Annotated in this window: 214 protein-coding genes (2 of these 214 cut by a window edge); 92 read left to right on the top strand and 122 right to left on the bottom strand. The window is 42.4% G+C overall.

Features of this window, described 5'->3' with window-relative positions; genetic code table 11:
• Together N475_RS13395 and N475_RS13390 are read left to right on the top strand one after the other, a co-directional pair.
• Positions 1-750, top strand: the 3' portion of a protein-coding gene (locus N475_RS13395; RefSeq protein WP_063355148.1) for a cation:proton antiporter family protein. 819 nt of this gene lie to the left of the window's left edge; the window shows 750 of its 1,569 coding nt (coding positions 820-1,569); its start codon lies off the left edge, out of view; the stop codon is at positions 748-750.
• A 291-nt stretch (positions 751-1,041) separates the two neighbouring features.
• Complete coding sequence (locus tag N475_RS13390) at positions 1,042-1,326, top strand: hypothetical protein (protein WP_063355149.1); 285 nt, start codon at positions 1,042-1,044, stop codon at positions 1,324-1,326.
• A 64-nt stretch (positions 1,327-1,390) separates the two neighbouring features.
• On the opposite strand, the gene N475_RS13385 is transcribed toward N475_RS13390, so the two are convergent.
• The 6 genes from N475_RS13385 to ilvY all read right to left on the bottom strand — a co-directional run bounded on the left by N475_RS13385 (position 1,391) and on the right by ilvY (position 9,809).
• Positions 1,391-2,377 carry a sterol desaturase family protein gene (locus N475_RS13385; protein ID WP_063355150.1) on the bottom strand — a complete coding sequence of 329 codons (987 nt, stop codon included), beginning with the start codon at positions 2,375-2,377 and terminating at the stop codon, positions 1,391-1,393.
• 82 nt (positions 2,378-2,459) lie between these two features.
• Entirely contained in the window at positions 2,460-4,679 is a 2,220-nt protein-coding gene (locus N475_RS13380) for a TonB-dependent receptor family protein (RefSeq protein WP_063355151.1), read from the bottom strand.
• Positions 4,672-5,970 carry an imelysin family protein gene (locus tag N475_RS13375; RefSeq protein ID WP_063365416.1) on the bottom strand — a complete coding sequence of 433 codons (1,299 nt, stop codon included), beginning with the start codon at positions 5,968-5,970 and terminating at the stop codon, positions 4,672-4,674. Before N475_RS13375 ends, N475_RS13380 begins: the two co-directional genes overlap by 8 nt.
• A gap of 90 nt (positions 5,971-6,060) precedes the next feature.
• Complete coding sequence (locus N475_RS13370) at positions 6,061-7,845, bottom strand: DUF4856 domain-containing protein (protein ID WP_063355153.1); 1,785 nt, start codon at positions 7,843-7,845, stop codon at positions 6,061-6,063.
• 288 nt (positions 7,846-8,133) lie between these two features.
• Positions 8,134-8,868 carry a winged helix-turn-helix domain-containing protein gene (locus tag N475_RS13365; RefSeq protein ID WP_227008439.1) on the bottom strand — a complete coding sequence of 245 codons (735 nt, stop codon included), beginning with the start codon at positions 8,866-8,868 and terminating at the stop codon, positions 8,134-8,136.
• 47 nt (positions 8,869-8,915) lie between these two features.
• A complete protein-coding gene (gene ilvY / locus N475_RS13360) occupies positions 8,916-9,809 on the bottom strand; it encodes an HTH-type transcriptional activator IlvY (protein WP_063355154.1) in 894 nt (297 codons plus the stop codon).
• 130 nt (positions 9,810-9,939) lie between these two features.
• On the opposite strand from ilvY, the gene ilvC reads away from it, so the two are divergent.
• From ilvC to N475_RS13340, 4 genes are all read left to right on the top strand, one after another.
• Positions 9,940-11,412, top strand: a complete 1,473-nt coding sequence (gene ilvC / locus N475_RS13355) for a ketol-acid reductoisomerase (RefSeq protein ID WP_063365415.1) — start codon at positions 9,940-9,942, stop codon at positions 11,410-11,412.
• A 160-nt stretch (positions 11,413-11,572) separates the two neighbouring features.
• The gene (locus tag N475_RS13350) at positions 11,573-13,477 is read left to right on the top strand and encodes a methyl-accepting chemotaxis protein (protein WP_063365414.1); all 1,905 of its coding nucleotides are present in this window, start codon (positions 11,573-11,575) and stop codon (positions 13,475-13,477) included.
• A 105-nt stretch (positions 13,478-13,582) separates the two neighbouring features.
• The gene (locus N475_RS13345; RefSeq protein WP_063355157.1) at positions 13,583-14,767 is read left to right on the top strand and encodes a tetratricopeptide repeat protein; all 1,185 of its coding nucleotides are present in this window, start codon (positions 13,583-13,585) and stop codon (positions 14,765-14,767) included.
• Positions 14,748-15,647: a M20/M25/M40 family metallo-hydrolase gene (locus N475_RS13340; RefSeq protein ID WP_063365413.1), complete on the top strand. Its 900-nt coding sequence runs from the start codon at positions 14,748-14,750 to the stop codon at positions 15,645-15,647. The genes N475_RS13345 and N475_RS13340 overlap by 20 nt, the downstream gene beginning before the upstream one ends.
• Here N475_RS13340 and N475_RS25190 read toward each other — a convergent pair.
• Entirely contained in the window at positions 15,530-15,895 is a 366-nt protein-coding gene (locus N475_RS25190; protein WP_155730803.1) for a GIY-YIG nuclease family protein, read from the bottom strand. The two genes, N475_RS13340 and N475_RS25190, sit on opposite strands and share 118 nt — an antisense overlap.
• Positions 15,896-16,018: 123 nt before the next feature.
• Here N475_RS25190 and N475_RS13335 point away from each other — a divergent pair, with 123 nt between their 5' ends.
• Positions 16,019-16,378, top strand: a complete 360-nt coding sequence (locus N475_RS13335) for an outer membrane protein assembly factor BamE (RefSeq protein ID WP_063355159.1) — start codon at positions 16,019-16,021, stop codon at positions 16,376-16,378.
• Between the two features lie 50 nt (positions 16,379-16,428).
• On the opposite strand, the gene N475_RS13330 is transcribed toward N475_RS13335, so the two are convergent.
• The gene (locus N475_RS13330) at positions 16,429-17,763 is read right to left on the bottom strand and encodes an ankyrin repeat domain-containing protein (protein WP_063355160.1); all 1,335 of its coding nucleotides are present in this window, start codon (positions 17,761-17,763) and stop codon (positions 16,429-16,431) included.
• A 245-nt stretch (positions 17,764-18,008) separates the two neighbouring features.
• Between N475_RS13330 and N475_RS13325 the strand changes: the two genes are divergently transcribed.
• Positions 18,009-18,203 carry a DUF2897 family protein gene (locus N475_RS13325; RefSeq protein WP_063355161.1) on the top strand — a complete coding sequence of 65 codons (195 nt, stop codon included), beginning with the start codon at positions 18,009-18,011 and terminating at the stop codon, positions 18,201-18,203.
• A gap of 41 nt (positions 18,204-18,244) precedes the next feature.
• On the opposite strand, the gene N475_RS13320 is transcribed toward N475_RS13325, so the two are convergent.
• Positions 18,245-19,615 (bottom strand): YjiH family protein, encoded by a 1,371-nt coding sequence (locus tag N475_RS13320; RefSeq protein ID WP_063355253.1) that lies wholly within the window; start codon positions 19,613-19,615, stop codon positions 18,245-18,247.
• A 68-nt stretch (positions 19,616-19,683) separates the two neighbouring features.
• Positions 19,684-20,745, bottom strand: coding sequence for an NlpB/DapX family lipoprotein (bamC, locus tag N475_RS13315; protein WP_063355162.1), 1,062 nt, complete (start codon positions 20,743-20,745; stop codon positions 19,684-19,686).
• 310 nt (positions 20,746-21,055) lie between these two features.
• Here bamC and N475_RS13310 point away from each other — a divergent pair, with 310 nt between their 5' ends.
• Together N475_RS13310 and bcp are read left to right on the top strand one after the other, a co-directional pair.
• Positions 21,056-21,589 carry a glycine cleavage system transcriptional repressor gene (locus N475_RS13310; RefSeq protein WP_063355163.1) on the top strand — a complete coding sequence of 178 codons (534 nt, stop codon included), beginning with the start codon at positions 21,056-21,058 and terminating at the stop codon, positions 21,587-21,589.
• 9 nt (positions 21,590-21,598) lie between these two features.
• Positions 21,599-22,072, top strand: coding sequence for a thioredoxin-dependent thiol peroxidase (gene bcp, locus N475_RS13305; RefSeq protein WP_063355164.1), 474 nt, complete (start codon positions 21,599-21,601; stop codon positions 22,070-22,072).
• A 51-nt stretch (positions 22,073-22,123) separates the two neighbouring features.
• Here the strand turns inward: bcp and pdxJ are convergent, their stop codons facing one another.
• From pdxJ to rpoE, 10 genes are all read right to left on the bottom strand, one after another.
• The gene (gene pdxJ, locus N475_RS13300) at positions 22,124-22,858 is read right to left on the bottom strand and encodes a pyridoxine 5'-phosphate synthase (RefSeq protein ID WP_063365412.1); all 735 of its coding nucleotides are present in this window, start codon (positions 22,856-22,858) and stop codon (positions 22,124-22,126) included.
• Between the two features lie 4 nt (positions 22,859-22,862).
• Entirely contained in the window at positions 22,863-23,600 is a 738-nt protein-coding gene (gene recO / locus N475_RS13295; RefSeq protein WP_063365411.1) for a DNA repair protein RecO, read from the bottom strand.
• A complete protein-coding gene (gene era / locus N475_RS13290) occupies positions 23,601-24,500 on the bottom strand; it encodes a GTPase Era (protein ID WP_063355167.1) in 900 nt (299 codons plus the stop codon). It lies immediately after the preceding gene.
• Complete coding sequence (gene rnc / locus N475_RS13285) at positions 24,490-25,167, bottom strand: ribonuclease III (RefSeq protein ID WP_063355168.1); 678 nt, start codon at positions 25,165-25,167, stop codon at positions 24,490-24,492. Before rnc ends, era begins: the two co-directional genes overlap by 11 nt.
• Positions 25,168-25,169: 2 nt before the next feature.
• Complete coding sequence (gene lepB / locus N475_RS13280; protein ID WP_063365410.1) at positions 25,170-26,105, bottom strand: signal peptidase I; 936 nt, start codon at positions 26,103-26,105, stop codon at positions 25,170-25,172.
• 15 nt (positions 26,106-26,120) lie between these two features.
• Positions 26,121-27,908, bottom strand: a complete 1,788-nt coding sequence (lepA, locus tag N475_RS13275; RefSeq protein ID WP_063355170.1) for a translation elongation factor 4 — start codon at positions 27,906-27,908, stop codon at positions 26,121-26,123.
• Positions 27,909-27,975: 67 nt separating this feature from the next.
• Complete coding sequence (locus N475_RS13270) at positions 27,976-28,425, bottom strand: SoxR reducing system RseC family protein (RefSeq protein WP_063355171.1); 450 nt, start codon at positions 28,423-28,425, stop codon at positions 27,976-27,978.
• Entirely contained in the window at positions 28,422-29,372 is a 951-nt protein-coding gene (locus tag N475_RS13265; RefSeq protein WP_063355172.1) for a MucB/RseB C-terminal domain-containing protein, read from the bottom strand. Before N475_RS13265 ends, N475_RS13270 begins: the two co-directional genes overlap by 4 nt.
• 6 nt (positions 29,373-29,378) lie before the next feature.
• Positions 29,379-29,981, bottom strand: a complete 603-nt coding sequence (locus N475_RS13260) for a sigma-E factor negative regulatory protein (RefSeq protein ID WP_063365409.1) — start codon at positions 29,979-29,981, stop codon at positions 29,379-29,381.
• The gene (gene rpoE / locus N475_RS13255) at positions 29,982-30,563 is read right to left on the bottom strand and encodes an RNA polymerase sigma factor RpoE (protein WP_063355174.1); all 582 of its coding nucleotides are present in this window, start codon (positions 30,561-30,563) and stop codon (positions 29,982-29,984) included. It abuts the gene before it with no gap.
• 248 nt (positions 30,564-30,811) lie between these two features.
• Between rpoE and nadB the strand changes: the two genes are divergently transcribed.
• Positions 30,812-32,413: an L-aspartate oxidase gene (gene nadB, locus N475_RS13250; protein ID WP_063355175.1), complete on the top strand. Its 1,602-nt coding sequence runs from the start codon at positions 30,812-30,814 to the stop codon at positions 32,411-32,413.
• Positions 32,414-32,417: 4 nt separating this feature from the next.
• Here the strand turns inward: nadB and N475_RS13245 are convergent, their stop codons facing one another.
• Positions 32,418-32,825 (bottom strand): hypothetical protein, encoded by a 408-nt coding sequence (locus N475_RS13245; protein WP_063365408.1) that lies wholly within the window; start codon positions 32,823-32,825, stop codon positions 32,418-32,420.
• The gene (locus N475_RS13240) at positions 32,806-33,057 is read right to left on the bottom strand and encodes an FAD assembly factor SdhE (protein WP_063355177.1); all 252 of its coding nucleotides are present in this window, start codon (positions 33,055-33,057) and stop codon (positions 32,806-32,808) included. The genes N475_RS13245 and N475_RS13240 overlap by 20 nt, the downstream gene beginning before the upstream one ends.
• Before the next feature lie 234 nt (positions 33,058-33,291).
• Here N475_RS13240 and ygfZ point away from each other — a divergent pair, with 234 nt between their 5' ends.
• Complete coding sequence (ygfZ, locus tag N475_RS13235; RefSeq protein ID WP_063365407.1) at positions 33,292-34,200, top strand: CAF17-like 4Fe-4S cluster assembly/insertion protein YgfZ; 909 nt, start codon at positions 33,292-33,294, stop codon at positions 34,198-34,200.
• A gap of 10 nt (positions 34,201-34,210) precedes the next feature.
• The gene (locus tag N475_RS13230) at positions 34,211-34,696 is read left to right on the top strand and encodes an FKBP-type peptidyl-prolyl cis-trans isomerase (RefSeq protein WP_063355179.1); all 486 of its coding nucleotides are present in this window, start codon (positions 34,211-34,213) and stop codon (positions 34,694-34,696) included.
• Positions 34,697-34,705: 9 nt separating this feature from the next.
• Here N475_RS13230 and N475_RS13225 read toward each other — a convergent pair whose 3' ends face one another.
• Genes N475_RS13225 through N475_RS13215 form a run of 3 tightly spaced genes read right to left on the bottom strand, consistent with a single transcriptional unit; the run spans position 34,706 to position 36,355 of the window.
• Entirely contained in the window at positions 34,706-35,185 is a 480-nt protein-coding gene (locus tag N475_RS13225; protein WP_063355180.1) for a hypothetical protein, read from the bottom strand.
• Positions 35,186-35,191: 6 nt separating this feature from the next.
• The gene (locus tag N475_RS13220; RefSeq protein ID WP_063355181.1) at positions 35,192-36,010 is read right to left on the bottom strand and encodes a DUF481 domain-containing protein; all 819 of its coding nucleotides are present in this window, start codon (positions 36,008-36,010) and stop codon (positions 35,192-35,194) included.
• A 24-nt stretch (positions 36,011-36,034) separates the two neighbouring features.
• Positions 36,035-36,355 (bottom strand): DUF440 family protein, encoded by a 321-nt coding sequence (locus N475_RS13215; RefSeq protein ID WP_063355182.1) that lies wholly within the window; start codon positions 36,353-36,355, stop codon positions 36,035-36,037.
• A 252-nt stretch (positions 36,356-36,607) separates the two neighbouring features.
• Here N475_RS13215 and N475_RS13210 point away from each other — a divergent pair, with 252 nt between their 5' ends.
• The 5 genes from N475_RS13210 to N475_RS13190 all read left to right on the top strand — a co-directional run bounded on the left by N475_RS13210 (position 36,608) and on the right by N475_RS13190 (position 42,041).
• On the top strand, positions 36,608-37,405 hold the full coding sequence (locus N475_RS13210; RefSeq protein WP_063355183.1) for a crotonase/enoyl-CoA hydratase family protein: 798 nt from the start codon (positions 36,608-36,610) through the stop codon (positions 37,403-37,405).
• Between the two features lie 108 nt (positions 37,406-37,513).
• Positions 37,514-37,804 carry a CidA/LrgA family protein gene (locus N475_RS13205; RefSeq protein ID WP_162269596.1) on the top strand — a complete coding sequence of 97 codons (291 nt, stop codon included), beginning with the start codon at positions 37,514-37,516 and terminating at the stop codon, positions 37,802-37,804.
• Positions 37,797-38,486, top strand: a complete 690-nt coding sequence (locus tag N475_RS13200) for an LrgB family protein (protein WP_155732578.1) — start codon at positions 37,797-37,799, stop codon at positions 38,484-38,486. The genes N475_RS13205 and N475_RS13200 overlap by 8 nt, the downstream gene beginning before the upstream one ends.
• Positions 38,487-38,521: 35 nt before the next feature.
• Entirely contained in the window at positions 38,522-39,361 is an 840-nt protein-coding gene (locus N475_RS13195; protein ID WP_063365406.1) for a mechanosensitive ion channel family protein, read from the top strand.
• A 133-nt stretch (positions 39,362-39,494) separates the two neighbouring features.
• A complete protein-coding gene (locus tag N475_RS13190; RefSeq protein ID WP_063365405.1) occupies positions 39,495-42,041 on the top strand; it encodes an Ig-like domain-containing protein in 2,547 nt (848 codons plus the stop codon).
• An 86-nt stretch (positions 42,042-42,127) separates the two neighbouring features.
• Here the strand turns inward: N475_RS13190 and aroC are convergent, their stop codons facing one another.
• Together aroC and prmB are read right to left on the bottom strand one after the other, a co-directional pair.
• The gene (aroC, locus tag N475_RS13185) at positions 42,128-43,228 is read right to left on the bottom strand and encodes a chorismate synthase (RefSeq protein WP_063355187.1); all 1,101 of its coding nucleotides are present in this window, start codon (positions 43,226-43,228) and stop codon (positions 42,128-42,130) included.
• A 151-nt stretch (positions 43,229-43,379) separates the two neighbouring features.
• Positions 43,380-44,315, bottom strand: coding sequence for a 50S ribosomal protein L3 N(5)-glutamine methyltransferase (prmB, locus tag N475_RS13180; RefSeq protein ID WP_063355188.1), 936 nt, complete (start codon positions 44,313-44,315; stop codon positions 43,380-43,382).
• Positions 44,316-44,398: 83 nt separating this feature from the next.
• On the opposite strand from prmB, the gene smrB reads away from it, so the two are divergent.
• The 4 genes from smrB (at position 44,399) to N475_RS26200 (ending at position 46,485) form a co-directional block, all read left to right on the top strand.
• A complete protein-coding gene (smrB, locus tag N475_RS13175) occupies positions 44,399-44,953 on the top strand; it encodes an endonuclease SmrB (protein WP_063355189.1) in 555 nt (184 codons plus the stop codon).
• A 188-nt stretch (positions 44,954-45,141) separates the two neighbouring features.
• Positions 45,142-45,942, top strand: coding sequence for a response regulator (locus N475_RS13170; protein WP_063355190.1), 801 nt, complete (start codon positions 45,142-45,144; stop codon positions 45,940-45,942).
• A 173-nt stretch (positions 45,943-46,115) separates the two neighbouring features.
• Positions 46,116-46,361 (top strand): hypothetical protein, encoded by a 246-nt coding sequence (locus N475_RS13165; RefSeq protein WP_063355191.1) that lies wholly within the window; start codon positions 46,116-46,118, stop codon positions 46,359-46,361.
• 1 nt (position 46,362) lies between these two features.
• The gene (locus N475_RS26200; RefSeq protein ID WP_264373379.1) at positions 46,363-46,485 is read left to right on the top strand and encodes a hypothetical protein; all 123 of its coding nucleotides are present in this window, start codon (positions 46,363-46,365) and stop codon (positions 46,483-46,485) included.
• Between the two features lie 68 nt (positions 46,486-46,553).
• Here N475_RS26200 and N475_RS13160 read toward each other — a convergent pair whose 3' ends face one another.
• The 3 genes from N475_RS13160 to N475_RS25500 all read right to left on the bottom strand — a co-directional run bounded on the left by N475_RS13160 (position 46,554) and on the right by N475_RS25500 (position 48,430).
• Entirely contained in the window at positions 46,554-47,159 is a 606-nt protein-coding gene (locus N475_RS13160) for a peroxiredoxin C (protein ID WP_063355192.1), read from the bottom strand.
• A gap of 232 nt (positions 47,160-47,391) precedes the next feature.
• A complete protein-coding gene (fadR, locus tag N475_RS13155; protein ID WP_063355193.1) occupies positions 47,392-48,105 on the bottom strand; it encodes a fatty acid metabolism transcriptional regulator FadR in 714 nt (237 codons plus the stop codon).
• 154 nt (positions 48,106-48,259) lie between these two features.
• Entirely contained in the window at positions 48,260-48,430 is a 171-nt protein-coding gene (locus tag N475_RS25500; protein WP_155730805.1) for a hypothetical protein, read from the bottom strand.
• A 28-nt stretch (positions 48,431-48,458) separates the two neighbouring features.
• On the opposite strand from N475_RS25500, the gene dsbB reads away from it, so the two are divergent.
• Both dsbB and N475_RS13145 read left to right on the top strand, forming a co-directional pair.
• On the top strand, positions 48,459-48,962 hold the full coding sequence (dsbB, locus tag N475_RS13150; protein WP_405127418.1) for a disulfide bond formation protein DsbB: 504 nt from the start codon (positions 48,459-48,461) through the stop codon (positions 48,960-48,962).
• A 13-nt stretch (positions 48,963-48,975) separates the two neighbouring features.
• Positions 48,976-49,278, top strand: coding sequence for a DUF6170 family protein (locus tag N475_RS13145; RefSeq protein WP_063355195.1), 303 nt, complete (start codon positions 48,976-48,978; stop codon positions 49,276-49,278).
• A gap of 19 nt (positions 49,279-49,297) precedes the next feature.
• Here the strand turns inward: N475_RS13145 and N475_RS13140 are convergent, their stop codons facing one another.
• Positions 49,298-49,594, bottom strand: a complete 297-nt coding sequence (locus N475_RS13140; protein ID WP_063355196.1) for a ComEA family DNA-binding protein — start codon at positions 49,592-49,594, stop codon at positions 49,298-49,300.
• A gap of 207 nt (positions 49,595-49,801) precedes the next feature.
• Between N475_RS13140 and N475_RS13135 the strand changes: the two genes are divergently transcribed.
• Positions 49,802-50,116: a YebG family protein gene (locus N475_RS13135; protein WP_063355197.1), complete on the top strand. Its 315-nt coding sequence runs from the start codon at positions 49,802-49,804 to the stop codon at positions 50,114-50,116.
• 100 nt (positions 50,117-50,216) lie between these two features.
• On the opposite strand, the gene N475_RS13130 is transcribed toward N475_RS13135, so the two are convergent.
• The 4 genes from N475_RS13130 to N475_RS13115 all read right to left on the bottom strand — a co-directional run bounded on the left by N475_RS13130 (position 50,217) and on the right by N475_RS13115 (position 54,360).
• Positions 50,217-51,410: an amino acid aminotransferase gene (locus tag N475_RS13130; protein ID WP_063355198.1), complete on the bottom strand. Its 1,194-nt coding sequence runs from the start codon at positions 51,408-51,410 to the stop codon at positions 50,217-50,219.
• Between the two features lie 178 nt (positions 51,411-51,588).
• A complete protein-coding gene (locus N475_RS13125) occupies positions 51,589-52,248 on the bottom strand; it encodes a GAF domain-containing protein (protein WP_063365404.1) in 660 nt (219 codons plus the stop codon).
• Positions 52,249-52,387: 139 nt separating this feature from the next.
• Complete coding sequence (locus N475_RS13120; protein WP_063355200.1) at positions 52,388-54,037, bottom strand: ATP-binding SpoIIE family protein phosphatase; 1,650 nt, start codon at positions 54,035-54,037, stop codon at positions 52,388-52,390.
• Positions 54,038-54,054: 17 nt separating this feature from the next.
• Positions 54,055-54,360 carry an STAS domain-containing protein gene (locus N475_RS13115; protein ID WP_063355201.1) on the bottom strand — a complete coding sequence of 102 codons (306 nt, stop codon included), beginning with the start codon at positions 54,358-54,360 and terminating at the stop codon, positions 54,055-54,057.
• 144 nt (positions 54,361-54,504) lie between these two features.
• Between N475_RS13115 and N475_RS13110 the strand changes: the two genes are divergently transcribed.
• Positions 54,505-54,834, top strand: coding sequence for an SUI1 family translation initiation factor (locus tag N475_RS13110; RefSeq protein ID WP_063355202.1), 330 nt, complete (start codon positions 54,505-54,507; stop codon positions 54,832-54,834).
• Here the strand turns inward: N475_RS13110 and N475_RS13105 are convergent.
• The gene (locus N475_RS13105) at positions 54,831-57,815 is read right to left on the bottom strand and encodes an EAL domain-containing protein (RefSeq protein WP_063355203.1); all 2,985 of its coding nucleotides are present in this window, start codon (positions 57,813-57,815) and stop codon (positions 54,831-54,833) included. The genes N475_RS13110 and N475_RS13105 overlap by 4 nt on opposite strands.
• A gap of 310 nt (positions 57,816-58,125) precedes the next feature.
• On the opposite strand from N475_RS13105, the gene pheA reads away from it, so the two are divergent.
• Positions 58,126-59,280: a prephenate dehydratase gene (gene pheA, locus N475_RS13100; protein ID WP_063355204.1), complete on the top strand. Its 1,155-nt coding sequence runs from the start codon at positions 58,126-58,128 to the stop codon at positions 59,278-59,280.
• A 109-nt stretch (positions 59,281-59,389) separates the two neighbouring features.
• Here pheA and tyrA read toward each other — a convergent pair whose 3' ends face one another.
• The 6 genes from tyrA to N475_RS13070 form a co-directional block, all read right to left on the bottom strand.
• Positions 59,390-60,523 (bottom strand): bifunctional chorismate mutase/prephenate dehydrogenase, encoded by a 1,134-nt coding sequence (gene tyrA, locus N475_RS13095; RefSeq protein ID WP_063355255.1) that lies wholly within the window; start codon positions 60,521-60,523, stop codon positions 59,390-59,392.
• Positions 60,524-60,788: 265 nt separating this feature from the next.
• Complete coding sequence (gene rplS, locus N475_RS13090) at positions 60,789-61,148, bottom strand: 50S ribosomal protein L19 (RefSeq protein WP_063355205.1); 360 nt, start codon at positions 61,146-61,148, stop codon at positions 60,789-60,791.
• Positions 61,149-61,181: 33 nt separating this feature from the next.
• Positions 61,182-61,946, bottom strand: coding sequence for a tRNA (guanosine(37)-N1)-methyltransferase TrmD (gene trmD / locus N475_RS13085; RefSeq protein ID WP_063355206.1), 765 nt, complete (start codon positions 61,944-61,946; stop codon positions 61,182-61,184).
• Positions 61,946-62,479, bottom strand: a complete 534-nt coding sequence (gene rimM / locus N475_RS13080; protein WP_063355207.1) for a ribosome maturation factor RimM — start codon at positions 62,477-62,479, stop codon at positions 61,946-61,948. The genes trmD and rimM overlap by 1 nt, the downstream gene beginning before the upstream one ends.
• Before the next feature lie 17 nt (positions 62,480-62,496).
• Entirely contained in the window at positions 62,497-62,745 is a 249-nt protein-coding gene (rpsP, locus tag N475_RS13075; RefSeq protein WP_063355208.1) for a 30S ribosomal protein S16, read from the bottom strand.
• Positions 62,746-63,040: 295 nt separating this feature from the next.
• Positions 63,041-65,143 carry a TonB-dependent hemoglobin/transferrin/lactoferrin family receptor gene (locus N475_RS13070; RefSeq protein WP_063355209.1) on the bottom strand — a complete coding sequence of 701 codons (2,103 nt, stop codon included), beginning with the start codon at positions 65,141-65,143 and terminating at the stop codon, positions 63,041-63,043.
• Between the two features lie 241 nt (positions 65,144-65,384).
• Between N475_RS13070 and N475_RS13065 the strand changes: the two genes are divergently transcribed.
• Genes N475_RS13065 through N475_RS13050 form a run of 4 tightly spaced genes read left to right on the top strand, consistent with a single transcriptional unit; the run spans position 65,385 to position 68,775 of the window.
• Positions 65,385-66,203 (top strand): heme/hemin ABC transporter substrate-binding protein, encoded by an 819-nt coding sequence (locus tag N475_RS13065; protein ID WP_063355210.1) that lies wholly within the window; start codon positions 65,385-65,387, stop codon positions 66,201-66,203.
• A complete protein-coding gene (locus tag N475_RS13060; protein ID WP_063355211.1) occupies positions 66,200-67,249 on the top strand; it encodes a FecCD family ABC transporter permease in 1,050 nt (349 codons plus the stop codon). Before N475_RS13065 ends, N475_RS13060 begins: the two co-directional genes overlap by 4 nt.
• Positions 67,242-68,039 (top strand): heme ABC transporter ATP-binding protein, encoded by a 798-nt coding sequence (locus N475_RS13055; protein ID WP_063365403.1) that lies wholly within the window; start codon positions 67,242-67,244, stop codon positions 68,037-68,039. The genes N475_RS13060 and N475_RS13055 overlap by 8 nt, the downstream gene beginning before the upstream one ends.
• Positions 68,032-68,775, top strand: coding sequence for a HugZ family pyridoxamine 5'-phosphate oxidase (locus N475_RS13050; RefSeq protein ID WP_063355213.1), 744 nt, complete (start codon positions 68,032-68,034; stop codon positions 68,773-68,775). The genes N475_RS13055 and N475_RS13050 overlap by 8 nt, the downstream gene beginning before the upstream one ends.
• A gap of 73 nt (positions 68,776-68,848) precedes the next feature.
• On the opposite strand, the gene ffh is transcribed toward N475_RS13050, so the two are convergent.
• Positions 68,849-70,228, bottom strand: a complete 1,380-nt coding sequence (gene ffh / locus N475_RS13045; RefSeq protein WP_063355214.1) for a signal recognition particle protein — start codon at positions 70,226-70,228, stop codon at positions 68,849-68,851.
• A gap of 164 nt (positions 70,229-70,392) precedes the next feature.
• Here ffh and N475_RS13040 point away from each other — a divergent pair, with 164 nt between their 5' ends.
• Together N475_RS13040 and N475_RS13035 are read left to right on the top strand one after the other, a co-directional pair.
• Positions 70,393-71,196, top strand: coding sequence for a cytochrome C assembly family protein (locus tag N475_RS13040; protein ID WP_063355215.1), 804 nt, complete (start codon positions 70,393-70,395; stop codon positions 71,194-71,196).
• Positions 71,197-71,279: 83 nt separating this feature from the next.
• Positions 71,280-72,557, top strand: coding sequence for an HlyC/CorC family transporter (locus N475_RS13035; RefSeq protein ID WP_063355216.1), 1,278 nt, complete (start codon positions 71,280-71,282; stop codon positions 72,555-72,557).
• A gap of 77 nt (positions 72,558-72,634) precedes the next feature.
• Here N475_RS13035 and N475_RS13030 read toward each other — a convergent pair whose 3' ends face one another.
• The 6 genes from N475_RS13030 to rluD form a co-directional block, all read right to left on the bottom strand.
• Complete coding sequence (locus N475_RS13030; RefSeq protein ID WP_063355256.1) at positions 72,635-73,243, bottom strand: transglycosylase SLT domain-containing protein; 609 nt, start codon at positions 73,241-73,243, stop codon at positions 72,635-72,637.
• Between the two features lie 116 nt (positions 73,244-73,359).
• Entirely contained in the window at positions 73,360-74,937 is a 1,578-nt protein-coding gene (gshA, locus tag N475_RS13025) for a glutamate--cysteine ligase (protein ID WP_063365402.1), read from the bottom strand.
• A 67-nt stretch (positions 74,938-75,004) separates the two neighbouring features.
• Positions 75,005-75,940, bottom strand: a complete 936-nt coding sequence (locus N475_RS13020) for an NADP-dependent oxidoreductase (RefSeq protein WP_063365401.1) — start codon at positions 75,938-75,940, stop codon at positions 75,005-75,007.
• Between the two features lie 174 nt (positions 75,941-76,114).
• Complete coding sequence (gene clpB / locus N475_RS13015) at positions 76,115-78,691, bottom strand: ATP-dependent chaperone ClpB (protein ID WP_063355219.1); 2,577 nt, start codon at positions 78,689-78,691, stop codon at positions 76,115-76,117.
• 78 nt (positions 78,692-78,769) lie between these two features.
• Positions 78,770-79,495, bottom strand: a complete 726-nt coding sequence (gene pgeF, locus N475_RS13010) for a peptidoglycan editing factor PgeF (protein WP_063365425.1) — start codon at positions 79,493-79,495, stop codon at positions 78,770-78,772.
• Positions 79,496-79,499: 4 nt separating this feature from the next.
• Positions 79,500-80,477, bottom strand: coding sequence for a 23S rRNA pseudouridine(1911/1915/1917) synthase RluD (gene rluD / locus N475_RS13005; protein WP_063355220.1), 978 nt, complete (start codon positions 80,475-80,477; stop codon positions 79,500-79,502).
• A gap of 123 nt (positions 80,478-80,600) precedes the next feature.
• Here rluD and N475_RS13000 point away from each other — a divergent pair, with 123 nt between their 5' ends.
• Positions 80,601-81,359: an outer membrane protein assembly factor BamD gene (locus tag N475_RS13000; RefSeq protein WP_063355221.1), complete on the top strand. Its 759-nt coding sequence runs from the start codon at positions 80,601-80,603 to the stop codon at positions 81,357-81,359.
• A gap of 46 nt (positions 81,360-81,405) precedes the next feature.
• Here the strand turns inward: N475_RS13000 and glnB are convergent, their stop codons facing one another.
• The gene (gene glnB, locus N475_RS12995) at positions 81,406-81,744 is read right to left on the bottom strand and encodes a nitrogen regulatory protein P-II (RefSeq protein WP_010382451.1); all 339 of its coding nucleotides are present in this window, start codon (positions 81,742-81,744) and stop codon (positions 81,406-81,408) included.
• A 131-nt stretch (positions 81,745-81,875) separates the two neighbouring features.
• Between glnB and N475_RS12990 the strand changes: the two genes are divergently transcribed.
• Together N475_RS12990 and N475_RS12985 are read left to right on the top strand one after the other, a co-directional pair.
• Entirely contained in the window at positions 81,876-82,415 is a 540-nt protein-coding gene (locus N475_RS12990) for a pilus assembly FimT family protein (protein ID WP_081215803.1), read from the top strand.
• 310 nt (positions 82,416-82,725) lie between these two features.
• Positions 82,726-83,250, top strand: a complete 525-nt coding sequence (locus N475_RS12985) for a GspH/FimT family pseudopilin (RefSeq protein WP_081232427.1) — start codon at positions 82,726-82,728, stop codon at positions 83,248-83,250.
• Here N475_RS12985 and N475_RS12980 read toward each other — a convergent pair.
• The 13 genes from N475_RS12980 to murJ form a co-directional block, all read right to left on the bottom strand.
• Positions 83,247-83,663: a type IV pilin protein gene (locus N475_RS12980; RefSeq protein ID WP_063355223.1), complete on the bottom strand. Its 417-nt coding sequence runs from the start codon at positions 83,661-83,663 to the stop codon at positions 83,247-83,249. The two genes, N475_RS12985 and N475_RS12980, sit on opposite strands and share 4 nt — an antisense overlap.
• Entirely contained in the window at positions 83,653-86,796 is a 3,144-nt protein-coding gene (locus N475_RS12975) for a pilus assembly protein (RefSeq protein WP_063365400.1), read from the bottom strand. Before N475_RS12975 ends, N475_RS12980 begins: the two co-directional genes overlap by 11 nt.
• Positions 86,793-87,284 (bottom strand): hypothetical protein, encoded by a 492-nt coding sequence (locus tag N475_RS12970; protein WP_063355225.1) that lies wholly within the window; start codon positions 87,282-87,284, stop codon positions 86,793-86,795. The genes N475_RS12975 and N475_RS12970 overlap by 4 nt, the downstream gene beginning before the upstream one ends.
• Entirely contained in the window at positions 87,278-88,255 is a 978-nt protein-coding gene (locus N475_RS12965; protein WP_063355226.1) for a PilW family protein, read from the bottom strand. The genes N475_RS12970 and N475_RS12965 overlap by 7 nt, the downstream gene beginning before the upstream one ends.
• Position 88,256: 1 nt before the next feature.
• Positions 88,257-88,808, bottom strand: coding sequence for a type IV pilus modification protein PilV (gene pilV / locus N475_RS12960; RefSeq protein WP_063355227.1), 552 nt, complete (start codon positions 88,806-88,808; stop codon positions 88,257-88,259).
• 97 nt (positions 88,809-88,905) lie between these two features.
• Positions 88,906-89,580: a LytR/AlgR family response regulator transcription factor gene (locus N475_RS12955; RefSeq protein WP_063355228.1), complete on the bottom strand. Its 675-nt coding sequence runs from the start codon at positions 89,578-89,580 to the stop codon at positions 88,906-88,908.
• Positions 89,561-90,601 carry a sensor histidine kinase gene (locus N475_RS12950; protein ID WP_063355229.1) on the bottom strand — a complete coding sequence of 347 codons (1,041 nt, stop codon included), beginning with the start codon at positions 90,599-90,601 and terminating at the stop codon, positions 89,561-89,563. Before N475_RS12950 ends, N475_RS12955 begins: the two co-directional genes overlap by 20 nt.
• Before the next feature lie 3 nt (positions 90,602-90,604).
• Positions 90,605-91,534 (bottom strand): 4-hydroxy-3-methylbut-2-enyl diphosphate reductase, encoded by a 930-nt coding sequence (ispH, locus tag N475_RS12945; RefSeq protein ID WP_063365399.1) that lies wholly within the window; start codon positions 91,532-91,534, stop codon positions 90,605-90,607.
• Complete coding sequence (fkpB, locus tag N475_RS12940; protein WP_063355231.1) at positions 91,534-91,974, bottom strand: FKBP-type peptidyl-prolyl cis-trans isomerase; 441 nt, start codon at positions 91,972-91,974, stop codon at positions 91,534-91,536. Before fkpB ends, ispH begins: the two co-directional genes overlap by 1 nt.
• Positions 91,971-92,477, bottom strand: a complete 507-nt coding sequence (gene lspA / locus N475_RS12935) for a signal peptidase II (RefSeq protein WP_063355232.1) — start codon at positions 92,475-92,477, stop codon at positions 91,971-91,973. Before lspA ends, fkpB begins: the two co-directional genes overlap by 4 nt.
• A gap of 9 nt (positions 92,478-92,486) precedes the next feature.
• Entirely contained in the window at positions 92,487-95,315 is a 2,829-nt protein-coding gene (gene ileS, locus N475_RS12930; protein ID WP_063355233.1) for an isoleucine--tRNA ligase, read from the bottom strand.
• Positions 95,316-95,339: 24 nt separating this feature from the next.
• Complete coding sequence (gene ribF, locus N475_RS12925) at positions 95,340-96,266, bottom strand: bifunctional riboflavin kinase/FAD synthetase (RefSeq protein WP_063355234.1); 927 nt, start codon at positions 96,264-96,266, stop codon at positions 95,340-95,342.
• 98 nt (positions 96,267-96,364) lie between these two features.
• Positions 96,365-97,939 (bottom strand): murein biosynthesis integral membrane protein MurJ, encoded by a 1,575-nt coding sequence (gene murJ / locus N475_RS12920; RefSeq protein ID WP_264373380.1) that lies wholly within the window; start codon positions 97,937-97,939, stop codon positions 96,365-96,367.
• A gap of 403 nt (positions 97,940-98,342) precedes the next feature.
• Between murJ and rpsT the strand changes: the two genes are divergently transcribed.
• Positions 98,343-98,603, top strand: coding sequence for a 30S ribosomal protein S20 (rpsT, locus tag N475_RS12915; protein ID WP_063355235.1), 261 nt, complete (start codon positions 98,343-98,345; stop codon positions 98,601-98,603).
• 66 nt (positions 98,604-98,669) lie between these two features.
• Here the strand turns inward: rpsT and N475_RS12910 are convergent, their stop codons facing one another.
• Positions 98,670-99,053: a response regulator gene (locus N475_RS12910; RefSeq protein WP_063355236.1), complete on the bottom strand. Its 384-nt coding sequence runs from the start codon at positions 99,051-99,053 to the stop codon at positions 98,670-98,672.
• Positions 99,054-99,145: 92 nt separating this feature from the next.
• On the opposite strand from N475_RS12910, the gene N475_RS12905 reads away from it, so the two are divergent.
• The 3 genes from N475_RS12905 (at position 99,146) to smrA (ending at position 100,756) form a co-directional block, all read left to right on the top strand.
• A complete protein-coding gene (locus tag N475_RS12905) occupies positions 99,146-99,607 on the top strand; it encodes a hypothetical protein (RefSeq protein ID WP_063355237.1) in 462 nt (153 codons plus the stop codon).
• A 101-nt stretch (positions 99,608-99,708) separates the two neighbouring features.
• A complete protein-coding gene (locus N475_RS26085; protein WP_063365398.1) occupies positions 99,709-99,948 on the top strand; it encodes a hypothetical protein in 240 nt (79 codons plus the stop codon).
• A 226-nt stretch (positions 99,949-100,174) separates the two neighbouring features.
• Entirely contained in the window at positions 100,175-100,756 is a 582-nt protein-coding gene (gene smrA / locus N475_RS12895) for a DNA endonuclease SmrA (RefSeq protein ID WP_063355239.1), read from the top strand.
• A 59-nt stretch (positions 100,757-100,815) separates the two neighbouring features.
• Here smrA and N475_RS26195 read toward each other — a convergent pair whose 3' ends face one another.
• Both N475_RS26195 and N475_RS12890 read right to left on the bottom strand, forming a co-directional pair.
• Complete coding sequence (locus N475_RS26195; RefSeq protein ID WP_264373381.1) at positions 100,816-100,950, bottom strand: hypothetical protein; 135 nt, start codon at positions 100,948-100,950, stop codon at positions 100,816-100,818.
• Between the two features lie 231 nt (positions 100,951-101,181).
• Positions 101,182-102,102, bottom strand: coding sequence for a 2-hydroxyacid dehydrogenase (locus tag N475_RS12890; protein WP_063365397.1), 921 nt, complete (start codon positions 102,100-102,102; stop codon positions 101,182-101,184).
• 167 nt (positions 102,103-102,269) lie between these two features.
• On the opposite strand from N475_RS12890, the gene olsF reads away from it, so the two are divergent.
• From olsF to N475_RS12860, 6 genes are all read left to right on the top strand, one after another.
• The gene (gene olsF, locus N475_RS12885; RefSeq protein ID WP_063355241.1) at positions 102,270-103,994 is read left to right on the top strand and encodes a bifunctional ornithine lipid synthase OlsF; all 1,725 of its coding nucleotides are present in this window, start codon (positions 102,270-102,272) and stop codon (positions 103,992-103,994) included.
• Between the two features lie 171 nt (positions 103,995-104,165).
• On the top strand, positions 104,166-104,651 hold the full coding sequence (locus N475_RS12880; RefSeq protein WP_063355242.1) for a TlpA family protein disulfide reductase: 486 nt from the start codon (positions 104,166-104,168) through the stop codon (positions 104,649-104,651).
• A 112-nt stretch (positions 104,652-104,763) separates the two neighbouring features.
• Positions 104,764-106,836 carry a TonB-dependent receptor plug domain-containing protein gene (locus N475_RS12875; protein WP_063355243.1) on the top strand — a complete coding sequence of 691 codons (2,073 nt, stop codon included), beginning with the start codon at positions 104,764-104,766 and terminating at the stop codon, positions 106,834-106,836.
• Positions 106,837-106,993: 157 nt separating this feature from the next.
• Positions 106,994-107,272: a peptidylprolyl isomerase gene (locus N475_RS12870; RefSeq protein WP_063355244.1), complete on the top strand. Its 279-nt coding sequence runs from the start codon at positions 106,994-106,996 to the stop codon at positions 107,270-107,272.
• 130 nt (positions 107,273-107,402) lie between these two features.
• Entirely contained in the window at positions 107,403-107,666 is a 264-nt protein-coding gene (locus tag N475_RS12865; protein ID WP_063355245.1) for a GrxA family glutaredoxin, read from the top strand.
• Between the two features lie 128 nt (positions 107,667-107,794).
• Positions 107,795-109,654 (top strand): DEAD/DEAH box helicase, encoded by a 1,860-nt coding sequence (locus N475_RS12860; RefSeq protein WP_063365396.1) that lies wholly within the window; start codon positions 107,795-107,797, stop codon positions 109,652-109,654.
• Between the two features lie 62 nt (positions 109,655-109,716).
• Here the strand turns inward: N475_RS12860 and N475_RS12855 are convergent, their stop codons facing one another.
• The gene (locus N475_RS12855) at positions 109,717-110,553 is read right to left on the bottom strand and encodes a M90 family metallopeptidase (protein WP_063355247.1); all 837 of its coding nucleotides are present in this window, start codon (positions 110,551-110,553) and stop codon (positions 109,717-109,719) included.
• 103 nt (positions 110,554-110,656) lie between these two features.
• Between N475_RS12855 and N475_RS12850 the strand changes: the two genes are divergently transcribed.
• Positions 110,657-112,987 carry a DEAD/DEAH box helicase gene (locus tag N475_RS12850; RefSeq protein ID WP_063355248.1) on the top strand — a complete coding sequence of 777 codons (2,331 nt, stop codon included), beginning with the start codon at positions 110,657-110,659 and terminating at the stop codon, positions 112,985-112,987.
• A gap of 30 nt (positions 112,988-113,017) precedes the next feature.
• On the opposite strand, the gene N475_RS12845 is transcribed toward N475_RS12850, so the two are convergent.
• From N475_RS12845 to N475_RS12825, 5 genes are all read right to left on the bottom strand, one after another.
• Positions 113,018-113,626, bottom strand: coding sequence for a hypothetical protein (locus tag N475_RS12845; protein ID WP_063365395.1), 609 nt, complete (start codon positions 113,624-113,626; stop codon positions 113,018-113,020).
• A gap of 323 nt (positions 113,627-113,949) precedes the next feature.
• Positions 113,950-116,790: a TonB-dependent receptor domain-containing protein gene (locus N475_RS12840; protein WP_063355250.1), complete on the bottom strand. Its 2,841-nt coding sequence runs from the start codon at positions 116,788-116,790 to the stop codon at positions 113,950-113,952.
• A 783-nt stretch (positions 116,791-117,573) separates the two neighbouring features.
• On the bottom strand, positions 117,574-120,426 hold the full coding sequence (locus N475_RS12835; protein WP_063355251.1) for a TonB-dependent receptor: 2,853 nt from the start codon (positions 120,424-120,426) through the stop codon (positions 117,574-117,576).
• Positions 120,427-121,233: 807 nt separating this feature from the next.
• Entirely contained in the window at positions 121,234-123,870 is a 2,637-nt protein-coding gene (locus N475_RS12830) for a TonB-dependent receptor plug domain-containing protein (RefSeq protein ID WP_063365394.1), read from the bottom strand.
• Positions 123,871-124,364: 494 nt separating this feature from the next.
• Positions 124,365-126,740 carry a DNA polymerase II gene (locus N475_RS12825; protein ID WP_227008441.1) on the bottom strand — a complete coding sequence of 792 codons (2,376 nt, stop codon included), beginning with the start codon at positions 126,738-126,740 and terminating at the stop codon, positions 124,365-124,367.
• A 23-nt stretch (positions 126,741-126,763) separates the two neighbouring features.
• On the opposite strand from N475_RS12825, the gene dinG reads away from it, so the two are divergent.
• The 7 genes from dinG (at position 126,764) to N475_RS12795 (ending at position 132,614) form a co-directional block, all read left to right on the top strand.
• Positions 126,764-128,833 (top strand): ATP-dependent DNA helicase DinG, encoded by a 2,070-nt coding sequence (gene dinG, locus N475_RS12820; protein ID WP_063359691.1) that lies wholly within the window; start codon positions 126,764-126,766, stop codon positions 128,831-128,833.
• 3 nt (positions 128,834-128,836) lie between these two features.
• On the top strand, positions 128,837-129,616 hold the full coding sequence (locus N475_RS12815) for a sulfite exporter TauE/SafE family protein (RefSeq protein ID WP_063365393.1): 780 nt from the start codon (positions 128,837-128,839) through the stop codon (positions 129,614-129,616).
• Positions 129,613-130,212 (top strand): primosomal replication protein, encoded by a 600-nt coding sequence (locus N475_RS12810; RefSeq protein ID WP_063359689.1) that lies wholly within the window; start codon positions 129,613-129,615, stop codon positions 130,210-130,212. Before N475_RS12815 ends, N475_RS12810 begins: the two co-directional genes overlap by 4 nt.
• Before the next feature lies 1 nt (position 130,213).
• Positions 130,214-131,116, top strand: a complete 903-nt coding sequence (locus N475_RS12805; protein ID WP_063365392.1) for a histone deacetylase family protein — start codon at positions 130,214-130,216, stop codon at positions 131,114-131,116.
• Positions 131,117-131,232: 116 nt separating this feature from the next.
• Positions 131,233-131,505, top strand: coding sequence for a late competence development ComFB family protein (locus N475_RS12800; protein ID WP_063359687.1), 273 nt, complete (start codon positions 131,233-131,235; stop codon positions 131,503-131,505).
• On the top strand, positions 131,502-131,678 hold the full coding sequence (rsmS, locus tag N475_RS25185; protein ID WP_081216130.1) for a pleiotropic regulatory protein RsmS: 177 nt from the start codon (positions 131,502-131,504) through the stop codon (positions 131,676-131,678). The genes N475_RS12800 and rsmS overlap by 4 nt, the downstream gene beginning before the upstream one ends.
• 141 nt (positions 131,679-131,819) lie before the next feature.
• Entirely contained in the window at positions 131,820-132,614 is a 795-nt protein-coding gene (locus N475_RS12795) for an NPP1 family protein (RefSeq protein WP_063359686.1), read from the top strand.
• 44 nt (positions 132,615-132,658) lie between these two features.
• Here N475_RS12795 and N475_RS12790 read toward each other — a convergent pair whose 3' ends face one another.
• Positions 132,659-133,117, bottom strand: coding sequence for a hypothetical protein (locus N475_RS12790; protein WP_063359685.1), 459 nt, complete (start codon positions 133,115-133,117; stop codon positions 132,659-132,661).
• Between the two features lie 636 nt (positions 133,118-133,753).
• Between N475_RS12790 and N475_RS12785 the strand changes: the two genes are divergently transcribed.
• From N475_RS12785 to N475_RS12775, 3 genes are all read left to right on the top strand, one after another.
• Entirely contained in the window at positions 133,754-136,873 is a 3,120-nt protein-coding gene (locus N475_RS12785) for an efflux RND transporter permease subunit (protein WP_063359684.1), read from the top strand.
• A 10-nt stretch (positions 136,874-136,883) separates the two neighbouring features.
• Positions 136,884-137,969, top strand: coding sequence for an efflux RND transporter periplasmic adaptor subunit (locus N475_RS12780; RefSeq protein WP_063365391.1), 1,086 nt, complete (start codon positions 136,884-136,886; stop codon positions 137,967-137,969).
• Between the two features lie 189 nt (positions 137,970-138,158).
• A complete protein-coding gene (locus N475_RS12775) occupies positions 138,159-139,094 on the top strand; it encodes a glycoside hydrolase family 16 protein (RefSeq protein ID WP_193343347.1) in 936 nt (311 codons plus the stop codon).
• On the opposite strand, the gene N475_RS12770 is transcribed toward N475_RS12775, so the two are convergent.
• On the bottom strand, positions 139,091-140,725 hold the full coding sequence (locus N475_RS12770) for a winged helix-turn-helix domain-containing protein (RefSeq protein ID WP_063359682.1): 1,635 nt from the start codon (positions 140,723-140,725) through the stop codon (positions 139,091-139,093). The genes N475_RS12775 and N475_RS12770 overlap by 4 nt on opposite strands.
• Positions 140,726-141,097: 372 nt before the next feature.
• Between N475_RS12770 and N475_RS12765 the strand changes: the two genes are divergently transcribed.
• The 6 genes from N475_RS12765 (at position 141,098) to N475_RS12740 (ending at position 148,775) form a co-directional block, all read left to right on the top strand.
• On the top strand, positions 141,098-143,059 hold the full coding sequence (locus N475_RS12765) for an FAD-dependent L-amino acid oxidase (RefSeq protein ID WP_063359681.1): 1,962 nt from the start codon (positions 141,098-141,100) through the stop codon (positions 143,057-143,059).
• Between the two features lie 74 nt (positions 143,060-143,133).
• Positions 143,134-144,924, top strand: a complete 1,791-nt coding sequence (locus N475_RS12760) for an alpha-keto acid decarboxylase family protein (protein WP_063359680.1) — start codon at positions 143,134-143,136, stop codon at positions 144,922-144,924.
• 147 nt (positions 144,925-145,071) lie between these two features.
• Entirely contained in the window at positions 145,072-145,773 is a 702-nt protein-coding gene (locus N475_RS12755) for a spondin domain-containing protein (RefSeq protein ID WP_063359679.1), read from the top strand.
• A gap of 9 nt (positions 145,774-145,782) precedes the next feature.
• Positions 145,783-146,484, top strand: a complete 702-nt coding sequence (locus tag N475_RS12750) for a spondin domain-containing protein (RefSeq protein WP_063359678.1) — start codon at positions 145,783-145,785, stop codon at positions 146,482-146,484.
• 84 nt (positions 146,485-146,568) lie between these two features.
• Positions 146,569-147,300, top strand: a complete 732-nt coding sequence (locus tag N475_RS12745) for a response regulator transcription factor (protein ID WP_063365390.1) — start codon at positions 146,569-146,571, stop codon at positions 147,298-147,300.
• Complete coding sequence (locus N475_RS12740; RefSeq protein WP_063359676.1) at positions 147,297-148,775, top strand: HAMP domain-containing sensor histidine kinase; 1,479 nt, start codon at positions 147,297-147,299, stop codon at positions 148,773-148,775. Before N475_RS12745 ends, N475_RS12740 begins: the two co-directional genes overlap by 4 nt.
• A 37-nt stretch (positions 148,776-148,812) precedes the next feature.
• Here the strand turns inward: N475_RS12740 and N475_RS12735 are convergent, their stop codons facing one another.
• Positions 148,813-150,189, bottom strand: a complete 1,377-nt coding sequence (locus N475_RS12735) for an MATE family efflux transporter (RefSeq protein ID WP_081232426.1) — start codon at positions 150,187-150,189, stop codon at positions 148,813-148,815.
• A gap of 359 nt (positions 150,190-150,548) precedes the next feature.
• On the opposite strand from N475_RS12735, the gene adhP reads away from it, so the two are divergent.
• From adhP to N475_RS12710, 5 genes are all read left to right on the top strand, one after another.
• Positions 150,549-151,562 carry an alcohol dehydrogenase AdhP gene (gene adhP / locus N475_RS12730; protein ID WP_063365389.1) on the top strand — a complete coding sequence of 338 codons (1,014 nt, stop codon included), beginning with the start codon at positions 150,549-150,551 and terminating at the stop codon, positions 151,560-151,562.
• A 231-nt stretch (positions 151,563-151,793) separates the two neighbouring features.
• Positions 151,794-152,570, top strand: a complete 777-nt coding sequence (locus N475_RS12725) for a TetR/AcrR family transcriptional regulator (RefSeq protein ID WP_063365388.1) — start codon at positions 151,794-151,796, stop codon at positions 152,568-152,570.
• A gap of 159 nt (positions 152,571-152,729) precedes the next feature.
• Positions 152,730-155,081, top strand: a complete 2,352-nt coding sequence (locus N475_RS12720) for an efflux RND transporter permease subunit (protein WP_063359673.1) — start codon at positions 152,730-152,732, stop codon at positions 155,079-155,081.
• 69 nt (positions 155,082-155,150) lie between these two features.
• Entirely contained in the window at positions 155,151-155,939 is a 789-nt protein-coding gene (locus N475_RS12715) for an outer membrane lipoprotein-sorting protein (protein WP_405127419.1), read from the top strand.
• A 2-nt stretch (positions 155,940-155,941) separates the two neighbouring features.
• Positions 155,942-157,108, top strand: coding sequence for a hypothetical protein (locus tag N475_RS12710; protein WP_063365386.1), 1,167 nt, complete (start codon positions 155,942-155,944; stop codon positions 157,106-157,108).
• A gap of 51 nt (positions 157,109-157,159) precedes the next feature.
• Here N475_RS12710 and N475_RS12705 read toward each other — a convergent pair whose 3' ends face one another.
• Entirely contained in the window at positions 157,160-157,561 is a 402-nt protein-coding gene (locus tag N475_RS12705; RefSeq protein WP_231102551.1) for an ACT domain-containing protein, read from the bottom strand.
• A 64-nt stretch (positions 157,562-157,625) separates the two neighbouring features.
• Positions 157,626-157,847, bottom strand: a complete 222-nt coding sequence (locus N475_RS12700; RefSeq protein WP_063365385.1) for a hypothetical protein — start codon at positions 157,845-157,847, stop codon at positions 157,626-157,628.
• Between the two features lie 156 nt (positions 157,848-158,003).
• Between N475_RS12700 and N475_RS12695 the strand changes: the two genes are divergently transcribed.
• Positions 158,004-158,711: a hypothetical protein gene (locus tag N475_RS12695; RefSeq protein ID WP_063359668.1), complete on the top strand. Its 708-nt coding sequence runs from the start codon at positions 158,004-158,006 to the stop codon at positions 158,709-158,711.
• A gap of 4 nt (positions 158,712-158,715) precedes the next feature.
• On the opposite strand, the gene N475_RS12690 is transcribed toward N475_RS12695, so the two are convergent.
• The 5 genes from N475_RS12690 to N475_RS12670 form a co-directional block, all read right to left on the bottom strand.
• On the bottom strand, positions 158,716-159,294 hold the full coding sequence (locus N475_RS12690; protein WP_081232425.1) for a GNAT family N-acetyltransferase: 579 nt from the start codon (positions 159,292-159,294) through the stop codon (positions 158,716-158,718).
• Positions 159,272-160,003, bottom strand: a complete 732-nt coding sequence (locus N475_RS12685; protein WP_063365384.1) for an SIR2 family NAD-dependent protein deacylase — start codon at positions 160,001-160,003, stop codon at positions 159,272-159,274. The genes N475_RS12690 and N475_RS12685 overlap by 23 nt, the downstream gene beginning before the upstream one ends.
• Before the next feature lie 81 nt (positions 160,004-160,084).
• Positions 160,085-160,543 carry a hypothetical protein gene (locus N475_RS12680; RefSeq protein WP_063359666.1) on the bottom strand — a complete coding sequence of 153 codons (459 nt, stop codon included), beginning with the start codon at positions 160,541-160,543 and terminating at the stop codon, positions 160,085-160,087.
• A 266-nt stretch (positions 160,544-160,809) separates the two neighbouring features.
• Positions 160,810-161,295 (bottom strand): winged helix-turn-helix domain-containing protein, encoded by a 486-nt coding sequence (locus N475_RS12675; protein ID WP_063359665.1) that lies wholly within the window; start codon positions 161,293-161,295, stop codon positions 160,810-160,812.
• Between the two features lie 245 nt (positions 161,296-161,540).
• Positions 161,541-162,440 (bottom strand): DMT family transporter, encoded by a 900-nt coding sequence (locus N475_RS12670; RefSeq protein ID WP_063365383.1) that lies wholly within the window; start codon positions 162,438-162,440, stop codon positions 161,541-161,543.
• 339 nt (positions 162,441-162,779) lie between these two features.
• On the opposite strand from N475_RS12670, the gene N475_RS12665 reads away from it, so the two are divergent.
• The 17 genes from N475_RS12665 (at position 162,780) to N475_RS12600 (ending at position 178,674) form a co-directional block, all read left to right on the top strand.
• Positions 162,780-163,151 (top strand): hypothetical protein, encoded by a 372-nt coding sequence (locus N475_RS12665; RefSeq protein ID WP_063359663.1) that lies wholly within the window; start codon positions 162,780-162,782, stop codon positions 163,149-163,151.
• Positions 163,152-163,272: 121 nt separating this feature from the next.
• On the top strand, positions 163,273-164,685 hold the full coding sequence (locus N475_RS12660) for a hypothetical protein (protein WP_063365382.1): 1,413 nt from the start codon (positions 163,273-163,275) through the stop codon (positions 164,683-164,685).
• Between the two features lie 142 nt (positions 164,686-164,827).
• Positions 164,828-165,796, top strand: a complete 969-nt coding sequence (locus N475_RS12655) for a polysaccharide deacetylase family protein (RefSeq protein ID WP_081216128.1) — start codon at positions 164,828-164,830, stop codon at positions 165,794-165,796.
• Positions 165,796-167,244 carry a glycosyltransferase family 4 protein gene (locus N475_RS12650; protein ID WP_063365381.1) on the top strand — a complete coding sequence of 483 codons (1,449 nt, stop codon included), beginning with the start codon at positions 165,796-165,798 and terminating at the stop codon, positions 167,242-167,244. Before N475_RS12655 ends, N475_RS12650 begins: the two co-directional genes overlap by 1 nt.
• A gap of 10 nt (positions 167,245-167,254) precedes the next feature.
• The gene (locus tag N475_RS12645) at positions 167,255-168,079 is read left to right on the top strand and encodes a glycosyltransferase family 2 protein (protein ID WP_063359659.1); all 825 of its coding nucleotides are present in this window, start codon (positions 167,255-167,257) and stop codon (positions 168,077-168,079) included.
• A gap of 35 nt (positions 168,080-168,114) precedes the next feature.
• Positions 168,115-168,279, top strand: coding sequence for a hypothetical protein (locus tag N475_RS25495; protein ID WP_155731019.1), 165 nt, complete (start codon positions 168,115-168,117; stop codon positions 168,277-168,279).
• Between the two features lie 24 nt (positions 168,280-168,303).
• Positions 168,304-168,468 (top strand): hypothetical protein, encoded by a 165-nt coding sequence (locus N475_RS25490; RefSeq protein WP_155731018.1) that lies wholly within the window; start codon positions 168,304-168,306, stop codon positions 168,466-168,468.
• Positions 168,469-168,487: 19 nt separating this feature from the next.
• The gene (locus N475_RS25485; protein WP_155731017.1) at positions 168,488-168,646 is read left to right on the top strand and encodes a hypothetical protein; all 159 of its coding nucleotides are present in this window, start codon (positions 168,488-168,490) and stop codon (positions 168,644-168,646) included.
• 66 nt (positions 168,647-168,712) lie between these two features.
• Positions 168,713-170,332, top strand: coding sequence for a hypothetical protein (locus tag N475_RS12640; protein WP_063359658.1), 1,620 nt, complete (start codon positions 168,713-168,715; stop codon positions 170,330-170,332).
• Positions 170,333-170,345: 13 nt separating this feature from the next.
• Complete coding sequence (locus N475_RS12635; RefSeq protein ID WP_063359657.1) at positions 170,346-171,665, top strand: UDP-N-acetylglucosamine 2-epimerase; 1,320 nt, start codon at positions 170,346-170,348, stop codon at positions 171,663-171,665.
• A gap of 2 nt (positions 171,666-171,667) precedes the next feature.
• Positions 171,668-172,750, top strand: a complete 1,083-nt coding sequence (locus tag N475_RS12630) for a GHMP family kinase ATP-binding protein (RefSeq protein ID WP_063359656.1) — start codon at positions 171,668-171,670, stop codon at positions 172,748-172,750.
• A complete protein-coding gene (locus N475_RS12625; RefSeq protein WP_063359655.1) occupies positions 172,741-173,439 on the top strand; it encodes a sugar phosphate nucleotidyltransferase in 699 nt (232 codons plus the stop codon). The genes N475_RS12630 and N475_RS12625 overlap by 10 nt, the downstream gene beginning before the upstream one ends.
• A 67-nt stretch (positions 173,440-173,506) precedes the next feature.
• A complete protein-coding gene (locus N475_RS12620) occupies positions 173,507-173,962 on the top strand; it encodes a hypothetical protein (protein WP_155731016.1) in 456 nt (151 codons plus the stop codon).
• A 118-nt stretch (positions 173,963-174,080) separates the two neighbouring features.
• Complete coding sequence (locus N475_RS12615; protein WP_063365380.1) at positions 174,081-175,142, top strand: bifunctional nicotinamide-nucleotide adenylyltransferase/Nudix hydroxylase; 1,062 nt, start codon at positions 174,081-174,083, stop codon at positions 175,140-175,142.
• A gap of 60 nt (positions 175,143-175,202) precedes the next feature.
• Complete coding sequence (locus tag N475_RS12610) at positions 175,203-176,576, top strand: nicotinate phosphoribosyltransferase (RefSeq protein WP_063365379.1); 1,374 nt, start codon at positions 175,203-175,205, stop codon at positions 176,574-176,576.
• A 164-nt stretch (positions 176,577-176,740) separates the two neighbouring features.
• Positions 176,741-178,147, top strand: a complete 1,407-nt coding sequence (locus N475_RS12605; RefSeq protein ID WP_063365378.1) for a DNA-3-methyladenine glycosylase 2 family protein — start codon at positions 176,741-176,743, stop codon at positions 178,145-178,147.
• Complete coding sequence (locus tag N475_RS12600; RefSeq protein WP_063359651.1) at positions 178,144-178,674, top strand: methylated-DNA--[protein]-cysteine S-methyltransferase; 531 nt, start codon at positions 178,144-178,146, stop codon at positions 178,672-178,674. Before N475_RS12605 ends, N475_RS12600 begins: the two co-directional genes overlap by 4 nt.
• 5 nt (positions 178,675-178,679) lie before the next feature.
• Here N475_RS12600 and N475_RS12595 read toward each other — a convergent pair whose 3' ends face one another.
• Complete coding sequence (locus tag N475_RS12595) at positions 178,680-179,150, bottom strand: hypothetical protein (protein WP_063359650.1); 471 nt, start codon at positions 179,148-179,150, stop codon at positions 178,680-178,682.
• Between the two features lie 197 nt (positions 179,151-179,347).
• Here N475_RS12595 and N475_RS12590 point away from each other — a divergent pair, with 197 nt between their 5' ends.
• The 3 genes from N475_RS12590 to N475_RS12580 all read left to right on the top strand — a co-directional run bounded on the left by N475_RS12590 (position 179,348) and on the right by N475_RS12580 (position 182,488).
• Complete coding sequence (locus N475_RS12590) at positions 179,348-180,385, top strand: GGDEF domain-containing protein (RefSeq protein ID WP_063359649.1); 1,038 nt, start codon at positions 179,348-179,350, stop codon at positions 180,383-180,385.
• A gap of 219 nt (positions 180,386-180,604) precedes the next feature.
• Positions 180,605-181,732 (top strand): GGDEF domain-containing protein, encoded by a 1,128-nt coding sequence (locus N475_RS12585; protein WP_081216132.1) that lies wholly within the window; start codon positions 180,605-180,607, stop codon positions 181,730-181,732.
• A 93-nt stretch (positions 181,733-181,825) separates the two neighbouring features.
• Positions 181,826-182,488, top strand: coding sequence for a hypothetical protein (locus N475_RS12580; protein WP_063359647.1), 663 nt, complete (start codon positions 181,826-181,828; stop codon positions 182,486-182,488).
• A gap of 334 nt (positions 182,489-182,822) precedes the next feature.
• Here N475_RS12580 and N475_RS12575 read toward each other — a convergent pair whose 3' ends face one another.
• Genes N475_RS12575 through imuA form a run of 3 tightly spaced genes read right to left on the bottom strand, consistent with a single transcriptional unit; the run spans position 182,823 to position 188,011 of the window.
• Positions 182,823-185,891 carry an error-prone DNA polymerase gene (locus N475_RS12575; protein ID WP_063365377.1) on the bottom strand — a complete coding sequence of 1,023 codons (3,069 nt, stop codon included), beginning with the start codon at positions 185,889-185,891 and terminating at the stop codon, positions 182,823-182,825.
• The gene (locus N475_RS12570; RefSeq protein ID WP_063359645.1) at positions 185,891-187,306 is read right to left on the bottom strand and encodes a Y-family DNA polymerase; all 1,416 of its coding nucleotides are present in this window, start codon (positions 187,304-187,306) and stop codon (positions 185,891-185,893) included. The genes N475_RS12575 and N475_RS12570 overlap by 1 nt, the downstream gene beginning before the upstream one ends.
• A 3-nt stretch (positions 187,307-187,309) precedes the next feature.
• Positions 187,310-188,011 carry a translesion DNA synthesis-associated protein ImuA gene (imuA, locus tag N475_RS12565; protein ID WP_063365376.1) on the bottom strand — a complete coding sequence of 234 codons (702 nt, stop codon included), beginning with the start codon at positions 188,009-188,011 and terminating at the stop codon, positions 187,310-187,312.
• Positions 188,012-188,158: 147 nt separating this feature from the next.
• Here imuA and N475_RS12560 point away from each other — a divergent pair, with 147 nt between their 5' ends.
• Positions 188,159-188,851, top strand: coding sequence for an SOS response-associated peptidase family protein (locus N475_RS12560; RefSeq protein ID WP_063359643.1), 693 nt, complete (start codon positions 188,159-188,161; stop codon positions 188,849-188,851).
• A 10-nt stretch (positions 188,852-188,861) separates the two neighbouring features.
• Here the strand turns inward: N475_RS12560 and N475_RS12555 are convergent, their stop codons facing one another.
• Positions 188,862-191,168, bottom strand: a complete 2,307-nt coding sequence (locus N475_RS12555; RefSeq protein WP_063359642.1) for a methyl-accepting chemotaxis protein — start codon at positions 191,166-191,168, stop codon at positions 188,862-188,864.
• A gap of 833 nt (positions 191,169-192,001) precedes the next feature.
• Between N475_RS12555 and N475_RS12550 the strand changes: the two genes are divergently transcribed.
• Positions 192,002-193,717, top strand: a complete 1,716-nt coding sequence (locus tag N475_RS12550) for an alkaline phosphatase D family protein (protein ID WP_063365375.1) — start codon at positions 192,002-192,004, stop codon at positions 193,715-193,717.
• Positions 193,718-193,766: 49 nt separating this feature from the next.
• Here the strand turns inward: N475_RS12550 and N475_RS12545 are convergent, their stop codons facing one another.
• The 12 genes from N475_RS12545 to N475_RS12490 all read right to left on the bottom strand — a co-directional run bounded on the left by N475_RS12545 (position 193,767) and on the right by N475_RS12490 (position 210,965).
• Positions 193,767-194,981, bottom strand: coding sequence for an MFS transporter (locus N475_RS12545; RefSeq protein WP_063365374.1), 1,215 nt, complete (start codon positions 194,979-194,981; stop codon positions 193,767-193,769).
• A gap of 110 nt (positions 194,982-195,091) precedes the next feature.
• Entirely contained in the window at positions 195,092-197,527 is a 2,436-nt protein-coding gene (gene hrpB / locus N475_RS12540; protein WP_063359639.1) for an ATP-dependent helicase HrpB, read from the bottom strand.
• Positions 197,528-197,599: 72 nt separating this feature from the next.
• The gene (locus tag N475_RS12535; RefSeq protein WP_063365373.1) at positions 197,600-199,465 is read right to left on the bottom strand and encodes a tetratricopeptide repeat-containing diguanylate cyclase; all 1,866 of its coding nucleotides are present in this window, start codon (positions 199,463-199,465) and stop codon (positions 197,600-197,602) included.
• Positions 199,462-200,355: a hypothetical protein gene (locus N475_RS12530; protein ID WP_142050077.1), complete on the bottom strand. Its 894-nt coding sequence runs from the start codon at positions 200,353-200,355 to the stop codon at positions 199,462-199,464. The genes N475_RS12535 and N475_RS12530 overlap by 4 nt, the downstream gene beginning before the upstream one ends.
• Positions 200,356-201,162: 807 nt before the next feature.
• Entirely contained in the window at positions 201,163-202,371 is a 1,209-nt protein-coding gene (locus tag N475_RS12525) for an ABC transporter permease (protein WP_063359637.1), read from the bottom strand.
• A gap of 10 nt (positions 202,372-202,381) precedes the next feature.
• Complete coding sequence (locus tag N475_RS12520; RefSeq protein WP_063359636.1) at positions 202,382-203,713, bottom strand: ABC transporter permease; 1,332 nt, start codon at positions 203,711-203,713, stop codon at positions 202,382-202,384.
• 8 nt (positions 203,714-203,721) lie between these two features.
• Complete coding sequence (locus N475_RS12515; RefSeq protein ID WP_081216125.1) at positions 203,722-204,411, bottom strand: ABC transporter ATP-binding protein; 690 nt, start codon at positions 204,409-204,411, stop codon at positions 203,722-203,724.
• A 311-nt stretch (positions 204,412-204,722) separates the two neighbouring features.
• A complete protein-coding gene (locus N475_RS12510; protein WP_063359634.1) occupies positions 204,723-205,436 on the bottom strand; it encodes an ABC transporter ATP-binding protein in 714 nt (237 codons plus the stop codon).
• A 386-nt stretch (positions 205,437-205,822) separates the two neighbouring features.
• Positions 205,823-208,450, bottom strand: coding sequence for a methionine synthase (gene metH / locus N475_RS12505; RefSeq protein WP_063359633.1), 2,628 nt, complete (start codon positions 208,448-208,450; stop codon positions 205,823-205,825).
• 11 nt (positions 208,451-208,461) lie between these two features.
• Positions 208,462-209,553, bottom strand: a complete 1,092-nt coding sequence (locus N475_RS12500) for a homocysteine S-methyltransferase family protein (RefSeq protein ID WP_063359632.1) — start codon at positions 209,551-209,553, stop codon at positions 208,462-208,464.
• Entirely contained in the window at positions 209,543-210,490 is a 948-nt protein-coding gene (locus N475_RS12495; protein WP_063359631.1) for a homoserine O-succinyltransferase, read from the bottom strand. The genes N475_RS12500 and N475_RS12495 overlap by 11 nt, the downstream gene beginning before the upstream one ends.
• A gap of 283 nt (positions 210,491-210,773) precedes the next feature.
• Positions 210,774-210,965 (bottom strand): hypothetical protein, encoded by a 192-nt coding sequence (locus N475_RS12490; protein WP_063365372.1) that lies wholly within the window; start codon positions 210,963-210,965, stop codon positions 210,774-210,776.
• 191 nt (positions 210,966-211,156) lie between these two features.
• Here N475_RS12490 and N475_RS12485 point away from each other — a divergent pair, with 191 nt between their 5' ends.
• On the top strand, positions 211,157-212,044 hold the full coding sequence (locus tag N475_RS12485) for a DMT family transporter (RefSeq protein ID WP_227008442.1): 888 nt from the start codon (positions 211,157-211,159) through the stop codon (positions 212,042-212,044).
• A gap of 163 nt (positions 212,045-212,207) precedes the next feature.
• Here N475_RS12485 and N475_RS25180 read toward each other — a convergent pair whose 3' ends face one another.
• From N475_RS25180 to N475_RS12375, 23 genes are all read right to left on the bottom strand, one after another.
• Positions 212,208-213,218 carry a phage late control D family protein gene (locus N475_RS25180; RefSeq protein ID WP_081216124.1) on the bottom strand — a complete coding sequence of 337 codons (1,011 nt, stop codon included), beginning with the start codon at positions 213,216-213,218 and terminating at the stop codon, positions 212,208-212,210.
• 6 nt (positions 213,219-213,224) lie between these two features.
• Positions 213,225-213,437 (bottom strand): tail protein X, encoded by a 213-nt coding sequence (locus tag N475_RS12475; RefSeq protein ID WP_063359628.1) that lies wholly within the window; start codon positions 213,435-213,437, stop codon positions 213,225-213,227.
• Positions 213,438-213,439: 2 nt separating this feature from the next.
• On the bottom strand, positions 213,440-213,889 hold the full coding sequence (locus tag N475_RS12470; RefSeq protein ID WP_063359627.1) for a phage tail protein: 450 nt from the start codon (positions 213,887-213,889) through the stop codon (positions 213,440-213,442).
• A gap of 36 nt (positions 213,890-213,925) precedes the next feature.
• Positions 213,926-217,756: a hypothetical protein gene (locus N475_RS12465; RefSeq protein ID WP_063365370.1), complete on the bottom strand. Its 3,831-nt coding sequence runs from the start codon at positions 217,754-217,756 to the stop codon at positions 213,926-213,928.
• Positions 217,757-217,902: 146 nt separating this feature from the next.
• Complete coding sequence (locus tag N475_RS26190) at positions 217,903-218,028, bottom strand: hypothetical protein (RefSeq protein WP_268831934.1); 126 nt, start codon at positions 218,026-218,028, stop codon at positions 217,903-217,905.
• A gap of 5 nt (positions 218,029-218,033) precedes the next feature.
• Positions 218,034-218,291, bottom strand: coding sequence for a phage tail assembly protein (locus tag N475_RS12460; RefSeq protein ID WP_063359625.1), 258 nt, complete (start codon positions 218,289-218,291; stop codon positions 218,034-218,036).
• Positions 218,292-218,294: 3 nt separating this feature from the next.
• Entirely contained in the window at positions 218,295-218,810 is a 516-nt protein-coding gene (locus N475_RS12455) for a phage major tail tube protein (protein WP_023397066.1), read from the bottom strand.
• On the bottom strand, positions 218,810-220,162 hold the full coding sequence (locus N475_RS12450) for a phage tail sheath subtilisin-like domain-containing protein (RefSeq protein ID WP_063359624.1): 1,353 nt from the start codon (positions 220,160-220,162) through the stop codon (positions 218,810-218,812). Before N475_RS12450 ends, N475_RS12455 begins: the two co-directional genes overlap by 1 nt.
• A gap of 165 nt (positions 220,163-220,327) precedes the next feature.
• Positions 220,328-220,663 (bottom strand): GPW/gp25 family protein, encoded by a 336-nt coding sequence (locus tag N475_RS12445; protein WP_063359623.1) that lies wholly within the window; start codon positions 220,661-220,663, stop codon positions 220,328-220,330.
• Between the two features lie 3 nt (positions 220,664-220,666).
• The gene (locus N475_RS12440; protein ID WP_063359622.1) at positions 220,667-220,966 is read right to left on the bottom strand and encodes a PAAR domain-containing protein; all 300 of its coding nucleotides are present in this window, start codon (positions 220,964-220,966) and stop codon (positions 220,667-220,669) included.
• Between the two features lie 3 nt (positions 220,967-220,969).
• Complete coding sequence (locus N475_RS12435; RefSeq protein WP_063359621.1) at positions 220,970-221,785, bottom strand: phage baseplate assembly protein V; 816 nt, start codon at positions 221,783-221,785, stop codon at positions 220,970-220,972.
• Positions 221,786-221,793: 8 nt separating this feature from the next.
• The gene (locus N475_RS12430) at positions 221,794-222,366 is read right to left on the bottom strand and encodes a hypothetical protein (protein WP_063365369.1); all 573 of its coding nucleotides are present in this window, start codon (positions 222,364-222,366) and stop codon (positions 221,794-221,796) included.
• A gap of 89 nt (positions 222,367-222,455) precedes the next feature.
• Complete coding sequence (locus N475_RS12425; RefSeq protein ID WP_063359619.1) at positions 222,456-222,737, bottom strand: hypothetical protein; 282 nt, start codon at positions 222,735-222,737, stop codon at positions 222,456-222,458.
• A 28-nt stretch (positions 222,738-222,765) separates the two neighbouring features.
• The gene (locus N475_RS12420) at positions 222,766-223,557 is read right to left on the bottom strand and encodes a hypothetical protein (RefSeq protein WP_063359618.1); all 792 of its coding nucleotides are present in this window, start codon (positions 223,555-223,557) and stop codon (positions 222,766-222,768) included.
• A gap of 17 nt (positions 223,558-223,574) precedes the next feature.
• Positions 223,575-223,778 (bottom strand): hypothetical protein, encoded by a 204-nt coding sequence (locus N475_RS12415; protein WP_063359617.1) that lies wholly within the window; start codon positions 223,776-223,778, stop codon positions 223,575-223,577.
• Positions 223,779-224,615, bottom strand: a complete 837-nt coding sequence (locus tag N475_RS12410; RefSeq protein ID WP_063359616.1) for a hypothetical protein — start codon at positions 224,613-224,615, stop codon at positions 223,779-223,781.
• 20 nt (positions 224,616-224,635) lie between these two features.
• Positions 224,636-225,199, bottom strand: coding sequence for a phage tail-collar fiber domain-containing protein (locus N475_RS12405; RefSeq protein WP_063365368.1), 564 nt, complete (start codon positions 225,197-225,199; stop codon positions 224,636-224,638).
• Positions 225,199-226,503, bottom strand: coding sequence for a phage tail protein I (locus tag N475_RS12400; protein ID WP_063359614.1), 1,305 nt, complete (start codon positions 226,501-226,503; stop codon positions 225,199-225,201). The genes N475_RS12405 and N475_RS12400 overlap by 1 nt, the downstream gene beginning before the upstream one ends.
• The gene (locus N475_RS12395; RefSeq protein WP_063359613.1) at positions 226,496-227,395 is read right to left on the bottom strand and encodes a baseplate assembly protein; all 900 of its coding nucleotides are present in this window, start codon (positions 227,393-227,395) and stop codon (positions 226,496-226,498) included. The genes N475_RS12400 and N475_RS12395 overlap by 8 nt, the downstream gene beginning before the upstream one ends.
• A gap of 1,093 nt (positions 227,396-228,488) precedes the next feature.
• The gene (locus N475_RS12390; RefSeq protein ID WP_063359612.1) at positions 228,489-228,926 is read right to left on the bottom strand and encodes a hypothetical protein; all 438 of its coding nucleotides are present in this window, start codon (positions 228,924-228,926) and stop codon (positions 228,489-228,491) included.
• Positions 228,927-228,935: 9 nt separating this feature from the next.
• Positions 228,936-230,417: a hypothetical protein gene (locus tag N475_RS12385; protein ID WP_063359611.1), complete on the bottom strand. Its 1,482-nt coding sequence runs from the start codon at positions 230,415-230,417 to the stop codon at positions 228,936-228,938.
• A 9-nt stretch (positions 230,418-230,426) separates the two neighbouring features.
• Complete coding sequence (locus N475_RS12380) at positions 230,427-230,645, bottom strand: hypothetical protein (protein ID WP_063359610.1); 219 nt, start codon at positions 230,643-230,645, stop codon at positions 230,427-230,429.
• A 9-nt stretch (positions 230,646-230,654) separates the two neighbouring features.
• Positions 230,655-230,686 carry the final stretch of a hypothetical protein gene (locus N475_RS12375; protein ID WP_063359609.1) on the bottom strand. Its footprint extends 1,156 nt past the window's final position, so the window shows 32 of its 1,188 coding nt (coding positions 1,157-1,188); its start codon lies beyond the right edge, outside the window — the gene reads right to left on this strand; the stop codon is at positions 230,655-230,657.

The following is a 230,686-nucleotide window of genomic DNA, read 5'->3' as shown; positions in this document are numbered from 1 at the left end:
ATTGGTTTGCTATTGGTTCTGGTGCTTCCTGTTAAAGTCATGCTTTACTATGTACTGACAAATCGCTTTAGACTGCGTGCCCGTACTTCGCTTCTAAGTGCCTTTACTCTGTCTAATTACAGTGAATTTGGCCTGATTGTTTGTGCAGTTGCAGCCAGTAGCGGCCTCATAGCGCCAGACTGGTTAGCGGTAGTTGCAATCGCAGTATCATTCACCTTTATTCTTGCATCCCCTCTAAACAAACGCTCGAACGAACTATATGTGAAGTTTGAACACATTCTATTACGCTTTGAAAGCCCTCACCGATTAGAGGAGGAACTACCAGTTAACCTTACGGATACACGCATTGTTATCTTTGGTATGGGACGAATAGGAACTGGTGCTTATGAAACAATCCAAAGTTCGCACCCTAATTGTGTGGCAGGGATAGATATCAAGCCCGAGGTCGTAGACAAACATATTCAACGAGGGCGACGCGTATTGCTTGCAGATGCAACAGACCCCGACTTTTGGCAACGAGTAAACCACTCTAGTGTTGAAATGGTCATGCTTGCTATGCCAAAGCATATGCAAAACATTTATGCATTAGAGCAGCTGCAAGCGTCTGGCTATAAAGGGCAAGTGACCGCCATTGCTAACTATCCGGATCAGCAAAAAGAGCTCGAAGATATGGGCGTTCACTCTACTTACAACTTCTATTTGGAAGCTGGTAGTGGCTTCGCAGAGCACGTAAAAGAAAAATTATTCTAAAGATTATTATTCCAGTTCTCAGGCCCTTTAAAGGGTACTGAGAACTATTTTTATTTTCCTGTCATACACTTACATCTAGACGTCTAAAATCGCACCTCATTTTCAAGCATTTTTTGTAATAGTGCGATTTACAAAACTTTACATCGAAGTTAGTAATTCAACCATGAAAAAGAGTACACTGGCTACGTCATTTAGAGAACGTGTCTCTAATTTTTGTACTTAAATCTTATACTTAGTATCTGGTTTTAGGAACAAAGTAAAATTCTATCAAGATAGTTAATGAGGGTTTGCATGAGCAAAAATAAGTTAAATTCGTACTTTCCAGCAGCTGTTGACGACGTCAATGCAGCCCCGTTTTCAGACATACAAAAACGCTTGGATGATATTCAGGATTCAGGAATGACAGCGCTAGCCATTCGAAATATTTTATTTCATAAGATGCTAGATCTTCACGCTGTACCACAAGACCATTACTTACGTAATGAGTCCACTCCTGACAGACTTGATGATCCAAGCCTCATCAATAAATTGAACGAGTTAGGGTTTTATCGCACATCAAGACGCGTGATGCACTAACCGTAGTAACGATTTTTGAGGGGCCTACTCCCCTCTAACCAGGCTGGCAATGCCCGTCGCCAGCCTATCTTCTCTCTTCATCACGATACTTCTTTCGCATTACAAACTTCGGCTTACACGCCTTTAAACATGCCACAACAGGTTTGTAGTAAATAGCCCACAAAGAATCATGACCTGCATTGTATTTACCAACGCCGATGGAAATACTTTTAGCTTCAGATGCCTTTATCAAACTCCCCCCTAGGCGGTCCCATATTGCCAAAGCAGAGCCAATATTCGTATCAAAGTGTTTTGGGTTATTACTGTGGTGTATCTGGTGCTGAGCCGGACTAATAAACCAGCCTTCGAGCCTATCTCCCCAACTAAACCAAATATGGGAATGGCGAAGATTAGAGCCGCATACGTTGAACACAAACACAAATAAATTTGCGCCTAATATATCAAACATGCTTAGTGCCGAACCGAAAAAGAAGTACCCGAGCCCCACCACAATCCCCTGTGTCAAAGCCATTCTGCAGGCGTAAAAATAGCTCTCTATTGGATGCGAACGATAAATAGTAAAAGGTGTAAGAACTTTTGCGGAGTGATGCACTTTATGGATTTCCCATAAACAAGGCACCTTATGCAGCGCTAAATGTAATAGGTACCGAGTCAAATCGTCGATCAAGAACAACATCAACGTAAACAGTCCAACTACCACAAGTGGCGACCACTGAAGGTGTAATGACGGGCCAAACAGGGTTTCCATAAAATCTGAAATGCCAATTGCCACAGGCACCATGGTTAGCACAATGGGCGTGAAAGTCAGTGCTTTGATTATCCGATTAATGATGAACAGACAGTAATCTTGCTTTGCACTTTCGTGAAGCCACACTGATCTAGGAAAAAGAAAATGCCAAAACCCTTTAAATGAGCGAACCTGAGTTGTCGCACAATACACAAATGCAGCCATGACAGCTGCAGAGGCTAAATATAACCAAAAGATACGCTTATTTGCGTCTATAAGATAACCTGGCAAGGTACTAATGCTCTGCCAAATAGTTTCAAACATCTAACGTAAAAGCTCCGCAAGTTTTTAAAAAAGGCCACAAAAGTGGCCTTATACATTACATCCGTTAGATTAAGTAACTCAGTTAAAACTGATACTTGTAACCTATCGTAAACTGTCTTGGTTTACCTGGACGCGCTCCGTAAGGCCTGCGACTTACAATCTTATCTTCATCCAGTAAGTTATCAACCTTCAAGTAAACTTGTCCGTACTTATCAAAGTCATAACTTGCCGAGAAATCAACCGTCGTCGATGCAGGTACTTCTTGACCTTCTAGGTAAAGAGTAAACTCATCGGTACCAATGTCCCAACTCGAGCCTGAAGCCTCTTCCATTGAGCTAACGTATTTAACCGCCAATGAAGTGCGCCAGTTGTCTGAGCTCAAACCAATGTTAAAACTGACTTGGTGATCAGGCAAATACGGAAGAGGATCGCCACTTCTCACTTTACCCCACTGAGCAAACTTAGTGTAGCGCTCGTTCTTGAATTCGCCTTTCGTGTATGTATACACAAAGCCATAAGGTATATCTAGCTGTAGGTTAAGTGGGTAGCGTTGACTGAATTGCGCTTCAAGACCATAAACATGTGCTGCACCACCATTAAACTCAGCGTCTTGTTGATTAATATCACCACAATTTGACTGCCCACAGCTCTCTTTCAAGTTGCTGTAATCATTAAAAAAGCTTACAACTTCAAACTGAGTTACGCCGTCATTGTAGCGTCCACCAAACTCATAATTAGTGCTTTTTTCAATCTCGATTTCAGCTGGCTGCGCTGGCGAGGCTGGAGAAAATCCGCGGTGCACACCAAACAAAATACCCGCGTCATCGCTCAGCTGGTAGAAACCACTAACACCCGGTAGCCAAATTCGCGTAGTTTTATCTTGCCATTTATTTGGGTTATTGTTGTCGTGATAATGCATATCCATTAATTCACCACGTACACCCACACCAATCGTTAGTGCATCAAACTTGATTTGGTCTTCAACATACAAAGACCAAGCTTTAGTATTTTCAACATTAAGCGTCGTAAAACGTTTGCTGCCTTCAACCAAAGTCGATACGCCAGATTTCATATCATAGCTTTCTTCAAAGTGTTTTCTCTCGATTTCATCTTCATGAAAACGAACACCAAAAGAAACGTCATGCTCTAAGTCAAACACGTTTAGTGTGATGTCACCATCAAACTGAATACCCTGTGAGAAGTATTCACGATCATTGGTGCCCATCGTCAAAAAGTCTGTCGCACCCGGTACGATTGAATCCTGCTCGCCTTTAAGGATTTCATATAGACGCTGATTGTTGTCTGACTCTAAGTTATACAGTACTTCTTGTGGAGACTTGCCTGAAATACTGTTTAGTTTTAACCACGCGCGCTCATAATCATTACGATAAATTCGCGTCGTTAAATTCAGGTTTTCACCAGACACATTATGCGTAAACATAACCTGCTGGTGCTGAGTATCCATATTCGCCGGTGCTGTTGCGGCATAACGACGGTAAGGGTTCTCAGCAAAATCAGCTTCTGTTAAACCCAGATAGGTTTCATCTGATATCTCATCCGCGTAACTTAGTTTCAAGCCAAAAGTGTGCTCAAAATTACCTTGCTTTAATCGATAATTGAACTTGGCAAGAATATCATTCTTGTCAAAGCCTGTATCACCGCCACCATCAAGTTCCTTGAAGCCATCTGCTTGTACGTTTACTGCTTCAATTAAAAAACCAATATTGTTCACCACAGAGCCATAGTAGCCATGTGCTTTGGTATACCCGTCGCCGCCAGCGGCCACGTCAATGGCACCTTCCGTAAACTCAGGCACTTGGCGCGTAACCAAATTCAATGCACCCGCAATTGTTTGAGGGCCATGCTTAATTGCAGCAGGGCCTTTAAAAACCTCTACAGCAGTCATGCGCGTTGTTTGCGGAAAATAGTACGCAGCTGGCGCTGAATATGGTGCAGGGCCAATCAAAACACCGTCTTCCATGATGGTAATTTTCTTACTACGCTCAGGTGTTACGCCACGAAAGCCGATGTTTGGTCTCAGGCCATAACCATCTTCCTCACGAATATTGACACCTGGTACAGAAGACAACACGCGATGAATATCATCGTATTCATATTCACCCAACTTTTCTTCTGTTAAAAGCGTTGCTGAACCTGCTTCGGTTCTTAGTTTGTCGTAATGACTGATGATTTGAATATGCTCAATGTCGTCCTGATCATTGTCTTGGGCATAAGCGCTTGGTAATGCAATGGCAACAGCCAATGCTAATAGTGATTTATTCATACGCGGGTACTTAGTCATTGTCACCTGCCGATGTTTGAGGAAGTTCCAGTGCAAGCTTATTAATAAAGTCATTCTTAAGCTCGTCAGTCACGTTTTTAACTTTGGTATGTACTTCAGTCACTTTTGCTGCGTCATCTGTAATAGCCTGTTTTAGTGAACCATCCAAGGCAAGTAGAGCCGCTTCAGCTTCTTCAATACCTGCCAGCATACGCTGTTTCACTTCAGTACCTTCCTCAGCATCAAGGAAGTCATCAAACCCTAATGTGTTCTCTGTGTTACTGCCTTCTCCGGTAAAGATTTGTTTAAATGCGCGGAGATTAGCCAGTAAATTTTCTTTTGAATGCTCTGAGATATCTGACTCTACATCTTGCGGACAACTCTCAAAGCCACAGCTGTTCACAAACAAACCTAGCGGAGTGCCAAGTTTTTTATCTTTTAACTCTTCTGTCATATAGAAAAGTGCTTTAGATATCTCATTCAATGCCAAATGTGGCGTATCAAATGATGAACCAGGACCACCTGCATTCAATAGCTGATTAGCAAAACCATTATCGCCTTGCCAACGAGCGAGAATTTCCGAACTGTTATCAACAATGTCGCCAGACACTGTGTGCGCAAATTCACACCTTGCAACTTTTCTTTCGTTAACTGTACGCCCATTCCAAGGGGCCAACGCATCATTTTCAAAGGTACAGTTATGGTCATAATTGGCATTAAACAGTGCATGTTCAATTGCAATTAACCCTTTACGGTCTGACGTACGTGCTTTAATGTCATATGGAAGGCTCGCATTGCCGTTGATGATGCCCGCTTCATGGTACACCACATCCAAATCAATGCTACAAAGCGCACCACCAGCAGGCCAAGAATAAATATTACCCTTTAGCTCTTTGCCATTAGTCAGAAGTGGGCCAATCTGCATCAATTCAACATACTGCCAACTAGACATTGCTGCACGCCAGCTATTTTTTGCTTGCTCGTGAAGACTATCTGCATTTTCTGCCTGCGCTTTAGCAGCACTACAGTATGCACCAATTTGAGTTTGTTGAGCTTCAGCAAAGCTATGGAACTGCGTTAAAGCTGGGCTCAATACATTGTTCACCAAATTAGCGACTAAGGCAGCCTCGTCAAATGTGGTTGGCTCTGTCGGCGTTGTTGGATCAGTAGGGTTTGTCGGATTCGTGGGGTTAGTTGAACCATCATTGTTCACAAACTCTGAACCGGTTGTACTAGAACTACTTTCACCACAGCCGCTCAAAAGCAATGACACTGCAACAGCAACTGCGCTCAAAGGTTTTAACACTCTCATTGCGATTCTCTTTTTTTTGATACCTATAAATACAGCAAAAGGTTAGCCGCAAAAAGCGGCTAACCTTTTCATAAAAGCGATACTAGTTGATTACCACTTTTCAACATTTTCTGCATCGAAGCTATATGCTTCAGCAATAATCGCACGGGCTTTTTCAAGATCCGCGATATACGCATCGATCTTATCAGCTTCAAGCACTGGCGCTTCACCCATTAGAGTATGGATTTCAGCAAATTTTTCAGCGCTTACAGGCGAGAATGGGTTGAACTGGAAGTTCAATGCAAAGCCCTTCATTTCACCCCAGTACTTCGCTAGCTTTTCAAATTTACCAGCATCGAAGTCGCCTGACTTGATTTGAGTCAAGTTGCCGTCTTCTTTAGCAATTGTGTAGTTAATGTAATGGATAACTGTAGCTGCGATTGATTTTTCCCAGTTTAATATCGCTTGATCACGATACATTTCAAGTGCTTTCTGGTCGTCTTCGCTCCAATCCGCTACGTTCTTAGTGAAGTTAGCGTTGATAAGTGCACGGCCTTTAATGAAAGCAGTTTGTGCTGCACCAGAGAAATCAGTTGGGTTTGCATTACTCGCAGTACCTTTGTCACGCTTAGATGCGTTAGTTGAGTTACCGAAGTTGTACTCTGTCAGAAGATCGATTTTGCCATCCGAATCAGCATCATGGTAAGCAGAGCTTGAGATTTGCTCGTCACTGAATTCTAAGTAGTGTGTAGCAGCGCCAAAGTAACCATAACCTTCGTCAAATTTGTGCTCAAGTTCAGTGTATGTTTTACCATCAGCAATCACCGTATTGTCAGCAGACTTATCGCCAATTGTCAGCTCATCTAGATAGTCATCTGCACCTTGAGATAACGCAACAGCACCATTTAGGTGTTTTTGGATTAGCTGAACTAGGTCTAAACCTGTAGACGTAACATACAGGCTGTTAAGCGTGATAGTCGTCTCGTTGTGAGTAAATGTATGCGTCTCACCGTTCTCAAATTTAGTGATTTGTGCATCAATTAAATCTAGGTAATAAAGTACTAAACCTTCAGGCGTTGAAGGGTGGTCATTGAACGTTGACCAGCCAACTAATGAGCCATTTTCTTCCCACGCTTTATTCATATAAGTCGTATCGCGGCCAGCAATTTTACCACCTTCACCAGCTACCTTTTTAAGGCTAGAAATTTCACCAAGAGTTGTTTGGTCAGCGTCAACACCCGATAGGAAAGTCAATGCATTATCTTGGCGAGACTCATCTACTGGGAACAAAATACCGCGTACGTCTGCTAAGATTTTTCTTAGTTCAGCAACATCGTTAATCCCTTCAGGGCCAGTTTTTAACGTACCTAGAAGCTTTTTAGCTTCTGAGATTGCCGCTTGGCGAGATACCTGACCAGAGTAAGATACTGAAGATACACCATTGTGGCCAAACTCATACACATTTACGCCCGCTGTTGCAGGCATATCAGTAATTGAAATAACAACTTCTTGCTCTGTCTTTTCACCAGCACTATCTTGTGCTGAAACAGTTAATGTAACTTTCTGTTCTGTTTCTTGTTCAAAGTTAAGTGCGTTTACTGCTTTAAGCTTTAACTGCCCTTCAACAATTTCAAAGCGTCCATCACTCACGGTGTAAGTCAGTGCTTTCATATCGTCACTGTCATCAGCAAACGTTACACCGCTGACAACTACGCCTAGCTTATCTTCTTCAGCTGTTGCATTTTCAACAGTAATTGTAGGTGCTTTATTTGCTGGAGGAGTAGGAGTAGGAGTAGGGTCAGGAGTGTTATTATCGCTACTAGAGCCACCACAACCAGTTAAACCCATCGTAGCTGCCAAAATTGCAGTTGCAAGCAGAGACTTTCTTAATGCCATTGGACGTCTTCCTATGAAAATTATTTGTATTTGCATTTTCTTAACGGGACAAAGTATACACAGACCTAAATAGCAATCAATATTATTTGCGTTGTTAAAAGTATGCGAATATAGCGGCGGAGATAAGATTAAATATAGAAGAGAAAATGAGAGTCACTAGCATTAATACCAAAGTTTTTGATAAGCATATGTTTTAAAAAGGGAATGGTATTTTTACTGTGTACAAGCTTGCACTATTAAGTTTTTTTCAAGCAGGTCTAGGTTGATTTATAGTTCGAAAAATTCGAACTATAAATTTTTCTCCCAAGCCTCTTTTACAAACAGATACCCCTGACGCCAAACAGTTTTTATCTTTTGTGGACTGTTTGCATTGTCTCCAAGCTTCTTTCTTAAGCATGAAATACGTACATCTATCGTTCGGCTATTGGTTTGGTAATGTTGACCGATAATTTTCTGGTAAATCTCTTCTCGGCTAACAACTTTTGGTGCGCGAGATGCCAATAACCAAATTAGATCAAACTCGTGAGTTGTCAAGCTAACTAATTTATTGTCCAACAGTACGGTCCGTTCATCTCCTTTAATGGTTAAATTTCCAAAAGTGAGTTCACTACTGGTTGATTTGCTCTTATCCTGGTTAGCATATTGTACTTTTCGATTAACAGCATCCAAGCGTGCTCGCCATAATCTAGGCTTCGCATTAGTTGCAATTACATCATCGGCTCCAAGCTCTAAAAGCAAGCTTTGAATATCATCATTATTGTCATCTACCGAAACCAAAACCGGCACCTGAAAATGAGATTTCAGCGTATTGATAGTGTCAAACCTTGCACTGGTTGCAATTGCTTGATCAATTACAATACTGCTTACAATTCCTTGGTTGCTTCGATGATTTACATGGTCCAAGTTTTCCAGCACCATAGTTTGAACATCAAAACCCTGGCCCTGAAGCGCAGCAGATGGTGCCGCCAAACTGTTAATTTTACTTTCTGCGATTAGAACAGTATGCACTACTAAACCCCGCATTTGTTTTCTATTTTTGCGAGTCTACAGCCGTTAACTGAACTTCAGCTTTACGAATTAAATATTCCTTCAGCCACCCTAAATAATTTATTAATTACCGGATCTTGGAGCCTTTTTTTCTTGGCTACCAAGCCAATATCAATTTCTTCAGACTGTAAATTTAACTGCTGAACTTGGTTTTTAAATGGACTTTGCGCAAGAACAATTTCGGGCACATAGGCAACACCAAACCCTAAACTCGTCAACGCTACCATCGCTTCATGGCCGGATACATGTGCGTATACCTGTGGCTGAATTGACATGCGCTTAAAAAAGCTGTCAATTCGTTCTTTCAACACTCCTTGCTCTGGCACAATAAATGGGAGCTGTGCCCACGGTAGACTTCCCTCTCCACACTTCGCTAACATATCAGTGAGTGGACATTGCATCGTAGGTGCTATAAATACTAGTCGAGAACGGCCTATAGACTGATACTCTATGCCCTGTGCCAAACTTGCCGGCTTCACTGCTACGGCCACATCAGTTAGATCGCTTTGTACCTGAGAAATTGAATAGGCTGGATCTCCGGTCATTAAATTGAGCTCGACTTGTGGAAAGTCCTTCCGATACCGCGCAAATAGGTCATATATAAAACTGTAAGATGCCGTCACAGAACAGTACAAGCTCAGCTCTCCGGACAGTGGTTGAGACTCATCTTGGCATTCACTTTTGAACTGGCGCCAGCTCGCTAAAGTGGCTTGAGCATATTGAACAAACGCTTTTCCCTGTGGTGTTAAAGACACACTGCGGTTATCTCGAATAAATAAAGCTGTGCCAATTTCACTTTCGAGTTGCTTAATTTGACGACTCAATGTGGGGGGGCTGATATAGCAACGTTCACTTGCTCTTGAAAAATGCAGGGTGTCTGCAAGTGCTAAAAAATAGTTAAGCTGTTTATGATCCATCTACCTGTCACCGTATTTCATAATATGAAATACAATAATTTAAATATATCATTTTACGCAACCTAAATATGCCCCTATCTTAATCCTATATCAAAAACAGAGTAACATTGAGAAACAAGCAGGATCTGACATGGCGAACTATTTCAATTCTTTATCATTACGAGAGCAGCTTGCACAGCTGGCACAGTGCGAATTTATGAACCCTTCTGAATTTAGTGAAGGTGTAGAAGTCTTACTAGGTAAGAAGCTCGTTATTGTTGGCTGTGGTGCACAGGGTTTAAATCAGGGTCTTAACTTAAGAGACTCTGGCTTAGATGTCTCATATGCTTTGAGACAGTCTGCAATCGATGAGAAAAGACAATCGTATTTAAATGCAAGTGACAATGGTTTTATCGTCGGCACCTATGATGAATTAATCCCAGAGGCGGATCTAGTTCTAAACCTAACGCCGGACAAACAACATAGCGCCGTAGTAAACGCGGTAATGCCGTTAATGAAACAAGGCGCAACACTGGCTTACTCTCACGGCTTCAATATCGTTGAAGAAGGTATGCAAGTGCGTGAAGATATTACGGTTATTATGGTTGCACCTAAGTGCCCAGGGACTGAAGTTCGAGAAGAGTATAAGCGTGGTTTTGGTGTGCCTACTTTAATTGCGGTACACCCTGAAAACGACCCTCAAGGCAATGGCCTCGCACAGGCTAAGGCATATGCAGCAGGAACTGGCGGCCATCGTGCTGGCGTACTTAACTCTTCTTTTATTGCTGAAGTTAAATCTGACCTAATGGGCGAGCAAACTATTTTGTGTGGCATGCTACAAACGGGCTCTATATTGTGCTTCGACAAGATGGTTGAGCAAGGTATCGCACCAGACTACGCATCGAAACTAATTCAATATGGTTGGGAAGTGATCACCGAAGCGCTTAAACATGGTGGCATCACCAATATGATGGATAGGCTTTCAAACCCAGCTAAAATCAAAGCGTTTGAATTAAGTGAAGAACTGAAAAGCTTAATGACTCCGCTATATAACAAGCATATGGACGACATCATCAGTGGTGAGTTCTCAACAGGTATGATGGCTGACTGGGCAGAAGGCGATGCGAAACTACTCTCATGGCGTGCCGAAACAGCTGAAACTGCTTTTGAAAAGCAAACGAATACTGAGCAGCATATCTCTGAGCAAACTTTCTTTGACAAAGGCATTCTGATGGTGGCAATGGTCAAAGCAGGCGTTGAGCTGGCTTTTGAAACTATGACCGCAGCGGGCATTATTGATGAATCTGCATACTATGAGTCACTGCATGAAACGCCATTAATCGCAAATACCATTGCACGTAAAAAGCTATTTGAAATGAATCGCACAATTTCAGATACAGCAGAGTATGGCTGTTACTTATATAACCATGCTTGTTTGCCATTACTAAAACCATTTATGGAAAAAGTTCAAAGTGATGTAATTGGTGCAGGCTTAAACAGTGATGATAACTACGTTGATAATCAAAAGCTCATCGCTGTAAACGACGCAATAAGAAGTCACCCAGTAGAGATCATCGGTAAAGAGCTACGTGGCTATATGTCAGCAATGAAACGAATTGTTTAAAGTAAAGTTCGCTTGTTAGAACCAAGGCCCATTAGTGCAAACTATGGGCTTTTTTAGTACTTTTTACTTATGTTTGAGAGCAATTACGATAAATGTATATGTGTTAATTATTGACCATGCTAAAATTATCGCCACACGGTAATAAGTACTAGTAGGCTAAATGAGTAACACAGGTTTAACAATCACGCAGAAAATCACCATTTTAGGCAGTGCTACAGCTATCCTCGTCGCCAGTTTGATCGGCTTTATATCGGTTTACCAATCAAAAGCAATGGTCGAGACTAGAATGCTTAGCTCTGAACTACCTAGTAAAGTTGAAAGCATCACCAAATCTCTTGAACAAGAGATAATGGTTTTGAAGAATGCCGCAAAGCAACTTTCGAGCAATCAATTTATTATTGATGCAGCCCAAAATGGCCAACTTGATGAAAAGCTTTTACTTGAAGAGCTAAATAGACTGCAGCGCCAATATGGTTTAGCTACAGCTTCTTGGGCAAATAGAGAAAACTATAAGTATTGGAATCAAAGTGGGTTTTTGCGCGTGCTAAACCAACAACAAGACGGTTGGTTTTTTGCGTTTAAAAGCAGCAACCAGCCCTATTCAATTAGCATATTTCAAGAGGCTCCCGGAGACGTTAAAATGTTTGTTAATCACCAACAAACAAATGGCATAGGGCTCGCGGGACTTGCTAAAAGCATTGACGAAATGCAAAGAAAATTAGCCAACATGCGCATCGAAAAAAGTGGCTTTGTGTTTGTGGTCAATAAGCAAGGTATTGTCCAATTACACCCAGACGCGAGCCTGGTTGCCAAATCAAAACTCAACCAGTTTTACGATAATGCCGCTGCAGAGAAACTTTTAAGCGGTTCGCAATTAAATATCCTTAAACTAAAAACACAAGGTGAAGATGTACTTGTTGCCGCAAATCGCATTCCAGAGACTGATTTGTATGTGATCGCTCAAGTTCCTCAAAGTGAAGTATTTTCGCAAGTAAATGATCTGCAGTGGCAAATTGTAACTTTTGCACTTCTTATCGCACTGGTTGCCAGCATCATCAGTGTCCTTCTTGCCCGAACTTTGAGCGCCCCCCTATTGAAAATGGCAGACGTATTCAAACAATTGGGCAGCGGTGACGCCAACTTAAATTATCGAGTCCCTAACTCAGAACAACCTGAGCTTGCGGCGCTTGGAGATGGGTTTAATCAATTTATCGGTAAAATTGAGTCGGCTATTACTAAAGTGGCCAGTGAAAGCCGCGATATAAGGGCTGCAAGTGAACAAGTATTTGCGCAGTCACAGCGTAATTCACAGTGTTTAGATGAGCAAAAAAATCAGACTATCTCTGTTGCAGCGGCAATCAACGAAATGGCTGCAACAGTGCAAGAAATTGCTGGCAGTGCAAACAATACAGCCAAGTTGACTTTAGCCAGTAAAGAAAGTTCGCAAGAGAGCCATGACTGTGTCCAAACCAGCCAAGAGACCTTGCAAGAGTTGGCTACAGACATTCAAAATATGGCCACGCAAGTAGCCACATTAGCAAGTAAAACACAATCGATTGCTAATATCTTAGATGTGATTAGAGCTATTTCTGAACAAACCAACCTACTTGCACTTAATGCAGCAATCGAATCTGCACGTGCCGGCGAGCATGGACGAGGCTTTGCAGTAGTTGCAGATGAAGTTAGGGCGCTGGCAAGTAGAACATCTCAGTCCACAGATGAGATTCAAGCTACGATAACAGAGCTTACCGCGGCATCGGACTCGATAGTGGAACAAATTGCTTTATCGTCAAAGCAAGCTGAGCAAAGCGTCAGCCAAATGCAAACATCTGTAGAGCTCATGGACCGAATTACAGAAACTGCTAATCAAATAAACGATATGACGACCCTTATCGCAACAGCGACAGAAGAGCAAAGTAACGTTGTAGTCGATGTTGGCCGCAGCATAGAACAGATTAGTGTGATCAGTGATGAAGTAATGAATGAGCAGCTCAACACAGAGCAGGCCATTCAGCAACTTGCTGATTCTGCTAAAGCATTGGATAAACTTGTGGCTACTTTTTAAGTAGTCACTGTTTATTTAGTCAGCAACGCTTTGTAACAATTTTTTCTTTATTTACTCTCAACATTCGCTACGCTAGTAATAGATAAGCAGTTGGGAGTAATTTAAATGAAATTAAGTTATCAAAGCGCATTCAGTGCAATCATGTTGTTTGTTTCTGGCTTAGTTTTAACAGGCTGCCAGACCACAAGCCCACCGCCTGCCAATTTAGCCTTACTCGACCACGCCCCATTTGAAACGTTACCCGTAGAAACCCAAGAGGAAATCTTTTCCTTAGACGACAGTATTATAGAAACTCTCAACAATACATTTAAACGCTATGAAGAGCCTGAGCTTAGAAGTGCTGAAGTGATCATGCAATTTTTACTCGACAATGGTGACGAAACACTCTCCTATATGAGTGACGCCAACCTAACGGCTTCGCAGGCGTACCACAATTTAAATGCCAATTGTTTATCTCTGTCTATTTTGGCTTACAGCTTGTCTGAGTACCTTAACTTAAAAGGGCAGTTTCAAAAAGTACACGTTCCGGAATACTGGGCAAGTAGCAGAGGCTACAGTTTCTTAAGTGGCCATATCAATTTAAAAGTCTACGAAGATCGAACCAAGTTTATAGGCAAAGACGTACTACACACATCCCCCAGAACACTTACGATTGACTTTGACCCCAATAGTCGACAACAAGCCTTTAGGACAACTGAGATCACCAAAGACCGTGTTACTGCAATGTTTTACAACAACAAAGGCGCAATAAATATGGTCGAAGGGAGACACGATCTTGCTTTTAGCTATTTCCAAGCAGCGATTAATATAGACTCACAATATTCAAGCGCCTGGGCCAATTTAGCTATTCTTTACAGAATTTCAGATACGCTTGATATCGCTGAAAAGATGTATAATCAAGCGCTCTCATTAAACCCAGATAATAACACCGCTAAGGGAAATTTGGCGGTACTTTATGAACTGACAAATCGAGCTGAGCAAGCCCAAGAGATAAGAGCGCAGCTATATCAAATCAGAAGAAAAAATCCTTACTATGTGCTTACCTTGGGCAATGAAGCATTAGATCAAGGAAACATAGTGAAAGCCATTCATTACTATCGCGATGCACTGAAGCTAGATAAACGTTTACATGACGGACATTTCGCACTTGCTAAAGCCTACTATGCAATGGGTAAACTCGATTTAACTAGACGGCATTTACAAAGGGCATTGGCGCTTTCGCAATTCAAACATAATCAAATTCAATATAGAGGGAAACTGGAGTGGTTAGATGCAGTGGCTAAGAATTAATACACTGCTACTACTTATAGTCTCTTTTTACTCGCAAGCCTCTACCTTGAGTAGAGATATGACGATATTAACGAGTATTGAGTTTGAAGGACGCCCTTCTGGGGCGTCCGAGCCTCACCGCAGTGCCTTTTACATTCATAGGCAATTTGAGAAGTTTGCTATGGACGTAGAGATTAGTAGTTTTCAATTCAAACAAGGTTTTTTTGGTTCTGGCACTGGCCATAATGTTGTTGCAACTATGCGCTGTACGTTGAAACATTGCCAATCAGCCCTTGTCATCACTGCACACTATGACCACCTAGGTAAAAATGGATATAAACACTACCCAGGCGCAAATGACAATGCCACAGGTGTGGCAGTTATGATTGATATTGCCAGACAACTAAATGGCACTAAGCTCAACAGAGATATTATTTTTGTTGCCACGGATGCAGAAGAAAAAGGGTTACATGGAGCAAAACATTTTGTTTCTCAGCTTGACCACAAGCCAATCTTCATGAATATCAATTTAGATATGCTAGACATGCAAAAGCGCAATGAGTTGTATGCGCTAGCATCTTCTAGTATAAAACCTGAAAAAAACTCAGTTATCAGTCTTTTCGAGCGATATGCCGTGCCATTAAAAATGTATTTTTCTTCAAAAAGAATGGCGAGAAGACTAAATGAACCGCAAATTGATTGGTTACGCGCGAGCGATCACTACCCTTTCCATCGCGCCAAAATACCCTTTATTTACTTTGGCTCAGGTGTAGATAAAAATCATCACACCACAGAAGACGCTTTGACCGAAATTAACCTTGAAAAACTAGCGCAAGTTTCAAACTCAATTACAGGATTAGTGCGCTCATATGCAGACTCCAGCGCCTCAGAGACCAATTGAATCTTTTGCTTTTTGTTAAGCTTCTTAACTTGCCACTCTAATTTAGCGGCATCTACTTTTGTAAGACCGGATAAAGCAATGATCAGCTTAAGAGGTCCTTTACCTCTTAAGCTTTTTGCGCCTTTCCCATTGCGATGCTGAGTGATCCGCCGCTCCAAATCGTTAGTAATTCCCGTATACCAGTGGCCTTGAGCATTTTCAATGACGTAAAGTAACCAATTTGTGTCATCAGGTTTGTTCTTATTCACTATTATATTTTCTCGCTATTGGAAACTTTTTGTAAATTACATGGTCGAAACGCACAATCTACTTTACCTTCTTTATGCAATCTGTATCATTCGTAATAACCAAAAATAAGGATACACACATACATGCAGTACAATAAACTCCTTTTAACTTGGCTAACAGCCGCCATATTGAGTATTTTTTTATCCGGTTGTTCAAGCTGGGTTTATAGGATCAATGTTCCTCAGGGTAACTTCCTAGAACAGTCTGATATAGACAAGCTAAGGGTTCAAATGACTAGAGAGCAAGTTTTGTACGTGTTAGGTACTCCTGTAGCCAAAGATGCTTTCGATTCTAGCAAATGGCACTATAACTATGTGTTCAACATTGATAGAGAATCTGAAATGCGTAAAAGCTTAACTGTCTATTTCGAAAATGATAAGTTAGTTGATGTGACTGGTGACTTTGAAAAACCAGCAGATTTTAACACGCCCCTAGATCAGTAAACCCCTATTAGCTCTGTGGCAGGCTTAGTTAATGCCTGCCAATGCTTCTTCTAGCTACTCATCACCGCCAAACACATTGTCACAGTAAATAGTGCTTGAATCGCTAAACTCAACCAGCTCATTGCACCCAGACAACGAAGCGTCAAAGGTAGCTTTACTCTGGGGAACAGCTTTCTGCCTTTTAATAGTCGCGCAAGTGCGAATATAAATAAAGTACAGCTAGACAACAATATGATCATAGAGAGTTTATTGTCTCTACTCGAGTCAAAAAACAGTGCCATCTGTACTGGAAGAAGTAGCACCACTAAAGCCTTTAAAATATAGACTCTGAAGATACGCTGATACTTTGCATCATCACTAAGTTCAATAATACCGCGCTTTTCAAGATACTTCTTGGCGCTCACAGATTGGTTTTCTGACGCTAATCGATATGGAGTACAACCAGATATATCAGCCAACCGAGGATCCACTCCCATCTCTTCAACGAGTTCCAACATCGGCTTAGAGTTGGACAATACTGCATAATGCATGAGGTTGCGACCAAGGTCATCCAAGGAAACGGCACAGTGAAAACTTCGCAATGCCTGTGCTGCACTGACAAATCCCTTTTCAACAATCCACATCATCGCCGACTTTCCGGCGCTGTCTTTACCGTGCCCTTTTGCACCTTTTTCGATTAGAGACAACATATTTGATTGCTTTGCCGTACCAGACATAACTTGCTCTAGTAACGCATTGTCCAATATATGCAGTAACTCTTCCTCATTGCACAAAAGATTTAGTAACCCATCACAGTCTTCCCCATCATTCAGCCTTTTGACAGCTTCGAGTTGAGTTTGTGATAGATTTTGTAACGCACTTTGGTAATGGGCAGTTACGCTTTCTCTTGCTGTTGTAGAGCCATTAATCCAAAATTCACACGCCTGCGCAGGTGAAAGCTTAAAATCGCTTGCCAAGAGCCACGAGAGCGTCTTGTGTAGTTTATTTTTTAGTAATAAGTCTACAAATGAAACTTTCGACTGCAGTTTTGCTTGTGCTTTAATACCGGAATATTTAGCTAAGCCACCCAGTAGCTTAAGAGTTAACTCGTCTTTGCTCATGCCCACAGCAGCAATGTGCTGTAACAGCCCAGCGACATATTGATGCGCTTCCTCATCATACTCATCAATGTGCTGAAAAAAACAAGACTCAAAGGGGTCTAAAGGCTGAAGCCATGCAACATAAAAAATAGGCGGTAATACTTGTGACACTACACCCTGTTCATCCTTCACTGCTTCACATTCTGGCCATGCCTCTAAGGCGTCTAGAATAAAGGCGCCATTATCTTCAACAAGCCCTTTTAGTAGCAGAGGGAACTGAGAAGGCCAAATTAAAACTTGCTCCATGGATGCACAAACCATTAATTATTCAAAAGTGAAATGTTCTAGAAAGGTTTACAATCATTTGCAAAACTTTCATCACCGCCGATCATACCAATTGTAAAGTTAAAATGCTGCGAATATCTCACACTATTTACAATTATTATTGGTCGAACAATCAGCGCGATTTTAGTAGACTGTGATTTATAACTTCTAGAATATTTATCAGAAGTTTATGTGAACTGAACAACGCACGACGAGAGACCAGATTAATGGGTGAAGACAAGTTAGAAACGTGGCAAATAATTTTAATTATTGTTGCGGTGCTTGGCTATATCATAGGCAACATAACGCTTTTAAAGTATGCTACTAAGTTCAATGTGAAAGACAAAATTGATAAGCAAATAAAAAGCGATGACGCTGAAGAAAATGACCAGCAAGATTCAACTCAAAATGAAAAGCACTAAGACAGTGGAATTAAAAGTAACTCCACTGCCCTAATCAGTATTTAGCCTACTAACCAATGCGCCATCAAAGCAATCACTGGTAGAGTTACGAGTGTTCTTAAGATAAACACGGCAAATAACTCAAAGATGTTGACTGGTATTTTACTGCCAAGCAACAGCGCGCCAACTTCAGACATGTATATTAGCTGTGTAACGCTCAGTGCAGCAACGATAAAGCGCGTGACATCACTCTCTATGCTACCCGCAGCCAAAATAGAAGGGATAAACATATCTGCAAACCCAACCACTATCGTTTCTGCCGCTTTCGCCGCTTCCGGTACTTGTAACAACTCTAAGTACGGAATGAATGGCTGACCTAAAAATTGGAAAATGGGAGTTTCTTCTGCAATTATTAGTGCAAAAGTACCAACCGCCATCACAACAGGTAAAACTGCGAACAACATATCTAGCGCATTATGCACGCCTTCCTTAACCGTCCCTCGAACACCTGGCGCTTTATGCGCTTTGTCTAATGCGACATCTAGCGAGTGGCCCAAAAGAGTCTTACCTTCAGGCACGGCTTCTGAATCTTCATTGTGAGTTGTGCCATCTACGTAAACATTTTTCTTAAAGCTCAGTGGTGGTAACCTTGGTACGATGATCGCCGCCACGATACCTGCTGCACATACAGTCAAATAAAATGGAGCAAATAAGTGCTCTAATTTAACTTGACCGATCACGACTAAACAGAAAGTAATTGATACCGCAGAAAATGTAGTACCAATGATAGCCGCTTCACGCTGTGTGTAATGCTTATCTTCATATTGACGAGATGTCATTAAGATACCAACACTACCATCTCCTAACCATGAGGCAACACAGTTCACAGCGCTGCGTCCTGGGACGCCAAATACAGGTCTCATTATTTTTGTAAGTAACGTACCAACCAGCTCTAACAGACCAAAATTTAGCAAAAGCGGCAACAGCAAGCCTGCTAACAAAAATACCGAGAACAAAACAGGTAATAGATCGTGTAAGACCAAAGCACCCGTTGCTTTAGAATGTATTAACTCAGGACCGACTTGGAAAAAAGTCATAATGATAAACAACATACCAAACAATCTGGTCACAACCCATAACCAACTCACATCGAACAAATGCCTAACTAAGTCGATTTTAAGTAAAGGTTTTGGTTTAAACACTTTGACAACAACACTTAAAAGACCTGTTATACATACGATGGCTAATATCAATGCATGGATAAACGGTTCAGTCCAGCCCTGCAATATTTTAGACATCTTCGCGATCGGAATTGTCATGCCTTCACCTTCTGGAACAGGTGTCATAAATAGAAAAACACCTATGAGTGATGGCACCAAAAATGCGAACCATGTTCGCCAATTCACTTGTGAAGAATGCGTTGTATCTGACATCATTTCTATACCCACAAAAAAAAGAAAAGAGCGAATGCTCTTTTCTGAACTACTTTAGCGGTTTGTAATTATATACTTAGTCCGCGGTTTCTTAATGCTTCAACTAACCCCTGTTGAAGGGTCTTCATCATTGTTGCATCTAATACATTTCGTTCTGCATCGAACCAGGTCAGTGATGTTTGCTCATCATCCGTAGTGCCTACTTTTATCGTATAATCGCCATCAGGAATAGCGAGTGTAGGCGCTTCCTCACCCCAAATAGAATCCCAAACACTGTTTTCCGGTGCTTCATATCTAACCAACACTTCACTGCTATCTTCATCAATTCTGATAACTGTAAAGTTTACGCGCTCTAAGAAGTTAGATAGCCTTTCCATTACTGTACTTCTATCGGCAAGGGTAATCAGTGCGGCATTTCCATCAAGGTCAAAGCCAAGATCAAGTGACAATACTCCCTGCTGTTTACGCAATTCGACCTGCAGTAAACGATATTGGTAATCAAACTCTGCTACAACTTCATTTATTGCGCGCACCTCTAACTGCTGTTGCAACAAATCATTTAGCGGCACTTCATCACTTTCATAACCAACCAATTTTGCCTGCAAGGATGCTGTTCTTTGGTGTTCTTTTTGAGATAAAACAAATTCAAAACGCTGTCTAGAAACTTCTTTCTCAGTTTCCCAAAACCAGCCCTCTTCTGCTTTTATCAAAGAATACCAACCTGTTGTTAGTTTGCCTTGACTACGACTGTCATCGCTAATGCTGGCTTCATGACTTGAAATAACACTTTCTACCGAACGCCAAATAAATTCGTCTAAATGTTCAATGCCGTCATTCTTATCAAAATAAATGCGTGCTACATCTTCTTTGTCTTCTGCCCAGCTGCCTTTTGCAAGTGTTAAAACTTGCTGAGGTGGTCGGTAACTTTTCGCTTCCTGATCATTGTCGTAGGTAGCAACTCTCATTTTAAACTCTTGGTCTTGATAAGGTTGCTCAAGATCTGCTGGAACTTGCACAGCTTCGTGAACGCGATAGTTTTTCTTTTGATGAGCGTCGTTGGTAAAAACACTACAACCTGATAAACCAAGTACAACGCCTAACGTTAGCGCCTTAGGGACCCAATACTGCACTAATAAAACTCCTTAGCAAACCTATTATATAATTGTTCTTTCACTTAAGATTAAGGAATGCTGAAATGGTTCACTGCCAAACTCAATAATTTTTGTTTCACAGCGACAGATAAATTTCGAAAAAATTTGCACTATGTTACTTGGCAAACCTTTCAAACACAAGAATAGAGCGCTTGAATTGTCTTAGAGAACTGCCTTAGACAAATTGCTGCGGTGGGACTCAGTTGTAAACTATGATAGTATCCGCCTTCGTATAACCAAAAATCAGTCGCCATAACTCAATTTAGCAAAGGCTCACTAGGATGTCGGAATGACTACTTTTACCTCACATCAACTTGTTTTAACTGCTATCGGGGAAGATAGATCCGGTATAGTAAGCGAACTCACACAATTAGTGAGTGAATGTAACTGCAACATCATTGATAGCCGAATTGCAATTTTGGGCAACGAATTTACTTTCATCATGTTGCTTTCTGGCGATATGGCCGCAATTAGTCGCGTAGAACATACGCTACCAGTAAAAAGTGTAGAACTCGGCTTGTTGACGATGATGAAACGTACTTCTAGACACACTGAAAATGAATTTGGTGCTGGATACACATTAGAATACTCTGGCCTTGATACTCAAGGTACGCTCAGCCGCGTGACACGTTTTTTTGCGGAGCAGAAAATGAGCATTTGCTCTTTGAAATCTGATACCTTTGAAGAACAAGGCGAAATGCACATGAGTTGCTTATTGGAGTTTAATACGCCTTGCGAATTAGACTTTGATCAATTTAAAGAAAAGTTTGAAGAACTTTCTGGTATTTCAAACGTACACTATGTTTTCAGACGCATTCGCTAAGGATCATAAATGAATACATTACAAGCAGGTGATAACGCACCTAGTTTTAATCTTGAAAATCAAAATGGTGAAACTATAGAGCTAAGTAACCTACTCAGCGAAAACCAGGTTTTAGTCTATTTTTACCCGAAAGCATTAACCCCTGGGTGTACAGTTCAGGCGGAACAACTGCGTGACCATAAAGAGCAACTTGCGCAATACAATACGGTTGCTGTGGGTATTAGCCCTGATCCTGTGAAAAAATTAAAAAACTTCGAAACAAAAAAAGAATTGAACTTTGACTTACTCTCAGACGAAGATCATGCAATCGCAGATGCATTTGGCGTTTGGGGTTTAAAGAAGTTTATGGGTAAAGAATACGATGGTATTCATCGCATCAGTTTCTTGGTTGGACAAGACGGTAAAGTAAAGCATGTGTTCAATAAGTTCAAAACTAAAGAACACCACCAAGTAGTCATCGACTATTTAGCTGAACAAGCATAAATAAAAAACCCCAGCCAACTAGCTGGGGTTTTTATTAAGTTAGCTGTAAAACTATGCTTGACGCGCTTCAAGCATCAAACGTTTCATATCCCTAACAGCTTTCTCCAAACCATCAATCGCAGCTCTAGCAATAATGGCATGGCCAATGTTTAGCTCATATATCTCAGGCATTTCTGCGATAGGTTTGATATTGTGATAATGTAGGCCGTGCCCAGCATTAACAATAATACCTAGTCCGTGAGCGTACTGCACACCTTCACGTATGCGCTCAAGTTCAGCATTTTGTTCACTCTCTGAATGCGCATCTGCATACGCGCCGGTGTGAATTTCAATGTAAGGCGCACCAGCCGCTTTTGCCGCATCAATCTGCGCTTTATCAGCATCTATAAACAAAGACACCTTAATGCCTGCGTCTGCAAGTTTCTGCACAGCCTCTGTTACTTTTTGTTGATTCCCCACAACGTCCAAGCCACCTTCTGTAGTGAGCTCTTCGCGCTTCTCTGGTACAAGACAAACGTATTCAGGCTTTACCTCAACCGCGATATCCAGCATTTCGTCTGTTACTGCAATCTCCAGATTCATACGGGTTTGAATTGTTTTAGCCATCACATATACGTCTCGGTCTTGAATATGGCGGCGATCTTCACGTAAATGAATCGTTATGCCGTCTGCGCCAGCATGTTCAGCCACAGCGGCTGCATGTGCCGGATCTGGATAGCTAGTACCACGAGCTTGTCTAAGTGTGGCAATATGATCTACGTTAACACCCAATAAAATATCTTTCATTATTCTACCTTGGTTGAAATAATTCTCTGCTTTTAAGTGGCTTACTTCCAAGCAGTGGTTTTAATAAATAGCGGCTCAGTGCTTTAGCCTGCCTTCTGGCTGTCTGCGATTGGTATTCGCCTTGAGCAATAGAAAGGAGTGTACTGCCAGAAAAACTACGTTGAATATCTTCACTGGGGCAAAACCCCACTTCACGCACAAACTGATAATATCGTGACGCTTCAATTGGCTCACCAAATGCGTCGTAATCAAACTCAATACCAAAGCCCAATTCACACAGCAGTTGAAACTCATAGTTACGAAGTATTACTTCGATTCGTTCACTTACGGATGCTTTATCATGTTGATCCGAGTTTACCACTGATTGATTGGCTGTATACAGTTGTTTTAGGTAGGTTTGATATAACTCGAATGCGTGATCTAACGGTTCATTGGTTGGGATAATTCTATGAGATAGCTCATTCAGATAGAAGCCGCAGTAAAGGTGAATACCTTTAAACAGAAAAGGTGGCGAATGTATCTCAAAATCATTCAAGTATTTCAAATCATACTTACCAGCAAATCTAACCAGTAAGCATGTAAAAGGTTGCAAAGAAGCATTTTGTCTAAGTGCTCTTTTCCCTTTGATACGAGCCACCATGGAAAGCTGGCCGATGCCTTCGACCAGCATATTTAACATCACTTGCGAATCTCTGTAGGGTCGCCGATGTAGCAAATATGCTTGCCGAAAGTCGCTATCCAATCAATCTTCTCCGTAGCCTAAACTGCGAAGAGCACGCTCATCATCAGCCCAGCCAGACTTCACTTTCACCCAAAGCTCTAAGAAAACCTTGTTATCCAGCATGTCTTCTAAGTCTTTCCGCGCTTCTCGGCCGATCACTTTAAGCTTTTCGCCCTTGTTACCGATAACCATGCGCTTTTGAGATTGTCTTTCAACAAGTATTAATGCGTTGATTTGCCAAACACCATTGTCTTGCCATTTAAACTGTTCAATCTCTACAGTCACCGAATAAGGTAGCTCGTCCCCCATAAAACGCATTAGCTTTTCACGTACAATCTCTGCCGCCAAAAAGCGCATAGAACGGTCAGTCACATAGTCATCAGGGAAGTAAAACTCGCACTCTGGTAGGCGGCTTTTGACTTCCTCTTTTACCATATCGATGTTCTTGCCGATTTTTGCCGACACAGGTACGATGCCAATAAACTCGTGTTGTTCACTCAACCACTGCATATGATGCAAAATGGCCTCTTTGTCTTTTACTTGGTCGCTCTTGTTCATCACAACCAATACTGGACGACCGCTTTCTTTGACCTTGTTTAGTACCATCTCGTCATCTTGGTTCCACAATGTCCCCTCGACCACGAAAATAATTAACTCCACATCGCCGATAGAGCTACTAGCAGCTCTGTTCATAAGTCGGTTTATAGCGCGCTTTTCTTCAATATGTAATCCAGGTGTATCCACATAGACAGCTTGGTAGTTGTCTTCCGTATGGATCCCCATAATACGGTGCCTGGTCGTCTGAGGCTTGCGAGACGTGATACTCACTTTTTGTTCAACAATTTTGTTCAACAGCGTCGATTTGCCGACATTGGGGCGGCCAACAATGGCCACCATGCCGCAATGGGTATTAGGATTCATCTTTTAAAATCTTCAATGCTTGTTCAGCGGCTTTTTGCTCAGCCTTACGACGTGAGCTACCGACAGAGATAATACTATCCATCCCTTTAACAGAGCACTCCACCGTGAATGTCTGGTTATGCGCCTGCCCCTTAGTATCAATCACTTGATAAGCAGGTAAAGGCAACTTTCTCGCTTGTAAATACTCTTGTAACAGAGTTTTTGGATCTTTTTGATTATGCCCTGGCGAAATAGCTTCTAAACGGCTTTGATACCACTGTAATACAAGCGTCTTACAGGTCTCGATGTCTGAGTCTAAAAACACCGCGCCAATAATCGCTTCCACAGCATCTGCCAAAGTAGATTCACGGCGGTAACCACCGCTTTTAAGCTCACCTGGGCCTAGGCGTAAGTAGTCTCCCAAACCAAATTCAACGCCAAACTCAGCGAGTGTTTGACCTCGAACAAGCGTTGAGCGCATTCGGCTTAAATCGCCCTCTCTCGCTTTAGGAAACTTATGATACAACGCATCAGCGATGACAAAGCTTAAAATAGAATCGCCTAGAAATTCTAGGCGCTCGTTATGTTGACCTTTATGGCTACGATGAGTCATGGCTTGCTCTAGCAAACCTTGATCAGCGAACTCGTAGCCGATTTTTTTATATAATTCTGTGACGTTCTTTTTCATTGTTACTGAATATTACCTAGGCGTTCAAAACGAACCCCTGTTGGAACCCAGCTTGGCAATAAGCTGTCTGGGCCATTCTCAAAATCAAAACTCATCCAGATGAATACAGCTTTACCTACTAAGTTCTCTTTAGGAACAAAGCCCCACATACGGCTATCTTGGCTGTTGTTTCGGTTATCGCCCATGGCGAAATAGCTGTTTTCTGGTACGACCCATTCGTCTCGGCGCGTTCCAGCTTGCTGGTAATAACGCTCTGACAATTCTAAAGCTTTCGGATTAATTAAAATGTCGTGCTCAACATCTGGTAAAGATTCTGTCAAACGTACTAGTGGCATGGAGCCTTGCTTAAACTCATCTCGATTCACAATCTCTACGTCAATCTTATTGAATTCACCACACACCAACCCATCTCGGTTTTGCTCACCCTCTTCACATTTTGGATTAATGAAAAGTTGGCGGTTACGGTAGACTATACGGTCTCCTGGCAAACCGACAATACGCTTGATAAAGTCAATACGTTCGTCCAAAGGGAACTTAAATACGGCAATGTCACCACGTTTTGGATCTTCAACTTCAACAAGTTGAGAACGCCAAACGGGGTCTTTAATACCATATGCGTATTTTTGAACGAGAATGAAGTCTCCATCCAACAATGTTGGCATCATTGAGCCCGACGGAATTTGAAAAGGCTCGAAGATAAACGACCTAAATACCGTGATCGCCGCAATCATTGGAAAAATAGACTTCGCACTATCAGTTATGGCAGGCACTGGCGCAATTTGATCAATAACTTCTTGATCAAGTGGTTGCTCTGAAGCTCCTTGGGCAAGCGCGATACGCTCCTTACGCTTTGGTGCATAAACTAAGTGATCTATTAACCAGATCAGGCCCGATCCCAAAGTCAACAGCACGAGAAAGACCGAAAAATAACCTGCCATAAATAATAATTCCTGTTACTTACCTACTTTTAATATCGCAAGGAACGCATCTTGAGGTACTTCAACATTACCTAACTGCTTCATACGTTTCTTACCTTCTTTTTGCTTCTGTAATAGCTTTTTCTTACGACTCACGTCACCACCATAACACTTGGCGATTACGTTTTTACGTAACTGCTTAACAGTAGAACGCGCTATTACATGATTACCAATTGCAGCTTGAATAGCAATATCGAACATTTGTCTTGGAATAAGCTCTCTTAAAGCTTCTGCCAATTGACGGCCACGGCTCTGAGAGTTATCGCGGTGAACGATGATTGCCAAAGCGTCGACTCTATCACCGTTAATCAGAATGTCACAGCGTACCATGTCAGATACTTGGAAACGCTTGAAATTGTAATCTAATGATGCAAAACCACGGCTAGTCGATTTCAATTTATCAAAGAAATCCATTACCACTTCAGCCATAGGTAATTCATAAGTGACCGCAACCTGATTACCATGGTAACTCATCTTAGTTTGTACACCACGTTTCTCAATGCACAAGGTAATCACATTACCTAAGTACTCTTGTGGTACCAAGATATTGGCTTCTACAATCGGCTCTCTGATCTCTAAAATGTCATTAACCGGTGGTAAATCAGACGGGTTATCGATTTGAATAACACCATCTTTGGTTTCAACTTCATAGACCACGGTTGGCGCAGTGGTGATAAGGTCCATGTCATATTCACGCTCTAAACGCTCTTGGATAATTTCCATATGTAGCATACCCAAGAAGCCACAACGGAAACCAAAACCCAATGCCGTCGAGTTTTCAGGCTCGAAGAACAAAGATGCGTCGTTCAAGCTCAGTTTATTCAGTGCATCACGGAAGTTTTCATAATCATCTGAAGAAATCGGGAACATACCTGCATAAACTTGCGGCTTCACTTTCTGGAAGCCCGGCAGTGTTTCTTCTGCAGGCGTTTTTGCAAGGGTTATCGTATCACCAACTGGTGCACCATGGATGTCTTTAATACCTGCGATGATAAAGCCAACTTCACCACTCGTTAGTGCACCCGTGTCGGTTTGTTTAGGCGTGAAAATACCAATTTTATCTACGATATGAACTTGATCCGTAGACATAATCTTGATTTTTTCACCTTTACGTAGTTGACCGTGCTTAATGCGTACAAGTGATACAACCCCTTGGTAAGGGTCAAACCATGAATCGATGATCAAAGCTTGCAGAGGTTTATTCACATCGCCCTCTGGCGGTGGGATCTCCTTTACAATCTCTTCAAGAACGGCATCAATACCAATACCGGTCTTCGCACTACACTGAACCGCCTCTAGCGCATCAATACCAACAATTTCTTCGATTTCTTCTGCAACGCGCAGCGGATCTGCCTGTGGTAAGTCAATCTTATTCAGAATTGGAACGACTTCTAAGTCCATTTCAATTGCTGTGTAACAGTTAGCAAGCGTTTGCGCCTCTACACCTTGTCCGGCATCGACAACTAATAATGCACCTTCACAGGCAGCCAAAGAACGGGATACTTCATAAGTGAAGTCAACGTGTCCTGGTGTGTCGATAAAGTTTAACTGATAAGTTTCGCCATCTTGCGCTTTATAGTTCAGGGTTACACTTTGCGCCTTGATCGTAATACCACGCTCACGCTCAAGTTCCATTGAATCCAGTACTTGCTGCTGCATTTCGCGGTCTGACAAGCCACCGCATACCTGGATTAAGCGGTCCGAAAGTGTCGATTTTCCATGATCTATATGGGCTATAATTGAAAAGTTACGGATATGCTTCATATACTGGATTCTAAACTTCTGTTATTCACAAATAGAGATTAAACGCCGATTTTACAATTTATTTGAGTTAATCACCATCTATTTGCGTTACTGGAAGGCTAATTGGATAAATTTTTATCACTTTTACGTCGTGTTTGAGGCTTTGGCCTTTTTTTTTGGCGATGAAAAAGCCCAAAAACGCAAAAATCACTGCGCTGGCTATTTGCCCGATTTCAGGAAGTGAGAATAAAAGCAACGCGCTGAACATACCAACGAATGCCATAATGAGGGGCAACAAGTATACCCAAAGGGCATGCTGCACGACTTGACTATCATCAAGTGCGAGTTTCACTTTTTGCCCAACCTGAAGTGGTTCTGTGATAGGAACTGGGAACGCTTTCTTATGCGTTCCAAAAAGTTTACTAAATACTTGAGAGCCGCATTTGCCATTACACCCCTCACAGGCTGGCTTCTGTTCTGCCACCAGCCATGCCATATTGCTTTTAAGCTCTGAGACAGTCAGTGTTTGCTCAATCATAGAGCACGCTTAACAGATTCAGCGATTGACTTTGCAGTGTCAACGGGCACCTTACCAACAACAGAAACATCGTAGGCACCTGCATTGTGCACATAGACTGTTGTTGCTCCGGACGTCAAAGCACCGCTAGCTCTTTGCCCTGTAAGGGGTCTTTGAACGAATACCGAAACCTCGACTAAACCATCTGAAAATAGAAAGTAGTCAGCCAACTCATTGTTCAAATCTAGCTTGTGTCTGTCTGACTTGAGGAGTTTAAACCCTTTAGGTAACCAAGCTATTTGCCAATTGTTCTGTTGCTTAGCTTGTGCTTTAAGTTCTTTGCTTGGCGCAGGTTTAGGAAACGTGCGCTCGTGAAGCTCTAATAACTGATTTGCAGGCTGCTCAGTGACACTTATGTGCGTCAACTGTAATTGTTCCAGCACTTCTGAACGCTGATTAACATACGCCGCTTTTAGTAGAAGTGCTGACTGAAGATCAACCCACAGCCAATAGTTATATTTATTTTCATCTTTAGCGACAAGCCGAACGAGCTGTGCAGGTCTTCCTGCAATACGTTCTTTTCCACCCAAAACAAACTCATAGCTTTCATTAAGCGCGTCAATGTTTCGTAGCAATACCTCAGGAATGGGACCGGCAATGGCGTCGGTATTGACTGAGTATGGATCCGTTTGGGGCTCAAAATAGGTGACGACATCGTCTACACGCACTACCTCAAGCCCAGCACCATTTAACAGTGTTAAAATTTCTAGGTCAGTCTGCTCTACTTGGCCATGGATCCATCTATAAGGTTCCATGCCTTTTCCCTTTACAACTACGAACGAAGCGTCGAAGTTACGCTCCTGCACTGCCAAAGACATGTCTTTAAGCAGCTGCCTCGCGTTAATCGTTTCGTTGGCATAAACCTGAGCCGTTACAAACAAACTCAGTACTACCGAGAGCCATTTCATCAAGGTTTATTTTTCCTCTTGCTGATCCTTTTCTGCTTGAGCTGTATTTTGCGAAAGTGCATGCGCCATTCGAGTCTGGCGTTGATGCTCAAGTACTAAGGCACCGATGCGCTGCTTCTGTAATTCTCTCAAGCCTTGCTCCGCTGATTGCAAAGCAGGTTGTTCTGAAGAAAAACTTACAGGAGCAACAGAACCTGTTAAAGGCGTAGATTGTAACACAGGTGAGTGTGTATCTACCGAATTTTGTGGCATGAAATTGTTGACACCAACAACAGTACATAAAGCAACACTAGCAGCAATTGCTACTTGCGATATAGGACGACGCCAGAAAGACATTTGCACCACTTTATTGTCTTCTTTTTGTTTTTCTGTTGCAGTGTCAGTCATGTTGTAAACTGGCTCATCAGCAAGTGCTGCAGCTACGCTTGAAGTGATATCAATGCAAGGTGTCGTCTGCTCCTTTTGGCGCATTACATCGCCTATAAGTGCATAGTGCGCGAACTTTTGAGCATCAAGGTGTGCCTGGTTACGCCCATTTAATGCACATTCCCCGTCTAAAATCTCCGACGTCACTTCTTCATTGCTCACATTAAACTTTGACTGCGTCATTTAATTTTTACCTATGAGTGGGTTAATATTTTTATCTATAGCTTCTCGAGCCCTAAATATACGAGACCTCACCGTGCCAACTGGACATTCCATAATCACGGCAATTTCCTCATAGCTCATACCTTCAATCTCTCGCAAAGTAATTGCTGTTTTTAGGTCATCGGGCAATTCTTCAATCGTACGAAAAATTACAGCTTTGATTTCGTCGCTAAGAAGTAGGCTTTCTGGTGACGCATTTGAACGTAATTGCTCCGCACCATCATAAGCTTCCGCCTCCTCAGCATCGATATCACTTGCAGGCGCCTTTCGGCCCTGAGATACCAAATAATTCTTAGAGCAGTTAACCGCGATTCTGTATAACCAGGTATAAAAAGCACTGTCTCCGCGAAAGTTGGGTAAAGCCCTGTACGCTTTAATAAATGCCTCTTGTGCCACATCGGCAACATCACCTGAGTTAGATACATAACGAGATATCAACGCCGCTACCTTATTTTGATATTTGGCAACCAGTAGGTTGAAGGCGTTTTTATCTCCTTGCTGAACTTTTCTAACTAATTCTAAATCCAAATCCTGCTCGTTCATTCGAGCCGGTACTCCTCTTTGTTATTACTTATTTTTGCGCATTGTTGCCATCATTTTACAGCTAGTCTGACTGCACCATGAATAAAAAGTTCTGTTTTTTTAATATTTTTTTTAAAATAGTACGTATTACTTCGTCCTAGACGATATACAACTTCTATTTTTAACGCTAATAAAGCTCGCGTTATTGATATATGATGATAGTTCACATTGTAGTTGTTATAAAACTTTAAAAGCTAAGAACCACTAACATGAAGAAAAAAATGCAACATCAGACTGATGTTATTATTATCGGTAGCGGCGCCGCCGGACTCAGCCTAGCTCTTTCTTTGGCTAATCATTGCCAAGTCACTGTTATCAGTAAAGGAGATTTAAAAGAAGGCTCAACCCTTTATGCGCAAGGCGGAATTGCCGCGGTTTTCGATAAGAAAAATGACAGCATTGAGTCTCATGTTGAGGACACTCTAGCGGCCGGTGGCGGGTTATGTGATAGAGAAGCGGTTCATTACACCGCTTCCAATGCTAAGAAGTGTTTAAAATGGCTTATCGAGCAAGGCGTCCCATTTGATATGGAGTTTGATAGCAAAGGTAAAGAGCGGTACCACCTTACAAGAGAAGGCGGGCATAGCCACAGGCGTATTCTTCACGCAGCCGACGCAACAGGTAAAGCTGTACAAACAACATTGGTAGAGCGAGTACTTGAGAACCCCAATATTTTGGTACTCGAACAGTACAATGCCATTGATTTAATCACAGAAAAAAATACTGACTCTAAACGGGTTAAGGGCTTGTATGTTTATAATCGTAAGCAAAACTGCGTAGAGTCAATTGCAGCGAAATTCGTTGCACTGGCAACTGGGGGAGCAAGTAAAGTTTATCTGTATACGTCAAACCCTGATGTTTCAAGTGGTGACGGAATCGCCATGGCATGGCGTGCTGGATGTCGTGTAGCAAACATGGAGTTCAATCAATTCCATCCGACTAGTTTGTACCACCCTGAGCTGCAAAATTTTCTCATTACAGAAGCCATGCGTGGCGAAGGCGCACATTTAAAACGCCCCGACGGAACGCGCTTTATGCCTGATTTCGATGAGCGAGAAGAGCTCGCCCCTCGTGACGTCGTTGCCAGAGCAATCGACTATGAAATGAAGCGCTTAGGCGCCAATTGCGTTTACCTTGATATTTCCCATAAGAATAAAGATTTCATCATTGAGCACTTTCCTACCATTTATGCTAAGTGCCTGAGTGTAGGGCTGGATATTACCAAAGAGCCAATACCCGTAGTGCCAGCAGCGCATTATACGTGCGGTGGTGTCATGACCGATTTTAACGGCAAAACAGACATCAATAACCTTTATGCAGTTGGCGAAGTAGCATACACGGGCCTTCACGGTGCTAACCGAATGGCGAGTAACTCTTTGCTCGAATGTATCGTTTTTGCCCATGCTGCAGCGCATGATATTCTTGCTCACATTAACTCACAACCTCCCCTTCAAGGATTAACACCTTGGGATGAGAGCCAAGTCAGTGATTCAGATGAAGAAGTTGTAATTACCCATAACTGGCACGAGCTGAGGCTGTTTATGTGGGATTATGTGGGCATTGTCCGTTCGACAAAAAGGCTAGAACGCGCTTTAAGGCGTGTTGAGTTACTTCAACAAGAAATTCAAGAATATTACGCAAACTTTAGGGTAAGTAACAACTTACTTGAGCTGCGTAATTTGGTACAAGTGGCTGAGCTGATCATTAGAAGTGCACTTGCAAGACCTGAAAGTCGAGGATTGCATTACACAATTGACTTCCCAGAGCAAAAACAAAACCCGAAACCTACAGTGCTTGAGCCAAATAAATAGTCACTTAGTGATTTGATAGTGCAATGCGATTTAAGTGAGACCAACTCACTTTGTCCATTGCACTGGCGATAAAAGCTAAACGCCTAGTACCCTTTTCAGTTCGTATAGTAATCACGAGCCAATTTGCATACCTGTGTGCTGAGGTCAGATCGCCCTGCAAGTCTAATATCGGGCCGTTGAGCTGTAACCAAGATTCATTCTCTTGAATTAATACCACTCCAGTAACGGGCATAATATTGATCAGGCGTTGCTTCGCATCTATCAACGCAAGACTACAAAGAGTCGCACTCAGCCACCACAAATTGGGTACAAGTAAAAATAGAACAAACCACAGGCACAAAAAGAAGACCACAATCAGCTTGTGGTCTGGGAGATTTTTACTAAATTCAATACTATACGCGAACTCGGTCAAGGATAAATTGCACCATCTGACCTAAATCGGCATGAGGGCATTTTTCGTGCCCCATAAACCACGCAAATAAATCGGGGTCTTCTACTTCCAACAGGCGCTGAAAAATCATTTTGTCATCGTCACTAAGCTGATCATATGCTTCTTCTACAAATGGTTCTAGCAATACATCAAGCTCTAACATGCCACGGCGACATGCCCACTTTATACGTGCTTTAGGATACAATTGGGCCATATTACCGGCGTACCTCTTGTCTTAATTAATCGAATACGCTCTCATTATAACCGATACTTGAAGTGCTTGAAAATTCTATATGCCTTTGTTTGACTGCGATCATTTTTGTCGGTGGTATATTTGGGCACAACTTCGTCAGTATTAAGAATAGTTGTCATTTGATCTTGCTTTTGCCTATCTCACCCCCCATTTATCAGGTAACATATCGCAAATTAAATTCTCAGGATCAGTAAGATGGCCAAAGCATATCAACTCCCTTTAAAACTGCTCTCAATATCAGGACCTGACAAACTCAGCTACCTTCACGGTCAGGTTACACAAGACATCAACCTCGTTAAAAATAATAATTTCTTGTGGACTGGACATTGCACCCCTAAAGGCAAACTTTGGTCCACAATGAGGGTTTTTTCACAAGGTGATAATTACTTCTTACTTGGGTCAAGACCAGAAGCAGAAGCTTCACTGCGCGAGCTCAATAAGTACGGTGTCTTTGCCAAAGTCGATATCACAATGTCAGAGCATTACTGTGTTGGCATTCTGAGCGATGACATAGAACAAGTTTGTGCTTCACTATCACTTCAATTCTCTGACCAAGACAACGCTTGTGATTTTGGTAATGGTAAAGCTTTAAAGCTGGACCACACTCGCTTAATTCTTATTTTAGAAACAGGGCAAAGCCTACCTGCAGGCTTAACGTTGGAAGAAGATCCAACGGAGTTCGAAATTAGCAGTATTCTAGCCGGTGAACCTCAGCTAGATGAAAATGGCATTGATGAATACGTGCCACAGATGGTCAATCTACAAGCTTTAAATGGCATTAGCTTCAAAAAGGGCTGCTATACTGGTCAGGAGACGGTCGCTCGCATGCGCTACCTTGGAAAGAACAAGCGCGCTATGTTTATCGTGACTGGTGAGTCTGCTGAGCAGTTAAATATAAAAGATCTCGAGATGCAGCTAGAGCAAGACAACTGGCGTAGAGCGGGAAAAGTAGTACATCAAGCGTACAATACAAACACTCAGCAATATTATGCATTAGCCGTAATGCCAAACGATTTACAGCAATCAGCGATATTGAGACCTAAAGATAACGATTCAGTAACGCTACATATTAAGGCTCTGCCTTACTCTATAGAAGATAATTAACGGAAAGACTATGAAAATTGCCCAAAATACTGTGGTTAAAATGCATTACTCTGTTTTGGATGGCGACCAAAACAGCATCGACAATACGTTTGATGAAGAGCCGCTTGAATTTATAATTGGAACGGGCTTTCTAATTAAAGGCTTAGAAGACGCACTTATTGACAAACAAGCTGGTGACCAAGTCAGCGTTACAGTTGAACCTGAGCAAGGATATGGTTTAAGAAACGATAACCTCACACAGGCAGTACCAAAAAGTATGTTTGAAGGCATTGACGTCGAAGTTGGTATGCAATTTCGTGCAACCACAGATGAGGGTGAGCAGGCCGTCATTGTCATAGGTGTTGAAGATGAAGAAGTGATCGTAGATGGCAATCACCCGCTTGCAGGAATTACTTTACACTTTGATGTTGAGATTTTGGATGTGCGCGCTGCGACACAAGATGAGCTGGCTCATGGGCATGTTCACAGTGAAGGCGGTTGCGGTCACGACCATTAAAAAAAGCGCCTATAGGGCGCTTTTTTCATCTTCACTTGAGTCTTTTTCAGTCGTTTGTTCTTTTACTTTACTCTTAAGTGCTTCAAGTAAGCCGTGCTGATCGGAGGTACCTAATCGATACTTAGTGCCATCGCTCATGCTCACCTCAATCGCTTTAAAACCAGATACACTATATACCCACCCATCGTGAGAAATACGCATTCCAATGCCATGACTGAATGAGTTTGTTACCGCTTTCACTTCGTCGATATCGTCAAAGTTGAGTGTTTTCTTCGCCACACCAGGGCCAAACCACCAGCTTATTTGTTTATCAGCATTATCGACTTTAATTGTTAAGCCGTAAAACACAAAAGCGACTAGCAATAAAATAATACCGAAGGCCAACACCCCGATGTTATTGCCCAGTAATACCAAGCCCATTACTACAAACGTGCTAAGCCACGCTAAAATACCCCAGATCGCCCAAGCGAGTTGTGTCTTCTGATACATATTGCCTCAATCAAAACTATATACAAATGTCACGCCCAGTTCGGTATCTACTTTGCGCTTGTCTTCTTCAGGCTGGGAATTATAACGATAAGTGTAAGAAACCTTAAGTGACAAACCTTCGATAACTTGGCTAATCAAGGAGGTTTCTGAAAATCCGCGCCCTCCAAGCCCAGAAACAGATTGTGCATAGCTGAAATCTTGGTTAAACCGCGTTCGTTTAGAAACATTACGTTCCCATTGCAGGGATAACCTCAAAAGCTCACCACGTTCTACTCTCTTTTGCCCGGGCTCAAGCTCAGTTTCATTTTCAACACGATACATGGAGATGCCTGGCCCTACCGTAAAGTCAACGGTATTCTTTCGTCCCTCAAAAAGTCTATTGCCATAGCCCAGAGCAAAGGTCGTGGTATATTCGCGGCCGTTAAACTCATCGACTTCATAATCTCCATAGAGAAAAAATGACTCGTTATCAACGCCGAATTTATAACTCGTCTGAGCCGATAAAAAGTAACGAGAGGCGGTTTCATCATCCACTCCTGTCTCCGCGTTTTCTTCATCGGCATAATGACCATCGAGTTTGAATTGATTCCGCCAGTGTTGAAAATCTTGATAAAGATTACTTTGTAGCTTAAAAGATGAGTTTTTAGTATTACCACTATTAGCTATAAATCCGAATTCAATATCTCCATACAAGAATTCACCTTTGTGCAATTCATGGATTTCTTCCTCAGACAACTCCCCATATTTATGAAAATCTTCAAATGGGTCTACAGCATATACTCTCATACATACTCCTAATAGGGGCAAGCACAAGAGCAACTTCATATTTTTCACTAAACAAACTTCTCTTTATTGTTGCTTCCACACCACATGACAAAATGGTGCATCTAAATCACGGCTAATCAGCACTTTTGCAAATACATCGTCGCTATCTTCAAATTCAATTCCAATGATCACTTGGACAAAGTGTTCGCGCTCCGCTTCTTGCTCAAATGCAACAATCGTCTCCCAGCTATCATCGATATCACTTTCTTCGATAAAGCCAAACTCTTCGCGATGTTCATTGAATAAATCAATGTCTTCTTGGGAAAGGTTGTCTGGTGCTAGTTCCAGAAAAATATCGTATGCCTGATGGGTTACTTCTTCTACACTGCTTAATCTCGCTGACATACACTCAACTCCAAAAATTTTTCATTATATTAATCATATCAAAACCACAATTTCATTTTCTACAAGTATCAGGTGTATTGAATAAATTTAACGCCAAAGTGCAGAAATTAGCGCAAAGAATGCTAACCTGAACACAAGCTAAACAGATAATAACAATGAATATCTGCTTGAATCCCATTTGTCTCTGCTGCAATATTGAGTAAAAACTCTATACAACACCATTAAAAGAACAAAAAGATTATAGGATTGGCTATGATAAACTTTAACGTACACCAACATATTGCATATGTGACACTTTCTCGCCCCGATAAGCAAAATGCGTTAACGCTTATGATGTTCCAATCACTTGATAACATTATTAAGGAGATTCGGAAAAACCGCCAGATACGCGCCGTCATCATACAAGGTGCAGGCGGCCACTTCTGCGCAGGCCTTGACGTGCAAAGTGTAATGAAGCACCCAATGCAAATCGTAAAATTGCTGTTCAAATACCTACCGGGAAATCAAAACTTAGTGCAGAGAGTTGTATTAGGCTGGCGCACATTGCCAGTGCCTGTGTACGCTGAAATTAAAGGCAACTGCCTTGGCGGTGGTCTTCATATTGCTTTGGGAGCTGACTTTAGAATCGCTCTGCCTAACTCACAGTTTGCCATTATGGAGTCTCGCTGGGGACTTTGTCCAGATATGGGAACAAGTATCGTTGTGCCTGGCTATTTAAGGCAAGATCAAGCCCTTAAGCTGGCTTTTGAAGCCCAACGTGTCGATGCAAAAGCAGCGTTTCAGGCCGGCTTGCTCACTGCCATTGACGATGATCCTAGCACATTTATAATGCAACATATTGACTCGCTAAGCCACCATTCACCGGATGCACTTGCTGCTATCAAGCTACTTTATAATCAAGCATTTCATGCTCCATCTAGAACACTACTATGGCGTGAAACATGGTACCAACTCAGGTTACTCGCTTCTAAAAATACACGCATAGCAATGAAAAATGGTGCAAAAGATAGTGAGTTTAAGGCATATAACAATCGAGCTAAATGGCAGTGACACTGCTACTGCTATCCATGAATTACAACTATAGCTGAATAACCAATGCACCTTCTAAAGTTTTCAATTGGAATTTTAATCATTTTTATCTGCCTATGGTCAGCAAAAATGATCGTGGCATTTTATGCGCTCCCCATTCCCGCCTCACTACTGGGCTTGTTAATACTTTTTGGCTTATTACATTGGAAGTTGATTGGAATTGATTGGTTAGAACCTGCTTCTCCATTGCTCATTAAGTATCTCGCATTTTTCTTCATTCCGGTGGGTGTAGGTGTCATAAACCATCTTAGTTTACTTGCTAACAATATACTTCTGATAATTATTTTATTGTTTGGGCTTCCAGCCATTGTGCTCGTTGCTGTCGGTAAAGTTTCAAACAAAGGTCGATATCGTGATTAGTCTTTTGGTCTGCCTCTTCACACTTGGGCTTTTTCATTTCACCCGAGAAATTCATAAACGCCACCCTACGCCCTTGTTAAACCCTGTATTAATGTCAATTTCAATGGTTGCCTTATTACTCGTTACTACGAAAGTAAACTATAACGACTACTACCTTGCGAGTATGCCAATCAGCTTTCTTCTAGAGCCTGCTATCGTTGCATTAGCCTACCCACTATATGCACAGTTCAACGCAATTCGCCCAGTATTAACAATGCTAACATTCAGTGCTTTTATTGGCATATCGTTTTCAACTACGCTCGCGTATACACTTTGCATTCTGTTTCAAGCTGAGCCTCAACTAGTTGCATCTTTGATGGCGCTGTCGGTTACCACCCCTATCACACTGTTAATTACTGATATGCTAGGTGGGCTACCCAGTATTGCCGCGGCCATGGTTATATTAATTGGCATTTTTGGTAGTGTATTTGGACTGGGCCTATTACAAATGTGCCAAGTCACAGCACCTCAAGCCAAAGGTATCGCGTTAGGGGTAAGTTGCCATGCGATTGGTACTGCAACAGCAATGGAGTATCACCCTCAGGCTGGTGCATTTGCGTCTGCTGCTATGATTATTAGCGCCATAATTAGCGCTTTTTGGGTTCCAATATTATTTACTATACTCAGTAACTTAAGTTGCTAAAAAAATGAAAATACACGCTTTACAAGGAGCATAACTTGATCGAGCAAGAAATCGCCCAATTTGAAAAATATTATGATTTAATTCGTAATTACTTACTCAATTACAGTATGCAGCTTCTAGGAGCTGTCGTCATTCTGGTAATAGGTCTTTGGCTGTCTAAAAAACTAGCCGACACTACTCGCAAATTGATGCTCAAGCATAATGTGGATGTAACGCTAACCAACTTTGTTGCTAATGTCGTTAAAGTACTTATTGTCACTATGTTTATTATCATTGCGCTGGGGAAAGTAGGCATCAGTGTCACACCATTTGTCGCAGCAATTGGTGCTGCTTCTTTGGGCGCAGGTTTGGCAGTTCAAGGTATGCTCTCTAACTATGGCGCTGGCTTAGCCTTGATAGCTACTCGACCATTTGTAGTTGGAGACACCATCAGCGTCAAGAATGTCAGCGGTCAAGTAAAGTCTATTGAGCTTGGCTACACCATATTAGTCAATGAACAAAAAGTCGAAATTACAGTCCCTAATAAACATATTATTGGGGAAGTTCTACATAACTCATTCAATTATTCACATATTGAAGGTGAAATTGGTATTGCATATAACGCCCCTGCAGATAAAGCGATAGAAATTATTCAATCGATCTTACAAAGCCAAGATTATGTTGCCAATGATCCCATACCTCAGGTGGGAATCGAGTCTTTTTCTGACAGTGCCATTGTCATCAGCTATCGCTATTGGACACCCACTACAGAGTTGATTGAGAATAAATTAAACATCAACTTAGCGATATATGCAGGAATAAAAAATGCGCATATTGAAATACCTTTCCCGCAACGTGTCGTCACAATAAAATCAGATCAACCAACACCTAGATAGCCCCTTTCTTAAACAGCCTTGCCAAGCAAGGCTGTACCCTATTAACTTAAAAAGCCATTGATTAACCCCGCACATAGTTCTATGCTGGATACGTTTTGTTCACAAAACATACAACATGTAAGGAGAAAAAATAATGGAAAAAAGCAAACTGAGTTATTTGCTTGGCAGTAGTGCTCTACTCATGTCGAGCATGCATTCATTCGCAGCAGATTGTACATACCTAGCAACTTGGCAGCAGTCTCAAGTATATCGTGCAGGCGATCAAGTCCAACACCAAAATAGCGCTTTTGAGGCACGTTGGTACAGCCAAAATGAAAACCCTCAACAAAATTCTGGTAACTACAAAGTTTGGAAAAGTCTTGGTGCGTGTGGTGGAAATCAAAGCCCAATGGTGACTTTATTAACCCCCACGGAGGGAAGTGTTTTTAACCCAAATGACAGCGTTGTCCTATCTGCAAATGCAACGGATGAAGATGGTGTAGTAGCCCAAGTTGAATTCTTTGTTGATGACGTGTCTGTAGGTTTCGATAATCAAGCCCCTTATCAAGTAAACTGGGTAGCACAAACTGGCCCTCATATTATTGCTGCAATTGCAACTGACAACCAAGGTGCGCAGAGCACACAAAGCAAAGTCACAGTCAATGTGCAAGACGGTACTACCAATACCCCACCAGCGATAGATCTGGTCTCGCCAACCAATAACAGCCAGTTTACTCTTGGCGACACGGTCAATATCCGAGCTGTAGCAACGGACGCCAATGGTACAGTGACTAGCGCAACCGTATTTATAAATGATACACAGGTGGCCTCATTTACAGATGGTACTATTGATTACAACTGGGTAAGTGATATTTCAGGTCAAGTACAGGTCAAGGTCACTGCCACTGATAATCAAGCTGCCAGCACTAATGTGGTTTCACAAATTAAGGTCGCAGCACCTAGTCAAGGAGGCTGCTCAGGCCTAAAAACATACTTAGCTGGCAATAGTTATCAAAATGGCGAACTGGTTAGTCACAATAATCGTAAATATCGTTGTGACATCAGTGGGTGGTGCAGCTCAAACGCACAGTGGGCCTACGAGCCAGGTGTTGGGCAACACTGGCAAGATGCGTGGACTGACCTTGGTATTTGTGCTATCGCGCCCGCCATTACTTTTAATTCACCAAGTGCAAATAGCACTGTCTTAGTAGGCCAAAGTACTGCTGTTTCTGTCAGTGCGAGTGATGCTGATGGGACAGTTGCGCAATTGGATATCCTTGCCGATCAGACACTACTTGCAAGTTTCAACAACGGTAATGGTAGTACCAACTGGCAGCCTACAAAGCTTGGTGCCGTCTCCCTTTCAGCAGTTGCAACCGACAATGAAGGGAATGAAACCACTGAACAAATTTTTGTCAACGTCACAGATAAGCCCGTCGTCGTTGATTTGGTTCAACCAACTTCAGGCACCCAATTCACCATTGGCAGCACCATCAACATGGCAGCTGATGCGCAAGCTCTTACAGGTACTATTGCAAATGTGAGCTTCTACGCAAATGGTACTCTGCTTGGAAGTGATACAACCGCTCCATACACTTGGTCATATACTGCAGCTGTGATAGGCTCACACACCTTAACAGCCGTAGCCAAAGATAGTGCGGGCAATCAAGCAACCAGTGCTGGTTCAACAGTTAGTGTAATCGATAAGCCAATTGGCAAAACTCATAAACTCATAGGTTACTGGCATAACTTTGTTAACCCAGCTGGCTGCCCTATTCCACTCGCTGAGATCTCACCCGCTTGGGATATTATCGACATCGCATTTGCTGAAAACGACAGAAACTCGGATGGAACTGTTCACTTTAAACCGTTTGAAAAAGACATCCGCTCTGACTGCCCTCCTATCGACCCTGTGAAATTCAAAGCTGATATGAAAGCCCTTCAGGCTCAAGGCAAAGTATTTGTACTCAGTTTAGGGGGTGCCGAGGGCACTATTACACTTAACACTGATGCCGATGAAGCAAACTTTGTCTCTAGCTTAACCAATATTATCCAAGAATGGGGGTTCGATGGATTAGATATTGACTTAGAAAGTGGATCTAATTTGTTACATGGCTCTCAGATCCAAGCTCGTTTACCCCGTGCAATTAAGCAAATTGAACAAAATATGGGTGGTAATATGGTACTCACTATGGCACCAGAACATCCTTATGTTCACGGAGGTATGATAGCTTACTCTGGTATTTGGGGCGCATACATCCCAGTAATTGACGCACTAAGAGATACATTAGATTTACTCCATGTTCAGCTATACAACAATGGGGGTTTGCCTAACCCTTATGAGCCTGGTAGCGCACCAGAAGGATCTGTAAATATGATGGTTGCACACGCAAAAATGCTCGTTGAAGGTTTTGACCTTGCCAACGGCACTCGCTTTGCACCACTAAGAGATGACCAAGTCGCCATTGGTCTGCCTTCAGGGCCAAAATCAGCAAACTCTGGACAAGCACCAACTGCGAACATCATCGCAGCATTGGATTGCCTAACAAAAGGCTTGAGCTGTGGCACTATAAAGCCTGCTTTCAACTACCCTAAATTTGGCGGCGTGATGACATGGTCGATTAATTGGGATAAGTATGACGGCTACAATTTCTCAAAACCAATCGGTGACAAACTTACGCAAATGAATCAAGGCAACTAATTTGCGAATTACCATTGATTCGAAAAAGGCATCATAAGTGAAGTGACCCCCAAAAGTTGGACTATCCAATAACGGGGGTCTTTTTATTATTTTGCTTGTCCAGGTATTGGCCCATGTGGCACATCCACATGCGGATTTTGACCTCGCTGACGTAGCAGGTGATCCATCAATGTAATCGCCATCATCGCCTCAGCAATTGGGATCGCACGGATCCCTACACAAGGGTCATGGCGTCCTTTAGTTACCATCTCTACTGGTTCATTGGACGTATTGATACTTTGACCGGGCACCGTAATACTGGATGTTGGCTTGAGCGCAATTGATGCAATTATATCTTGACCTGTTGAAATCCCAGCTAACACTCCTCCTGCATGATTGCTAGCGAAGCCTTCAGGTGTCAGCTCGTCTCGATGCTCAGAGCCTTTTTGTTCTACCACATCAAACCCGTCACCAATCTCAACACCTTTAACAGCATTGATACTCATAAGAGAGTGTGCAAGTTCAGCATCAAGCCTATCAAATACAGGTTCTCCTAATCCAACAGGGACGTTTTTGGCGACAACTTTTACTTTGGCACCGACCGAATCACCCTGCTTTTTAAGGTCACGCATGTACTCATCTAGCGCTTCTAACTTGCTTGTATCTGGGAAGAAAAATGCATTATTCTCAACCTCTGACCAATCAAAAGACTCCGCTTTGATTGGGCCCAATTGAGATAAACATGCATGAATTTCGATGTCATGTACTTGTTTTAGATATTTTTTAGCAATGCCACCTGCAGCAACGCGAATTGCAGTTTCGCGTGCAGATGAACGACCGCCGCCACGATAATCCCTATGACCATACTTGTGCCAATAGGTATAATCACCATGACCTGGACGGAACACATCCATTATCTTACTGTAGTCTTTAGAGCGCTGATCGGTATTTTCAATAAGCAAGCCAATGCTTGTTCCCGTTGTTCTACCCTCAAATACACCCGACAAAATTTTTATCTCGTCACCTTCACGACGTTGTGTGGTGTATCGACTCTGACCGGGCTTACGCCTATCCAGATCAACTTGTAAATCAGCCTCAGTAATTTCAAGCCCTGCTGGCACACCATCTACAACACCGCCAAGCGCTGTACCATGGCTCTCACCAAAGGTCGTCACTCGAAATATTTGGCCTATACTATTGCCTGCCATTAACTTTCCTCATTCCTCGTTACGGTTTTGACTCTGAGAGTCAGTTTGGGCTCAATTACCCAACTTAGCACAGGCAAACTAAACGTTTGCCCACTCTTGCCGCACCAAGCCAACTGCGGTGATAACTCACACAGGCAAAGTACAGCAAGGTTTAATCATTAAAATAAGCGACTAATTCTTGTTTACTGATCATAAATACGCCTAGGCCACCTTTTTCAAATTCTAGCCAAGTAAACGGCGCACCTGGGTACAATGCATCCATATGTACCATAGAATTACCCACCTCGACAAATAGAATCCCGTTGTCGGTTAAGTGCTCTGCCGCATCTCTCAATAAAACACGTGTTACGTCAAGGCCATCATCACCAGAGGCAAGGCCTAACTCTGGTTCATGATGAAACTCATCAGGTAAATCTGCCATATCCTCTGCATCAACATAGGGTGGGTTAGCCACTATCAGGTCGTACTTTTGACCCGGCACACCACTAAAGACGTCAGACTGAATAGCAAATACACGTTCATCCATCATATGATCGTGAATATTCATCTCCGCGACAGCCAAAGCATCAAAAGAAATATCAACAGCATCTACTTGAGCATTATCGAAATACTTAGCCAGTGCAATAGCAATACACGCAGAACCCGTACACATATCCAAAATGCGTGTCACTTCATTTGGTGACTGAACCCAAGGTGTAAACTGTTTAGTAATAAGTTCCGCAAATGGAGAGCGTGGCACCAACACCCGCTCATCCACATAAAATGGCATACCTGCAAACCAAGCCTGATTTGTTAAATATGGGACGGGGATGCGCTGTTCTATACGCAATTTTATCACCTCTACAAGGCGCTTTTTCTCAGTGCCAGTTAATCTAGATTGCATTAAATCTTTTGGTGCATCTACTGGTAAATTAAGCGTAGGTAAGAGTAAGTTTACCGCTTCATCCCAAGGATTATCGGTGCCATGACCATAAAAAAGTCCGTTGGCGACAAACTGACTCGTTGTCCAACGCAGCCAATCCTGCATCGTCACTAAGTCTCGGTAAGCCTCTTCAGCGATCTCGTTTGTTATTGCTAATTCACTCATGATTATTCTCACACTTTGTAGATAGCGGCATTGTAGCCGTTTTTAAGCTAGGTTTTTATGCTTTTTTTATTTAAAATGCACGAATGACTAGAGATTATCCTGAAGTAACTATGGCCTCTGATGACTTTGACCTTTTTCGTGAAGCAATTTCCGGCACACAACAGCTAAAACAAGATACAGTAATTCATGAGCGTAAAGCGACGCGCTTCAAAGGCGAGGTAATTGCTGAGCAGAAAAAACAACATCAGGCAGAGTTTTACTTCTCAGATGAGTATGTGCCAGACATAGACACCAATGGCACAGTAAACTATGTTCGCCCAGGCGCTGATAAGTACCTTGCAAAACAACTTAGGCGTGGCGATTATGCGCCAGAGCTCATTTTAGATATGCATGGAATGAATAAAGAAACTGCAAAAGATGAACTCGCAGCATTGATACACGCTTGTAAAAAACAGCATGTAAGCTGTGCCTGTATCGTACATGGTATTGGTGAACGAATTTTAAAGCACAAAGTGCCACATTATTTAGTTCAACATCCTGATATCTTGGCTATGCATCAAGCGCCTCTAGAATATGGTGGCAAAGGTGCGATTTTAATCTTAGTCGATCTACCTCAAAATCTAGAATTCCGCAGATAGAAGTTAACAACAGTTAACTTCGCCACCTCCAACATCACACCAAGCTAGCCTATTGTTTACAAATAAGCTATATTGAACAGGAATCATATACAGCTAATCTCATACTCCGTTACACGTCACTCGCATGAATGTGTCCGCGAGATTCAGCTAACATTACCAATTTTTCTGTTTTTATCCTCAGGTTAAACATGAACGACTTACTCAGCACAGATCTGACGATATTACTCGTCGAGCCTTCGGTAACTCAACGTAAAATCATCGTAAATGAACTAAAAGAAGAAGGCGTGCAGCAAATTGATTTCGCGGAATCAGTTAGTACCGCCATAGAATCATTAAACTCAACCATCCCAGATCTCATCATCTGTACACTTTATTTGCCTGATGGTGATGCGCTCTCTTTACTTGATCACGTGCACGCAAATTATAGCGACCATCAATTGCCGTTTATGTTGGTATCAAGTGAAACTCGACGACAGCAATTAGAAGCTTACAAACAATCTGGTGTAGTCGCTATTCTTCCTAAGCCATTTACTAAGGAGCATTTGGGCAAAGCAATTAACGCTACTTTGGATCTGCTTTCTCCACAAGAACTAGAGCTCGATTTATATGATATTCAGGATCTAAGGATCTTAGTTGTGGACGACTCAACGCTTGCCCGTAATCACATTCAGCGAGTCTTACGAAATCTTGGAGCTACGCGAATTTCAGAAGCTGAAAATGGCGCACAAGCCCTTGATACATTGCAAGAAAGTATGTTTGACCTGATCGTTACGGACTACAACATGCCAGAAGTCAATGGACAAGAGCTTACAGAGGCAATCCGACGTTCTGATGAACATGCTCATGTACCTGTACTCATGGTGACTTCTGAAGCCAATGAGACACACTTAGCGAATGTTGCACAATCGGGTGTAAATGCGATGTGTGATAAACCATTTGAACCAAATATCGTCAAACAGCTTATCTATCAAATGCTTGAGCAAAATTAACTAAATTGTAGTTAAAAGCTTCATTACAACTGGTTAAATTCACTAACACTGTTTTTAACCAGCTCTCTCCAAAAATTAAAAGTCTAACAATTTCAATAGATTAAAATTATTTTTTGAATTGGCACAACCTTTGTAATAGTTATTGCGACTAAACAAACAAAGGAAGCAAGACAATGAACGTATTCACAAAACTAATGACAGTTAGCCTTTTAGCTGGTGTTTCTCTAACTGCAAATGCAAGTACCGTAAGTAATGACTTACTAGATGAAATCCAAAGTCGTGTTAGTGAAAACATTCAGACAAGTATTGTTGAATTAAAAATAAACACCAAAAAAGCACTCGTGGATAGTTTCGTTCGTATTAATGAAGATGCTGAAGCACCTCAAACTGGCTCTGATGAAGCCAAAAAGGAAAAGTAATATGTTTAGCGAAGTAACCTTAATTAGCCTATTGGCAATACCTGTTGTAAGTCTACTGTTGGCATATTTTTCAATTGAAACGGTAAAAGTAATCAGCCAGAAATGGTTTTTGGGTCGAGTATGATGAAATATAGCGGTACTGAAAGTAAAAAACCCGCTCAAGGCGGGTTTTAAAACGATGGCAATGACAGCTTATAGCTGGCCTTCGTTTTCAGATAGGAACTTAGCAACACCTTCAGGGCTTGCGTCCATACCTGATTTACCTTCAGTCCAACCTGCTGGACAAACTTCACCGTGCTCTTCGTGGAACGCAAGTGCGTCAACCATGCGAAGCATCTCATCGATGTTACGACCTAAAGGAAGATCGTTAACTACTTGGTGACGAACGTTACCTTCAGCATCGATTAGGAATGAACCACGGAAAGCAACACCAGCTTCTGGGTGCTCAACATCGTATGCTTGACAGATTTCGTGTTTAACGTCAGCAACTAGGTCATACTTAACTGGGCCGATACCACCTTCGTTAACTGGCGTGTTACGCCATGCATTGTGTGAGAATTGAGAGTCGATTGAAACACCGATTACTTCAACGCCACGCTTTTGGAATTCTTCATAACGCTTGTCAAAAGCGATTAGCTCTGAAGGACAAACAAAAGTGAAGTCTAGTGGGTAAAAGAATACAACTGCTTTTTTACCTTTAATACGCTCATGTAGATTGTAGCTATCTACGATTTCACCATTACCTAGTACTGCTGCTGCTGTAAAGTCAGGAGCCTGACGGCCAACTAATACACCCATTGTTTTCTCCAAATAGTTAGGTTTTGTTCCAATATACAAATCGTTTTGTAATTTGATTCTAATTATTGAGGCGCTGCTTATGAAAAACAACCCCTTGAAAAAATTTGCCTAAGTTTATTCAGCTCTTACCCAAAATAACAATCGAATTATCCGATAGGTATAATCTATAAATTCGATGAGACTATTAAATAGACACAAAAAAAGCTCCTTGAGGAGCTTTTTTGTACAAGACTTAATCCATAATGTCGTTTGGCATGTCAGCCCTAATATGCTGCCACAGTTCGCCAGATTGGTGACCATACTTACGGATCAATGAGATTGCTCTATCGTGATCCCCAACTTCGGCAAGCTCGGTTAGGTCGCGATAAAAATCTCTCGTGATTTTTCTAATTTTTGGTTCAGAGAAGTAGTGACAACCAATCTTAGAGTAAAGGCCTCTAAACCCGTTTAAAATCAACACATAGATTTTATTCCCACCAGCAATCGCTAATTGGTGATGCACTTGATAATCATAATCTGCAAACGCCTCTGCGGTATCTGGCAATTCATTGTACTGCGCTAATATTTCAACCACTTTAGCACCATTAAGCTTAATCGCCGCACGGGTATAAATTGCACTGATATTAGTTCTTGCAGACAAAAGCTGATCAGTTAGCTCAGGGACTTTATCTTCATCTAGGCGCGCTAAAGCTTCCAGAATATTCAGCCCTGACGTTTCCCAGAAATTATTTACACGTGTTGGCTTACCATGTTGAATCGTCAACCAACCGTCACGTGCTAAACGTTGCAACACTTCCCTTAAAGTTGTTCTAGTTACCCCGATTAATTCTGATAGCTCACGTTCAGCAGGCAATATAGAGCCCGGTGGAAACTCACCATTCCAAATCGATTCAACTATGTACTCCTCAGCGAAACCCGCTGGGCTCTTGGCTTTAAAAATTCTCATTTAGCACCACTTAAAATTACAACTTAAGGCGTTGTACACATGAAACACATAGCGTTTGGTGGCAAGCGGTTCATGACAATGCAACTCGTTAATCCACTGATTGTACCAGATGAATGTAAAGTAACAAGCGTAACCTCAAATTCTACCGACTTAGTCAAAAGACAAAGCTTTCCAATTGGAAACGCTCGTGATCATCTAATCTGTTGCTGCGTGCCACCATTTTGGCCAGTCTAAAGATACCCAACTCAGTCTCCTGAGCATAGGCCAACTGCGACAAGCTCAATCTTGTCCCAAAACCATTGCGATGATGCGCATACATAGCCATAATAGCGACAAAAAAAGGAGGGAATATGTTGGATAGATTGGCGAGCTTTTCTCGCTCCACCACAGCTTGGGCACTATTGTTTGCAAGTGCACTTATTTTTGAGGTTGTCGCCCTATACTTTCAATATGCCATGGGATTAGAGCCTTGCGTTATGTGTATCTATCAACGCACCGCAGTTTTAGGTGTGTTAATAGCGGCTTTCGTAGGTTTGTGCGGTACAAATCATTATGTTATCAGACTCGTAGCAACTGCTGGTTGGGGCGTATCTGCGATATGGGGATGGTTGCTAGCACGTGAACACCTAGATATGCAAACGACGACAGATCCTTTTGCATTTACCTGTGCATTTGAACCAAATTTTCCGATTCCTTTACACGAGTGGATCCCATCTTTTTTTGCCGTTACGGGGAGTTGTTCTAGTATAGACTGGTCTTTCGCCGGATTATCTATGCCGGGGTGGATGGAAGTTATTTTTGCAGCCTACGCGATTGGTTTTATAATCTTTGCGCCAGTTGTAGTATTTAAGAAGTAAACCAGAGAAATTAATGATTTTTAGATTAAGCCAAGTGCCGGAATTGTCTTCACTCAACCTGCGAGACAAACAACAAGTTAAAGTAATAGCGTTGAATATGCTCAGCGCCAAAGAAAAAGTCGCACTAGCCGTTTGCAAACTGCTGCTTTTAACCCCCTTTTTTATGGCACTTGCTTACTTTGAAGGCTTTCATTTATTGCCTGTTTTATTGGTTGCAGGTTTAATATATCCGCTGTTCACAGTACCCATAGAAATTCAATTTGTACGTAAACATTTGGATGGTGCAATTAAAGAATTTGAGCAGGGCAAAAATTAGCCCTGCCAAAAAGCACTATTTAATCAAACACAACATGCTGTTTGATCTTTTCTACAATGCCATCTCCGACCCCTTTAACCCGAGTTAAGCTTGTAAGATCATCAAAGCGGCCCGAGGCCTCTCTATTTGCGACAATCGCTTGAGCTTTCGCAAGGCCGATCCCTGGTAGGGTGACTAATTGCTCTACCGAAGCGGTATTAATATTAATCACTATATTGGTAGCTGTTAATTCAGTTTCAGATTGAGCCTGTACAACATTCAAAAAGGCAACAGCTATTAAAATTAATCCCAAACCCCATATATTTTTAAAAAGCATGAAATCCCTCCATTAGAATTCACTTAAGTGTTTCGTGCCTATTTCGGCACTGATAAACATAGGTTTTTACTCTCTAGTTTGTAAATATTATAGGAATATTTTCATTGTATTTTTTTCATCTTCAGCGTCTAATTAAGGCACTTTGGGTTGCATTAGCGCCAATTTAGGTTTACTGTATAAAAAAACAGTGTTTTATGGAGGGTGATCATGGCTGTAGTTGTAAAATATGTGGTTGAAAGAAATGGAGTAGAACGAATGACTTTTACTAGCAAGAAAGAGGCTGATGCCTATGATAAAATGCTGGATGTCGCAGAGGCATTAGAAGGCATGTTAGAAAAAGTCGATGTACCACTGAGCGAACAGCAAGTGGAATCACTTGCACTTGAAATGGCAAAATATAAAGACGACTTCATATCAGTATTGAAAGGCAGCAAACCAACTGTAGAAAAAGAAGCAAAAAAGCCGACTAAAAAAGCTGAAGAAGCTAATGACGATAAGGTAACTGCAATTAAGCAAGCTTAATTTTACCTACGTTGCGCCGTCATTGCTTATTCGTCCCACAAAACGCAAAATGCCCAACTCAAGGTTGGGCATTTTTAATATCGCATCGTGACCAGAGAGATTATTTCAATACTGATGCCACTGCATCTGCAAAATAATCAATATTGCTTTGGCTAATACCCGCAACATTTACACGGCTAGACCCTACGATATAAATTGAATACTCTTCACGGAGGCGATCAATCTGCTCTTTGTTAATACCTAGGAAAGAGAACATTCCATGCTGACGTTCAATAAATGAAAAATCATGCCCAGTATTTCTCTGTTCCAAACTCTCTTTAACAAGACTACGTAAGCCGTTGATGCGGTTACGCATCTCAGCCAACTCTTCGTGCCAAAGCTGGGTTAACTCATCACTCGAAAGAATCGTATTAACGATATCCGCACCATGTGCAGGTGGCATTGAGTAAATACTACGTACTACGCTTAGTAACACAGAGTTTGAGATATCTGCTGTTGCGCTCTCTTTAGAGATAATTGAACATGCGCCAATACGTTCTCTATAAAGGCCAAAGTTTTTAGAGCAAGAAGAACAAATAATCATCTCTTCAACTGTCTGCGCAAGTAAACGTAGACCATTTGCATCTTCGTCTAAACTACTACCAAAACCTTGATAAGCAATATCGACAAGAGGTGTAAAGCCAACTTCTTTCGCTAGATCAGCAAAAACCTGCCATTGTTCAGCATTTAAATCCATGCCACTTGGGTTATGACAACATGCATGCACTAAAACAACATCACCTTTAGGAACTTGCTTTAGCGTGTCGATCATTTCATCAAATAACAGACCCTTATTTTCGTAATCGTAATAAGGATATTCTTTAACATTTAGTCCAGCCGCCTCAAACAGACTGATGTGATTTGCCCAAGTTGGTGTTGTTACCCAAACAGTTGCATCTTTATTGCAACGCTTGATGAATTCTGCGGCAACACGCAATGAACCTGTACCACCTGGAGTCTGGGCTGTACGCACGCGATTTGCTAACAATGACGTGTGGCTATTGCCCAATAGCAGCTCTTCCATCTTTGAGCAAAAATCTAAGTTTCCAGCCAACCCAATATAAGACTTTGTTGTCTCGTTTTCTAGGCGAAATGCTTCGGCTTTTTTAACCGCTTTAAGAACCGGCGTAGCACCTTGCTCATCTTTATATACACCAACACCCAAATCAATTTTATTAGGGTTATTGTCTTGCTTATAAGCTGCCATTAGACCCAAAATTGGGTCTGTTGGTAATGGTTTTAGTTCTGAAAACATGTGTATTTCTTTTCCTATTAAAACTGGTACGCAAAATAAATTACTGACAGGGCAAAACGTGTTCTACTTTATCATTACTGCCCAGTGTTCATTAAGTATCAAGCTAGATACTGCGTATGAGCCATGGGGTTAAAGTTGCCACCAATACTAACACAAATTAACAAGAACACGAGCCTTGTTAACGAGGAAGGTAATGCGTTATTTTCAAGCATGCGGCAACAAGTACAGATAAATTGTCAGCAGTAAAAAAGTCTTTACTAAATGCTTCAGCATCGATGATCCCAACACACCCAAAGTTCTCATCAAGCAAAGGCAAGCAGACTTCAGCCTGCACTTTTGGATCGCAGGTGTAGTACTCACCTCCTTGAGCAATATAATCTGGAATATCGTTAATTATTCTAGATTTTTCTGACATCACCGTTTGGATATTGTTTGATGTAGCAGCAAATTGTTCATTGATTGGAAACAGAGGTCGGCTAGGCGCTCCTCTGTAGGCCAGTTTGAGTAACTGCTCTTCACCGTCAATATGCCTTGATTGATATATTCCAAACCAGTCAACGCTTGTTTGTTCGTACACAAACTCAACAATTGCTTGTAACTTACTTAAAAGTGCTTCATTTATTTCATTTTTCGAAATTTTATCACTCAGTAAAAATGGCGCGTCTTGCAAATGGCCAAATAAGCTACAACTGCCACCCTCTCCCAATTCAGGGATCTGATAAGACCAAACTGGTTGAGAGTCCGCGGTTGCTAAATAGGACTCTAATAATGCAACTTTACTCTCAATCAATGTTGATTCTACGGTCGTCTCTGTTTTATCTAAGTACGCTGAAATCATTTAGCCATCCAAACATCTATATATCTAAATTAAATCTAACATGCAAATCACTATGTGGCCATAGCTCATTGCAAATTTTTATGTATTTAAAGACAATAGACAGGGATCAGGGAAAGAATCTTACAATTGTGGTGAAAGTTTAAAGCAATGAGTAAACGAGCGTTACTTCATTACCAGTGGAGTTATAGGAAACGCTGTCCGCTATCTCTGAGAGTAATTGAACGCCTCTACCATGCTCATCCGAAGAATATTCTGAAGAATGTTCAGAAGTAGGCGTAAATCCACACCCAGAGTCACAAATTTCAAAAGTGATATTACTGTGCTGCGGGCAGTAAGCAGCTGATATTTTAATTGAGGCGTGAGTGAGTAATGATAGTGCATCCGCTCTTTGAGAATAATATTCTAAAAACCCATCTTCTTGGTTTTTTAGCTCTGAGCTCAATCCAAGTACACCATGATCAAGAGAGTTATTGTAGGCCTCCGACAACAATAAAAATATGTTCGACCTATGGGCATCCACACCTTCCACATTACTTAATACGTTTACGATTTCAAGAACGGGATCTGTGATTTTCATTTGCTCAGCATCAAGTGACACTGAAATATCAAATGGAATAGATGAGTAATGCGATTTCGTTTTGTTTTCTTGTATTGCAGGTAAACAATTTACTATGGCGATACTCAAATCGTCTTGTTGCTCGGCATGCTCGGAGTAACTCCTTACACAATCAATCACTTCATGCGTAGAAATCGCGGGTTTACTGCCTAACGTATCTATTAGGCGATGCTCTCCAAACATGTCTCCATCAGGCCCTTCACTCTCAATGATCCCATCTGTTGCCATGACCAATCTAGTGCCTGTTTCAACTTCAAGATGAAGAATTGTTCTTTCAAACTCTTCTTCATCTAAAATTCCAAGCGCCATATGCTGAGACTCTATCGTTTTTAGCACACTCCCTTTTTCATTAATCAAATACAGGTCGGGCAGACCACCTATCCATGCTGAAATATTTTTACCGGAGCTGCTAATTTCTATTATCGCAGCAGCACAAAACATATGCCCTGGAAGCAATGTGTATAAGGAGCTGTTTAATTCAGTGGCAATATCTCCTACCGCCATGCCCTTTTGTACCATAGTATAGAAAATACGTGAGGCAGGCAGAGCCCCCACGGCAGCAGCTAAGCCATGACCAGTAAAATCTCCCAATAGGCAATAAAATCCCCCTATTGGGCTTTTGGCCATCAAAAACATGTCACCATTAAACATCGAAGCAGGAGAAAGGTGAAAGTCGCAAATAGATTCGAATTTTTGCTGCCCTGAAAGCGCATTCCGAAAAATGTGCTCAACAATCTCGTGCTCTCTCTCTGTTTGATTGTAATGGTACTGCAGTTGTTTTTTCTGCTCGTTTGCCTCTTTACTTAGCTTCCTAGTACGCGCATGTGCGCGTATTTTGGCTGATAAAATGACGCGATCAAAAGGCTTGTGAATGAAATCATCGCCACCTACACGCAAACACTTTTCAAAGCTTGCATGATCTTCAAGCGCTGTAATAAAGATAATTGGGAGGTAAACATCTCCGGCATGCTCTTTGATCTTCGGCGCCGTCTCAAAACCATTCATGACGGGCATCATGACGTCTAGCAACACGATGTCCACTTCATGTTGTTTGAGCAACTCCAGCGCTTCTAAACCATTGTTTGCAACCAATACATCATAATGCTGGTGTTCCAGCATGGTTGTAAGCAGCCGACAGTTTAGGGGCTGATCATCGACAACTAGAATTAACATATTCTAATCTGAAACAATCAATCTATTTCAAACTTCTTGTCAAATCTTGATATCTGCAGAATCTTCTTTAATTGAGGTCTGCAGTTGCTAATTTGTATGCTACCTACAGAGTCTCCAAGCGTTTTCTTCATATTGAGCAACATACCTAATGCAGAACTATCCATATAATCCGTATCTCTTAGGTCAACGACTACTTTTTCAGTTTGGTCGTTCACCTCGGCATAGGCTTGGCGAAATGATTGCACTAGATTAAAGTCGAATTTTCCTTTAATTTGAATCGTTAAAGTCTTTCCATCAGCTGAAGCATTTTTGCTCAGGCTCATCGCAAGCTCCTACTCAAAGTTTAGTATTGTTATCCATCTTTCTGTTTTAAATATAATCGTATTAAGCAAATTCGCCAAAAAAATATAACTTGGTAAATCACTTTTTGCTACTATCGAATCAATGAAATTAGTTTGGAGTATATAATGTCAGATAGTCGTTTAGTCTTTTCTACTGAATTTGGCAGAATCAAACCCGAAGACGAATTGCAGCAACCTGAGGTAAAACTGTTCAAAGACGGACATATTCGCATTGAACGTCAAACAAAGGGGCGCAAAGGTAAGGGCGTAATGCTAGTCGTAGGTATTGACCCGGCTGAGCATGACTTAAAAAAGCTTGCTAAGTTACTCAAAAGCAAAATGGGTCAAGGTGGTGCTGTGAAAGAGGGTATTATTGAGATCCAAGGTGATGACCGAGATAAACTAAAAGGCCTGCTCGTATCTCAGGGCTTTAAAGTAAAAATTGCAGGGGGTTAATTCCCTGCGGCTTTCATTATGTCCTGCTCTTGAGCAAAAACGTTTTGCTCGGTGAGCGGTGCGCTATAAAAATACCCTTGCACAATATGACAATTATTACGCTGTAAAAACGCCACTTGCTCAGCTGTTTCAACACCTTCAGCAATCACCTTCATACTCAACTTTTGCGCCATAGCGATGATAGCAGCGGTAATTTCCATATCATTCTCATCTTGCGGGATATCTTTCACAAACGACCTGTCGACCTTCAAAACATCAACTGGGAATCGTTTAAGGTAACTCAAAGATGAATACCCCGTACCAAAGTCATCAATAGATAAAGACACCCCTAGCTTCTTCATTTCTTTTAGTTGTTCTATAGCCGCTTCTACATCTCCCATGAGCATACTTTCAGTTAACTCTAAGTGCAAAAATGCAGGCGGCAGCCCCACTTCACTTAAAGTTTCTGAAATGGTTTCAATCAACTGAGTATCTTTAAATTGACGTGCTGACAAGTTAATTGAGATATCAGCGGTATACCCTTTTGACTTCAATAGCGCAGAAAAGCGACAAGCCTCTTTTAGCACCCATGTGCCAATTTCAACAATAAGTCCCGTTGCTTCAGCAATAGGGATAAATTTGGTCGGCGGAATTGGTCCTTCTGTCGGATGGAACCACCTTATCAAGGCTTCATAACCCACAATTTTGTTTGTTCGGCTGTCAATCTGCGGTTGATATTGCAATGAAAACTGCTGGCTCTTGATAGCTTGACGTAGCTCATTTTCTATATGAAGCCGCTCGTTAGCTGCTGCATTTAACTCTTGGGAGTAAAAATGGAATGTATTGCGACCTTTTGCTTTTGCTTCATACATGGCAAGATCTGCGTGTTTAAGCAACTGCTCTTCTTCTTGACTATCAAATGGGGCCAGTGTGATACCAATACTGGCACTCACAATAACCTCATTATTACCCAACGAAATTGGTTCACTGAGTGTTTTTTGAATAGTGTGTGCCACATCCATTGCATTATCGCGTTTACTTATACCACTGAGTAGTACCGCAAATTCATCACCACCCAAGCGTGCAATGGTGTCCTCGGCTCTTAACCTTTGCTTAAGTCTATCTGCCACCTCAACAAGTAAACGGTCTCCTGCGTCGTGACCAAGCGTATCATTGATGCGCTTAAACTCATCTAGATCGAAATAAAACAGCGCAAAGGCATAGTGTCCGCGTGATGCAAGTGCCATGGACTTTCGCAGTTGCATGCGGAAGAAAGTCCGGTTAGCCAACCCGGTAAGCGTATCAAAGTAGGCTAACTCTTCCATCTTTCTCTGACTTTCTTTAACAAATGATATATCTTGGGCTGATGCTACATAACTCGAAATACGACCACCATTTTCTCTAATGGGCGAGATACTCAAGCTGACCCATATTTGCTCATTACTGCTACTTTGCAGCAAGGTATCACCGCGCCAGTAATTACGACTCTTGAGATCAAAATCAATGTCATCGATTAAGATAGCCATCTCATTGGAGATAATGCTAAGCAGTGGTGAATCAAGAAAATGAGACTCCGAAAATCCAGTCATTTCAACCATTTTTGGATTGACGTACTCTATCTTAAATCTTTCATTCGTGATCACCACACCAGTTCCAGAGAATGCCACGGCTTTGGATAAACGATTAGCCGCTTTCTCTGCAATTTCCTTTTCATTGATACGCTGATTAAGCCCATTTACTAATTTTTTAATATCGTCACTCATATCATTAAATGACGCATTCAATAGCCCTATTTCATCATCGCTATCAGATAGCTTTGGATGATCCCACTGTCCGCGACCAAAGCTAATAAGCACTTTTACAAGTTGGTTAATGCGTTTCAAGATTAAGTGATACAGTACTTGATGAAGCAACATGGCAACAAATATGGCGTAGAGTATGAACAACCCAAAAAACTTTACTTTGAGTTCTTCTAAAGCATGTAATGCAGTATCTCTGCGCTTGTAAATCCCCACATACCAGTCAAGTGCACCTAGATGCATTACATTGGCGATATGACTTGTTTCTGCATAAATAAACTCATCTTGAAAACTTGGAAGGTTTACCTTTATCGCTGTATCAATCACTTGCTGGATAGACCTTGGCAGTGCATCTTTACTCAGCAACTCAGAGTCCTGCGTTGCTTTTAGCAAACTCGGTGCTGAAAGTATCCGCCCTTGCTTATCAAAAATAATAAAACTTTGCTCAGTATTTGGTTTTGGTAGTCTGGCAAGTAAAGTTTCTAACTCAATATCACTGCCGGTAAACCCTCTGTAAGTATCTCCCTCATACAAAGGCACCAAGATGCTCACAACCCACTTATTCCAAACGGGATCATGATGCACATCTGACCAAATTGCTTCCCGAGTTGGGTTAAGTTCCTCAAGCAATAGGGGTTGCGCGTGCATATTCGCATGACGACTTTGTTCATCGTCTAATAAAACTGAGTTTGGTGGCGCAATTCGGACAAAATCTTCTGTTGTATACAAGTAGAAATTAAAAAAATCTTGCAGCAATATCGGTGAAAGGATGTTCCACAATGACTCTGAGCTTTTAAACAGGGCTTTGTCTGATTCTGAAAGGGTCTCTTTTAACATGTAAGCAGCTGACATCCCATTGACAGCCACACTGTGCATTCGACCTGACGCCGGAGTGATTTCTAACTCACTTTCGTTTATCTCAGTGGTCTCTGCAATGGGCAGGAGCCTTTTTGAGACAACCACATTGGTTTGCTGTGCAAGGTTTTTTTTCAGCTCTAAGTATTGAGAGAATTGCTGAATAGCTTGTTCGCTAATGCTGCGTAATTGTTTAAATTCGGCTTCTACTAGGTGTTTCTCTTCCGATTTTAGCATTAATGCAGCAGCGAAAACTCCCGCAATCACACAGACAGCTGAAATCAAAATTGACAATTTCACGCTCAGAGAATTGGCTCCAAAGCGAGAAGGAGGACGGCGATTGCCCACGATAAAACCTTAACCTAGTTATGTTTTTTTTAATAAAGTGCTTTGAATATATCAGATCACGTAATTCGTAGCCAATCCAATTCGCGCATAAATTAAAATACCTTATTGTATTCTTACAATGTTATGTGTTAATAATAAGCCTAATGTTACGAATTTAAACTCAAATAAATTATGAATTTTATTACGCGCCCTTATTTTTTCTTTTTTAGCTTCTTTAGGTGAGGAGGCTTATCTGTTTGCGCGTAACAACGAATAGCTAAGCCTCCCGAACTCGGGAGGCTTTTTTTTTGGCACAATGGGAGTGAGGACCATGACGCAAGATACTTTAAATGCACTAAGGACAGAGATTAACGAAATTGACTCTGAGCTATTAGTACTATTAGCAAAACGCAGACGCATCAGCCACGGCGTTTTAGAATACAAAATTAACAACAACAAACCGATTAGGGACGAAGAGCGTGAATTGGCCTTGCTCGAAAAACTAATTAATTATGGCAAGTCTCTGGGGCTAGACCCCTTTTACATTAACAATGTCTTTCAAGTCATTCTTGAGGACTCCGTTCTCAATCAACAAGCCATGCTACAAAAAAGCTTAAACCCTGATGCCGTCAATGATACCCATCGTGTCGCTTACTTAGGCGGACAAGGATCATATAGTCAATTGGCTTGCCACAAGTACTTTAGTCGTCGCCCAGGCAAGCTTGTAGAGCTTGGTTGTCAGTCTTTTGATGAAATTACCACCAGTGTTGAACAGGGCAAAGCCGATTTTGGTATCCTGCCTATCGAGAATACCAGCTCAGGCAGTATCAATGAGGTCTTTGATTTAATGCAGCATGCACAAGTTTCAATTGTGGGGGAAGTGACCCACAGCGTTGAACACTGCTTACTTGCAAAACCTGGCATAGAACTAAAAGATGTCAAAAAAATCTATGCTCACCCTCAGCCATTTGCGCAGTGTAGTCGCTTTATCCAAAGCCTAGCAGACATTATTCAAGAGACCTGTGATTCGACTTCTAGTGCGATCAAAATGGCAGCAGAAACAGAACAAAGTGCAGCAATTGGCTCAGCTCAAGCGGGTAAAAGTCAGGGCTTAGAAGTGCTTAAAGATGAATTGGCAAACCAAGCAGAAAATCACAGCCGCTTCATTGTCGTCGCGAGAAAGCCTCTTCAGGTATCAACTCAAATACCCACCAAAACAAGCTTAATCATGGCAACTAAGCAGCATGTTGGTTCTTTAGCCGACGCCCTAATGGTCTTTAAAGAGCACAGTATCAATATGACTAAACTAGAGTCACGCCCAGTCCCTGGCAACCCTTGGGAAGAAGTCTTTTACGTCGACCTTCAAGCAAATATTGCTGAAAAACGCGTGCAACAAGCTCTGGAATCTTTGAAAGAACATACCCAAACGGTAAGAATTTTAGGCTGTTACCAAAGCGAATCTTTAAAAGCAGTCGACCCAATTTAAACAACTCCGCACAAGGCCTCAGTATACTCTGGGGCAAAAAAATGCTCCGACTAGCGGAGCATGCATTCTATATGACAGCGTGACTTCAACACGGTTGTTCAAAAATAAGTTATCCGAGCACTTTGGCATCGTTGGCTTTATTCAAGATCCCTCTACTTTGTGCCAAAAACGAATGTGCACTATCAGAGAAGTAAGTTTTCGCCATATCAAAACCTTTAATCAACTCTGATTTATCTTGGTTTTTAAGGCTCGTTAAAGTCTGAGCAAAGGTGTCTTGGTAACTTGCTAATAACCCCTCAACATCTTCAAATTGTGCCAGCATAATATCAGCGTATAGCTCAGGGGATTGAGCAAATAATCGTCCCACCATCATCAATTCCAATTGATAAATTGGTGATGAACACCCTCGGAGTTCTTCTAAGGTATGACATTGACGTGCTAAGAATTGCCCATATACAAACGTTGTTAAGTGTCGCATCACCTGAATTATTTGCATTGCTTGATCATGTTTCTTCGCTTCCATAGGCGCAATGTAGCAGCCCCATATTTTTAGCTGATCCAGTAAACCCTGACACTGTTCTGGCATTCTTCCTTCGCATGCAACAACGGTTTGCTTAACCCAATGTGATATATCAGGGCCAAACATTGGGTGCAATCCAATTACTGGCCCTTGGTGTTTCTGCAATAAAGAATTCAAAGGTTTTTGTTTAACAGATGTGATATCAGCCAAGATACAATCGGGTCTTAATTCTGGTAGACTCGAAACAACTTCTTCGAGTGTATTAATAGGTACACTGACTAACACCAGTTTAGCATCTTTCAAGATTTCAAGCGCATTGCTTTGCTGGGCTTTATCGAGAACTTTAACATCATAGCCAGAGCGCTTAAATTGTTTTGCAAACAACTGCCCCATCGCGCCTTCTCCGCCTACTATCACGATAGGAGATAACTCAGGCGCTGCACAAGCAAGTTCACTTTGCTGATTTTCATATGCCTCACGCATCATTCTGCGTAAAATATCTTCTACTAGCTCAGGATTAACTCCCTTATCTTGTGCTTGTTGACGCCGCGCCGCAATCAACTCGGCCTCACGCTCAGGCGCATGCAAAGGTGCACCATTTTGTTGTTTAATCTTGCCAACCTGCTCTGTAAGCAAACGCCTTTTTGCCAATAAGCTCACCAGCTCGCTATCACATGTATCAATGTGCGCACGCAGCTCATCTAAGCTTAGTTCTTCTCTCATCCCCATACCGTAAACCTTAATTTACACCAGTAAATAATTAATTACACAAAGTCTAACAGGACGCTTAATATTAGGAAAGCACCTTTTCCCCTGTTACAACAAATCAAGGTAATACAGCGCATTGTTTTCTAAAAATAGTCGGGATTATTAAAAGTGTATACGAAGAAGAATGATGAGGAAAAGTTGGTAAGTTGAAAATGGTAGTGCAAAAACCAAACAGGCCGCAAAAGCGGCCTGTTTGTTAAGCATAGGTAGTATGCGCGTATTAGTTAAGTTTCTCTTTAATACGTGCAGATTTACCAGAACGCTCACGCAAGTAGTAAAGCTTAGCGCGACGAACCGCACCACGACGCTTAACTGTAACGCTGTCAACCAGTGGGCTGTGTGTTTGGAAAACACGCTCAACACCTTCACCGCTTGAAATCTTACGAACAGTGAAAGATGAGTGAAGACCACGGTTACGCTTAGCGATTACAACACCTTCAAAGGCCTGTAGACGCTCTTTGTTACCTTCTTTAACGCGTACCTGTACAACTACTGTATCACCAGCGCCGAACGCAGGTACGTCTTTTTTAAGCTGCTCTTCTTCAAGCGCTTTAATAATATTTTGGTTTACTTTTGCCATTTTATTTCTCACATTCCTAGGAGTAACTGTCTTCTAGCCACAAGCTTCATGTTCTTGCTGAAATTCAGCAAGAAGTCTTGCTTGCTCCTCAGTCAGAGCTAGGTTACGCAACAAGTCCGGACGGCGTAGCCAAGTCCTGCCTAATGACTGCTTTAAGCGCCATTTTGCAATTTCTTTGTGGTTCCCACTGAGTAATACAGAAGGGACCTGCTTTCCATCCAATATTTCAGGCCGAGTATAGTGAGGGCAATCTAACAGGCCATCCGAAAATGAGTCCTGCTCAGCAGACTGATTGTGACCAAGTACGCCAGGCACTAATCGTGCAACTGCATCGATAAGTGTCATGGCAGGCAATTCGCCACCACTGAGAATAAAATCACCAATGGACCATTCTTCGTCTACATGAGACTCGATGATCCTTTCATCTATACCTTCATATCGACCCGCAACTAAAATCAATTTTTCAGACTTTGCCAATTCGGCAGCGCCTTGCTGATCTAGTTTGCGCCCTTGTGGAGACATGTAAATTACTTTCGCGCCGTCACCAGCTGCAGCTTTTGCATCTAGAATGGCTTTTTCGAGTGGCTCTACCATCATCAACATACCTGGACCACCGCCGTAAGGGCGATCATCTACAGTACGATGCTTATCGGTCGCATACTCTCTCGGGTTCCAACAATTGAACTCAATCAAACCGTTTTTCACAGCTCGACCAGTTACACCTTGCTGAGTAACTGCATCAAACATTTCTGGGAATAACGAAACAACGCCAACCCAAAGTTTTTGCTGATCACTCATTAAAATGCTGGATCCCAATCAACCGTAATTTCACGTTCATCATGCTTAATCTCAATAATGACAGAGTCTGTCAAAAATGGGATTAAGCGTTCAGTCTGACCAAATGCATCTTTTTTGTTTGCTTTCACAACCAAAACATCATTTGAGCCAGTCTCCATAAGGTCATCAACATGACCTAAGTTATAACCTTTATTGGTTACAACTGTCATACCAATTAAGTCTCGCCAATAAAACTCCCCTTCAGGTAATTCAGGAAGCTGCTCACTATTAACAGCGATTTCTGCATTGGTATAAGCCATTGCTTCATCTCTGTCGTTAATGTTTGCAAATTTAGCGATGAAACCCTTGTTGTGACGACGCCAGTCGCTCACTTCAAGTGCTTGCCATTTACCTTGTTGCCCTATCAACCACGGGCTGAAATCGAAGATCCCTTGGGGATCATCAGTAAATGAATGCACCTTAAGCCAACCCTTAATGCCATAAGGGGCACCTAATTTGCCGACAACAAGTGTCGAGGTGTTATCTTGACTCATGGTTACACTTACGCCTATTAAGCCGCTTTACGAGCGTCTTTAACTAGCTTAGCTACGCGATCTGAAAGAGATGCGCCTTGACCTACCCAGTGTTCAACACGAGCAAGATCTAGACGTAGCTTTTCTTCCTGACCAGCAGCAAGTGGGTTAAAGAAACCTACTTTCTCGATGAAACGACCGTCACGCGAGAAACGGCTATCCGCAACCACGATTTGATAGAATGGACGCTTTTTAGCGCCGCCACGTTGCAAACGAATAGTTACCATACCGTCCTCTACATAGATTGACTGTTTTCATTAATAAGATAAAACTTCCCACTACGGGAAGCTGGGGAATTGTACGAGTTTTTCTCAACAATGCAAGTATGTTTTAGATTTAATTCTCAATCTTGACACACATCAGCCAACTTCAGCCGATTGCACTGTATAAAATGGTCTCATACGGACCAAAAAAAAGAAACGGATGCCAATTATATACATCCGTTTCTTGCTTTACTACGAAGGTCTAGGCGATATACGTTAATAAAGCGCCTAGGGGTTTAATCAGGGAGATTAATTCTGATTAGAAGGTGTACTTAGCATTAATCGCAAAACTACGACCAGGCTGCGTATATTGGTTTAGATTTGTATCGGCGTCTAGCCCGGCAACACTCTCATATGGGATATATTCTTTATCTAATACGTTGAACACACCTGCATTGAACCTTAAATTGCCAAAGTCATACTCAGCATATAAATCAATCGTACCCCAGCCGCCTGTTTTAACCTTATCTGCGTCTGATACTTTGGTCATTCTCTTTGCGCCTTTGAAAGCGGTTGTCACTGACCAGTTGTCGGCTTCATAACGCGCTTTCACGTAACCATTTAGTGGACTGATAGAATTGATATACTGGTTGGTTTCTTTGTCCTTACCTTTAGTAAAGGTTAAGCCTGTATCCAACGCTATATTATCGTTTAGCCATACAGTAAACTCTGCTTCAATCCCCTCAATCTCAACCTTTCCAACATTGTGGTATTGGTAATAAGTTTTTGGTGGCATGCCCGGGATCTGGCTCGGCTCCACTCTAACAACTTTGTTATCAATAAAATCATCAAACTTTGAATGGAATACAGTTACAGCAAACTGTTTAGACTCGAAGTCACCTTTTACACCAAACTCAACACTATCACTGGTTTCTGGGTCTAAGTCTGGATTTGGCAAAATTTGGTAGAAAGGCTCAACACCATGGCTTTGATAGGCTAAATCATGTGGTGGGATTTTAAAACCTCGGGCATATTGTGCCACTAGATTCAAGTTTTCACTAAACGAGAAAACCACACCTAGCTTTGGTGATAAAGCTGTCTCACTGATATCCCCAAAGTCAGTATCCCCATAAAGCTCACTGTCTTTTGCATCCATTTCGTAACGGTCTAGGCGCAACCCTGCATTTAGAGTTACAGTATCCGGCACCAAGGTAATGTTGTCTTGAATAAATACACCCAGCATGGTTGTGTCTGCACCTGGGAATGTCTTTTGTCCTTCATTATCTAAGGTTTTGTTACCTTGTGCATCAATACGTGTCTTAAATCTTGGCCTTGCGGTTTCGTAGCTATCAAAGTCAAAACCGTATACAAGTTGATGTGAAGTTGCACCTAACTCCAACTGCTTATCTAATACCAAACGAGTACCAAAGATGGACTGCTCAAATCTATAATCATTGTAATCCGTATAAGGGCCGGTGCGGCTACGACTACCATCATTAAATCTCACCTGATCACTGGTTTGCTCAAAGTCTGTATAATAGATTTGTGCACTTAAGTTGTCATAAACAGCGGTTGCGGCACTTGTATCAAAATCCAATGAAAAAGAAATGCTTTCATTGTCATCTCTTGTTTCTACCTGAGATGGTGTAATGATTTGTTCGCTATCTTGATCAAAATAATCTACCGTCGCCAATACGCTTTCTGTGTCGGTCAGGTTAAACTCAGACTTTAATAGTAACGCATTTGACGTGTAATCAAACCCAGGTAAGTCTTCTTGATAGTTCTGAGCCCCCTCACCATCACGGCGCGTGATTTGAATAGAAGTCGCATTAAAGTCACTAAGCTTTTTAGCAAATGTTGCCGTCGCACTCTTTTCGGAATTAACTTCATAGTAGCCAAGGCCAACTTGAGCATAGGTATCTTTTTCAGATAAATAATCTGATGGGTTTTTGGTAGAGATAACAACAATACCACCCAGCGCATCAGACCCATACAATGAAGAAGCTGCACCTTTAGCTACTTCAATTTGTTTTACGTTATCAACATCAAAGTAGCCGCGTCCAATGATAAGACCGCCGCCACCTGAATAGGCATCATTTAGCCGACGGCCATCTTTTATATAGACAACTCGGTTGCCACCAATACCACGAATATTGAGCGCTTGGGCTTCTCCTGTCGAGCCCGATGTTGTTATCCCTGTTTGATACTTAAATGCACTATTCAAGTCCACTGCCAACTCACGTTCAATTTCTTGTTCGGTGACAACATTTACCGAGCCTGCAACGTCATTGAGCTTTTGCTCAATACGAGAACCCGACACTACGATAACCTCGCTGTCTTTTTCAAATTGCTCAGCAACTGAACTTGGCGCAGCAAAGAAAGCTGCTGCAATACTTAGCGAAATAGTAGTTTGTTTAAACATTATCTTTTAACCTCAAACAGGAAGAACGAATAAATTTCGCTGTGCACTATAAAGGTATTTTACACACAACTCAAATGATAATTGTTTGCATTTCTATAATCATGTAGATTTTACTTTCTATCAAATGTATTATTACTTCATCGGATAAACGTACTCATAAAGGATTTGCAAGTTGTCCATCAGCACACTTCTATAATGTGCTTGTTGGCCAAAAACTCAGTAATTAAACGTGAGAAAAACTATGAAACATGCATTTTTTATAGGCATCTTTTTGGCCGCGCTAAGCTTTAACGCTGCGGCCGAACGCATTGTAGTCGCAGGCGGCACAATCACTGATATCGTCTATGCATTAGAAGCTGGAGGTGATGTTGTCGCCGTTGATACTTCAAGTACTTGGCCGCCTAAAGCAGAGTCTTTGCCCAAAGTTGGATATTACCGAGACTTAGCGGCTGAGGGGATTTTGTCTCAAAAGCCGACCCTAATTTTAACACTAGAGGGCGCTGGCCGACCGCAAGTGCTGACACAAATAAAAAGTACAGGTGTGCCAGTTAAGCAGTATGACAAGCCCAAACACGTAAGTGGGTTATTTACCCTTATCAATCAAGTTGCTGAAGATCTTAACAAGCAGCCACAAGCTGAGCGCTTAATTCAAAAGCTGAAACAACAGCTTCCAAAAAAGCCAAAGCCATCCACCACGAAGGCATTATTTATTCTCTCGGCAGGTGAACGTGGTGTTATGGTCGCAGGTAGAGAAACCGTGCCTGATATCTTATTTGGCTACACGGGAATTAAAAACCTCGCAAGCCACAATGGTTTTAAACCTTTTAACCGCGAAGCCTTGTTGGTTAGTAACCCAGACTTTTTAGTTGCACCAAGCCATGTAGTTTATGGTGCAGGCGGCCCAAAAAAGTTTTGTCAACAAGCGGCGCTTGCCCTTATCCCAGCTGCGAAGGAATGTCGTTTATTGGTTATGGACTCATTGATGTCACTCGGAATGACTACACGTCTACCCGAAGCCATAGCCAAACTCGATTCATTTCATCGTAAGCAGGCTTTATGAGCAATATCGCCCTTCCCATTCTAAACTCAAAACATCATTTAAAATGGTATTGGCTGAGTATGATTTTACTACTCAGCCTCGCTTGGCTGTCTTTGAGTAGCGGGCCTGTTGGCTGGGACTGGAAAATGCCAATTGCATGGCTGCTGCCGAATTCCATGACTCCAGAAATTAATGATCTACAGATGAGTGTTGTCTCGCAGATAAGGCTTCCTCGATTATTACTGGCAATCTTAATTGGATCCGTCCTCGCCTGCAGCGGTGCCGCAACACAGGCACTGTGTCGCAACCCTCTTGCGGACCCCAGTTTAATGGGTGTGACTGGTGGCGCAGCGGTGGCAGCAATCGCTGTTATCGCTCTGGCTCCTAAAGTCAGCTTCATAAACGAAGCCATGGTCGCGCCAGCAGCGTTCATTGGTGCACTCACTATCACCAGCGTGATTTATCGATTAGCCAATCACCAAGGTCAAGTACAGATAACCACTTTGCTCCTCGCCGGCGTAGCAATTAACGCCATAGCCATGGCCGTCATTGGCCTGTTTAGCTTTTTTGCAGACGATAGCTCATTAAGACTAATGACATACTGGCAAATGGGTTCACTAGGCGGTGCAAGTTGGTCTGCCATGACCTATGGTGCTCCACTCATCATTGTCAGTACTATTTTATTACTGCTGAAAAAACGCCAGATCAACGCCTTAATGCTAGGCGAGCGAGATGCAAGGCATTTAGGGGTTAACGTTAAGCGCCTCAAAACTGAGGTTGTATTTTTAGTTGCGCTGGGCGTTGGTGGTGCAGTGGCAATGGCTGGTATGATAGGCTTTGTCGGACTGGTAGTTCCCCATATCGCTCGCCTTCTAGTTGGCCCTGATTTGCGTAAAATGTTGCCATTGAGCATGCTGTTAGGTTGCTTGCTTATGCTTCTTGCTGATTGGATAGCACGTTTAATTGTCGCCCCTTCAGAGTTGCCTATAGGTATTGTTACTGCCTTGTTTGGTGCACCTTTCTTTATCTATCAATTAATAAAACAAAAGCGAGGTGGCCATGCTTGAATGTAACAATATTAGTATTACTCGTGGTGACAAACGCATCATTCAGAACCTTTCATTTGCAGCGAATAAAGGTGAATTTATTGTTTTATTGGGAGAAAACGGCGCAGGTAAATCTACCTTACTCAGTGCAATTTGCGATGATATAGACTGCTCAGGCGAAATCTTGCTGGATGGCAAACCAATGCGAGAATACGCCCCGCAAACATTGGCAACCCAACGGGCCATGTTGCTGCAAAACAATCGCGTTAATTTTGCATTTAGTGCTGCAGAGTTGATTGCTATGGGGCGCTACCCATATAACGAAACGACTCAAACTCAAGCATATCAGGTTAATAGCATCATTACACAAATGGCACTGGAGCCGCTGGCAGATAGGGATGTAACGGTATTGTCTGGTGGCGAATTTCAACGTGTGCAATTTGCACGTTGTATTGCACAGCTCAATGCACATAAAAAACAAACAACCGGCAAGTTAATGTTGTTAGATGAGCCAACATCTGCACTCGATCTACATCATCAACATGCTACTTTAAGCAAGGCTAAGCTGTTTGCCCAACAGGGCAATACCGTCATTGCAGTACTGCACGACTTAAATCTTGCATCACTTTATGCAGATAGAGTTTTACTCCTTCATCAAGGTAATATTTGTCATGATGGCAATCCTCAAGACGTTTTACGCCCCGAAGTACTACAACCTATCTACCGTGCTGGCATGCAAATAAACTTGCACCCCAGCTTTCAAATCCCTATGATTTTTTCAGAACCGCTAATAGGAGCCTCTAATGCGTGAACAAGCCGCTTTTGAAGCACGCACTTTAGTAAGACAGTCAAATGTCTGTGTGATCTCAACAATCTCTAAAAACCTCCATGGTTACCCTTTTGGATCTGTGTCTCCTTTTATGACGGACAACCAAGGTAGACTTATTTTTTATATTGCCGGGATTGCACAACATTCTCGTAACCTCAGCGAAGACAGCCGTATGTGCGCCACCGTTTTTGATGCCGCAGATGAGGGCGACCAAAACGCTCATGCACGCGTTACCGTCGTCGGTGACGCTGCCCCCGTGCCAACAGAAGAGTCTGAAGCACTACTTGAGCGCTACGAGCGCCAATATCCAGAAGCAATATCTTATCGCCAAGCCCATGACTTTCAGTTGTGGCGTATGGAAGTTAAGCGGGTGCGCTACATAGGTGGATTCGGCCATATTTTTTGGATAGAAAAAGACGAATGGTATGCACAAGAACCTGAATGGACACTAGAAGATGAGAAAAGAATGGTCGAACACATGAATGACGACCATGCCGATGCCAATCAGCTTATGCTCAAGCTACTTCACCAAGTCGATGCAGATGAAGTCACCATGACCACAATTGTGCCCGATGGCTGTTATTTAAGAGCTAAAGAGAAGAACTACTATGTCCAATTCAAGAATATTTGCATGGACAGCAAAGCAGTGCGTATGGAGTTAGTAAGACTAACTAAATTAGCCAGAAAAGAATTAGATACCGAAACAACACAAAGTTAATATTACCCGGTATTTACACCAAAACGCATTAAAAAGGGAAGTACACACTTCCCTTTTCTCATTCTAGCAATGATTAAAACTTAGGACCGCCGCCGCCAAACATGCCCGGTGGCATCATGCCTTTCATGCCGCGCATCATTTTCATCATGCCGCCTTTGCCTTTCATCTTTTTCATCATTTTTTGCATTTGCGTAAACTGCTTCAGTAGTTTGTTGATGTCTTGTACCTGAGTACCAGAACCAGCTGCAATACGCTTTTTGCGCGACCCTTTGATGATTTCAGGCCTTGCACGCTCTTTTGGTGTCATAGAGCTGATAATCGCTTCCATCTGATTGAAAGTTTTATCATTAACTTGGCCTTTAACCGCATCCGGTAAATTGTTCATACCCGGTAACTTTTCTAACATAGACATCATGCCGCCCATGTTTTTCATCTGCTTAAGTTGTTCCGCGAAGTCTTCCAATGTGAAGCCATCGCCTTTAAATACTTTTTCAGCAACTTTTGCAGCTTTATCCTTATCGACTTTGGCTTCAACCTCTTCGATAAGTGACAGTACGTCACCCATTCCCAAAATACGTGAAGCAATTCGATCTGGATGGAAAGGTTCAAGTGCGTCTGTACGCTCACCAACACCAATAAACTTAATCGGTTTACCTGTGATATGACGGATTGATAAAGCTGCACCACCTCGTGCATCACCATCAGTTTTAGTCAGAATAACACCCGTTAGTGGCAGTGCTTCATCAAAGGCTTTAGCGGTATTGGCAGCATCTTGACCTGTCATTGAGTCAACGACAAATAGCGTTTCGATTGGCTTAATTGCCGCATTTAGCTCTTTGATCTCGTCCATCATGTCACTATCGACATGCAATCGACCAGCCGTATCCACCAGCACCACATCGATGAACTTTTTCTTCGCGTGACTTACTGCATTATTAGCAATATCTACCGGCTTTTGTGAAATATCACTTGGGAAGAACTCAACATCAACTTCAGTAGCTAATGTCTCTAGCTGCTTGATAGCCGCTGGGCGGTATACGTCGGCACTCACAACAAGCACTGACTTTTTCTTTTTCTCTTTTAAGAATTTTGCAAGTTTACCCACACTGGTTGTTTTACCAGCACCTTGCAAACCAGCCATCATAACAACTGCGGGAGGCTGAGCATTTAGGTTTAGCTCTTCATTTGCTTCACCCATGGCCTTTTCAAGTTCTTCACGCACAATTTTAATGAAAACCTGACCTGGGCTTAGGCTTTTAGTTACTTCAACACCCACAGCACGTTCTTTAACTTGTTTTACAAACTCACGTACTACAGGCAGCGCAACGTCAGCCTCAAGAAATGCCATACGCACTTCACGCAGCGTTTCTTTAATATTATCTTCAGTCAAACGGCCTCTGCCGCTGATATTTTTAAGCGTTTTTCCTAAGCGTTCTTGGAGGTTCTCAAACATGTATCGCTTCCACTATCTCGTAATTACGCAACATTATACTGATATGCGCGCCACTAATACAGTATTCAAGTTATACAAAGATTCTTTTTACAAAGTCTTTGCAAGCGGCGAGGCTTAAAATACAATAGCCTATAAAAGGACCACGTAAAGTAGACATAAAGTTCATGATCATTATTTTGTCATTGTTGGCGAGCCTGTTTTACACACTGGCGACGGCGCACGTGCTTTCGCGCTTGTTTCACAAAGAAGGCCCAAGCCAAAAGTTAACAGTCATTCTAAGTACTGTCGCTATCTTGAGTCACATGCTTGTGCTTGTGAACTCAGTGTTTACACAGCATGGTCAAGATTTGAGTACAATCAATATTGCGCTGCTCACCTGCTGGGTCATTGTGGTCTCAGTGACAACAGTGTCACTTAAATTCCCCGCCACCCTGTTGTTGCCGGTCGTATATGGGTTTGCAGCTATTTTGCTAATTGCGAGCCTCTTCATTCCACATCACATTATTATGGATGACATCAATGTAGATTTGGGGTTAGTCACACACATATCACTGTCTTTACTGGCATATTGTATTTTAATTATCGCAACGCTTTACGCCGTGCAGTTCTTTTTTATAGACAAGCGACTGAAAAATAAAGACCTTGCTATTATGAACAGTCACTTACCGCCTCTTATGCAAGTAGAATCTCAACTCTATCAGCTATTGACCGTTGGTACCGCTCTACTCACCTTAGCGCTGCTGGCGGGTTTTGTATTCCTCGACGGTATGTTTGATAAAGCATCTATACATAAGACAGTATTATCCCTCATTGCCTGGATTATCTTTAGTGCTGTGACCATCGGTCACCATCAATTCGGGTGGCGCGGAAAACCCGTCGTTTTTGCTGTATTAGGTGCTTCAGGGATCGTAACTTTGGCCTATTTTGGCAGCCGATTTATACAAGAAGTTATCCTAGATAAATTTTAAAATAAGAAATGTCAGCATGGAACTTGACTCTCATTCTATGCTGACGCTTAATAGCCTTTCGAAAGCAAAAAAAGGATCCTCTGTTGGACGACATATCTACTAGCGCCTTGTTTATCATACTTGGCGTATTGATACTGATTTCTGGTTACTTCTCAAGTTCTGAGACTGGCATTATGTCGATTAACCGCTATCGCCTTAGACACTTAGTTAAAGAGAATAATAAATCGGCTAAGCGTGTAGACAAGCTACTCAAAAGGCCTGATCGCTTGATCGGACTTATCCTTATCGGCAATAACCTTGTCAATATCGCTGCGTCTGCAGTTGCTACCGTTATCGGCATGCGCTTACTGGGTGATGCTGGTATTGTCGTAGCTACTTTTGCATTAACTTTGGTGATCCTAATTTTTGCGGAAGTCACGCCTAAAACATTGGCTGCGCTTTATCCTGAAAAGGTTGCTTTCCCTAGCTCTGTAATATTAAAAATATTGCTTAAAGCCTTGTTCCCTGTTGTGGTTACAGTTAACTGGATCACCAATGGTATGCTGAAGCTATTTGGTGTATCGCCTGAGCAAATAGAGGAACATAGCCTAAGCAAAGAAGAGCTGAAAACCGTTGTAAATGAGTCGAGTGCCATGCTGCCGACCAACCATAGCAACATGCTCACTTCGATATTGGACCTAGAGCAAGTCACTGTAGAAGATATTATGATCCCACGCAGTGAAATCAATGCGATTGATATTAACGACGACTGGAAAGACATTACGCGTAGATTGACCAATGCACAGCATACTCGTGTACTGCTGTACCGTGACCAAATTGACGATGCCGTCGGTTTTATACACTCTCGCGATGCTTTGCGACTACTCACTAAAGAACAGTTTGATAAGCCATCTCTGCTACGTGCAGTGCGTGAAATTTACTTTATTCCCGAAGGCACCTCGCTCAATACTCAATTGTTAAAGTTTCAGCAGAACAAAGAGCGGATTGGATTAGTTGTCGATGAATATGGTGACATTCAAGGCCTAGTAACGCTTGAAGATATCTTAGAAGAAGTGGTCGGGGATTTCACCACCACACAAACCCCCACTCCAAGTGACGAAGTTAAGGTACAAAGTGACGGCTCAGTGCTGGTTGATGGCGGTGCAAATATTCGCGACCTCAATAAAGAAATGGGCTGGGAGCTGCCAACTGAGGGTCCTAAAACCTTAAGTGGACTCATTGTTGAATACTTAGAAGATATTCCTGAAAATCAGCTAGGCTTGAAAATTGCGAATTACCCTATGGAAGTTTTGGAAGTAAAAGAAAACATGATTAAAGTGGTCAAAATATTTCCTCTACAACAGACAAGCTCATCTTCTTAAACCCTTTGCAAGATCAGTGAACTGATTGGTCTTGCCTATACAAATTGGGTCGCAATAGCGACCCAAACTTTAACACCTTACGAAAACAAGCGCTCAAACCAGTTTTTATCCAAGTCATCTTCACATCGTTTCAGCTGCGCACCATAGCGTGAAGCTCGATGTTTAACTTTGTTAGCCACTTTCATAAGCCACTTTTTCTTCTTATAGGTTCCTCTACGATAACCACCCCAACCTTCGTGATAGTTCAGGTATTGTGCATAAGCATCCCACTTAGAAACCCCATTGACTTTATGTGTTTTGTAAACAAACCACCCCATAAAGTCTATTGCATCTTCAAAGTCATCTCTGTCTGCACCAGAATTACCTGTTTCACGAATGTAGTCACTCCACGTCATCGTTTTTGCTTGAGAGTAGCCATATGCAGAACTCGCTCGGCCAATTGGAATAAAGCCAAGGAAATACTCCATTGGGGGAGCTGCATCATGCCTAAATGAACTTTCTTGGTACATCATGCTCATTAATACATGTTTTGGCGCGCCCCACTTTTCTTGCGCGTCTCGAGCATCATAATACCAGTCTTCTTTTTCTTCAAAAATCTTACAAATATCATTAGGTTGCTTAGGTGGAGCAGTCGCACAACCAGCTAAAACTAGAAGTAGAGGTAAAAAAATTATTTTTTTTTGCATTTTTTTCGAACTCACCTGAACTTTTCTAAATTGCTGCGGTCCTATTACTTGAATGCAGCAGTTTAGCATTGTTTCATCCCTGATATTTTTTACGCAGCCAACTTGGCTGCGTTTTTTTATGCCTTCTCGAAATAGTCTTGTAAAAACGCTTTAAATGACAGCTCATCACTTGCCAAAACCGCTTTCTCGTCTTCGAAAGACCGCATAGCTTGCTCGTTTAAGCTTGCTTCACTATAAAACTGATAATCGCCTTTCAAATGCGCCTCTTTGTACTGCTTAGCAATACTTAAAGCTTGCTCTGAAGCGTCGCTACCTGTTTCACGAAGCGCAGATACTAATTGGCCAGAGAACGTTTCATCAGGGCTTTCGATCCAAGTAGCAAGTTTATTCACCGTTTCGGTGTAAAGTGTGCTTTGATGTGCCGAATCAAATAACTGTGCAACAACCTTAAGATCCGCAAATATCTCGCTACCCCACTGCGCAATAGTGACTTGTTCATCACCACGCTGCAAGGTTGTACTCGTATCACGCCCTGTGCTGATAACGCGCTGTAGGTTGTTGTCAGATTCTTGCTGCTCTTCCCAGCTCATAAAAGGCGTGTCTTTGAGTAAACAATACGTCAAAAATACATCTAAAAATCTAATTTGCTCGATGCTAATACCGGTATCAACAAATGGGTTTACGTCCAACGCACGGATTTCAATGTACTCAATCCCCCCTCTAGATAACGCCTGAGTGGGTGTTTCATGTTTCTGTGCATTTCGCTTAGGTCTGATGGGGGAGTAAAACTCATTTTCTATTTGCAAAATGTTCTTATTAAGCTGCTTCGGCTCATCTGCTCGGAAGTCTTCAATCCCTTCATACAGATCTGAACGACAGCGAATGGCTCTTTGTAGTCCAGTTACGTACTCGGCTAAACTGTTGTACATTACTTTTAATGATGACTGCTCACTGTTGGTATAACCCAAATCACCTAACCTCAGAGCCGTACCATGTGGTAAATACAAAGTACCCTTGCCTTGCTTCTCAAAAGGCAAGTTACTTTGCTTACCTTGTAAGAAAGAGCTACATAAAGCCGGTGACGCGCCAAACAGATAGCTAATCAGCCACAACTCTCGTTTAAAGTTTCGGATTAGACCCAAGTATTTGTTCGAAACAAATTCCTGCAATTCGCCACTATCTTGCTCATGCTCTTTTAGTGCCAACCAAAATGACTCTGGAAAAGATGTATTAAAGTGCACGCCAGCAATCGCTTGCATCATGCTTCCATAGCGGTTTTTCAACCCTTCTCTATAAAGCGTTTTCATTTTTCCGATGTTAGAACTGCCAAACTGCGCCAACACAATGTCTTCTTGATCTTCGATAAAACAAGGCATACTCATTGGCCACAACATTTCGTTACCCATGTGCGCTAGAGTATGCTTTTGTAGATCTCTTAACTGCGATAAGGTCTGTTCTGCGGACGTGCTAACTGGGGTTATAAACTCCAGTAGGGATTCCGAAAAGTCTGTTGTAATCGAGCTATGTGTTAAAGGGTGACCCACACCTTCTGGATGAGGTGTTTTGGCTATCTTACCAGATGGCTGGATCCGCAATGCTTCTCGTTCTATACCTCGCTGTATACCAGATAAAGAGGCTACAAGCGCGGGTGTGGCAAGCTTTTCTAGCTTGCTTGCAAAATTAGTTTGTTTCAAAAAAATACCTCGAGGCTCGGATCAAGCTTAAGTTATGCCATCCTCAATGGGGGCAAAATAAAAATACTCAAGCCACAATTATAACTTTACCAAAATGCTGGCCTTGCTCAACAAATGTGTGTGCTTCGCTTATTTCTTCTATTGAATATCTTTTACTCGCAACCACTTTCAGTTGCTTATCTATCACAGCTTGATACAAGGCATTAAGTTGCTGGCAATTCATAGCAACGAGTACGCCCTCACCTTGTATCCCAAATGTTTTTGCGTGATCTATTACTTCATCTTTGGTAACTGTCGGGACCGTGACAAAAAGTCCTCCAGCCTGTAAATTACCTAACATGTCTTTTGCTACTTTTCCGCCGACCAAATCTAAGAGCTGTCCACGCCTTTTTTCTGCGAAAAAGTCTTCGTAACTCATCGCTGGTACTGCCAAGTCAAGTGTCTCAACTAGATCTCTTCTTGTCGTGATGGCGACTACATCAAACCCCGACCTCTTTGCTATCTGAACTGCGAGATGGCCCACCCCACCAGTTGGCGCATTGACAAACAAGGTACCCAGATTTGGAGAGAGCTTTTCCAGCGCTTGTACCGCTGTTAGTCCCGCTAAACAAAGACCTGCCATGTCTAAAGAAACTTTCTTATCAACAACAATTATTTCTTCAGCAGACGCTACTACATGAGAAGCATAACACCCTGGATTTGCAGGAAAACCAACCATGCCCAACACAGCTTCGCCAGGTTTAATGTGCGAAACGCAATCACCTACTTGCTCAACGATACCAAACACGTCGTAGCCTAAAGGTAAAAAGTCTCCCGCTTGCTTAGCTTGAGCAACATACCCCAAACCACTGCGCGTCTTTATATCAATTGGGTTTATTGAAGAGGCAAGCACTCGTATCCATACCTGATGAGACGCTAGCTCTGGCTGTGCTATCACTCTCGCGTGAAGTTGGTTAGTTGAACCAAATTCAGTAATACCTGCTTGCTTATATTGATTATTCATGAAGAGCCATCAAGAAAGACTAAATAGCCACTAAATTTATCATACAAAATGAAATCTCCCCAATAACTTCATCGCGTCATTAGGGGAGTTCGTAACATTAATGGCTAAAGTCAAATGAGTTTAATAGTGAAATAAACATCAATATTTGCTCTTGTTTACCTCACTTAGGGGTGTTTAGAACGCTTCAAAATAAATTGAATCGTCTTTAACTGCGACTTTAATTTTATTAGCACCTGTAAAATCGCCCTGCAATAGATTTTGTGCCAATGGGTTTTCAATGTACTGCTGAATTGCACGCTTCAATGGCCTTGCTCCAAATACAGGGTCAAATCCACTTTGAGCGATTTTTTCAAGGGCTTCGTCACTAACTTCAAAGCCAAAACCATTGTCTTTTAAACGAGATGCCAATTTATCTAACTGAATTCTGGCAATTTGCTTGATATGTTCAGTAACCAGCGGATGGAAGACCACAGTTTCGTCTATACGATTGATAAACTCTGGCCTAAACTGGGTTGTGAGCACTTCCATCAGTTTGGCTTTTAAAGCCACATAGTCATTGTTACCAGCTTGCTCTTGGATTACATCTGAGCCCAAGTTTGAGGTCATAATGATCACCGTATTTTTGAAGTCGACTGTACGGCCTTGACCGTCTGTCAACCTGCCATCATCAAGCACTTGCAGTAAAATGTTAAACACATCTGGGTGCGCTTTTTCAACTTCATCAAGCAACACCACTGAATAAGGCCGACGCCTAACAGCTTCCGTTAAATATCCACCCTCTTCATAACCAACATAACCAGGAGGCGCGCCCACTAATCGAGCAACAGAGTGCTTCTCCATAAACTCTGACATATCGATACGTACCATGGCATCCTCAGTGTCGAACATAAAGCTTGCCAGCGCCTTAGTCAGCTCTGTTTTACCAACGCCAGTTGGACCTAAAAATAAGAAAGAACCAATTGGACGATTTGGATCGGCTAACCCAGCTCTCGAACGACGTATTGCATTCGCAACCGCATTGACAGCTTCATCTTGACCAATCACTTTATGGTGAAGTTCGCCTTCCATATTGAGTAGTTTCTCACGCTCGCCCTCCAACATCTTAGCGACTGGAATTCCCGTCCAACGAGACAAAATTTCTGCAATTTCATCTTCCGATACCTGATTTTTGAGCAAGCTCATCTCCTGCATCTCCGCTTGTGATGCAAGGTCTAATTTTCTCTCCAATGCTGGTATACGGCCATATTGCAATTCGGACATGCGTTGCAAATCGCTGGCTCTGCTTGCAACTTCAAGGTCAAGACGGGCTTGCTCTAACTCAGCCTTAATTACTTGAGTGCCTTGTAAGGATGCCTTCTCCGCATTCCAGACTTCATCAAGCTCTTTATATTCGCCTTCAAGCTGAGTAATTAACGACTGCATTTCTTTGCGGCGCTGTTGGCTTGCATCATCTTTCTCTTTTGCCAAGGCGTTATCTTCTAGCTTCAACTGAATAATGCGTCGCTCTAATTTGTCCAATTGTTCAGGCTTTGAGTCAATTTGTAGACGAATCGAAGAACCAGCCTCATCGATCAAATCGATAGCTTTGTCTGGCAATTGCCTATCACTGATATAGCGATGTGATAAGTTTGCAGCAGCAACAATAGCCGGATCAGTAATATCTACTGAATGGTGTAGTTCGTATCGCTCCTTAAGCCCACGCAGAATCGCTATGGTATCTTCTACTGTTGGTTCAGACACAAAGACTTTTTGGAAGCGCCTTTCAAGGGCCGCGTCTTTTTCAATGTACTGGCGGTACTCATCCAATGTTGTTGCGCCAACACAATGCAACTCACCGCGGGCTAAAGCAGGTTTCAGCATATTGCCGGCATCCATAGCACCATCTGTTTTACCAGCTCCGACCATGGTGTGAATTTCATCGATAAATAAAATGACACTGCCTTCTTCTTTGGCAAGTTCATTTAATACTGATTTAAGTCGCTCTTCAAACTCACCTCGATACTTAGCACCCGCAACTAGTGCACCTAAATCGAGAGACAGCACACGTTTGTGCTTTAAGCCTTCTGGCACCTCGCCATTTATAATGCGCTGCGCTAACCCTTCCACAATAGCCGTTTTACCGACACCGGGCTCTCCAATTAAAACAGGGTTGTTTTTTGTTCTTCTTTGCAATACTTGAATGGTGCGTCGGATCTCATCGTCTCGTCCAATGACGGGGTCTAGCTTGCCTTGCTCTGCGCGCTCAGTTAAATCAATGGTATATTTTTCGAGGGCTTGACGTGTTTCTTCCGCATTGGGGTCATCAACTTTTTGGCCACCACGAATTGCTTTGATGGCTTTTTCGACTTTATCTTGTGTGATATTCAACGCTCTGAATATATCACCCAACTCCCCTTTATCTTCACATGAAGCGAAAACAAACAACTCGCTTGAGATATACTTATCTTTGCGTTTTTGTGCATACTTATCACAAAGATTGATAAGTGAAATGAGATTATTAGATAGTTGAACATCACCACCAACGCCTTCGACTTTGAAAAGCCTTTCTATGGCTTGAGACAGTTTCGTGTTCAATTCATCAGCACTGACCCCTGCCTGAGCAAACAACGCTCTGACACTTGAACCCGTTTGTTGTAGTAATGCATACATTAAATGCACAGGTTCAATAAATTGATGGTCTCTTCCCAAAGCAAGGGATTGTGCATCTGACAACGCACTTTGAAATTTGCTGGTAAATCTGTCTAACCGCATGAGTTTTCACACCTAAGTAATCTAAACTACCTATTAAAGTGGGTCCTTAAACATGCAGTATCAAGTGTTAGGTATAATTTATTTGCGCCAGATCACAGTTGCCATGCGGCCACATTGCCCATCACGGCGATATGAAAAAAACTGCTCAGCGTGTGTTACTGTGCATAGATCATCACTGTATACAGCTGTCACGCCCAACTCATTAAGCTGCAATTTAGCTAACAAAAAGATGTTTGCTAAAAATTTGTTTTCTTTGGTGGCTACAAATGCTTGAGAGAACGAGTCATTTTGATTCACAAATGCGGCACGGACTTCAGCCCCAACTTCGAATGCCGTAGGGCCAATTGCAGGACCAAACCAAGCATTAATGTCTATCGGTGCAGCTCTGAAACTCATAAGCGTATTTGCAATAATTCCCGAAGCCAACGGTCGCCAACCACCATGCAGTGCAGCAACCTCGCCTCCGTCCTTACTAGCCAATAAAATTGGCAGACAATCGGCCGTCATTATCGCCAATGGCTGGCGCCTCAAACGAGTATACAAGGCGTCTGCTCGAACAACCTTGGATAGGTCAGTGGTTGAGTTGACAACATGCACATCACTGCCATGTACCTGCTCCAACCAAATCGCGCCTTCAGGCAAATAGGTATTTAGTAGGTCGCGATTTTTAGTAATGACGTCTCGATTGTCACCGACATGATAAGCCAGGTTAAACGAGTCAAAAGCGCCTACTGAATGCCCCCCCAAGCGGGTGCTGCTAACAGCACCGATTTGGCTTTGCATAGGCCAGCTTGGTAGTAGCACTGAGTTAGTACTCAATTTGTGGATTTTCCTTACTGTCGCCGCGCAATATATCCGTTAACGCCTGCATATCTTCTGGTATTGGAGCTTCCCACGTCATCATTTCGCCAGTAATTGGATGTGCAATACTCAACTTTATCGCATGCAAAGCTTGGCGCTTGAAGCCGCGTAGCGTGTCTAAGAATGTTTCTGACGCATTTTTTGGCGGACAAGGTCGTCCCCCATATAGCTGATCGCCAATCAAAGGGTGCTTTAAATAAGCCATATGTACACGGATCTGGTGCGTACGCCCTGTTTCTAAGCGCAATCTAAGGCGAGTATGTGCTCTGAATTTTTCCGCTACTCGGTAGTGTGTAATCGCCGGCTTGCCCATTTCATGCACTGCCATATGCGTGCGCTTGGTAGCATGGCGACCAATTGGCTTTTCGATGACGCCACCAGCGGTCATAGTACCGTTACAAATCGCTTCGTATTCACGCGTGAAGTTCGTTCTAGCCTGAAGGTTCTTAACCAAGTGCGTTTGCGCTTGTATTGTTTTAGCAACAACCATCAGACCTGTTGTGTCTTTATCTAGACGGTGAACAATACCAGCACGAGGCACATTGATGATATCTGGGTGATGGTGTAACAACGCATTCAATACAGTGCCATTGGGGTTACCCGCTCCGGGGTGTACAACAAGTCCCATTGGCTTATTGATAACTAAAATATCATCATCTTCATAAACGATATCTAGGGCAATATCCTGCGCTTCATATTCGCGCTCTGCTTCAATTTGTGTTTCGATCTCTACGAGTTCACCACCAAACAGTTTTTCTTTCGGTGTGCTCAACGTTTGACCATTTACCGCCACTTTTTCATCTAATATCCAAGTTTTTATTCTTGAACGTGAAAAATCAGGGAACAATTGCGCTAATATTTGGTCTAGACGTTTACCGCCTAACTCGATTGGCACTTCGGCTTGTAGAGAAATTTGCTCTGACATGTGTAACTTTACCTAAATTACCAGTGCAAGCCTCGCTCGACTGGGTTAGAATCGCATAAATGCATAGTTTACTCGGTTTTACCGACTTGGCCTAGCCGAAGACAACGAAGGTAGTAAAATAAAATGATAATGAAGTTGGGAAAACGCGCTACAGCACTTGTAATAAGCGCATCTATACTAGGATTAGCCGCATGTTCTTCAGCCCCAGAACAAGAAGAAATAGAACGTGTACCAAATAAGTCGGTACAAGCACTTTATGAAGATGCTAAACAGACACTAGACTCAGGCCTATATGCTAGAGCGATTCAATTACTGGGTGCAATCAATGCTCGTTACCCATTTGGCCCATATTCAAGGCAAGTACAAATGGATTTGGTCTATGCATATTATCAGACAGGTAATACTGATCAGGCGTTAGCCACCGTAGATCGTTTTATTCGCTTAAACCCAAACCACAAAAATTTAGATTACATGTACTACATGCGTGGTTTAATTAATATCAAAGCAGATGAAAATGCTTTCCAAGACTATTTTGGTGTAGATCGTGCGGACCGTGACGTAAGTAAAACACGCGTAGCATTTCAAGATTTGTCAACGCTCGTTAAAAACTATCCAGACAGCAACTACACGCCTGAAGCGAAAAAAAGACTCGCGTGGCTGTTAAACAAAATGGCACGTTATGAGCTGAAAATCGCAACCTATTATTTTGAGCGAGAAGCTTACTTAGCGGCTGCGAATCGTGGTAAATATGTGGTCGAGCATTACTCTCAAAGCAGCTACTTGCTTGAAGCGCTTGATATGATGGAAAAGAGTTACGACAAATTAGGCCTGACTGAGTTAAGTGAACACGTTAGAAAAACACGTGCGCTTAACCAAAGATAAACATCTTAATCGGGCATCAACTGATGCCCGAACACCAACGTAGCGCTTAAATCGCTTCTTCGTCCTCTTCACCAGTACGGATCCTAACTACACGCTCAACCTCGGTTACGAAGATTTTACCATCGCCTATTTTACCTGTCTGTGCAGTCTTTAAAATCACATCAATGGCTCTGTCAACATCCTCTTCCGCTAGGACAATATCTAGTTTTACCTTAGGTAAAAAGTCTACCATGTACTCCGCACCACGGTACAACTCTGTATGGCCCTTTTGACGTCCAAAGCCTTTTACTTCACACACTGTCATACCTGTAATGCCAATATCAGACAGCGCTTCCCTTACATCATCCAACTTAAACGGTTTAATTATTGCTTCAATCTTTTTCATGATTATCATGCTTCCTCTGGTAGTGCGTCGATTTTAGACAATCGAGTCAAGCAAGGCAAACAAAGGTATTGAATAAAATATTGAAAAAGCGCAATATAAAGTATCTCATATACATGTATCAGGAGCTTAAAATGCAAGATCAACGAGGCATGAGCTTACTTGAACTGTTAATAACAATCGCCATTTTAGGTGTTCTTGCCGGCTTAACTTATTCATTTACTCACTCTACTTTTCAGGATAATCGCGCAGAGAGCTTCTTATTAGAGCTTAAACGAAGTGTCACTTTTGCCAGAGCCAAGGCAACAGCAAGTGATGAAATTGTGATTTTATGCCCAGCAGTAGAGAGTTTGCTCATTGAGAACAAGGACTTTTCATGTACAACTGATTGGCAAAGCAATCGAATAGTGATCTTTTTGGACCGCGACAATAACGGAGTATACTCTGCCAGTACCGACGACTTACTGAGAGTTATGGAAAAAGTCAGTAATAACGATACGCTTAATTACCCAGTTGCATCACTGAAGTTTGACTCAAGTGGTAGGTTGGGAAATGGCCAGAATGGGAATTTTATATATTGCCCAACAGGCACCAGTGCGCAAAACCAAAGCCTAAGTATTACTCAAGCAGGTACAGCCCTGTATACGGGAAATACCACCAACACGTGTACTTGATTACCATGTTATTCAAAATTAAGAGCTTCATTTAACAGATTGATCTGATGAAGCTCCTTTTCGATGATATTAAGTCATTCATTAGTACTTACATTACACTTTTAGCCAGATACCACATAAGATACCAAATCGCATTGGTACATAGGTACATAGCATCAACCGGCCACTGAAAGTCTACTCTGTAGCCTTTCACCTCGAATCAGCCCTCATCAAAGCCTAGCTCAAAGGACATTTTCAATACGGTTACCGTCGCATTGAAAACGTCTTTACGTGCAGCTAGAAAATTATATGTTTCGCAAGGAAAGCGGTCATGACAAACTCATATAAACAGGTAATGGGCTTTTCATTATTCGAACTTGTAGTCGTGTGCCTAATCAGTGCTATTTTGTTATCTATCAGTGTTCCCTCTACCTCTGAACTCATGAAGTTTGACAGGCCTAAACAAGCACTTATCTCTCTAGATAGGGCTTTGAGCTATGCCAGACTAAAATCAATTTACAGTGGTGAAAGAGTGACTTTATGCCCGTTGGTGAATAACCGATGCTCTAGAGCATTTTGGCATGAAGAGCTAACAATTTTTATAGATAAAGGGAAACTCAAAGAATTTAACAGCCAAGATACGATACTCAGAGTCTTGGATAAGATCCCAGCAGTTGACGAACTTACTTACCCCAGACGAGCGATTACTTTTAAGCATTCGGGCACCACTTGGGGATTAGGAAATGGTACGTTTGTCTATTGCGTCCTGCATTATGACGGAAGTAAAACTGGCAAAGCCCTATCACTCAGTATCATAGGGCGAACAACATTAAAGGACACGCACTTATGTGATTAACGCTCCCAGCACTCATCTACACTACCTGTGCCAGTTATGGACTTAATCCCTAAATTATTTAAAGACAAAGTTGTGCATATCGTATCACCTCTTACAGGCCCATTTGCAGCGGTAGCTGTCAAAGTATAACCACCATTCGCAAGTGTTACAGTCAGCGTGAAATATCCGTTACCACTTGTACTAGGTATACCAATGTCTGAGAGAGCACTCGCGTATTGCCGATTGTCCACAAAGTACTGCTCTTGTTTATTGGCTGCATCAAGCAGGATTGTCATTGCTTCCGCTCTCGCTGCTCGCTGCAAATAGCCAGTATAATTGGGGTATGCTAGGGTTGCCAAAATACCTAATACGGCAACCACTATCATCATTTCAATTAAGGTAAACCCTCTATATTTAAATGCTTTACTTTTCATCATTGTCTTCTTTCTTATAGATAAACAACTGTCTTGTTTCATATGTTATCTCTAAAGAGGTAACACCAGGCACATTTGCCGAGCCATCTTTATTTTTATAGACGCCCGGCGGCTCTAACCTTTGAGGATTAATTCCATCAGCCGGATTGCCACCAAACATCTCATCTACCGCATCTTCCTTAATAACTGTTGGGCTTATAATTTTAGCCTTGACCGACTTTTTGTTTGTGTTTGGATCTACGTATACATCGTAATGCGTTCTAGGCGTGTCAGGTAAGGTCGCTGTAGTTCGATAGCGACGTTTCTGAAACACTTGCATACCATAATGCAGATGTACAATGTAAAGATACCCTGTACCTTCGCCAATGCTACATTGGTTTTCCGACACCGTTGTTGGGGAAAATGAAGTAAAATAGGCCAACCCACCAATGGCTGTGGCGGCCGACAAAGACTTTTCACCTGATCCAAGTGCTATACGCCACCCTTTCGCACTGCCGAGCTCAGCCTCTTTGTCTGTGAAATTGTCATAGCTGTTCAAATTTGCCTTGAACGGGTCGTTGGTAACATTTAATAACTGACCAGCCCGAATTGGAGACGGTATATTCCCAGATTTAAAGGACTTCGTTTTGGTGTTTTCATCACGTAACATGAACAAAAAGTTTTTCGTAAATGTCGAAGTTGGCTTCGCTCGGTTTCCGCTGCCTATCAATATTCCCTCATAAGGAACATCTCTTCTTATTTTTGTTATTTTACCATCCACATTTTCTAGCGTTACTTTACTAAAATAAGTTCTCGCAACCATCGGACGATAAAAAAAGCGTCTCTTTTGATTGTCTTTCGATCCACTTAGGTTTGCGAACATAAAGTGTGTCCAAGGCGCATTTGTATCATCAGGCTTCGCGCTTGGAATATCTATTCGCCAAATTCCGCCACCGGTATCCGAAGCATAAATTCTGTCAATAAAACCATCATAATCAGAATCCAATACACTAACATCTGCGGCAATACTGTGCTTTCCTTTGAAACCGGTAGCAGGTGTCAATGACCAAACAGGGTTACCGCTTTGTAGGTCAACAATATATAAACCTCTACCTTTACTGTCTTCAGAAAAAGTAACATTGTCTTTGTTGGTATCATAGCCTGCACCAAATATTAGTACTGGTTTATCAGGCTGTGCTGTAATAAACGACACAATGGGCTTGGACCAAGATTGGCCTAACTCGGCAAAGGCACCACTGCCCCCTTTAATCGGCCCGCCCCACATCAGCTTTGGTAGATCCGGCACAGTAATATCAAAAGCATAGTATTCATTACCACCGCGTCGCATACCTGCTATTAACCACACCTTTTCACCGGCATCTACGACGCCACTGTCATTTTTGTCCCAAAAATACACCGTAATTGGTCCATCCATTCCATACAGTTTGGTATCTCGTTTACGATCTTTTAGTGGTTTTATAATGTCCAAAAGTGAATCAGGTATAAATGCCCAGCTTTCTGATACTGTATTGCCATTGTCTTTAAACATATGTAAAAAGCCTGCATTGGTACCAACAATTACGCGCAAATCACCATTGCCATAGTCAATACTCACCGGTCTTGAATGTAGCGGGTCTCCAAAAATGTCTTTGCGTCTATCCGTACGGCTATTGTCACCATCGGCGTCATCTACGTCTTGTCCTCTCGACCAATTTATCAAGTTTCGTACTTCAGAGCCTGAGCTTGCAAACTTGGCGGCTAAGTTATTCAGTGACCCTTGGTGGGCATTTAACGCAGTATTGTAGTCAAAGTTATACAGTTTACCTTTACCAAAATCCGAGTAGAGTTTGCGATTAGTTTGACGACTATATAACTGATAATTTATGCCACCTTCCAACACAACATTACCATCTTTACTACCAGGCTCAGACCAATAGGTGGTTACACTTTTTCCTATTTGTCCTTTATCATTGATTGCGTTAGCAGTGCTCCCCATGCCATGAACTATGCCACCGGTCACTTTGAGCTTTTTCAAATTTCCCGACCAACGTGTATGTGTCTCTGGATAGAACATTGTGAAGTATACGGAGTCTCCACTTCGGCTTAAGTCTGAGCTACTGGTTGAGACTGATGGTGCAGAAAAGCTATCACTTTGCTCTCTGATTTTAGAGATTGTTAGTTTTAGCGCATTGGAAAGTTGTGACGCTGTATTTGCATGTAAGTAGTCTCCACCGCCGTCAACTTTACCGGTTTGCTCTAACAAAGCTTTACCAGAATTCGACATACCTGTACCAAAACCAATGGTATACACTCTCGCAAAATCTTGCTTGTCACTTGTAGTTGGGTAAAGGTCTACTTGCTTATCCTGCGTTCCTCTCATCAATTTAGCCAATGAGTTTAGGTAATTGTTTGAAACTGGACTTGGATACGAGCCAAATGTTCTGTAATGCTCTTGGCTAATAGCGCTATTTTTTCCGCTATCACTGGTCGGGTCACCATCGGTCATCAAAATAATATTTGTTGACGTATCACAACGCTCAGGCTCCCCCGCTACAGGTGCAAATGGCGACTTGTAGTAGCCGTTAGACTCGATTGTCTTGTCACGGTTATTGCCACCGTTGTAGCCATAGTCAATCGCTCTGCCGGTCAAATATAGGTATGCTTCCCACAGTGTTTCCGACAACGGTGTATTACCACTAGCTCGTAGGCTATTAATCTTACTAACCACCACACTAGGATCTGCGCCTATGCCATTTAAAACATATCCACCAGAGCTTGAATACAAACGCATTAGTCCAAAATCGAAATCTGGATTATCGTTCACCAGTGACACCATCGCATCTTTAGCTACTTTAAGACGACTATCCCCACAATTAGAAGAGCGATATCGGCCATTCCGGTATTTGTAACAAGTTTTGTTTGTTTTTGAGGTATCAAAACAGTCTACTGAGCGTATTCTGAAATTTCGATATTCGTAGCAGCGCTTCCCGTCATTAACATCCCACGCCATACTGCCTGAGGTATCAAAGATCAAGATAACACGTGATTTTTCATTGCCACCCACATCATGCTTTACATACAATTCGATGTCTTCGGCATATGCAACTGATAAGAAGGTCAGGCATATGAAAGTAAGTAGTCGTTTAAACATCATTGGTTCGCCTTCACATCTTGAATTTCCTGCCCTATCCCTATTACCACGGTAACTTTGTGTCTACCCTGATCACCATATTCTACTGAGCTTCTCAACTCAGTCATGTTACATACGACTCCCTCTGTGTAACTATAAATTCGTGGGCAAGGTACCTCTAGCTGGCCTCTGTTTAAGTTCCTTAGTTCAAAGTCAATCTTGCTGTCAGCGTCTTGCCTATCAAACTTGTGGACTCCATCATCAATTTCGTCTATTTGTCCATTTTTTAAATGGAATTTGCTGGCTCCAAATAGCTGCTTTTGGTCTTTTACCAGCCTCTGTAGTTCACCCATTAGGTATGCCTCGGCAGTCTCTCTTTCCTGCGCGGCATTGGTTATTTTAATATCGATAGTACTGCTGCTCATTAAGGTTACAGCAACGCTCGTTACCGCGACGATAAGTACCATAGATACAATTAATACCATCCCCTGCTGATTACGTTTATTTACCATGCTGATGACCCCATATTGTAAAGTTGCACTGTGGTCGAAAACACTGTACGTCGATAATTATCTGAAAAGGTATGAACTACTTTGTCCGCGTCATTTCCCAACGTATAGGTTTGATTTTTCAAGTTGATGCCGGGATCAGGCTCTAGTGACCTTACCAACACAATCACTTGCACAGTCAGTACGCCTTCAGAGCGCTCCCAGTCACTCGCAGTCATGTCTACAACACTACGGTAACTATCCACTCGACTATCACCGTCGATATCGATACCAAACAGGTAGCGAATATCTTCTACACCTTCAATGACGGTTTCTGTTGTCATATCACCATTGACGGTTAATCGTTTTCTTCTCAAAACAGGCACTGACAATTGTCGATTATCAATCGTGATCAATTGTTCTTCAATAAAGTAGACGTGATGACTATATGGCCACAAAGTGGCATTCACATTAGGTAGCCCAGTGAAGTTTGGTCCTGATAAAAATTGCGCTTGTTCTTGTTGAGCAATGAAGTAATATTTGTTCTGGTCCACAACACCGTTTGTTATTTGAACCCCTTCTAAAAACTTCACCTGTAAAACTTCTGTGTTTTTCTTTGCGCCAGCGATGCAACCTAGCGCATTTCCTGTCGCAGTATAATCGGCGTAAATAGGTCTAAAGTTAGTTGGTACAGAGCTAGGAAAGCTACCGTTATTAAGCCCTCCAAAACAATCACCAGGGGGATTTGCGGGACCAGACGAGTTGTTATCACTAAATCCTTGATCATAGAAAGTCCCCCAAAACCCTACTTGTTCTAAATCGCGACGTAATAAGGTCAGTGACAAACGGCCGACTTCCTGAAGTTCGCCAATCGCCATTGTATCTTTAGTGGTTACACGCATGCTGACATAGGTCGCGACAACCCCGCCTAGCAAAATTGCTCCAATAAACAACGAGATCAATATCTCTACAAGTGTAAAACCACGCTGACGCATACTAACTCCGTACCAACACAAAGCTGGAGATTGATACTAGTCTGCGATAGTCATCTTTGGTACCGCAATTTATTGCTGTCGTTGCATTGGTCGCTTTTATTGCTTGCCGCCCAACCCATGCGACGGTTACCGTAACATCGAAACCATTACCATCTCTTACTGGGGAGATACAAACAGTTGTGTCATCTAATGAGCCTGTATTTTCTTTGGCTCGAATCGCCTGTTTCCATTGTTCTTTATCTAGATTTGCTATCGCTTGATTATTGCAAAAGCTCGAAAAGCAGGTTAAATCAGTGGACAGTTGCGTTTGGCTTGTAAATGTACCGCCATAATGATCAATAAGATCTGAAGTATCGTTTGAGCGAATTCGCTGCATAATGTCACCAGCTAACGCCACTGCTGCGGCCCGCTGCATAGAGTCAAAGCTTGCTTGTTTTGCCTTTGCTTGCAGAGCAACCGCGCCAAGTAAGCCAAAACTAAGCACCATAAAGGCTATCACAACCTCTAAGAGGGTGAATCCAGCTTGGTTTACTTTTGGAAACAATTTACTCATGAAAAAACTCAATCTATGACCTACTGTATATAGTATCGATTTTTTTCACTAACCAAACACCAACGTGACTAAACGGTCAATCAATGTGGGTCAATGGTTAATACAGTGATTTCAAACTTGAGTATGCACGCCGGCTGACTTGCACGGGTTCATCAACGCCTTCTAAAACCACTTTATGCGCGCCCGCGACACTCTCCAACTTTACGATACTGTCTTTCTTAACAATGGTGTTTCTGTGCACTTGGACAAAGTGTGTGGGATAGTCTGAAAGCAGCTTTTTTAAAGGGATATCAATTAAAGCATCTCCCTTACCAAAATAGATATGAGTATACCTATCATCGGTTTGGGCAATAATAATATCGGCCACGTTTACCCAACGAATATCGTGCCCCACTTGGAACTGAATTTTGGCCAAAGAATTTGGGAAAACGTGATTCAACAGCTCTGCTAACTGCTGCTGATCAATTGGTTTTACTAAATAGCCCGAAGCATATACTTGATAAGCTTTTAATGCATGCTCTGGATAAGCGGTAACATAGACAAGTTTGATGTCTGGATGCGATTCCCTTAGGTGATGACCTAACTCTATGCCATCCATACCCGGCATAGAAATATCTAAGATAACTAAATCTGGCTGGCTGTTTTCAGCCAACTCAATCGCTTGTTGGCTATTCGCTGCTTCGCCAACACACTCAAAGGTTTCATAGTCATTAAATAACCGTCTTACTCTGCGTCTTGCAATTGGTTCGTCATCAACTACCAGATATTTCATTCAAAGCTCCTAGCGGCAACCTCATTATGGTAGAGAATCTACCACTTTTTTGCGATGTGTTCAAAGTTGCTTCAGGGCCAAAATAAATGAGTAGACGTCGTCTTATATTATTCAGAGCAATCCCTTGTCCAGTTCGGGATTTTGATTGCGCATTGTAGGGGTTTGTCACCTTTATCAATAGCTTGCTTCCATCATGGGTAATATCAATATCTATGTTGCCACCACTTACCAACGGCTCAATCCCATGGACGACTGCATTTTCTACAAGAGGTTGCACTATCAAAGCCGGTACCGTGGCGTTGAGATCTATCTCGGCAATTTGCCAGTTTACATTTAACCTGTGCTCAAAGCGGTATTTTTCAATTGCTAGATACCCTTTGGTAAGCGAGATTTCCTGAGCAAGGCTATGCTTCCTACCACTCGCAAACGCCACCTGCATTAACTTAGCCATGGTCAAGGCAGCTTCTTCCGCTGCATCTGGGTTTTCATGACATAACTCCGCGAGTGTATTTAAGGCATTGTGAAGAAAGTGGGGGCGGATACGAGCTTGTAATGCTTCAAGTTCGGCATTAGCAGCATGTGCAATAGTATTTAAGTTGTCGATGTAAATTGCCATAAAATGCAACAACAGGATCACCACAAAACCGCATATTGCGCTGTTGTTAAGGACAAATTGCCAATTTACTGGGAACACAGGGGAGAAGACAGAATACTGAACCAAAATACTGGTTATGAAGCACACAAATTGAAAGGTAAATAGAACCACTCCAAGCTCAGTTTTAAAGTTAAGCTTCTTGGTTAACTTAGCTGCAGCAGCAATAATTGCCAGAGTGACAAAAGCATTGGCATGGGTAAATAGACTAACCAACCCTAAACTAAGCCAAAAGTCTTTACCGCTGGATAAAGTATAAATAAAGGCGACGGCTTGCGAGCCTATAATCATCGCTAAGATGCCTCGCTCCGTAAGCATCGCCTTTAGTAAACCATGGTCAATTGTCGATGAATTAACCCATGGAGTCATGATTTACCTTAGTTCCACTGGAACTGCAAAAACCACGTTCTCTTCTTGGCCGGGGTTTTCAATAACCGTTTTTCCACCCAAGTCTTTTAAATGCGAAATAACTTGCTGGACCAATACTTCTGGAGCCGATGCACCAGCTGTGACGCCAACTTTCTCAACATTTTCAAACCATGCTGATGAAATGCTCTTTTCATCATCAATCAAATGCGCTTGCGTGCCCATTTTGTCAGCCAATTCACGTAAGCGATTAGAGTTTGAGCTATTTCTAGCACCAACAACAAGAAGAAGATCAACTTTGTCGGCCAGATCTCGTACCGCATCTTGACGATTTTGCGTTGCATAGCAAATATCGTCTTTTCTCGGTCCATGAATATCTGGAAACTTTTGGCGAAGCGCTTCAATAACATCTGCAGTATCATCTACCGAAAGCGTCGTTTGGCTGCAGTAAAACAAGTTACTCGCGTCTTTAACTTCCAGTAATGCCACATCGTCCGGTGTTTCAACTAAGTAAATACCACCATCAGTATTATCGTACTGACCCATAGTTCCCTCTACTTCAGGGTGACCATGATGACCAATTAAAATACATTCGGTACCTTTGCGGCTTGCTCTGGTTACCTCCATATGCACTTTGGTTACCAACGGGCAAGTTGCATCGAATACTTTTAACTCTCGCCTTTTCGCTTCTTTTCTCACTTCTTGCGAGACACCGTGAGCACTGAAGATCACAATGCTATCGTCTGGTACTTGATGCAGCTCTTCAACAAATACAGCGCCTCGGGCACGTAACCCGTCAACAACATATTTATTGTGAACTACTTCATGACGCACATATATCGGCTTTTCAAAAATATCCAGAGCTCGTTCAACAATGCTGATTGCTCTGTCTACACCTGCACAGAAGCCGCGCGGGTTTGCCAACAATATTTCCATCAGTTCTGAACCTCTAAGATATCCACTTCAAATGTTACCACTTGCCCAGCCAGAGGGTGATTAAAATCAACCGTTACAGAGTCACCTGCAACCTCTCTGATCAAGCCAGGAAGTTCGGTACCATCCGGCTGAGTAAAAGCAATAATACTCCCTACTTCAGCTGGCGTATCTGTGCCAAACTTAGTTCTATCTAAATAATAAATATTGTCTGGGTTTGGCATACCGAAAGCATCTTCTGGCTGCAGTTGAAAGGACTTATTATCTCCTTCTTTTAAACCCAGTAAGCAGTTTTCAAAATTTTCTGTGAGGCTTCCATCTCCCATAAATAACTTTGCAGGCTTGTTATTCACTTTTGTCGAGTCTGCGGCAGAACCGTCTTCTAACTTGATTGAATAGTGGAATAACACTTCTGATTTTGGGCCTATGGCTTGTTCACTCACGCTTTTGTCTCCCGAGTTTCGCTTTTATCACCGAAAAATGCATCAAATAGAAGTAGACCAGCACCACCAACGATTGCCATGTCGGCAACATTGAAAGCAGGGTAATGCCAATCTTTATAGTAAAAATGTAGGAAATCGACAACGTAGCCAAGCGTTACTCTGTCGTATAAATTACCAATAGCACCAGCCAATACTAGAGAATATGCACCGCAAAGTACCCAGTTATTTGCTCGCAAGTTTTTTAACCACACAACCAATAATACGCTAATTGCCACAGCAATTCCGCTTAAAAACCAACGTTGCCAGCCGCCAGCTTCGCTTAGAAAGCTAAATGCTGCGCCATAATTGTGCATGTAGGTAAAGTTAAAAAAAGGTAATAGTTCAATAGATTCGTAAAGCTTCATATTTGCCACGACTAGCGCTTTAGTGCCAAAGTCTACTGCAAAAAGCAGTAGACTTAGCCACAACCACACTAGACCACTACGTTCGGTCAAATTGGTCACTTAAAACTCCTATGCAAACTTGCGTTGCTCACCTTCACCATCAACGTTTGTAATACAACGGCCACACAGCTCTGGGTGCTTGTCATTGCTACCTACGTCTTCACTGTGGTGCCAACAGCGGTCACATTTAGCTGCATCTGTCGCAGCCACTTTAATGAACAAACCGTCGATTTCTGAAGAAACAGCATCTTCAGGCTTGCTAGAAACAACTTCAACATGCGCTTTTGAAGTAAGCAATACAAAACGCAACTCATCTTCTAGGCCTTGAAGTTTTTCAGCAAGTTCGCCACCAGTGTAAAGTGTTACCTCAGCCTGTAATGTCGCACCAATTACTTCTTCTTTACGTGCGTTCTCCATTACACGGTTCACTTCGTCACGTACGTTTAACAGCTCTTGCCAGAATGCATTGTCAAACTTCCCGCAAGTTGCTCCGTTGATACCTTCATACCATACATCAGTGAATACAAACTCACCACGTTCACCTGGTAACACTTCCCAGATCTCTTGAGCTGTGAAGCTTAGAATTGGTGCCATCCAGCGAGTCATTGCCTCGGCAATATGGTAAAGCGCAGTTTGACATGAACGTCTTGCATGACTGTCGCTCTTTGCTGTGTACTGCCTGTCTTTGATTACGTCTAGATAGAATGAACCTAGTTCACCCGTACAGAAGTTCATCAATTTTTGCGTAACAACCAGCATTTGGTAGCTGTCATAAGCTTCGACGATCTCATTCTGAAGCTCAGCCGCTCTCGCTACAATCCATCTGTCTAGTTCTACCATGTCTTCAATTGCAACAGAGTCTGTCTCAGGATTGAAGCCACTCAAGTTTGATAATAAATAGCGACTCGTATTACGGATACGGCGGTAACGGTCAGCAGAACGCTTGAAAATCTCGTCTGAAACAGTCATTTCTGCTGTGTAATCTGTTGATGCAACCCACAAGCGTAAAATGTCTGCGCCAAGCTTGTTCATGATGTCTTGTGGAGAAATAACATTACCTAAAGACTTTGACATCTTACGGCCGTTTTCATCAACAGTGAAACCATGTGTCAATACTTGCTTGTAAGGTGCATGGCCGTTAATCGCAACTGACGTCATCATGGAAGACATGAACCAACCACGGTGTTGGTCAGAACCTTCAAGATATAAGTCAGCTGGACCAGTTAGTTCTTCACGAGCATCAACAACACACGCGTGCGTAACACCAGAATCAAACCATACGTCTAGAGTATCTTGAACTTTTACGTATTGCTGTGCATCAGCTTCGTTTAACAAGCTGGCAGGTTCTAGGTCATACCAAGCTTGAATGCCTGACTGATCGACTAAGTCTGCAACTTGCGCAATTAAGCTTTCTGTATCTGGGTGAAGCGCACCCGTATCTTTGTCAACAAACAGTGCAATTGGCACACCCCAAGTACGTTGGCGTGAAATACACCAGTCAGGACGGCCTTCAACCATGTTCGCGATGCGATTCTCACCCCATGCAGGGATCCATTGCGTTTTCTCAATTTCTTGCATTGAGTCTTTGCGAAGATCCGCTTGGTCCATGCTGACAAACCATTGTGGTGTTGCACGGAAAATAATTGGGGTTTTGTGTCTCCAACAATGTGGGTAGCTGTGAGTTAGTGCATGGTGGTGCATTAAAGCACCTTTTTCCGTCAACAGCTCAATGACGTTTGCGTTTGCTTTGAATACGTGCTGACCCGCAAAAACTGGTGTGTCGGGTAAATAAACACCATTTGCACCAACTGGGTTAGCCACTTCTAATCCGTATGCCTGACCCGCTACGAAATCTTCTTGACCATGGCCAGGAGCGGTGTGAACAATACCCGTACCTGAGTCAGTCGTTACGTGTTCACCTAAAATAACAGGTACGTTGAAATCATAGAATGGGTGAGCGACTTCAAGCTTTTCTAACACGTCACCTTTACAGTAACCGAGTACGTGATAATGCTTAAAACCATAACGGTCTAGCGCATCTTTGACTAGCTCAGAACCAAGCACAAGGCGCTGCTCTTTACCTTCGTCTTCAACTTGAACAAGCGCATACTCAAGACCACCATGTACAGCTACTGCGCGGTTTGCAGGTAGCGTCCACGGCGTTGTGGTCCAAATTACAGTACTGATGTTGCCTTTACCTTCATGGCCTTCAGCCAGTGCAAACGCTTTTTCTACCGCGTTTGTATCTGTAAATTCAAAACGAACATCAATTGCTGGAGACTGTTTGTCTTGATACTCAACTTCTGCTTCAGCAAGCGCTGAGCCACAATCTGTACACCAATGAACAGGCTTAGCACCTTTGTGTAAGTGACCATTTTTGATGATACGACCTAAAACACGAATCGCATTCGCTTCAAAGTCAAAATTCATGGTCAAATAAGGCTTATCCCAATCGCCAAATACACCTAAACGTTTGAAATCCGTCTTCTGGCCTTCAACTTGTTTACGGGCATATTCACGACACTTTTCTCTGAACTCTGCAACAGAGACTTTTTTGCCTGGCTTGCCTACTTTTTTCTCAACTTGTAGCTCGATCGGTAAACCGTGACAGTCCCAACCAGGCACATATGGCGCATCAAAATCAGACAACGTTTTTGATTTGATAATAATGTCTTTCAGAATTTTGTTTACTGAATGGCCTAAGTGGATATTACCATTGGCGTATGGAGGGCCATCATGAAGTATAAATGGCTTTTTACCTTTTTTCGCAATGCGAATTTGACCGTATAGATCTTGTTCATACCATTTTTTTAGCATTTTGGGTTCGCGTTGCGCCAAATTGCCACGCATCGGAAACTGTGTTTCCGGTAAATTCAAAGTATGTTTGTAATCGCTCATTTAACTTACTTTCCGTTCGGCTACCTAAATTTTAGAAAATACTGCTTTGGCTGCATCGACATCAGCCGATATTTGCTTTGTCAGATGCGCCAATGACTCAAATTTTTGCTCATCTCGAAGCTTATATAAAAGCTCCACTCTTATAAACTGACCGTAAATATTTTGGTCAAAATCAAACAGGTGTACCTCAAGTAAAGCTCGCTTGCCATTCAATGTTGGCTTTGTGCCTACGTTAGCTACCCCTTTAAAAACTTCATTATTAATATGGGCATTAACAGCAAAAACACCCTGTACTGGGCTAACTTGTCTTTTTAACGCCACATTTGCAGTTCGAAAACCAAGCTCTCGGCCCTTTTTCCAACCATGAATAACGCGTCCAGAAATCGCATAAGTATGACCTAGCATTTCGTGTGCTTTATTTAGGTCTCCCTTTGCAAGTGCCGCACGTATTAAAGTACTACTCACTCGACTATTTTGTTGGCGAAAACTTTGCGTATCTTTTACATGTACACCGAGTTCACTGCCAATTTCAGAAAGCATTGCAAAGTCGCCTTTACGCGCTTTGCCAAATCTAAAATCATCACCGACAGTGAGAGCCTTAACACCCAGTTTTTGATACAAGACTTCACGTACAAAATACTCAGCCTCTAAGTTTGAAAACTTGTTGTTAAAGCTGACACAAATAACTCGCTCAATTCCGATGTCAGCAAGTAAAGTAAGTTTGTCTCGTAGTCTAGTTAATCGAGCTGGCGCTTTGGATTTAATAAAAAATTCCTGCGGCTGAGGCTCAAAAAGCATCACTGTACTAGGCAAGTTGTATTTATCAGCATCGGCTTTCAACCCTTTCAATACTTCAGTATGGCCCAAATGCACACCATCAAAATTTCCGATGGTTAACACACAACCATAGTGATGCGGCCGAATATTATGGATGCCCCTGATCAATTGCATACAACGAGTGCCTTTTTGCTCGAGTCTTCAAAAAGCCCGATTATACCCAAGTTACCTAGAAATGCGAGCTATGAACACGTTTCATCGTGACCTATTTATTAATCAAGTTGCTTGATGTCTTTAATTGTTGATACTCGCACCCCGAAAATAAACATGATTGAAAAATATATAGACATAGCAACCGCTAACAGCCCCCCCAATACAGCTATCTGTATCATGGTGCTTTCTCCCTGCCATGAGAGTTGATAAGAAAGCCAATATACAGTGGCAGCCATTACAATGGTTGCAACTAGAGATTTAATTGCAAACCAAACGGTAAAATTAGACACGCGATAAATATTATCTTTACGCAGCGCCATATATAGAAGCAAAGCATTACACGTTGCCGACAATGAAGTCGCCAAGGCCAAGCCCAAGTATCCAATAAAAGGCGCTAGCGCCAAATTAAATACCATATTCAAAACAAGGGCCTTTATGCCAATTTTTACGGGCGTTTTAGTATCTTGGCGCGCGTAAAAGCCTGGCGCTAACACCTTAATTAGCATAAAGCTCACTAGACCGACGCTGTAGGCTGTAACCCCCGCACTTACGGCTGAAATGTTATCCACTTCACTATTTACAAACTCACCATGGCCAAACAATACGGAGATAATGAGCGGACTAATCACAATTAACCCACCCATTGCAGGGATCCCTAACAACAAAACAAAGCGTACTCCCCAGTCCATGGTTTTCTGAAAGTCTTCAGACTTGTCATTTGCATGTAGCTTAGAAAGTGTAGGTAAAATGACTGTTGCGATAGCGATACCAAATAACCCAAGAGGAAACTCAATAAGTCGGTCCGAGTAATACAGCCATGCAATCGAGCCTGTCATTAATGCCGCAGCGATGATTGTATCAAGCAACAAGTTAATTTGACTTACCGATACGCCAAATATAGCTGGCAGCATTAACTTACGCACTTTAACAACATTCGGCGCTTTCCATGCAAAAGAAGGCTTAGATAACATGCCTAATTTGCCCAAAAAAGGGAGTTGAAACAATAGCTGGATCAAGCCACCAATAAACACCCCTAACGCCAGTGCATAAGCGCCCTGTTCAAACTTCTCATGCAAGAATATTGCACAACTGATCAGGCTTATATTTAACAGCACTGGGGTAAATGCGGCGACTGAGAAGCGGTTATATACATTTAATACCGCGCCACATAACGCAACCAATGAAATAAAAAATAAGTAAGGTATGGTAAATTTGAGTAAATTACTGGCTAGGGTAAATTTGGCTGCATTTTCTCCGCCTTGCCACCAATCAATAAACCATGTCGTGCCAAACAACCCCGCAATCACGGGAGAACCGACAACACCTAGAATTGTTACTATCAATAAAATTGTACCGAGTGTCCCTGCTGCCTGAGCCACAAACACCCTAACTTGATCATCACCATGTTTTTCTTTGATCTCTGACAACACAGGAATAAAAGCCTGCGCAAAAGCGCCTTCAGCGAATAGGCGTCTGAAGAAGTTTGGGATCCGATTTGCAAATAAAAATACATCAGCAGCGAGCCCTGCGCCAAGCAAATTCGCCACCACAGCATCACGCACAAGCCCCAAAACTCGAGACAACATCGTCATCGCACTCACAATCATGCCTGACTTAAACAACCCTTTTGCCACTTAATTCACCCAACTTTCCGATCAGGGCGTCAAGTATGCCACATACCTCGCAGAACCATAATAGAAAACCTATATTCATGCCAACAACCTGCTCGCGCAACATAAGGCTAGGCGTGAGATGTCTGTTTTGCTACAATAGCACCATTAATCAGGGGACTTTGGTTTCTTGATTCGTAGTCTGTTACTGCTGTAGCCGAGGGCCTAAGGTTAAGGAGATAGTCAAAACAGACAGATAGGAGCACATAATTCGGAGCCTATTTCAATTTTGGCGAAAAATTGCGTGCTTTCCGCATGAAACATTTAGGCCGGACAGGTTATTTTTTATTGACATTGGTCCATAAAACAGGCATAGTCCTCGGCCTTAAAACTAAGCTTATTTTTAAAAGATTGTTAGGAGCATACCTTGGCTAACATCAAGTCTGCAAAAAAACGCGCTATCACTAGCGAAAAGCGTCGTCAGCACAACGCAAGTCGTCGTTCAATGATGCGTACTTACTTCAAAAAAGTAAACGCTGCTATTGAAGCTGGTGATAAAGAAGCTGCACAGCAAGCATTCGCTGTTGCAACTCCAATCCTTGACCGCTACGCAACTAAAGGTCTAATCCACAAGAACAAAGCTGCTCGTCATAAGAGCCGCCTAGCTGCTAAAATCAAAGCGCTATAATCTGTGGTAATGGATATAAAAAAACCGACGTAAGTCGGTTTTTTTATATCTGAAATACGGCAACCCTTAAGCAATTTCTAATTTAGGGTAAAACTTCTTCAACATTGCCGCTATTTTTTTCGGAGAAAATGGTTTGACCACAAACCCTTTTGCGCCTCTTTCTATCGCGTCCTTTACATTATCAACTGTCGAGTGTGCAGACACCATGACGACGTTAATGTCTGGATTAATCTGCGCCAAATCAGCAATAAGTTCTTTACCATCACCATCAGGTAATTCAATATCCAAAAAGACAATATCAAAATGACGCTCTTCACACGCATTTATGCACTGTTTTGCCGTAGAGGCTTCTGTCACATTGTCGATTCCCAAATGCATCAACGTCTGATGCAAAAAGCTTCTCACAGTTCCTACATCATCAACAATGAGAATAGAGATTTGTTGTTCCATATCCTTTCCCGTGGGCTAGTAATTAGAAATGCGCTATCATCTATAGCATAGAACTATTATAGAGTCCTGCAACCAAAAGGCTACACCTAAGCATGGCAATTAATCCAAAAAAACAAACACTCCTTAATAAAAGTGAGTTTCAAAAGCAACAAGCCAACAAAAAGAAAAAGCAACGCTTATCACCACAACAACAAATGCGACAACAAGCTCTCCAACAACAAAACATGCAAGCTGCAACCGCAGAAGCCCCAGCTAAAAAAGGCATTAAAAGGCTGATATTTATTGGGGTATTAGCGATTGCGGTAATACTTTTCCCAAAACCCCAATTGATAACTTATAAAAAGCTCGGGCTAGTGGCACAAAGTGTGTATTGGCCTGGATTACCTGGCGTGAAACCCATCCTATTTGATTCCGTATTACAGCCTGTACCAGCGCTTGACAGAGACACACTATATTTGTGTCAAGATGTTTCAAACCCTGATACCTGCCAAAAATATGCAATCATTAAGCAAGAGGGTTTCTTTGCAGCCCTTAAAAGCCTACTAATGGATTAAAAAAACTAATCCGAAAAAGATAAAATTACTCGTTTGAGATGAGCAAAAAAGCGGCGCATAATGGCGCCCCTTTTTAATCATTATGGAGTTATTTTAAGATCATGACTAACGAGTTTGACTGGTTACTAAACACATTGCTACTAGTACTAGGATTTGGAGCTCTTTTTATCAATCATCGTACACTGCTACGTATAGCGGCAGTTATGGCCTGTAGCCTGCTGTTTGTATTATTTAGTCTTGATCTTATGGGTACTTCAGTGATTTCAAATTTAGGTTTAATATTGATCAACTCCTTTTATTTATTCAAAGTTTTTACAGCTGATCAATACGACACGCACTAACTCTGCACGACTTATGGCTGGGACCTACAATCACCAGCCACTAACCATTAAAAATATCTATCGAATAAATATAAATAATTATTCACTATCTCATCTTGCTTTAGGCTTGTTTATTACAGATTTCCAAACCCGTAGCTAAAAAAGCAGCGATCACATTTAGAGAGCTATTCAAACGCCCCCTTGATAAGCTAGAATCGGGAAAATAGTTCTGTAATGGAGAGCAATCATGGCTATGACTGATGAGGAGCTCTTTTTAGCTTCTATGGGCGACGTTGTTCCGTTGGCACAAGATAATAGAGCGCAACTTAAACAACAAAAAAATCAACCTAGTGAAGCCCAGCTTGCTAGGCGCGCGTCAGCAACAAAAGAATTAGACTTTGATCCTAACTTTCTCTCTACAGAGTATGTCGACTTACTCGACCCTCATGATCAACTTGGCTATAAAAAAGATGGGGTACAAGAGGGAGTATATAAAAACCTGCGACTTGGTAAATACCAAATTGATGCGACCTTGGACTTGCATGGCAAGTCTTTTGTAGAAGCACGACAGTCTCTCTTCGAGTTCGTCACAGATTGCCAGAAGCGCAATATTCGCGTGCTGTTAATACGCCATGGCATTGGCCTTAAGAGTAAACCTTTTCCAGCCATCCTGAAAAGCTACTGTAATAAATGGTTGCAAGAGATACCGCAAGTACTGGCGTTTCATTCAGCATTAACATGCCATGGCGGAAGTGGCTCAACCTACACTTTGCTTAAAAAGAGTGATGAAAAGAAATTAGAAAATAGAGAAATACATGCCAAAAGATAATATGTTCTTTGGCATTACGTTAAACGTGGGGCTCTAGGCCCCAACCCAATACTACGTCACTAATTTTGAACCTGAACAGTCTTGCCAACATGTAACTCAACAGCCTGAGCCTGATTGAACCACGCCGACACACCCAAAGCGACTACTGAAATAACGACAAAAGAAAGTTTTACACCACCTTGACCGTTTTTCATTGTATTTTCCTGTTTATTATTGTTTTTTTCCTAACATACTGAATCTTGTTAAGGCGCTCAAGATGTTTTTTTATACAGTAATTTTGTAAATTAAAATTACTCTCACTTACATTTACTTACAAATCATAGAGTTAATGTATATTAAAAGCCCCTCTCCAATAAAAAGAGCTACTTGAGTTTATTTCAGACAAAAAAAAGCCCGAACTGACACATATAGTTGCACTGAAAAAATCAATATCCCGTTTGCTGATTTACAAGGTTTTGCAAGCTTTGTTTAGCTAAGCATGCTCTTGCATTCGCTGCAATTTGCGCAACAACAGTATCCAAATTAGTAACAGCCGCTACGTGTGGTGTAACTGTTATTTTTGGATGCGTCCAAAAAGGGTGATGCTCAGGTAGTGGCTCTGTTTGAAAAACATCTAAAACAGCAGCGCCTATTTCATTGTTATCTAATGCTGCAATCAAATCTGATTCAACAAGATGTTGCCCACGAGCGACATTAATCAAAACACAGTCCGAGGACACACTGGAAAAGAGCTTCGTATTGAGTATCCCCGTTGTAGCTTGAGTTAATGGCAACAGGCACACTAGGTAATCAAGGCCTGACAGGAATTGTTCAAACTGTGCTTCCCCTGCATAACAGTCAATATTAGCCAGTCTTTTTAACGTGCGTGACCAACCCCTTACTGAAAAACCATGGCTGGACAGCAGCTGAGCCGTTTTACACCCAAGCTCTCCTAGTCCGAGTATGCCAACCACATTACTAGACTTGGCACGGCGAGGCTTCCAGTTACGATTCGCTTGGTTGGCGCTATATTCCCCATGCCGTAGTTTATGAGCAAGCACATGTGACAGGACATATTCTGCCATATCCACACTCAATTGCTTATCGACAATCCGAGTTACTTGAACATCGTTCGGCAGTTTATCAAGTGGAATACCATCGACTCCAGCGCCGTAAGATTGAACCACCTTTAAATTAGGTAATTGCCGCCAAAGTTCATCTGGTGCATTCCAAGCTAATACAAACTCAACATCAGCCTTATTTTCGCAGTTAGGCCAAAGCTCAATTTTTACTTCGGGCAAAGCTTCGTTCAACTTCATCATTAGCTTGTCGTTGTTTCTACCTGTAATACAAACCAACACCGACATGGGATAACTCTCCTCTTCTTTTATCGTCATGAAGATTATAACGTTGGCTTTGTTTTTGAAGATAGTGCTATTTGGCGAACGACATCACCATAAAACTGACATGAGTATGCAACATCAATGTCATAGTTGATTCTTAATCTCTATAAAAACAGCCGTAGAGAAAAATTATGATCAGTGTAGATAAAGTGATCGAAGCCAACTTGCCTCAATTAGAAAACTCTCCCAAAGTTAAAGGGCTTGTTAAAAAGGGACTAGGTTATCTTTTGCATGAACAGGAATTTGTCGCCTTCGCAGATACTTATCCACATTTGGAAGGGCTTGAGTTTGTTGAACAAGTTTTAGAAGAGTTAGATTTCGACGCTCGTTTTAAGCCAAAACAAATCGAACATATTCCCAGTGAGGGCAGTGTTGTTATCGTTGCCAATCACCCTATTGGATCATTAGATGCGCTTGCACTCATAAAAGTATTAGCAAAAGCGAGACCAGACTTAAAAGTGGTCGCAAATCGTATGCTCATGTCCATCACCCCTATGCACTCTCTATTGCTCCCAGTTGATAACCTTTCAAACGCAAGCAGAAAACAGGAATTGGCCAATATCCAAAAGCATTTAAAATCAGAAGGTGCCCTACTGATTTTCCCAGCAGGTGAAGTGTCTCGACTTAGTCCAACGGGGATCAAGGACTGTAAATGGAATAGCGGCTTTTTACGTATGGCTAAAAAGGCAAACTGTCCTATTTTACCAATCTACATAAAAGCAAAAAATAGCCCTCTCTTTTATGGAACCTCTATGATCTATAAGCCCCTCGCAAGCTTATTATTGGTTAAAGAGATGTTTAAGCAACGACAGAAATCCCTTGAATTTGAGATTGGCGCCAGTATTCCTCCCACATCATATCGATTAGACAATCTAAAAGACAAAGAAGTCGTCGCTTTGATACGTAAGCAACTCTATCGTCTAAACAGCAAAAAAGCGCTACCTCTTAAAACCCAAACTCCAATCGCAATACCCGAATGTAAGAAAGAGTTGAAAAAAGCAATTGAGCAATGCGAAAGGCTGGGTGAAACATCCGACGGTATGCAAATCTACCTGTATCAATATCAAGGGAGCTCTGCCATTTTTAGAGAGCTTGGCAGATTACGGGAAATTGCTTTTCGCGCTGTTGGTGAAGGCAGCGGGAAACGTCGCGACACTGACAAATATGATATGTACTACCAACAACTGGTTCTTTGGGATGCAAAACAACTGGAGCTAGTAGGTGCTTACCGTTTAGCGAGTGCACGACAAGTTGTGAATGAGCATGGTGTAAAAGGGCTCTACACCAGTAGTCTTTTTGCGTATAAAGATGAAATGCAGCCATATTTTGAACGTGGACTAGAGCTTGGAAGAAGCTTTGTACAACCCAAATACTGGGGTAGAAAAAGCTTAGATTACCTCTGGTACGGTATTGGTGCATTTATAAAAAGATACCCTGAACACCGCTATTTATTTGGCCCAGTCAGTTTGTCCAATGCATTGCCGGACAAAGCCAAGGCCATGCTGGTATATCATTACCAGCACTATTTTTCTGAATTACCTGAATTAGCGATACCAAATAATGAGTTTAAGCTGACTCAGTCTCAATTAAACTCTTGCAAAAATCTATTTGCTGGCGATGACGTAAAAGAGGATTTTGCGGAGCTCAAGCATATATTGGCAAATATGAGCGCACAGGTGCCGACTCTTTTTAAGCAGTACACTGAACTGTGTGAACCAAATGGCGCTAATTTTTTGAGTTTTAGCATAGACCCAGACTTTAACAATTGTATTGATGGCTTAGTGTTGGTTGACTTAACGAAACTAAAAGCGAATAAAGCAAAACGCTATCTGGGAGAAAATATTTATCAAGATTGATAAATATTATTTAGTAACATTATGATTCAAGTAAGGTTGCTAGTCGGCTGCTAGCAACATTATCTTACCAAATAATATTGCTTGAATTGGTATAAACAGCTTGCATGCCTTTTGCAATTTTTTATACTGGCGCACGGTCTTCATAACTACAAGGCATATAAAGCGCCGCCAATGATCAAATACATAATCAACGTCATCATCTTTATCGTTGTACTTTCTGCTGCTTTTACCTATCAAGAGCTCGGTATGCTCGAAGATGACGGCAGACAGTCCGCTCCCTACTTTTCATTGCCCATGATGAAAGATGAATCGCAGCGTTATAATATTAGTGAACTACAAGGTGAGCGTTCAGTCGTCTATTTCTTTGCACCTTGGTGCAACATATGTCGTTATAGTATGCCTAACATTGATAAGCTGCACCGCCAAGGTAAAGTCAATGCAGTTGCCATTGCACTCGATTTTCAGAGCGTCGAAGAAATAGAGGCGTTTAGCAAAGATTTAAACCTCAGTATGCCCATTTTATTAGGCAACAGCAAAACCGCACAAGATTATAAGGTTAAGGCTTACCCTACATACTATGTTATGGACCCAGAACTAAAAATTATTGAACGTTCAATCGGCTACTCTAGTGAGTTAGGCATTCGCTTACGCTTGTAAAAAAGTGTATAACCATCACACACTTTATTACCTAAAGCCCAAATAAATAAACGCTTTTATTGCATACACTGTCCCGCGAATCTAACTAATATTACGCCAAAGGGACTCGACAATGTTTGCACCCACCGCTTTAAAACGATTTGCTTTATCTCCGTTAATGTTGTGCATGGCAGTGACTGCCAATGCACAATCACAACAAAAAGACATGGAGCACATTGAAGTTATCTACAAGCGCAGTTCTATTACCTCTGAAATTACTGAAGACACCGAAAAATTAATTGAAATGCCAGGTGCGATGGGTGACCCATTACGTGCCGTCTTTGCATTACCCGGTGTTGTTGCCGCAGGTGGGTCAATGAGCGAACCCGCAGTGCGAGGCTCGTCCCCAAGTGACAATATGTTTGAAGTAGATTTTATGCCGGCGGGATATATTTTCCACGATTTTGGCAGTTCTATATTCAACCGTCATATCATTCAAGATTTTCAACTTTATTCTGCGGGATACGGCGCAGGCTATAGCAATGCAACCGGAGCAGTATTTGATGTTACATTGCGCAACCCCAAATATCAGCCAATCACGACAACTCTAGACTTTACCATGTTCAATGCTGGCTTTTTTGTAGAAGGTCAAGCAACAGAGAATACCGCTTTTTATGTTTCAGGACGAAAAAGTACACTACCGCTATTTTTCGATGAAGGAGAAGAGCTAGAGGATGATGATGGTGAGCCTAGCGGCGTTTTCATTAACGAAGCACCAGATGACCATGATTATCAAGGCAAGTTTCTTTGGGATATTAACGATAATAACACGTTAACTTTCAACTTCACTGGTGCAGAAGACTCTGCCGCGGCCGGGTTCAATGAGCGCTCTGAATTGGCACAGAAGACACCTGAGTTTCAAGGTGATGCACGCTTTATCAGAGAGTTCAATAGCCAAAATATTCTTTGGGATCATTATAATAAAAAGTTCCATCTCAGAGTTGGGGTCGGTGCATTAGATCATTCTGGTCGACTTGAATACGGTAAACTTGCCACCAATACAACAGGCTTTTTCGAACAAGAAAGCGAAAAGCAATTTACCTACAAGGCAAGATTAAATTATACACTCAATAATGAAAATAGATTTATCTTTGATGCCGCCTATTTTGATAACGAAACATCGTATGAATATGACACATTTCAGTACCTTTGCACTGAATTAGACCCTGATTGCGACCTTAAAAAAGGCGAACGTATTTCAGGCAAGCGAAACATTGATATCGACTCAGGATTCGTTGGTATTACCCATGTGTGGCAACCCAATGAGGATTGGCAAACCGAAATCGGAGTGCAAAGTCAGCACAACCGCTATACCGATGAAACATTTACCTCGCCACGTGCTGCTGTGAATTACTTTGTCACGCCTGACAGTGTTATCTCGGCTAAGGTTGGTCGTTACAATCGTATGCAAGATGTCGAGCACATATTACCTGAGATTGGTAACCCTAAGCTTAAGTCACAAGTTGCGACACACAGTACTTTAGGCTTTAGGCAAAACTTGGAGAATGAGTGGTCATGGTCCATTGAAGGTTACTATAAAACCATGGAAGACCTACCTTTGGCCATAGACGATGGCGCTGATGCGCACTTGCTATACAGTAACCAAGTTGAAGGTCGCGCCTATGGTGTAGATATCTTGATTAACAAAAACAAAACGGATAACTGGTATGGTTGGGTTGCATTGAGTTACGCAAAGAGTGAACGTACAGACCAGCGCCGCAACGTCACACGTGACTACTACGCTGATACGCCGCTCGTTTTTAATGCCGTCTTCCACTACGAGATAAACGAACTATGGCAAGGAGGGTTCAACTTTACCGCACGCAGTGGCCAAGCATATACACCGATTGTGGGCGTGAGAGAAAACCCGGATCATGCTGATCGTTTTTTACCTGTCTACGGTGACCCATTTTCTGAACGTTTTAAGACCTACCACCGTTTAGATGTGCGTTTTGAACGTAAAACTCAGCTATTTGGGCTTGATGGCAAATTAATTTTTGAACTTATGAACGCATATGGTCAGGACAACGTAGCATACATAGATCTAGATTATGACAAAGTAAAATCGGTAGATGACTTATACATTAAGGAAGAAAATGATGACTTTGAAATGCGACCTTCCATCGGCTTTAGCGTAACTTTCTAAGGCAAAAAAATAGGGTGAAGTTGCAAAGGGTGCAACTTCACCCAACTAGATTTTTATCGACTCTCCTAAATAAGGCATGGCGAGCAAGGCATTGCCACTTGCGTTTTTCGCCACAGCCTTGCATCATCTGCGCGTTTACAATCTTTGGAGTAATATCATGCCAAAAGCTTGCGCATACCACATCTTAGTTAAAACCGAAAAAGAATGCTTAGCGATTAAAGCCAAACTGAATAAAGGCGGCGATTTTAATAAACTTGCCAAGCAGCACTCTACTTGCCCTTCAAAAAAACGCGGCGGCGATCTAGGAGAGTTTAATAAAGGTGATATGGTCAAAGCTTTTGATGATGTGGTATTTAAAAAGCCATTGTATGAAGTTCACGGGCCCGTAAAAACTAAATTTGGCTACCACTTAATTAAAACGGTATACCGTTCCTAAACCATAGAGAAAGTAGGACTCGCATTTTCAATCTAAAAAACAGATTGGTGTAATAGGTTTTAATCAATTTTCATCAATCACAGTTGCACTATACTTAACGTCATTGCAAACACTGAGAGAGAATTGAATTATGTTTACTGTTATTTTTGGTCGTGAAGGCTGCCCTTACTGCGTACGTGCGAAAGAACTTGCTACTCGTCTTAAAGAATCGCGCGACGATTTTAATTTTCGCTATGTTGACATTAACAAAGAGGGTGTGAGTAAAGCTGACCTAGAAAAATCGGCTGGTAAGCCTTGTAACACGGTACCGCAAATCTTTGTTGACCAAAATCATATTGGTGGGTTTGATGATTTTGAGGTGTATGCCAAAGAAAATTTAGGCTTATATCAATAGATTCAAAAAAACTTTTGTTTATTTTTTAACCTATATCAATCACCTACAAATTTAATGCCAATTTATACAAGCATTTATTTTTTCTTTACTGTACAATGCCGCCTCTTTTAAATTGTTGAGGCGCATTAATGTCAGAACCAGTAACGTTTGAATCTTTAGATCTTTCTCCTGCAATCCTTAAAGCAGTCGAAGAGCTAGGATATCAATCACCTTCTGAGATCCAGGCTCAATGTATACCGTTATTGCTAGAAAGAAAGGACGTGCTGGGACTAGCGCAAACGGGTACGGGCAAGACGGCAGCTTTCGCACTGCCGCTATTAAACAATGTTGACGCATCCGTTAAGCAACCACAAATTTTAGTACTGACTCCGACTCGCGAGCTTGCATTGCAAGTTGCAGAGGCATTCGAGCAGTATGCTAAGTACACCAGAGGCGTAGAAGTACTTGCGCTATATGGTGGACAAAGCTATGGCGTGCAGCTAAGTGCACTTCGCCGTGGCGCACAGATCATCGTGGCAACTCCGGGGCGTTTAATCGACCATATCAACCGTAAGACCATTGATCTATCAAACCTAAATGCATTGGTATTAGATGAAGCTGATGAAATGCTACGCATGGGCTTTATCGATGATGTTGAAAGCATCATGGAAAAAACACCAGAAGAAAAGCAAACATGCCTTTTCTCTGCAACTATGCCAAAGCAGATCCAATCTATTTGTTCTAAGTACTTAGATAACGCAGAGCAAGTAAAAATCACACCACGTAACTCAACTGTTGACACAATTGAGCAGGTGTACTGGCGTGCAACGACACATAAAAATAAAGCAATCGTGCGCTTCTTAGAAGCGGAAGATTACGATGCTTCTATCGTGTTTGTTCGTACTCGTAATGATACTGTTCAGCTTGCTGAGCTATTAGAACGTGAAGGTTTCTCTGCTGCGCCACTAAATGGTGACATGAACCAGCAAGCGCGTGAGCGCACAGTTGAAAGACTGAAAAGCGGTCTATTAGATATCGTTATCGCGACTGACGTTGCGGCACGTGGTCTAGATGTTGACCGTCTAAGCCTAGTTATCAACTACGATATCCCACAAGACAGTGAAGCATACGTACACCGTATTGGCCGTACAGGTCGTGCTGGTCGTAAAGGTAAAGCTATCTTGTTCGTAAAAGGTAACGAGCGTTACTTACTACGTAACATCATGCGTCATACTCGCTCAGACATCGAGCAAGTAGAGCTTCCAAGTGCAAAAATCGTTGAGCAAAAACGTATTGAAGCACTTCAGAACAAGCTTAGCATGTCACTTGATCACAAAGACATTGAGTTCTTCAGTGAAGTTGCTCAAGGCTTAGGTGAGAAGCTAGAGCTAAGCCAAGAACAGCTTGCAGCTGCATTACTTTGCCTAGCACAGCAGCAGTCTCCGCTTAAAGTTGAAGAAATTAAAGTTCAACAACGCGAGCGTCGTGACCGCGATGGCAACCGTGATCGCCGTGACGATAGACGCGGTGAGCGTGGCGACCGTGGTGACAGAAAAGGCCGTCGCAATAGCTCTGCACCTATGGATACTTATCGTATTGAAGTGGGTCGTGAGCACGGTGTTCAGGTTAAGAACATTGTGGGCGCAATTGCTAACGAAGCTGATATTTCAAGCAAGTTTATCGGTGAAATCCGTTTGTTTGATGAGCACAGCACCGTTCAGCTTCCACAGGATATGCCTGCGGAAACGCTAACACACTTCCAAGGTGTTCACATTTGTCAACGCCCAATGAAGATGACTAAGAGCACACACCCTGCAGATCAGGCGCGTGGCAACGGTAATCGTCGTGAAGGCGGTAGACGTTTTGAAGAGCGTGGTGAACGTCGTGATGGTGGTAAGCGTAGCTTCCGTGACCCTCGTAGCGACAAACGTCGTGATGGTAACAGAGATGGCAACCGTGACAACAGACGTAAAGAGCGCGGTGAGCGCAACGAAATCAACTTCTCATAAGTTGACACCGTAACCTAAAAAGCCGCTTCGAAGCGGCTTTTTTGTTTTACAAAAGTGAAAATTCACACTGTTCTGCCTAACCAATCTCTTGGATCAAATCGAAAATAGCTCACCAATAAGTTGAACAACTCTGGATTTTCTTGTTTGAGTTCGATGGGCTTTTCAATGAAAGTTTCGGTAAGCACCGCGAAATATTCCGCCTCATTGGTTGCACCATACTCATGTATCACATGAGGCATATGGTACGCCAACTGCATCTTTAACTGATTGTATGCGCGCCCTAACACATCGCCCCAGCGCTGATAGCTAATATTCTTTGGTAATTCAGGCGTACCATTGGTATTGCCAGCCTGTTGATCGAGTTGATGCGCAAATTCATGGAAGACCAAATTGTGCCCATCTCCTGGCAGTCGGTTTCCTTCCAATACATCATGCCAGCTCAGTACTAATGTGCCACCAGGCCAAGATTCTCCCTGTCTAATAGCGGTGTGATAACTTACTAGTCCCGCACGATCTTTATTGGTTTGCGGTGCATAATATTGGCTTGGATATAACAGTACCTCTTTTACGTTAGGATAAAGCGGCCAAGCTTGGTTTATTACCAATAGACAAGCGTCCGCTGCAATGATCAATGCCATTGGCCGAGTGACTTTTAAGCCATCCCTGCCCAGTATATTTTTCTCCCCTAAAAACCAAACGATATGCTTTTCTAGTTTTTCCCTGTCGAGGTCAGTCATATTTCGATAGATTGGCATGTACTTCAAAAGAACTTTTTTATCGGCACGCGACAACAACTGTTGTGCATATTTCTTTTGCCAAAAATATCGTTTAATCGTATCAAGGCGCCAATATACCACCACGAATACCACTAAAAAGATAAGTAACATTACATTTATCATATGTGCTCATTTACCGTGCTTTTTAATTTAAGTGTGTTCATATCAGCGCCTTTTCAACAAATTTTTGATAAAATTCCGAAAAAAGCACCTAGAAATACATAATATGTCGCTGCCTATTGAGTCGATTAAAGAGCAATTTTTAAACACCATTTCAGAACAAAATGTTGTCGTTACCGCCGCCACTGGATCGGGGAAATCTACACAATTGCCAATTTGGGCTGCCACTCAAGGAAAAGTACTGGTGGTTGAGCCTAGACGAATTGCCTGCACTTCACTTGCAGAGTATGTGGCTTCACTTTGCAAAACTCCACTGGGCGAACGAGTCGGCTATGCGATTCGCTTCGAGACTGTATTTCATGACAATACAGATATTATTTTTGTCACTCCGGGTGTTGCACTAAGATGGTACTTTGAAAACAAGCTCGCCGCTTTCTCACACGTTGTACTTGATGAATTTCACGAACGCCGATGGGACATGGATTTATTACTTGCTTTGTTAAAGCAATATGATCAACACCGGCTGGTACTCACATCTGCCACCCTCAATGCTGATAGACTAAGTAGCTATTTAGGCGCCCCCATTTTGCACAGCGATGGCAATATGTACTCCGTTGAAGAGCACTTTATTGCCAAAGAGCCACGGATGATGCCTAAAAAAGAGCAGCTTACAGACCGAGTTACAGTAGCTTGCAAACAAGCCCAAGAAATGACAAATGGCGATATTCTGGTTTTTTTACCAGGTAAAGGTGAGATTTTAGCTTGTCAAACTGCACTAAAATCCATGGGTACTTTAGTCGTTACACTTTACAGCGGGTGCAGCAAACAACAGCAACAATTAGCACTTGCAAAGCAGCCACAACAGCGGATTATCTTAGCCACCAATGTTGCAGAAACCTCTTTGACAATTCCCAATGTCACCTGTGTTATAGACTCTGGATTGGAAAGGCGCACACATCTGAGAAACGGCAAAACAGTGTTAGGACTTGATGCCATTGGACGAGATTCAGCCAAACAACGTTTGGGTAGAGCTGGCCGCACACAAGCAGGTGTTTGTATTAGGCTATACGGGCAATATGCGCCGCTAATTGAACGCACCCCGCCAGAAATCCAACGCGAAGCACTTACAGAGCTAGTGCTCGCCGCGGGATGCGCCTCCAGTGGGGTCGATACGCTTGAGTTTATAGATCCGCTGCCCAATGCATCTAAAGACAGAGCACTAAACATACTAACCCACATTGGCGCATTAGATAAACGCCAAGTAGCCACTTCTCTTGGCAACCTGCTCTACCCTTTGCCAATTGATGCTGAACTAGGACATATTATCGCTCAGATGCCTTCTGGCGCGCTAAAACAAGCTGCAATTGATATTATCTCAGTGATATCCGTGCCAGCACGTGTTTATCAATTACCAAATAACGTAGAGCAACTCGAACAACTCAACGTACTGTTGCCAAATGGATGTGATGTAGAGCTCGTAATCGCACTACTGAGGGGAAAACTCGACGGCTTGCTACACATAGAATCAGAGGGACTTAACGAAGCCAAACAGTTTAGTAACCAGCTGCGCGAAGCTTTTTCTCTACCAAGTCTCGAACATGCAGCTAGCTATGATAGAAAAGCTCTTATAAACGCAATGGCAACCGCTAAGCCTGAGTGGGTGTTTGTGAAAAGGCAAAATCGCCGCAGTGGATTTGGCAATGGCGAAATAGAAGTTTCCACATCAAATACTTCAAGAATCTCACAAACAACAGAAGCAATGCTGGTACTGGACACTTTTGCACTTGCAGGTAAAGGCACTAAACAAGCCATGACCATGGCAACAATCGCAGCGCCAATATCTTTGAATTCGATAGCCAAATTAGGACTCGCTACACCCACATTAACAGGTGCTTATATCGATGAACAAGGCATACAAATTGAGGCCGCTCTCCAATATGCGGGTGTAACTATTTCTAAACAAACTATGATTGCGGAAGGTAACGACCTGATCGATGCGTGTGTCATGCTCATTGAATCCGGCGACTTATTTCCCGGTTTATATGACACTCTGAGTCAAAGCTTTGGAGAACACAAATTATACTACCAGTATAAAAAAGTTGAAATTAACCTGCCAGTAATTAATCAGTATATTCATACTAGGCTTCAACAACTCGGTATTCATGAATTCGAGGATTTAGATCTAATCGAGGAAAGTGATTTATATTTTCAAGAAGTCGAAAGCTGGATATTAGCACCTTTTATTGAGAAGCACCCTATTAAAGTTATTCTCCCGGAACTAGAATTATCTGCGAGTTATAATTTTTTATCTAAACGAATTTTAATTGAGTATATATCTGGTGCAAGAAAAGACGCCCCAAAACGCTGGGAATTACCAAGTTGGCAGGGATATAAAATCAAATATAAAAAAGCGAGTAAAGTCGTTGATGTGAAATAAAAATGGCGCTCAAGGCGCCACTTTTATCTATTAACAGCTAGCTGGGTCTTCGTGATCACCCCAACATGGCGCATCTTTCGCTTTCACTGGAATATAAGTAGAAGAGATATCAGTGTAACCATCGTTGTCAGTTACCCTAATTTTGACTCTAGTAGAAAAACTTGGGAAAGTATCTCTCCAGCTCAAATACTTGTAGCTACCAGATAGTGTGCCCTGATATACGTTATCTACCCAGTATTCTACCTTCGAAATTTGACCATCTCTATCCGTTGATAGGTTGCGGATAACCACTCGGGCCCTCGTACTATCACTATTAAACTGAGCATCCAATTTAACTCTTGCTTGTGGAGTATAATCACACTTTCTTACGTTAGCAGTTTCATTGTGTGAGAAAGGCACAGACGCACTACAGGATACAGTTCTACCATTAACTACCTGGCTGACAAAAGCAGTGCTTGAAGCACTATTATGTACATAGCGTGAAATATACTGGCCACCTGCATAACAACTTGCATTACCACTATATACTGCTGAAGTTACTGCTTGTGTACGGCAATTTACTTGCTGGTCACCAGCAACAGCGTATTTACTAATTCCAAAAAATGCTGAAACGACAGCACCAAAAATCACTTTTTTCATATTTATTCTCCTTGAATTCAGGAAAAATATAACAACAAAAAATTAGACAGTAAAGAAATCAAAGTCAAAATAAATATTTTAATAAAAAAATTTCAAATATAAAACACAAAATAAAAACCAATATATTAGATCAAATAAAACACCTAAAAAATTAAAACAAACAATAAAACCAATATAAAATACCAATTTCGATTTTAAAAAAACAAACCTCCAAGACTTCGAATTAACTTAAAAAACTGTTTTTAAAGCCACCTATGTTGTTTTTAAGGCATAAAAAAACCGGTCATAGACCGGTTTTAAATTTTCTAAAGACTTATTTGCTATTAGAACTTAGTTTCAAAGTTCAGGAAGTATGCACGGCCTTGTACGTCATACGCACGAGTATTCGTGTTAATACCAGTTGAACCATACTGCGAACCTTGAGCTAAGATTGCTGGCTGCTTGTCAAACGCATTGTTGATACCAAAGATTAACTTCGTATCGTTGGTTAAGTTGTAACCTGCTGAAATATCGTGATAAGTTACAGAACCAATCTCGTTACCCCATGGAATTGCGCTTTCTGTGTTTAAGTTATCAACCACTGAATCCCAGTGACGAAGCTTCCAACGTACATTTAAATCATCAAGTGCATACGTTAGGTTGATGTTTGCCTTAATTTTTGGCGTTTCAACTTCACCTAATGTAATGTTTTCTTGACCAGTAACTTGGCTAGTAGAAACAAACTCATCTGTGTAAGTTGCGATTAGCTGAGCACCAAATGTACCGTAGTCAGTGTCTACACGGTAATCGATATCGATATCATAACCTGAAGTGTTGATACGGTCTTCGTTAGAAGAACCAGTGTTAACGTCTGTTAAAACACCTCTTACACTACGGATATATGCACCATTACAACCAGCTGTCATATTTGGATCATCGTAACAACGCTCGATAACTGTACGACGTGAGATTGTAGTAATTGCATCTTCGATTTCAACATCAAAGTAGTCTAATGTGATTGAAAGTTCATCAGAAACCTGCCATACAGCACCTAAGCTGAATGTCTCTGCAGTTTCTTCTTTAACATTTGGGTTACCACCTTGGAAACCACCAGTACTTTGTCTCTCAACCTGAGTAAGAGTGAACTCACCAGTTTGCTCTAGTCTTGCTACAACAGCGGCATCTTTTAAACAGTTTGCACGAACAGTAGCCGACTTGCTATCACTCTGGTCTAGTTTTAAGCCGTCACAAGGATCACCTGTTTGACGGAAAGTTTCACCACGGCCACCATATAAGTTCGCGATGTTCGGAGTACGTACTGCTGTTGCATATGAAGCACGAAGCATTAGCGTTTCAGTAGGACGGAACTCTGCACCAAGGTTATATGTGAATGAAGAACCAGTCACTGAGTGGTCACTTTGACGCGCAGCTAAGTCAATACGTAAACTATCTAAAACAGGGAAACTCGCTTCAGCAAATACGTCTGTTGTTGAGAAGCTGCCTTCTGTTGCTTCAGCTTTGTTTGTAGAAGATGCACCAGTTTGAGCCAAGTCACCTGGTTGAGCAACACCACTTTCGTAACGGTATTCTGCACCACCTGCAAACCCAACGTTACCACCAGATAGCTCTAGAGGTAATTCACCAGAAAGTACAGAAGAGAATACAGATTGTTCTACTTTACCATACACTTTTGCAGGAGAACGCACATAGTCAACCGCAGCCTGAGAGATTCCATTGTTGCTAAGGCCATCACTGAATAGGTTCAGTGGAACACAACCTTGCATACGCGCCAATTCACTCTTACAACGAAGTTCACCTTCAAACTCTTCAACATCTAGAGCAAATGCAGCACGCTCTACATTAACTTGACCACCGTTTTGTTGAGTTTGCGTTGTTTGACCGTATGTAGCATACGTGCTAAGCATCCAGTTACCATCGATATCCCAGTCAAAACCTACAGCAGCACGAACAGTATCACGCTCTAAGCTTGTGTCACGTGGACCGAATTCGATCATACGACGTACAAAGTCAGTAGTTTGGTTTAAATCTGTAACACCTAAGCTTTTCAGGTTCGTGCGCAGTAATTCAGGAATTAGTGGAGAATCGATGCTCATACCACCTGGGCCACCTTTATCGTTGAACCAGATTGCATCGTTTACTTTTAATGCTGTAGGTTCAATCGTAGAACCGTTAGTAGCAGCATTATTCCACTGGAATTCTGTAAACATAGTTACGTCGTCTGACACTTCTAGGTTTAAGCTACCAGAAACATATTTACGCTCAATTGGAGTGATAAGCTGACGGAACTGAGCACGGTTAAAGCGGTTGTTTGTACGATCGTTAAGTGCACCTTCGAAAGCAGTACCGTCACCATTAAATGAATGCGCTTTACCATCTGCATCATTGAATGTGATACGACCTTGTGGAGGGTAACTTGAACCCAAGTAGATGATACCGTCATTAGTTGCAAATGCATCGAAGCTTGAGAAGTCACGATCTAACGATTTAATACCTTTATCAGTATCATAACCCATTGAAATCCATGCGTTACCTGTATCCCAAGTATTACCAGCAGTGATGTTCACGCTGTGCTTTTCACGGTCACCTTCTGAGCTAATACCTGTTTGGCCTGATAATTCAACGCCTTCAATATCGTCACGTAGAATGATGTTTACAACACCTGCTACAGCATCAGAACCATATACAGCTGATGATGCACTCTTAAGAATATCGATTCGTTCGATCAATTTTGCAGGGATCGCGTTTAAGTCAACACCATAACCGGCAGAAGGAATAGTACCAGATACGAAACGACGACCGTTTACAAGTACTAGGGTACGTGCTTCACCCAAGCCGCGAAGCTCAGTTGTATTCAAACCTACAGTAGTAGTTGTGAATGCAGAAGTAGATTGGTCAGAACCTGTTAGCGCTACAGGAGACTTTGAAAGAATGTCTTGAATGTTCAAAGTACCAGTTTCGCCAATCTCTGCTTTACCAATTGTTGTAATTGGTACTGCAGTTTCAAGGTCTGTTCTTTTGATACGTGAACCAGTTACTTCGATGCGCTCTACTTTATCTGCGCCTTCTTCGCCTGCCGCCATAACTTGGCCAGCGAATGTTGCTGACGATGCAGCACCAAACGCGATCGCAAGGCGAACCGCTTTTGAAATTCTATTGTTTAACATTTGTTTTCTCCCTGGAGCTTTTTGCAAAGCTTTTATTTTATTTTTTACTTCAATATAAGGTTAAGCACGTTGCTTTTATGTGTACCCTATATGAAACAACGCGGGTATAGTAACCACAAAGTAAATTCCCATGCAAGCTTGTGAAATAGGTCTGAAACATACAAGAATTGCAAAATACTCAACAATAAATTGAGCAATATTAATACAAAACAAACAACAACTTATATTGAAAAAAAAGACTCAAGATCGAGAAAAGTAGTACAGCTCAAAGTACCGTGAGCGTATATACAGTGAAGCATTACGGGCAGCTTTCAGCACAAACTAACACCCCAAAAAAGAAACAAAACCACTGATAACACATGGATTAAACGTAAAACTGGAAATTCATTAATAGGGTAAATCATGAGATTTATTAAAGATAGCGATGGGGGTTTCGAAGGAAACAATCGAGGATAGCCCAATAGTAAGTCCGTATTAGAAATAGCTAACCGACTTCAGCAATACGAACACACACTAAGAAAACATAATATACAAAATAGAAACAAACAAATTGTGGTAATTGGGACAAAATAAAGAAAAAAAAACCCCGCAGTCGCGGGGTTTTTAAGCAGTCTTTAATTAAAAAAGTATGCTTTGTTACAGTAACTAACTTTATCGTACAAGTCTTAGGGGCTGTACTTACATACTCATAATGAATTTCGAATTTTTATTACCAACAATTCAAAATTTGACTCATAAAACCAAGCTTTGAATACTTTTTCAAAGCTTGGTCTTCAAGCTAGATTAGAATGTGTAATCAGCTTGTAAGTAGAATGAGCGACCGTATGCATCTGCGTAACGTGGGTCATAACCAACTTGGTGACCTGCTGCAGCATTAAGAGTGAACGGAGGTTCTTTATCAAATAAGTTCTTGATACCGAAACCGATGTTCGCGTTATCACCCCAAGCGTATGCTAGACGGTAATCGAAAGTCATGTAAACAGGAACATGCTTCTGGATTACGCTGCCATCAACAGCTTTATCCCAGTCATCAGCTTGTGCAACATAGAAGCTTGCGCTTGCTGGTGCATCAGTGTAGCCACTGCGTGCTTTAATGTTCAAGCTGTGAGTGAAGTCACCATGCGTGAACGTGTTGTTGAAGTTTACGATGTTGCGGAAAGTAACAGCTTCATTTGTACCAACTTGACCTAGGCTTGTATCCCAGATGTTGTCGCTACCTACACGTAGGCTTTCGCTTTCAATCATATAAGTACCAGTTAACTGAGACTTAAGCGTACCGAAAGAGAATTCAGTTGTGAAATCGAAGTGCCAGTCAATACCTGAGTTTCTTGACTCACCAACGTTATCAGCTGCTTGAATAATTGCTACAACTGTTTTCTCAGAACCTTTGTCAAACTTAGTTGTGAACCACTCTGCATAAGTTACTGGGTCGCCGAAGATCTGGTTTTGAGTTAGGCGAGTAACCTGGTTTTCCATTTTCACGTTCCAGTAATCCACACCGAAACTCATGCCTTGGTCGCCAGACCATACGAAACCGTAAGTATATTGCTTAGAAGTTTCAGGCTGAAGATCCGCGTTACCTTCACGAAATACATCATACTGAAGCTTTTCTGTATGACAGAACTGCGCAATCTCTTGTCTCAAACCTTCTGGACAATCATAAGCTGATGCAGTTACACCAAACTCTAGACGAGGTGCAGCGATTTGACGCATTGTTGCAGCTTTAAAACCGGTGCCGTATGAAGCACGTAGTAGTAGTGCGTCAGTTGGGCGGTAAGAAACACTTAGCTTATAAGTTGTGTCGTCTACACTTTGGTTAACTGTTTGGTTACCAGTACGCTTCGAATCAGTGATTTCACCAATTTCGTCGTAACGTAGTGAACCTGTTACCTCTAAGTTTTCAAGAACTGGAACTACTACTTCAACGAATGCACCGTAGCTGTCACGCTCTAAGTCAAACTCAGTACCCGCTGATTCAAAAAGAACAACTTCGTCGTTTTGACCTTTACCGTTCGTTAATGAATAGCTTGATTTACGGTAATCCCAACCAGCAGCCATGTACACAGTACCTGCGTCAAGCTCTGCGATTGGACCAGACACTTTACCATCTACAGCAAATAAATCTGTATCTGTTGTTTCCCAGTTACCACTAAACATAGTTGCTCTAACAGCATCGTTCTGCTCCGGAGTTAGGCTTGCTGGGTCAGCGAAGATATCAACTTCACCAGAAGTGACAAGCGCCATGAACTCTTCTTCAAGTGGGTAACCAGTAATACGGTTTTGCTCACGCTCTGCACCAGAGCTTGTGATTGCAAAATCATAGTTCCACTCACCGAAGTCACCACGTACACCAGCTACGATATGGTTAGTAGTTGTGCTCCACTCATCAGTACGGTTACCACCTGGAAGTACACGCCAACGAGCAGTAACAGAGCCCGTTCTTTCATTTAAAACATCCTGCTTGATGCCATTTGCATCTATATATTCGGTAGGTAGGTACTTGATAACATTATCATTAACAAAACTAGATTCCTCACCTAAATTTCTATTAAGTACAAAACCACCTGTCGGATAAGGCGCAATACGCGTTGTCATTTCAAACTTTGAAGCAGACGCTGTTACATATGCTTCTGTTTCATCGTTGACTGCGAATGTACCCTGTAAGAATAAGTTGTTACGCTCGCTCTCCGGCTGTATTTCAAGTGTACTTGTATAGTCAAACTGACATGCGTTACCAGCTGGAGCACTTGTTGTGTGACAAGAGCCATTTGCTTCTTTATATGGGTTTAACGCATAAGTCTTAATAATCTGGTTACCATCTTTGTCTAAATTATAGTTGCCACTCGCATCTACTTCTTTATACGACACATATGCATTACCAGGAATCGCATTTGATGAACCCGCGATAGCAATTAGGTTTTGACCAGCGTGCTCGAACTCAACAAAACCAGTTTTTGCAAAGTCACGATCCACAGATCTTAGATTATCCTGCTCGTCACGACTAAAACTCACCATCACGTTGAAACCATCAGAGCTCAAATCACCAAATCCACCAGTGAATGAGAAGTTAGAGCTAGAAGTGTCTTTTGGCTTGTCATAACGCGCTGCGACTGTGAAGTCTGTCACGTCATCTTTAAGGATGAAGTTAACAACACCAGCGATTGCATCAGAACCATATAGTGCAGAAGCACCATCTTTTAGAATTTCAACACGCTTGATAGCAGCAAGCGGGATTGAGTTAATATCGATACTTGAACCCGAATCAGAAGAAGCCATACGGCGACCATTGATAAGTACTAGCGTGTATTCAGCGCCCAAGTCACGAAGTGAAGCAGTTTGGATACCACCACCGCCACCACCTACAGATTCACCTGCAGCAGTGAAGCCCTGCATTGATGGGATGTTTGCGATAAGGTCAGGTACAGAAGTTACGCCTGACTTTGCAATATCAGCAGCGTCAATAACGTCTACAGGTAGTGCACCTTCAAGATCTGTACGCTTGATAGCAGAACCTGTGATTTCAATACGTTCTACTTCTTGTGTATCTGCTTCTTCTGCAACAGTAACAGCTGAAGCTGACACCGCACCTAAAGCTAGTGCTAAGCGCACAGCTTTGGTTACTTGATTGTTTAACATTTGAATCTCCCTGGACCACATTTGTGTGGTTATAATTATTTAAATGGTGTAAACCAAATTTTTATTGTTGCACTTGCAGCAACATGGTGCAGGAATACTAAACAATCCAAACCCGCAGCGTCAACAATTTTATTTCACTTGTTAGTGTAAAAATAAACACAAGTTCACAACAATAGTTACAATCGGTACAAATTTAAAACATTAACCTCCTGTTTTTAATTAAGATATTTTAGATTAGTTCAATTTTCGAAAAATTCCAGATTAAATCAAGAAACATTAAAACCCCCTTTATTAGATCAAATTAATCAATAATAGAAAGAAAGCACAAGTACCCAATTAACATACAGTCAACAAATAACAATAAAATCAATGCAAATCAATATGTTGAAAAATTAGAATCCACAAAAACTGAGGTTATACTATTGTTAACAAATAAAAATAGATAAAATTAGGTAAACAAAATCAAACCACAAAAGAATGCGTTTACATATTAAAAACACAAGCAACAACACACTGATCTTTTACCCATTAATGAAACAAAAAGTATTGTTAACAAATTCAAATCAGTGGTTCAGCAAAGAATGGGAATCAATTTTCTAAGAGAATTAAAGCGTCAACATACTTTCGAGAAGGACGGTTAAACAGACGAAAATGTGAAATGTGAAATGTGAAATGTGAAATGTGAAATGTGAAATGTGAAATGCTGGAAAGTTGGAAAGTTGGAAAGTTGGAAAATTGGAAAATACGACAGATGCAAAAAAGCCCCGAGATTGTCGGGGCTTTTGTAAGGATCTTTAGCTACGTTAATTAGAAGCTGATGTTATAACCAGCAAACATCTCGCGACCAATATGACCTGCACCGTATATTGAATAATCAACCCAGCGGCCAGCATCATCTAGTACAACGCCTTTATCAAATAGGTTTCGAACGCCTAAAGTCAATGTACCGTAACCTTCCGTGAAGTACTTAGCATTTAAGTTATGTACTATATAAGTAGGGTTGTGGTTGCTGAATTCATAAGAGAACTGATTATTTGCAACTCTCAGTACTTCATCTTCAGCTGTACTAGCAACAATATCTGTAGTCCAATTGATCGCTACGTTGTCAATTGAATAGTTCACAGATAGCTGCGAGCGCCATTCAGGTGTTTCAGGTGCGCCTGCAAAATCTTGCGCTGGACCACCGAAGAATACATCTTCCTCAGCTTCAAGAATGTAAGTTGTTACTTTCTTGAACTTGAACTCACCGAAACGCGTGTCAAGACGGTAAGATAAGTCTAAATCTAGACCTTTACGCGACATAAATGAGCCATTCTCATAGCGTGTCGTCACAACACCTTTAACACTGCCATTGTCAAAACGATCTAGGTTTACACCAGGATACGATTGCTCGATGTTTGACAGCACACCAGCGTATTCAGCATTCATCAAATCTTGAACTGTAATAAGTGAAATTACATTATCGATTTCAAGAGAGAAGAAATCTAACTTGATGCCTACATCTTCAAATCCTGAGTAAACAATACCTGCATTGATATATGTCGACTCTTCTGGACCTAAATTGCTATTACCATTGCGAAGGTTCTGTGGTGCTGTCTTTTTACAATCTTCTGGAGCTGTGCCGTTACGTTCACATTGAACGTAGTCAAATACTTGAGGGTAGCTCTCAGACGGTGCTGCTAATAATTCATTTAACGACGGAGCACGGAAACCTTTTGAGTATGATGCACGTACAAGCAGATCGTCTACAGGACGGTATTCTACTTTGAAGCTTGGTGTGCCTTTACTACCAAAGTCACTATATCTGTCATAACGATATGCTGCACTCACAATTAAGTTATCAAGTACAGGCATTGCAACTTCATAAAACACAGCTTTTGTATCACGCTCACCAGCTGCAGAGTTACCAGCTGAACCACCAACTAAACCAGCTTCACTCTGCGCGTCGTACTGTGAGCGAAGTTCTTGGTCAAAGTACTCAGCGCCAATGTAATGTTGAATTTCGCCGCCTGTAAGTTCACCGGCTGCAAATGAAACACCACCAAAGATATGGTTAAGTTCGTTTTGATCTTCTACATATACAGTTGTAGCAAGGTTGTTGTTCCACTCTTCAGAACCTTGAACAATTGGGTTTTTATCGTTCAATCTGTCAAAGTTGTAAGCAAGGCCACCTAAACTTAGGTAATTACGACCAGCACGACGGTAGTCAAGTTTTGCTTTGTGGTATGCGATTTCGTATTCAGCAGTTTCACCGAAGAAACCTTTTAGGCCGATCATATAGTCTTGCTGATAATCCGTTACGTTCGTGTCGCGGTTACCAACCTGATACCAGCGGAAGAATCCATTTGTACCTTCAATACCAGTTTCATTTAGTGGGTGATCAGCCGCCATACCTCTGATTGAAGAAGCAGGTGGCGCGTAACGGCCAAATGAATCATTGCGGCTCAGCATTGCGCGTGCATATAGCTCAAGATCATCTGTTAGGCTGTAAGTAAGGCTTGTCATTACCGAGTCACGCTTCGTAGAAGCTGAGTTAGCAGCAACATCTGCAAACGAATAGCCACACACTGTGCCACCGTTAGAAGTGCCTAGCTCACCGACAAAACCAGGAACGGTTTTAGAAAGTTCATTACAATTCTCTGATGCAACCCAGCTGCCATCAGGCTTTTGGAAAGTTGCACTTGAGTAGCTAACACCGACTGTTTCGTCATAAATAGTGACAATGCCATCACCATTGTCATCGTTCAGTTGCTTTTTGGTGTAGTCACGGTCACGCTCAAAAATTGGTGTACGTGTTTGGTGGTCATATACAAATGTAATATTGCCTTTATCTGAGCTAATACCAAATGCCATAGACATTTGCTTGCTGTCTGCACCTTCCGCTTCTGGACGACCAATTTGAATATCAAAAGACGCACCTTCGTAGTCTTTTTTCAGAATAACGTTAATTACACCAGCAATGGCATCAGAACCGTAGATAGCTGAAGCACCATCCTTCAAGATTTCAATACGCTCAACCGCAGCCATAGGGATTGCACTTAAGTTTGCAGCAGATCCACCTAAAGATGGAGAGCCAGCCATACGCTTACCGTCAACAAGTACTAGAGTACGATCTTGACCAGCACCTAGTAAACTTACTGTTGACTGAGACTGCCATCCAGAGCCAGAAGACGGAGAGAACGAGCCGAAGCTGTTCGAAGTAACGCTTTGTAGTGCATCCGCAACCGATACTCGCCCTTGGCTCTCAAATTCTGCACTTGTAATAACTTCAACTGGGCTTGCGCCTTCCATGTCAACACGCTTGATGCGTGAACCTGTAATTTCGATACGTTCTACTTTTTCTGCGCCTTCTTCTGCCATCGCTACGTTTGCGACAGCAGCTGAAGAAGCTGCACCAAATGCCAATGCAATACGCACTGCTTTAGTAACTTTAGTGTTCAACATGTGATTCTCCCTGGGCTTACGATTGTTGGTAAGCTTGAGTTTTATAAGTCTTTAGTACCGAGCTCTAATGGCCGGATTTGAAAATTCGCGGAGGATACTAATAGGGAGTCATGTTAAGCGTCAAACATGACACAGTTAACACTCACTAACACAAGGTATACACATAAAACCCATAATTTAAAGAAGCCATAAAGTAAATAAACACTTACTTCAAAAAAGAGGAATTAATTAATTTATTTCACAGCCGCGGTGATTAGGATCTATACAAACAAAAATTAAAATGCAGAAATCAACATCAAAGGAGGTTAAAAAAAATATTTTTGAATTTGGTTTAAGTGCTGTTTTTTTACCCAAAAAACGCGAGCGAATACAATTCCTTTGCAAATTAGGTTGGTAGCATTTACATCACAGCAAACGGAATTTTATGGAATGGCTAACCCCTGAACAGTTAAATCGCGAATATTACAAAGCGATAAACAATCTCTTTCAGAGGTTTACAAGTCTAATGAGCGTTGCCCAGCTAAGTTGATGGCATTTTCGTCAATGTTCGGTAGCATTCTATATATGGGCAGGATTTGTTTTTCAATATAGTGAGTGTAATCGAGCTGCTCTATCGCACCTGTATACAACTTTGGACCCGAATGACTCATGACGTATGCAATTTGGCTGCCTTTACCAAGGCCCGATACATTGCCGTTTTGCGTCGCATCTTTTGCCGCTCTGACGTGTGGTGGAATATTCTTAACGTAAGACTCCAAAGGTTTGCCAAGGCGCTTCTTATATATAAGCTTGTTGTCTACCTGACCCGAAATGATTTGGTTAATAAAACTCTCAGTCACTTCGACAACATCCAAATCATCAAACAATGCGCGAATAACCGCTTGTTGATATTCCTTTGCAACCTGGGTCCAGTCGCTTCGCACTGTTTCCATACCTTTAAATATCAGTGCCGGCGATCCCTCTTTATCTACTACCTGCCCCACATATCGCTTTTTGGAGCCTGTTTCTTGACCCCGAATCGTTGGCATAAAAAAAGGACTGTAATGTGTCTCAAACTCTATTTCTAAGTGACTCTCTAGTTGATACTGTTCGCTGAGCAATTGCGTCCAACGCTGATTGATTTCTGTCATTAAGGTGATACCCAGCTGCTTACATTGTGCTGCTGAGTATTCGTCAGCCACCCTCACAAAAGTAGAGTCAGTATCTCCGTAAATTACTTCGAAACCCATTTCTTCGATCCAGCGACGTGTGGTTTGCATGATTTCATGACCGCGCATGGTTATAGAGCTAGAAAGTCGCGGGTCATAAAAACGGCATCCCTTCGAGCCCAATACACCATATAGGCTATTCATTATAATCTTAATGGCTTGCTGCAGCATTTGCTCACCATTCTGTTTTGCCTGATGCCTTGCCTGAGCAAGCTGCGCGACCAACTTAGGTAAGTGGTGTAGCGTCCTTGAAAAACGGCCTTTATTAAACCCAACAATGGCATTGTCGGGCATTTGCCCCCCTTCTATTAACCCCATAGGATCAATACAAAAAGAGCGGATGATAGAGGGGTACAGACTTTTAAAGTCCAGCACCAATACATTTTTGTATAACCCTGGTTTAGAATCCATAACATAGCCCCCAGGGCTATCAAAGTTTAATCCGTGCTCACCCAAGTTCGGGGCAATATAGCCACTGCGGTGCAATAAAGGTAAGTATAAATTGGTGAACGCTGCAACTGAACCTCCCATACGTTCAAGTTCCAACCCTGTAAGTTTGGTCCTCGCGGTTGCAAACTCCATTAAAGATAACTTACTAAAGATATCCCAAACGAGTACACAGTCTTGCAAGTTGTACTTGGCTAACGCTAATTTGTCTTCATGAAACTGGCGAACAATCTCTTCCAATCGATTGTCTTGAGAAAGTAACTTTGTCTGCCCAAGTACTTCTTGCGCGATAAAACTCAATTTAAATGTTTCAAAGTGGTACGTTGCGTTTTTCATGGTGTCTATCCCATCAACAACCACTCTCCCAGGTATCAACACTCGAGTAAAGTGACCTTTGGAGACTTGCATTGCTTCACCATCACGACCAATACTTAATTGGACGCCAAGTGCCTCGGCACGCTCATGCAGTACTGCGCAATCAAACTCGATAACATTCCAACCGATTAATACATCTGGGTTAAGCCTACTTATTTCTTTACAAAGCGTATTCAACAGGGAGATTTCGTCTTCAACCCAAATGATGTCGAGATCACTGACTTGCTCTGAGCCAATCATAATGACAATCCGCTCGCTGTCGCTAACTAGTCCCACGGAAAACAAGACCCCGTCGCCACTACATTCAATATCAAAAGACAATCGCTTAAAATGTGGAGTGAAATCGTCGCAAGCTTTGAGCTTTGCCTCGTTTAGTTCAAGGTAACCTGCCTTTTGAGAGGATATACCTGTTACCCATACTCCACCCTTAATATATCGCTCCATGAGATAGCGATCCGCGTGGCGAATATCTTCTTCATAAATAGAAAGCCTACTATCAAGCGCTTCTTTAGCGCGATAAAAGCCACTTAACTGTGAAAAGTACACACCCGTCACTGGAGATTGATCAAAGTGTTTGAGTGACAATACCGCCAATTGATAATCACATTCGAGCTTATCAAGTATCTCTATCGCCTTGTTTGTATCCGCAGTTTTTATAAAAAAAACACAGCGTTCTTGCTCTACAAACGCCTTAATGACGCCATGCTCAGTTTTTATCCAATAGCATAAACGCAACTTCCCTCGATGGGATACCTGCTGCCGTGACAAAATAAAGCCCTGATATACTGCTTGTGCCAAGTGTGAACCCCGCCTAAAATACACCCCTGTAATTATATCCATACTTTTTTGCTTAGGCGATCCACATGTTGTCAGATTCAATGAAAAAAACCGTACGTCATGCTCATCAAAATATCGCCGAGCAATTGGAGGATTACCGTCCTCGCAGTAGCCAAAATTATCTTGTCGCAGAAATCGCCAAAACGCTCGCTGGTGAATACCACAAGTCACAGCGCATCTGCGTCATTGAGGCGGGTACCGGTACGGGCAAGTCACTGGCATACTGTCTTGGCGCACTACCACTTGCCCTCGCCAAAAAGAAAAAATTGGTTATCTCCACTGCAACTGTCGCCCTGCAAGAGCAACTTATTGAAAAAGAGCTTCCTTTTTTCAAAGAACACAGTGGCATCGATTTTAAATTTGATTTGGTAAAAGGACGACAACGATATATCTGTGTGCAAAAGCTCATGGCCGCAGTTAATCAGGATGACACTCAGCTATCATTGGTACCAACCACGTCATCACCACTGACAGATATGGAGCAAAAGTGTCTAAGAGAACTTGCAAACGCGTACCAAAATAAACACTGGGCTGGAGACAGAGACAGCTGGGAAGACACTATTCCTGACAAAGTATGGAATCTAATTGCATGTGATAAACACGCTTGCCAAAGGCAAATGAAGTCTCACCACCTATGCCCGTTTCATTTAGCGCGACAAAAAATCCAACAGATGGATGTGCTGGTCATTAACCATGCACTATTACTTGCCGATTTAGAGCTAGGTGGAGGCACAATTCTTCCTGAACCAGAAGAAACATACTATGTTATTGATGAGGCCCATCACTTACCTCATATTACGCGGGACTTTTCCTCAGCGGCAGCAACAATAAAAGGCACCATAGAGTGGCTCGAAAAGTTACTTAAGTTCAGTGGTAGAATGGCTGGGACTATTGTTTCTCAAAAAGCCATTGGACAAAACTTTAAACTCAATGACGCCGCCAATGATGTGAGTAAACTGCTCAAGTCTGTACGCGACAGTTTAGATCAGGCCGATTTTAATTATAACGATGACGACACCTATCGCTTTGTGCACGGTGAAGTACCTGAGTCGCTTACAACCCAAGCGAAAGATATTGCAGACGCTACCTTAGATACATTAAGAGCACTCAATAAAATGCATGATGCGCTCACAACAGACGTGTCTGATGGTGACGTGCAAGCCTTTTTAGCAGATCCTTTGCTAGTAGAAAGTGGTCAATACATAAATCGCCTCGAGCAACTTAACAAATTATGGTTCAGCTATGCGGCTAAAGGAGAAAGTACCCCGCACGCTCGTTGGATCAAGCGTATGGAATATAAACATCATCATGACCATTTACTATGCGATTGTCCAATCGAAGTAGGTTTTTACCTGAAAGACAAACTATGGCGTGAGTGTGCAGGTGCAGTGCTTTGCTCTGCAACGCTAACTGCATTAGGTAGCTTTGATCACTTTTCAAAAGAAAGTGGCTTGGCAAATGAACCTGGTGTAAAGTTCATCAAAGCAGACTCCCCTTTTGCCTATGAAACTCAAGCAACCTTACACATACCAAAAACTAAAGTAGAGCCCACTGACAAAACCTTCAGTGATTACCTCGCAGAAGCATTACCCACATACTTAGACAAGCGAAAAGCCAATTTAGTATTATTTGCTTCTTATTGGCAGATGGGCCATGTAGTAAGCGCATTGCGAAAAAAGAAACTAAACATCTTAGTGCAAGGTGAAATGTCGCGTGAAGCACTGCTTAGTCGTCACAAAGCTGCAGTGGATTTAGGAGCTGGAAGTATTTTATTTGGAACCCAAAGCTTATCGGAAGGGCTTGACCTGCCTGGAAAATATCTTGAAAACTTGGTGATTACGAAAATTCCATTTGCAGTCCCAACTTCGCCAGTCGAAGAAGCTCAAGCTGAATTTATTCAATCTAAAGGTGGAAATCCATTTTTATCTATCACTGTTCCAGATGCTGCAAAGAAATTAGTACAAAGCTGTGGTAGACTGCTGCGCAAAGAAACAGATTCTGGTCGCATCACGATACTTGATAGGCGCCTGATAACAAAACGTTACGGTAAAGCCATGCTTGACACGCTGCCACCCTTTGCAAGGCAAATAGATTAATTAATGTTTGAACTCGCTTTTGATCCTCTCACTTGGGCACTTTTATGTGCGGTCGCCTTGGCTGCAGGGTTTATCGACGCTGTCGCAGGTGGCGGCGGTATGCTAACTGTACCCGCGCTATTAACTGCGGGACTTCCACCACATGTGACATTAGGAACCAATAAACTAGCGGCAAGCTTCGGTTCACTTACGGCAAGTTTTACCTACTACAAAAAACAATTGTTTAACCCACGATTTTGGGCAGCGTCTACCTTAGCCACTGCCATCGGAGCTGTGTTAGGTACCTTGCTGGTAGATAAACTAAGTATTGAGTTTTTAAATAAGTTGCTTCCAATCATCATTATTATGGTTGCTCTGTACAGCTTATTTGGAAGTTTAAGTTCTACAGAACAACATTCATTACCCACAAAAAATAAAACGTTAAAAATAAAGCAATGGTTACAAGGCCTATCATTAGGCTTTTTTGATGGATTAGCCGGACCTGGGACTGGCACCTTTTGGACAGCATCTAACAGCTTACTTTATAAAATGAGTCTGCTACTGAATTGCGGTTTAGCACGTTCCATGAACTTTATTTCAAATTTTATTTCGCTGATCACTTTTGTTGCATTGGGACATGTAAACTTTTTACTAGGTGTGACCATGGGCGCTTTTTTGATGTTAGGAGCTTGGATCGGGGCACATTCGGCGATAAAGTTTGGTAGTAAACTCATTAAACCCATTTTCAACACTGTGGTGATCTTATTGGCGGGCAAACTTATTTTTGAGGCATATGTAGCATGAATCAGGCCTTTGTTAAACTTCAGAGCAAGCTCGAGCAGCTAGCGACACAGGCGCAGCAGTTTGACAATGCTAAGTGGTTTGACAAAAACCGGTACATTCAAAACCAGCCTAGCTTGTTTGATAGTCACCTATTCCACACCAAAAGCTTACTGCTCACAGATTATGTTGATGAGATACAAATTGCGTTAAAGAAGCTACCACCTGAGCAAAACCGCCATGCCTATCAATTTGCTGTTGAACAGGTTGGTGAGCAAATGCAAGCAATCATAAAAGTACTGAAGTCTACTCCAGTCTGGGCGAAAGAAAACAAACTAAATAAGCCCAAAAAAGCAAAGGTTTATCGCAAAGCTGTTCAGCGAATAATGCAATCATCCCATGAGCTTTACCAAGAGTTGTCTCAAAATCATGAATTCGAGAGACGCTTATTAGAGATGATCAGCATTCGAAAAGCCCAGTTAGAAGGTGCAAATGCAGAGAAAAATGCTCAGCTAAATGCTGAAATACTCGCTTTGCATACTCGACTTGGACGCTGTAGAAAAGCCATTTCAGCAACAGAGGAAAAGATCCAACAATTGGAAAAACAAGGTAACCGTTAGTATGTTGTTTTACAATCCAATTTATAGTGATCTTGCACTTCCACCGCGCCATCGCTTTCCTATTCTAAAATACGCCAAACTGAAGGATCGCCTTGATCAATCCAGCTTAAATAAGCATATTTTTTTGGCAAATAATAAAGCGTCTAATGAACAGCTTAAGCTTTGCCACGATAACACTTACATCGAGGCTTTTTGCAAAGGTACAATGAGCCCTCCTGATATAAAGCGTATGGGCTTTCCATGGTCGCCCGAACTAGTCGAGCGAACTTTACTCTCTGTTGGTGCTAGCATACAGGCGGCACATACTGCTTTAGAGAAAGGTTTTGCGGCTAATTTATCTGGTGGCTACCATCACGCCTATGCCGATAAAGCCTCCGGTTTTTGTATCTTTAACGACTTAGCAGTAGCCGGATGTGATTTAATTGCAAAAGGTAAAGCCGAAACCGTATTGATTCTGGATTGCGATGTTCACCAAGGAGATGGTACTGCTGCGATTTTAAAGTCACGCGCAGATATCATCACTTGCTCAATACATTGTGAGCAAAACTTTCCTCGGTTAAAAGAGCTGTCAGATTATGATTTTGCATTACCAACCAATACGCAAGATCCTGCATATTTAGATACTCTGGAGCAAGCACTATCACTATGTACGCGTTTGCACAGTCCCGACATTATTCTTTACAACGCAGGTGCGGATATTTTTACTCAGGATGAGCTGGGAAATTTTGCGATTACCTTAGCGGGCGTGCGACGTCGTGAAGAGCTAATTTTGTCACATTGTTATCATCATAGTATTCCGTTAATGTGTGCTCTAGGGGGCGGCTATCAAAGAAACTTAACGCGTTTAGTCGACGTCCATGAGCAATTGTTTCAAGCTCTGCTTCATTCTGGCTTCGTGCATTAATTCCCTCTTTTGCATCTCACAGTACATAACCCACTGCTAATTTATACAAATAGAGTAAGTCGCGCACCTAGATTTTATGTTGTAAACTTAAAAGACCCACTGTTAGAGATAACGCCATGAAACTACATGATGATTTGCATAACTATTATGAGAAAGTTATGCTCGAAAAAATTGTAGAGCGAAAGTTACACGAAACATACGATGAAGATGTAATGGCTGACTTTTGCTGTACGATCTTAAATCAACTTCCAGCTCGCTACATTCGCTATGATGTCGATATGGAGTTTTATTTACCGCAGAGCGAACGACAACAAATGGAAGAGCGTGTTGATGTTGCTATTGAGGTTGCAATTAAACAAATAGCTAAAAAGAAACAATTTACAAAATGAACGACCATACCTCACCACTCGATAACGCACCGCAGCATGTTAAACTCGCGGTAGACTTAATAATGTTACTTGAGCAAAACGATGTACCGCCTGAAGAAGTACTTCAAGCGTTAGAAATCGTAAAGCAAGATTTCTTACATAAAGTACAATCCAACCTAGAGCAAAAAACTTAAATTTAACAAATACAATACAAATATGTCATAGTATCTCTCTACTGTACGTCATTTCGGCAACTTCTAAATTCAGGATAACTTCAAGACCTTGATAAGAAACTTGCTGATATGCCTCTACCCCCTTTGACAACAAGGAAAATTATGAGAAATACTAAAGCATTATGTCTATTGACTTTGCCTTTTGCGCTATTAAGTTCGTCAGCAATAGCAAATGATTTCGCTGCGCTAGATGAAGCTCTGCCTCCGATCTATGTCATTAATGGCACTGAACCTGTGTTTGATTTTGATACCGATGGTTGCTTACCCAGTGCCGGTATTAGTCGCACAGGGATACAAAACTCAGGACTAAAAACCACAGGTTCACTTGGGGGGAGTTGCCGCGACAATCAGTTTTTAAATACCTCTAACACCGTGCATCGCTATGCCTGCAAAAACACAGAGTCAGGGTTATATTGTGGGCATTTTTACGCATTGTACTTTAAAAAGGACCAAGTATTTCCTTATTTTGGTGGTGGTCATAGACACGATTGGGAATATGCAGCAGTTTGGACCAAAGATGGCATAGTAACCCATGGCAGCTACAGTGCACATGGTGATTTATTCACTAAAAGTGCCAATGAGCTTCCTTTTGAAAACGGCCATTTAAAGATTGTATATCATAAAGACGGCATTCTTACCCACGCACTAAGATTCGCCAAGACAAATGAAGTGGCTGAAAACAGCTACAACCGCTTTGTAACACCTAAAATAATAAGTTGGTATGAAATGCATGGAGACGGCTTGAGTAATCAAGTGCTCAGAGACAAGCTAAATCAGTATGACTATGGTTCTGCAACACTACCAGTCAAAGATAGCCGGTTTTTACATAATTTGAATAGATTTAAACCCGCCAGCTTTCCTACGTTTAATAACGATGATGTGACCAGCGCACAGTAGTCTAATTGGAGGGCCTGTCTAGACCCTCCACAATACCGAGTAAACTACGCACTATGGCGCAAATATTGACCGTCAATCAGAAGCTTATACTGGGCAAAAAATCGGCTATCTGACTCTGAGTCTTCGGGGCATATAAAATAAGCTACGTCATTTCGCACCGGCTGGGCTTCTATGTGATGCCCATCTTCCCAATACAGAACCGCGTGTTTTACCAGCTCCTCGAGGTACGTATGGTCCCATTGATAATGAACAAAACCATGATGATCAGATAAATATGGTGAATAATCTTGCTCGCAAGATACACTGGCTACGCCATTTTTGTGATCAGCAAATGCCTTTGCATCTCTTTCTGCAGTCAATGGGTTTACAAAGTAAGCAACATCTCTACGTGGTGGCAATGCCTGAGGTAAACCAAATTTATCCCTAATTGCCGAGCACTCCACTACAATCCAAGATACAAAATGGGCACCTATTTGATGATCCCATTTTAAGGCGACAAACATTTTGATACTCCTTTCTATTAAACTTCAAATTTCAGGTGCTATGTCGTTTGTCCATAAACATACTCATCCACCAACTCTTGCCACCAGCCTTAGCCTATTGATATGTGGCAAAACAGAGCTTGACCTTTCATGCTTAAATATCATGAACTTCAAGCATTATTGTTTATAGTTTCAGGATGATTTTTCCATTTTTCCCGCTCGGATTTTAATCCAGCAAATAGACCATATACAGTTAAACTTTAAAAGATCCTAGCAATTTTAACCTATATCAAATACGAGTCACTTTAATGTCTGGTTGATGTCAGCAATATGAATTTATTTATCACCACTGCGAAAACGCTAGGCTAGCGTCTTCCCTGTCATTTTTGACTCAAGCATCATCAAATATAAATTTTCTAATATCGATACAGCTTAAAAAAGCTAAAACCGTCTCATCTTGCGATTATTTTTTCGCCGGCAAATGATACGGTAATATTTCAAAATCTGCAAAATCGTTACAAGTTATTACTAGAGTGCAAATGAACCCTAAAAAGTGACCTTTCATCGCTAATTTTCTTATTTGACTATTTTTTGGTGCTAGCAGTTTTTTGCTCAATCGTTACACTGCTATAAGTACTGTTAAACTTGGAAGTTGTCATGAATTTAACGCGCAGTTCACTAAAAAACCCTGCCAGTGTAATTGTCATCTTGGTTTTGGTTATGGTGTTTGGATTACTCAGTATTTTTAAACTCCCTATTCAACTCACACCCGATATAGAACAACCACAAATCACAATTTTTTCGGGCTGGAGACAAGCCGCTCCTGAAGAAGTTGAGTCTGTGATACTCGAGCCGCTCGAAAACGCGGTCAAAAACACACCGGGAGCACTTCAAGTCGATACCACAATCAATCGCGGTAATGGGTTTATTACATTGACCTTTGATATTGGTACTGACATGCAGCAAGCCATGTTGGATGTTCTAACAAATTTGAATCAAGCCCCGCCACTGCCCTTAGATGCCATTGATCCAGTGGTTAGTGCGGGTGGCAACTTTGGCGGTTCAGCCGGACAAGCTGCGACGTTGTTGGTGTTGCCACTAGATGCAGGTGAAGAAGGCCTGAGCTTTGATATGGCACAATATCAAAAACAAATTGAAGAAATCGTTGAGCCTCGTCTGGCCCAAATTCCCGGAATTTCTCGCGTAGATCTTGCTAGTGAGCGCGCCCGAGAATTGCGCATCACATTCGATCCACACAAAGCCGCGGCACTTGGAATTAGCCTCAATCAGATCCGTCGCACGTTACAAGCATCAAGAGATACATCAGCCGGCCTTGCCAATGTTGGCCGACGTCAGTACACGGTGCGTTTTACAGGCCAATATGATTTGCAAGACATGTTACAAATGCGCATTGGCTACTCCAACGAGCGACCCATTTACTTGGGTGACATCGCCACCGTTGAAGAGACATTCTCTGATCGCCTCGGTATGAGTGGTAGAAATGGTCAGCCCGCTTACTACATTCGCGTAGCCAGAATTAATGACGCCAACACCGTTGCACTGTTAGATAATATCAACATTGCAATCAAAGAGCTCAATGCCGGACCACTCAAAGAAGCCGGTTTAGCCATAGAGCTTAGTTTTGATGCATCTGTGCATATTCGTAATGCGCTGTTACTGGTGAAAAGTAATTTAGGTTTAGGCGTTTTGTTGTCGTGCATCATATTGTGGCTCTTTTTCCGAGGCCTGAAAACCACATTTGTAATTGCAGCTACGATCCCCGTATCGCTCATGGTTGCCTTTTTAGCGCTCAACCTTTTTGACCGTAGTATTAACGTAATCTCGCTGGCAGGCCTAGCTTTTGCAGTAGGACTGGTATTGGATGCAGCAATTATTGTTCAGGAAAGCATTGCAAGATTGAGAACCGAGGGGATGGACAATGCCAAAGCTGCGCTCAAGGGCGCCACGCAAGTTGCTGGGGCCTTATTCGCTTCTACGGCGACCAGTGTTGCGATTTTTTTACCCATTATGTTTATGGCCGGCATTGAAGGTCAGCTATTTTCAGACCTCGCTCTGACACTATCTATTGCCGTGATAGCCTCTTTGATTAGCGCGCTGACAATTATACCAATAGCAAATCGCTATTTGCCCGACAGTAAAACCAAAGCCGACCCATATAAACAATATTGGCAAAAGCTCACTAAATTGATTATGGGCCTGACTAACACTCGCACTAAACAAATTTCTTGGATAACAGGCTTACTAGGTGGCTCGCTACTCATCACTGTAACCATGTTACCTAAAACTGACTTTATGCCACAGGCCCCGACGGACGGATTCTTTTTCTCTCTTGTTACACCGCCAGGCGCCAATATTACCTATATGGAAGAAGAGCTTTTAAAGCGCGTAAAAGCACGACTGATGCCCTACTACAATGGTGAAAAGGAACCAGGTATCAAAAGTTTTAATCAGTTTGTTTTCGGCTCCAATGCCGGTGGATTTATCTACTCAGCAGATCCACAACGCGTTGAGGAGCTGATGAAAGTTACCAGAGAAGAAATACTCGTAGATTTGCCTGACACCCAAGTCTTCCTCTTTAGGGGATCAATGATCCAAGTGTCAAATGGTGGTGACGGTAGAAACATCAATATTGACCTAACAGGCCCGAATATGGATGACCTTATTATCGGTGCACAAACCGCACTGAGTGCTGTCAAAGAAGCGATGCCAACCGCAACTGCGCAACCTCAGCCACGCTTGGATATGGCAGAACCAGAACTCAGACTACACCCCAATGATCGCCGAATTACACAAGCTGGACTCACACGACAAGATGTGTCTCAAGCAATGCAAGCGTTCACCGGCGGGCTATTTATCAACGAGTATTTTAATGGTAATGATCGTATGAACGTGATCCTGCGCTCTACATCTTGGGATTCACCAGAAGAATTGAAAGCGCTGCCATTGGTCACACCTGATTCAGGCGTGCAAACCATTGGAGAGCTTGCACGTGTTGAGCGTACCGTTGGTCCAAGTCAATTGCGCCGCGTCAATGGCCGCCGTACGGTAAGTGTCGTTGTTACACCACCAGCAGATATGACCTTAGAACAGGCGCAACAAATTCTTGCTTCGCAAGTTCTGCCTAAAGTTAAGGCTGCTATCCCAGACAATGCCGGTGTTATTTTGGCTGGTAATGCACAAAAACTAAATTCAGCAATTCAGGAAATGACCATCAATTTTGTGCTAGCTTTGTTTATTTTATTCTTGTTGATGAGCGCCCTATTCAAATCAGCTAAAGACAGCTTATTGGTATTACTAGTAATGCCAATGGCCGCAGCAGGAGGCGTGATCGCGCTCTATATACTCAACTTGTTCACCTTCCAGTCTTTGGACTTATTGACCATGATAGGTTTCATCATTCTATTAGGACTGGTTGTTAACAATGCCATTTTATTGGTTGACCAGACTCGGGTTGCAGAAGCAAATGGCTTAGCTCGCCAGCAAGCTGTGCGTCAAGCTGTTCTGATGCGAGCAAGACCCGTTTATCTGAGCACTCTAACCAGTTTATTTGGTATGCTGCCACTAACACTAGTACCAGGTGTTGGTTCAGAGATATACCGTGGGCTGGCAACGGTCATTGTAGGAGGTATGGCAATTAGTGCCCTTTTTACACTTATTCTAATGCCAAGTTTACTGCAATTAGGCAGTGCTAAAGCGCCCAAGTCTGATAAAAAGGACGAACCTCAACCTAAGCTTAATTTAGTGTCGAATCAGTAAGGAAGTACCAATGCAAAACTCATATTTTTCTGTAAAACTGTTCTCTCTCGCATTGGCATGCAGCACTGCCATATACAGCATACAAAGCCATGCAGCGCTTCCGGTCACAGTAGAGCCTGTTACTCAAGCACCATTGACTAGTTCACTGGCCGTAAATGGTACGCTATTTGGTAAGAAAGACGTCGTTCTGACGGCGGGAATTTCTGGCCGAGTGTTGTATGTGGCAGAGCCCGGAGAACGAGTAAGCGAAGGTGAAATTCTTGTCAAAATGGACACCTTACCCTTGGAGCTCGATCAAGCCAGACAAAAAGAAATGCTCAATCGTGCACAAGTAAACTTAAGGTTTCACAAACAGGAGCTAAATCGCTTAAAACGCTTAGCCAAGTCCAATAGTGCGGCAGCAACGCAAGTAGACAGTGTGCAAAATCAACATGATCTTGCCCTGTCGGATATTGCGTTGGCAAAAATTGAACTGAAAGTGATTGCAGATCAACTAGAGCGTGCAACCATTCGAGCACCATTTTCAGGTGTTGTTAGTGAGCGTTTTAAACGCGCAGGTAGGGAGGTAAGTCGCGCTGATGAACTACTCAACTTTGTTGATATCGACAACTTAGAAACTCGCCTTTATGTGCCGGTAAAGTACCTACATTACTTAAAGCCTGGGATCACACTGCCCATCCAAGCCGGTAATTTGGATACGCCACTAAAAGCACAAGCAATAGTAACCTCGGTCATTCCTGCAACGGATCCCCGTTCTCAAACTGTAGAAGTGCGCGCCAAGTTAGAAAAGCACACATCTCAAACGTTTGCGGTCGGCCAACTTGTAGATGTCACAGTACCACTACGCTCATTGCAAGCTAAAATGTTGATTAATAGAGATGCTTTGATTATCCGAAAACAAGGGGTGCATATCGTCAAGGTCAGCCCTGACAATACCGTTTTACAAGTGCCCGTTGAGGTGGGTAAAGGTGAAGGCAGCTTAGTCGCAATCACGCCTTTAGATGCAGATGCCTTAAAGATTGGAGATAGTATTGCTGTGCGTGGTGCAGAAAGACTGACCGATGGCCAAGAGGTTGAAGTGCAGCCACTAAAATAGCCTCCAAAGATACTAGCCCAATGAGCCAGCTTATGGATGAGCAAAGGCTCATTTTTAATATTTAACTATACATATCATAAATTTAATTTTTTTTAATACTGTCTATTTGCTGATTTAAGCAAGTTTAATTGGCCACTCCCTCTGAGTTTGTTCAAGCTACCTACAAGCTAGACACAGGAGTAAGCACCCATGCAAATAAACAAACTATTGATAAAAACCCAATTGGGACTCATGACAATCGGCGTATTAGGAGTTGGTGCAGCCACCCCTTTTGCTTATGCAACATCGAATGCTGTCATGTTTGACGACTTTAGCTACCGTCAATTTTCAGATGCACAAAAAAATGGTTGGCAAATCCGCCACGAAACAGGACACCCTGGGATTAAAAATGCAACGTGGTGGCAAGAAGGCATTAGCTTTCACCCAGACCCAATTGAAGCTGGCAACATTGTAATGCGAATTACAGCTAAAACAGATGGAACTGCACAAAACACCCGTCACACACAAATATGTCATAAACGAAAATACCGTGAAGGCACATATGCTGCCAGAGTTTACTTTAATGATGCACCTCAATACGGCCCTGATGGCGATGCTGTAATTCAAACCTTTTACGCCATAAGCCCACTCAAGGCACCTATGGATAAAAACTATAGTGAAATGGACTTTGAGTATTTACCAAATGGTGGCTGGGGAACTGAACGATTAGCGTTGTTTGCTACCTCGTGGGAAACTTTTCAACTTACGCCTTGGACCAAAGTAAACGCTTATGACTATCACATTGAGTCTTTGCAAGGTTGGAACACCCTAGTGCTTCAAGTAGCAAACAATACGTTAAAATATTATGTGAATGGTCACCTTTTTGCAGAACATGGCGCAGATGTTTATCCGGAAGTACCTATGTCTATTAACTTCAACCAATGGTTTGATCCCAATAAACTGGTGCAATCTAACTTAATGAGGCAATACCATCACGACGTGGACTGGGTTTACTTTGTCAAAGATAAGGTGGTTTCACCTCGCGCAGTGAGCCTGTCAGTAGAACAACTACGCAAAGATAAAATTGCACAAAAAGATACGGTGCCAGACTGGACACCGAAACAAGCAGATTACTGCAGTCTTTAATTAACAGTGTGAATGGGCACTTGAGCAAACCACGCCTCAACTCGCGCAATGAGCTGTGGGCTATCTGCTCGATACGCAATCTCAAGTGCTTGTTTAGCAAATTCGTCTGCAATCACTTGCTCGTTTAGGTCTCTGTACATATCTGCTTGCGCAAGCAACACCCAAATCTGGTTTGGGTGCGCTTTGCTATCGTCGGCTATGCGCATCGCGTCAGAAAAATAGCGCTTAGCCTCTTCCAATTCGCCTTGTGCGATTGCAATACGTGCCAGCTCGATCAGGGCTGCAGTTTGCCCATACCTACCATGAAAACTCTGATGGTAGTCTAGTGCAGCGAGCAACCATCTTGTTGCCTCACTGAAGTACCCCTGTAAGCGTTTAATTTTGCCAAGCTCTTCATATGAATAGGCAATAAACAATTTATCCTGGCTAGATTGCGCAAGCCTTTTTGCTTGGGCAATATACTTCTGTGCAACACTCAACTCTTTTTGCCTATCATCTCCTTGAGGCCAATTAATGAGCAAATAGCCAATCATCAAATTTGCTCTCAGGTGCTCCTTTTGACTTTGGGAATTATCTGCAATCTGCAGGCTCCCACGCAATAATTCAATCGCTCGATCAAATTCATAGGTATTTGCGAGACTACCAGCTAAATAGCGCCTCGCTGCGAGCATATCAGGTTGCTCAACCAAAGCGCTGCGAAATAATGTAATAGCAGCGGCATAGTCACGTTGTAAGTAAGCATTAACCCCTTTTGCAAATGCTTGATTACTAAATGCACTATAGTAGTGCTCACTCGCACTTTGCGTCGCGAGACCATACCTTTGCGCTAAGATATTCGTCAATTCACTCAGGGCCTCATCCACACTTTGTGCTAACACGACTCCTTGTTGGGGCCCTAGGTGAGAATGCAAGGTATAGTGCAACTGCAGATCTTGTGGGTAACCCGTCAAGCGGGTTTGTACAATTAATTGCGCCTCTAATATTTGGTGTAGTTTAAAAAAATACTGAGGCCCTGAAACCTCGGGGCTTAAGCTACCTTTGTTCATTCGCTCAACAGCAAGCAGTACATCATCAACCGCACTAACCTGTAACTCACTTTGTTCCCGCAATGCCTGAGAAAGCTGATCCATACCCTTAATTGAAACCCAATCGTGCAGTTTATCAGGCATGGCATTTTCGATAGGTAAAAATGCAACTTTGGGTAATTGCGAAGATGTTCCCGCGTATAAACTGATATAGATAAAACAGCTGAAAAGTAAACAAACTACAGCGCCAATAGTCATCCAAATAGAGTTGCGCGCCAATACTCCCTGAGTGGGCGTTTCTGCAATGTCAATTTCAACCACCCATCGATATCCTATCTTGGGAAAGGTTTTTATCGTACTAGCCCCCAATAAATCTCGGATTTCTTTAATCGATTGAACTAACACTTGATCTTGCACAATCAAGCCGCTCCAAACTCTATCTAACAGCTCTTGCTTGGTTACAATCCTGTCGCGATTTTTAATTAAAGTTTCTAATACTTGGAGTGTTTTAGCGCGAATTTCATACACCTCTGTAGGGTCGGTATCAAGTAACGAAACTCTACCTAAAGTGAGATCCACATCCTTGTTATCAAATTTAATACGCATCAACTAACACCATTTATTGCTTGCAACCCTCGATCTCCACCTAATTATAAGCAGCTGTTTTAAATATAGTTTGCCTCAACTAAAAAGGACTCTCAAGCCATCCGAAGAGAGTTTATCGAGATCGCCAATTACCATTGCGATTTTTTCATTTCAAAACATTATGGCGAAAATAAATTAACCTATGTGCTACATTTAATGAGGTGTTTTCTGGCTGTTAGTTTATTTTGCTCATACTTAGCAACCAGAAAAATAACGATCATTTATAAACAACTGCAGATTTAATCATCTGCTTTGCAGCACAGTCGCAGTAGTGGTTTTATAGGAGTAGTCGTCTGTCAAAGTAGACTTAACCATCAAGGCTAAGGAATAACGATGACACATTATACTTTTGGAAAAGAAATAACGGATAAGCAGCTTCCCTCTCAAGTTAAAGTCGCCATTGTGGGCGCAGGTATGTCAGGGCTTTACAGCGCATGGAGATTACAACAAGAAGCAAACTGCCAAGATTTAGCCATCTTCGAACGTTCTGATAGAACTGGCGGTCGCTTGGATTCAGATCTCATTGAATTTAAAAACCTTCGCTCTGATGAACCTAAAACCATCACGGTAAAAGAAGAACAAGGCGGTATGCGCTTCTTGTTTGATGGTATGGACGATTTGATGGCGCTATTTTTAAAACTGAACTTGCAAGACGATATCGTTCCATTTCCGATGAATAGCGGTGGCAATAATCGCTTATTTTTTAGAGGCGAAAGCTTTAGTGTTTCAGATGCACAACAAGACGATTATGCAATCTGGTCACATCTATACAACCTAGATCAATCTGAGCAAGGTGTGAATCCAAAGGACATCGTCAATGTGGTATTTAACCGCATTTTGGAAGCAAACCCACAGTTCCAACAACGCCCTAAAGTGAGAGGGCCACAATTTTGGCAAGATTTTAGGCTAGAGTGCCAGTGGAAAGGTCAAGGGCTCAATCAGTGGACTCTATGGGACCTATACACCGATATGGGTTACTCGCAAGAGTGCATTACCATGCTCTATCGTGTCTTGGGTTTCAATGGTACATTCCTGTCGCAAATGAATGCAGGCGTTGCCTATCAATTGCTAGAAGACTTTCCTGCGGGTGTTAAGTTCAAGACCTTTAAAGATGGTTTCAGCACATTGCCTAACAAGTTAGTTGAAGAGGTAGGCACAAACAATATTCACTTGCAAACTACCATTGAAGAAATAGATTTCAATGAAGAGTCAGGTTTATATGAGTTGAGTTATGCACACATCGATGCCCATGGCAAAATTCACAAGGGATTAGTCAAAGCCGAAAAAGTGATCTTAGGCCTACCTAGATTGGCGCTTGAAAAACTTTTTGTACGGTCTAATGTAATTAACCGCCTTGATCAAGATCGCTCTGAACTACTTTGGAATACACTGCAATCAGCAAGCAACCAACCTCTACTCAAGATCAATCTTTATTATGATTCAGCTTGGTGGGGGCGCGGCACCACAGGTCGTCCCGCTGTAGAGTTTGGGCCTAACTTTGCGGACTTACCTACAGGCTCTGTTTATCCATTTTATGCTGTAAATGAAGAGCTCGCTGCGGCACTTATGTACGAAGAGCGCACCACACACCCATCTGACGCAGTGGAAGCAAAATTGGAGCGAATAGGCAACGACAAATATGAACGCCCTGCGGCACTGACCATTTACTGTGACTACCTCAACATCAACTTCTGGAGCAATTTACAAAATATTGGTGAAACTTATCACAACCCTAAACAAGATCACTACGTAGAAAATGTACCAGATGATATTTACCCCGCATCTACCGCGGTGGTTGAGCAGGCAACACGTTTCTTTAAAGATATTTTTAATACTCATTACGTACCAGCACCAGTATTAACCAGTGCGCGTATTTGGGAAGGCAGCGTGAAATTTGATATTCCAGCAAACCGTCAATTTGGTTATGGTGTGCACCAGTGGGCTGTTGGCGCAAATGACAAAGAAGTCATGGCGACACTCTCAGAACCACTACCAAACTTATTTACTTGCGGTGAAGCATTTTCCGATTATCAGGGCTGGGTTGAGGGTGCGCTGCGCTCTACCGACTTGGCACTCGAAAAAGGCTTTGGCTTAAAACCATTGAGTCAGGCCTATTTCGAATCTACCCATATTTCCTCTTCTGATGCAATTAAAGCGGTCTACGAAGAAAACTCAAGCAAGCTTATCAATCAATATATTGAAACCAACTTTGCAGCCAGTGCTGCGCCGATTGAGAAAGCTGACGATGAGCAAAGCGTCATCGGCGTTAATCTAAGCTACTTCGATGTGAAATAAACACTGACAATCACCCTTTGCAGCGATTAAACACTGTTTAGTCGCTGCGCTTGCTGAAATAGGTGAGATTAATTATGACCACAAGTTTTAAAGAATATACCGTCGCAGATTACTTTAAGGACCGGTTAGAAGAAATTGGCGTCGACCATATGTTTGGCGTGGCAGGCAATTATACCGCTGGACTTTTAGATACCATTCTTGCTGACAGCCAGTCTCCAATCACAATCAAAGGTAACGCCAACGAGATCTGTGCAGGTTTTGCTGCTGATGCATACGCTAGATTAAAAGGCCCCAGTGCACTCTATGTTACCTACAGTGTAGGGGCCTTTAGCTTACTTAATACCATTGCAGGCTCTTACGTTGAGCAAGTACCTGTGATCCTTATCAACGGCGCACCGACCAATAAAGAAGATCAAGTCTCCAAGTGTGCGGGGTTGTTGTACTCCCACACCACCGGCTACGAGTTTGTTGATATTCACATGTTTAGACCCATCACCGTGGCCGCAGAACGAGTTACCAACGCGCTACAAGCCCCATTTCAAATTGACTCAGCTTTAACAGCATTACTGAGTGAACAACGCCCAATCTACTTTGAAGTGACCGAAGACATTTGGCGTAGCCCTTGTCAAAGACCACAAGGTAGGATCAGAGAGCGTCAGAACGACACGCTTACAGTAAGCTGCGCAAAAGAAGCGGCGCATGCTACCTTAGAGCTCATGCTGTCAAAACCAAAAAGTATTTTTTGGGCTGGGATTGAGTTACAACGCTTAGGGCTGCAGGATGAGTTCCTTAACTTATTGGAAATTATCAACCGAGAGCACAGCATGCCTGATGGACATATTCACTTTGTCACATCTGCATTGAGTAAATCAGTGATTGCTGAAACCCACCCATGGTTTGAAGGTTGTGTCACCATGTCACCGAGCGAAGTCGAGCAATTAGTGGGTGAGGATGGCGTGCTGGTAGGTGTTGGCGCATGGACCACAGGTAAAGATACAGGCAATCAAGACATCCGCTCAAGCAATACTATTTTAGCAGCTCATCAAGGAGTTTATGTGGGTGCGAGTTTCTATCCCTCTGTGATGCTTAAAGATTATTTGCTCTGCCTCACCGAAGCATTTATCGAACTTGCCAAACAAAACTCGGCTAATTTGAGTGGCATTAGAAAAGCCCAACAACCGACTAATTTGCAAACAGCAGACGGTTATTTAGGCTACGATAGCTTTTTTGCAGCTATGAGTAGCTGGCTAACTGAAGATGACGTACTTATTGTTGATGCTGGGTTTCCGTTAATTGGAGCTCAAAGCGTCAAAGTACCGGCCAGAAATGGCTTTGTTGCTCAGGCTGCTTGGTTATCTATTGGTTACTCAGTACCAGCCGGCACCGGTGTCAAATGCGCCTTTCCAGATAAGCGCTCTATCGTCGTTGTCGGTGATGGTGCTTTTCACGAAACCTGCCAGGCAGTGGCCGATCAACATGCCTACGGTCAAAACACTGTAGTGTTTGTCTTGGCTAATGGCATTTATGGTATTGAACAGTATTTGGTAAACCCCAACCCCTTCAGAAAACCACCCGTTGACTATCAAGACAAGCTACTTAACAACGTATACAGCTACAACAATCTGCCAAATTGGCAAATCGCTAAGTTACCCGATGCCTTTGGTGGCAAAGGAATAAAAGTCTCCACTGTTGAGGAACTGTTAGGTGTAATGGAAGAGATCCGCACCCATGACGACACCAATTACGTGGTGGAAGTATGCATCCCCAAAGAAGATACGCCGCTAAGTATCAGTAAAGAAGCCGACAGTGCTGTCGGCGAAGACGAGATCAGCAACCCAGATTGGCCTCCAGCAGGCAAATTTTAGCCCGATTGCCAGCCCTTTGTGCTGGCTTTTTTTCGCTGCAACTAAAAAATGACACAATCGTGATACTTTCGTGATAATTGAGAGAGTGTTTCACAATAATTTACTTGCATGCTTACTTACGTCAAATCCAAACAATAAGAGCAGATTATGAAAACACGCATACTATCACTCATCGCAGGATCTTTATTCGCATCAGGTGCAGCCAACGCTGCATCACTGGAAGTTAAAGTCACCAACCTGACGCAAGGCATTTACTTTACGCCAATTCTTGTCACGGCACACACCAGTGATGCCATGCTATTTAATACGGGTGAAAAAGCCTCTGACGCGCTTCAAGCTATGGCTGAAGGCGGAAGTTTAGATGGTTTAAGCGAAATCTTAACTGGCATCAGTGCGAATACTGTCACTAACCCAGCGGGTGGATTACTTGCACCAGTTGCTAGCACTATGGCAACGCTGGAAACCAGTGATGGTAACGATAGACTATCAATCGTTGCGATGATGCTACCAACCAATGACGGCTTTATCGGTTTAAATAGTTGGAAAATTCCAACAGAAGCGGGTACTTACCATGTATATCTAAACGCTTACGATGCCGGCACAGAAGCCAACAATGAGCTAATTGTTGATGGCTCAGGCGCTCCTGGAACTTTGGGAATACCTGCATCACCAGGTGAAGCACCAGGCACCCAAGGTAGCGGCGTAACCAATACAGAAACAAATCAAATGGTGCACATTCACCGCGGAAACCTCGGCGATGACGAGGCTACTGGTGGTAAAAGTGATCTACACAATACCGTACATCGCTGGTTAAACCCTGTTGCAAAAGTTACCGTTACGGTTAAATAAGGGGGCATCATGAAACTGTCTAAATTAATAATTCCACTGGCTTGTCTAACCTTGGCTGCGTGTAGTGACGATGATGATCCACCAGCCAATGTTGTTGACCCTACACCAACGCCAACTGAAGCGATGATTAAAATCACTGCAACAAATTTAACTAACGCTCAGCCGCTTTCACCGATCGGTGTAGCACTTCACAAAGAAGGACAATTTTGGCAATTGGGCGAAGCTGCCAGCGAAGCATTAGAAGTATTAGCTGAAGGTGGCGATAACAGCGGGCTATTAGGGTTAGATGTGGTCCAAACTAAAGCATCAACAGATAGCCCTCTCGCGCCGGGCGCAAAAGCCGAGCTAACGTTGAGCCAAGAATCGCTAGCAGACCAAAAATTATCAGTAATTACCATGATGGTGAATACAAATGACGGTTTTACCGGTCTTAATGCCTTAGATGTCTCTTCGATGAGTGTCGGTGAAGAAATGCGCTTTGTGACTTACGCTTATGATGCGGGTACAGAAGCCAATACCGAAGCCAGTGGCACAATCCCAGGACCTGCGGATGGTGGTGAAGGGTTTAACGCTCAGCGAGAGGCAATTAACAAGGTCGCGATGCACCCGGGTGTTGTTGGTCAAGATGATGGTTTGTCTAGCTCTGTATTAACGAGCGAGCACAAATTTGACAACCCACTGATGGCGATCACTATCACTAGAATGAAATAGCCTCCTACTCGCCTCGGCTCTCTAATGCGAGTGGCTGGGGCGAGCAAATGCTAATCATATTTTTGGTTGGCAGGAGGTTAGTATATGCATCAAAGGGTACTCATTGTCGAAGATGATTTAGATATTGCACACCTGTTGCGTGTTCACGTCAGTGAGCTTGATCTCGAGGTAGATCACCTTGCAAGTGGAGAGGGCGTTATGTCCCAGCTTACCAGTCAAAATTATGCCATTGTACTGTTAGACATTATGCTACCGAGTGTTGATGGACTGACATTGTGTCGTGAAATAAAAACGCTGCACCCAAAAATTAGTGTCGTAATGCTTACCTCTAAAAGTAGCGAAATGGACCGAATTATTGGCCTTGAAATGGGGGCAGACGACTACATTTGCAAACCTTTTAGCTATCGAGAATTTCAAGCCCGTATCAAAGCACAATTGAGGCATGTAAAACTACTGCAAGCACAGCAGTCTCAGCAAAATAGCAGCGACGTACCAGCCCCTATTGTGGTAGGAAACTTACATGTCGACCCTCACAGCCATGAGGTGTCACTACACAAACAGCCACTGGATTTAACTGCCACTGAATTTGAGCTACTACTCTTTTTTGCTAAACACCCAAATCAGGTATTTTCACGGTCACAATTATTGGAGTCTGTTTGGGGCTATGACCATTTAGGTTACGAGCATACGGTAAACTCTCACATCAATCGTATTCGAACCAAATTGGAAAAATTGACCGATACGGCCATCATAGAAACCGTATGGGGTGTTGGCTACAAGTTAAACTCAAAGCCATTACAACAGGAACTAATATGACACTATCTCTTTATCATCGCCTTGCGATTGTCATCACCAGTGTCTTCATGATTACCGTATCGGCTTTTGTTTTTTGGTCACAAAACCTTTCTGCTGTGTCCAGAGCACAGGCAGAGCAACAATTGCACCTTGGTCTTGCAGAACATTTAGCACAAGATAATCCGCTGTTAAAACAAGGAGTATATGACTACAAAGCGCTTGAAAACCTATTCCATACTTTGATGGTTTTGGGTCCTGCCTTTGAGTTTTACTTTGTTGACCCAAGCGGTAAATTACTCACCTACTCTGCAAAACCAGGGGAAGTGAAACGCCAAGCTATCGACCTAAGGCCACTTATCCAGCTTATCAATGAGCCCAATAAGCTCCCTGTTTACGGTGATGACCCCCGCTCAATAGAGCAAAGTAAAATTTTTTCAGTCTCCCCAGTCTACAATGGAGAAACGCTCCAAGGTTATTTGTACGTTATAATAGGCTCTTCAATTTCTGACTCAATTAGCGCCCAAATTAAAAGTTCAGAGCAACTCGTAAAAAACACGACCGGTCTTATTATTATGGTTGCCCTGCTCTTCGTCACTTTACTACTGCTATTTCGAACAATGACGCAACCCCTTAAAAAATTGGGTGAATTTATTCGTAAAGTCGAAAAAAACAACTTTGACATAAAAGCTGTACCAACCCTAGAGTGGCCCTCACACAGCAATGAGATTCATCAAGTGGGACAGAGCGTCAATGGCATGCTTGAAACCATTAATCAGCAAATGACTCAACTCACAACAATTGATGAGCAACGCCGTAAACTCTTAGCACACCTATCCCATGACTTGCGTACCCCGCTTGCTTCATTACAGGGCTATCTTGAGCTGATAGAAAGGCGTCCACCCGCTGGTCACCAAGAGCAAGAGTACCTCGCTATTTCCTTAAAAAACTGTAATCAATTAAAGGGGTTGATAGATCAAATATTTGAGCTTGCACACCTTGAATCAGGCCAATCCAACGTTAATTTTGAAGTCTTTAATTTAGGCGAACTTATCTACGATATCATGGCTAAATTTGCCCTCAAGGCACAGCAGGCAGACGTGTCTTTAAGCGTTTTTCCAGTTGAGTGTGACTTCACTGTATACTCTGACATTGGCAAGTTAGAGCGCATTTTAAGCAACTTAATCGAAAATGCGCTACGTCATACGCCGGCCAAAGGCAGTATTTGTGTTTCAATTTGTGCCATTGACAATGCATACAACATTGCAGTTCAGGACACTGGCGTTGGGATCAGTCCAAAAGAGCTGCCATATATTTTTGAGGCCAGGTATCAGGCAAGCAATAGCAAAGGTTGCAAAAAGTCACATGCGGGCCTTGGGCTTGCCATAACGGCAAGGCTCATCGATTTAATCAAGTCAGAAATCAAAGTAAACAGCCGACTTGGTCAGGGCAGCGAATTTGTCTTTCAGGTAAGAGGGGCTGCCACTTCTTCAAACTAGGAAAGTAACCTATCAAGCGCGCACCATGCGCGCTTGATTATGATGTTTGCGCCTGAACGTTTTCACACGGCTGCGTTTGCTTGGCTAGCTTCTTCTCAAGCTCCCTTCTCAATAAGCAAAAACTAACGATGGCTTGAACATAAACAGTCGCAACAGATAGCATCCAAATCTGCTCAATATTAAAATCAACTTGTACCGCAACCACAATTAAAGACATTGAGAAAAGGCTTAACCTTACAGCGGTACTTATCAATGCTGGCCAAGCATTTCCTAAGGCCTGGAACATACCCGATGCAGCTAACACATAACCTGCTGGCACAAAGTTAAAACATACGTACCCTAAAAATACACTCGCAACTTCAATTACGCTTGGATCACTTGAAAAGGGTCCTAAAAATAACTCTGCATTGAAAACACAAATGACATTGATCACCAACATAAAACCACAGGTAAGAATCGCACTTTGATAATAAGTTTGATAAACGCGCTCAGTGTTGCCGGCAGCAAAGTTTTGCCCCGCTATCGCTGGGGCAGCAAAGGCCACTGCTAGCACAGGTAAGAAGAGCGCTTGCATAATCCTAGCACCGAGTCCAAAACCTGCCTGAGCAGACGCATCAAAATCACTTAAAACCCAATAAATGAGTGACATATAAATAAAGGTTAATAACGATTCTCCACCGGCAGGAAGCCCTAAATTAATGATTTTTTTGATGCAACCAGGGTGCGCTACACAACCCTTTAATGAGAAAGTAAGGTATGACTCTCTCATTTTAAAATATGCGCCAAGTAACACCAGACCAATGCTCGCTGAAATAGAACTAGCTAAAGCCGCTCCGGCGACTCCCATTTCAAAACCAAAGCCCCAACCAGCAATGAGAATTGGCGACAGCACCGTATTTATCGCCAGCGCCAACATGCTGATCATCATCGGCTGCTTGACCACGCCTGCTCCACGCAATGCGGCCATAATAACCGTCATGGGAAATTGAATTAAAAGAGCAGGTAAAAACCAATAAAAATAACTCAAACTCGCAGCAAGAGACGCTTCATCGGGAGCAATATTAGTAAAATACCAACTCCCCCCGAAAACAGCCAAACTTAACAGTGCTCCAATACATATGGCACTGATAAATAATCCCTGATTAAGTAATAAACTTGCTTCTTGCTTGTCCTTTCTTCCAACGGCATGAGAGACCAAAGTACCAACGCCCACATTCAACACTTGTGTCAACGCCATTACAAAGAAAAACAGCACTCCGGCACTACTGACACCAGCCAGTGCAGCCCCACCAAGCTGGCCAACAAAATAAAGGTCAACTAAAAAATACAAAGTTTGTACAAACATACCAAAAAGTACTGGTACGCTCATGGAGATAAGGTGCTTGTATATTGGCCCTTGGGTTAGGTCTTTCATTTAATTTCCTTTTATTTTTACAACACTAAGCCAATTTGAAACGCGAACACACGCGTTTTTGCGCAAGTTAGCGCTTTTTTATGGTATTTACTGAGTTGGGACTGGGTAGAAGCATATGAAATACTGAGTATTTAACGCACTCGATGTTACTCTTTCAGTTACTATTTAGCAATCTAATTAAACAAATAATGCGCACCGGCACGCCCGATGAATCAGGCACAATAGCCGCACTTCATCAGACTCGCTTTCAATAGTTTCGTCAACTTCACTTTCTTTGCGCCCGATCAATCACCTTCGCCGCTGACTCGATAAACTCTGAACAACACAATCACTCCTGTTTCAATTGTTAAGGAAAAAACATGAAAGCAGCCGTAGCACATCAATTTAAAGCACCGCTGAGTATTGAGTCACTCGCGCAGCCTGAAGTGAAACCCGGTACAATTTTAGTAAAAGTAGCCGCTTGTGGCGTATGCCACACCGATCTCCACGCCTGTCATGGAGACTGGCCGGTTAAACCAAATCTTCCCTTAATTCCTGGTCATGAGGGTGTTGGTACTATCGTTGCGAAAGGAGATGACGTTAATCATCTTGCATTGGGTGATAAGGTCGGAATTCCCTGGCTTCATTCAGCCTGTGGGCACTGTGAGCACTGCCTTCAAGGCAATGAAAACTTATGCCCCAACCAACAAAATAGTGGTTATTCTGTAGATGGTGGCTACGCAGAGTATTGTCTAGCCAACGCCGACTATGTCGTAAAAATTCCCAACAACTTAAGCTTTGTCGATGCCGCTCCACTATTTTGTGCCGGTGTCACGACTTATAAAGCGCTTAAAGTCAGTGAAGCCAAACCTGGGCAATGGGTTGCCATTGTTGGTGCAGGTGGACTCGGCCACTTAGCCATTCAATATGCCAAAGCAATGGGACTTAATGTTATCGCAGTTGACAGTGGCGAGCACAAACTTTCACTCGCGAAAGAGCTCGGAGCAGACTACTGCATTGACTATAATGAACATAACCCGGCAGAACAGATTCAAACCAAATTTGGGGGAGTGCAAGCAGTCGTGTGCACTGCAGCGTCTAAAGCTGCATTTTCGGGTGCTTATCACAGCGTTAAACGTGGTGGTAAATGCATCTTAGTTGGACTGCCTAACGATGATATGCCTATTCCCATTTTCGATACGGTATTAAAAGGCATTAGTGTGATTGGAAGTATTGTTGGCACTCGCCAAGATCTCATCGAGTGTTTAGATTTTGCAGCTGCTGGTAAAGTCAAAGCGATTGTTCAAACCCAGCCATTAGAAAATATCAATCAAGTATTTGAGCAAATGCAACACAACGAAATTCAGGGTCGAATAGTATTGACCATGGAGTAATATCCCAACTTGCGAGGCTGTGAGAGCAGCCTTTTATTTTGTTCACTTCCTTCCCAATGTAAAAACCTCCCTATTTATTTCTTGACCAATCATCAAATCAACCTATAATGACGAAAAGTCAAAACATGACGAATAGTCAAAAACACTATCATTACTTGCTGCTGATTTTATGGGTGCAGCGGACAAATGTGTTATGCTAGCAACAGATTATGACAGCAACTTAGTGATGAAATGTTTAAATTTGGCAGTGAAATCAACAAAAATGAAGTGGAACCTAAAAAGAGTAAAAAGCAAATGGCCATTGCAGAGCGCCATCGTGAGCTGATACTCATTGCAAAGGACATCATTTCGGCTGAAGGGTTTCACGGCTTTACCATGGATAAATTGGCATCAGCAAGTGGCTATTCAAAAGGTACTATCTACAATCACTTTGCCAGTAAAGAGGATGTGATTGTAACAATCAGTTGTGAAGCTTTAAAAACGCTGGCTCAGATGTATAGAAAAGCCTATGAATTCGAAGGTCTCAGTCGTGATAAAGTAGTTGCATTAAATGTTGCTTATCGAATTTTTTCACGACTAGAGCCGGTCTTATTCATGTGTGTATTGACATCAAAAACGCCATGGGTCGTAGAAAAAAGTTCGGCCGAAAATATAGAAAAACAAAATTTAGCAGAAGAAATGCTCATTGAGATAGCGGACAAGTTTATTCTCGATGCCATTGATGGTGAAGACTTAAAGCTTGCACCAACAGCCAGTACCGATGCATTAATATTTGCAAACTGGGCAGTTGCTTTTGGTTCTAATGCACTACTTAATAACGCCACCAATAGTCAATGTATCGAACGTATAAAAGACCCTTACTCGGTACTATATAACGTTAATATCGTACTTGATGGTATGAATTGGCAACCGCTGTCTAGCCGCAGAGACTATAAAAAGGTTTGGCGAGAGGTTGAGCAAACAATCTTTGCAGATGAAACGGCCTATCTGGCACAAATAGGCCGCTAATATAAACTAAATTTGCCCGCTTTTTTGCGGGCTTTATTTGGAATTAATGTGACGAATCGTCACCTTTTTTAATTTAAAGAATAGGTTTCATCAATTTATCAGCAGCTAATGCTGATTTTTTTAACTGTTATTGACGTTTCGTCATTTTATGGAGTTGTTATGGACGATCTATGGCACAGGCGTATTCTCAATTACCCTAAAACTTGGATAGTAATATGTTTGATCTTTATTGCCACCGCGGCAATAGGCGCAGGGAATCTCTACTTTAGAGGTGACTACCAAATATTCTTTGACGATACCAACACACAGCTTTACGAATATCAGAAAATCGAGTCGATATTTAATAAAAGTGACCTTATTTCTATAGTCATGGCGCCAAAACAAGGCGATATATTCACACCGCAAACTTTAGGTCTAATTAGAGAGCTCACTGAGCAGGCATGGCAAGTGCCGTATTCAAGCAGAGTAGATTCAATCGCAAACTACCAACATACCTTTGCAGAGCAAGATGATTTGATAGTGCTCGACTTGATACCACCTGAACTGACTTTTACCGCAAATGACATCGCTGACGTAAAGCAAGTTGCATTAAGTGAACCCGCTCTTCGACAGTCTCTTGTCTCAGATTCAGGCAAAGTCGCTGTCATCAATATCACTGTGCAACTCCCCGAGGCAGACAACACTGAAAAAATGGTTGAGGTGAAAGACTACGTAAACTCTCTAGTTGCATCCTATCAAGCAAATCATCCCGATATAGAATTTCATCAAGCGGGTATTGTGGCTATGAACTACGCCTTTATGCTCTCTTCACAAGATGATTTCGCCACGCTAGTTCCTGCAATGTTGTTGCTTGTGATGATATTTTTAGGTATTGCACTGCGCAGTATTGCCGCCGTTGCTTATACCCTAATTATTATCATAGGTGCAGTCCTAGCGACGTTAGGACTTGCCGGATGGTTTGGGTTTTTCTTGAGTACCCCCACCGTCAATGTCCCAACTATGATACTGACAATTGCCGTTGCCGACTGTGTGCACATGCTAGCCAGCGTGCGACATCACATGCGCCAAGGCCAAACCAAACAACAAGCTATCGCAAAAAGCCTAGAACAAAATTGGCTGCCAATCACGATTACATCCATCACCACTGCGCTTGGCTTTATTTTAATGAATAGCTTAGATGTTCCAGTGATCCGTGATTTGGGCAACCTATCAGCATTGGGTGTTCTTTTAGCCGGTCTACTTTCCTTGACGATGCTGCCCGCGATGCTCAGTGTTCTGCCTTTCAAAGTCAAACCCAAATCAAATACACACAACACTGATCGCTATGACCGTTTTGCTTTGTGGGTTATCAATCACAATAAAGTGCTGGGGATAAGCGCATTATTGGTGGTCATTGGAAGTGCATTCAGCATTACCCAAAACCAGATCAATGACGAAGCCGTTAAGTATTTTTCTACTCAGAACGAATTCCGCCAAGCTGCTGACTTCATGGCTGAGAACATTAGTGGAATGAGTTCACTGAGTGTAGCGATTGATAGTGGCAACGAGCAAGGGGTCAGTAGCCCTGAATTTGTAACCATGCTTGGCAAAGCAACTGACTGGATGCGTGAACAACCAGAAATACACCATGTGCAAAGCCTCGCAGATACCCTAAAGCGTCTGAATAAAAATATGCATGGCGATGATCCGCAGTATTATGCCCTGCCTCAAGATCAGGCTCTATCGGCCCAATACCTATTACTTTATGAGATGTCTCTACCCTATGGTCTAGATCTCAATAACCAGCTTAATTTAGATAAATCATCACTAAAACTTCAGCTTACGATTGACAACTTAGGCAGCAAAGAAATGGTGGAGCTTGAGAGCCGGCTGCGAGTCTGGTTTGAGCACAACGCGCCGCAATACAGCGTCATGATTTCAAGCCCAACTCTGATGTTTGCTCATATAGGTGAACGCAATATGCAAAGTATGCTGCAATCTTTGCCAATGGCCTTACTGCTCATTTCGGTGCTGTTGGTATTTTCATTGCGCTCTTTGAGGCTCGGTCTTATTAGCTTGATCCCTAATATGATCCCTGCGGTGATTGGGTTTGGCATTTGGGGCTTATACAGTGGCGAAATAAACCTCGGTCTCTCCGTCGTTGTTACATTGACGCTCGGTATTGTGGTTGATGACACAGTACATTTTTTATCTAAATATCAAAGAGCTAGAAAGCTCGGTCAAGATGCACAGCAAGCGATCCGCTATGCATTTATCACCGTTGGTCGAGCACTGGTTGTCACTTCCGCTGTATTGGTAGCTGGGTTCGCTTTACTTGGCACATCTGACTTTAGACTTAATTCGGATATGGGACAACTCAGCGCTTTGGTTATTTTTATAGCCCTGATCGTCGACTTTATTCTATTGCCATGTGTTTTACTTTGGTTCGACAAACAACAATATGCTCAAGCTAAAAACACCAATGAAGCACATCTTGCAATAGATACAAACACCCCTCAAACCAACAGTTAATTATATAACAAACAAGGCATTGCATTGTGTTTGCGATGCCCTACATATGAACAGGAATTGACAATGAAAATGGTAATAAAAAGAACATTAACGGCAAGCTTTGTCACCCTCAGTTTGATTAGCGCATTTAGTGTGCTGGCAGATCAGGGGAAAGGGCTCGAACTTGCCAAGCTTCGTAAGCAAGCCGATAGCGGTTGGCAAGACTCACAAGCCACACTCACTATGGAGTTAAAGAATGCAGCTGGTGACACAAGTCTCAGAAAACTGCGTATCAAATCATTAGAAGTTAATAACGATGGTGACAAAGGCCTGACAATTTTTGATACCCCTCGAGATGTTAAAGGAACTGCATTTTTAAACCACTCACATGCTGTAAAACCTGATGATCAATGGCTATATTTACCAGCGCTTAAACGCGTAAAACGCATAGCTTCGCGCAATAAATCAGGGCCATTTATGGGTAGCGAATTTGCTTATGAAGACCTCAGTTCGTTTGAGCTAGAAAAGTATACTTTTAACTTTATAGAAGAAACCACGTTGGATGGCCAAAGTGTATATTTGGTCGAACAAGTACCTGTCGACCGATATTCGGGCTATACAAAACAGCGAGTTTGGTTAGCAAAATCTCACTATCAACCATTGAAAGTAGAGTTCTACGATAGAAAAAATGCGCTGCTAAAAACATTAGAACTAAAAGGCTACCAAAAGTACCTTGATAAGATTTGGCGCGCCAATACCTTAGTCATGAACAATGTTCAGACTCAAAAAGCAACAACGCTCACCACCACAAAACTGGTGTTTAAAACTGGCCTTCAAGTTAACGACTTTAATAAAGCCAGCCTAAAACGAGCGAGGTAAAGATGAAACTGACTGCATTGTGCGGTGGCGCCACTTTACTTGCTTTGAGTCAATCAGCCCATGCAGAACCATGGCAACACAGTGGCGAAGCCCAAGTTCAGCAACGGGGGTTTTTCCAAAAAAAGCCTCATTCTGAGAACGCGCCCAAGCATTGGCAAGGCTCTGTGATGATTGAGCCTTTATGGCAAAAGGTAACCGACTCAAGTTTAACATCAGTTAAATTGTTTGGGCGCGTTGATAGCCATGATAAGGAGCGAACACACTGGGATATACGAGAACTATCTTATCTCACCTATTGGGACGACTATGAATTTAAAATTGGCATAGATAAAGTCTTTTGGGGGGTGACTGAGTCACAACACCTTGTAGATGTTATCAATCAAACCGATTCCGTTGAAGGGTTTGATGGAGAGGATAAATTGGGCCAACCTATGGCACAGTTCAAAGCCGTAAAAGAAATTGGCACATTTGACTTTTGGATACTGCCTTATTTTAGAGAGCGCACATTACCCAGCACTGAGGGTAGACTCGCGTTTCCATTGCCATTATTGGATGCGCAATTTGAGTCTAGTAAAGAGCATAACACCTTAGACTTGGCAATGCGCTATAGCCATACCTTAGAAGATTGGGACATTGGTTTAAGTTACTTTGATGGCACAAACCGAGAGCCATATTTACAACAAAGACCAAATGGTATTACCCCATTTTACGCTCAGATGTGGCAGCTGGGTACAGATATCCAAGGCGTCTTTGGGGATTGGCTGTTAAAACTCGAAGCTATTCATAGGGACAGTCTCGAAACTTACTTTGCGATGACCACAGGGTTTGAATACACTCAGGTAGGGATTTTTGACACGGTTATGGACCTAGGATGGATAGCCGAGTACAGCTTTGATGAACGAGATAGTGCATTTAATCAAAATGACCTCTTTGTCGGTTGGCGGCTCGCATTCAATGATATGGATGGATATGAAATACTGTTCGGATTGAGCCAAGATTTAGACTCCCAGCATACTTTTTCGGCCAAGCTTGAAGCTTCTGGACGGGTTGGTGAAAATTGGAAATGGCAAGTAGATGCTTGGGCGTTTGCCAGCGATCAGTCTAACTCGCCACTATTTTTATTGAAAGATGAGGATTTTATAGAGCTTTCATTGTCTTATTATTTTTAGAGTTTGCTACTTTAAATACGCTTAAGCGGGGCACAATATGTGCCCTTACCGCTACTGTTCCTGATGGCTAAGCGCTAGCGCTTCTAGGCATTTAAGTGCATTTTCCGCATCACGACTAGGTACGAAAATATGATCATGATAATAGCCTGCAACCACATTCGCACTGATATTTTTATCTCCTAATGCATTAGAAAAAGCAGCGGTTAAACCAACAGCCTCCAAGCTGGAATGTACATTTAAAGTTAGACAGCGATAGTTTCCTTCATACATTAGCCCCAAAGCAGTCGCATGCTGTTGCTCTATAATAACCGTGATACCCTCTTTCTCTCTAAAAAAGCCTTTTATTTGGTGCAAAGGCAAAGTACTAAAAACAGCTTCGTCGACCACGACAAATGCGTACTCAGCTTGAAGTAGTACAGGTTCCATACACGAAATTAATATTGATAGATTCATTTCTCCAGCCATCGCCACCCTCTTCTTATTTCTTTATATTGCTCAAACAGCTATGAACAATGCATCACTGGTCATCTTGTTTTTGTTTTTTACGCTGTGTTTGTTTTGCCCGCTCTAAATTTTTAAACTGAGGAGTCGGTATTGGAAACAGTGAAATAAGCGGCATCAACGCCATAAACAAAAAGGCCCCTTTAGGCATTTTTTTAGCCCATTTGACTGCCTTACATAATGGAAATGCCAATATTACAATTGCCAATACAGTATACACGACAATTTGCCAGCTCATTTGAATCCCCTTTCAGAGCACATAGTTAACCTGTCTAATAACTGGGGGCGGCTTGTCTACTTTCAAGGCAAAGGACATGAGCAAACTATTTTTAACGCTATCTCAAGTGATTGATATACAATAGACCTGTGTATTTAAAAGAAAGAGGACTGGGCTATGACATCGACGCAACAAGGCAAGAGTCTACAAGAACAAGCAATTGCTGATTTTATTTTGGCTATCCGTAGCAAAGACTTAGACAAAATCCGTCATGCCTATGCAAAGCATGAAGATTTAGCCCAAGCCGCGCAACTAAAATTCTGTTTCGAAACCGCACAGTCACAACCTAGTAATTACGAGCATTATCAGAATATTGCTGCACAATGTATTGCAGCACATGGCTTGCCAACTGGCGTAATTGCGGGCTTAAACAATAGTGAGCGAATTACTTTTTTTATGCCTGCATTACAAGCGAGTGAAACTTTTGCAAAAACCAATCATCAAGGCAATACTTTCCTCCATGCTTTATTTGCCAACCCAGAACAACCTCTACCACCGTTTAATTTCATACGCTCACTACTTTTGTTCGAACGCAATGAATCGCTAGTTAAAGCGTTGCGTGTCCGCAATCAAAATAACTTCACGCCAATTGAGTGCTATTTCATTTATAACCTCAACAATAGCCCACTGCCTGAACACGAACTCACAGCTCTGTTTGCACTAATTGAAGCACAAAGAGCAGACAATTCGCAGCCTGACGCACGTAATATTCATCACGTAAAGTCAGCCTTGGAAAAATTATCGTGTGACAAAGACTCTCAGACATTACTTGTGATAGCGAGTTACTACCAAACTCCGGTGGAGTCACTACATCATTTACACTAGGCTTTTAGGTCACTTCACTTGCAGTGACCTTATATAAGCAGTGGGCTTGCAACGGGTGGCCTGTGGGCAAACTGGGGTGTAGAAAATCTCGCTCCATGTTTTTCATGCCCAAGCGCTTCATCAGTTTTTGAGAAGGGAGATTAGAAAGTGCAGTAAAAGCATAAACCTCATTTAACTTGAGAGTTTCAAATGCAAAGGAGAGCGCTTTCTGCGCTGCTTCATAAGCATATCCACTCCTCCAGTAACGACGAGCAAGCCTCCAACCAATCTCCATAAAAGGCTGGCTTGGATTTACTTGGGTTTGCCAATGCAACCCTACAAAACCAATAAACTCTTCTGGCAATTTATCATTGCGCAAAGTCACAGCCCAAAAGCCATAACCATTTTCGGCAATAAGCGCAGTTATCTTTTCCGCTAATAGATCACTTTCTTTTGAAGATAGAAGCGCTGGGAAATAACGCATCACTTCTGGGTCTGAACTCATCTTTGCAAACAACTCTTTGTCGGCTCCACACCACTGGCGCAGCCTGAGACGCTCCGTTCTTAGCTCAACAATTTGGTCAAGTGTTGGTTTGCTCAACATAGTCGATATATTCCTTCGCCGTCATAGGAAAATACTGCACATTATCATACAGAATGTGCGCAGGAGATGGATCAACAACTTCAACAGGTATCTCTTTGTGCCTCGCGACATCTAAAGCCATTTGGGTAATGTTGACGCTAAATGACGTCCCCATAAACACCATTTTTGTCGCATCCCACATACGCTTTTGTGCCGTATCAATACCATAAAGTTCAGTATAAAATTCGTCAAACAACAGAACATGAGGCTTATAAGAAACGTTAAGTTGCGGGCCAATATGCGGTATTTTAAACAACTCGAGTAACGAAGAAGTTAAATTATTTTCATCCACTTGGCCCCATGGCGCACTTTCTATTGGTACTATTTCTCCCTGCTCATGAAAAATAGTCATCTTATCAATTCGACCATGAATAGAAATAAAGTCCGTATTGCCCGCTTTACCATCTAAACCATCAATATTTTGTGTGATTAGGTTTTTATCTGCTAGCCATTGGTGGACAGAGTTAGGGCCATGGTGCCGGTAAGTTACAAAACGATGATAATACCATTTGAGAAATTGCAGAGGGTTATCCATATACATGGCTCGAGTGGCCATTTGCTGAGGTGTATAGTTTCTGCTGCCAATAGTCCAAAAACCATCTTCGCCGCGAAATGTAGGAATACCACTTTCAGCACTCACACCAGCGCCTGTAATGTATAAAGTTGTCATGTAATTTGCTCTGATTAAATAATCATGGGGAACACTTAATATATTCTAGGAATTAACCCTTTGATGCAAATTTCAAAACCACTAGTGAGCTAAAGCTTCTTTCATCCACTTTGATTTACTTTTAATGCAAAAGCTATGTATTCTGCCCCCAGTAGATTTATCTCTTCTACAGGCATATTGCACAGCCTCAAACGCACTTTTACCAAAATCCATTGCTGCGATAGCCCAGTTTGCGCCTGAGCCGATAGCCCAGTTTACCTCCAAAGGCTCAATGAAACGTTTACCATGCCTAATTTCGCCGTAATAAACCTTATCTTTTTTATCAATAAATAAAAAAGTGCACTCAATCGCCTCAAAACAGTTTTTTCGCCAGTTACTTAATAAATGGTAGATTTCTGCACAATTACCGGTAGCAAAAACATAACCATCGTGAACTGGCTGACATTTTTGCGCATGGTGGGTAACAATGGTTTTAGCGGTTGAAGTTAAACTGTCGACGCAGATTGTTTGTGTAGGGTGATGATACGCTATCGTAGTCAAATAATACTCCTTATATGTCAAATAGCACTTAAGCTAACCTAACAATATCGCTAACAACAGGACAAACTTGCCCTTATTTAGGAAATTACTACCTACTTTTGGATAGCGAAAATAAGCTAAAGTCCCCTCTTTAGTAGTACTTTAAGCCATGAAAAAAATAATATCACATAGATAATCTGTGTCACGGCTAAAATTTTGACAAATAATGCAATGCTCGATTGCGTTAATTACAACACCAATATTTAGACTTCTAACAAGTAACCTGATCAAGTAAGCGCTAAATAACCAACAATTGCAGCAGCGGCAACTAAAATAGGAGCAACGATTGGCCATGGCAAGCTTGAAGGTTTACTTGCTACCACAGTATCTGCTTGTGGTGTATTCGCAGGCAGTTCCGTTGGATTAGATTCAGGGTTTAGGGTTTGCTCAGGTGTTTTTGCAGGCTCATTTTCTTCAGTCACCGCAGCAAGTGGGAGCTGCCATTGGTACCCTTTTTTTGAAAACGTTTTAATTGCATCATCCCCAAACAGTGCGCGTAAATGGCCTATGTTTTGAAATACAACTTGCTCAGTAACCGTTCTTCCAGGCCATACTTCTTCGAGGATCTCCCCTTTGCTATGGATTTTTTCTGGTTGCGTTACTAGCAGCGCGAGAATCTGTGCAGGTTTTTCTTTCAAAGAAATCTTTCGGCCATCCTTTGAGAGCGTCAATGCTTGACTATCAAATTGAAAATCTTGGAATGCTAATTTCATTGTCCCTAAGCTTATAATTATAATTTTCACCAATGTAACTATTTTTACCACAAACTAGGATGTTAATTAAACCTGTTATTTCTCTATATCGTGAATAAATTTAATTTGTGGTTGCGAAACAGTCAACTTACCAACGTAACGGTTTTATAACAAAGTTAATTTATCGCTCTTGGTTATAAAACCGAATTCTGTATGTTGATATCTAAATAACGCTTAAAATCGAGGCTTATAACATCATGCTTAAATTATTGATGGTTAACTTGATTTTGTGTTCGCCCTATCAAAAGCCCACCAAATTGGTACATTGCCAAGCTTAAAATAATTGTAACTGCCCCAATAAATAGCAACAAAGTTATTTGCTCACCATTGACTAAAGCTCCTAGCGTCATTGCAAATCCGGGTGTAATTAATGTCGTCAACGCAACTGTGCTCGCTTTCATATGCTGCAGTATATGAAAGTAAGCCAGAAATCCAAGTAAAGAGCCAAACACACCCAGATAAAGCGTCGACCACATAGACTTTACACTCCAAGCTTCAACCGCAAAGGGAGCGCCTGCCAAAAACCATACCAATGCAAAGCCAGGTGTCGCGATGAGTAATGAGCCAAACGTTGTTGCCATTGGGTGAATAGCAATTTTAACTCGCTTAATAAGCACACCGCTCAAACTAAAGTTGAACACCGCACATAATACATAAACTAAGCCAATAGGATCTAAATTGAGCTGCTGCAATTGGGCATAGCACACCATCACCATACCAAGCATTGCCAATGCTAACGCGCTTTTTTTCACTAGAGAGAACTTTTCTTCTCCCAATAACTTTTGCGCAAGCACACCTGAAATAATGGGGGCCAGACCAAACACTAATGAAATAACCCCAGAAGGAACTGATTGCGACGCCATGTAGGCAAACAGCATGCCCACTAAAATCCCGCCACCCGAGTATGCATATAACAACCAGGCTTTTTTACTCCACTGCATTCTAATTCTGGTACAAGCCATGATTAGCGCAACCAAAACAAGTGCAAGTACCATTCGCAGCAAAACACTGGTAGTTGGCGCCATAGTCGCGCTGCTCCAAACAATAGTCAATGGCGTCGTTGACCAAATTAAAACCACAAAAACATAGGAAAGGTGCACGGGCATCAGTTTATATCCTTAAAAGTACTGGACGATAAACGAGGAAAGAGAGGAGTACATAGACTAACCGCATTTACCGTCGCGGTTAGAAAAAGAGACTAAACCGCTACACACTAAGCCACGTGACCAGAAGCCACGATAAATTTAGCGATGTATTAGTTAGTCGGTTCATTGTTATTGCTTTTTAATCCTGATAAGTAGAACTTACCACTATGTACTGGTAGGCTACCTTAGTCAACACCATCAACAAAGAAAATCTGATAACACGTCAGAGTATTTCAGATAGACAATTGAAAACACCTTTTTTACCATCCCCCATCGATATGCCAGAGCGAAAAGAGACCGATGATCATCGCATATGTATTAGCTGCCATTTTGATTAAAACATCCATCTTAGGGTTAGGCGCAGTCAGTATTTTGATATGCTTATTTTCTATACTGGTAATAAATCTAAATAAGCAGCGCCTGGCTTCAACCATACAACTCAAATTTAAGCGTATTTTTAAATTAGCACTGCTTGGCCATACTAGTGCATATCTTGGTTTATTTATTAAGGCACTTTTTATCGATGGTGCAGAAGACCTACCTGCATTCATTGTTAGTCATTTACTGCTGCATCATGTGTTATGCGCCTTAGTTGCAGGTACAGTCACGTTCCTGACGCTGCGGCTCTATGCACAAACTAAACAACTCGCCAGTCAGCAATCGACAAGCTAACTTATTGGATTGCGAGGAGTTACTTTTTCTCGCTAAAAAACAATAATTAAACTTTGTTTCTAAAGGTTTAATACAAACGGTCGAAAAGTTAGTTGTACCTCGGTAACTTAAGGAAAAGGTTATGATCGGTAAGCTGACAAGGCATTTACAGGTTTCACAGGAGCAAATAAGCAGCAATCTCACACTCAAAGAGCAATTGCCCAGCCAAAATAAGCCTAATCGCGTGCCTGCTCAAACATTAAATCCACAACAAGACTACTTTGTAAAGTTTGAGTCTGCTGAGGACAAAGCGCAACGAGAAGCAAATCTCGAAGACACATTATCGCGCCCCATTATTTTTGGTTTTAGCAAAACCTACGTACGACCTCAAGTAACACTAAGCGGTCTAGGAACAGAGCATTTGAACAAGTCTTATCAATTTGGTGAACTAACCAATGAAGCTGATATTGAGGACTTTCTAGCACAAGGGGATAGGTTCCCCCCCGACCAACGTCATAAATTTCAACACCTAAAACCAACCCAAGAGCTATTGGAGCTCAGTAAAAAACTCAGTGATGAAGACTTCGCAAAATTTGCAGACATTATAGTTAATATGGCTGAATTTAATCCAAAAACAGGACGTTTTAACAACATAAGCGAGGACTTGATAGACAAGTTCAATAGCATGTCTGAGGAGACATTAAGTAGTACGCTGCACACAATGTCACATATTTTAGAGCAAGGACAAGCTCATGACTTTTCACCTTACTCCTCTCCTGCTGGTATTTTGGATGCAAAGGGCCAAGAAGATGCACTACTCAATAGATACGACAAAGACCATCATATTTTTTCACGAAGCTTTGGCATGCAAGAGCGAGCCAACCTCAATCGCTATGCGAATATAATCCTAGATAACAAGCTAACTGATGAACAGTTACTGGAGCTCAATGCGCATATTGATGAAAGTGATTATGAAACTAACGTAGGGATTATCGATATGGCAAAAACAATCAAGCCATATCAGCAAGATAGCTTTTTTGCTATGTTGAGCGAGGTCGACAAGAGCAATAACCAAAACGTATTTACGCTTGTTAGTAAACAACTTGACTGGCGCGAGCACAAGCACTACCTACAAACTGACTCAGAGGAATACGTCATCAACCATGACGCGCTCACCTCTGAAAGGGAGAGACAAGATTTTTACTCCAACTTGCTCAATGCGTTTGATCAAGTCGGTCTTGGGTGGATGAACGAAGTAATAGAATTCACTTTTGATACGCCGGCTAAAAGCCAACCAGCGATATGGCACGAATTGATAAAAGACTTGGAGGAAACGCCAGAAGACTTTATCCGTTCAGACTCAATTGAGAGCTGGGTCAATAGTAATATAGACTCCCTGGTCCATAGCTTTATTGAGCAACAGATTAAAGATATGCATAAATATAATGAAACATTAGATATGCCATTCAATCTATCGGGCTTAAACTATGTAGCAATAGATAAAAACGAAGGTGACGAATACATGAGTACTTCGAACGTTGCATTGAATCAATGACAGTGTGATTTAAACTTTATACTAGGTACAGTTGCCTTGATTGATTTGCAGCATTAAAAAAACGGCTCTCCAAAACACACATTGATAAAAAATTTGTAACATGTTTATATTTCATTAACTCAAAGGAAAATGAAATGTACTCATGTCTATTATGAAGCTGATTAAAGTGTCTGTGGCAATTTATGCCTGCACTACAATGACTCACTTAAACGCAAGTGAATACCATCAAAAGAAAATCTCAATAACATTTGATGATATTCCCATACATGGTGAATTTACACTGTCAGCTGAAAGCCTCAAAAAAATCAATCTGAAGTTACTCGCAACTCTAAAAAAACATGATATCAAAGCAACTGGCTTTGTTAACGAAGGCCATTTAAAAGATAACCCCAAATTATTGAAGTCATTATTAACTGAATGGCAAACCCAAGGGCATTCTCTGGGCAACCATACCTTTTCACACCTTTCATATCACAAGACCGACTTAAACACCTATTTGAAAGATATAAAAAAAGGTTCGACCACAACACAAGCTGTACTTGGCAATCAAAAACAAAAGTTCTTTCGTCCTCCTTATTTGCACGCAGGTGAAACCAACAAAACCCAACATGCCCTCTTTCAAGGGTTACACCAACTGGGTCTCTCTTTGGTGCCAGTGACGATGGAAAATGCGGATTACGTGTTTGACGCTCCCTACACTGTAAAACTAAAAGAAAAACAAGTATCCATGGCTGGTGAATACAAAAAGCAGTACCTCACATTTACAGAAGCTCGGTTTGACTTCTACGAAAATGCCAGTTCGAAGATGTTTGATACACCTATTCCACATGTCTTAATGCTGCACGTAAATCAATTAAATGCCGACAGTTTGGACGCGATTCTTACCTCCTTGAAGTCCCGCGGCTACCTCTTTCAAAGTTTAGATAAAACTTTGCAGCACCCGGTATATTCTCAACCCACTCAGGCTTTTAAGTTTGGCATTCACTGGCTATTTCGGTGGGATAAATCCAAAAGTAACAAAGTAAACTGGGCAACTGAACCTGAGCCATCTAGTAACGCATTTGTTGACCACCAGCAAGCTATAACAACTCTAAACAAAGGAAAGCTGTAATGTCCCAATCTATAAACAATTTAAAAATTGGCGTATCAGGGATGGGCGAACAATTTTGGGTCAGCGTTGGAAAAACCAAACACTTCTATCTGTCGGCACTTATTCAGTCCGGTGCAACCCTTATAAACTTAGATCAAGAGCAGCATGTACCCGACGATTCGCTGGATTTACTGCTTAACTTTTCAGGCAGTCGGCTATGGCAAGATGAATTTCAATCAGGTCCACCTCGTATCATGGCCCTACATGGCGGCGCTACCTTAGATACGCCCTTTTTACAAAAGTATTTACCTAAGCTGAGAACGTGCGATGGCATCATAGTGAACTGTCAGTCAGACATTGACGTGATTCATGTGCTTTGTCCTGATTTAAAACCACAAATTATTTTTCTTCCCCTGCCTGTATCAGAATATTTTTGGCAGGCACCTGACAAACAAAGCGCTAAAGCGCAACTCGATATTCCTCCTACTACCTGGGTACTCGGCCATGTAGCGAGGCTTTTGCCACAGAAAAATTTACATCGTTTCTTAGAATATGTTAGAGACCTGAAAACCGCTTTCCCAAGGCAGCCAATTCAAGCATTTGTGATTGGCAATTACTGGGTGGACTACCCTGTTCTTCCCTATATGACTGAACAATACCCAGACTATATTCAAAGCCTCATTACACACTACAACCTTGAAGACAATGTTACATTCTGTGCCGCTAATCTAACCGATCAAATGCTAGCTACCACTATTGCTGCCATGGATGTATTGATCCATCCAACCAACTCTTTGGATGAAAATTTCGGCTACATAGCAATAGAGGCTATGGCGGCAGGCACCCCCGTCCTCGGGTGTAATTATGGGGGATTAAAAGATACCGTAGTGGATAATGAAACGGGCAAGTTGATGTCTACTTGGGTGACGCATGGTGGTATACGCTTTAATTATCAATCTGGCTTTAAATGGTTGACTGAGGTGCTCAATAATCACGAAAAACACACCCAGCTAATAGAAAATTGCAAAACACATGCCTCACAGAATTATCGTTATGGGCACTTCGTCAATCGTTTAGAGTCTGGCCTACTAGACTGTTTGACAGCTTACAAAAGTGCCAATGTAACCCAAATTGGGCAGTGTCAGTCAATTACCAACGATACACTTTGCTTACTCCCCTCTGTTAACCTAGGTTTCGAAAACTACAGCGGCGTAGCGCAATTTTATGTCTCCCATAAACTAGCTTACCAGCAGCCTTTGACCGCAAAAGTTATTGCTATTGAGCATATTCATCAAAACCATTGGACCGTCGTGAACGACCCATGTTGGCCAGCTGAGAAAAAGCTCACTGACGCACAAAAACACATTTTAAGTGAACTCAAATCACCTGTCGAAATAGCGCGTTTTGACCCTCAAGCGCAAGATATTATTTGGCAACTTTTGGCCGACGGCTTTGTCGTCTTTGCCTAGAGAGTAAGTCATGATAAGTATCATTATTCCATGGAAAGACCGACCAGAAATAAGCCAAACGCTCGCAGCTAATTTACCAGCGTTTGAAACAATACCGGAGGTTGAGCTCCTCATTGTAAATATGGGGGGTGACCAAAAGCGTTTGTTAGCGTTACTAGATGCTGTGCCGTATCAGCACCTTACAGTTAAAGTGATCAATATATTCACCGCGTTTTTTAATAAGTCTTTTGCCTTGAATTGGGGAATACACAGTGCAACGCACGACACCATATTCATTTTAGATGCTGATGTTATCTTAAATCGCTCAACACTGAGCGAGCTCTATCATCATGTTTCTGACACGAGCTTTGCCAATCTAGAATCAGTCACTGAATCAAAGCCACAGAAAAGTAGCCAATTTCATTTAAGATGCCAAACCCGCACGGTACTGACTTTACCCATTGGTTCAAACCAGCATACCGAGATATTGGTCAATCAATCTTCACTCACTAATGATTTACGCACAGCACCAGGTTTACTCATGGTCAAAAAGCCTCACCTGCTAGCGATTGAAGGTTTCGATTCAAAAATGACCTACTGGGGATGGGAAGATCTCGATTTGATTGTACGCCTAAAAGCTATGCTTGATTTACAACAAACACTTGCCGGGCAAGCAACCCATCTAACCCACGATGATAGTGCTCGAAATTTGGGGAGTTTAAACCGTGCCCAAAGCGACCATCAGAACTTTACTTATTGCCTAGACAAATATGCCGCAAGCCAGTTTCTAGGCAGCTTACGTAAGGATACTGGTAATCAATTTGAACAGTATGTCTCTGTTCATCAACCGAGCTAGTAACACTAGCAAATTATAAGTTAAGGAAAAAAACAATGAAAAACATAGAAGAAATGAAGCCTTTATCACTTGAGGAAATGGAATCAATTGTAGGTGGTGGCGCCAATAAATTCGAAAAGGATGACTTGTCTAACGAGCCAATTTTGATTCGTGGCTGTTGTAATCAAGGCTGCTGTGACGAACCACCTCAAATTTTCTAATGACAGCTCTGACAAGGATTCAACGTGAAAAATAACGACCAAATGAAGCCTTTAACCCTTGAGGAAATTAATACAATTGCTGGCGGCGACACGACCAGAGTGAATAAGCAGGACCTTGCTAAAGAACCTGTTTTGATACGTGGTTGTTGCACCCAAGGCTGTTGTAGTGAACCTCCTCAACCATTCTAACCTTAATAAGGAAAATACCATGAAAGACAATCAAGAAATGAAGCCTCTAACGCTGGAAGATCTAGATGCCATCACAGGTGGCGTAACATCTAAAGTGAATCAAGAAGAGTTGGCCAATGAGCCAGTATTGATCCGCGGTTGTTGTACTCAAGGCTGCTGTGATCAAGAGTTTAAGTAATTAGTACTACCCTATGGAGGTGCGATGCACCTCCTTCTAAGAACAATAATATCGGGGCTAAATATCATGTCACAGATCACACCTTGGTCACCAATTCAGCTAAAAGAAGAATGCTGGAAAATTATTAATCAAACCAAAAATAGTATTGAGCTATCTCAGGGAATTGACACAGCGCTTGCCAATCAAGTGATTAATATCTCTGACTGTCTTATTGCAGAAAACCTAGACAGCATTGTTGAGCGGGACGGTCTACCACACCTCTGCCACGTGATTAATGGCTGGGGAAATCTCACCTACCAAGGTAACCCCTTAACAGATTTAATCTCAGGTTTTGTACACTTTAAAAAAAACAAACAACCATACATTTATCAATGTGATCCTGAAGGTGACTTTCACCCATGGCAAACTTTTGCGTACTCTGCTATGGCAGGCGTACCTGCTACCGTTGATATTGCCCAAACGGGCATCACATTCGCAGATTTACTCAACGGTTCTACACAAATTATGACCAACAAAGGCGTTGAGTTGGGCCATATGCTGTTTGCACTTGCCAACTATTACCCTCATATCAATGCTCGTAGCTTTACTTTTTACGACCCAAACGGTACCCCGCAAGAATTTGATATAGAGCAACTCATGGTCCAAGCGGTGCATGCCCATTATGTGGGAGACTATACGGTGTGTCGTAAGTTTCACCTCACTGAGGGGGTTCTGGCTATGGTTGCGAAGGTGCCAGGGTTAGAAAAGTTCAAACCATATGCGCAACTGTTTTTAACCAGCCAACTTGAAATCTTGCATGTACTTTTGAGTGTATTGAGGCTAACTGTAAAATTGGTAGACAATCCAGAAGATACAGAGAGTAAGCAACAGCTCGACCAATTACGCAATGACATGGTGATGTCTGATCTCATTGAAAATCAAGTCTATTATGCAGGGCATGTAATCGAAGTAATGGGCTTTGCAATGTTAGATGGCTTCGAAGTAGATGAAAAAGACTTTAATTGCGCCATCGAAATCGTAAATACCTTAAATAAAATTCTCAAGAACTCACTGCACCAAGTTGATTTCCAAGAAGCATTTTTAGGCCTTGGGCATTACCGTCGCGCCCAGACACTACTCAGTGAACTTATTAACTCGGAAAAACCTGACTTAACAGCATACATTGCCACTCTCGATAATTTGCAAACTCATACTACGTATATCGATAGCACGTGGGATGTCGTTGCTAATGGGATCTTTTCTGTGCACAAAGTACAAAAAGAGCGGCCTGAGAAATTTTTGGATATCGTTGAAAAATACAATACTCAAGCCAGTGAAAACTGGCAAACTCGGGGCTCGTTTATGCATTTCAGACGCATCGCACCAAGTCATTGGCCAAGAGCATGCCACTATGAATTTCTCACATTGCCAAGCGCTATTGGCGTAGAAATTCACTTAGAACGTGACGAGTTAGCGTTTATTAAACCCTATTTGAAACAAACTATTCCCCTACTGCGCACAGAAATACAAAATTACCAAGCGCTGGACTGGGACGAAGAATGGAATAAAGGTCGAGGCCGTTTGTTTATTAGTTTTTCTGAACAAACCAGCACGGACATCATCGTAGCTGCAATGCAGAAACTTATTGAACTCACACAGCAAAATATTGAAACATTGCTAACAAAACACTGTATGACAGCAGCATAAAATTGGAGTACTCATGGCAATCAGTATACAAGATGACAAAGTGAAAGCTGTTTTTGACGATGCCTATCGCAATAGCAGGCCTGTTTTTATGATAGTCATTGCAACCAAGCCCTGTTACGTAAAACTGGCTTCTTTGGTACGTGCATGTGAAGCCCAAGATATCAGCACGCTGGTCATTGAAAGCGGTCAGCACTATGACGCGGTCTTAACTGAAGCAGGCGCTTTATTCAATATCGCTGACAAGATTGCCATCAACTTAAATATCACTGGAAGTATACTCAATAAGGCCGCAAATATGGCCTGTGCCGTAGAGCAACTGGCTCATTACTTTACTGAATTAGCGCCAGATACGTGCGTTGTTCCCGTGGTTTCTGGCGATACTCTCACATCCAATTTGTTACCTCAATATTGGTATTTGGCAACTGGGACAAGAGCTGTACATGTAGAGGCTGGGCTGCGAAGTATGGGCCCTAAAAATTGGCACGATCTACAAGGAGGCAAGCTTTTATTACAACGTCAATGTGATTGGGTCTGGCATCGTGATATGCCCTTCCCAGAAGGAATTGATACCGTATTAACTTCATGTGTATCAGACTTATTACTCGCACCTATAGAGCGCAATCGGCAAACCTTACTAAGAGAGGGGTACCAAAAAGAAAGCATCGATATTGTTGGCTCACTCAGCGCTGACGCAGTTATGCTGCAAAGCAAGCAGCAACCACAAGAAACCATTTATGATTGCTACCCAGAGTTAGCACAAGGCAAATGGATACGTGTCGATATTCATCGTCGTGAGAACCTAACAAAACCGATTTTAATCGCACTCATGAAAGCCTTAACACAACTTGCATTGGAGCAATATAATATCGTCTTCGTCAAATACAACGCTTTCATCCGCGCAGTAGAGACACATCAATTGGACTCTCTCGTAGAAACAGCCAAACAAGCGGGAGTCGTTTTTCATGACCTATGGCCAAGCTACCAGCATGTTTTGGAGTTTGTAACTGGTGAGCACTGTCGCTTTGTTTACAGTGACAGTGGCGGCTTACAAGAGGAGTTACATACACTTAATGTACCCATGTTAACTTGCCGTGCAAACACAGATAGACCAGAGACTGTTCTAGAGAGCCAGTCTAATCTGCTTGTGCCGCCATTGGACGACGCATTTATCTACTCGGGTCTGAAGCTTGCCATTGACGAACCGCAAAAAGTATGGCCAACTAGCGCCCCTCATAAGCTCTATGGCGAAAATGTAGGACAAAACATTGCCGCTAGTCTATCTCGTTATCAAAGCAAGGTTAAACGCCACATTGACATTCTCGAAGGTTATTAAACATGACTGAAAATGACATGATACAGTGTCGTGCACCATTACGAATTGGTCTTGCTGGCGGTGGTACAGATATCCCACCATACGTAGACTTGTACGGCAGTGAAGTAATCAACTGTACAATTAATTTATACGTGTACGGACAAATAGTCACGGGTGGAAATGAACTAACGATACATTGTTGTGACTCTGAGGAGAGATTTAATGCCAAAGATTTAAGTCAACTCTCATTGCAAGGGCCACTCGCGATTCAGCAAGCGGTGTATCTTTATTTTGTTGAAAATCACCACCAAGGTAGATTTATTCCATGTTCAATAGATACTTGGAGTGAAATGGGGTTTGGCAGCGGCCTCGGAGCCTCATCAGCGCTCACAGTTGCACTGATAAAAGGGTTTTGTGAATTGCTAAATGTACCCACTAACCCTCAGATGTTAGCACGTGTAGCATATGACATTGAACGCACAAAATTAAAACTAAAAGGTGGACTACAAGATCAGTACGCTGCCGCATTTGGTGGGCTCAATCATTTTTCATTTTTGAGTCAACATGACAATAAGGTTACGCCACTCTCGTTGAGTCAATCAACCCGCCAGACTTTGGAGTCTCAGATTGTCTTGATTAACAGCCAAGTACTAAGGAGCCCAGGGGAAGCCATTGAGGCGCAGTCTTTACAAATCAAACAATGCAATGCGCTTAGACTAAATTATTTACACAATATCCGGACGTCAGTTATTCCAATGGCACAAGCACTACTAGATGCGGATATCGAACAATTTTGGTCGTTGTTTAATATTGCCAGTGAGCAAAAGCATCAGCTTGGCGAAGCGGTGCTGCCTAGCAAAGTTGCACATTTATTTGAGTTTGTAATTAAGCAAGGTGCTTTAGCAGGAAAAGTATGTGGTGCAGGAGGTGGTGGTTTTATGCTATTTGCTCTCCCAAATAAGACAGCCAATCAGATAAAAGCAAACATCATACGTACGTTCAACACAAATATTGTGCAGATAGAATTCGTTGATCACGGTGCGCAGGCTATCAGAGTTCAAAGCAATGCCGACTCCAAAACGCAGGAGTCGTGCATATGGATGTGATCGTGTTAGTCGGTGGTAAAGGCACCCGACTTAGTTCGATTGTGAATAACCTGCCTAAGCCCTTAGCTCCAATTGGAAATCGCCCGTTTTTTGATCTTGTTTTACATAGGCTGCGCAGTGCATTTGGCCAACACTTACATTTAATTTTAGCAACAGGGCATCTACATGAGCACTTTGAGCAATATGCAAACGCCAATCAACCTCTTGCTAATATCTCTTTGAGCCGAGAAAGAGAACCCCTTGGTACCGGTGGTGCAATACGCAATGCCATGCAATTAAGTACTCAGAAACATGTTTTAGTATTAAACGGGGACTGCTATTTTGATATTGATTACTGCGCTTTTACTCAGCAGGTTACAAATAAAGGAGCTATCAGCCTTGCTGCCGCCTACGTGCCTGATATTAGCCGCTTTGGTGCGCTGACCATAGACCCAGACTCAGGCCTTATTACTGAATTTCTTGAAAAGGGTAAACAAGGAGCGGGCTATATTAATGCGGGTGTATACCTGATAAATAAAGCTGAGTTTTTGGCTAGTACCGCTACTACCCCATTCTCTTTCGAGCAATACTTATCAGAATTTGCTGCCAGCAAATCGCTGTATAGTCAGTGTTATCGCGCCGAGTTTATAGATATCGGCACACCTGAAGATTACCAAAAAGCGCAGTTAATGCTCAAACACCTTATCTAAAAATTTCACCTTTCACATTATTTGCGCATTGTGTGTACACACTATAAGCAATGAAAAATAGCTATGTGTGATGATCATGATAGGTGCAGTGTCTTACAATCAAAATGGGTCTTTTGGCCGTCCAGATAATCAGTTGAGTGCAGAGCAATCCGATACAATCAAAGCCACACTTGAACAATTCGATCCGCAAAACCTGAGCGAAGAAGATGCCAAATCAATCGTTGAGACCTTTAAAGAAGCTGGTATAAAGCCGGGTAAAGCATTGGCAGAACACATGTCTGAACTTGGCTTCGATGCTAAAGCCGTAGGCGAATTAGCGGGAGTAAAACCTCCTCCAAAACCCTCCTTAAAAGATGGTTCTCCAGCAATTGACTTACAGCAGGTCGTTGATTTTTTGTCAAAATCTCTCGAAGAGCACGATACTAGCAACCTCAGCGACGAGCAAAAACAAGCTTTATTCAGTGATTTAAAACGCGAATTTGGCTTAGAAGAAGAAAGTCATCTAATAAAAATAACTGTTTGAAAAGCGGGTCATGATATGTCAAAGTAATGGATGTCGAATGGGAACCATTTGATATCCAAATACGCTGGCGGGATAGACCTGCTTCGCGTTCAATAAAAACAGCAAGGGGTTTGCTGATATGACAATGTCGCACGATCAAAAATACGACTTTCTCGTATTTATTGGCCGTTTTCAGCCTTTTCACCAAGGCCATCTAGCCGTGGTTAAAGAGGGTTTAAAGCGCGCTCAAAACTTAATTATTTTGTGTGGTTCTGCACATCAACCAAGAACTGTTAGAAATCCTTGGACCAGCGCCGAGCGAGAGCTAATGATACGCGGTGCACTTACTCAAGATGAAAATTCCCGTGTGCATATAGCACCGCTTATGGACACCGTATACAACGACGATGCTTGGGTGCGTAATGTACAAACAACCGTCAAGGGAATCGTTACAGCACACCACCGTGTGCCACACAAACCTGCAACCATAGGCTTGATTGGGCACAGTAAAGACCAGTCTTCATATTATTTGAATATGTTTCCTCAATGGGGGTCTGTGCCTGTCGACAACTTTGAGCAAATTTCAGCAACGCCGCTTCGACAAGAGATTTTCTCAACTGAAGGGTTAGCATTTTTAGACCGCGACATTCATCAGCAATTGCCTGTATTTGTTAAAGATATGCTGACCCAATTCATTAAAACCGATGATTACCAAGCCATTCAAAGTGAACATAATTTCATCGAAAAGTATCGCCAAGCATGGCAAAATGCACCATATCCTCCCACTTTCGTAACTGTTGATGCAGTCGTAGTGCAAAGTGGTCATGTACTCTTAATAGAGCGTAAAGCAAGACCCGGTAAAGGTCTCTGGGCACTGCCTGGCGGATTTGTCAACGGCAGTGAAAAGCTTATAGATGCATGTTTACGAGAACTAAGAGAAGAGACCAGACTCAAGGTACCGGTTCCTGTTTTGAAAGGTTCAATTAAACAACAGCAAGTGTTTGATGATCCACACCGCTCAGCTCGGGGCAGAACCATTACACATGCTTTTTATTTTGATTTAGAACCTAATAAAGCGCTACCTAGGGTAAAAGGGTCTGACGATGCAAAACATGCCATGTGGGTCCCATTGGCAGAATTAGAACCCAGTAAGTTATTTGAAGATCATTATTTTATAATTCAAGAATTAACGGGTATGTAATGTACCGAAAGATGCAATGGGATAGACCCGTTGCACCAATACGATAGGAGGAACTCCATCATGAACAATATTATTTTAAACGCTGATAGCTACAAAGCATCCCATTTTAAGCAATACCCAGAAGGTACGAGTCAGGTATCCAGCTATATTGAGCCACGTGGTGGGCATTATCAAAAAGCGGTTTTTTTTGGTTTGCAAATGTTCATTAAAACCTACCTTACCAAGCCTTTAACCCACAATGATGTAGATGAAGCCAAAGAGATTTTAGAACTGCACAGCGTTCCATTTCATGAAGCAGGTTGGCGACACATCGTTGATAAACACGATGGGTTACTGCCAATTAAAATTCAAGCTTTACCCGAAGGGTCCGTAGTGCCAATTAGTAATGCATTGGTACAAGTAATTAATACCGATCCGAAGTGTGCTTGGTTAACCAGCTATGTAGAAACCGCCCTGCTGCGCGCGATTTGGTATCCAACTACGGTTGCTACTGTATCTTATCACTGCAAACAAGTGATTCGAAAATATATGCAAGAGACCGCAGAATCATTAGAGGGCTTAGAGTTTAAACTCCATGACTTTGGTGCAAGAGGCGCAACCACAGAAGAAGCGGCATCGATTGGCGGCGCTGCACATTTGCTCAACTTTATGGGTACCGATACGCTCAGCGCAATTGTCGCAGCTAGACGCCACTATGGTGCAAACATGCCCGGCTTTTCTATTCCAGCAGCCGAGCACAGTACCATTACAGCTTGGGGCAAAGATGGAGAAAAGCAAGCATATGAAAATATGCTCAAGCAGTTTTCAGGACCCGGTAAATTGGTCGCAGTAGTCAGTGATTCGTATGATTTGTGGCATGCAATTGATACGCTTTGGGGAGAGGAGCTCAAAAAACAGGTTGAAAATAGCGGTGGCACCTTAGTTGTGCGCCCCGATAGTGGTGAACCTGTGAAAGTTGTGACAACCACCATAGAAAAATTAATGGTTAAGTTCGGCTACCGCATCAACAGCAAAGGATATCGAGTATTGCCCGATTGCGTCAGAGTTATCCAAGGTGATGGTATTGATGAAGTGTCTATTGGTGAAATATTGAAAGCTATGCAGAGCAAACAACTTAGCGCTGAAAACATCACTTTCGGTATGGGGGGCGCGTTATTGCAAAAGCTTGATAGAGACACGATGCAATTTGCTATGAAAGCAAGTGCGGTAAAAGTGAAAGGTCTGTGGCGTGATGTTTTTAAAGATCCAATTACCGACCATGGAAAGCGCAGCAAGAAAGGTCGCCTCGCTGTGGTAGTGGATAGATATAAAGGCATTAAAACAGTACGAGAAAGCGATTTAGGTAGCCGAGAAAACTTACTCCAAACGGTGTTTAAAAATGGCCACTTACTAATTGAACAGAGCTTTGATGAAATCAAGGCAAACCTTTCTTAACTCACTCTAGCTTTGACCAATGAAGTGCCTGCACAGCCTTCATTGGTCACTTGCCATAAACACCCATTTCCTAAATACTATTTCAACGGCCAGTTCCGGATCTGGCTAGTAGGTCGTTTATAGTTCGATATAATTAGCCTATTCTTGTTGTAAGGTTGACAGAGATGCTAGATAACCAAGTTTGTCAAAAAGCGCGCCTATCAAGGGATGCGAGATTCGATGGAAAGTTTTTTATAGCGGTTAAAACCACAGGCATTTATTGCCGTACAGTATGTCCTGCGCATCCTCCTAAAGAAGAAAATGTGGAATACTTTTCCAGTGCATTTCTTGCTGCTCAATCAGGATATCGTCCTTGCTTGCGATGTCGGCCTGACAGTGCTCCAGACTCTCCCGCATGGAAAGGGGCAGGTGCAACATTAGATAGAGCAATCAAATTGATTGATCAGGGCGCGTTACAGCAAAGCTCGTTGCCTGAATTATCAAAAAGGCTGGGAGTTAGCGATCGCTATTTGCGCAAGTTATTTAATCAGCATTTGGGGGTTTCACCAAAGGCTTACGCCCTTTACCAACAATGTTTATTTGCCAAAAAATTATTGCATCAAACAAACTTACCAATTACCGAAGTGGCACTTGCAAGCGGGTTTGACAGTATTAGGCGTTTCAACGATTGCTTCAAAGAACAGCTAAAACTTACTCCTACGCAAATGCGTAAGCAAAAAAAATCAACTAACTCTAAAGTGGTACTGCAACTGTTCTATCGTCCACCTTTTAATTGGCAGCAGATGCAATTATTTTTGTCTGCGAGGCTGATAGAAGGGCTGGAGTGGATTACACCTGACAGCTATGGACGGCACTTTTCATGGCAAGGGAGCGTAGGTCAATTTACAGCGACACATATTGAGGGTAAGAATTGCTTTGAAGTAGAAGTGCAATTAGATGAACTCAAAACACTCAAACCGGTGATTAATAATATTCGCAGGGTCTTAGATTTAGATGCTGATTTAGTGCAGATAGAGCAGGACTTAGTCACAGCGCTGCCAAAGGCGTTTAAATTAACACTAGGACTTCGCCTACCGGGCATTTGGAGCCTATTTGAAGCAGGGATAAGAGCCATTTTAGGCCAGCAAGTATCCGTGCAAGCAGCTAAAAACTTAGTCCACCAGCTAGTGCATGCACTAGGTGACTTAGCTCCTAATGGACGGTACTTTCCAAGCCCACACTCCGTGGCCAACAATGATTTAACCTTTTTAAAAATGCCAGATTCTCGCAGGCAAACGTTGATCCGGTTTGCGCAGTATTTCTGTGATACCTATGAGCCAGAAGTACCTGATAATTGGCTACAACTTAAAGGTATTGGCCCTTGGACCGTGGCCTATGCAAAAATGCGCGGTCAGAGCAACCCTGACATATTTTTGGGTTCTGACTTAGGCATAATAAAAGCACTCAAAGCACAAGCGGCTGCAGCCGAAACTTCGCTAGAAATATCGCCAAAAGACCAACGAACACTTTCACCTGATTTAGCGTCTCCGTGGCGCAGTTACCTTACTTTTCAGCTATGGAGTCAACTATGAACCTATACACAGATTACTTTCAAAGCCCACTCGGTTTAATTGAGGTAAAGGCCTCAGAGGTTGGCATACGGCAGCTGATTTTTTGCGGTGAACAAGTTTCTCAAACACGCTCTTGCCCTCTGCTCAAAGAGTGCAACAATCAACTCAATGCGTATTTTTCAAGTAACCTTACGCAATTCGATTTGGACTTAGACTGGCAAGGTACACCTTTTCAGCAACAAGTATGGCGGGCGCTCACTGATATTCCATTTGGCAAAAGTATGACTTACCTCGAACTCGCTGAGCAGCTTAATAATCCCAAGGCAGTGCGCGCCGTTGGTGGTGCCAATGGCCGAAACCCAATTACTTTGATTGTCCCTTGCCACCGCGTGATTGGCGCCAATGGTAAAATGACTGGCTATGCGGGAGGGGTTTTCAGAAAACAGTGGCTACTTGCGCATGAGGGCATTGTGAACTCCAAACCAAGTACCCAAGAATTGGAAGGGCTAATTAAGACGCGTCAAGCTAAAACTGAGTTTTTGCAGTGATGTTATTAACGTCGCTGGCAGCCCACTTCGACTCCCTCTAGATCTTGTTTGGAAGCGAGTAAAATAAATGACTGTGGATTGTCTGTAAGTCTATCTTTCAGCAGTCCCTGCACTTGTGCCATTTCTCTTTTTGTCTTGCCAATGGCAATTTCAACAACAAACCATGGCTGCAAACCCGCATTTGGACCGAGCTTTTTTACCACACGTACCAAAGGTGTTAAACACTTTGTCGCAACTAAGGTATTGCGGCCTTGGCTCGATGAAAATACCTGTTTTATGGTCTTTGCCCACTTATACGCCAATGCCTCATCTCTAACGCCCGACATTTTAAGTATATAAGTCCGATCAAGTGACTCGGGTTGTTCAACTGCACGTGATTCTGGTAGTGTTGTCCACGTAAAAGCAGCAGATTTTGAGTAAATACTAAAAAAAAGTACCAAAGCGCCTATCCATATTGCTTGTTCTTTATACTTCACGAATTGCTCCTCAAGTCTTTCTTATCAAACTAATTAAATCATCTTCCAATGAGACACAAGGCTGATTTTAGCGCTTCCCATTTAACCAAGGAACATCTTATTATCAAATAATTAACACAAAAAACCTTTAACATAGGAATAAATTATATATATTTATACAATGAAAGAGATATAGTTTATGAATTGGATAGTATTACGTGTCTTTTTATGATGGCCCAAATGACCCTATAAGGTTAAGTACGTATTTTGGCAAAAAAGGAAAAGTTTTCCCAGCTGTCACTCTGATCATACTTGCAGTGTTTTCTCCCCTTGCTATCAAAAACTTTATTATTGGTGAATACCCGCTAGCCACCGCAATTAGTTTGTTTGTCTTAACATTTAGTGCCGACTCTTATGCTTTACTCAGAGGTAGAAAACTGCCAATAAATGAGCATATCGTGGCCTCTTTAGCTGTTCTTGCGGTCACTTTGTCCCTCTTTACCCTAGGTGATGGTACGATTTTTTGGGTTTTCCCTGTCAGCATTATTATGAGTTTTTTATTTCCAATAAGAACTGCGATTGTGTTCAACCTACCACTCCTTTTGAGTGCAACCATTTATGTTTTACTCAACTACCAAGTTGCCGATGCAATGCGATTATTTTTTGCTTTACTGATGACCATTACCGTCGTAAACCTTCTTCTTAGGCACATAGACTCGTTACATGAATTACTAAAGGAAGAATCTAGTAAAGATGCATTAACTGGTGCCCTTAACCGTCGCCAGTTAAACTTATTTTTGAAAGATGCATTGGCAAACAAACTACATTATCACAATGACTCAACGCTCATCATGATTGACGTAGACCACTTCAAACAAATTAACGACTTATACGGTCATGCCAAAGGAGATGAAGTTTTGATACGTTTAGCCTCGGGGATAAATACGCAAATACGTGAAAGCGATTTACTTTTCAGAGTAGGCGGGGAAGAGTTTGTAATACTTCTGCCAAATACAACAGTAGAAACGGCTGAAAAGGTCGCAGAAAAGTTAAGAGCCTCCATCAGAACATCATCACTCATTGAAGACCACCCTGTAACCGTCAGTCTAGGTATCTGCGCAACTGATAATAACCTTACACAAACCAAGTGGATGAGCTGCGCAGACAAAGCACTGTATGCAGCAAAACAAAGAGGCAGAGATCGGGCCTGCTGGTACGACCTTAACCGTGATAGAATTGAGGATGTGGCGGCCTAACTCTCTTTCACTCCTTCAACCTACAACGGCCAGTGACGCACACATGACAAATTAAAATGCCGTGATAGTGACAGACTTCTGAAACTATTGTAGCAATTTTAATGTGGCCAAATTACAATGTTAAAAACATGCTAACCTATCCATTTTTGGAGATAATTGTTGTATAAATTTGAAGGGGTTAAAACTACACTCGGCTGCACTTTTGGTTTGGTCATATGTATGTTTAGTGCCCTGCACTTTCAACAAGATTGGCAACATTATGCTGCAACAATCAGTCAGCTGACTCTTCCAATTTTACTCTTTTGTGCTGGTTTCTCTGCCCAGTTTAATCGCAGCCGACTCGCTCTGATTTGTTTATTATGGACATTACTTTTTATCTCTCAGTCTTATGCTTTACCTTGGTCAATATGGGTTAAAAATAGTACATCTTGGCTACTACTTTGCGGAGCAATTACGCTATTTCTAATGTCTTTGATGCAAGACAGGGCCTTGTTTTCTAGACACCTTCTTACGCGCCTAGCGATGTTAGGTTTCATTGGGTTAAGCACACATTTTTGGCTCAGCTCGCAGGAAACTATCAATTCATGGCTAACCAACAACAAACACACCAACCTCTTAGCGCCTTACGTAACGTATCATGTGCCATTATTCTTGATTGGGTCTCTACTCTTTTGGCGCAGCCTCACACACAAGTGCCTGACACGCGCCACACTGTTTAGTAGCTTCTTATTGTGGCTTGCCCTTCAGTTAAATTGGTTAGCTCTGCCGCTAGATGTCGTGATCGTTATCGTCGCATTCGTATATTTACTTACCGTGTCTATTGATAGCTATTTTTTAGCATATAGGGATGACTTAACAGGATTACCAACTAGACGTGCACTTAATCAACTCTCACTCTCTCTTGGGCGTAAATACACCGTGGCCATGTTGGATATAGACCATTTTAAAAAGTTTAACGACACCTATGGGCATGATATTGGAGACCAAGTTTTAAAGCTGGTTGCTTCCAAATTGGTAAAAGTGAAAAGTGGCGGCAAAGTTTTTCGCTATGGTGGGGAAGAGTTTACAGTGGTATTTCCAAGTAAGACTTCAGATGTCGCGCTAGATGCGCTAGAACAGCTACGCGAAGACATTGCCAACTACGATATGGTTATCAGGCAACAAAACCGCCAATCTAAAAAGTCTCGGCAGAGCAAACCACCTTCTGATAGAAAAGTCGTCAACGTCACAGTCTCTATCGGTATCGCTTCTCGTCAAGCCAAGCAAAAGTTTGAAGAGGTAGTAAAAAATGCCGACGTTGCACTCTATCGCGCCAAGAAAAAGGGCCGTAACAACGTCAGTGATTAATCCAATAACACCATCAATTTTCAGAGCAATAGATAGCAGAGTGTGTGTCTATTGCTATACTCAGGCCATGCTCAGCCCAGCAAAGGACATTTTATGAAACACACATATTTACTGTTTTTATTACTTACCTTTAGCTTTTTTTCACTCGCTGAAGAAAAAAAAGAACTTCCACCGCTCAATCCAGCCTATCAAGGCGAACATGGCATGGTACTGATGAATCGTGGTTCAAAAATTTACGCGACAAACTTTCCTTCGTATAAGTTGCCCGGAGATATCCAGGTCGTTTATAAAATAGATAACCCAGATGTGGCATTTTTAAACCTAGTTCGTGACTCTGAGCTCATAACCATTAAGCCAAAACCCTTTAACTTACAACGCTTAGAGCGTGGTGAAGAAATTACTGTCGTGGCAGATGTTTATGAAGGGCACTACAAGAAGGATGGTTTTAAGGTATACACTGAACGCAGCATAGTATTTAGCGATAAGCTTTATTCTCGCAAAATGAAAGACCTTAAACCATCAGGGCAATGGCAGGAGTATGACAGTATTGAGCTCAATAAAACTGAGCGTATTTATATTCATCAGATAACGCAAACACCTAGCTTCAACCATTTGATTTTTGTCGATTTAACTAGCGCATGTATGCAGAGGTTTAAAACGTCTAAACGCGTGCCTAAAGTATCAGAATTAATTTATAAGTTTGTCAATTGCGGTACCTTAAAACAGCTCTATTTTGATACTGACGCCTACCAATAATAGCTACAATGAGCAAAGGTGCTAAGGATTAATCATCAGTAGCATCTTTGCTGTCTTTTAACAGTTTTTGAGGCAAAGTAATAATATACAGACCCCCTTCATTGGGGACGTTTTGACAGTTTATTTCCCCACCTAATTTTTGCTATCAGTCAAAAGCATGCAGCCATTGCAAAAAAGAATACTGTGAGCTGAGCAACTAAAAAACCATGCATTTGGTATACTCAATTGAAAGATGGATCGCATTGATACTACAGTTACTCTCACCCAGTATAGATAACGTACAATATATGGAGAAGATTCTGACTTCGGAGTCATATCATCATGATTATATGTGCTAATGAAAGTTACGAGACTTATTATTAAACCCTTGTAGTAGCTCACTTTCGTCAATCAAGCGTCCAGCGATGACGTGGATCACCTCCCCCTCTTTTTCTACAATGCCTTTTACACGCAATAATTTGGCGCCCAAATACGCTTGTTTTTGTGCTCTTGCAGTGCCAGCCCATACCACTACATTAATATTGCCCGTATCATCTTCTAAGGTAAAAAATGTGACACCCGCAGCGGTTCCTGGCGCTTGTCGTCCAGTGACGACCCCAACCACAGTTACCAAGCTCTTATGTGTTTTACTTGCAAGTTCATTCATTCTAGTAAACGGTTCTAATAAACCCGCTTCATCTAATAGGGTGATCGGGTGTTTATTTAAGGTCACACCTGTTGCTGTATAATCTTCTATGAGATCAGCAAACACATCTGGTGACTGAGTATGTTGAGTCTGTACCAGTTGCTCTCCCTTAAATAATGGCAGCTTTGCTTCACTGTCCATAATTTGCCAACGGGCTGAGTACCTATCAGCGCTGAAACTTTGTAATGCATTCGCAGAAGCAAGCCGTTCCAATGTACTTTTATCAATCCCATTATCGCTTAAACATTGCACGCGCTGATAGCCTTGGCTAGGCCGCTGCGACACTATCTGGGCAGCCATGTTTTGATTGAGCCCTTTGATGAGACGAAAGCCAAGTCGAATGGCCCATTTATTCTGATAACGACAAACAAAATGTTCATATTCAGAATGATTAACACATATGGGTAACACAACTACTTGATGCCGCTTCACATCCTGTAGCAACTGCGAAGCACTATAAAACCCCATTGGTAAGCTATTTAGCAATGCAGTAAAAAACATGGCTGGATAGTAGTACTTTAACCATGACGAAGCATAAGCCAGTACAGCAAAAGAGGCTGAATGACTTTCTGGAAATCCATATTCTCCAAAACCGCAGATCTGCTCAAAAATACGCTCTGCAAATACGCTGTCATATCCACGCTCTGTCATTCCTTTCAGCAGCTTATCCTTAAACTGCATTAACTCGCCGGTTTTCTTCCAAGAGGCCATTGCTCTGCGTAGTTGATCCGCCTCACCGCCAGAAAATCCAGCCGCAACCATCGCCAGCTTAATCACTTGCTCTTGAAAAATGGGCACACCCAATGTGCGTTCTAACACCGCCTTTACAGCATCAGAAGGATATTCAATCGCCTCTTCGCCATTACGGCGCTTTAAAAATGGGTGTACCATATCTCCTTGGATTGGACCAGGACGCACAATCGCAATCTGGACCACTAAGTCGTAGTAACAAGCTGGTTTTAATCGCGGTAACATACTCATTTGCGCGCGCGACTCAATTTGGAACACTCCCACTGTATCTGCTTTTTGAATCATCTTGTAAACATCTGGGTCGTCTTGCATTTTGGTTAAATCAGCAATGCTCAACTGCCTATCAGTATGTTGCTTGACTAAATCAAACGCTTTACGAATCGCCGTTAACATACCCAGTGCAAGCACATCCACTTTTAGTAATTTAAGACTTTCTAAGTCGTCTTTATCCCATTGGATCACGGTACGCTCAGCCATTGCGGCATTCTCTACTGGCACTAAATCATGTAATGGACCTGCCGAGATAACAAACCCACCTACGTGCTGGGAAAGATGACGGGGAAACCCCATTATCTCATTAACCAGCTCAATAAACTGCTGCCCTTTCATGGAGTCAGGCTCTAGGCCTAACTCAATAATTTGCGCCTGCCAATTCAAGCTCCGATCACGCCGATTCACATTTTTAATAAAATATTCAAGTTGAGACTGGGCAATTCCCAATGCTTTACCTATGTCCCGCACAGCACTTTTGAAGCGATAAGTGATGACCGTTGCCGCAAGTGCAGCACGCTTGCGACCATACTTTTGATAAATATACTGAATGACTTCTTCGCGTCTTTGGTGCTCAAAGTCTACGTCAATATCAGGGGGCTCATTACGTTCTTTACTAATAAAGCGCTCAAATAAAACTGCCACCTGTCGAGGGTCTACCGCAGTAATCTCTAAGCAATAACAAACCACAGAGTTGGCAGCAGATCCCCGACCTTGATACAAAATGCCACGACTTTTGGCAAACATGACGATGTCATAAATTGTCAAAAAAAAGTAAGGGTAATCAAGCTCTTCAATTAGGTTTAGCTCTTTTTCAATGGTTTCTTCGATATCTTTTGGTATCCCATCTAGAAATCGTAGGCGCTTACCTTGCTCAACCAAAGTGCGTAAATGCTGCATGGCAGTTTGCCCTGCTGGTACCAATTCACTTGGGTATTGATAGCGCAGTTTATCTAGGTCAAATGAGCATCGTTTAGCTATTCGCTGTGACTCCTCCAGCCAGCTCGGTTGAAAAAGCTTTTCTAATTTAACTTTAGAGCGCATAGCGCGCTCACTGTTTGCCAACAAGTGCGACTTAACCTGATCCACTGCTTGATTATGGCTAATCGCAGTCAACGTATGCTGCAAACGCAATCGAGTTGGCGTGTGCATGAGCACGCCTCCTACAGCACAAATTGGTAGGTGCCACTGTTTTGAGAGTACTTCACAGCGAGCAACATAACGTTTATCTTGATTATCTAGCCGTCGCTGTATACCAACCCATGTGCGCGCATAATGATAACGTGATAACCACTCTCCCCAATTGTCATCTGCTTTGTTACCCGTCGGCAGCCAAATTATGAAGCAATGACGTAATGACATTAGGTCCCACTTCTCAAGTGTATAACTTCCCTTGCTACTACGCCGCCGGGCATTGCTGATCACTCGGCATAACTCACTGTAAGCCGCTTTATCTGGGCAGATCAAAACCACTTCAAGATCTTCAAAGCGTAATAAACTGCCAATAATCAGCTTAATACCCAACTGTTCATTTTTGATAAGGGAGTGAGCTCGTACCACCCCAGCTAAAGAACACTCGTCTGTGATAGCTAAGGCTGAATAACCAAAAAACTGCGCTTGCCTAACCAACTCTTCAGGCCGAGAAGCGCCTTGCAAAAAAGAAAAGTTACTCTGGCAAAATAACTCTGCGTACTGCATTAACTGAACACCCCATGTAAATACCAACGCTGCTGCCTATCTCTAAACACCCACAACCAGCGCTTAGATTCATCTTGAGCAATGAAATAGTCTCGCTCTATTTCATGGCCATCCCACCAGCCAGTACAAATGCGCTCCGGCCCCTGTATCAAGGTCACAGGTTGTTGAAGTGGTAAAATCTGGGGAAGTAATAAGTTTGGCCGTAACATGGGCTCTAGTTTTAGTTGTGAAGCGCTATTCGTTTTAGAGGTCAAAGGGGCACACAGAGATGTCGCCAGTTCAGGGCGAGCATCCGAACGAGGCTCAATACCTTGCACCGCTTGCACACCCAGTTTTGCCTGAAGCACTGCCAACAGACCTGCTGCGGTCATTGTGCCGCAGCGCTCGCTAAATAGATCGGAACTTATTTCGTCGGGCTCGCAGAACTCAGTCACCGACAAGGCGATACTCTGTAACGGCGCAGCAAGTTGAGTTCTTTCAAGTACCAACAGGCATAGGCCCTGCCATTTATCAGCACGATATTCTCCTTCAGCACTGCCAATCTCTAGATGCAAAGCCTCACAATCGCGCTGCAATAAAGTAAACTTAATTGACTTAGTCAGCTTATTACGCAATTTTAAAAACTGCTCAAGTTGGATCAGAAGTTTCAGCAGAGGCTTGGCAAGCCAATCTAAATTTTCCAATTCATATAGCAATGTTAATTGTCGTTCAAAAACTTCTGGGGGCTGATAAAACGTCACTGGGTGATGTAATTTCCCTCTTAACCGCCCGACATAGTGCACTAGCTCAGTATCAAAACGCTTGCCTAATTCAAGCATAGGGATCGCAAACAATGCCCGTACCGATTTAACACCAACGCGCATTAACCCCTGAAGCTGTTTATTCGGTAATGCCAAAGCACTGATAGGTAATCGTCCAAGATGATAGTCCAAACGCTTAGTGTCTTCACAAACAATATCGAGCTTTGCTTCTGCCAATAACTGTGCGGCCAAAGGAGAATAACCGAGGCTAAAATGAAAGTGCACATTTTGCGCGTGTAACCGCGCTTGCAAAGTTTGCCAATACTCTGTGACATCACGATACATCGCCAACATACCAGATACTTTCAGTAACAAGCCACAGGAGCCTGATAGGTGGATCTCCGCAGTATTCAAATACAACCACTGCGCAAGCTCAACCAAACGCTGCTTTGTTTGAGCTTCATCATATTCATGTACACATAAAGACGAGCAGGTTGCCGCTGCAGCACCTAGCCCCATTCCTGCTCGAATACCTGCTTTGTGAGCTTCAGCATTCAGTTGCACAACTGAATGTCCTCGACCTGTTACGATAATCGTGGGTTGCTGCTCAACATCATGGTGATACAGGCTATCTAACTGAAGTTGAGGAAAGTGTAAGTAAAGCCACAGTGCCATAACTCACCTATTTACTTGCTGCAAAGCTTGCTCTATCGTGACAACTTGCGCGCTGCGTGGGACCTTCTCCCGAGCCGTCAGCTCAGGCCAATTTGTCGACATATCTAAAACAAAGTCAGGTTTAGCCCACCCTCCTTGACGCTTGATAACCTGAACCCTTAGGCCCAGCTCATGTGGTGCCAACTTCAAACTTAAACATACGGGAAGAGAGGCTGATTGCTTAATGCCACTGCGCAATATACAGATCAGCCCTTGCCCTGTTTGCGCAGCCAGCTGTAAACGTTTAACTTGGTGCACTTCTAAATCACCATGCCATAGTAAAACACTGCCACATGCACCACTTTTTAAGCATTGTTCGGCAGCCCATAGGGCCTCTTGTGGTGAATTTGGCGTTATTACTAAAAACTGGCCAGTATCGACCCCTTGATGAAAAAGCGCATGGGCATTGAGCAATGCAGGTGGGTGGATCACTGCGCACATACGTGTCTGCTTACGTAGGTATGGTAAAAGCAGCCTGAGTTCACCAATACCAACTTGGCTTTGAATATCCACAACGCCTTGCTTTGGTAAACCTCCATGCAACTGCTTATCAAGATCACCAAACCCCGTGCTAACAGTTTCATATACCTGACGAGAAGCAGGGGCATTTTCAGTCCCCTGCCAAACTAGGTTTTGATGCTGTAAAAAATCAATTAAATTGGCCATAACACACACTTTACTGTATACACATACAGTATTATAGATCGAAATCAAAAGTGCAAGCACGATCTACTCGTGATATTCCAAAGTAGCTGTAGCCAGCTACAATAAAGCGATAAACGCTCAATACTTAGATAAATTTAGGGGTGTGAAATGTGTGGTAGACTCAATATTACTGACGATCCTTTCGTGATCCAGGTTTTGCTCGACTTAGGCATTGAAAACCCCCGAGAGCAAGTGCTCTTTGGTCGATTTAAGCGAGCTGCTGACACGATTAGCATCGTCCACCAGCAAAATGGCCAGCGCTTTATGAGTAGTGCGATGTGGTGGCTGTTACTGACACAAACACAATCTGGATTTAAGCCCTCAAAGTACACATCATTTAACAGTCGATACGATAAACTCCATGTACAAAGCAGCGCTGCATACCACCCCTTTAGATATCACCGCTGCATTATTGTTGTGAAAGGCTTTGGAGAAACCCAGTACCAAAATGGTAAGCCCTTGCATTATCATGACTTCATAGCAGAAAATAGTGCGCTTTGTTTAGCTGGTTTGTATAAATATTGGCAACATCCGATAACTGGCAAGCACGTGCTTTCTTGCTCGGTTATCACATTACCACCTCACCCCAAACTTCGCCCTTACCATGACAAGGCGAGCCCGATGATGCTTCCGCAAAACCCTGCATTACTGGACAAGTGGTTGGATGATAGCTTTCACGATGTAACAGGGTTTAACCATTTGTTGGTACCCCACCTTTACCAACCCCTTATCGTGCAAAAAATTGACAAGCCTAGTTGCTATAAGCCTGTCGCACCATCACAGACCTTAATGCATGATTGACGAACTCAGATCACACACGATAGTGCGTTAAAATGCCATCTAGCTCCACAGCCAATTGCTCTAATTGCGCAGCCCGCTCATCAATTTCTCGGCCGCAAGATAGGTTGTTACTGGCCTCCTCACTTATCGCAGAGATAGATTGGCTAATTTGTAAAACGGCATCAGACTGCTGTTTAGATGCTGCGGCCACTTGTGTGTTCATTGCTGCTATTTGCGCAATCGCTTCAGTCACATCGCCCAATGAGGCCTTTGCTTGCTCTGATGTATCTGCATTACTTACACTTTGAGATTGGCTCTGTTTCACCCGCCCCTGTGCCTTTTCTACACCGGATTGCAAACGTTTAATCATATCTTCTATTTCGCCTGTTGCCTGCTGAGTGCGTATTGCCAAACCACGTACTTCATCGGCAACAACAGCAAAACCACGCCCTGCTTCTCCGGCTCTTGCAGCTTCAATGGCCGCATTCAACGCCAATAAATTTGTTTGCTCAGCAACAGACTGAATGACATCTAACACACTGCCGATTTTGGCACTTTGATTAGACAAAATTTCCATCATCTCACCAACCGAATCCATTTCTGTAGCCAATTGTTGAGAGATCATTGCACACTGTGCAACCAAGTCATTGGTATTATCGGTCAAACTATTCACTTGTTGAGTTTGCTCAGATGTTTTTAACGCGCTATTTGCTACTTCCTGCACAGCTTGTTGCATCTGCGCACCTGCGGTAGCGGATTGTTCACAGTCCAAAGATTGCTGGTTAACAGCATTAATCAATGCCCCCATTCGCTTAGAAAGTACAATCGACATCTCTTTCAGAGTATGTGCACTCCCAAGCATATCGCCAAAGTTCCCTTGTAAACGCCCAACCAGCCTATTCACCGACTCACTTAACTCCCGAATTTCGGCATCTCCTTTAGCGGGTGCGCGCAAGCGAAAATCGTTATTATCTGCGATATCCCTGATTGCATTACTGGCTGCCAAAATTGGCTGAGTGATCCTCGTCGCTATAAATATACCTATCAGGGTAGCCACAACCCCTGCTATCAAAACAAATACCAGTGCAGATTGCACAATTGACAGCTTTAGTGCTGATATCATCGCAAAGGCTTCTGCATAATCCACTTCGCTGATAATTGCCCAATTCAAGCCTTCTATATTCAAAGGGGCGTAGGCTGATGCAACGGCTATAGAACGGTAATCATCAAATATGGCAACCCCAGATTTTCCATTAAGTGCTGCACGAGTTCCGGGCGAGTCCACTTCTAAAATGCCCACCGTCGTATCTTGTTGCTCTATTTGAGAAATGGTTTGTGTAGACACATTATGTGCTCTTAGCACCGCCAAAAACTGTGCTTTATCTTCTACAAAAAAGCGGCTGTTAGTGAGTAATTGACGTGACTGGTTTACGATATAAATCTCACCGGATTCTCCCAGCCCCTGTGCTTTCCACTGACCAGAAAAGGTTAGCATTTTATTTATTTCATCGATGGGAAGCTGAAAGACCAACACACCCAATAGCTTGCCTTCATCTACAATGGCAGAGCTAATAAAGCCTGCAGCAGCATTGTATGACGGTAAGTAAGGTGCAAAATCGATAAAGTTCCCTTGGCGTGACGATTGCTGACTCGCTACTTGATAAGCACGAGCCAAGCCTGAATCTCGAAATGGCCCTTGAGTTAAAGAAGTTGCAAAATCCACCTCCTTAAATACCGAGTACACGACTTTTCCCTCAGGACTGACAATAAATATGTCATAAAAACCAAACTGCGATTGGAAATCACGTAACGCCTTATGATATCTACCATGCACTTCGTCATACAGCGTATTATTCTGTGCCATTAACAGCTGATCTTTGCTTCCAAGCGGATTTGGGTTGTCAGCGATATACTTTGCTTGAAGCGACTTAGCTCGATCTGATAATTGATTGAAAAGGCGCGTCGCTTCTTCTCTTTGCTGCGGGCTTTTTTCAGTTAAAACGGGTTGAAATTGAGCTTGATAGTACCGCTCTAATGCCTGAAGCTCACTTTCGCTGGCTGGCAAAACCTCACTAAATGCAACATTGAAAGACTCCGCAGCATCTATCACCATGGTTGAATGCGCCAATGTGGTCGCTTGTGCTTGCATCGTTTCAAAATAACGCTCTACTTGGTTTTGCATCGCATTTCTTCTAGATACAAGGTTATTTTTAACCTCTTTGGAAACTGCGGCTTCGCCCTCTTGATAAGCTATTAAGCCTATGGCAAAGCACGCAATCAATAACGGAACAACTGCAAGCAATATTGAGACTATGCTTAAACGTGTTTTTAATTGCACTTCAACTCCTAACTACCTGTTTCACCTTTCACCGCTTGACATCCTTTCAACATCAAACAATCGACACCATCTTAAAAGTCTAAACGTGCACTTTTATGACTTTTAATTATTTATCTATAAAAGAACAAAAAACAACCACCAAAACCCATACAAAACTATTAATTGATTAAAATCATGAAAATAAATTTGAATATATTATTCTTTTGAATGAAAAATAAGCGCCCAATTCAAATATCTATTACAAAGGGTATAAAAATAAGCGGGGATTATTGGCTTTAAGGAGAGTTTAAAAGCGGAGCTAACTCGCTCCGCTTTACCGTGCAAATTTCAAATTTGTGGTAAATGATGCATTTTTACTCAGTGCACCAAACCACAACGATTAACACAAACATCGTTTTCATATGCTCCATACAATCACAAATTGGAGCTCGTTTCTGCCTTCGCTAATTGTCTAGCATCCACAATGAACGGCTTTCTGCATCAACCATATTCTATCGGTTAGATAGCTTGTAAATGTATGCGGAAAATACTTTACCATCTAAAAATAGCCAAATTCAGGTACAAATTCAAGAAAACACTCTGCAAATATAGGGAAAATACTCAAATATAAATATAATCATAAAAACCAATAATTTCAGCATGTTAAACATAAGCCCCATGTATGTATAGTGGCTTAAAAAAGACACTATACATATTTTTGCCATCGTTCTGACAAATGAGTTTCATTTTTGGGGAATACACTCCCTCGCGTTCATACGGAAGAACAAAAAGCAGAAAATTTGGCTGTTTGCTCACAAGGAGGGAGAAAAGACAACAACCTCACAGGAATCAAGATGAAATATACAACTGTCGCGCTCACAACGTTCGCCATACTCAGTGTAGTGCCTATTGCACATGCAGCCCCAGAAGTACATTACGACCAATGCCAATCGGTATTTAGTTATCAGACAGCCAGTTACCAAGGCACCACCGACAAAAATAATAGCGGTAATCAATGGTGTTATTTAAAGCAAGCAATTGACGGCAGTTCATGGGGTAATGTACGCACAGAGACTATTCCCGTATTGAAAACAATTACCGGTAAGTCGTGTAATACCCCTTCCCAATATCAAGGCGAAGCTTTTTATGGTTGTTCAACAGCAAACCATACTGCGCCTTGGTGTTATATTGATGAACAAGGTAATTGGGAAGAATGCGCCACAGTAGAAAGCGAGCCTCTGCCAAAACATACTCACCCACAAATGAGTAAACGCCTTGACCGTGTTGCACTAGGCTCATGCTTTAAGACTAAGGGAGATATGCCTCAAGCTCTAGCTAAACTCATTGCACACCAGCCTGACTTATTTTTATGGCTTGGCGATAATATTTATGCCGATACGACTGATATGAGCACGATGCGCCAGAAATACGACGACAAAAAGCGCAATATTGATTACCAAAAGTTTCTCGCTGCGAATATTCCGGTAATGGCAACTTGGGATGATCATGATTATGGCGCCAACAATGATGGAAAACATTACCCTCAACGTGTCAATAGCCAAAAGGAATACTTACGCCATTTTGATGCCCCAGCCGATGATCCGAGGCTCAACGGTCAAGCAGGTATCTATGAAGCCAAAATGCTAGGCCCAGCAAATGAGCGTACCCATGTAATCACCTTAGATGCACGTTACTTCCGCTCACCAACCTTCGATAACTACGGAGCGTGTGAAGGAGATAACACCACTATTCTTGGTGCTGAGCAATGGCAATGGCTTGAGAAGCAACTAGACTCTCCTTCAGAGATAAAACTAATTGCCAGCGGTATTCAAGTACTCCCACCTCTTTATCAAGGACGCAGTAAAAGTAAGTACTGCGCATATGGCGATGGCAAACAATTCAATCAAGCCATCGCAGATATGGCTGAATCGAACATGTCAGGTACCAGTTACGAGTCATGGGCAGAAGTGCCATTAGAACGCATGAGGCTATTAAGGCTTGTGCAAAAGTCAGTCAACAGCGGTAAAACGAAAGCGGTGATTTTTTTATCTGGAGATCAGCACTGGGGCGAGCTACTGAAAAAAGAAATACCTGCAAGTACGCAATATGGCAAAGCCGTTACTGTTTATGAAGTGACTGCGTCTGGCTTTGGCCAAAATTGGCCATATCATATCGAAAATCCATTGCGGTTACCTGTCTATGCAGACAGCAAGGGAGATGGACAATACACTCAACAATGTAAATTTCCCTTTACCTATGGATTGACAACTTATCGCGGTTGTATAACCAAAGACCATGACAAGCCTTGGTGCTACACCAAAGTTGATGACAATGGCAAAGGCGTGAGTGGCGAATGGGGTAACTGTGCCCCAAGCGGTGCGACCACTCCAGATGGGCTAGTTGGTACTGTCAGCAATAACATTGCAAACTTAACAACCAGTGATAGACATCTAATCAATAAGTCCGGCAGTAATTATGGCATGGTCGATATTGACTGGGAAAAGCACACTATTAAGCTTTCGATTCAAACCACAGAGGAAGAAGCTGTCTCTACCATCGTCAACTTTTAGCTTTAATTAAAAAGCGTGCCTTGTTAAGGCACGCTCAGGAAATAGCGCTTTATTCATCCATTTCAGATCTTTGAGCTACTTTATAAAGCCACATTGCTACCAGGCTAGCAACCACCATGGTGAGAAATAACAACGTACCGTTTGCAATATCGAGTATCAAACCACCTACCAGAGGCGCCAGAGCGAACCCCAATGAGCATAGCCCAGCAGCGCCAAAATAACTGGCTTTTAGATGCGCAGGCGCCATTCTATCAATATGTATATTTATATTTGAAAACAGTATTGCCTCGCTTAAACTCAACACTACAACACAGACTATCCATGCCCAAAAACTATTTACATCAGCAAATGCCATCATCAATTGAGACACAGCCAGCACAGCGCCTCCCACTAATAAACGGTTTTGTATTGACCAACTTTTCATTACGTGTAGTAACGGAAACTGACACACCACAATAACCAGTGAATTCGCCACGATGAGACTTGAAATCAATAGGGCTAATTCTGGAACATCAGCTCGCGTCAAATATTGAATTAAACTTGAATCCCCTTGCCCAAAGACTAGGTAGACCAAGAATGTCGCCACCAGCGCCCATAAAAACTTACTGTCCTGGCGCAATAATTGAAGCCACTGGCGAAAATGCGGTACATTGGTCTTTTCACTGACTTCGTGTCTAACATTTGCTTGGCGTTGCTTCAGTAGCAATGCGAAAAATAACGCTAAGTAGGCAATCGCCGTATATATAAAGCTAAATTGTTCACCGTTTAATCCAGCCCATAAGCCAAATAAAGGCCCGAGTGCCGCCCCAACATTGACAAGAAAGTAGAGTAGGTGCAAAGCCAATTCTCTATCTTCATCACGTTCAAGCTCATCACTCAACAATGCTTTACTGGGGGCGTCCCACAAAGTTCTTGGCATACATGCAAAAAATATAGCGACACAGAAACTCCACAACTGCTCAGCGATCGCTAACGCACTAAATGCGAGTACTCCAACAATCACTGCCGCATACAGTACTTTAAAGCGACCGAAGCGATCGGCTAGGTTACCTGTATAAAAACCGAGCAAAACAGCAAATACCGCACTGCCAGTAAGGAGAACTCCCACCTCAGTCGCGCTTAATGAAAATTTGGTGTACAAAATCACAGCTAGAAATGGCCATACCATGTAATAACTGGCTCTCACAAAAAAGTTACCCAGTAACATGGTCCAAACTAGCGGTGTAAAACGAGTGACTTGCGTCGAGAAGTGCGTCAGTTCCATCTAAATATCCTGCTTTTTTATTTTTAGTGACACAAGCATAAAACCTAAACTTAACTTGAGGTAAAGAGCTTTTTTAATCTTAGACAAACGCCCCTTTGTCATCTGAGGCGTTACATTCGACTTTTGACCTTATTGGTCGCTTGCGCTGTAGCAGGGTCATCTGGCCAAAAGTGCTTTGGATAACGTCCCTTCATTTCTTTTTGTACCTCTTTGTAGCTCGTTTTCCAAAAGTGCGCTAAGTCTTGTGTTAGTTGTAAAGGTCTTTGCGCTGGAGATAGCAACTCAAGCAGCACAGGTAAACGCCCCTCACATAACACCGGGCTATCGCTCATACCGTAAACTTCTTGCATCTTCACAGCTAGCCGAGCGGGACCTTCCAATTGGTAATTTACGCGAATATTCGAGCCACTCGGAACCTTAATACGCTCTGGAAAAAGGTCATTTAAACGCTGTTGTTTTTGCCAATCGATACGGGCCAATAGTGCTACTTTGAGGTCCAACTTTTTGAGTTGGTTATACTGTTTGATGTCATTTAAATACGGCGCTAGCCAATTTTCTAAACTTTGCAATAGATCAGCTTCGCTACAAGGAGAAAATTCTTCAGGGTAGAGCTTTGCAGCCAATTGCAAACGCACTAATAGCGACGCACACTCCCCAAGTGTATCGAATACACGCAAGCCTTGTTGTTTAACCACATTTAACCATGCTTGGCTTCTAGCGGCTTGGTCTAATGGAGTGCTGCTGGGTTTTTCAGAGACAATCCATTGTCCAAGGTAGACTCTGTCTTGATGAATAAACTGACTATTCTTTTGCTCAAACTCGCAGACTGTTTTAGCACAAAACAAATGAGGGAGCACTGGCTTTAGCAACTCAGGGGTAAACTCCGTTGCACTGAAAATAGTCTGCCCTTTATGACCACCTAATTGTGCAATGGCCAGAAATGCGGTGTCTAGCCAATACTCGCTATGGGCCTGAACCCCAGCGCCATTTGCCAGCACAAAACCTTGCCCTCTGCGCTTCGCCAACCTATCGGGGTAAGCCAGTGCGACGACTATAGCAATGTGCTCAATAGCAAGCTCAGAACCATCATCGTGTACCTTTGCTCGCTTACACCAATACTGTAACTGTTTTTTAAATTGGGGAGGGGCTTGATACTGCAACTGTCGCAATGTCGAACTAAGCTCAGGTGCACTTTTTACTTTACTGTCTTGAAGCGCCAAAAAATAACATGCTAAACGTGTTATTCCTGAAAATTCAGGCTCTAGCTGCTGTACTTTTAACAACATATGCGCATATCTAGGTTCAGTGCCCAAAGCCTGCATTTTTGAGCCTAGTGGTTGCAGCTTGCCTTGCTTGTCTATCGCTTCGAGTTCAATCAAAAGTTGCTTAGCTTGTTGGTACTGCGCATTACTAGGTCTATCTAGCAGTGGTAAATCAGCTAGGTTCGTTCCCCATACTGTAGCCTCTAAAATTAAACTGCTAATATCCGAGCTTAAGATATCAGGCTTATCATGGGCATCACGCCTTTCAAACTGTTCTTTACTACCCAACCGATACACCACACCAGGCTCTATCCGCCCAGCTCGACCAGCTCGTTGAATTGCCGAAGCCCGAGAAATAGCAAGGGTCGCGAGTTCCGTCACGCCTGTTCGTAAATTGAATACTCCTGCGCGGCGTTTGCCACTATCAATCACAACTCGGATCCCTTCGATAGTCAAAGACGTCTCTGCCACATTGGTTGTTAGAACTATCTTTCTCTGTCCGGCTTTTGCCGGTGAAATTGCGGCTTGTTGGTGTGCCTTGCTTTGGTCGCCATATAAAGTGCAGAGCTCAATATTAGGGCTTTGCTCCAACTCTGAATGAAGTGCATTGGCAACATAACGGATCTCTTTTTGACCCGGCAAAAAAACTAGAACACTGCCACTTTCCTCACTCAGCGCCTGACGTATCATTGGCGCGATTTGCATGAGCCACTGACTTTCGTCTTTCAAAGTCACATATCGCTCTTCAATGGGATAAGTACGGCCTTGAGAAGATACCACTGGGCAGTCTAAAAAACGCTGATAGCGCTCACTGTCCAATGTTGCAGACATGACCAGTATCTTTAGATCTTCCCGCAGTGCTGCTTGAGACTCTAAGGCAAATGCCAAAGCCGTATCTGCCGACAAAGAACGTTCATGAAACTCATCAAAAATCAGCAAGTCAATATCTGAAAGTTCAGGATCTTGCTGAATCATTCGCGTCAGCATACCTTCTGTAACTATCTCTAAACGCGTTTGTGAAGAGACTTTTACTTCTTGGCGTATTCTCAAACCAACTTGCTCTCCAACGGCCTCATTTAACTGCTCAGCCAAAAACTGAGCAATATTTCTCGCAGCTAAACGCCTTGGCTCCAACATAACAATGCGTTTAAAGTTTTGATCTGTCATTAATTGCAGTGGTAACCATGTTGATTTACCAGCACCTGGCGGGGCTTGCAGCAATACAGTTTTATGGGAGGTTAGTTGTTCAACGAGTTGTGGGTAAACGTCTTCAATTGGCAGCACGGTAAAACGAGTTCAAGTTATGTCAACATACTCACATTCTATCATGCAGTTGCGGTTTTTTAGTAACGAACTTTAAGTCTCGTAACTGGTAGATGCGAGTAATTGCCCGTTGCTTATCAACTTTTTATAATCACTGATCAGCTGCTCAGTCGGTGCATTAAAAGGACGACTCAACCCTTTGAGCCCTACCCAAGCGTTTCGGCTTTCCTCTTTCGCCATGTACAAGCCATTGTCAGCGAGTTCAAGCACTTGCTCCCAAGTTAGTGATTTTCCACCCTCATTACTCAGTGGGTAAGGAGCAAAGCCAATCGAACAGGTAACTTGTATGGCTTGTTCATTTACCACGAATGGGAAACACTCGACTTGTCTTCGCACCCGCTCAACCGCTTCGGTCGCTTCCGCATGCGTCATGTTTGGCATGACCATTAAAAACTCTTCCCCACCCCACCGGATCACCAAGTCGCTGTCTCGTGTACACTGCTTTAAGATATCAGCTACTGACTGTAAAACAGTATCACCAGCAGCATGCCCGTAGCTGTCGTTTACTTTCTTGAAGTGGTCAATATCCAATAAGCAAAATATCATTTCATGTTTTTCACTCGTAGCTGCATGTGTTGCAACCGCACTCGAATTCACCTGTGCATCAATTACACTAAAAAAGTAATGTCGATTATTCAGGCCAGTCAAACTATCTGTAAAGCTCAGTGCCTGTAACCGTTTATTGCGCTCTGCCAACTCTGCCGTTCGCTCTGCCACTTGCTGCTTTAACACGGTTAAGTAACGTTTATTTTGCCAGCGCCAATACCCAAAACCGAACACAAGCGCCACGAGTAACATTCCCAAAACACCGCGTTGCTGTGCCAAATGAGCATTATCTATTTTTTGTTGATGTTGAATTAATTGCTGTGCTTGAAGGGCATTATCTTTCTCTAATACACTCAACTGCTGCTTTTGTGCTGCCAATGTATACTGGGCCTCTAATTGCAAAAGCTTGTTATTTCGTTTTTGTAAATTGAGCGCTTGTTCCGTCATGGCAAAACGTTTTAAGTATAAATGCGCCTGTTCAAAATCCCCTAACTGTGCATACGCACCAGCCAATGTATTTTGCAACATAGACTGCTCTGTCAAAAAACGGGTCCCAAAGGTTTCCCCCAGAGCCTCATTAGCTTCATCAATTGCATTGGTAAACTGTCCATCCTGTAAAAAAGCCATCGCGCTCATTAATTTATAACGCACTCTGAGCTTCAAGTTTTTTTGTAACGCAGACTTTTCACCGGCAACAGACTGTAAAAGCTTACTTGCATTTAGGTGTTCACCAATATTTAGATGCGCCCAGGCGCGTGCAAGTGCCAACTTGATAGAAAGCTCTTTTTGTTCTTGCGAAACCACACTACTTAAAATACTTAACGCTTGCCGATAACTACCACGCATAATGTGCAATGTGCCTTGCCACAGTGCATATTCAGCCAAAAGTTGCTCGACTTGCTCAGCAGAAACCCTTTTAGTTATAAGGGTATAGGCACGTTCCAATAGTTGCTGAGCAAAACGAAAGCGCTCTAAGCTCATCTCTAGTTGCGCCAGAGCCAAATAAATACTGGCTTCAAGATCTGGAGCATTCATACCAGATACAATATTTAGCGCATCATTGTGTAAAACAAGACTATTCTTATAATCTCCAAAATGCTGGCGTATTAGCCCTTCAAGCAAAAGAGACTTAGCTTGTAAGCGCTTTTCACCTAACTGTTTCGATTGCTCGCGTAAAACGCGAATTTGAGGCAGCAAATTTAGGTCATAGTCTTCTTTTAGCTGTGTCGTTAAATGACCCAACATTTTATTGAGGTCTTCTTTTTGCGATGAACTATTGCTGTTTCCGAGGTTTCCCCACGCTTCAAAACTCAGCAACCAAATAAAAGGTAAAGCAAACCAATGTAGCTTCATTGCACCACTCCAGCTGTAGCCATCATGTCTTCATTGATGAATTGCCAATCAGTGACTAAGTGGTTTATAAATCCAGATTGCATCAGTGCTTTACGCAATATACCTCTTGCTTTGAGTATTTTTAGGCCTCGATTCAAAGCTGCAAATATTTGCTCTCCCTGCGGATGGCGCTTACTTACAATAAAATGTCGAGAGTCAGGTAACATCATTTTAAGATTTTGAATGGGGACATACTCCCTGCCTTCAAAGTTCAGCAAAAGGTCAGAACTGACACTAAAATTGACTAACATGGCATCTACGATATCGGTTTCAACCATATTCAGCATGGTTTCCCACGGTCCAATGAAGCTGACAATATTAATTGGGGTATTATTAAGTGCTCGCCAATCAACTCTCCATCTAGGGTTCGCAACCACTGTCAATTGGTCCAATTGCTCTTTAGGTAAATTTTGTAGTGCTACATTGCGCTTTGCTACATACAGACCTGCCTCATAATCACCAAACTCTACAACAGCATCACTGACAAAAAGCGAACCTCGGTAGTTGATAATGTCTTCATGCCAAACAGAACGCGCTAAAATAAGACTGTCTCCCGCGATCATATCGGTGAATTCGATAATATTTACTGAAGGCTTTGGGTTAAAAACCACTTCTCTCGTTTCGCCGCCAAGGAACAATGCCTGTTGTAATAAGACCATTTCGATGATTTCAATATGAGACCCTTTTGTGGTGGGGTGAAAGTCTTGTACATCAAGCGGAGAGCGGCCATCTAAGAACTCATTGTAACGTTGGCTGAAGTTTTCACTGCTCATAATATCAACAACGAGCTGATTGTGGGCATAAGTAGTGCTAACGCTAAATACCAGCAACACTAAAATAAACCACCTCATGATCACTCCCCAAATCACAATTTACTTCTCCTTTGGAAGTATACTAAAAAAAACGAGCAGATGTTAACCAAAAAATAACAGGAAAGTAAGCTTTTATAACTAAAAAATTCTACATGAAATTATTTATCTCTGAGCAAAAATGATGACTATCCGCAAGGTCCTGATAATTATTATAAATTTTTATATGACAAAGTTCGGCGTGGTTCACTGTTGATGATAACGGTACAAAACAAAAGATAAGCACTGCTCAAAAAATATGTATTATTGTGCTTAAATGGACTTGAGTGGATAACACCCATCGCATCTCACTAACAGAGGGGTAATATATACAGCGCGTAAATTAGAAGGGTTACCATCTAACCAACCCGCTACAACAGCTTATATCGTTCCAATCAATAAACGATTAAGCCAGCCACTGACATGCCCCTAATTGATATTCAAATAGAAGGGTTACAAAGCCTTTATTTTCATTAGCTCAGTAACAAGTGACCTTTCAATTCATCAGATACTAAATGCTTTAGAGCTCTCAAATAATTCATAATTTGTCTTAGAGCATTTCGCTGAAGTGCCTTGAAGTTTTAGAATCGCGGCCAAAATTAAACTTAGTTAAAGGCGTATTTTTAATTCAATCACTTACGTAACTAATTAAAAATAGGTGGATTGTTGCAAGGTAACAGAATGAACCAAGCATCAAATAGACTTTTTTCATTTGATGGGAACTGCCACTCTACAGCAACAGTTTGGCATTTGAGCGTTTATGTAAAAAGGTAAAAAGCGGAACCCAACTACTATTGGGCTCCATGTGATCTATACAGAGCGTGTAGCCTCGGCAGGAGAAATGCGCGCAGCACGAATAGCTGGCTGCAATACAGCGAAGAACCCTGCTAAAAAGATAATAACGCCTCCATATGCCAAATAAAGACCAGGAACAGGCTCTAGTTGAAAGTGCAATACCAGCAGGTTATTTGCCGCAATGGCCAATAAGACACCTAACGCAATTCCACATACATTAATCACTGCATTTTCTAGCACATAGTAGCGTACGATAGCTATTTGACTCGCTCCGAGTGCTCTACGTGTACCGATTTGCTTGCGCCTTTTTAAAACTGTAAAACGCGCTTGGCCAAATACACCGAGCATGGTGATCAATGCAAGACCAATAACCACCGCTTTTAGTGTATTGTAAGCAGCAACCTGTGAGCGATAAGCTTTCTCTCTCAGGTCCGTCAGTACTTCTAGGTGATCAACAGTTCGTAATGGCTCTTGCATGATGATATTCATTACATCTTGTATGCTCTTTTCAATGTTAGTTCCCTGTACCCTCACCATCAAAGACACTTCTGATGTTACAAACACATTAGAAAATAGAACATTAAAACTTCTGTGCTTCCAAAAGCTCCAAGGGCCAATTAAGTGCTCAACGACTCCCCTTACAGGCTGTGCATCTTCATTTAGATAAATGGTTTTGCCTAACACTTGCTGCCAATCTTCAGGATAGAGCTGTTCAGCCAACGCTTTTGTAATTAGGACGCCTGATGGCACAGTTAGGCCAAAGTTAAATAACCTTCTCTCATCGTTAATTGTAAAACCTTCACCAGCAATTAACTTGAGTCCCATCGTTTCAAGCGCATCAAAACTTCCCGAATAAAAAGCTGCTTTTGTTATGTACCCTACAGCATTGCGATCCAATCGAATTTCATGCCCTGCACCACGTCCGGAAAATGGAATCGAGCTTAACGTCACCGCATTTTTAACGCTATCAAGCCCTTTAATGGCTTCCAAATCCCTAAACAAACTTGCCATTTTCTCTTCGCGCGTTCCATGTAGAGACATTTGAAACCAAAATAATTCGCTTTCAGCTAAACCGCTTGAAACATTAATTTCCTCACTTTTTTGCAGTAACATAAACACCGCATTGACCAAAATTGTATATGTTACGGCAATCTGTAATAGCAATAAAAGAGGGCCTGTTTTCGCTCGCAGTAATGATTTGATAATCGGTTTTAGGTCTTTCATTTCATCACACCTACAAACTTTTCAGCTGGCTCGAGGGTTGAATTTGACATGCCCTGTAAATTGGATATAAACCGAATAATGCACTGGACAATACTGACAGGCCAATGGTAAGTAACATCAAAGACAAATTCATATCCATTAGTTCTGAGTGTAAATAGCTATACACTTGCGCAGTAATATGCAGACCCAACTGCGCTAGTGCCAGCCCAATAACGCCTCCTGATAGGCCTATAATCAAAGTCTCACAAAAGAATTGCCTTGCGATATCAACCTTACTGGCCCCCACTGCTCGCCTAAGGCCTACTTCAGCTCCTTTTCCATGGAATTTGGTCATCATCAAACTCATACTATTAAGCAAGCAGGCAATAAGAAAGGCTGCTGCCAACCACACCGCAATCCGTCCATCTTTTTTAACTACTTCATTATATTCAATAAACTCTGCCACATTCATGACTCGGTTCATTTGCTCTCTCTGAAAACGGCCCAACTCTCGTTGCTCTTGCGCATAACTATTTATATAAGCAAGGTATTCATTACGCAGCTCTGCTGACTCTAACTCAACCCAATAAAATAGCCATACACACTCAGAAGCTTTAACCGCATCCAAATCAATCAGATCAACCCCACCCCAACAATACACACTGCCATCCGTGCCAGAGAACCAATCATTATTGATACTAGACTGGAATGGAAAAAATAGACCTCTGGGCTCCGAATATGCGTCACTATTCTCAGTGTAGAATCGTGGTAAGGGTAACCAGTCATCCAAAACGCCAATGACTCGATATATCGAACCTCCAATAATCACTTCTTGCCCAAGCGAGTTTTGGCCTTGAAATAGCTGTTCATTTTTCTTCTTTGAGAGCACTACGACCATACTACCTTGGCTATCATCATACTCAGTCCAAGGAGAGCCATATAAAAAGGGAACATCTAGCATACTAAAAAATTCATGCGTTGTTGGCCTAAGGTAGGTCATTGTTGCTTGGCCACTGGGCTGTTCGGCGCCCCTAACCATCGCTTTGTGAAAACTGATAATTGTTTGTTTGTGCGCTTTTTTATCTGCATATAGATTAGTAGCATCTTGATAGGTCATAAAAATGGGAATATCTTCTTTCCCATCCTTTATTCTATATCCCATATTGGGATCCCAACTGCTAAGGTGGACGGTAAAAAGACGCTCACTTTTGCCAGGAACAGGATCCTGACTCATCATGTAGTTCACAGTATAAGTGACCATTGTGGCAGCAATACCGACAGCAATTGTCGCTATCATTAAAAAGCTTAATAACGGGGTTTTCTTGATGCTTAACATCGCAAGTCTAAAGTAATAAAGAAGCATACTCCCCCTCACGCAACCACTTGGTTTATGCTCTCATTTTCGGTAAGCACACCATCTCTAATTTCTACAATCCGGTCTGCTTTTGCAGCTTGTTGCAGATCGTGGGTCACCATCAATATACTGGTGCCTGCAGTATTTATATCTTTAAGCAAAGACATAATTCCATCCGCCATACTCGAATCTAAGTTCCCAGTAGGCTCATCCGCAAGTAAGAATGAAGGGCTCCCTGCCAGCGCCCTAGCAATTGCCACCCGCTGCTGTTGCCCTCCAGAAAGCTGTTGAGGGTAGTGAGCTTGGCGATTCACAAGACCAACTTTGGTCAAGGCGTCAACGACACGATTTTTACGCTCTTTTGCTGAGAATTTACGATAACGCAGAGGCATTTCAACATTGTCGAATAGATTCAATTCAGGTATTAAGTTAAAGCTTTGAAAGATAAAACCTATTTGTTCATTTCGCAGGCGTGATTTCTGTCTGTCTGATAAGTCCGTCACATCCTGATCATTGAGAAAATAACTGCCTTCTGAGTAATCTTCCAGTAGCCCAGTTATATTAAGAAAAGTCGTCTTTCCCGATCCAGACGGGCCGACGACCGCCACAAATTCACCCGCTTTAATGTCTAAATTAAAAGGCTGTAGTGCTTGGGTTTTTACAGTATCGGTTAAGTATATTTTGGCAATGTTTGACATTTTTAACATTATAATTCCTTGTTGCTAGTGCTTTTTTTAGTCAGGACTTTCCATCGTCCAAATGCGCTCAATTGCAATTTAATTGGTTGATAAATAATATTTTTTAACCAACCTTCCACAGTTTTAATAAGGAGTTAGTACCGACTGAGTATCATGCCCTGAAAGATACATAAATAGAACCTTAAAGTCACCAAAATAAAACAATTATTTAATAAAGGTTTAGAGCATTATTGTTATCCAATTAACTTCGCCCAAATTCAATGGTTTATTTTTGGTCATTCTAAGCTAATTTATTGTTGTAATTCATGCATTAAGAAGTGTTACAACGTCAATGATTCGACTCGCCATCGGGCGGCATAATGTCTGGCACAACGCTCTTTTAAAATACCATCTCTAATCTCTATTGTGCGCTGAGCTTTCAAAGCTAGCACTGGATCATGCGTGACCATCAGCAACGTCGTTCCTTGTCTATTTATATCAAGAAGTAACGACATTATTTCTTCAGACTTCACAGAGTCGAGATTGCCGGTAGGTTCATCGGCTAGCAGGATTGAGGGCTCTCCAACAAGCGCTCGTGCGATTGCAGCTCGCTGTTGTTGGCCTCCAGAAAGTTGATATGGTTTATGGTTGGCACGGTTAATGAGGCCTACCGCTTTTAGCGTTTTCAAAACTCGATGCTTGCGAGTATTGGCTGGAAGCCTCCTATATCTCAAAGGCAATTCAACATTGCCGTAAACACTAAGTTCAGGAATTAAATTAAAGCTCTGAAATATAAAACCTATTTTTGTATTTCTAAGTTTAGCCTTACGACTATCGCTAAATGTTAAAACCGGCTCACCATCTAAAAGGTAATGCCCTCGGCAAGGTTCTTCCAATAGGCCTAAAATATTTAAGAATGTGGTTTTTCCTGCACCTGATGGGCCAACTACAGAAATAAATTCACCTTGTTGTATTTCAAGGTTAAACGGCTGTAACGCTTGCGTCTGTATTGTATCTGTTGCGTAACCCTTAACCACTTCAGACATTTTAAGCATATAAACTTACTTCCCAGTTAAATTATGACTTACGGCCTCAATTAAGATTTTGACATCTTTACATAGATAATCTCGGCGACTCAACTTATATAGCACGCTCTTTTTTATCAAAGAACTGCCTGACACTATTTTATGACCGTCACCTAGTAATTTGTGCCATCATATCGACTAGCTTTGAATCAAACGAATTTAACCGCATGCACCAGCAACGCCAAACAGGATCAATTGCGCTTAAAAGGAGTTATAAAAAGTTTTGAAGCTTGAAAATATAGCCGTTACACAGCACTAGAAATGATTAGCCAACAGTAAACTTAGCTGCCCAACAATAAGGTAAATACGCAGTTCTCTCTTCCTTTTTCAACTGCGTATTTGTCTGATGATTGACCCTAGGTATCATATCCAAGGTTAGGTGATAGCCAACGTTCAGCTTCTTCTAAAGACATATCACTGCGTTTTGCATAGTCTTCAACTTGATCTTTTTGAATAGTTGCAACAGCAAAGTACTTGGAATCTGGGTGAGAGAAGTACCAACCTGACACGGCTGCGCCTGGCCACATCGCGTAGGAACTTGTCAGCTTCATACCTATGCGATTCTCAACATCTAAGAGCGCCCAAATTTTGCGCTTTTCAGTATGCTCAGGACACGCAGGATAGCCAGGTGCTGGTCGAATACCTTGGTAGTTTTCTCGGATCAACTCCTCGTTTGTGAGGTTTTCATCGGCGGCAAAACCCCAATACTCTTTACGCACTTGTTCATGTAAGTACTCGGCAAATGCTTCTGCCAATCTGTCAGCTACTGCTTTAACCATGATTTTATTGTAGTCGTCTTGCTGCGCATCAAACGCTTCAGCCAGATCGTCTTCTTCAAGTCCACCTGTCACTGCGAAGGCACCAAAATAATCATCAACCCCTTTAGGCGCAACGTAATCAGCTAAACAATAATTTGGGAAATCTGTTTTTTCAGTCTGCTGACGAAGCTGACACGAGCGTAGCAATACTTCTGAACGCGATTCATCTTTATAGATCTCAATATCATCTTCAACTCTGTTAGCTGGAAACAACCCAATAACACCCAAGGGCTGTAATTTGCCACTCTGCTCCAAATCATCGAGCATGGCATTGGCATCTGCAAATAGCTTTTTAGCCTCTTCCCCGACAATTTCATCTTCTAGAATGCGCGGGTACTTGCCAGCCAAAGACCAAGTCATGAAATAAGGCGTCCAGTCAATATACTTTCGCAAGGTCTTGATATTGATATCTTTAAACTCAGTGATCCCCAGTTTTTTCGGTTTGGGTGGTGTGTAATTATCCCAATCAAGCTTGACTGCATTATCACGTGCACGCGTCAAAGTGACTGGTTTAGAACGAGGTTTTTTACGCGCTTGTTGCTCACGTACTTTGACATATTCGTTGGCGGTTTTCTCTAAGAAAGCAGGCTTTTGTGTATCGCTTAATAAACTAGAAACCACACCAACTGCACGGCTCGCATTGTTCACATAAATAACGCCCTTGTCATATTGAGGTTCAATCTTAACCGCAGTATGCGCTTTAGACGTTGTCGCACCGCCAATTAGTAACGGTATTTCAAAACCACGACGCGTCATTTCTTTTGCCACATGAACCATTTCGTCAAGCGATGGGGTAATAAGGCCTGAAAGCCCTATTGCATCGGCATTTTCGTCGATGGCTGTTTGCAATATTTTTTCGGCGGGTACCATTACACCGAGATCAACTACTTCGTAGTTGTTACATTGCAGTACAACACCCACAATATTTTTGCCGATATCATGTACATCGCCTTTTACCGTCGCCATGATAATTTTACCGTTACTGGCACCTTCTTCTTTCTCGGCTTCAATAAACGGGTCAAGATAGGCAACCGCGCGCTTCATCACTCGAGCCGATTTAACAACTTGAGGCAAGAACATCTTACCGGCCCCAAATAAATCACCGACGACATTCATGCCATCCATCAATGGCCCTTCGATAACCTGAATAGGTTTATCAAAGCTCACGCGGCACTCTTCAGTATCTTCTTCGATGTATTCAGTTATACCTTTAACCAAAGCATGTTCTAATCGCTTAGCAACTGGCCAAGTACGCCATTCTAAATCTTCTTTCTTCTCTGCTTGCGCCATACCCGAGTATTTTGGCGCAATATCAACAAGGCGCTCACCTGCGCCTGGATCTGTATTGAGAATAACATCTTCAACAGCGTTTCTAAGTTCCAGAGGAATGTCATCATACACCGCCAACTGGCTCGCATTCACGATCCCCATGTCCATACCAGCCTTTATCGCATGGTATAAAAATACCGAGTGGATAGCTTCACGAACAGGGTTGTTTCCGCGAAATGAGAAAGACACATTTGAAACACCGCCAGATACTTTACAGTGCGGTAGGTTTTGTTTGATACGACGGGTGCCTTCAATAAATTCAACAGCGTAGTTATCATGCTCTTCAATACCAGTTGCAACAGCAAAGATATTAGGGTCAAAAATGATATCTTCTGGTGGGAAGCCGAGCTCATCTACCAATATTTTGTAGGAGCGCTGGCAAATTTCAAACTTACGATCTGCGGTTTCTGCTTGACCAACTTCATCAAACGCCATTACCACGACCGCAGCACCAAAACGCTTCAATATTTTTGCTTGCTTTATAAAAGGCTCTCTACCCTCTTTGAGAGAGATTGAGTTAACAATTGCTTTACCTTGAATGCACTTCAATCCCGCAACGATGACATCCCACTTAGACGAGTCAACCATGATCGGAACTTTTGAGATCTCTGGCTCAGATGCTATCAAGTTCAAAAATTTAACCATCGCCATTTTAGAATCCAACATGGCTTCATCCATGTTGATATCAATAACTTGCGCACCACCTTCAACCTGCTCTCTGGCGACTTCTAATGCGGTTTCATAATCTTCTTCTAAAATCAGGCGCTTAAAGCGTGCCGAACCCGTAACATTGGTTCTTTCGCCGACGTTTGTAAATATGGCTGTAGATTGCGTCATAGTGATACTTCCTAATTCAAGTTACAGGCTTCTAAACCAGATAAGCGCATGCGAACTTCAAGCTCTGGAAGTTGACGTGGCTTTACACTGGCCAGCTTGTCGGCAAATGCTTTGATATGTTCAGGTGTCGTGCCACAGCAACCACCCACGATGTTGATAAAGCCTTCTTTGCCCCAATCAACAATTTCCATACTCATCTCATCAGCTTCAAGGTCATACTCACCAAACTCATTCGGTAGACCCGCATTGGGGTGCACTGAAGTATAAGTTTCACAAACACGGGCTAGCTCCTCTACATACGGGCGCAGCAAGTCTGGGCCTAGCGCACAATTTAGACCAATAGAAATTGGCTTAATATGACGAATTGAATTGTAGAATGCTTCTGTTGTTTGTCCTGACAGCGTCCTTCCAGATGCGTCCGTAATGGTACCTGAAATCATCACTGGTAATCGAACACCTGCTTGCTCAAATGCTTCTTCAACACCGTAAGCCGCAGCTTTCGCATTGAGCGTATCAAAAATCGTTTCAATAAGGATCAGATGTGCGCCACCTTCAATCAGTGCAAGTGTTGATTCTATATATGCTTCCACCAGCGCATCAAAAGTCACGTTGCGATAACCAGGATCGTTCACATCAGGAGAAATTGAACAGGTCTTCGAGGTAGGACCCAGAACACCTCCCACATAACGAGGCTTGCTTGGGTCTTTTGCCGTAAATTCATCACACACTTCGCGCGCCAGCTTCGCTGACTCAAAGTTTATCTCACGGCTCAAGCTAGCCATGTCATAATCTTCCATCGAAATAGTCGTCGAGTTGAAGGTGTTTGTTTCAATAATATCTGCACCCGCTTCGAGATATTCTCTGTGAATTTGTCGAATCACATCTGGCTGTGTCAAACTAAGCAAATCATTATTGCCCTTTATCAGCACATGCCAATCTTTGAAGCGTTCACCACGATAGTCTTCTTCTTCAAATTTATGTTTCTGGATCATGGTACCCATCGCGCCATCTAAAATTACAATACGCTCTTGCATTGCTTTTTTCAGGGCATCAGATACGGCTTCGCCATTGACTGGCACAAATGGCACGCTGTTATTCGGCATAATTGTTAGTCCTTACGTCTTGGCTAACGAGATTAATATCGTAGGGGGTTGTTTGGTACACATAGTAGTTTAACCAATTTGAGAATAATAAAAAGGCGTGACTCTGCCAGGTTTTTGATGGCTTAGCGCTTGGGTCATCATTAGGGAAGTAGTTCTCGGGTTTAGGCGCATTGGCCTCGTTAAGCACATCTCGCTGATATTCTTTTTGCAGTGTATCAGCATCGTATTCAGGGTGACCCGTGATATATACTTGGCTACCGGTTTTATTCTTTAGTAAGTAGGCGCCTACTTTTTTCGAACCTGCCAGTACTACCAAGTCCTTGCAGTCATTTATCTTCTCAATATCAATATGCCCATATCGGGAATGCGGTACTAAAAACTCATCATCAAAGCCGCGTGTAAGTGCACCGTGATCAAAATACACTTGATGCTTAAACACCCCACAAAGCTTATTTTCTTTCAACTTTCGCTTTAAGCCATGATGATGAAATAAACCTGCATGAGCCGCCCAACATGAGAACAACGTTGACGTGACATGATGTTCTGCCCAATCAAAAAACTCTTGCAATTCTTGCCAGTAAATAACATCACTGTATTCAAGGTGTGCCAACGGTGCTCCCGTTACAATTAACGCATCATAATTTTGTTCTTTTACTTCAGAGAAGTAACGGTAAAACATATTTAAATGTTGCTCAGAGTTCTCAGAGCTACGATGTGTGTCTAATCGTAATAAGTCCACATGCACCTGTAGTGGCGAATTTGCCAACAGCCGAATAAACTGTACTTCGGTTTCTACTTTGTTAGGCATTAAATTCAATATAGCCAACCGCATAGGACGGATTTCTTGAGACAAAGCTCGACTTTTAGGCATCACAAAAACATTTTCATGTCGTAGCCTTGCAATGGCTGGCAATTCGTCTTTTACGGTGATAGGCATGAGACTCTTCCCCAATGGAGCATAAATTAGCTAAAACTATATAGCTTGCCATTATGAACGAAAGCCAAAAAAATTCAACTTCTAGATGTTCAGACGTCCAAATGAAAAAGTAAAATATGAGCTCTAAATTGGCAGGTGTCGTACTCGGCGTAGTGAAAAAGTAAAAAATTTCAGGAGTAATTTGGTGGGAGAATTGGAATTGATAGAGGTATCAGTAGGTTCGTAAACAATGAAGAAAAAGGGTGCCCTGTGAGTAGCACCCTGCTTTTATGCAAGTAGAAAATTAACCAACATAACCGTAAGCTAACACTATCGCTAAGATAAGCCCCGCTGAAGAAAAGATGCCGTACTCTATACTCACTTTCAGACGATCTGCTCCTTCTTGATTTGACTCAGAAAAAGCCATGATCAAACAAGATACAAACATGCAAAAGCTGAATAGAATTAAATTTACTTGAATTGCATCGAATACCATATTGTTCTCCAATGGGTGGCAAAGCGACCACGTTAAGCTGACGACTATATCTACAAATAGAGTGTAGCAAGAAACCTTCTAAAGTTTCAATAATTATTGAAACTTTAATTTATATCTGTCAATGGTTGCATCTGGAAACAAAATGATTACAGTACGGTCAGAAAAAAGCCAAAAAGAATAATCAAATAATTATGGGTATTGGAGAGGTAGCTGCATTCACAGCTGCAGCAGTATGGGCATTTTCAACACTGCTTTATAAACGCTTTAGCCATCACTTAAATCCGTTCGAATTAAATGTAGCCAAAGGTGTCATCGCGTCAGCTCTGATGGCAGCTGTATTGTTGATAACTTGGGATAGTCAACTACCTACAAGTCAATTTAGTTGGGGGTGGTTGGTAGCCAGTGGCATTGTGGGTATAGCCATTGGAGACAGTGCCTACTTTGGTGCTCTACGTAATATTGGACCTGCTCGCACTTTGGTAATTGAGTCGCTTGCGCCAGCGATTGCAGGCCTACTCAATATCGCCCTACTGGGTGTCTTTTTATCATTTACCGCATGGTTAGGTATTATTCTAACCACTGTAGGCGTGATCTATGCGGTTAAACCTAATCAAGCGTTGCCAACACTAGACCAACACACGTTTCGCAAAGGTGTTTTTTTCGCACTAATTGCAGCAACTTGCCAAGCCGCTGGCATGGTGTTATCCAAGGGCGCACTAAATGACCAGCAGGTCAGTAGCTTGTGGGCCGCAACCATACGATTAGTGTCAGGCACACTCACAGTTGCAGTAATTGTTGCGGTACTGAAGCATAGTTCATTGCAACGCGCGATCACGTTAAAAGGAATAGATAAAAAAGGCTGGTTATTTGCCGCAGTGTTTTTTGGCACATTTATCGGCTTGTGGTTACAACTAATTTCAGTAAACAACACGGATCCGGCGATTGCACAAACCATTTTCTCTGCTGCACCACTGATGGTGATGACCATGAGTTTAATCCGCAAAGAGCACATTACACGTAATATGATTACAGGTGGGTTATTAGCGTTTGGTGGGATAGTTTTACTATTAAGTGGGTAGGAATAAATTAGGAAAGAGGCCATCACAGTTAGCCTATGCATAGAGCAATGCACGTGAGCAGGCTAACTGGATGACCTTGGAGGTAGGAGGTGTGGAAGGATAAGCATCGCAAGAACAGCGACGCGATATGAATTTATTCATTAAAAGACAACGCAATATGCGTTTATTCAGCCAATGCTTCGCAACTCAGGTATGAGTAGTAACCTTGACCATTGATGACATGCTCAACTTCATTGACGTACCAGCGACCATTAATCTCGTCCGCAACATCTTCTATTTCAACAACGCCACCAGCGACAATGTCTGGTTTTCCAAATGTGTGCAGCTGAACTGATTTATGACTGCGCTTTAGTTGATTCAGCTTGCTATCAGCAGCGGCTTGGGCGCTAGCTTCGTCAGCAAACACATAAGGTAAAATGTGGCACGGAGAATCAGAGCCTGCATTCACCGTATTTAACTCTGCGATGTCAAAGTCATAAAATTTAGCTTTCACTTCGCCCACAGACTTATAATGCTGCGCATTTAAAACCCAGCTTGTCAGCCACTTGGGTCCTAGGACAACTTCTGTCAATGGTTGCCCCGACAGTGAGCGTCCAGTCCCTTTATTCATGAAAATCAGTTTATCGTTAACTATCTTCATGAATGCATCATGTTGTTCAGCTAACTTTGAGAGTAATTGCATATCACTCTCGCTCTGTTCAATTTGAGGTAACTGGATTTGCTGATAGCTATCTGCAATACAAGGCGATAACCCATATTGCCCAGCAATATCTGAAATTACATCCGCAAGCATCAAAGGCGCATCATCAGGACTTGGCCAAGATTTAAACTTTAACGTTTTTAGCTCTTTGTCCCAGAGAACTTTATTGCCATGTAGCTCTAAAGCTCGAACAGGACCAATTAATTGGTATTCGCCGACACTGTATTTGCCCATTTCAATTATCGGAGCACTATTGTCGCCAGTTCCCTGCTTGTAGCCCATGCCAATTTCGAGATCTTCAGCTCCTTGTGGCGCTGTGATCGGCAGGCTCCCTAAGTTGTCAAATTTCACATAACAAGTATCACTCAACAATCCTGTGCGAAGTGTCACTCGTACCTCAGCGATTCGGTCTCGAAGCTGCGCAGCAACCTCCCTACCATTCGCTTTGACCGAGTAATGCGCCTGTAATTCCATGACTGTTTACTCCCAAATATTAATCTCTTTACGCACTTTAGGTTTAGGTAAGTCCGGTAGTAAAATTTCAACGTTTTCTGGGTAAATAGGTCCCAATTCAGCCAACCCGTAGTTCGCTTCTAAAACACGTTCGACCATGCCTGAACTTCGACCATAATGACGGAAACAAATTAAGTCTAAGCAGTCTCCATCACGTGTGACATACGTTACACCACTCATTTTTAAGCTCCTTCATTTCCGTCATAGCGAGAAAGCTTCATCGTAAATTGGATTTCTCTTGGAATACCATCGTTTAAAAACAAAGTGCGCGTTTCATTAATATCGGTGATTACCCATTTATCTAATACACGCCCTACACTTGGACTGGATTTGCCACTTTCTTCTACGTACGTCAGAGTTAATGGCTCTCCTTTTGCGGCTTCTGCGCGCATCTTGTCGAGTTGCTTTAATCCGTCTTTAACAAGTTGTGGAAAGATGGTCCCTTCAAGTTCAAGCTCCTGCTTTCCCACACCGACAAATTGCTGCACCGGCGTTGCTTGGTCAGTCTGCGTATCGAGTGTTTTCCAGCGGTACTGTGTGTTGAACTGCATTTTTTGAAATGCAGCAGTACTTACGGAAAACTTATATGTACCCAGCTGCATCATATAATTGGCATGATTTATCTTTGCCATTGAAAGCCCTCTTTAAAAAGCTTAAGGGAAACCCCCTTAAGCTACTTCGTTGTAATACCGCGCACGATAATCTCGCACAGCTTGTTGTTGCTGCTGTTCCAGTATTTGCTTAACTTGGATAGCAATGTCCTGCGCTTTCTCATCACCATTGGCATTTACCGTAATATTGGCATTAACGGTGATATTTCCAGCAAACTCTTTAGATTGCACATCGCTTGTGATTTGAGACTGCACACTGCTTTGTTCAGCCAAAGACTCTGGCTTTTTCACAGGTAAGGCTTTTGCTGCGCCCTGGCGCTTCGACTGTTCAGCCTCGTCGCCACCGAATAAGCTAGCAAAGAAATTACCACCTACTTGGGACATTGCTGCGTTAGTCAAATAACCTGCAACCGGACCAAGGAACTTGCCATACTTCGGTATTTTCCCAACTAAATGTTCAACGCCTTCTGCGCTTAGAGCTCCCGTTAATGTGCCACCGATAGTACGTGCTTTTTCAGGTGTTGATAGATCGTCATTGGCTGCTGCTTGATAAATGGTATGGCCATTTAAAGCATGTCCCAGCAATTGCGTTTGCTTGGACCATTGCGCTGATTTACCTGCAGGTTTACCAGATGCTTCATCTACCGCCGCCATCGTGCCAAGCACCATGTTTGCTTCATTGATAACATTGTCTTTAACAAACTGTAGTGGCGAACCTGTCTGAGTATTTTCTACCGTACCTTGGGAAAACTGCGTTTCAGCTTGTCCATCTGCCAATGCCGCAACACTCGAAGTATTAGACTCTCCTGTAGCTTGCTGGCTATCCTCTTTAGACTCATCATCAAAGAACCAACCGCCAAGCGTATCACCTAACCAACTGCCTGCTGACTCTCCGCCAAATGCGCCAATCGCACCACCAACAATACCGCCAAGTGCAGTGCCTATTACTGGCACAACCGAACCAATAGCTGCACCTGCCGCCGCCCCAGCAAGTGCGCCTCCCATACCACCTACGGCGCCGCCAACACGGCTAGATTTTTCTTGCTTGCTTAAAGTGTCGTCACTCAACGCGGAGTACGCATCCATGGCACCCATAGCAACGGTCAAAGGCGCGTTTAGCTTGCCTAAATATTTCGCAGGCCCCTTTACTAGACTTGACAGTACGCCGCCTTTTTTACCAGCGAACTTACCTAGCTTAGAAAACACTGAATCATTGGCTGCCTTAGGCGCTTTATATGAGCTAGGAGCTTTCGATTTAGGCGGGGTTGCAGACTTATTACCTTTGCTGTTGGCTGTTTGTTGTGCTGCTGGTTTTGCTTTGCCACCGTCCAATACTTTAAATGCTGGCTTAGCTGGTTTTTTGCGTTTAGGTTTGTCAGGCTTTGACGCTTGATTTAATTTAGCTGCCTTTTGTTGGTTTGCATCATCACTGTTATGCTCTGAGCGCTTAGCCCCTTTATTGGATTTATTGCGCTTATTTGATTTCTTACGGCCCTTTTTCGGCTTTTTCTTAGACTTCTTAGATTTTTCTTCTTGCTCATCACCGCCGTCAAACAGTGATTCCAAACCTAAATCACCTAAGCCGAACTCCGCCAATAAATCTGGCACAGCACCCGTTAAAGAAGAAAGGTCTCCGCTTAAAATTCCTTTAAAATCGAGTTTCTCAATCAATGCTGAGTGCTTCGAGAATAGACTCGCAGCATCTTGCAAACCAAACGCATTGAGCAGTTCAGGGGCTTGTTGCATTAACGAGCTGAGATCCCCTTCTAAAATTGCTTTAGTGTCTAGTTTTTGTAGAGCTGGCAAAGCGGCATCTAACGTTGCTCCAACTTCGTCCAACCCTGCTGCTTTGAGCAAGCCTGGTGCAGCTGACATTAAGCTTGAGACATCACCACTGGCAATACCTTTTAGGTCTAATTGCTGAAGAGCTGGTAAGGCAGCACCCAGTGTTTCTGATGCTTCGTCTAACCCTGCGGCCTTCAATAAACCCGGAGCCGCAGACATTAAGCTGGAAACGTCACCACTGGCGATACCTTTCAAATCTAACTGCTGAAGTGCAGGTAAGGCAGCACCCAATGTTTCAGACGCTTCACTTAAGCCCACCGAGGCCAGTAGATCTGGCACGGCAGTCATTAAACTCGAGACATCTCCACTGGCGATGCCCTTTAAGTCTAATTGTTGAAGTGCTGGTAAAGCTGCCCCCAATGTTTCAGATGCTTCATTCAAGCCCACCGAGGCCAGTAGATCTGGTGCGGCAGTCATTAAGCTCGAGACATCTCCACTTGCAATGCCTTTTAGGTCTAGCTGCTGTAGCGCTGGCAAAGCTGCACCGAGCGTTTCGGACGCTTCACTCAAGCCCACCGAGGCCAGTAAATCTGGCGCGGCAGTCATTAAGCTCGAGACATCTCCACGTGCAATGCCTTTTAGGTCTAGCTGCTGTAGCGCTGGCAAAGCTGCACCGAGCGTTTCGGATGCTTCATTCAAGCCCACCGAGGCCAGTAAATCTGGCGCGGCAGTCATTAAACTCGATACATCTCCGCTGGCAATACCTTTCAAATCCAACTGCTTTAATGCCGGTAATGCAGCACTCAACGTCGTTGACACTTGCTCAAAGCCCGCAGATTTAAGCAGCTCAGGTGCGATGTCAACGACCTGACTTAAATCACCATCAATGACCCCTGCAAGATCTAACTGCGAAAGAGCCGGGATATGCTGCGCTAAAGTTTGCTGAACTGCAGAGAGATCAACCGCTTTAAGTAATTCAGGGGCAGCCTGTTGAAGGCTACTTAAATCCCCTGCCATGACCGCAGAGATGTCTACTTGTTGAAGTGCTGGCAACGCATTTTCAAGAGTCTGTGCTGCGCTGGACATGTCCAGTGCATTAAGCACTTCAGGTGCTGCATCAACTAAACTTGATAAGTCACCATTAAAAATTTCTTTAACATTTAGTGCTTCTACAACAGGCAGTGCACCTTCTAACGTTTTTGCCGCATCAGATAAATCAAATGCATTCAAAATTTTCGGTGCCGCACTGGCCAAGCTCGTTAGATCCCCTTCCAGTACCTCTTTAACATTAACAGAGGAAATGGCCGGAAGAGTTTGCTCAACAATTGCACTTGCTTCATGCATGCCCAATGCATCAAGTACTTTGGGTGCACCTTGAACAAATGCATTTAAATCTTGACTCAGAGCAGTGTTGTCATTGCTCTGTGACAAACTTTTGGTCGCGCTATCTAGGTACTCATTAAACTGTGTCATTCCAAGCGCATCCACTAGTACAGGAGCTGCTTGTTGTATGCTGTCAAGTTGCAAAGCCAATGTGCTTTGTGCATCTGAATTGTTTACTTGAGCTGTGGCTGTAGCCAGCGATTCACTCAACGCATTGAGTGGTAAGTTATCAAATAATTTAGGAATGGCGATTTGTAGTTCAGCGAGGTCACTACTGGCCGCCGATTGTAATTGCTGAAAGTCCAACGCAGAAACTTGCTGAGCCAACGCCTTGATTGCACCACTTAGGCCAGTACCATCACCAATTTTGGCATCTACTTGAGCTTTTAAGGTTTCTGACTCTTGCTCGGTTTGCGCTGCGGCTAACATCTGAGCGCTTTGCGTTACCGCATTGTTTGACTTCGCCTGAGCAGTTGAAAACTGCGTTAAGTGTGTTGAAATTACTTGACTGGTATTGCCAAGTAATTGGTTTACATTAACATTCGCTAATTGCGAAATTACAGCCTGTAATGCGTTAGTATCTAAAGGCTTTTGCGCTTTGACTAAATTAGCCAGCATACTGCCTAATTGAACATTTGGATCAACCTGATCCTGCTTAGGTAGGCGGTACTTTACTTTGTTCTTTGAACGGCCTTTAACAGGCGATTCTTGATGTTTCATAATAATACCTAGGAAGAGAAATAAGCGGGAATTTATTGATTGCGCACTACAACAGGTTGCAGCGCGCCAAGGTTGATAGCTCAAGACCCTAAAACTGCGCTTAAGTCCTTGAGCTATCAAACTTGCGCTGGTGAAAAAAAGGCGGGTTACCCCGCCTCTGTTGCTTCTTTGTAATCAATCGCTGCCTCGAACCACTCGATGAGTTCGTCTTCGGTCAGCGCATTGAGTTCTTGCAAGCCCCACCCTGTGTACTTAGCCAGGGCAATCACCATTGCTTTTAGACGCTTGGGCGGGATACGAGAAAAGCCTGGAGCGCCTCACGCAACTTAACGAAGTCGCTCCAATCTAGTTCTTCGATGATATCGGGAGACACTTCACACAAATGTGAGAAGTAACGGATTTCGCTTTCTGATTCGCTGATATCCGCTTTATCAACCATTAACCGATCGCGCACTTTAGGTCGTCTCATATTCAGTTCTGCATACTCATGCCCATCGACCGTAACAGGGAAAGTCAGTTTAATGATTTCAGTCATAGATTAAGCTCCGATTGTCTTGCGTAGGTTCGCCATGTGATCAACACCCGCGATTTCACGGATATCGTTGTATAGGTCGATGTTGTAGATAACTTCGTTATTCACTTCAAGCTTGTACTTTTGAACAGCGTATTGCAGCGTCATTTTCGCTTCTTCGCCATCTTTCCAGCTACCCATATCAACTTCTTTGAAGAAGCCATGCAGAGTAACAACAACTGGCTCAGGTGCAGCACCTTGCTTTTGGATTGCGCCACGAGCTGTAAGGTTGATAGTTCTACCAGTACCGCCCCAGTCGCCTAGAAGCTTAAGTACGTCAGCGTTGTATTCAAGTAGCGTGATTGAACCTTCTAACTTTTCAAGTTGGCCAACATCTAGTTCAATTGGCGCTTGGAAACCTGAAGTTACTTCACGTGTTTTGACAGTCACTTTTGGAAGTGAGATTTCATCTGCAATGCCAAGGTAACCCTTACCATCTACAAATAGCTTTGATTTTTTTAGGATTTTTGGAGACATTGCCATTATACGATTTCCTCTAGGTAGTTGTTAGTTAGAATGCTCTTGAACGTGATGTGCTCAGCTGGTGTTGGTGGTGTGAAGTCAAAGCTAAAGTACACTTTACCCGCTTGAATATTTTCAGGCGTGTTAAGGTCTTCGTCAGCCCAAATTTGGCCACCTAAAATAGCACCTTGTGCTTTTAAACTATCAAGATAAGCTTGAACACTTTCAGTTACGTCTTTGATATAAGTTGAAGTGATGTTGCGGTCAACAGCCCACATGTGTGCGCGAAGTAGTGAATCATTAATCATGTCTGCTGTACGAACAACAGAAAGGAAAGCCCACTTAGGGTCACCAGAACAAGTACGGTTACCCCAAAGTTTGAAGCCATTCTGACGGATAATCGTTGAAACTTCTTTTTCATTTAGTAAGTTAGCGCGTGCGCTCTTATCGCCAAGCTGGAAGTCAATTGCACGTGCAGTACCAGTAATACCGTTCATATTAGTATTACTTGGGCTCCACCAGAAACCACGGTCATTGTCAGATTTTGCAATCATACCCGCAACGCGCGCAGATGCTGGCTCAATTTCAGTTACGCCGTTTTTAAATACTTTTACATGCGGGTCTACAACAAATACACGACGAGAACCGAAGTCAGCACGATACTCTTTTGCAGCTGCATCGTCTTTGTTTGGACCATCAGCAATAATAACAGCACGTAAACGTTCCGCGATGCTTACTAAGTCTGTTACAACTGGGTTTCTGTTGCCACTTGGACGCTGGTGAGTATAGCCAGGAGCGACAAGAATACGTGGTGTAACACCAACAATTGACTCAGCACCTAAGAATGCACTTGCACCAATATACTCGCCATCAGAATCAACGCCAGCCGACATTGAAGAAATCACTGCATTGTCGTCTGCGTTGTCTTCAACACGCACAACAACAACAACCGCACCTGCTTGGTCAAAAATACCATCGATAGCAGAAACGAGAGTACCTTTCTCAGTTTCTTTGTGCTCTTCAACAGTTGCTTCATACTCTTTACGAACTTTAGCTAGAACTGCATCTTTCTCTTCCGCTGTTAATGCTGAACCTTTTTCAGCTGCTGCAGCAGCTTCAGCCGTTGTGTACAGCTCTGAACTTGTTGTTACATCAGCTTCTGCTTTTGCTTTTCTGATTGCAGCAAAGTCATATAACAAAGCAGCATCAGCGCGTTTTCCAGCAACTAACACTGGCTTATTCAGTGGAAATGCATCTTTATTTGCAAATGGAGCCGTACCAATTACACCAATTACTGAACTTTTTACTGTTCTTACCGGGCGTGTACCTGAATCCGCCTCGATTACTTCTACACCGTGTAGAAATTCCGACATAGATATCTCCTTTAAAGGTATGTCAATTAGCTAATAAAAAAGCCATGCAACACCACTTGATAATTCAAGTGAGTAAACATGGCTTAAGTTGAATTTATGTCTGCGCAAGAACGCACAGAAATAACGGTTTGATAAACAGTTGAACTGAAGCTCAACTATGAAATGTTAAAGCTTGATCCCCTCAATGGTGACCGGCTCATTATTAATGAGGTAAAGTCCCTCAATAGTAATATCTAACTTGCCTTCACCTGCTGGGTGTACAGAAACTCCCTCAAGGCGAAAGCGTGGTTCCCACTTGTCTAGTGCATTGGCTATCGACATCGTAATGTCACCCACCAAAGTGTGAGAAAACGGGCTATCGAGTAGTTCAAATAACCCACAACCGTAATCACGTCGCATCACGCGACTTCCTAGCGGAGTCGTCACAATATCGCGAATACTTTGTTTTAGGTGCGCAACGCCACCCAAAGGTTTACCTGTTTCGGCATTCATGCCTATCATGTTTTATCCTCCGACGGTAAAACTCCCTACCCCAATGGCAATTTTAGCGCCACAATTGGTGGGGTCTCCAAGCCTTGCAACCGCTTTGCCTCCAATGGTAAATGAGGATGCACCAGCCGCAACAACCATCCCTGAATGTTTCACTTTAGGGTCAGGTATATAAACGTGGTCACTAACGCTGTCTCCCACCCTTAGTACCGGCACTCCACCTACAGTAAACTTAGGTCCAGAAGCCGAAATAGTGCCTGGCGCAAACCCTGCGTGAACATCTGTAATCGCGCCATCGACTGAAATTGCAGGCATAATCTATCCCTCTTGCGCGCTAATATTCGCGCCGTTTAGCTTCAGAGTAGCCGACGCTCTTACGTCAACATTACTACCAGTTGCAGTCACCGCGACTGAGTCGCCTTTAAGATTCAAAGCTCCTGCCGCAACAATATCAATATTGGCATTCCCATTAACTGATACGTTATCGCCGACCGTCACATCTGCGGTGCCAGTCACATCAACCTGTGCCGCACCACCTATCGCAACGGTCGCGTTATTAACGACCTCAATGTTTGCATCATTACCCACCTTGATATTGGTGTCATTTTGGCACTCTACATTGATGTCTCCACCACAATAAATATTTATCTTTGCTTGGGGGTCAGACTGTGGCACAAAAATATCGTAGGCATGATTTTCTCTGTCATACTGCACAATCGCACCATCTTGGTAGCGAGTGCGCTGAATATGCTCTCTAGATTCAGGAGCAACAGCTTGCAGCGCTTCTACTAAGCTTCCACCCGCACTTGTTGCGTCTGTAACATGGGTCATTTTGTGATGTGGCTGCTGATGTGCATTAGCGTATAAACTACCCAGCACAACACCTTGAGCAGTATCACCACAAGGCGATAAAACCATCACTTGTTCTCCCACTTCTGGAGCCTGCCAAGTCATGTCTTGAGCTGCTTGACTAGTGAGCCATGGTAGCTTCGCAGTCAACCACTCACCGATTCGCACAGTCACTTTAGCTAACTCATAATCAACCTCTTCCACCGTGCCTACCGAAATAAGTTTGGCAAAGCGGTGTTGTAAATCAGAGACAGCCAATTCAGACTGTTGTTGATTAACTAACATAGTTCCTCCTAAGCCGGTGTCGTGGTCTTGCTAATCAGCTTATATTCGCCCCCTTTAGGGCCAAGATATACTTCTTTGATTTTAGGTCCGGCTGGGTCGTCTGGGTATTCCACTTGATAATAAAATGCCCAATCAAGCTGTGCTTTTGCCAATGTTGTGCTTACTTGATGACTAAAAGTAAAATCACTTTTCTGGGCGATAAAGTGCTGCCAATAGGTGGGCATTTCGTCCACCATCACAAGTGCCTCACACTGACTTATCAATTGGTCAAGTCTTTGCAACAGCTGTGCGTTATCCGCATCTTCCAACTCAATTTCTAGCTGCAGTTGCAACACTCTTCTATCGAGTGAATTCGGACTGAGGTTTTTGTTATACGACGGTCCATACGTCACGCCATTGTCGGCGCCTTTTGCCTGCAGTTCACTGGCTTGACGTTCGCCTAGCAGCTTGACTGTCAGTTGGGCTTGCTGCGTCAGATCTGGGTAGGGTTGTGTGGCTTTTAACAGCCCCACTTGTGCCACCCCTTGAAGTCCAGATGATAAGCATTCAAGCACCTTATTGATTAAGGTACATCTTTGCATGAGATTAATTACTCTTTAAAGTTAAAACTTATGATGGTTGTGACTCGTGGGAAACAAGTGAGTCGAGAAGGACGAAATGCCCGAACAAGTTACGCAGGAAATGGAAAGCGCGCTTTTATTTCTGCCACCTTATCTAACCAAGCTTGTTTGCTTGATTCAATTTGATCATATTGCCATTCCATAAATAACGGATCAGACTCCACAATGTAAGCCATTCTGCGAGCTTCCAGCGCTTCACCTTGAGAATACTCAAGAGTTAGTTCATCTACAGGAATATCAATTTCATTCACTGCAAGAAACTGTGCTACTTGCGCAGAATTCAAAGCTTCACCGATTGATGCAACCAAGGTGTCGTTATGTTTGATTTGCATAGTATTTATTCCTTATCACAGCACCAGACTACGGCGTCAATTCAGTTCTAAGTTGCGAAATAGCGGAAGACACATCAGTAAGTCTCGCAAACTCAGGATATACACCCCAACCCGCAGTTTCAAAATCAACGAAACCACTGACACTGCCAAATAGGCAGATCAACGCTTCTCCTTCTTCAAGCGTTGAGGAAGAGAGCCCCAACTTAGTATGTGGTCCGTAAAATGATTTGGACGGATTGTCTGCTCTTTGATGATACCCCAGTAATTGCCAACCGTTACTATATTCCTTCACAGGTTGCATGGTACCTTCGATACTGCCTGAAATTAACTTTAGATAACAACCTGTAGATAGTGCTCCTTGCTGAAACCCTAACCAGTAGTTATTGTCAATTCGTGCAGGGTGAGAGGCGTCATTTCTCTTCCATTTTATACGCAAAATATGGAAGCCAGAGTTAACATAGCCATTATACACATTGGTACGAAAGTCTTGTGCAACTCCTTTTCCTGTATGATCAGTATCATTCGCAGCGGCTGCATAAATTGTCGCTTCTTTGATAACTTCAAATCGCTCTAAACCAATGGTTGTGAACCCTTTGATTGCCGTCCCACTATCATTAGGCTCCATTTTCTGGTTTTTGCTCATCAGAATGTGAGATAGCTCAGCGCGAGCTCCACTCATGTAATTATCAAACTTTGTCTCAGCCGCTGACACTGTATTGTTAATGTTGCCAATTTGGCTTTGCACCGTATCGCACAGCGCATTGGCGCGTGCTGAAACATTAGTGAGCCGTTCAGTAATAGATAGATTATCACTAGACATGTTTTATCTACCTCATTCTATTTTAGCGAAGGTGTCTGAATCTGACTTCTGGCAAATTCACGTTGTGCTTTAATTTCTTCAGGCATCGCCACACCAGTCTCTGATTCTCTAATTACATACCAATCTGTCTTTTTTAGAAAATCACGTAAATCGACATCAATATCATATTGGCTGCGTACACCACCCAACTCATCTACTTGATTTGTAATGTGCTCTAGCATTTATTGCTCCCTCTCAAAAACAGGTCTTTCGAAATATCCCCAACGCCCCTCAGGTACTTTACCTAACACTACGCCAGGTAGTGCAATCAAACAGCTAGCACCTTTTGTCAGATAAAAATGAGGGCCAAAGTTATAATAAGCTCCCCCAGATAAGACCGAACCACTGTACATTCTCTCATGCCACTTGTTATCGTTCGGTAATCTTGTGCTTCCGTCACTCGATGGGTAACCCATATGAACTTCCCCTTGCTCAACTTTTACCCAAGCACCAAATGTGAATATGCCATTTTGTGGCAGAGCACCTTGATAAATTGAGTAACACTTGCTGAGAACTGTCGGGTAATCTGCGACGTCTTTTGCCGTTAACCTAATAATTGCAAACTCTGGCTGGTTGTGCTTCGGAATAGTGTGGTGAACTTCCGACCACATTTTTTGGATTTCAGGGTCCTTTTGATCTGGGTCCACACCATGCTGAGTATGTGCAACAATTTCACATTCATACTGCGATGCTCTGTTAGCAAACCCTGTGGGTGTTCCTTTTGTACCGGGTGTTAATACTCCATTGATTTTTAATTCTTGGTTTTTCGTCACTCTAAAAAAAGGGATTTCAGAGCGAAATCCATTATCTACTAGTGCATCAATTTTTACCTTGGACTCATCTACAGCAGCCTGTGTAAACGCTGCTAGTTCTGCAGTTTTAGCCGCCATTTTTTGCTTTTCAGAAGTCAAAGTAGAGTTGATAACAGATAACTGCTCATCAACACTGTTGCACAGCTCATTAGCGCGCGTGGCGACTTTCGCCAAGCTTTCAGTGATCGTAGTATGTTCGTTTGACATGTATTTTCCTAATTAAACGATTAAAGCTTTTCCAGTGCAGCCAAGCGTAACTCTTGTTTCAATTGCCGATGCATTGTATCTAGTTGTACCAAAGTTAAGTCCGCCAACTCGTTGTCTAACAATACGTTAAAGTTATCGATGCCCGGCTTTATCTCTACGCTATCAGAAGGCAGTTGCGCCAAGCTCAACGTCACACTTTGTAAAATTTTCACATCCGGCGTTCTATAGCCAAGCGTGCGGTTAGGCTGCGAATAAACACCTAACAAAATAAGGTTTTCGTCACTGCCTACAGGCTCGTCTATTTGAATAAATACACCGACCTCTCGAATCGCATATTCGGGGGCTGATATCTTTTTATCGAACAACGCCACCACCGTAACCTGATGGTTTTCATCCGTTTCATAATTGTCATCACGAATAGGCTGGAGTTCTTTGAGGCTTTGCAAGCTTGTTTGTGTTTGAGTTGGTGTATAGCTTGCGTCACCAAATGCCATATGGCTTATTTGCGCTTTTTTGCCGTTGGCTTTGGCTGCCAGCAAAGCATCTAAGCCTACTTGAGTAAACTGCAACGTTAATGCAGACATTAAGCAGCTCCTTGTAAGTTAAAATGTTGAAAGATTATTTGCCGAGTAGCGCTAACTAAATGCTCATTCCCAGTCACGCTATCAGGTAACACTCCACTTCCAGTAACATGAATACTCGAAGTTCGGCAGCTGGCTATCACGCCAACCAAGCCACTCCCTCGACTTATTTTTCCAGGTATTACCCCTGTCGCAGAAATCGCTAAATGTTGAGATTGCTGTGTATTTGTTACACCCAAAATCGAGTTAGTACTCGTGGTTTTAGGTGGTACCACTCCTTTACCTGCAATTGCGAAGTGTGCAGATTGATTCAACCCTGACGTTCCAGCAAGATGAGTTGACCCTTTAGAATACGGTGGTATAACTCCTTTACCCGAGATCGCATAGTGCCCAGACTGAAGTGTGTCTTGTGCACCGTAAAGTGCATTTTCTTGCACCATATTTGGCGGCTTAACTCCCACACCATGGGGCGCGTCATTTCGTTGCAGAATCGCAGTCGAAGCAACACCCGTCGAACCCAACCCCTCGGTAAATGCCAACCCTAGCTGCACATCAATATGGATAGATCCGCGTTTAACAGACTCCACAATTCGGCGAACTCGTTTTAACATTTGAGGGGTCAGCATTCCTTGCTGGTGTTCATCCAAATTACTATTAATTAGTGCCCAAACCTGTACTGTACCTCTGGGTAACTCTTCAACGTTATCACCCTGCCACCACTCTCGAATTTCTGTTTTGATATTTAGGCTGTCCAGCGCTATTTGTAGCGCATAAGGAGTGCCTTTTACTTGATGAACCGCGAATGCATCATTTATCACCTGCCTTTTTAAAGGCTCGCTCCATGCTTCATCCCATTCATCAACAGATACGGACCAAGCGAGCCAAGGTAATAGCTCTGCTGGACACAGAAAAGGGTTCCAAAGACTTGAAATTAAAAGCCTCGTGTCATTTAAAACGCAGGCAGATTTGACCACAGCTCTGTTATTCGATTCCGCAGCATTGACATCCCAATTTTCAATTGCAAGTTGCTCAGCCATTTCATTCAGTTGAACAACACTGCAAAACTCGGGTATATCAACCAAAACGATGAGCTGCCTAGTTTGACATTGCTGCAAACAAGCAGGATCAGTGAGCACATCAACTGGTTGAAGTCCACATAGTTTTGCCAGCCATACTAACTCTGCATCGCTGCGAGTAGGAAGATTTAGTAACGAAAGTAACAGTTTTCGGACAGTATTATGTGACGCAAGTGCCGTACCTAGCTCTTTTGTCAATGAAGAAGCACTCGAAGGCAGTAACTTATTCATAGACATTTTCCATAGTCACAGATATTGACTCACAAAAAGGCGCCTCTGTCGCAGAAGATACAATGTCTTCAACGGGACTTAACAATGTTACATCCTCAACACCTGATTGATGCAATGCAGCATAGATCCCTGCTCTTGTCACTTTTTTGCCAAGAAACTGCCGAGACTTACAGTACTCCATCACAGCTTGTTGGGCTGTTGATACAAGCGTTTCACCAGACGGTCCATAGAGAATTGACAGCTCAGCTTGAACTGAGAATGGTTTAATTGCCGCTTTATGGACTGTTACTCGATCTCCTAGGGGCCTTACTCTAGAGGCACTTTCATCCACTTTGGGTTGCGCTCTTCCTTGAGCCGCAAAATAATGTTGAACAGTTTCAATAAGAGCATCGCTGGGATGGCCGTTACCGATATGGCTCAAAATTGTCAATTCAATGTCACACGGCTCAGGACTTTGTACCGAAACATCTTTAATTTCAGCATCACAGGACATTGCATGGTAAATATATGATTCGCTGCTTCCTGCCGTGTTTAAGCCATTAAATGCAAGTTGGATACGTTGCCTAAATGCACTATCCGATTCTAATGGTTGTTCTTTTCGTGCAAGATTGTACCTAGCAGCGATGGCATCCAAGTCATTTCCCTGCGCAGAAGCTAGCATATTTCCTTTGACCGCATCATTAATACTCTGCGTTTGTAATATTTGTTGATAAGCCACTGTCTGTAAAAGCACCGCTATTGGGTCACTCTCTAGAGAAAGTGCCGCTTCATACTGCGGGTTATCAAGTAGAAACTGAGATTTTAACTGCGCATATAAAAGTTCAAAATCGAGCGATTTAATCAAATCTGGAACGGGAACTTTTGACAGATCTAATTTAGTGAAACCACTCATAAAATATCTTCCTAAAATAAAAAACCCACATTTAATTAAATGTGGGTTTTGATTCATGGGATAACTGTGTATAGCTTTCTCAAGCTTAGGATTATTTTACTGATTTTAAGGTTTTAAAACAGGTCATTCCTGACCGCCTTAATTCAGTTAAAATCCCCCCAAACTAAAAAGCCATACCGGCTTATATCTCTATAAACAGCATGGCTTTAAATCAATTTTGATTGTGTATTAGGCTTTTCTCAAGCTTAGGGTTATTTTACTGATTTTAAGATTTTAAAACAGGTCATTCCTGACCGCCTTAATTCAGTTAAAACCACCCCAAACTAAAAAGCCACACCGGCTTATATCTCTATAAACAGCATGGCTTTAAATCAATTTTGATTGTGTATTAGGCTTTTCTCAAGCTTAGGGTCATTTTACTGATTTTAAGGCTCTAAAACAGGTCATTTCTGACCGCCTTAATTCAGTTAAAACCACCCCAAACTAAAAAGCCACATCGGCTTATATTTCTATAAACAGCGTGGCTTTAAATCAATTTAGATTGTGTATTAGGCTTTTCTCAAGCTTAGGGTTATTTTACTGATTTTAAGGTTTTAAAACAGGTCATTCCTGACCGCCTTAATTCAGTTAAAAATCATCCGAAACTAAAAAGCCACATCGGCTTATATTTCTATAAACAGTGTGGCTTTAAGTCAATTTAGATTGTGTATTAGGCTTTTATCAAGCTTAGGGTTATTTTACTGATTTTAAGGCTCTAAAACAGGTCATTCCTGACCGCTTTAATTCAGTTAAAATCACCCCAAAATAAAAAGCCACATCGGCTTATATTTCTATAAACAGTGTGGCTTTAAGTCAATTTAGATTGTGTATTAGGCTTTTCTCAAGCTTAGGGTTATTTTACTGATTTTAAGGCTCTAAAACAGGTCATTCCTGACCTATTTGCAATAATGAGATAGAACCCTAAAACTCAGTAAAAGAAACCCACTTGGTATGGCCAAGCGGGTTTTGGTTGTGGAATAACAGTTCTGTTGCTTTCTCAAGCAATATTGATACTAACCCGTTTATTGGGAATAAAACGGGTCACTGTAAAGGTTTATAATGAAATATTTACATCAAACTCAAAATCATCAAGTTCAGCTTGTGTTGTAATCTCTGCAATAGTTACCTCTGCTTCATCGCTCGCTTTGCGCAGCTGCTCTCGTTTGGCAAGCAACTCCTGCAATTGAGACTTACTCAAGCCAAGTGCTGCTTGATCCCCAGACAACTCTGCAATAAGCATATGTTCTTGTGCCTTTTGTACACGCCATTGCTCATTACCTAATTTATTAAACACCGCTTCTTTGATCTCTTGTAACTTTTCTGCTTTTGATGCCGCAAACCTTTCCTCTTCTAGCAAGATCTGCTGAGCTTCATAGGTTTGTTTAAAATCAGCCACTGTTGTGTCATTCCAAGCGACGCCTGTTTGAGGGTGTACTAGCCAATAGTTACCATCAATCTTCATGCCTTTATCGGCAAAATATTCACAACTCATAATCACTCCTTAAAATGCGCGACAAGTACGGCCAAGGCCATATTGGTTATAGGTATAGTGCTCGTTAAGAATCCCAGCACCTGAGTAAGGGTTAATACAGCTAATCGCACCACCTAATATGCCGCAATCGTAACCTGCGTGATATGCTCTCGCTTGATATGAATACATGCCCAACAATTCGCCATCAAAAGTTTCAAGTACCACTTTTACCTCTGAGTCTGGAGAGTAAGTACCATTTGAATTAGCAGTCTTGTAGTGACCTGAGCTATTACTAAAGAAGTAATTAATCGGCTCTAAGCGTTTAGCTTGGGTAAAACGATAATGCACACTGTATTTGTGCTCACCCATTTTGGTGACACCATTGTAACGTCCGAAGAACCCATAATAACTAGTTCCATACCCAGCTACTGTTTGTTCCGCATGATTGTAACTATTAATGCCATATGGCCATTGCATATTATGATAGATGAACTTCACAACCGTGAAGTCGCCTGCGTCCACATAAGCTTGAAGCTCTTCAGCATTGGCGATAGCGGTATTTGTTACAATATTACCGTCACGGTATTTCTCTACTAATACAGATGTGCCTTCATCCACCATAACCAAGCAATGCTTAGTATTATCATATAACACCCCCACCTCATTGTAGTTGTGGCTAGTTAAAGTACTTACACCAAACTGATCTGTCGCATTGAGGTTTTGTTTAGGTTTAGTAATTGAAGTAAAACCAGAAGATTTACAAAAGATTCCGCCATAGTTTGCCACAGCTGTGGTCTGAGAATCCTGAGTACTATAGACAATCTCATATTGAATATCAGCGGAGTTATTTTTACTTGCCAAAGGTATATAAGCACTGGTGCCGTAGTAATAGATCTTACTCGCTGGGTTTTGCTCAAACGCATTTGTGTAGATAAAACTAGTGTGCGTGGTGGTTTTTTCAGCACCATTTGCGCTCAACTTTAAAAACTCTAAGCGACATTGCTCGGTGTTTCCATTGTGAGAAAATCCAGGTCGAACAACATGGGTTTCGCCATTGCTGTCATACACAGCAAATACCGGCGTTGACCTACGATTATTAGATGACGTGCTTGCAATATCGATAGGCGTCATTGGCATTAAAGGCCTAACTTGAAGAGAGTTATTGGTTGCCTGCAAAGACTCCACTCGGTTCAAGTTTGGTGCCATCGCGTCGAGCAGATCAAGTTTATCTGACTTATTACCAAGATCTGTGCTCGTTTGAGTCAAAGACTCTGTCGCCGTTTGTAATGCGGCACCCGTTGATTGCGAGACCTGCTGAAGTGCGCTTGTAGCATCATTAATATGTGACTCAGCAACGGCAACAACTGCTTGCTCCAGTTTTGTATTGTCAGTCAATTTAGTGATGGCATTACTTACCAACGCCTGTTCTTCAGCGGTTAAAGGCTGGTTGCCCTGCATGTCAGCAACTAGCTTATCTACCATGACTTGCACGGCATTTTGTATACTCGCCATAATGTCCTCTTATATTGTTAATAATGATTCGCCGAGTAGCTGGTTTAGCTTTACTCGTCTAAGTTTTTCGTTCAACAGCTCATCTTGCTGGCGACGAAGGTTGGTTTGCATGTACATAAGCCTGTCCACGCCGGTTAGCGCGTACTTTATGCGTAGTACATCCTGTTGTAGTAAATTGTCTGGATGGGGTAAGGGCAGTGAATAAAAGGGGGTTTTGTCTTCAATCATAGCGCCCCCTTATACAGAGAATGCACGAAGCGAACGTACTC

The sequence above is a fragment of the Pseudoalteromonas luteoviolacea DSM 6061 genome (assembly GCF_001625655.1).
Classification (GTDB): Bacteria; Pseudomonadota; Gammaproteobacteria; order Enterobacterales; family Alteromonadaceae; genus Pseudoalteromonas; species Pseudoalteromonas luteoviolacea.
This window is presented reverse-complemented; position numbering and strand designations above follow the sequence as displayed.

What these genes read in the sequence shown, in the direction of transcription:
- N475_RS13390 (WP_063355149.1), top strand. Translation starts at nt 1,042, where the DNA reads ATGAGCAAAAATAAGTTAAATTCGTACTTTCCAGCAGCTGTTGACGAC.
- N475_RS13385 (WP_063355150.1), bottom strand. Translation starts at nt 2,377, where the DNA reads ATGTTTGAAACTATTTGGCAGAGCATTAGTACCTTGCCAGGTTATCTT.
- N475_RS13380 (WP_063355151.1), bottom strand. Translation starts at nt 4,679, where the DNA reads ATGACTAAGTACCCGCGTATGAATAAATCACTATTAGCATTGGCTGTT.
- N475_RS13375 (WP_063365416.1), bottom strand. Translation starts at nt 5,970, where the DNA reads ATGAGAGTGTTAAAACCTTTGAGCGCAGTTGCTGTTGCAGTGTCATTG.
- N475_RS13370 (WP_063355153.1), bottom strand. Translation starts at nt 7,845, where the DNA reads ATGGCATTAAGAAAGTCTCTGCTTGCAACTGCAATTTTGGCAGCTACG.
- N475_RS13365 (WP_227008439.1), bottom strand. Translation starts at nt 8,868, where the DNA reads ATGCGGGGTTTAGTAGTGCATACTGTTCTAATCGCAGAAAGTAAAATT.
- ilvY (WP_063355154.1), bottom strand. Translation starts at nt 9,809, where the DNA reads ATGGATCATAAACAGCTTAACTATTTTTTAGCACTTGCAGACACCCTG.
- ilvC (WP_063365415.1), top strand. Translation starts at nt 9,940, where the DNA reads ATGGCGAACTATTTCAATTCTTTATCATTACGAGAGCAGCTTGCACAG.
- N475_RS13350 (WP_063365414.1), top strand. Translation starts at nt 11,573, where the DNA reads ATGAGTAACACAGGTTTAACAATCACGCAGAAAATCACCATTTTAGGC.
- N475_RS13345 (WP_063355157.1), top strand. Translation starts at nt 13,583, where the DNA reads ATGAAATTAAGTTATCAAAGCGCATTCAGTGCAATCATGTTGTTTGTT.
- N475_RS13340 (WP_063365413.1), top strand. Translation starts at nt 14,748, where the DNA reads ATGCAGTGGCTAAGAATTAATACACTGCTACTACTTATAGTCTCTTTT.
- N475_RS13335 (WP_063355159.1), top strand. Translation starts at nt 16,019, where the DNA reads ATGCAGTACAATAAACTCCTTTTAACTTGGCTAACAGCCGCCATATTG.
- N475_RS13330 (WP_063355160.1), bottom strand. Translation starts at nt 17,763, where the DNA reads ATGGAGCAAGTTTTAATTTGGCCTTCTCAGTTCCCTCTGCTACTAAAA.
- N475_RS13325 (WP_063355161.1), top strand. Translation starts at nt 18,009, where the DNA reads ATGGGTGAAGACAAGTTAGAAACGTGGCAAATAATTTTAATTATTGTT.
- N475_RS13320 (WP_063355253.1), bottom strand. Translation starts at nt 19,615, where the DNA reads ATGTCAGATACAACGCATTCTTCACAAGTGAATTGGCGAACATGGTTC.
- N475_RS13310 (WP_063355163.1), top strand. Translation starts at nt 21,056, where the DNA reads ATGACTACTTTTACCTCACATCAACTTGTTTTAACTGCTATCGGGGAA.
- bcp (WP_063355164.1), top strand. Translation starts at nt 21,599, where the DNA reads ATGAATACATTACAAGCAGGTGATAACGCACCTAGTTTTAATCTTGAA.
- pdxJ (WP_063365412.1), bottom strand. Translation starts at nt 22,858, where the DNA reads ATGAAAGATATTTTATTGGGTGTTAACGTAGATCATATTGCCACACTT.
- era (WP_063355167.1), bottom strand. Translation starts at nt 24,500, where the DNA reads ATGAATCCTAATACCCATTGCGGCATGGTGGCCATTGTTGGCCGCCCC.
- rnc (WP_063355168.1), bottom strand. Translation starts at nt 25,167, where the DNA reads ATGAAAAAGAACGTCACAGAATTATATAAAAAAATCGGCTACGAGTTC.
- lepB (WP_063365410.1), bottom strand. Translation starts at nt 26,105, where the DNA reads ATGGCAGGTTATTTTTCGGTCTTTCTCGTGCTGTTGACTTTGGGATCG.
- lepA (WP_063355170.1), bottom strand. Translation starts at nt 27,908, where the DNA reads ATGAAGCATATCCGTAACTTTTCAATTATAGCCCATATAGATCATGGA.
- N475_RS13270 (WP_063355171.1), bottom strand. Translation starts at nt 28,425, where the DNA reads ATGATTGAGCAAACACTGACTGTCTCAGAGCTTAAAAGCAATATGGCA.
- N475_RS13265 (WP_063355172.1), bottom strand. Translation starts at nt 29,372, where the DNA reads ATGAAATGGCTCTCGGTAGTACTGAGTTTGTTTGTAACGGCTCAGGTT.
- N475_RS13260 (WP_063365409.1), bottom strand. Translation starts at nt 29,981, where the DNA reads ATGACGCAGTCAAAGTTTAATGTGAGCAATGAAGAAGTGACGTCGGAG.
- rpoE (WP_063355174.1), bottom strand. Translation starts at nt 30,563, where the DNA reads ATGAACGAGCAGGATTTGGATTTAGAATTAGTTAGAAAAGTTCAGCAA.
- nadB (WP_063355175.1), top strand. Translation starts at nt 30,812, where the DNA reads ATGAAGAAAAAAATGCAACATCAGACTGATGTTATTATTATCGGTAGC.
- N475_RS13240 (WP_063355177.1), bottom strand. Translation starts at nt 33,057, where the DNA reads ATGGCCCAATTGTATCCTAAAGCACGTATAAAGTGGGCATGTCGCCGT.
- ygfZ (WP_063365407.1), top strand. Translation starts at nt 33,292, where the DNA reads ATGGCCAAAGCATATCAACTCCCTTTAAAACTGCTCTCAATATCAGGA.
- N475_RS13230 (WP_063355179.1), top strand. Translation starts at nt 34,211, where the DNA reads ATGAAAATTGCCCAAAATACTGTGGTTAAAATGCATTACTCTGTTTTG.
- N475_RS13225 (WP_063355180.1), bottom strand. Translation starts at nt 35,185, where the DNA reads ATGTATCAGAAGACACAACTCGCTTGGGCGATCTGGGGTATTTTAGCG.
- N475_RS13220 (WP_063355181.1), bottom strand. Translation starts at nt 36,010, where the DNA reads ATGAAGTTGCTCTTGTGCTTGCCCCTATTAGGAGTATGTATGAGAGTA.
- N475_RS13215 (WP_063355182.1), bottom strand. Translation starts at nt 36,355, where the DNA reads ATGTCAGCGAGATTAAGCAGTGTAGAAGAAGTAACCCATCAGGCATAC.
- N475_RS13210 (WP_063355183.1), top strand. Translation starts at nt 36,608, where the DNA reads ATGATAAACTTTAACGTACACCAACATATTGCATATGTGACACTTTCT.
- N475_RS13205 (WP_162269596.1), top strand. Translation starts at nt 37,514, where the DNA reads ATGATCGTGGCATTTTATGCGCTCCCCATTCCCGCCTCACTACTGGGC.
- N475_RS13190 (WP_063365405.1), top strand. Translation starts at nt 39,495, where the DNA reads ATGGAAAAAAGCAAACTGAGTTATTTGCTTGGCAGTAGTGCTCTACTC.
- aroC (WP_063355187.1), bottom strand. Translation starts at nt 43,228, where the DNA reads ATGGCAGGCAATAGTATAGGCCAAATATTTCGAGTGACGACCTTTGGT.
- prmB (WP_063355188.1), bottom strand. Translation starts at nt 44,315, where the DNA reads ATGAGTGAATTAGCAATAACAAACGAGATCGCTGAAGAGGCTTACCGA.
- smrB (WP_063355189.1), top strand. Translation starts at nt 44,399, where the DNA reads ATGACTAGAGATTATCCTGAAGTAACTATGGCCTCTGATGACTTTGAC.
- N475_RS13170 (WP_063355190.1), top strand. Translation starts at nt 45,142, where the DNA reads ATGAACGACTTACTCAGCACAGATCTGACGATATTACTCGTCGAGCCT.
- N475_RS13165 (WP_063355191.1), top strand. Translation starts at nt 46,116, where the DNA reads ATGAACGTATTCACAAAACTAATGACAGTTAGCCTTTTAGCTGGTGTT.
- N475_RS26200 (WP_264373379.1), top strand. Translation starts at nt 46,363, where the DNA reads ATGTTTAGCGAAGTAACCTTAATTAGCCTATTGGCAATACCTGTTGTA.
- N475_RS13160 (WP_063355192.1), bottom strand. Translation starts at nt 47,159, where the DNA reads ATGGGTGTATTAGTTGGCCGTCAGGCTCCTGACTTTACAGCAGCAGCA.
- fadR (WP_063355193.1), bottom strand. Translation starts at nt 48,105, where the DNA reads ATGAGAATTTTTAAAGCCAAGAGCCCAGCGGGTTTCGCTGAGGAGTAC.
- N475_RS25500 (WP_155730805.1), bottom strand. Translation starts at nt 48,430, where the DNA reads ATGGCTATGTATGCGCATCATCGCAATGGTTTTGGGACAAGATTGAGC.
- N475_RS13145 (WP_063355195.1), top strand. Translation starts at nt 48,976, where the DNA reads ATGATTTTTAGATTAAGCCAAGTGCCGGAATTGTCTTCACTCAACCTG.
- N475_RS13140 (WP_063355196.1), bottom strand. Translation starts at nt 49,594, where the DNA reads ATGCTTTTTAAAAATATATGGGGTTTGGGATTAATTTTAATAGCTGTT.
- N475_RS13135 (WP_063355197.1), top strand. Translation starts at nt 49,802, where the DNA reads ATGGCTGTAGTTGTAAAATATGTGGTTGAAAGAAATGGAGTAGAACGA.
- N475_RS13130 (WP_063355198.1), bottom strand. Translation starts at nt 51,410, where the DNA reads ATGTTTTCAGAACTAAAACCATTACCAACAGACCCAATTTTGGGTCTA.
- N475_RS13125 (WP_063365404.1), bottom strand. Translation starts at nt 52,248, where the DNA reads ATGATTTCAGCGTACTTAGATAAAACAGAGACGACCGTAGAATCAACA.
- N475_RS13120 (WP_063355200.1), bottom strand. Translation starts at nt 54,037, where the DNA reads ATGTTAATTCTAGTTGTCGATGATCAGCCCCTAAACTGTCGGCTGCTT.
- N475_RS13115 (WP_063355201.1), bottom strand. Translation starts at nt 54,360, where the DNA reads ATGAGCCTGAGCAAAAATGCTTCAGCTGATGGAAAGACTTTAACGATT.
- N475_RS13110 (WP_063355202.1), top strand. Translation starts at nt 54,505, where the DNA reads ATGTCAGATAGTCGTTTAGTCTTTTCTACTGAATTTGGCAGAATCAAA.
- pheA (WP_063355204.1), top strand. Translation starts at nt 58,126, where the DNA reads ATGACGCAAGATACTTTAAATGCACTAAGGACAGAGATTAACGAAATT.
- tyrA (WP_063355255.1), bottom strand. Translation starts at nt 60,523, where the DNA reads ATGAGAGAAGAACTAAGCTTAGATGAGCTGCGTGCGCACATTGATACA.
- rplS (WP_063355205.1), bottom strand. Translation starts at nt 61,148, where the DNA reads ATGGCAAAAGTAAACCAAAATATTATTAAAGCGCTTGAAGAAGAGCAG.
- trmD (WP_063355206.1), bottom strand. Translation starts at nt 61,946, where the DNA reads ATGAGTGATCAGCAAAAACTTTGGGTTGGCGTTGTTTCGTTATTCCCA.
- rimM (WP_063355207.1), bottom strand. Translation starts at nt 62,479, where the DNA reads ATGAGTCAAGATAACACCTCGACACTTGTTGTCGGCAAATTAGGTGCC.
- rpsP (WP_063355208.1), bottom strand. Translation starts at nt 62,745, where the DNA reads ATGGTAACTATTCGTTTGCAACGTGGCGGCGCTAAAAAGCGTCCATTC.
- N475_RS13070 (WP_063355209.1), bottom strand. Translation starts at nt 65,143, where the DNA reads ATGTTTAAACAAACTACTATTTCGCTAAGTATTGCAGCAGCTTTCTTT.
- N475_RS13065 (WP_063355210.1), top strand. Translation starts at nt 65,385, where the DNA reads ATGAAACATGCATTTTTTATAGGCATCTTTTTGGCCGCGCTAAGCTTT.
- N475_RS13060 (WP_063355211.1), top strand. Translation starts at nt 66,200, where the DNA reads ATGAGCAATATCGCCCTTCCCATTCTAAACTCAAAACATCATTTAAAA.
- N475_RS13055 (WP_063365403.1), top strand. Translation starts at nt 67,242, where the DNA reads ATGCTTGAATGTAACAATATTAGTATTACTCGTGGTGACAAACGCATC.
- N475_RS13050 (WP_063355213.1), top strand. Translation starts at nt 68,032, where the DNA reads ATGCGTGAACAAGCCGCTTTTGAAGCACGCACTTTAGTAAGACAGTCA.
- ffh (WP_063355214.1), bottom strand. Translation starts at nt 70,228, where the DNA reads ATGTTTGAGAACCTCCAAGAACGCTTAGGAAAAACGCTTAAAAATATC.
- N475_RS13040 (WP_063355215.1), top strand. Translation starts at nt 70,393, where the DNA reads ATGATCATTATTTTGTCATTGTTGGCGAGCCTGTTTTACACACTGGCG.
- N475_RS13030 (WP_063355256.1), bottom strand. Translation starts at nt 73,243, where the DNA reads ATGCAAAAAAAAATAATTTTTTTACCTCTACTTCTAGTTTTAGCTGGT.
- N475_RS13020 (WP_063365401.1), bottom strand. Translation starts at nt 75,940, where the DNA reads ATGAATAATCAATATAAGCAAGCAGGTATTACTGAATTTGGTTCAACT.
- clpB (WP_063355219.1), bottom strand. Translation starts at nt 78,691, where the DNA reads ATGCGGTTAGACAGATTTACCAGCAAATTTCAAAGTGCGTTGTCAGAT.
- rluD (WP_063355220.1), bottom strand. Translation starts at nt 80,477, where the DNA reads ATGTCAGAGCAAATTTCTCTACAAGCCGAAGTGCCAATCGAGTTAGGC.
- N475_RS13000 (WP_063355221.1), top strand. Translation starts at nt 80,601, where the DNA reads ATGATAATGAAGTTGGGAAAACGCGCTACAGCACTTGTAATAAGCGCA.
- glnB (WP_010382451.1), bottom strand. Translation starts at nt 81,744, where the DNA reads ATGAAAAAGATTGAAGCAATAATTAAACCGTTTAAGTTGGATGATGTA.
- N475_RS12990 (WP_081215803.1), top strand. Translation starts at nt 81,876, where the DNA reads ATGCAAGATCAACGAGGCATGAGCTTACTTGAACTGTTAATAACAATC.
- N475_RS12985 (WP_081232427.1), top strand. Translation starts at nt 82,726, where the DNA reads ATGACAAACTCATATAAACAGGTAATGGGCTTTTCATTATTCGAACTT.
- N475_RS12980 (WP_063355223.1), bottom strand. Translation starts at nt 83,663, where the DNA reads ATGAAAAGTAAAGCATTTAAATATAGAGGGTTTACCTTAATTGAAATG.
- N475_RS12975 (WP_063365400.1), bottom strand. Translation starts at nt 86,796, where the DNA reads ATGATGTTTAAACGACTACTTACTTTCATATGCCTGACCTTCTTATCA.
- N475_RS12970 (WP_063355225.1), bottom strand. Translation starts at nt 87,284, where the DNA reads ATGGTAAATAAACGTAATCAGCAGGGGATGGTATTAATTGTATCTATG.
- N475_RS12965 (WP_063355226.1), bottom strand. Translation starts at nt 88,255, where the DNA reads ATGCGTCAGCGTGGTTTTACACTTGTAGAGATATTGATCTCGTTGTTT.
- pilV (WP_063355227.1), bottom strand. Translation starts at nt 88,808, where the DNA reads ATGAGTAAATTGTTTCCAAAAGTAAACCAAGCTGGATTCACCCTCTTA.
- N475_RS12955 (WP_063355228.1), bottom strand. Translation starts at nt 89,580, where the DNA reads ATGAAATATCTGGTAGTTGATGACGAACCAATTGCAAGACGCAGAGTA.
- N475_RS12950 (WP_063355229.1), bottom strand. Translation starts at nt 90,601, where the DNA reads ATGACTCCATGGGTTAATTCATCGACAATTGACCATGGTTTACTAAAG.
- ispH (WP_063365399.1), bottom strand. Translation starts at nt 91,534, where the DNA reads ATGGAAATATTGTTGGCAAACCCGCGCGGCTTCTGTGCAGGTGTAGAC.
- ileS (WP_063355233.1), bottom strand. Translation starts at nt 95,315, where the DNA reads ATGAGCGATTACAAACATACTTTGAATTTACCGGAAACACAGTTTCCG.
- ribF (WP_063355234.1), bottom strand. Translation starts at nt 96,266, where the DNA reads ATGCAATTGATCAGGGGCATCCATAATATTCGGCCGCATCACTATGGT.
- N475_RS12910 (WP_063355236.1), bottom strand. Translation starts at nt 99,053, where the DNA reads ATGGAACAACAAATCTCTATTCTCATTGTTGATGATGTAGGAACTGTG.
- N475_RS12905 (WP_063355237.1), top strand. Translation starts at nt 99,146, where the DNA reads ATGGCAATTAATCCAAAAAAACAAACACTCCTTAATAAAAGTGAGTTT.
- N475_RS26085 (WP_063365398.1), top strand. Translation starts at nt 99,709, where the DNA reads ATGACTAACGAGTTTGACTGGTTACTAAACACATTGCTACTAGTACTA.
- smrA (WP_063355239.1), top strand. Translation starts at nt 100,175, where the DNA reads ATGGCTATGACTGATGAGGAGCTCTTTTTAGCTTCTATGGGCGACGTT.
- N475_RS26195 (WP_264373381.1), bottom strand. Translation starts at nt 100,950, where the DNA reads ATGAAAAACGGTCAAGGTGGTGTAAAACTTTCTTTTGTCGTTATTTCA.
- N475_RS12890 (WP_063365397.1), bottom strand. Translation starts at nt 102,102, where the DNA reads ATGTCGGTGTTGGTTTGTATTACAGGTAGAAACAACGACAAGCTAATG.
- olsF (WP_063355241.1), top strand. Translation starts at nt 102,270, where the DNA reads ATGATCAGTGTAGATAAAGTGATCGAAGCCAACTTGCCTCAATTAGAA.
- N475_RS12880 (WP_063355242.1), top strand. Translation starts at nt 104,166, where the DNA reads ATGATCAAATACATAATCAACGTCATCATCTTTATCGTTGTACTTTCT.
- N475_RS12875 (WP_063355243.1), top strand. Translation starts at nt 104,764, where the DNA reads ATGTTTGCACCCACCGCTTTAAAACGATTTGCTTTATCTCCGTTAATG.
- N475_RS12870 (WP_063355244.1), top strand. Translation starts at nt 106,994, where the DNA reads ATGCCAAAAGCTTGCGCATACCACATCTTAGTTAAAACCGAAAAAGAA.
- N475_RS12865 (WP_063355245.1), top strand. Translation starts at nt 107,403, where the DNA reads ATGTTTACTGTTATTTTTGGTCGTGAAGGCTGCCCTTACTGCGTACGT.
- N475_RS12860 (WP_063365396.1), top strand. Translation starts at nt 107,795, where the DNA reads ATGTCAGAACCAGTAACGTTTGAATCTTTAGATCTTTCTCCTGCAATC.
- N475_RS12855 (WP_063355247.1), bottom strand. Translation starts at nt 110,553, where the DNA reads ATGATAAATGTAATGTTACTTATCTTTTTAGTGGTATTCGTGGTGGTA.
- N475_RS12850 (WP_063355248.1), top strand. Translation starts at nt 110,657, where the DNA reads ATGTCGCTGCCTATTGAGTCGATTAAAGAGCAATTTTTAAACACCATT.
- N475_RS12845 (WP_063365395.1), bottom strand. Translation starts at nt 113,626, where the DNA reads ATGAAAAAAGTGATTTTTGGTGCTGTCGTTTCAGCATTTTTTGGAATT.
- N475_RS12840 (WP_063355250.1), bottom strand. Translation starts at nt 116,790, where the DNA reads ATGTTAAACAATAGAATTTCAAAAGCGGTTCGCCTTGCGATCGCGTTT.
- N475_RS12835 (WP_063355251.1), bottom strand. Translation starts at nt 120,426, where the DNA reads ATGTTAAACAATCAAGTAACCAAAGCTGTGCGCTTAGCACTAGCTTTA.
- N475_RS12830 (WP_063365394.1), bottom strand. Translation starts at nt 123,870, where the DNA reads ATGTTGAACACTAAAGTTACTAAAGCAGTGCGTATTGCATTGGCATTT.
- N475_RS12825 (WP_227008441.1), bottom strand. Translation starts at nt 126,740, where the DNA reads ATGGATATAATTACAGGGGTGTATTTTAGGCGGGGTTCACACTTGGCA.
- dinG (WP_063359691.1), top strand. Translation starts at nt 126,764, where the DNA reads ATGTTGTCAGATTCAATGAAAAAAACCGTACGTCATGCTCATCAAAAT.
- N475_RS12815 (WP_063365393.1), top strand. Translation starts at nt 128,837, where the DNA reads ATGTTTGAACTCGCTTTTGATCCTCTCACTTGGGCACTTTTATGTGCG.
- N475_RS12810 (WP_063359689.1), top strand. Translation starts at nt 129,613, where the DNA reads ATGAATCAGGCCTTTGTTAAACTTCAGAGCAAGCTCGAGCAGCTAGCG.
- N475_RS12805 (WP_063365392.1), top strand. Translation starts at nt 130,214, where the DNA reads ATGTTGTTTTACAATCCAATTTATAGTGATCTTGCACTTCCACCGCGC.
- N475_RS12800 (WP_063359687.1), top strand. Translation starts at nt 131,233, where the DNA reads ATGAAACTACATGATGATTTGCATAACTATTATGAGAAAGTTATGCTC.
- rsmS (WP_081216130.1), top strand. Translation starts at nt 131,502, where the DNA reads ATGAACGACCATACCTCACCACTCGATAACGCACCGCAGCATGTTAAA.
- N475_RS12795 (WP_063359686.1), top strand. Translation starts at nt 131,820, where the DNA reads ATGAGAAATACTAAAGCATTATGTCTATTGACTTTGCCTTTTGCGCTA.
- N475_RS12790 (WP_063359685.1), bottom strand. Translation starts at nt 133,117, where the DNA reads ATGTTTGTCGCCTTAAAATGGGATCATCAAATAGGTGCCCATTTTGTA.
- N475_RS12785 (WP_063359684.1), top strand. Translation starts at nt 133,754, where the DNA reads ATGAATTTAACGCGCAGTTCACTAAAAAACCCTGCCAGTGTAATTGTC.
- N475_RS12780 (WP_063365391.1), top strand. Translation starts at nt 136,884, where the DNA reads ATGCAAAACTCATATTTTTCTGTAAAACTGTTCTCTCTCGCATTGGCA.
- N475_RS12775 (WP_193343347.1), top strand. Translation starts at nt 138,159, where the DNA reads ATGCAAATAAACAAACTATTGATAAAAACCCAATTGGGACTCATGACA.
- N475_RS12770 (WP_063359682.1), bottom strand. Translation starts at nt 140,725, where the DNA reads ATGCGTATTAAATTTGATAACAAGGATGTGGATCTCACTTTAGGTAGA.
- N475_RS12765 (WP_063359681.1), top strand. Translation starts at nt 141,098, where the DNA reads ATGACACATTATACTTTTGGAAAAGAAATAACGGATAAGCAGCTTCCC.
- N475_RS12760 (WP_063359680.1), top strand. Translation starts at nt 143,134, where the DNA reads ATGACCACAAGTTTTAAAGAATATACCGTCGCAGATTACTTTAAGGAC.
- N475_RS12755 (WP_063359679.1), top strand. Translation starts at nt 145,072, where the DNA reads ATGAAAACACGCATACTATCACTCATCGCAGGATCTTTATTCGCATCA.
- N475_RS12750 (WP_063359678.1), top strand. Translation starts at nt 145,783, where the DNA reads ATGAAACTGTCTAAATTAATAATTCCACTGGCTTGTCTAACCTTGGCT.
- N475_RS12745 (WP_063365390.1), top strand. Translation starts at nt 146,569, where the DNA reads ATGCATCAAAGGGTACTCATTGTCGAAGATGATTTAGATATTGCACAC.
- N475_RS12740 (WP_063359676.1), top strand. Translation starts at nt 147,297, where the DNA reads ATGACACTATCTCTTTATCATCGCCTTGCGATTGTCATCACCAGTGTC.
- N475_RS12735 (WP_081232426.1), bottom strand. Translation starts at nt 150,189, where the DNA reads ATGAAAGACCTAACCCAAGGGCCAATATACAAGCACCTTATCTCCATG.
- adhP (WP_063365389.1), top strand. Translation starts at nt 150,549, where the DNA reads ATGAAAGCAGCCGTAGCACATCAATTTAAAGCACCGCTGAGTATTGAG.
- N475_RS12725 (WP_063365388.1), top strand. Translation starts at nt 151,794, where the DNA reads ATGTTTAAATTTGGCAGTGAAATCAACAAAAATGAAGTGGAACCTAAA.
- N475_RS12720 (WP_063359673.1), top strand. Translation starts at nt 152,730, where the DNA reads ATGGACGATCTATGGCACAGGCGTATTCTCAATTACCCTAAAACTTGG.
- N475_RS12715 (WP_405127419.1), top strand. Translation starts at nt 155,151, where the DNA reads ATGGTAATAAAAAGAACATTAACGGCAAGCTTTGTCACCCTCAGTTTG.
- N475_RS12710 (WP_063365386.1), top strand. Translation starts at nt 155,942, where the DNA reads ATGAAACTGACTGCATTGTGCGGTGGCGCCACTTTACTTGCTTTGAGT.
- N475_RS12705 (WP_231102551.1), bottom strand. Translation starts at nt 157,561, where the DNA reads ATGAATCTATCAATATTAATTTCGTGTATGGAACCTGTACTACTTCAA.
- N475_RS12700 (WP_063365385.1), bottom strand. Translation starts at nt 157,847, where the DNA reads ATGAGCTGGCAAATTGTCGTGTATACTGTATTGGCAATTGTAATATTG.
- N475_RS12695 (WP_063359668.1), top strand. Translation starts at nt 158,004, where the DNA reads ATGACATCGACGCAACAAGGCAAGAGTCTACAAGAACAAGCAATTGCT.
- N475_RS12690 (WP_081232425.1), bottom strand. Translation starts at nt 159,294, where the DNA reads ATGTTGAGCAAACCAACACTTGACCAAATTGTTGAGCTAAGAACGGAG.
- N475_RS12685 (WP_063365384.1), bottom strand. Translation starts at nt 160,003, where the DNA reads ATGACAACTTTATACATTACAGGCGCTGGTGTGAGTGCTGAAAGTGGT.
- N475_RS12675 (WP_063359665.1), bottom strand. Translation starts at nt 161,295, where the DNA reads ATGAAATTAGCATTCCAAGATTTTCAATTTGATAGTCAAGCATTGACG.
- N475_RS12670 (WP_063365383.1), bottom strand. Translation starts at nt 162,440, where the DNA reads ATGCCCGTGCACCTTTCCTATGTTTTTGTGGTTTTAATTTGGTCAACG.
- N475_RS12665 (WP_063359663.1), top strand. Translation starts at nt 162,780, where the DNA reads ATGATCATCGCATATGTATTAGCTGCCATTTTGATTAAAACATCCATC.
- N475_RS12660 (WP_063365382.1), top strand. Translation starts at nt 163,273, where the DNA reads ATGATCGGTAAGCTGACAAGGCATTTACAGGTTTCACAGGAGCAAATA.
- N475_RS12655 (WP_081216128.1), top strand. Translation starts at nt 164,828, where the DNA reads ATGTCTATTATGAAGCTGATTAAAGTGTCTGTGGCAATTTATGCCTGC.
- N475_RS12650 (WP_063365381.1), top strand. Translation starts at nt 165,796, where the DNA reads ATGTCCCAATCTATAAACAATTTAAAAATTGGCGTATCAGGGATGGGC.
- N475_RS12645 (WP_063359659.1), top strand. Translation starts at nt 167,255, where the DNA reads ATGATAAGTATCATTATTCCATGGAAAGACCGACCAGAAATAAGCCAA.
- N475_RS25495 (WP_155731019.1), top strand. Translation starts at nt 168,115, where the DNA reads ATGAAAAACATAGAAGAAATGAAGCCTTTATCACTTGAGGAAATGGAA.
- N475_RS25485 (WP_155731017.1), top strand. Translation starts at nt 168,488, where the DNA reads ATGAAAGACAATCAAGAAATGAAGCCTCTAACGCTGGAAGATCTAGAT.
- N475_RS12640 (WP_063359658.1), top strand. Translation starts at nt 168,713, where the DNA reads ATGTCACAGATCACACCTTGGTCACCAATTCAGCTAAAAGAAGAATGC.
- N475_RS12635 (WP_063359657.1), top strand. Translation starts at nt 170,346, where the DNA reads ATGGCAATCAGTATACAAGATGACAAAGTGAAAGCTGTTTTTGACGAT.
- N475_RS12630 (WP_063359656.1), top strand. Translation starts at nt 171,668, where the DNA reads ATGACTGAAAATGACATGATACAGTGTCGTGCACCATTACGAATTGGT.
- N475_RS12625 (WP_063359655.1), top strand. Translation starts at nt 172,741, where the DNA reads ATGGATGTGATCGTGTTAGTCGGTGGTAAAGGCACCCGACTTAGTTCG.
- N475_RS12615 (WP_063365380.1), top strand. Translation starts at nt 174,081, where the DNA reads ATGACAATGTCGCACGATCAAAAATACGACTTTCTCGTATTTATTGGC.
- N475_RS12610 (WP_063365379.1), top strand. Translation starts at nt 175,203, where the DNA reads ATGAACAATATTATTTTAAACGCTGATAGCTACAAAGCATCCCATTTT.
- N475_RS12605 (WP_063365378.1), top strand. Translation starts at nt 176,741, where the DNA reads ATGCTAGATAACCAAGTTTGTCAAAAAGCGCGCCTATCAAGGGATGCG.
- N475_RS12600 (WP_063359651.1), top strand. Translation starts at nt 178,144, where the DNA reads ATGAACCTATACACAGATTACTTTCAAAGCCCACTCGGTTTAATTGAG.
- N475_RS12585 (WP_081216132.1), top strand. Translation starts at nt 180,605, where the DNA reads ATGTTTAGTGCCCTGCACTTTCAACAAGATTGGCAACATTATGCTGCA.
- N475_RS12580 (WP_063359647.1), top strand. Translation starts at nt 181,826, where the DNA reads ATGAAACACACATATTTACTGTTTTTATTACTTACCTTTAGCTTTTTT.
- N475_RS12575 (WP_063365377.1), bottom strand. Translation starts at nt 185,891, where the DNA reads ATGCAGTACGCAGAGTTATTTTGCCAGAGTAACTTTTCTTTTTTGCAA.
- N475_RS12570 (WP_063359645.1), bottom strand. Translation starts at nt 187,306, where the DNA reads ATGGCACTGTGGCTTTACTTACACTTTCCTCAACTTCAGTTAGATAGC.
- imuA (WP_063365376.1), bottom strand. Translation starts at nt 188,011, where the DNA reads ATGGCCAATTTAATTGATTTTTTACAGCATCAAAACCTAGTTTGGCAG.
- N475_RS12560 (WP_063359643.1), top strand. Translation starts at nt 188,159, where the DNA reads ATGTGTGGTAGACTCAATATTACTGACGATCCTTTCGTGATCCAGGTT.
- N475_RS12550 (WP_063365375.1), top strand. Translation starts at nt 192,002, where the DNA reads ATGAAATATACAACTGTCGCGCTCACAACGTTCGCCATACTCAGTGTA.
- N475_RS12545 (WP_063365374.1), bottom strand. Translation starts at nt 194,981, where the DNA reads ATGGAACTGACGCACTTCTCGACGCAAGTCACTCGTTTTACACCGCTA.
- N475_RS12535 (WP_063365373.1), bottom strand. Translation starts at nt 199,465, where the DNA reads ATGAAGCTACATTGGTTTGCTTTACCTTTTATTTGGTTGCTGAGTTTT.
- N475_RS12530 (WP_142050077.1), bottom strand. Translation starts at nt 200,355, where the DNA reads ATGAGGTGGTTTATTTTAGTGTTGCTGGTATTTAGCGTTAGCACTACT.
- N475_RS12525 (WP_063359637.1), bottom strand. Translation starts at nt 202,371, where the DNA reads ATGAAAGACCTAAAACCGATTATCAAATCATTACTGCGAGCGAAAACA.
- N475_RS12520 (WP_063359636.1), bottom strand. Translation starts at nt 203,713, where the DNA reads ATGCTTCTTTATTACTTTAGACTTGCGATGTTAAGCATCAAGAAAACC.
- N475_RS12515 (WP_081216125.1), bottom strand. Translation starts at nt 204,411, where the DNA reads ATGTTAAAAATGTCAAACATTGCCAAAATATACTTAACCGATACTGTA.
- N475_RS12510 (WP_063359634.1), bottom strand. Translation starts at nt 205,436, where the DNA reads ATGCTTAAAATGTCTGAAGTGGTTAAGGGTTACGCAACAGATACAATA.
- metH (WP_063359633.1), bottom strand. Translation starts at nt 208,450, where the DNA reads ATGACGCAATCTACAGCCATATTTACAAACGTCGGCGAAAGAACCAAT.
- N475_RS12500 (WP_063359632.1), bottom strand. Translation starts at nt 209,553, where the DNA reads ATGCCGAATAACAGCGTGCCATTTGTGCCAGTCAATGGCGAAGCCGTA.
- N475_RS12495 (WP_063359631.1), bottom strand. Translation starts at nt 210,490, where the DNA reads ATGCCTATCACCGTAAAAGACGAATTGCCAGCCATTGCAAGGCTACGA.
- N475_RS12490 (WP_063365372.1), bottom strand. Translation starts at nt 210,965, where the DNA reads ATGGTATTCGATGCAATTCAAGTAAATTTAATTCTATTCAGCTTTTGC.
- N475_RS12485 (WP_227008442.1), top strand. Translation starts at nt 211,157, where the DNA reads ATGGGTATTGGAGAGGTAGCTGCATTCACAGCTGCAGCAGTATGGGCA.
- N475_RS25180 (WP_081216124.1), bottom strand. Translation starts at nt 213,218, where the DNA reads ATGGAATTACAGGCGCATTACTCGGTCAAAGCGAATGGTAGGGAGGTT.
- N475_RS12475 (WP_063359628.1), bottom strand. Translation starts at nt 213,437, where the DNA reads ATGAGTGGTGTAACGTATGTCACACGTGATGGAGACTGCTTAGACTTA.
- N475_RS12470 (WP_063359627.1), bottom strand. Translation starts at nt 213,889, where the DNA reads ATGGCAAAGATAAATCATGCCAATTATATGATGCAGCTGGGTACATAT.
- N475_RS12465 (WP_063365370.1), bottom strand. Translation starts at nt 217,756, where the DNA reads ATGAAACATCAAGAATCGCCTGTTAAAGGCCGTTCAAAGAACAAAGTA.
- N475_RS26190 (WP_268831934.1), bottom strand. Translation starts at nt 218,028, where the DNA reads ATGGTGATTGCCCTGGCTAAGTACACAGGGTGGGGCTTGCAAGAACTC.
- N475_RS12460 (WP_063359625.1), bottom strand. Translation starts at nt 218,291, where the DNA reads ATGACTGAAATCATTAAACTGACTTTCCCTGTTACGGTCGATGGGCAT.
- N475_RS12455 (WP_023397066.1), bottom strand. Translation starts at nt 218,810, where the DNA reads ATGGCAATGTCTCCAAAAATCCTAAAAAAATCAAAGCTATTTGTAGAT.
- N475_RS12450 (WP_063359624.1), bottom strand. Translation starts at nt 220,162, where the DNA reads ATGTCGGAATTTCTACACGGTGTAGAAGTAATCGAGGCGGATTCAGGT.
- N475_RS12445 (WP_063359623.1), bottom strand. Translation starts at nt 220,663, where the DNA reads ATGATAGGCATGAATGCCGAAACAGGTAAACCTTTGGGTGGCGTTGCG.
- N475_RS12440 (WP_063359622.1), bottom strand. Translation starts at nt 220,966, where the DNA reads ATGCCTGCAATTTCAGTCGATGGCGCGATTACAGATGTTCACGCAGGG.
- N475_RS12435 (WP_063359621.1), bottom strand. Translation starts at nt 221,785, where the DNA reads ATGTTAGTTAATCAACAACAGTCTGAATTGGCTGTCTCTGATTTACAA.
- N475_RS12430 (WP_063365369.1), bottom strand. Translation starts at nt 222,366, where the DNA reads ATGCAAAGATGTACCTTAATCAATAAGGTGCTTGAATGCTTATCATCT.
- N475_RS12425 (WP_063359619.1), bottom strand. Translation starts at nt 222,737, where the DNA reads ATGCAAATCAAACATAACGACACCTTGGTTGCATCAATCGGTGAAGCT.
- N475_RS12420 (WP_063359618.1), bottom strand. Translation starts at nt 223,557, where the DNA reads ATGTCTAGTGATAATCTATCTATTACTGAACGGCTCACTAATGTTTCA.
- N475_RS12415 (WP_063359617.1), bottom strand. Translation starts at nt 223,778, where the DNA reads ATGCTAGAGCACATTACAAATCAAGTAGATGAGTTGGGTGGTGTACGC.
- N475_RS12410 (WP_063359616.1), bottom strand. Translation starts at nt 224,615, where the DNA reads ATGTCAAACGAACATACTACGATCACTGAAAGCTTGGCGAAAGTCGCC.
- N475_RS12405 (WP_063365368.1), bottom strand. Translation starts at nt 225,199, where the DNA reads ATGTCTGCATTAACGTTGCAGTTTACTCAAGTAGGCTTAGATGCTTTG.
- N475_RS12400 (WP_063359614.1), bottom strand. Translation starts at nt 226,503, where the DNA reads ATGAATAAGTTACTGCCTTCGAGTGCTTCTTCATTGACAAAAGAGCTA.
- N475_RS12395 (WP_063359613.1), bottom strand. Translation starts at nt 227,395, where the DNA reads ATGAGTGGTTTCACTAAATTAGATCTGTCAAAAGTTCCCGTTCCAGAT.
- N475_RS12390 (WP_063359612.1), bottom strand. Translation starts at nt 228,926, where the DNA reads ATGAGTTGTGAATATTTTGCCGATAAAGGCATGAAGATTGATGGTAAC.
- N475_RS12385 (WP_063359611.1), bottom strand. Translation starts at nt 230,417, where the DNA reads ATGGCGAGTATACAAAATGCCGTGCAAGTCATGGTAGATAAGCTAGTT.
- N475_RS12380 (WP_063359610.1), bottom strand. Translation starts at nt 230,645, where the DNA reads ATGATTGAAGACAAAACCCCCTTTTATTCACTGCCCTTACCCCATCCA.